We start from the raw sequence: 230,686 nt of genomic DNA, 5'->3' as shown, positions 1-230,686 counted from the left end.
GTGAGCGCGGGGAGCGCGTCCGCCTGGGTCGCCTCCAGCCCATCCGCGACGAACAGCTGCGGGAAGCTGCCCGGCGCCGTGAGGAGGCGATCGAAGAGCAGCGAGCCCGCGGGGAAGCCGCCCCGCGGCGAGGGCGCGTCCAGGGGCAGGAGCAGCGGGCCCGACTCCTGGCCTTCGGCGTCGTCGACGAGGAAGTTGGAGACGACCTCGCCAGCCGTCCAGGGCCGCCCGGTGGCCGTGGCGATCTTCGTGTCGTCCGAGCCGAACTTCGCGGTGTAGACGAGCCGGAGCGTCGCCTCGCCCTCTCCGGGCTCCGCGCGCACGCGCGGGAACGCGGGCGTCGCCCCCACCACCTCTATCTCCGAGAGCGCGCCGAACGACAGCGCGCGGCCGCGGGCCGCGCAGGAGACGCACGTCTCGCTGGCCGTGCAGAACTCCCCGTCCCTGCACGCGCCGCACCCGCCCTCGCCGCCCCCGCCCGACGCGGCGGACGACGAGGCCGAGCCCCCGCCTCCCCCGCTGCCCCCGCCCCCGTCGCCGCCCTCGCCGCCGGCGCCGCCCTCGCCGCCAGCGCCGCCCTCGCCGCCGCTCGACGACGTGGACGTGGCGCTCGCTCCGGCCGCCGTGAACCGCTCGCCGCAGCCGGCGAGCGCCGCGAGCGCCAGCTGCGCGGCGAGCGAGAAGGTTCCGTAGAAGCGAAGCGTGCGCACCCGAGCTGCCTCCTGTCGTGGTCCCGCCGCGCGGAGCCGGCGTGCGCGGTCAAGACGCCTTGTTGTAGTCCGTGTCCTCGAGAAGGATGACGTTCGTCTTCGAGCGGGTCTCGCCGACGCTGGTCACGTAGACCGCGGGCTTGTCCTGCACCGGACACACCTTCTCGCACGCGCCGCAGCCGATGCACAGCGACGGATCGACGTGCGGACGCTGCACGTGGACCATCTTCATCGGCGGCTCCTTGCCGTGCTCGGCCGCCACCGGCTCGCGCTTCGGGATGTCGACCTCCTCGACCCAGATCGCCTTGGGCGACGTCGGGCAGAACTCCTCGCAGACGATGCACGGCACGCTCATCGACCACGGCAGGCAGCGCCCCTGATCGTAGAACGCGGTGCCGATCGAGATCGGCTTCTGGCCGACGCCCATCTTCTGCTCCTCGGTGATCTTCTGGATCGCTCCGGTCGGGCAGACGTCGCCGCAGAGGACGCAGGAGTGCTCGCAGTACCCGATGCGCGGGATGACGATCGGCGTCCAGAGCCCCTCGATGCCCGCCTCGAAGAACGCGGGGTGGATCGCGTTGTTCGGGCAGACCTTCATGCACTCGGCGCACCGGATGCAGCGCTCCAGGAACTCGCGCTCCTCGACCGAGCCCGGCGGCCGGATCACGCGGTGGTCGTAGTTCGCGTCGAGCACGTCGGCGATGCGCGCCGTCGGGATGATCACCGCGCCGGCGGCGGCGGTCGCGAGGGCGGTGCGGCGGCCCGTGTCGGGCGTCACGAGGGCGCTCTTCCGGTTCGGCAGGAAGCGGAACTTGATGACGTCCTCGGGGCAGGCGCTCTCGCAGTTGAGGCACATGTGGCACTCGTCCTGCCGCCACTTCACCCCGCCCTGGGGCGAGTCGGCGCCCTGGCAGTGCACGAGGCACAGGTTGCAGTCGGTGCACTTCGCGTGATCCTTCTGCATCCCGAAGAGCGCGAAGCGCGCGAACACGCCGAGGAACGCGCCGAGCGGGCAGAGCACGCGGCACCAGAACCGCGGGATGAACCGGTTCATGAACAGGATCGCGACGAACAGGATCCCGACGAACCACGTGTGGTGGAAGTAGAACTGCTTCGTCTGCCACACGCTCGCGGCCAGGAAATCCTGCGCGTGATCCGCGACGAGCTGCACCGGCCGGCTCCCGGTCGTGGCCGCCGAGCCGGTCACCACGGCGGCGACGTACTGCGCGGCCGGGATGACGGCGAGGCCGATGGCCCGGACCGCCACGCAGATCGGATCGAACAGCCCGCCGATCACGCTGCCGGTCGCGCTCGCCGCGAGGAAGGCGTACATCAGGTAGTACTTCACCCGCTGCCGCGTATACGTCTTGTTCGCCTCGACGCGCTTGCCGCCCTTGCCGTAGCGCGACGGGAAGATCCACCCGAAGACATGGTGGAGGGTGCCGAAGGGGCAGATCCAGCCGCAGAACACGCGCCCGAAGACGAGCGTCAGCGCGAGGATCCCGAGCGACCAGAGCAGGCCGCGGTAGACGGTGTGCGTCGAGAGCAGGGTCATCGCGCCGACGAACGGGTCGGCGAGGAGGAAGCCCTCGACGGGGAGCGGCAGGCGCACGCGCGTCTCGGCGGAGGCGAACGAGCCGCGGAAGCCCGTCTGGAACAGGAAGTAGAGGAACAGCCCGAGGCAGCCGGCCTGCACGGCGCGGCGCACCCAGACGAGCACCTGGATCACCTTGCGCGCCGGCAGCCCCGAGCCGGCCCGGCGCTTCGGGGCGGGCCGGACGATGGCGCCGGCCTTGCGCAACGTGCGCAACGTGCGCAACAACGCACCCCGGCGGGCCTCCTTCGCGGGCGCCACGGCCGCTCCTGCCGCCGGTTCACGGTGCGCCGGCGCGGCCGGTGTCGGATCGAGGTTTGCCATGAGAACTACACCTCGGCGAGCCGCAGGTTCTGCCAGTGCATCGTGCCCAGGCCCCGGTCGTGGCCCATCTTCAGGTACGGGATCTCCTCCGGCTTGCGGCCGATGAGCTGACAGCCGTACGCGTCCGCGGCGACCTGGTCGGTCGTCGCGATCACGGTGTGCATGTCCTTCGCGTCGGCGACGTTCCCGCCCTGCGGCCCGTTGCGCATGAGGACGCGGACGGCGTCCACGATGGTGAGCGTGGGCTGGATGAACGTCGCGAGATCGGCGATCGACACGTCGATGTTCTGGTGGAGGCGGTTGCGCCGGCCGCCGAGCGCCCCGTACCAGTTCTTCATCGCGCCGGTGTACCTGGACAGGTTGTGGTGCTTCGCGATGGGGACGTTGATGACCTTGTCCGCGTTGACGAGCGGCGTGTAGACGGGCCAGTCGTCGAGCACCTCGCCCTTCAGGCGCATGCCGCGGAAGCGGTGCGCCGCGGGGATGACGACCTCCCCGCCGACGTCGTAGGCGGCCTTCCAGATGCCGGAGCGCTGGAAGCAGCGGTTCGGCTCGTTGCACGAGGCGTCCGTCACGATGACGCTCTTCGCGCCGGCGTCGTAGGCGAGGCGCACCACCTCGGCCACGACCTTGGGGTTCGTGTTGGCCGCGTGGATCGGCGTGCGATCCCAGCCGATGTTCGGCTTCACGACCACCACGTCGCCGCGCGAGATGAAGCGGCGCATCCCGCCGAGCGCGTCGACCGCCTTCCGGACCAGGGCGGCCGGGTCCGGGGCGCCCGCGGCGAGCGCCTCGGCGCCGGCGCGGGCGACGACGAGCTCCGGCACCCCTGCGGGCGCGTCCCGGAGCCGGTAATCCCGCGTCTGCTGGCGCTCGGCGGCGGCGACGGCGCTGCCGCCGCGGTCCCACCGGGCCGCAGCGAGCCCCCCCGCGCCCCCGAGGACGAGGCCCGCCGCACTCAGCCGACGCAGCATTTCACGTCGAGAAATGTCACCCATGGCCCTCGCCTTCCCTGGACCTACGGATAGCCTCCCCGGGCGGTCGCCACAAGCAGAGGTGGCCTGGCGGCAGCGATGTGCGCCGCCTCCCGGCGCTTCCAGCAACGGCGCTCAAGGAGGAGCCGCGGTGGACGTCGCCGGGGCCGCCGGCGTCTCCGGCGTCGCCGGAGCGCCTGCGGCGGGGGAAGCGCCCGTGCTCGCCGCCTGCGGCGCCTGCGGCGGCGCGCCGCTCGCGGCGGGCGGCGCGTGCGCAGGCGGCGAGGGCGGCGGGGCGGCGGGCTCGTCCGGCTCGTACGGGTCGGCCCTCAGGCGATCGCGCTCCGCAAAGCAGCTGGCGCGCTCCGCGTCGCACGCGGCCCGCAGCTGCGCCGCGCTGGCGAGCTCCGCCGAGCGCTGGTCGGCGAGCGCCCTGGCCTCGTCGCGCTCGGCGGTGACGGCGGCGCGCTCGTTCTCGACCTCGGCGAGCCGCTCGCGCTCGTCCATGGCCGCCTTCTGCGCGGCCGCCGCGCTGTCCTCGCAGGTCTTGAGGCGCGCCGCCTGGGCCGCGTGCAGCGCCTGGATCTCGCGGGCGTGCTCCGCCTCCGACGTGGAGCCGCTCTTCTGGAGGGCGGCCAGCGTCGCGTTGAACTCCGCGCGATCCTGATCGCGGGCGCCGCGGCACGCGATCGCCTCGGACTGGGCGATCTGGTGGCCGGCGACGCAGGTGTCGAGCTTGTCGAACGACTCGGCGCCCCGCTGGCGGGCCTGCTCGAGCTCGTTCGCGAGCCGCAGGGTCTCGCGCTTCGAGAAGCCGAGCAGCACGACCGCGCAGCCCACGAGGGTCAACGCGCCGGCCGCGATCCGCGCGCGCAGGTAGGACGTCTTCTGCCTGATCCGCAGCCGCTCCGCCTCGCGCTCCGCCTCGCGCTCCGGCTCGAGCAGCACGTCGAGCTCCTCGGCGAGCTGGGTCATCGACGGGCGCTCGTTCGGATCGATCGCGAGCCATCGCCTGAGCGCGGCCTGGAACATCTCGCGCGGGCGCCCGGTGAGGCCTGGCAGCGCGTTGTCGGCGAGCGGCTTGTCGGCGCGGACGTCGTGCGCCTCGGCGAGCTCGGTGCGGCTCTGCGCGGACTCGCCCGGGAAGTCCCTGGGGTTCACGAGCGAGTAGAGCAGGGTCGTGGCGAGCCCGTACGTGTCCATCTTCTCGGAGAGCGGCACGGCGCCGGGGAACCCGTTCAGCGCCCGGAGCTGCTCGGGCGAGGCATAGAGCGCGGTGCCGGCGCAGAAGGAGGCCTCTCGCTCCGCGGCCACGCCCAGGTCGAGCAGGATGGGGTGGACGCGGCCGGCGAACCTGGCGAGGAAGAGGTTGTCGGGCTTGACGTCCTGGTGCCGGAGCCCGGCGGCGTGGAGCGCCTCGAGCCCGCGCGCGACGGCGAGGAAGATGTCGTGCGCCTCGCGCAGGGCGAGGGGGCTGCGCTCGAGGCGCTGGGCGAGGGTCTCGCCCTCGTAGACCGGCATGGTGAGCCACACGTAGTCGGCGTTCATGCCGTGGTCCTTCAGCTGGACGACGTGCGGGTGCCCGACGGTCGCGAGCATGACGAGCTCTCGCTCGACGTTCCGCATCGCGTACAGCGAGCGGGGCATGAGCTTGAGGGCGACCTGGTGCTCGGGGACGTCGATCCGCTGGGCGACGTACACCTTGCCGAACATGCCCTGCCCGAGGAGGCGCCCCAGGCGGTAGAGCCCGCCGACGACCTGGCCGACCTCGGGGAGGATCGAGGGGCCGCGGCTGCTGCTCCTCGCGGGGTCGTCGGTCCCGCCGCGCGACGTGGTGCGCACCAGGCTGGACGGATCCGCCACCGTGACGGCGAACGCGTGGACGATCGTGGTGCGGAGGTTGGGGTCGACGGGCGGCACAGCGATTGCCAGAGTAGCGGAAGCAGCGCGCGCTGAGAAAGAAGCCGGCGGGCGGAAGACGGCCGGCGCGGGGCGTTTATTCGAGGGGGCTGGCGGATGCGCCGGGGGCTCACCCGCTCGCGCCTTTGCGCTGCCGGTGTGTGGACTGTGCCCCGGCCTGGTAGTGGTCGTGTTTGAACATGAAGGCGGGAAGGCGGGAAGAAAAGATCAATGATCTTCCCGCCTTACCGCCTTCATGTGAACTCTCTCCGGGCAAATGCGACCACTACCCCCGGCCTCGCGCTCTGGATCGCTCGCCGCGGCGAGGCGAGCCCCTCGCCTGCCGCTCAGCCCTCCAGCGGCATCTCCGGCGCCGCTGGCGAAGGCGCCGCCGGCGCTGGCGTTGCCGGCGAGGGTGCCGCCGTCGCCTTGGCCCGCCGGGCCGCCGCGCGCTTGCGGCGCTCGTACGCGCTCGTCACCTCGCGCACGATCTCGGGCTGGCCACGGAACACGAAGCGCGCCGCGTTCCGGACGAGGCCCATGCGCTCGACGAGCAGCGTCGCCAGCTTGTTGCGGAGCAGCAGCGCGTCCTGCGCCTGCCTGGAGATCGCCTCCGCCTGCGCCGGCCGGCTCCGCAGCTCGGCCGCCACGGCGCGCGCCTCGTCGAGGTGAGCCGCGTCGAAGCCGCCGAGCCCGTCGAGCGCGTCGCGGTGCTTCTCCCCGAGCAGCGCGTAGTCGTCCAGCGCGCTCGCCAGGGCGTCGGCCGTGTCGGGATCCTCCGCGTGCGCCGCGTCGATGCGGGCCAGCATCTCGTCCTTCGCGTCGTCCACGCCGTCGTCGAAATAGAAGCGCAGCGTCGCCGAGATCTCCCCCAGCAAGAACTTCCCGCGCTCGCGGGGGCTCTCGTTCTTCTCGACGGTCAGGAGATACCGCGTCTGTGCCTCCTGCGTGGCGCGCTGCAGCGAGAGGATCTCTTCCGCCGTCCTCGGCCCGAAGCGCGCGGCGTCCCCTTTCTTGGCGTCCTTCGGGACCGCCGACTCGAGGCCCAGGCGGGTCACCCGCTTCTGGGCGTCGACCTGTGTCTTCCAGTACTTGTCGCAGAACCTCGCCACGTCGACCGCCTCCCCGAAGAGCACGTGCAAGGGCACCGTGATCGCCGGGAGATTGCCGGCGCTCATCTGCTGGACGACGTCCGACCACCGCTCGATATCGCTCGTCTTCTTCGCCATCTCGACCTCCCCTGGGTTGCGGCGCCGGACACCCCGTCCGGAGCGGCAATCCCGGGCATCCATTCCGGAGAGCCCTGGCTCGGACTCCCCTCCACAAGGACCTGAGCCCGAGACTCCCGCTCTCTCGCACCACGAGCCGCCGAGAGCGGGTCATGAAGCGCGCGAGATGCGGGAGCTTCGCGGCAGGGCGACAGGGATCCACGTCCCGTGCCTGGACGACACGGCGCCAGGGACACGCGAAGACGCTCCAGGGTGTCCCTGGCGCTTCACGACGTGTCCCTGGCAGCGATCTCCGTGTCCCTGGCGACGATCTCCGTATCCCTGGCCACGATCTCCGTGTCCCTGGCGAGAACACCGCCGGTCGGGATCGGTGCTGCCGCTTGTCCCTGTCGGCCTGTTCCCTGTCCCTGCTCCTCATTTCCATGTCCCTGGCGCCGCTCGACGAACAGCGGCGTGACCATCGCTGCCGGCTCGCTCGGATGGTCCTTGTGGATCATTGCAATGAGGGCGGTCGATCCCGGGGCGTCGCTCGCGACAAGAGGTCGCATGCGGGGGCTCAGGCGCCGTCGTCGGATGCGCAACAGCGCAATCCATTGCGCAATGGGCAGAGGCGACAGGAGAGGTCGTCGCGGCGGTCGCGTGCCCCGGAAGAGCGAGAACCTGGCGATGAGGGTTGGTGGAGGGGATGCCGGCGCTCGCGGCGCGCTCCGGCGAGCGCGCCGCGACGGGATGCGGCGGCTTACCTCGGGAGGCGCGCCCGCGGCGCGGGGCGGCGGGCTGGCCGGCGCCGCGCTCCGAGCAGCGCCAGGAGCAGCAGCCAGGGGGCGCCGCTCGCGCGTGCGGGGAGGCGCGCCGTGCTGCACCCGCCGGCATCGCCGTCACCGCCGGGCGTCGAGGCGCCGGAGCTGCCCTGTGCGGAGGACGCGACGCCGGAGCCGCCCGCGCCCGAGGCGATGTCGCCGGCTCCGCTGCCCGCGCTGGACGTGCCGCCACCCGCGCCGGGCGCGTCGCCGCCCGCGCCACCCGCACCGGGCGCGTCGCCGCCCGCGCTGCCCTCGCCGGGCGCGTCGCCGCCCGCGCTGCCCTCGCCGCCGGCGCCGCCGCCCTCCGGCATGCACACGCCGCGCTCGCAGGTGCCGTCCCCCGGGGCGGTATCGCCAGGCGCATAGAGCAGGGCCCGGCAGTCGGGGCCCCCGAGCCGGCACGTGGCCGTCAGCAGCACGCGACCATCGGCGAGCCCTACCAGGCCGCCGACCCCAGGCTCCTCCGCGAGGGACGGGACCAGCGACCACGTGTCGCTCTCCGGCTCGTAGAGCTGAACGGCAGAGGCATCGCGCCGAGGATCGGACCAGCAGCGGACGACCAGGACCCTGCCATCGGCGAGGAGCACGGCGCTCGGGGCCACACAGTGCGCAGGGGCCGCCACGCGCCAGGTGTCGTCTGACGGATCGAAGAGCTGCACCGGGTACTCCGAGCCGCTCTCGGTGCGGCTCACGGCGAGGACCCTGCCGTCCGCGAGCCGTGTGGCCGAGTGCTGGTGGTACCGATTCCAGCTCCGCATGGGGATGGTGGTCCAGGCGTCGTTCGACGGATCGTACACCTCGGAATGGCTCCCGCCGACGACGAGGACCCGGCCGTCGACCAGCGGTGTGGCCGACAGGCCCGCGCGCGCCTCGCTCATCCGGGCCACGAACGTCCAGGTATCCGCGACGGGATCGTACTGCTCGGCGCTGCGCTCCGACGAGCTCCCGTCGAAGCCGCCCACGACGAGGACGTTGCCGTTCGGGAGCAGCACGGCCGCGTGAGCTCGGCGCGCCACGTTCATCGGCGCGGCTGCGCTCCAGGCGCCCGTCGCCGGGTCGTAGCGCTCTGCCGCTGCGGTCACCGGGGTCCCGCCCGCGACGAGCACGGTGCCGTCCGGGAGCAGCGTGGCCGTGGGTCGCGCGCGCGCGTGGAGCATCGCGCCGGTCGGCGTCCAGGTGTCGCTCGCCGGGTCGTAGCGCACGGCGCGGTCGACCTGGACCCGGCCCCCTTCCGGCGTCGGCGCTTCCCCGCCGGCGATGAGCACGGTGCCGTCCGGGAGGAGCGTGGACGAGTGCGCGTCGTATAGACCATCGGGCACGGGGGCTGCCGGAGCCCACGCGCTCGAGGTCGGGTCCGGGCAGGGAGTCCCGTCGGGCAGCGGGGTCGATGTCGGGCAGAATCCGCTCGACGGAACGCACGCGCCTGGCGCGAAGCAGCTGCTGCGCACGGGGCAGACCTCGGGCGCGCCGGCGCAGGCGCCCGCCTGGCAGGCGTCGGCGAGCGTGCACGCGTCGCCGTCGTCGCACGGCGCGCCGTCGGGCCTCGCGAACTCGACGCAGGCGCCCGTGGCGGCGTCGCAGGCAGAAGCCCTGCACGGCGCCGAGGCCTCGCACACGACGGACGTCCCCCCGACGCAGGCGCCGGCGTCGCACGTCTCGCCCTGGGTGCAGGCGGTGCCGTCGTCGCACGGCGCGCCCCAGGGCGCCAGCGCGCCCTCGCACCGGCCCGTGGCCGGATCGCAGAAGGGGGTCTGGCACGCGTCCGCCGGCGCAGCGCAGGCGACCGGGTCCGCGCCGGCGCAGGCGCCCGATTTGCAGGCGTCGGCCCGGGTGCACGCGTTGCCGTCGTCGCACGGCGCGCCGTCGTCCACGGGCGCCCCGGCGCAGGCGCCCGACTGGCAGGCGTCGGCCCGGGTGCACGCGTTGCCGTCGTCGCACGGCGCGCCGTCGCCCGCGGGCGCCCCCGCGCAGGCGCCCGCCTGGCACGTGTCGGCCTCCGTGCACGCGTTGCCGTCGTCGCAGGCCGGCCCGGTGAGCGGCGAGCACACGCCGTCCTGCGTCGCGCCGGCGGCGACGGAGCACGCCTCGCAGGCGCCGTCGCACGCCGTGGCGCAGCAGACGCCGTCCACGCAGGCGCGCCCGCCGCAGTCGAGCGAGGAGCCGCACGGAGCGCCGGGGACGACCGCGAACTCGAGCCGCTCGACGCCGTTCGTCGCGTAGAAGGTCCACGCTTCGTCTGCGTAGACAGTGCCGCCCGTGACGAGCACCGTCCCGTCGAGGAGCAGCGTCGCCGTGTGATCGCCGCGCCCGCCGTTCATCCCCGGCCCCATCGACCACGAGTCGGTCGCCACGTCGTAGATACCGACGGTATCGTAGAAGAAGAAAGAAGGCGGCAGCGGCTCGCAGCTGATGGTGCCGCACGAATCTGCTTCCACCGTTATGCCTCCGGTCATCAAGGCGCGGCCGTCCGCGAGCAGCAATGCGTGCTGACCTCCCAGGTCGAACCTCGCGTCCCAGCCGCTCGATGACACGAACCTCCACGCCCCGGTCGCCGGGCTGTAAATCTGGTCGATGCCCCAACCAATCCTGTCGAGCAGGAGGACCTCGCCGCCCGGAAGCAACATGCCGGCGTGATACATGTGGCTCGAGAGCATGGGTGCGCCGGGCGTCCATGCATCGGCGACCGGATCATAGGTCTCGGTGGTCGTGTCTGTCTCGCGGCCGTACCCGCCGCTCACGAGGACCTTGCCGTCCAAGAGGAGCGTGGCCTCGTGCGAGGAGCGGGCTCTGTGCATGGATCCGCCGGCGCTCCACGCGTTGAGCGCAGGATCGTAGATCGCACAGCTCGCGATAGCGTGCAGGGCGCTCCCCGTCGGGGTCCCTCCGGCGACAAGGACCCTCCCGTCGGGCAGCGGCGTTGTCGTGTGGCCGAGCCGTGGGGTGTCCATCGGCGGTACGGCGGTCCAGACGTTCGCGGCGGGATCGTAGACCTCGGCTGTGGCGAGCGGCACGGAGCCGTACGCGCCGTTGCTGCCGCCCACGACGAGGACCTTGCCGTTCGAGAGCAGCGTCGCGGTGTGCATGGAGCGCGCCGAGCCCATCGACGCCGCGGCGGTCCAGGTGCCGGTCGCAGGATCGTAGAGCTCGGCGCTGGAGAGCGCGTCGTCGTACAGGGAATAGCTGCTCATGGGCTCGCCGCCCGCGACGAGGACCCTGCCGTCGAGCAGGCGCGTCGCCGTGTGGAACACGCGCGCGGCGCTCATCGGGGGCACGGCGACCCACTCCAGCGCAGGCGGCGCGGTCTCGCGGAGCCGCGCCTCGGCGAGCTGCTCGGCGCCGGGGTTGGCCGTCCCCGCGTCCGGCCGGGCGCACCCGGCGGTCCACGCGATGACGGCGAGGGCCAGCGAGAGCCACGCGTCGAGCGCGCGGCGCGTGCGGAGCTCTCCTCGACAGCGATTCATCCAGCGATCTCCTGTCAACGAGGACGCGCCGTGCCCTGCAGCGCCACCGGCTCTGGTCACGCGCGGGCCCCCCGGGGTGCCTCGTGCTTCTTGGATGCGGTGCCACCGCCCGCCGTTCATGCCGCCGCCGTCGCGGGACGGATGCCGCGCCCCGCACCTGGCCGGCGCTCGCCCGCGGCAGGGCGAGGCTCCGCGGCGCGAGCCAGCCAACCCGCGCGCGCGAGCACGCCCCCGGCGCAGGCCAGATCAGCCCGGCTCGTCCGCGGGCAGCGAGCAGCCTGCGCGCACGAATCGCGCCGGCCAGGCTGGCCTGCCCGATGCACAGCGCGATCCCAGGCGCGCCGCCGGGAGCGACGGTGCCACCGGCGCCGCGAGATCGGGAATCCACGCAAATGCTCGCCAGAACCGCGCTCGTGATCGCCTGCCTGGAGCTCGCCGGGTGCGCCGCGCTCCGGCCGCCGGCGTCACCGCCCGAGCTCGCCCGTTCCCGGGCGGCGATCCGCGCGGCCGAGCGGGAGGGCGCGAGCGCCGACCGGCGCGCGGCCATGCACCTCGCGCTGGCGAGGAGCGAGCTCGCGCGGGCGCGGCGGCGTATCTCGGTGGGCGACGTGGAGGGGGCGCGCTGGCTGCTGCGGCGGGCCGAGGTCGACGCGGAGCTCGCGGCGCTCCTCGTGAGGGAAGCGGGGCTGCGCGACGCCGCGGGCCGCACGCTGGACCAGGCGAGCGCGCTCGCCGAGGGGAAGGAGTAGGGCCCGCGTGCGCGCCGGAGCCCCGCTCGCCATGGCGCTCGCGCTCGCGGGCTGCGCGACGCGCGCTGCCGCGCCGCCGCCCGAGCTGCTGACGGCGCGCGCCGCCGTCGTGCAGGCGCAGGACAACCCGCTCTCGCCGCTCGCGATCGCCGAGCTCAGGCAGGCGGAGGAGGCGCTCGCGATCGCCGAGCGCGTGGCGCGCGAGCGCCCGCGCTCCACGATCGCGCGCGACGCGGCCTACGTCGCGCGGCGGAGGGCGCAGTGCTCGCTGCTGTCCTCGCTCGTGCGCGCGAACCAGAGCGCGCTCGTGCGCGCGCGGCAGAGCCAGCGCGCCGCGGAGCCGCGCGCGCGCCCCGGCCGCGAGCCCGAGCCCGCGGCGCCCGACCCTGCCGACGAGGTCGGTCGCGGCGTCACGCTCGACGGCGCGCGCACGCGGCCCCAGCAGTCCGCCAGGTGATCGCCGCCGCGCTGCCGCGCGCCCGCGCGACGCCTGATTTGCGGCCGGGATCCGGGCGGATCGGCCCGAGCCCCCCGCGTGCCGCGTACCGCCCAGGGCGTCGGCGCGGCTTCCATGGAACAGTTTCTCCTGGGAGTGGCCGATTTTTGGATCCAAGATGCGCGCGACGCGCCTCCGCCGGCATCGAAGGCGTCCCGGAGGTCAGCGTCGGTCGAAGTTCGAAGTTCGACGGGACCCCCGGTCCCGCGTGCGAGGAGAGCGCGATGAAGGAAGGCGCGAACGTGATACTGGTGCCTGTCGACTTCGAGGCGGCCTCGATGAAGGCGATCGAGCTCGCGAGGGATCTCGGCGCGAGGCTCGGGCACCGGGTCGTGCTGCTGCACGTCTACCAGCTCCCGGTCTACACGTACCCCGGGCTCGAGCCGGCGCTGATGCCCGGGTTCCACGCCGAGGTGAGCGCCGCCGCGTCGCGCGCGGTCCAGCAGCTCTCGGCGCAGACAGGGGGGCTCTCGACGGCGCTGCGCGAGGGCGATCCTGCGACCGAGATCCTCGCCGCCGCCGACGAGCAGGGGGCGGCGATGATCGTCATGGGCACGCACGGCCGCCGGGGGATCTCGCACCTCTTCCTCGGGAGCGTCGCCGAGCAGGTGATCCGGAAGAGCAACGTCCCCGTGCTCACGGTGCGCGTGGCCAGCTGATCCTCCGCGGCGCCTCGCGGTGGGCGGGCCGGCGCGGCTGCCGGCCGGGGCGCGGCGGGCAGGGCCGCGCTCGACTGGGTTAGGGCGGGCTCGGCCGCGCTCGACGTGGGTCAGGGCCCAGGCTTCTGCGTCGCATGCGGCGCGTGGAGTTCCTCGCATGTCGACCCTGTCTCCGCGCGATCTCGCGCTTCCGCCGAACCTCGTGAGCCTGGCCCGGCTGCCGCTGGCGGCCCTGTTCCCGATCGTCGCCACGCGGCCTGCGCTCGCCCTCGCCGTCCTCTGCTGCGCAGGCCTGACGGACGTGCTGGACGGCTGGCTGGCCCGCCGCTCCGGTCAGGTGACGCCCACCGGGGCGATCGTCGACCCGATCGCGGACAAGGTGTTCGCGCTCGCGGTGGTGGGCACGCTCCTCGAGAGCGGCGCGCTCCCCCTCTGGGGCATCCCGGCGCTGCTGGCCCGCGAGCTCCTCGAGCTGCCGCTCGCGCTCTGGATCGCGGTGAGCCGCCGCTTCCAGGGCGCGCGCCTGTCGACGGCGAGCGCCAACATCCCTGGCAAGCTCGCGACGGTGGTGCAGTTCGCGGCGGTCTTCACCGCGATCGCGCTCCCCTCGGCGCTGCCCGCGATGCTCGCCGCGTCGGCGATCGCGGGCGCGGGCGCGGGCGTCTCGTACTGGGCGCGCCAGCTCCGCCGCGCGCCCGGGGCGGCGTAGGCGCACAGGCGCAGGCCGGGGCGGGCGCGCGCGGGCACGCAGCACGCGCTCGCCACCGCAGGGCTCCCCTCCGCGCGCCGACCCCCCCGACGGCGCTCCGGTGGCTCAGCTCAGCCCGTCGAACACCTCGGCGAGCGATGCAGCGACGATGGCCCGCTCAAGCCACCGTTCCAGCGTCTCCGGATCCTTCTCGGCCAGGATGCGCTCCCGCACGACGTCCGACACGGCGATGCCGCGGACCCGGAGCGCGGTCAGCACGGCACGCGCCGCCTCCCGGGCGCGCCCCTCGTTGAGGCCTTCCGTTCGCGCCTCGGCCCGAAGCTTCTGCTCGTACTCCTCGACCCACGCCCGGATTTCTGCGCTCACCTCGTCGTCCTCGTCGATCGGCTCCTCGGTTCCGAGCCGGAAGTGTACCAGCAGCGGCTGGACGATGCTCTTCTCCCAGGCATCGTCCGGCAGCAGCGCCAGATCGGCCAGCGCCTCGCTCAGGAGGCGGCCCGAGCCGAGCAGCCGCAGGAGCAGCGTCGCGCGCGTCCGGGGCAGCTCCGCGAGCACGGCTCGAACAGGCTCGGCTCCGCCGAGAGCTCGCCGAGCAGGCCCATCCTGGCGCGTTCGGCCTCCCGAGCTGGATCAGGCATGCTGAAGACATCGATCTTCTGGGTCGCCGCCAGGACCTCGACCTCGGTCTGCGCCGTTGAGGCGAGGCTCAGCCCGTCGCGCAGCAAGCTCTTCGCGAACTGGTCAGAGCGGTTGTGCATCGGCGAACGTCCCTAATCCATCGTCGCGTCCTGCGCCACCCTGGATCGATTCGAAGAAACGAATGGAGGAATCGTCGCGTCACGCCGCATCGCGCCCTGTCTTCCAAGCTGGCCCGTGTCGGCGCGTTGAACAACGAGCGCTTACCGACACAATGAGCCAATCGTGTGGGAATCGTTATCGGCTGCGTGATCTTTGGTGCGGCCTGGGCGAAAGGAATGGAATGCCAGACCGGGGGCCAGGCACCGAGACAGCGGGGTGAGCGGGGTGATGTGCACCCCACCGCCGCCGCGGACATCAACTATCGTGATGCGATGGCTTTGCTATGGATAAGCAGCTCGCGCGGAACCTCGGCGCGAGGCTGGGGCACCGGGTCGTGCTGCTGCACGGCTACCGACTCGCTCCGGACCTCCCCGCCACCCGCCACGACCACCCCCCCGGCGCCATGGCGCGAGACGTAAGCAGTCCTGCCTGAACCGCCGCCTTCCCCCCTACTGACGTAAGCCCTCTTCCTTTTTTCGCCGCCTGCCGGGGGTGCGCGGCAGTCCACTGGCGCAAATCGGGTGGCGGGCGGCGATCACAAGCAAGATGGCTTACGCTGCCCCTCTGCCAGGCGGCGATTTGAAGTATGTTATCTCACGTCAAATCGCAGCCGGGCGGCGATCACGAGCACGAGGCACGTCGGACCGCTGCCGGTGGTGCACCGGGTCCTGCCGGCTTGGGTCGGCTGGGCGCCTGCCGGGCCTGGCGGGCCGTGCGCGCGCCGAGACCATGCGCCGAACGCCGTCCCGCCATCCCAGGACGGCTGAGCCGATGGTGTAAGGTCGCTCGGGGCGGCGCGTTGAGCGCCTGCCGACGGCCCGACGCTCCGAGGAACCATGCGAAGAACGCTGCCCGCCTGGGCTCTCCTTGCCTTGCTCGCAGGCCCTGCGGCCTGCGCCTCCAGTCCCTACGCCGCAGCGAAGGACGCCGCGGGCGCGCCGATGCCGGGATACGCGCCGGCGCCTCCTGCCACCGCGATGGCGCCTCCGGGCGGCGACGCGGTCGAGGAGTCGTTGCGCGGCGACTCGTCGTACGACCTCGAGCGGTCGGTCACCACGGCGGAGCTCGCGAAGGCCGCGCCCCCGCCGACGTCGACGAACGCCTCGGGCGGGGCGCCCGGGCGGGCGGCGCCCGGCCCCGCCGCGCAGACCCCGGCCACCGGCGCGCAGACCCCGGCCACCGGGCCGACAGCGGCCGGCGCCGCGCCGCAGGGCGCCGCCCAGGTGAGCGAGGCGCCGGCGCCCCTCCTCGTCTACACCGCGGAGATCGCGATGGCGGTGTTCGAGGTGGGCGCGTCGCTCGGCAAGGTCGAGGCGCTCGCGCGGGAGCTCGGCGGCTTCCTCGCCCGCCGCGACGATCGGACGATCACCATCCGCGTCCCCGCCGCCCGGTTCGACGAGGCCCTGAAGCGCCTGGCGGAGCTCGGCGACATCCTCCAGCGCAACGTGGTCGCCCAGGACGTGACCGAGGAGTTCTTCGATCTCGCCATTCGCATCCGGAACGCGCGCGCCGTGCGCGATCGCCTGGAGAAGCTCCTCGAGAAGGCCGCGAAGGTCGAGGAGTCGATCCAGCTGGAGCGCGAGCTCGCGCGCGTGTCCGGCGAGCTCGAGCGCCTCGAGGGGCGGCTCAAGTTCCTGCGCGATCGGATCGCGTTCTCGACCCTCACCGTGTCCTTCCAGCCGCGCTCGACGGAGACCCTCGCCCCGTCGGGCCCGCGGCTCCCCATCGACTGGCTCAACGAGCTCGGCCTCTCGCGGCTCCTCAACCTGTGAACCGGGCGCCTCCGATGAACCACTCCCTTCGCCACGCCTTCGCCCTCTTCGCCACGCTCACCGGCGCGGCGGCGCTGCTCGGCTGCGGCCGGCCCTTCGTCCCCGCGACCCCGCCGGGGTTCGTCGATCTCGGCGATCGCTACGGCGGCGACGAGTACCGCGCGACCACCGCCGAGGGGCTGGTGATCGGGATCCGCGCGTTCGAGAACGATCCGGAGGGCGACCTCGCCTTCTGGTCCCGCGTGATCGAGAAGCGGCTGCGCGAGGGCGGCGGCTACGCGCTGCTCGGCAAGACCGACGTGAAGGCCCGGAACGGCCTGCCGGGCGTCCAGCTGCGCTTCGGGCACGACGAGGGGAAGGAAGCGCACCTTTACTACCTCACCGTCTTCGTCAACGACGATCGCGTCTTCCTCCACGAAGCAGGCGGAGCGAAGGCGCTGGTCGAGCGGCACCAGCAGCAGATCGACTGGGCCATCCGCAACTTCCTGCCGGAGTGACGCGCGCTGCCCGCGTCGGCCGCGCGCGGGTCCCTGCAGCCGCGGCGCCGCTGCGCTTGCTCGCGGAAGCCCTGTTTGCTACCTGGCGGACGTGCGTTCCCGCCCCATTCCCTGTGACGCGCGGCAGCGCCGGTGGAGCCAGGCGCTGCTCCTCGCCCTCGCGGCCACGCTCGGCAGCGCCGACGCCCTGGCGCACGGCGGAGGAGAGAAGCCGCTCGCCACGGTGCCCGCGCCGCCCCCCGGCGACGGCGCCAAGGCGGCGCAGATCCTCCGCGAGATCGAGGGCCGCGTCGCGCCCCCGCCCGCAGCCGTCGCCGGCGAGAAGGCCACCGGCGAGAAGGCCGCCGCCGAGAAGGCCGCCGGCGGCGAGAAGGCCGCCGATGGCGAGAAGGCCGCCGACGGCGAGGAGACCGCCGACGGCGAGGAGGCCGCTGTCGGGGCGCCGAGCGCGGCGAGCGGGCCCTCGCCGAGCGCCGCGAAGGTCGTGGCCGAGCCGGTGGCGCACGCGAAGCGCGCGCTCCAGCGCGCCCACGGCGCGCGCGCGGCGGGCGACGCGACGAACGCGCGGCGGCTCGACGCGGTGGCCCTCGAGTGGGCGGAGGCGGCGAGGACGCTGCTGCGCGCCGCCGCGGCGGAGGCGGCGGCCGTGGAGGCCGCGAAGCGCGCGCGCGAGGTCGAGACGAAGCTCGAGCGGGCGCGCGCGCTGCTCGAAGAGACGCAGGCGCGGCGAGGTCGCGCCGCGGCGGAGCTCGAGCGGATCGAGGCCGAGGCGCGCGACGCGACCAGGGCCGCGGCGAACGTCGAGGCGCAGCGGATCGAGGCTGGCAAGAGAGGGGCGGCGCGCAGGGAGGCGACGCGGGGAGCACCGACCGCGGCGCCAGGCGCCGGGCCCAAGGGCGGCGCCGGCAAGGCGACGGCGCCGGTGGGCCAGGAGGGCGCGCCTTGAGCGCGCGTCGCCTCGCAGGGGTCGCCGTCGCGGGGGTGCTCCTCGGCGCGTGCGCGCCGATCCCGCGGCCAGCGGTGCTCGATGAGCTCGATCATGTCCGCGCGGGGGCGGCCGCCGCCGAGTCGAAGCGGCACGCGCCGGGCGCGTTCGCGCGGGCGGAGAAGCTGCGCGGCGACGCGCTCGCCGCGCTCGAGAGCGAGGATCGATCCGGGGCGCAGATCCTGGGCGAGCAGGCCATCGCGGCGCACGCGCACGCGCACGCGCTGTCGCGGGTGGCTCGGGCCGAGGCGGCCGAGACCGAGGCGAAGGCGCAGCGCTCCGCGGGCGAGGCGTCGCTCGCGGGCCTCGAGGCCGAGCAATCGCGCGTCGCGGCCGAGATCGACGCGCTCGACATGCGGACCAAGGTCGCCCGGGACGCGCAGCCCGTGGTCCCGTCGGGCAAGGCCGATGCGGATCGCGAGAAGGCGCGCCTCGCCGCCGCGCGCTCGCTCGCGCTCCAGGCCCGCTTGCTGTGCGGCGCGGCGCGCCTCCTGATCGCACCGGCGCCGCAGGACAGCTCGCAGCCCGCGAGCGCCGGCCCCGCTGGAGCCCAGCCCGCAGGAGCGAGCCCCGCAGGCGCGCAGCCCGCGGCCGCGAGCCCCGCAGGCGCGCAGCCCGCGGCCGCGAGCCCCGCCGGCCCCCAGCCCGGCAGCGCCGAGCTCGCGACGCAGCTCGAGGGGGCGACCGCCGCGATCAAGAAGCTCGACGCGGAGCTCGCCGAGGCGAGCGGCTCCACCCGCGCCGTCCCGGCGCCCATCGACCAGGCTTCCCGCGCCCGGGCAGGCTGCCTCGCCGCGCTGACGGCCGCGCGCCGCGCCGCCACGCCGGTGACCCGCGCGCCTGGCGCTGGTGACGCGCTCCTCGCAGAGCTCTCGGCCGCAGGCACCTGGTCGCCCGTCCGCGACGATCGCGGCATCGTTGTCACGCTTCGCGGGCTGTTCGCCGGCAACGCCCTCACGAAGGCCGGCGAGGCGCGCCTCCGCGACCTCGCGCTGGTCGCCGCGGCGCACCCCTCCTTTCCCGTGGCCGTGGTCGTGCACACGGACCGGGAGATCCGCGCCAGGGAAGAGCCCGCGTGGGCGGCGCGGGCCGATGCCGTCGTCCGCGCCCTCGCTCCGGCGCGAGGTGCGACCGCCGCGGGGGCGCCCGCGGGCCCGTCCATCGCGCCGTTCCTCGCGGGAACCGCGTCCCCGGTCGTCGATCCGGGGGGCAGCGAGCGCGCCCGCAACGCCCGGGTCGAGATCATCTTTGTAACCCCGGAAACCCTGTGAGGCGTGATGGTCCCGGCCGCCGGAACTCCGCTCGCCTCGGAGAGTCGTTCTCGATGATGCGCTCTTCCACCTTCGCCCGAAGCGAAAGCAAGCCTGCCGTGCTCGCCTGTGCGCTGGCCGTCGCCCTCGGGAGCGCGTGTCAGGAGGACGGCAAGACCTCCCAGAAGCACGCCGCGGAGCTCTGCGCCAAGCTCGCGCCGGTCGTCGCGGAGGACGTCGGGCAGGTGCGGGCGGGCCTCCCCGCGGGCTCGCAGAAGCTCGCTGCGCTGGTGGACACCGACCCGGGCGCGAACCTGCTCGGGCTCCAGAAGGCGATCGCGGGAGCGCGCGCCTCGGTGAAGGACCTCGAGTTCGCGAAGAGCACCTTCTTCTCTTTCGCCGATCCGAGCGGCACGGTGCTGCGCAGCGAGGCCGATCCGGACATGCTCGCCAACAGGTCCGTCCTGGCCTCGTTCCCCGAGCTCAGGAAGGTGCTGGCCCCGGGCAGCGGCGTCGTCGAGGCGTTCGGGGAGATGCAGGAGATGCGCGGGGTCAGGAACGGCCCCGATCTCCAGTGGGTCGCCGTGCATCCGGTCACACGGAGCGGCGGCGAGCTCCAGGGCCTCTTCGTCACGGGCTGGTCGTTCCGCGCCTACGCGTACCGGCTGCAGGAGGCGGCCAAGCGTGACATCGCCGAGCTCGCCAAGCGCGACGGGCTGAAGTCGACGCCGCTGCTCTACGTCTTCGCGTGGAAGGGCGCGAAGGCGTACGGCGGACCGGTGACGCCCGACGTCAACACCGAGGCGCTCGAGAAGCTGGACCTGCCGGCGAAGACGACCTCGGGCCCCTGGAGCGGCACGGTGGAGATCGCCGGCCGCACCTTCGGCGCCGCGGCGCAGCGCGCTCCGGAGCTCGCCGCGGACGCCGGCGTCGCCGCCCTCGTCTCGACGCTCTGAGCGCGCCCTCCGGGGCGGTCCCCTGCGGCCCGGGTGCTGTGGCGGCCGGCGGCGGGCCTGGGGAGATCTCCTTATCGAGCGCTACCGTGCTAGGCTGTGGCGACTGGCTCGCGCTGCCGAGCTCACCCCCATGCCGGCTTCCATCGATCAGCTTCTCAAGGTTTGTCGCGAGGTGATCGCGCCGCTCGTCCGAGCCGACGGCGGTGAGCTCTACATCGTGGCCGTCGAGCCCGATCACCTGACGCTCCACCTGGCCGGCGCGTGCTCGGGCTGCCCCGGGGCGATGCTCACCGCGCGCGCGGTGATCGAGCCAGCGGTGCTCGCCGTCGCGCCGTCCGCGCGGGTCATCGTGACCAACGGCATGCGTGTCCCCGACGGCGCCTCGCTAGCGTGAGGCGGGCACCCGCTGCGGATACGGGCCCATCTCGACGTTTTCGGTGCTCAGCGCACAGGAGTGCGCTTCCGCGCCGAAAACGCCGATCTGGACCCGTCTCCTGTGCGGGTGACCGCCTCGGCTGGGTTGCCGGGATGCGGAGGGACCGCCTCGGCTGGGTTGCCGGGGCGGGACCGGGAAAAGGGCTACTTCTTCTTGCCGGGCTTGTCGGCGGAGGGGGGCGGGCCGGGAGGGGGGTCTTCCTTGCGGACGGCGGAGGCGACGGCGGGGTCGATGGCGTTCGCGTCGACCGGCTTGTTGGGGCGGAGCGAATCGAGGCTGCCCAGCGTGACCAGGTCCTCGTAGGCGAACGCGATCTCGGAGTCGTTCCGCTCGATCGCACGGAAGCGCGTGGCGGCGTCCTTCCAGTCGACCTCGTTGCCGTAGCGGCCCTTGTCCGGAGCAGGCGGCGTCACGCGGCCCGGCACCCCGAACGCCGTCGCGAGCTTGACCACGGCGGACGCATAGTCCTTGCCGCGGGCGGCCTTCTCGCCCAGCGGGTGCTCGTCGATGATCTTCCAGAGCTTGTCCTGGATGAAGAAGAAGTACCGCTTCCCGCTCTCGCGGGTCAGCGTCATCATCGATTCCTTGTTGAGGTAGGTGTACTCGCCCTTGAGCGGCGTCGCGTCGATGCCGGTCGGCAACCCGCCGAAGTCGATGCGGCTGCGGCGGAACGCGCTCTTCTCCTCGGCGAGCTCCGCGTCGAGCGCCCTCATCCTCACGCCGGGCGAGATCGCCTTGTAACGCGGCACGTACGCCCCATCGAGCATCTTGTCGATGACCGCCGCCACCTGCTTGGTGGTCATCCCCCAGGCGATGCCCGGAGGCGTCAGCGCGATCGTCTTCTTCGTCACCGGCGTATCGGCAGGCTTGGCAGGAGCCGCGGCAGCCGCCCCGCTCGTCCCCCGCTTCTGCTGGGCAGCCGCCACGGTCGCACTCGTGATCGCCGCAAGGCCCAGCCCCAGAGCCAGCGCCGCTCCCAGGAGCCTCTTCGCTTTCATGTTTCTCCTCCAGCCGGCGCAGGCCCTGTCCCTGCGCTCTGTGCAATCGCAAAAGCCAGGAAACCCAGCCCGGCAAGCCGGAGAACGCTAGCACCTGCGGTAGGACAGGAGAATAGGTTCTCCGCACCGAGCGGGGTCGACCGCCGTTGGACGATCGCTCGGCCGGATCGATGGAGAGCGAGCGCGAGGCAGACCGCGACGAGGGCAAAACAGCCTCGACAGCGCATGTAGCCGGTGTGTGCCGGGTCCTGACAGGGACCGGCCGACGTGCTACGAGCTCTGGCCCCAAGGATGATGCCTGCCGCCGGTGCTGCACCTTTGCGCCTTGCGCTCGCCGCGCTGGCGACCGTTGGCCCCGCCGGCGGCTGCGTCGCCGATCACGAGCGGCCCGCGGCGTCCGTCGATCCACAGGCCGGCCTGCCCCCGTGGGAGGGGCGCGCGCGCGAGGTCTTCGACGACAACATCGAGCCTGCCGCCGTGGGCTTCTCGCTGGACGGCCCCTCGCCCAGATCCGACCCGTTCCTCCGCGAGCGGGCGCAGACGGGAGACGTGGTCGCGCGGGTCCGCGTCAACACGGTGACCGTCGACTCGATCGGCGAACAGAGCACCTACCACCTCGGGATCCAGGTGGGCTACCCTCCGCTGGCCACGCCCCGGGCGCCGGACCGGGCGTTCGAGCTCCACATCCGGCCCCAGAGCCGCGCGTTCGGCGTCGCGAAGGCGATCGACGCGCGGCTCCGCGGGCTCACCTTCATCGCCTTCATCCGGCGCTTCGCCGGCGAGGCCGGCGAGGCGGAGATCCACTGGCACCTTTCACCTGATACAGCGGAGGTCGCCGCGGCCGTCAAAGAGGCCGTCGTCCTCGGGGAGCTGGCTGCGCCGTGAGCAACGTGAGCATCAAGACGGTCAAAGAAGTCGACGCCCTCCGCACGGCCTCACAGATGGCTGCGGAGACGCTCCTCGGCGTCGGCGAGATGATCCGCGCCGGCATCACCACCGAGGACATCAACACCTTCGTCCACGAGGACACGATCCGCCGCGGCGGCTACCCCGCGCCGCTCAACTACCACGGGTTCCCGAAGAGCGTCTGCACCTCGATCAACGACGTGGTCTGCCACGGCATCCCGTGCGATCGCGTCCTCGTTCCGGGCGACATCATCAACGTGGACGTCACCACGATCTACAACGGCTTCTACGGCGACACGTCCGCGACCTTCTACATCGGCAAGCCCTCGGCCGAGGCGAAGCACGTGACCGAGGTGTCCCGGCGCAGCCTGCAGCTCGGCATCGCCCAGGTCCGGGACGGGGCGCGCCTTGGCGACATCGGGGCCGCCATTCAAGAGTTCGCCGAGGGCGAGGGCTGCTCGGTGGTGCGGGCCTTCGTCGGGCACGGCATCGGGCGGCGCTTCCACGAGGCGCCGCAGGTCTCGCACGTGGGCAAGTACGGCAGCGGCGCCCGCCTCCGCGCCGGCATGTGCTTCACGATCGAGCCGATGATCAACCTCGGCACCTACGAGGTCGAGATCCAGGAAGACAAGTGGACCGCGCTGACGGCCGATCGCTCGCTGTCGGCACAGTTCGAGCACACCATCGTCGTGACGAGGAACGGCTGCGAGGTGCTGACCCGTCGCAGCCGTCCGCTCGCGAACAGCGAGATCTTCCCCGATCCCTTCGTCGTCTCCGCGGCGCGAGCGCTCTGACGCAGAGCGCGCTCGACGACGCGCACGACGCCGACGACGCGCACGACGCGCACAACGCCGACGACGCGCACGACGCGCACGACGCCGACGACACGCACGACGCCGACGACACGCCGTGCCCGGACCGCGCGCGCCGGCCAGCCCCGGCCACGAGGGCCGGCGCGGCGGTGCGCCGACGTGGCCCGGATCGGTCGATCGGAAACCGAGTTTTGTCGACCGTCCGGCCTGCGATTGGGAGTAGAAGCAGGGGCATGGCCTTGGACGAAGCGTCGCGTGCCCGGATCGCGCCGTATGTGTCGAGCCCGACGGCCGACGTCTTCTCGCTGTCGGGTCTGCCGGAAGAAGTCATCGCCGTCCTGTTCGCGTACTACTCGCGCAGCCGGGACGATCTGCGCACCAACCTGGCGCGCCTGCTCGGCGACGAGGAGCTCGACGTCGCCCCGGAGGCCGGCGGCCGGCCGCGCCGGGGCCTCGCGTTCGCGTCGGACAAGGCGCGGAGCTTCCACGAGAAATGGGTCGTGGGCTACGGCCACGCGTCGGTCGCCGAGCACGCCGTGGTGCACCTCGCGATCGAGAACGTCAGCATCGTCGCGTCCAAGGTGATCGAGGACCTGCGGCTCGGCTCGTACACGGAGAAGAGCACGCGCTACGTGGTCTTCGATCAGCACTCGTTCGTCGACCTGCCGGAGCTCGACGCCGAGCACGCCGCGAAATACAAGGCCTCGAGCGAGCGGCTCTTCGCGACCTACCTCGACCTCGTCCCCCGGGTGACCGAGCGGCTCGGCGCGCGCTCGCCGAAGCCCGAGAAGATGTCGGACGCCGCCTACAAGGGGGCGCTGCGCGCGCAGGCGTGCGATCTCCTGCGCGGCCTCCTGCCGGCGGGGACGCGGACGAACATCGGCCTCACCGCGAACGCGAGGGCGCTCGAGGTCCTGCTCACGAAGATGCTGTCGCACCCGCTCGAGGAGGTGCGCAGGGTCGCCCGCGAGATGCACGCGGCGGCGCTCGCCGTGACCCCGACGCTCGTGAAGTACGCCGCGCCGAACGAGCTCCGGCAGACGCTGCAGGCCACCGTCGCCGCGGCGATGAAGCGGGTCTACACGCCGCCGGACGAGGGCGTGAGCGCGACGATGGTGATCAACCAGCCCGTCCGGCTGGTGCGCTACGACAAGGACGCGCTGGAGCGCGTCGCGCTCGCGCTCGCGTACGACGGGAGCGACCCGGGCGTGCACGCCTACAACCTGGGCGACGCGCTCCACCGCGCGACGCTGCCGGAGCTCATCGGGATCGCGAAGGCCGCGTGCGAGAAGCGCGGCCCGTACGACGCGCCGCCGCGCGCGTTCGAGGCGTCGACGATGACCTTCGAGCTGATGCTCGACTACGGCGCGTACCGCGACCTGCAGCGCCACAGGATGCTGACGCCGGCGACGCAGCGGCTCACCTGCCGGCTCGGCTTCGAGACGCCGCAGGCCCTCTCGGATCTCGGCCACGCCGAGGCCTACCAGGACGCGATGCTCGCCGCGCGCGACGCGTGGAACGCGATGGAGGAGCGCTACCCCCTCGAGTCGCAGTACGCGGTGCCGCTCGGCTTCCGCGTGAGGACCCTCTGGACGCTGAACCTGCGCGAGCTCTTCCACGTCATCGAGCTCCGCTCGGCGAAGCAGGGGCACACGAGCTACCGGCGCATGGCCCAGGGGCTCTACCGCACCGCGATCACGGTGCACCCCTGGCTCAAGGAGATGATCCGCGTCGATCTGAACGACTACGCGCTCGCGCGGAGCTGACGTCCGGGACGCCGGCGCCCGCTGGCGTCCGCGTCAGAGGCGAGCCGCCTCGATGAGCTCCGTCGCGGCCCTGAGCGACGCGCCGGTGACCTTCGCCCCCGACAGCATCCGCGCCACCTCGGCGATGCGGTCCTTCTTGTCGACGCGCGTGACCGAGCTCTTGGCGATGCCGCCCGCGTTCTCCTTGGCGACGACGAAGTGAGCGCCGGCGAACGCCGCGATGGGCGCGAGGTGGGTGATGCAGAGCACCTGGTGGTGGCGCGCCACGTCACCGATCGCGCGCCCGATCTTGTCGGCGACGGCGCCGCCGACGCCGCTGTCGACCTCGTCGAAGACGTAGAGCCCGGCGGGCCCGCACTCCGCGAGCACCCGCTTCAGGGCGAGCAGGGCGCGCGAGAGCTCGCCGCCCGAGGCGATGCGGCGCAGGGGGCGAGGCTCGATCCCCTTGTTGGGCGAGATGAGGAACTCGACGCGGTCGATGCCGTCCTGGCCGAGGCGGGCGCCGTCGACGACCAGCTCGGCGCGGTCGCCGCCGTGCGGCTCGATGTCCACGACGACCCGCGCCCCGCCCATGCCGAGATCGGCGAGCTCCGAGGAGATCGCGGCGCCGAGCTTCTCGCCGGCCCTCCGCCGCTTCGCCGAGAGCTTGCGGGCGCGCTCGGCGGCGACGGCGAGCAAGGCGTCGCGCCGCCGCTCGAGCTCCGCGACGTGGCTCTCGACCCCCGAGAGGCGCTCCAGCTCGGCCGCGAGGCGCGCCCGCGCGGCGAGCACGTCGTCGAGCGTGGGGCCGTGCTGCCGCAGCAGGCCCTCGAGGCGGTACATGCGATCCTCGATCTCGGAGAGGCGATCCGGGTCGGCCTCCGCGCGCTCGGCGTAACGGGCGATCTGGCGGGCCGCCTCGCTGAGCTCCGTCCAGCAGCCGTCGACCGCGCGGGCGACATCGTCGAGCGCGGGATCGATCTCCGCCGCCGCCCGGAGCTCCGAGGCGAGGCGCGCGAGCTCGTCGCACATCGCGTCGTCCCCTTGATCGAGGCGGGACGCGGCGCGCCGCGTGATGTCGTGCAGGCGGCCCGCGTGGCGGAGCCGGTTGCGCTCGGCCGCGAGATCGGCGAGCTCGCCGGGGCGCGGCGACAGCGCGTCGATGGCCTGGAGCTGGAAGGAGAGGAACGCCTCGCGCTCGCCGCGGCCGCGCTCGAGCTCGCGGGCGGCCCTGAGCTCGGCGGTGAGCGCCTCGAGCGCGCTGACGTCCGCCGCGAGCTCGCTGCGCGCAGGCACGAGGCGGCCGAAGCGATCGAGGTAGCCGAGGTGCGTCGACGGATCGGTCAGCGCGACGCTCTCGTGCTGCGAGGCGACGTCGGCGAGCTCCGGGGCGAACGCCTGGAGCTCGCCCGCGGTGCAGAGGCGGCCGTTCAGGTAGGCGCGCGAGCGGCCGGTCGCCTGGACCACGCGGCGGACCACGAGCTCGCCCTCGCTCGCGATGCCGGCGGCGTCGAGCATCGCCATCGCGCGATCGGAGCCGCGCACGTCGAAGAGCGCCTCGATCTCGGCCTCGTCCGCGCCGGGGCGGACCTGCTCGGCGCTCGCGCGGCCGCCGAGGACCAGCGAGAGCGCGCCCACGACGATGGACTTGCCCGCGCCCGTCTCACCGGTGAGCACGTTGAACCCCGGCTCGAGGCGGAGCTCGAGGGCGTCCATCAGGATGAAGTTCTTGACCCGAAGCGCGACCAGCACAGCGGCGGGAGGATAGAAAGCTTTCGACCCGTCGTCAGCGGATCTTCACCTGCTTCATGACGGTGACCGGAATTCCTTCGAAAGGCGGCACCGCGACGTCGCGGAACGCAGCGGCGATGCACCCGGCGGTGGCGGTCCCGACCAGGTCGCCCCCCTCCACGCGCGCCGACATGGCTTTCCCCGTGAGCGCGAAGGTGACGGCCACGCGGGCCGTGCCGGTGAGGCCCTCGCCGGTGCACCCGGCGGCGACCGCCGCCGCGGACGCGAGGACGCTGGACGCCGCGCTCTGATCGAAGCGCGCTGGCTCGTCCTTCGCCGGAAGGAGCGGCGCCGGCGGCGGCTGCTTGCCCGCCGGCTTGGCGCGCTCGGGCTCGCTCGGCGCCGCGGCCCGGGCAGGGCGCTCGGGGACATCAGGCTTCTCGCTGGCTTGCGGCGCGGCGGTCGCCGCCGGCGCGGCGGTCGCCGCCGGCGCGGCGGTCGCCGCCGGCGCGGCGGTCGCCGCCGGCGCGGCGGTCGCCGCCGGCGCGGCGGTCGCCGCCGGCGCGGGCCCGGGAGCAGCCCCTGTCTGCACGGGCTGCGGCGGTGCAGCTGGCTCGCCGGCAGGGCTGGCCGAGGCGGCCAGCGCCTGCTCCGCAGGGCCGGGAGAAGCGGCCAGCGGCTCCGCGATCGGCTCGTCATCCAGGGACGGCTCCCGATCGGCGGTCTGGCCAGCGGGATCCGCCGCGGCGGACGACGGAGGCGGCACCTCGGGCGGCGCCGCAACGAGCGCGCCGCTGCCTGCGGGCGCGCCCTGGGTCTCCACGGCGCTGGACGAGCGGCCGTAAGCCTGCGCGAGGTAGAGCGCAGCGCCGAACACGATGAAGACGACGGTCACCCAGCCGGCAAGCGCCATGTTCTGCCGCGATGCCGGCGTCGAGAGGGCGCGCAGCTTCTCGGACACGAGGGAGCCGGCCGTGATCGAGGTGCGCACCGGCGTCTCTTCCCCGGAGGACGTGTGTCCCTCGACGGCCAGGAGCTCGGGCTCGACGGGCTGCGAGGGGAACGAGGCGTCCGAGCTCCGCTCGGCGGCGGCGTCATCGAACAGCCCGCTGTTGATGCTCAGGATCTCGTGATCGGCCCGGTCCTCGTTGCGGCGCGCCTCGCCCTCCTCGCCGGGCGGCGGCGCCATGCTGCGCAGGTCGATCAGGCCCGAGGTCTCCTTGCGCTCGGCGCGCCCGCGGGGAGAGGTCTGGCCGGGCCAGTCGCCCGCCGCGTGGGCGGTCGACCGCGGGGAGAGGTTCGTGAGCGCGAGCGGCTCGTGCGACGGCCGCTCGTCGCTCTCATGATCCTGCGGCCCTCCCGCGGCGCCCTGCGCCTCGGCCGCCTCGGACCTGGCGCGGTCTCGCCGCTGCTCCTCAGCGGCGCGCGGCGGGCCCGCGGCCGGCGACGGGGCGAGCGAGCCCAGCAAGGCGAGGTCCGCCGGCGAGGCGTCGGCGAACTGCGCGGCGCTCGGACCGGACCGGGCGCGCCGCGCGGACGGCATGGGCTGCGGGGCGAGCGCCGCCATCGCCTGCACGTCCTGGAGCCGGAGCTCGGGCGACGAGCGGTGCGACGACGGCCGGCCCTCGTCGATGGAGAGCGGCGCCGACGGCATCTCGGAGAGCGGCGCCGGCGGCATCTCCGACGGCGGCGCGATGGGCCGCGCGGAGCCGCCGGCGCGCGGGACAGCAGCGGCCCGCGGCCGCGCCACCGGCGCCGTGGTGCGCTGCTCGCGCCGCGCCGGCGGTCGCGCCGGGACCGGCGTGCGCGGGGCCGCGCGGGGCACCGCGGCGGGCTCGAGCGCGGGCGCGGGCTGGCTCGCGCGCTCCTCCTCGAGGACGTGCGAGCCGAACGAGAGCGACGGCGGCTCGACCCCCGGGGAGAGCATCTGCGCGAGGTCCTGGATCGAGACGGGATCCGAGTCGGCGGGAGGGAGCGCGGACGGGCTCCTGCCGGGCGGCGCCGCGCCGCCGCGGGGCGTGTCGTCCCAGGAGAGGCCCGCGAACGTGCGCTGCCGCGCCGGGACCTCGCGCCGCCCCAGCCCGCCGTCCGGCGTCACGACGGCGTGCTCGAGCGAGGCCTCGGCCGCCGCGTAGAACGCGTCCAGCGCCCTCGGGCTGGACTCAGGCGCGGCGTCCAGCTCCTGCTGCGCGATCCGCTCCGCGAGCGTGAGCCCTCGCCTGCCCCCGGCCGCCGCCGGCGCCGCGCGCCGCTCCGCCTCGCCCGCGGGCTCCAGCCGGCGCTGGATGCCAGCGCCCGGGAGCGTCGTCTCGGCGTCCAGCACATCGCTCGACAGCCCGGCCCCCCTCTCCGAGCGGCGCCCGGAGGAAGGCTTCGCGCGCTCCGGCTCGCTCGACGGCTCCCGTCGGTCGCGTCCGCTCGCGGAGCTCGGAACACCCGAGGGGGAAGACCGTGGCTCCCCCCTCTCGGCCGCGGATTGCTTGCTCTTCATGCGACACGTCTTGCAGACAAACGGCAAGGACGGACGCATCTCGCGTCCTACACCGATCTCCACGTAGGTCCTGCAGAGAGAGCAGGCGAGTTGCACCTTGAGAAGAGAATCGCGCAGCTCGCCAGCACGCGCAATCTTCTTCACAGGTGACCGGGGCGGTCGTCCTCGGGCTCGTCCGCTCCGCCCGGCTCCGGGCCGCGGGATTTCGCCGGATCCCGCTGGATTCGCCTAGGCGGAGGGCTCACCGGCGCGCGCCGGCAGGGGCGCGGGCGGGCGCACCCAGCGTTGCTCCAGCCACTCCAGCGAGACCGGCGCGCTCCGCAGCGCCGCATCGACGGCGCGCGCGACCGGATCGGGGGCCGGGGCTGACCCGGAAGCGCGGGTCGACAGGATCCAGTTCGACAGCTCGTAGTGGTGGAGGAGCGGCGCGAACCGGTGGGCGTCGAAGCCGGCAAGGATCTCCGCGGCGCGGCTCAGGCGATCGCAGCGCACGAGCGCCGTCGTGACGTCGAAGAGCAGGGCGCGGAGGTCCTCGAAGGCGCGCTCCGGGTTCCCGGCCACGCTCTCCAGGAGCGCCTCGAACCCGGCGTCGGAGAGGCCAGCCGCCTCGGCCGCCTCGGCCATCGCGGGCACCTGCGTGGCCAGGAAGTCGGAGTTGGGGGCGTGCCCAAGGAGGCGCCCGACGAGGTACAGATCGAACGCGCTGGCGATGGCCTCGGCGAGCAGGAGCGCCTCCGCGCTGGGCGGAGCGCAGGCGCCCGCGGCCGTGAGCGCGCGGTGGGCGAGGTGGTGCCACGCGACGTGCGCGACGACGTCGGCGGCGAGGTGGTCGCCGGCGATCAGGTCGCCTTGCTCGCTCTGGCTCCAGAACGTCAGGTTCAAGAAGACGACGCGATCCCAGCTCGCCTCGCCCTCGGGCACGCGAAAGCGGTACCCTTCGCGCCGGAGCGCCTGCTTCAGATCGTCGTAGAGCGCGACGTGCCGGAAGGAGCGCTCGTCGTCGATGGTCAGCTCGTCCAGGGTCAAGGTTCGCAGCTTCACGCGGCGGACATTAGACCCGGAACGTTTCGTCAGCCACAGCGGAGGCCGGGGAGGGACAGCCCCGGCGGAGGCCTGGAAGAACCGAGCGGCGTCGCGTGTTTGGGGCCGAGGGCGGGGTTTTCCCGACCGGGGTCGCAAGTTCTCGCCCCTGGCCGGGTGTTGCAAGCGCCGCCGGCTTAGGCATGATGCGCCCGTTCCTGCGCCAGCCGAGGAGGCACACCGAATGATTTCCGTCAGGTCTCTCTGTTCTATCGCGCTCGTGCTCGTCGCCAGCGGTGCCGCCGGCTGCAAGGAGGACCCGCCCCCTCCCCAGCCGGAGCCGGCAAGCTCCGCGGCGGCGACCACGAACAAGGGAAAGGCGAGCCTGCGGACGCCCGTGTCGCCGATGGCGAAGGTCGACCCGCAGTCGATGAAGGAGTACCGCGTCGACGTCTGCTACTTCGGGACGCTCTCGCTGAAGCAGGCCCGCGACGCGTACCTCGCGAGCCTCGGCAAGGAGGAGCCCAGCGAGAAGAAGATCCCGAGCTTCGGCAACGACGATCAGGCGAAGGGCGCGCTCCCCGCGAAGCCGCCCGGCGCCGCCGCGCCGAAGACGACCGGCCTGCCCGGCACCGCCGCCGCGCCGGGCGGCACCAGCGCCCCCGCCGCCAAGGGCGCGCCGACCCCGCCTGGCAAGCCGGCCGAGCGCCGGCCGATCAACTTCAGCGCGCGCGCGCCGCACGAGCGCAACGCGCGCGCTTGCACCGTCGCCCTCAGCCTCAAGGAGCCGGCCATGGCGGACGTCGACGCCGCGCTCGCCGAGTACGCGCCGTTCGCGACCGAGCTGGCGAAGAACATCGCCGCAGCGGCCAACTACTACCAGCGCGAGGAGTACAAGAAGGACAGCTTCGCGAAGGGCAAGGAGCTCCACGCGAAGCTCCTCGCCGAGTTCCAGAAGCTCGACGCGCACTCCGACAAGCTCGGCCTCGCGGTGTCCGCGTGGCACGCGTCGCACCTGCCCGACCTCGCGAAGGCGGAAGAGGGCCAGAAGGAGGCGATCACGGCCCTCGAGGACGCGCGGGCGCTCATGCTGATCCTCTCCAGCAAGAACGTCGATCCGGCGGCCGAGAAGACCGCGCTCCAGAAGCTGGAGACGTCCGCGGCCGCGCTCAAGACGTACGGCTCGACCCACCAGACCGACCCGTGGGCCAAGATCATGGAGCCCGCGCTCGCCGGCTTCATCCGCGACGTGAAGGCGGCCGAGCCCAAGCTGACGGACAAGGGGATCACCTCCCCCGCCCTGTTCCTGCCGGTCGTCACGAGCTTCGTGTCGGTGATCGAGGGGAAGCACCGCGCGCTCTCCCGCTCGCTCATGGCGAAGAGCCAGGCGGCGACGCGCGCGGCCGCCGGGACCGCGCAGCCGGCCGCGCCCGAAAAGGAGTGACGCGCCCGGGCGCGCTCCCGCGAGGGAGGCGCGCGCTCCCCGCATAGGGAGGCGCGCGCCGCTCGCGCCGCGCCTCCGCCGGGGGCGCGATCAGAACGGGCGGCCGGTGCGGCGGGCGATCGCGAGGCGGTAGAGGGCCTCGTACTGCCGCGCGGCTTGCGCCCAGCCGAAGTTCTTCTTCATCGCCCGCAGCTGCATCGACCGGAAGTAGGCCGGGTCGGCGCGGTAGAGGTGCACCGCCCACGCGACGGTGTTCCCGAGCGCGCTCGACGACATCTCCTCGAACTTGAAGCCCGTGACGTTGTTCTCGACCGTGTCGTCGAGGCCGCCGACGGCGCGCACGACCGGCAGCGTCCCGTAGCGCTGGCTGTACATCTGGTTCAGCCCGCAGGGCTCGTAGCGCGACGGCATCAGGAAGAGGTCGGCGCCCGCCTCGATGCGGTGGGCGAGCCCCTCGTTCATGCCGACGTAGACGCGGAAGCGGTCGCTCGCGCCGGAGATCCGCGAGAAGAGGTCCTCGGCCCAGCGCTCGCCGGAGCCCAGGACGATGAGCTGGACGTCGAGCGAGAGGATGTGGTCGAGCGCGCCCGCGAGGATGTCGATCCCCTTCTGGGTCGCCAGCCGGCTGATGAGCCCGAGGAGCGGGACGTCGGGGCGCTCCTCGAGCCCCATCTCTCGCTGGAGCGCCGCCTTGCAGAGGCGCTTGCCGCCAAGATCCTCGGCGGAGAACGGCGCCGCGATGTGGGGATCGGTCGCGGGGTTCCAGATGGAATCGTCGATGCCGTTGAGGATCCCGATCACGTCGGTGCCGCGATCCCGCAGCACGCCGTCGAGCCCCTCGCCGCCCTCCCACGTCTGGATCTCCTGCGCGTACCTGGGGGAGACCGTGGAGACGAGCGTGGCGTTGTAGATGCCGCCCTTGAGCAGGTTGATGCTGTCGTAGGCCTCCAGGCAGAACCTGTGGAACTGATCCCACCCGAGCCCGGTCGTGGGGAGCTGTCCCTTGTTGAACCAGCCCTGGTAGCCGAGGTTGTGGATCGTCAGCACGGACGCGGCGCGGGCGAGCGGCGACCGGTGCTCGAGGACGTTGAGGTAGAGCGGGACGAGCGCCGACTGCCAGTCGTGGACGTGGACGATGTCCGGCCAGAACTCGAGCGCGTGGCAGAGCTGCAGCGCGCCGCGAGACAGGAGCGCGTAGCGGGCGAGGTTGTCGCCGAACTCGCCGTGCGCGTCGCCGTAGATGCCGTCGCGATCGTAGAGCACGTCGTGCTCGAGCAGGTACACGCGGGGCGCAGGCGCGCCGGGCGCGCCGGGATCGAGGCGCGTCTCCCAGACGGCGGTCCACGCCTCGCCGCCGCCGAGGGGCACGCCGAGCGAGAGCGGCAGCCGGTGCGGCATGAAGCGCTCCGCCGGGGGCTCGCCGCCTCCGCCTTGGGCCGCGCCGGCCGCCGGGGCCGCGTCGGCCGCCGGGGCCGCGCCGGCCGCCGGGGCCGCGCCGGCCGCCGGGGCCGCGCCGGCCGCCGGGGCCGCGCCGGCCGCCGGGGCCGCGAGGCCGTTGCCGGCGGCGGCCGCCGCGGCGACGGCCGGCGCGGCGACGGCCTCGCTGCCCGCGGGCTGCTGCTCGGCGAGCGCGATCTGGCGGGCGAGGTAGCGCTTGGCGGCACGGTACGCCGGCATCACGACGCGCACGTCGTGACCGGCCGCGGCGAGCGCGATCGGCAGCGCGCCCGCCACGTCGGCCAGACCACCTGTCTTGCTGAAGGGGACGCACTCGGACACCACGAAGAGAATTTTGAGGCGCGGCATGGACATGGGTGAGGAGGGGGAGCGCGCCCCCGACTCAAGGCGAGCGCGTCGCGTTCCTTCTACCAGCTTCACGCGCGATCTTGACCACGCGATCGACAGAGCGCGCGAGACCGAGCGCCGACGTGTCCACCGAGAAGTCGGCCTGCTCATAGAGCGCGCGCCGCGCCTGGAAGAGCGCCCTGAGCTCCTTCATGGCGTCGGCCCGGTTGGCCATGGGCCGCGCGTCCCCCTGCTCGACCACGCGGCGCCAGTGGTCCTCGGGCGTCGCCCGGAGCCACACCGTCACCGCGCAGCGCCTCAGTCGCTCGAAGGTCACCGGATCGGTCACCAGGCCGCCGCCCGTGGCCACGATCCCGTGGGCGCGCGCGCCCTCGAGCCGCGCGAGCTCCTCGCGCTCCAGCCGCCGGTAGTAGGCGTTGCCATGGATCTCGAACAGGGCGGCGAGGCTCATCCCCGCGCGCGCGGCCACGAGGGCGTCGAGCTCGAGGAACGGCACGCCGAGCCGCGCCGCGACGCGGCCGCCGATCGTGGTCTTGCCGGCCCCGCGCAGGCCGAGCAGCGCGACGAGGGGCTCGCCCGCCCCTCCCCCCTCCTCGCCGGCCGATCGGCCGCGCGGCGGCGCCTCCTCGCCGAGCTCGCCCGCCGAGAGCAGCGCGGCGGCCGAGGCGCCCAGCGCGCGGCCGATGTCCTCGAGTCGTACCACGGAGACGTTCGCCCGCCCGCTCTCGAGCAGCACCAGGAAGCGCTCGCTCACGCCGGCGAGCTCGGCGAGCTCGCGCAAGGTGAGCGCGAGCTCCGTCCGCCGCTGCCGGAGCCGACCGCCGAGGTGCGCGAGGATCGGCGGCGCACCGTCCGCCACGCCCGCCGCGCCGTCCGCCGCGCCCGCCTCCGGCCCATGACCTGCGCGCGCCCTGCGCGATGTCTGACGGGACGCCATCTCGTCGATGCACTATATTTCATGAAAGCCGGTCCAGCAAGAACTATACTGCTTGACTGAACCCCGCCGCGGTGGTGGGCTCGTCGGGTATGGAAGCGACCACCTCTCCTCCTTCCGCGGCGCCGGCGCCGCAGACCAGGGCCCGGGAAGACGGCGCGTCCGGCGAGGACGCGCCCCTCCGCTTCGAGACGGAGCCAGGCCGTTACAGGCACTGGAAGCTCTCGTTCGAGGGGGCGATCGCGCGCGTGGCGATGGACGTCGACGAGGACGCGGCGGCGCGGCCCGGCTACCAGCTGAAGCTCAACAGCTACGACATCGCGGTCGACATCGAGCTCGCCGACATCGTGCAGCGGCTGCGCTTCGAGCACCCCGAGGTGAAGGCGGTCGTCGTGACGAGCGCGCAGCCGCGGATCTTCTGCGCCGGCGCGAACATCTACATGCTCGGGTCGTCGACGCACGCGTTCAAGGTCAACTTCTGCAAGTTCACGAACGAGACGCGCCTCGCGCTCGAGGAGGCGTGCTCCGAGAGCGGGCAGCGCTACCTCGCGGCGCTGAACGGCGTCGCCTCGGGCGGCGGCTACGAGCTCGCGCTCGCGTGCGAGGAGATCTTCCTCGCCGACGACGGGAGCAGCGCCGTCTCGTTCCCGGAGACGCCGCTGCTCGCCGTGCTCCCGGGGACCGGGGGGCTCACGCGGCTCGTGGACAAGCGCAAGGTGCGGCGCGACCTCGCGGACGTGTTCTCGACGCTGGCCGAGGGGGTGCGCGGCAAGCGCGCGGAGCAGTGGGGCCTCGTCGATCGCTCGATCCCGAAGAGCCGCTTCGATCAGGCGGTGGCCCAGCGCGCGGCCGAGCTCGCGGCGGCGACGCCGGACAGGGCGGGGCCCGGGGTGAGGCTCTCGCCGCTCGAGCCGCGGCGCGCCACGGCGGGCGACGTATCGACCTGCGACTACCGCCACGTGTCGATGAAGGTGGACCGCGCCGCGAGGACCGCGGAGATCCGCGTGCTCGGGCCGGACGGCGAAGGGCCCGAGGTGCGCGAGGTGCGCGAGGCGCGCGAGGTGCGCGAGACGCCGACCGACGCCGCCGGGATGCGCCGGGCGGGGGCGGACCTGTGGGCGCTCCGCGCGTTCCGCGAGCTGGACGACGCGCTGCTCGACCTCCGCTTCAACCACCCGACGGTGGGCCTCGTGCTCCTGCGGACGTCCGGCTCTCCCGCCGCGGTGCGGGCCGCGGACGAGGCGCTGTGGGCGAGCCGCGACGACTGGTTCGTGAGGGAGGTGCTGCTCCACATGCGGCGCGTGCTCAAGCGGCTCGACCTCACGGCGCGCAGCGTGTTCGCGCTGATCGAGCCGGGCTCCTGCTTCGCGGGGAGCCTGTTCGAGCTCGCCCTCGCGGCGGACCGCTCCTACATGCTGGACGGCGGACGGGACGAGGGGCGGGCAGGGGCGCCCGCGTCGCCCGCGTCGCCCGCGTCCATTGCGCTGAGCTCGCTGAACTTCGGTCCGCTCGTCATGTCGAACGGCCTGACGCGGCTCGCGGCGCGCTTCCTCGGCGCGCCGGAGCGCGTGGCCGCGCTGAAGGAGAAGACGGGCCTCCTGTCCGCCGAGGAGGCGCTGGAGGAGGGCCTCTGCACCTTCGCGCCGGACGCGATGGACTGGGACGACGAGGTGCGGCTCGCGATCGAGGAGCGGGTGAGCCTGTCGCCCGACGCGCTCACCGGGATGGAGGCGAGCCTGCGCTTCTGCGGGCCGGAGACGATGGAGACGAAGATCTTTTCGCGGCTGTCGGCCTGGCAGAACTGGATCTTCCAGCGCCCCAACGCGGTGGGCCAGCGGGGCGCGCTGACGGTGTACGGGCGGCCGGAGCGCCCCGAATTCGACTGGAGGCGGACATGAGCGCGGTCGTCAACTCGGAGAGGATCCCGAACAACGTCGACCTCGCGTCGGACAGGAAGCTGCAGCGCGCCCTCGAGGCGTGGCAGCCGAAGTTCCTGGACTGGTGGCGGGAGACGGGGCCCGAGGGCTTCCAGGCGGACGACATCTACCTGCGCACGGCGATCAGCGTCGATCACGAGGGGTGGGCGCATTTCGACTACGTGAAGATGCCGGAGTACCGCTGGGGCATCTTCCTCGCGGATCGGGTGGCGGACCGGGCGATCGGCTTCGGCGACCACCTGGGCGAGCCGGCGTGGCAAGAGGTGCCGGGGGAGCTCCGGAACATGCTGCGGCGGCTGGTGGTGACGCAGGGAGACACGGAGCCCGCGAGCGTGGAGCAGCAGCGGCTGCTCGGCCAGAGCTGCCCGAGCGTCTACGACCTGCGGAACCTGTTCCAGGTGAACGTCGAGGAGGGGCGGCACCTCTGGGCGATGGTGTACCTCCTGCACAGCCACTTCGGCCGCGACGGCCGGGAGGAGGCGGAGGCGCTCCTGGAGCGGCGCAGCGGCGACCCGGACAAGCCGCGGATCCTGGGCGCCTTCAACGAGCCGTGCACGAACTGGCTCTCGTTCTTCATGTTCACCTACTTCACGGATCGCGACGGCAAGTACCAGCTGCTCGCGCTGGCGGAGAGCGGCTTCGATCCGCTGTCGCGCACGACGCGGTTCATGCTGACCGAGGAGGCGCACCACATGTTCGTCGGCGAGACGGGCCTGCTCCGCATCGTCGAGCGCACGTGCGAGCTGATGAAGCGCAACGCGAACGAGGACGCGCGCGCCGAGGGCGGCATCGATCTGCCGACGATGCAGAAGTACCTGAACCTCTGGTACTCGCTGTCGCTCGACCTCTTCGGCGGGGAGATCTCGTCGAACGCGGCGTCGTTCTTCGCCTCGAGCGTGAAGGGCCGCGCGAAGGAGGCGTCGTACGACGACCACCGGGCGCTCGACGGCGTGTACGTAATCGACGTTCCGCACGTGCCGCACGTGCCCGCCGCCGGGGGCGGCGCGGTGACCGGCTGGCGGCGCGAGGAGGTGCCGCTCAGGAACGCGATGAACGAGGTGCTGCGCGACGAGTACGTGGCCGACTCGCAGCGCGGGATCGACAAGATGAACCGGGTGATCGAGGCGTCCGGCGTGTCGTTCAGGCTGAGCCTGCCGAGCCGGCGCTTCCACCGGAGCTCGGGGATCTACGCGGGGCTCCACTTCGACGTCGACGGCAACCCGCTCTCGAAGGAGGCGTGGGAGCGCCGGCGCGACGCGTGGCTGCCGACCGCGAGCGACGAGGCCTACGTGCAGAGCCTGATGGAGAAGCCGGTGTTCGATCCGAAGCAGATGGCGAACTGGATCGCGGCGCCGGCGAAGGGGCTCAAGGGCAAGCCCGTCGACTTCGAGTACGTGCGGCGCGGCTAGGGCGCGCCCGCGTCGGGCGAATCAGGCGAAGACGCGCCCGCGTCAGGGGGAGGTGCGCCCCCGCCCGCGGGCGCCTTCTTCGGCGGGTCGCCGTGCTCGGCGGTGAGCTTCTTCACGAGCCCGTCGAGGAGCACCTGCTCGTGGTACTGCGGCATCGCCGGGAGCTGCACGGCGACGTGAACCCCGGCGCGGCCGTCCACGACCTCGATCGCCCCCTGCGTCACCCGGCCGCCGCTCTCCGGGCTCCGGTACTCGAAGAGCAGGTAGCCGTTGGAGACGTCCTTCTCGACGAGCTTGAAGCCGAGATCGACGCGCACGAGGCGCAGCGCCGTGCCGAAGGTCTGCTCGAAGGTGTAAGGCGACTCATAGGCGACGCTGGCGCTGGCGTGCCGCTCGCCGAGGCCGCTCGCCACGGGGACGGCGAGCGCGACGAGGGCGGCGAGCGCGATCGACGGGAAGCGGCGCATGACCGCTGCGTAGAGGGGCTGGCGAGGGCGGGCCAAGTTCCTTGCTACCGGGCGAGCGGCTATGCTGGCGTCGATCTCGATGGACCGACCCTACGTCGAGCAGCTCCGCATCCAGGGCTACGGCTGCGTGCAGGACGCGACCCTGCAGCTGACGCCGCTGCATGCGCTCATCGGGCCCAACGACAGCGGCAAGAGCACGGTGCTGCGGGCGCTCCGCGCGCTCTCCTCCGTCCTCGAGCGGGCGCTCGGGGCGCCGTCGCAGGACACGCTCGGGCGCGCCGGCCCCGCGAGCAAGGCCCCGGACGGCGCCGTGTTCGAGGTGTCGGCGGCGAGCACGACGTGGCGTGTGGAGCTCGACGCCGGGGGGCGAGTCCGGTCCATGTCGTTCCCCAGGGATCTCGAGCCCCCTTCCCTGCTCGACGACGCAGACGGGGACGACGCGGGCGGCGCGCCCAGCCCGGAGCGCCCTGCGCTGGACATCGTCCAGGCGCTGCGCGGGGCCCAGATGCTCCGCCTCGATCCCGACGCGCTGAGGGCCCCGCACCCGCTCATCCCCGACGGGCACCCGCTCTGCTTCTCCGACGAGCGCGGCACGGGCCTGCCGGCTGTCTACGACGCCGTCATCAGCCGCGACCTGTCGGCGTACGTCGATCTGAACGAGGAGCTCACCCGCCTGTTCCCCAGCGTGAAGAGCCTCCACCTCGCCAACCCGAGCTCCACGACGAAGGCCATCGGCGTGAAGCTCGAGGGCGGCGCCGTGGTGCCGGCGTCGCTGATGAGCGAGGGCATGCTGTACTACCTCGCCTTCGCGGCGCTGCCGCACCTCGATCCGACGCCCCTGCTCCTCGTCGAGGAGCCCGAGCACGGGCTGCACCCCGCGCGCATCGCCGACGTGATGCGCGCGCTGCGCCTCGTCTCCGAGAAGACCCAGGTCCTCCTCGCGACGCACAGCCCGCTCGTGGTGAACGAGCTGCAGCCGGAGGAGGTCACGGTCGTCACCCGCGCGGGCGAGCGGGGGATGAGGGCCACGCGCATCCTGGACACGCCGGGCTTCGAGGATCGGGCGAGGGTGTACGCGCTGGGGGAGCTCTGGCTGAGCTACGCCAACGGCGGGGACGAGGCGCCGCTCCTCGGGGGAGGGCCGCGGCCGTGATGAAGGCGCCCGATCGGATCCGGGTCTTCCTCGTCGGCGAGGGCGAGAGCGAGCTGGGCAGCCGCGCCGGGGCGCCCGCCTTCCAGTCGGACAAGCACCCCGGCGTGCTCTTCACGCTGCTCTCCCGCGTCCAGCCGAGCGGATGGGTCGTCGGCGGCGCCCGCGAGTGGAAGAGCATCCGGAAGTACCAGGCGCGCGGCGCGGCCCACGAGGACACGCACCACGTGCTGGGCGCGGCGCTCGACGCGCAGGAGGCGGGGTGCGAGATCCTCGCGTTCGCCCGCGACATCGACCGCGATCCGGCGCGCCGCGAGGCGATCGCGGAGGGCATCCGGCGCGTCTCGTCGGCGCTGTCCTCGCCGCCCGACGTGATCGGCGGCGTGGCAGCGCCGGCGCTCGGAGGCTGGATCCTCGCGCTGCTCGGCGAGAAGGCGACCGAGGAGATGTCGCCCCTCAGGGCGCAGGCGATGCTCGCCGCGAAGGGCATGATGCCCGGCGACGGCGCCGCCATGGTGCGCGTGGCGGAGGACGCCGACCTCGACGCCGTCCCCCCGGACGCCACGTCGCTCGGCGAGTGGCTCGCGCGCGCGCGCGCGGTGCTGCCGCGGCGGGCAGGACGCGTCGTGAGGTGAGCGCTGACGCCCTCACGATGGAACAGCCATCGTCGGAAGGGGCTATCCCAGGAGTCGAAGCGTGCGAGCTGCTTCGGCGGCGACCCTCGCGCGTTTGTCCTTCACGAACGTCTCGATGAGAGGTCGATCCTGTTCGCGGCCGAACTCTGACAGTACCGCGAGGGCGCCGATGAGCTGCGCGGTCTGGCCGGAGGAGCTCGTGAGAATCGAGAGCGCGCGGTCGCGGTGGTCGACGCTCCTGTGGAGCTTGCGGAGGTAGCGCCGAGCGTAGAAGCGCACATTGGCGTTGCCGTCGAGGCACGCGGCCTCGATGCGATCAGCGTCTGCGCGCCGACGATACTCACGCAATGCCAGGAGTCGGAGCGACGGGCTGCGATTGTCCGCGAGCAGCCGAAGAAGAGGTTCCAGCTCATGTTGTGGAACGACGGAGAGCGCGGTCCGTCCTGCCCATCGTCGGACGGGAGGGCTCGCGTCTTCGAGGGCTTGAGCGAGGCGCGGGGTGAGCTCGTTCGGGAACAAGCGAGCGAGGTGGGTGAACGCGCTCAGGCGCAAGTATTGGTCTGGCGAACGGGTCGCGAGATCGAGCTCGGCGACGGCCGTGTCCGGGAAGCGGGACATGAAGCCATCGACGTCTTGCAGAACACTGGAGCGCGCGCCGCGTGGCGTCTTGATGACCATGTCGACGAGCGGGAGGCACCAGACCAGGTGCTGGACGCTCGAGGTTGCCAGCAGAGAGGCCCAGGCATCGCGCGCCTGTTCAGCGACCTGGGGAACGGGGTCGACGATCCGGTTCGCGACGCCAGCCAGCGAGATGGATTCCACTCGGACGGCGAGCGCAGAGACAGCGCGCTGGCGCAGGTAGCCGTCGCGCTGCATGGCGAGACAAACCAGGAGCGGAGTCGACAGACTGGAGATATCGAAGGGGAGCAGCGAAGAGAACTCGATGAGATCGAGACCGACCCTGGCGTAGGCTTCACGGCTGCGCAGGATCCGGTCGAAGTAGCGAAAGGCGCGCGCCCCGTCCCGCTCGAGGCGAGCTCGCAGGGTCGGGGAGTGCGTGGCGTCGTCCAGAAGCGCGTCCCGAACCAGCTTGTGAAGGCTGAGCATGCGTTTCGTTGGCCAACGAAGGAGAGAGCGGAGAGCGAGGGGCATCGCAGGCGGCCTGCCGACCCCCTGCCGGCCTTCAATTCTCGGTCAGCGGCGGCGGCACTGCGGCGCCGCGGAGAGCGCTGCCCTCGCCGCCTCGCGCAGGCCGTGCGGCGTGTCCTTGTCGAGCAGCGGCCTGAGGCGCGCGGGCAGATCCGCCGGGTGCACCGACCCGAGCGCCGCGAGCGCCGCCGAGCCGAGCCGCTGATCGTGCTCGCCGATCGGCGCCTTCGCCCGGAGCGCGAGCCGCGTCCACAGGTCGACCGAGCTCGCGTCGCACATCGCCCCGAGCGCGAGGATGGCCCGCGCGCGCACCTCGAGGTCCTCCTCCTTGTCCTCCGCCCGGTCGCGCACGGCCTCGATGTGCGCGGTCGCGCGGTGCGCGCCGAGGCCGTCGAGCGCGTGCCGGCGCACCTCGGGCGAGCTGTCGGCGAGCGCCCCGACGAGCGCCCGGTCGCCCGCCGGCGTCGCCGGCATCGCGCCGATCGCGAGCGCAGCGCCGCCCCGGATGAACGTCCACGGGTCCGAGGTGAGCCGCGCCGCGAGCGCCTCGGCCGCGCCGGCGGGCAGCTTTGCGCCGGCAGAGGCCGCGCGCGCGAGCGCCACGATCGCCGCCTCGCGCACGCGCGCGTCCGGATCGGAGGCCGCCGCGAGCAGGTCCTGCGCGAGCGACGGCACGTCCGCCGCGACCTCGGCCGCGCGGAGGCGCACGTGCGCGTCCGCGTCCTTCCGGAGCGACGCCCGGAGGTACGCCGCCGCCGGCGCCTCGCCCGCGCGCGCGAGCGCCGCGGCCGGCGCTTGCAGCAGGTAACGCCGCTCGAAGGGCGCGCTACCCGCCGAAGCGAGCGCCTGGAACGCCGCCCCGCCGCCCTTCACCCGCCCGAGCGCCGGCCCGAGCGCGCGCAGCAGATCGAGCTGCGCGTCCTCCGGCCGGGCGCGGAGCCGCTCGACCTGCACCTCTTCCTCGACCGCGGAAGCGGCCCGCTCGCTCCGCGCCGCCAGCGCGAGCGCGGCCCGGAGCTCCCTCCGCGGCGCGCCGCGCGCCCCGGCGAGGGCGTCGAGCAGCGCCGGGATCGCCTCGGCCGGCGCGACGAGCGCGAGCTCCCGGGCCGCCGCCACCCTGGCCGCGGCCGCGCCGGCCCTCACGATCTCCGCGAGCGCCGGCGCGGCCGCGCGCCCGCAACGGCGGATGCGATCGCGCGCGTGGTGGAGCTCCGGATCGGGCTCGTGCGGCGCGGCGCGAGCGGCGCGCCCCGGCGCGGCCGGTGCCGGCCCGGACGCGCGCCCCGCGGATGCCGCGCCGGGCGCGGGCTGCGCCGCCGACGCCGCGCCGGACGCCAGCCGCGCGGTGAGGAACGGGATCTGCCCCGCGCAGGGCGCCGTGTCGATCACGCCCCGGGCGAGCTGCCTGCCCGCGGGGTCGAGCCTGTCATAGCCGGCGATCGCCGCCTCGACCGCCTCCGGTCCGCCGCGCGCGAGCAGCGCCGCCGCCGCCCTGGATCGCTCGCCGCCGCCCGCGAGGGCGCCCACGAGCGCCGCCGGGCCCTGCCCGTCGAACGCCGTGCGCGCCGTGACCTCGGCGATCGTGACCCGCACCTCCGGCGCCGCGGGCGCGCCGCGGCCCCCCCCGGCCCCCGCCGGCGCGTACGCGTCGTCGAGCACGACGGCGATGCACGAGGCCTTGATCTCCTCGGGGAGCTTCACCTCGTAGCCGGCCGACTCCTTGAGCCACGCGTCCTCGGGCAGGCTCACCTGGAAGAGCCGGTCGGGCGTCGCCACGAAGAGCGTGCGCGGCGCGGCGCCGCCGTCGACGCCGTCGGGCGGCTTGATGCGCAGACCGAGGCCCGTGATCCCGACCTCGTCCGCCGACGAGAACGACACGAACTCGCCCCGGCCCGCGCCCGCCTTGCCCTCGGACCACGCGGTCCTCGGGTCGCCGTCGGCGATCTCCGCGAAGCGCTTGCCGACCGCGCTCGACGCGGCGGTCGGGCGCAGCAGCCGGAAGGCGGCCGCCGCCGCGTCGGCGTCGCGGCGCTCGGCGACCACCTTGCCTGCGGCGCGCCGCTCCTCCGCCGAGAGGTTCTGGAAGCTGGCCCCCTTCAGGAGCGTCATGGTCCGGGGATCGACCTCGCTCGCGCCGACCAGCGCCGGCCGCCCGCAGAGGGTCACGTCGTCTCGCAGCTGCCCGACGAGCACACGGCTGCCGCTGCCGAGCGGCTCCACGACCACGGCGTCGCTCCGCCCCTCGCCGTGCTCCCCGGTCGCGACGCCGGTCCAGCCGCTCCAGAGCACGAGCGGCTCCGTCCCCTTCCCCGCGAGCGGCGCCGCGAGCAGCATCACCCAGCTGCCGCTCGCGCCTTCCGCCGCGCCGGCGCCCGCCGGCTTTCCCGCCGCCGGCGCCTCGATCTTGGCGAGGCGCTTGCCGTCCGCCAGGGTGACCGGCACGACGCGCGCGCCGCCGAGCAGCGGCGCCACCTCGGACGGCACGGCGAGGACCTTGCCGCCGTCGGGCGCGCACGCCCCCGCAAATGGACAGGCGCGGGCAGTGACCCCGCCCGGATCGATGCGGACAGCGAGCGCCTGCTGGCCCGCCGCCTGAGGGAGCACCACGGGCGCGGCCTGCGCGGCGGCGCTGCCACCCACGGCCGCGGAGGCTGCGATCACCCCGGCCGCGGCGCCAAGGCGAGGCCGCCGGAAACGAAACGGCGATCTGGACATGCGCGCCATCCTAATCGCCCGGCGCGGCGAGACCGCTCGAGAGTTGATCGAGAGTTGACGCCTCGAGCACAGCGCCGCTCCCCCCGGAGCGGCGCTGCGGCGCGTCGTCCTGGTGGGCCCGCCGCGCCCGGCGGGCCCGCGCGCCCTCGCTACTTCGGCGTCTCCGAGGCGGGGATCCAGAAGCCGCCCTCATCCGGCGGCGTCATCCCGAGCGCCTTCGGGAGCACGTTGGTCCAGCCCGCCACCGTCTCGAGCAGGTAGATCTCCGCGCCGGCCTCGATCTCGCCGATCGGCTTCTCCTTCTCGTCGCGCCGCGCGCGCACCGGGATCGCCCTCGTCGCCTTCACGATCGGCGGCGCCTTGTCGAGCGCCAGCTGCGCGCCGGCCACCGCGGTCGTCGGCGGGATGTACTGGTCCATCATCTCGCCCTTCTTCAGCGGCTCGAGATCCTTGAGGCGTCCCCAGGCGTCGATCGTGAGGTCGCCCCGCGACATCAGGTGGACGAAGCCGGACTTCGCCTCGGTGCTCCAGAAGAGCTGGGCCGTCCCCTCCAGCATCCGCAGCGTGAAGATCACGTCGCCGTCCGGACGATCGAAGAGCTCGATCGTCGACGTCTTCATCAGGTACCCGCGGGCGCTGCCGGGGATCTCCATCTTCGTGGAGACGCCGCGCTGCAGCGCGAAGGCGTCGCACGGGGCCGAGGCCTTCGCCGTCTGCCTTTCGGACCCGGAGATCGAGAGCTCCGCGCGCAGCGAGTCGCCGGTGGCCGCGACGAGCTTCACCTTCTGCGCGCTCGAGATCCAGACGTGCCCGGCGATGACCGGGATGTCGCGCGTCGTGAACACCGAGACGTCCGAGGGCGCGATGTAGCCGTCGATCCGCAGCGCAGGCGAGCTGTCCGACGTGCTCAGCCGCGCGCGGCCCGCCGCCGGATCCGCCGGGATCGCGCTCAGCGTCATCGGGACCAGCGCGCCGGTGAAGCCCGCGACCGTCCTGCCGCCGCTCGGCGCGTCATGCAGCCGGGCGCCCTTGGGCACCGGCGCCGTCCCCTTCAGCTTGCACGCCGGCCCCGACACCGCCTGTCCGATCGTCGCGGTCGCCTGCGCGACCGCCCCCGTCACCTGCGCGGCCGACACCACCACCTGGGCGGGCTCTGCCTTCGCCTCGGAGACGGCCGGCGTGCCCGGGAGCCCCGCGCAGAGCACCCCCCCAAGAGCCAGAAGACCGAGTCCCAGAACGTTGCTTCTCATCCACTTCCTCCGACACAGGCCGGCAGCCCCGCTCGCGCGGCGAGCCCGAGCGCGGTCGCTCCTGTCGAGTCTCCCTGGAACCGCCGGCCTGCTCTGCGCGGCGGCGCACTGCAGGGCCGCCCGGCACGCCGAGCCGCCCCTGCCGTTGGTCGGATCATCCTAGCGGATCATTCAGGCCTCGCCCGAGAAAGGTCCTCCACCGCAGCGCTTCGACCGTTTCGGGTGTATGGAGCAGGGCGCCCGACGCGGCACGCGCCGGGTCGCCCGGCTGGACGGTACCTACCTCCCCGGGAAGCCACGCCATGCACGGATTCGATCTCGCCTTCGCCTCCCCTCGCAAGCTCCCACGCGCCCGCGATCTGCGCGGCAACGTCGCCGTTCTCGACATCGCCTTCGCCTCGGAGGCGGGGGGCAAGAGCTTCGAGACGGTCACGCTGCCCTTCATCCAGGACCTCGGGCCGCGGCTCGCCGCCTGGGTCGACCACCACGACAGCGCCCACCACGCGCGCTTCGCCGGCGACCCCCGCTTCGTCCTGTCGACCAAGGCCGAGCACGGCGCCTGCCCCGAGATGATCACGCCGGAGCTCGTCGCCCGCGTCGGGCGCGTGGACACCCTCGTCTGCCACGTCGACTTCGACGGCCTCGCCAGCGGCGCGAAGTGGATGCGCGGCGGCGTCGAGCCCTACCCCGGCTGCGACGACGACGCCCGCGCCATCGACACCCGCATCGGCGTCCCGGGCCCGGCCGCCACCCGCATGGACCGCGCGCTCCGCGCCCGCCCCCGCGATCAGGCCCTCTTCGGCCTCATCGTCCGGCACCTCGCGTCAGGCCTCTCCGACCCGTCGCTCTGGACTCCCATCGACCAGGCCGGCGCCGAGCTCGCCACCATGGAAGCCGAGACCCGCCGGATCGCGCTCCGCTACGAGCGCGTCGAGCCGGGCCTCGTCCTCGTCGACGCCTCCCAGCGGGGCGGGGCCTACGACAAGACCCTGCTCCTCCTCATCGGGCAGGAGCGCGCGCCCATCTCCGTCGTCGTCGACAACGACAGCATCACCTTCGCCGCCCGGTTCGACAGCGGGGTGAACTTCCTCGAGACGTTCAAGATCTCCGGAGGGATGCCGACCCGCATCTCCCTCCAGCGCTCCCGGCTCCAGGAGGCGCTCGTGGCCCTCGGGGTCAAGGCGACCGACGCGAGCCGGCTCGCCGCGACCCCCTGAGCCCCTCCTCACAGCGCTCCCGCCGACATCGTTGACGCTGTGGGCCTCGGCTGCTACGGGGCATTGCAGATCTGCAATTTTCAATTCTGCAATGAACATCTGATCCGAGGCGTCACGTCTGCGCCGCGCGCGAGGGGGTATGGCAGCGACAAACTTGTCGTCGACGGCGAGCAGCGGTGTCGACGAGCTCCTGTTCCGGAACGACTCCGTCTCGCTCTGTCTCCTGGTCAATCGACGGCACCGGACGCTCCGCATCGTCGACTTCCGCGCGGGACCTACGCCGTCCAAGCGGAGCTTCGTCCTGTCGACCGCCAAGCGCGAGGGGGTCGAGAAGATCTTCACGCTGGTCGAGCGCGACGAGGTGCCGACGTGGACCCGTCTCGGGTTCACGCGGGAGGGGTCGATCCCCGGCTTCTACAAGCGCAGCGACGCCTGGATCCTCGGGGCGGTCGTGTCCGAGATGACGTCGCGGCTGCGCACGAGCGGCGACGGCGAGGAGGGCGGCGAGGGAGACGACGTCGCGGCCTCTCCGGGGGTCCTGCTCGCGGAGCGCACGATCGCCCGCGCGAGGCGGCTGCTCCGGGAGGCCGAGGGGCGGCCGCTGCCCGCGATCAAGATCGCGCCCGCGAGCGGCGTCGAGCTGCGGCGCGCGGTCGCGGCCGCGCAGCGGGCGGGGCGGGCGCTGACCGGCTTCGAGCCGTTCGGGCGCGACGCGGTGCGGACGGGTTACGTGCTGTCCGCGCGGGGCGGCTTCACGCTGCACGCCGCGTGGGAGATGCAGTCGTGCTTCGGCAACTCGTTCCTGGAGATCCTGTGCCCGCCGCGCCACGAGGCGGAGCGGCTCGCCACGACGGCCGCCATCGGCGCGCTGTGCGAGCGCCTCGTCGAGGAGAAGGCCGTGAGCACGTTCACCTTCGCCCCCGCGGACGACCAGGAGCTGTGCGCCGCCCTCCTCGCGAACGGCTTCCGCCGCTCGGCCGTGCTGGCGCGGCACCTCGTCGTCGGCCGCGCCCGCAAGGACGCCATCCTCTGGGCGAAGAAGCTCGTCGCGCCCGAGGCCTGAGCCGCCGGCCCCGCGGGGCGAGGGCTACGGCGCGATCGTGACCTCGTAGTCCTCGATGACGGTGTTGGCGAGCATCTCGTCCGCCATCTTCTTCAGCCGCTGCTCGAGGTCGGGCGCGCTGCCGAGCGAGGGGTCGAGCTCTATCTCGATGAGCTTGCCCACGCGCACGCCCTTCACGCCGGGGAACCCGAGCGAGGTGAGGGCGCGCTTCACGGCGTCGCCCTGCGGATCGAGGACCTCTTTCTTCAGTCGGACGTTGACGACGGCTTTCACTGGCTTTGCTCCACGCGCTCTTCGCGCGACGCGATGGCGGTGCGCACCTGCGCCCCGCGACGATTCATGGGGGCGCGGCCGCGCCCGCCTCACACCCCCAGGTTGCGCGGGATGCGCACCGCCGGGTCCTCGAGGTCGGGGACGAACGCCGCCCCGGTGATCCGCTCGAACGCCTCGATGTAGCGGCGGGACGCCTCGATCCGGACCTCGTCCGGGATCGAGGGGATCGGCCCGTCGCCCTGGAAGCCGCGCGCGGCGAGCCAGCGGCGCACGTACTCCTTGTCGAACGACTCCGGGTCCTCGCCGGCCGCGAAGCGCTCGCCGTAGGACGAGGCGAACCAGAAGCGGGACGAGTCGGGGGTGTGGATCTCGTCGATGACGACGATGTTCCCGTCCCGGTCCTTGCCGAACTCGTACTTGGTGTCGACGAGGATGAGCCCCTGCTCCGCGCACGCGCGGGCGCCGTGCTCGAAGAGCGCGAGGGCCATCTCGGCGGCGGCGTCGAAGTCGCGCGGCGCGATCGTGCCGAGGGCGAGGATCTCCTCGCGCGAGGCGGAGAGGTCGTGCCCGCCCTTCGGCGCCTTGGTGCTCGGCGTCAGGATGGGCCGCGGCAGGCGCTCGTTCTTGCGGAGGCCCTCGGGGAGCCGGTGGCCGCAGAAGACGCGCTCGCCGCGCGCGTAGTGCGTCCAGATGCTGGTCGAGGTCACGCCCGTCACGTAGGCGCGCACCACCATCTCGACCGGCAGGGGCACACACTCGATCGCCTCGAGGACGTTCGGGTCGGGCTGGGAGATCATGTGGTTCGGGGCGACGCTCCGCGTGCGCTCGAACCAGAAGGCGGACAGCCGGTTCAGCACCTGGCCCTTCAGCGGCAGCGTGCCGAGCACGCGATCGAAGGCGCTGATGCGGTCGGTGACGACGAGCAGGCGGCGGCCGTCCGGCGTCGTGTAGCAGTCCCGCACCTTGCCCTCATAGCGGGCGAAGGGGCCCGCGAGCGAGGTGCGCTCGAGCACCCTGCCGAGCGCGGTGCGCAGATCGTCCTCGGTGACCATGGGGCGCGGCTTACCCGGGCTCGCGGGCCGAGTCGACAGGTTTCGAAGGCGCCGGCCGAGTTCCCTCCCCCGCGCTCGCCTGGAGCCCCGTTGGTCTCCGGCCGGGGGGGTGGTAATAGGGCCGCCCATGGCAAACCGAAGAAAGATCGCCCTCATCGGCGCTGGCAACATCGGCGGGGAGCTCGCGGCCCTCATCGCGCGCAAGGAGCTCGGGGACGTCGTGCTGTTCGACATCCCCCAGAAGACGGACTTCGCGAAAGGCAAGGCGCTCGACCTCGAGCAGAACGGCGCCGTGCTGGGCTACGACGCCTCGATCAAGGGCACCTCGAGCTGGGCGGACTGTGCGGGGGCCGACGTCCTCATCGTCACGGCCGGCATCCCGCGCAAGCCGGGCCAGAGCCGTGACGACCTGGTCGCGACGAACCTGCCGATCATCCGCAGCGTGGCGGACGGCGCGAAGGAGCACTGCCCGAACGCGCTGGTGATCGTCATCTCGAACCCGATCGACGCGATGGTCTACGAGTTCAAGCGCCGCACCGGCTTCCCGCGCGAGCGCGTGCTCGGCATGGCGGGCGTGCTCGACAGCGCGCGCTTCCAGCTGTTCCTGGCGCGCGAGGCGAACGTGTCCGTGAAGGACGTGCGCGCGATGGTCCTCGGCGGCCACGGCGATGACATGGTGCCCATCCCGTCGGCGTGCACGATCAACGGCGTGCGCGCGACCGAGCTCATCAGCAAGGAGAAGCTCGACGCGCTCATCGCGAGGACGCGCAAGGGCGGCGGCGAGATCGTCCAGCTCATGGGGACGAGCGCCTACTACGCGCCCGCCTCGAGCGCCGTCGCGATGGCCGAGAGCTACCTGCTCGACCAGAAGCGGCTGCTCCCCGTCGCGGCCTACCTGGACGGCGAGTACGGCTACAAGGACATCTTCATGGGCGTGCCGGTCATCCTCGGCGGCAAGGGCATCGAGAAGATCGTCGAGCTGCCGCTGACCGCAGAAGAGAAGGAGATGCTCGCGAAGAGCGCGAAGAGCGTGCAGGGCATCACCGACGTGGTGAAGGCCTCGAGCTAGCGCCGGTCGCGCGGCGCGCCGCGCGGTACGAAGAGCACGCGCGCCAGGAGCGGGAGGGAGAGGAGAGGGCGAGGGGCTCTCCCTCTCCCTCGGCGCTTCAGCGGTTCACATCACACCGCCGCAGAGGCCATCCAGCACGGCCGTCAGCTCGCGCCGGGGCTCGCGGGCGAGCTCGCCGGGGCTCGCGCCGCCCGCCGGCACCTCGGCGGCCGCGTCGCCGTCCCCCGCAGCGATGTCGCTGATGCGCTGGCAGATCAGGTTCATCATCTGCCAGCCCTCGGTGAGCGCACCCCGCAGCGGGCCGAGATCCAGGCCGGGGAAGCCCTTCAGAAGGCTGTACCCGAGCTTGAAGTGCTCGGCGTCCACCTCGGCGTGCGTCGCGAAGTAGTCCGAGTCGGGGAAGACCTGCTGGGCCGCCGTGAGGAGGACGTCGGCGCAGCGCTCGATGACGAAGTGGACGAGGACCGTCCGCTCCTCGGTGGACGCCGAGCCCATCCGCTCGATGAACCAGGACGACGCCGCGGCGATGCCGCGGTCCCAGGACGGCGAGCTCCGCGGGTCGTGCATCCTGGAGAGCCTCCGGTTGTGCCCGACCTCGTCGGCGAGGTGGCGCTCGGCGATCGCGATGGCCCCGGGGTGCGACTCGAAGACGACCCTGGCGCACAGGACCTTCTGGAACGCGTTCGACCAGATCTGGAGCGCGCCGAGCATCCGCCGCTTCACGTCGTCCCGGAGGGCGCGCTCGGACCGGATGAGCCGCATCAAGGGGCTGCCCGCGAACTCCCGCGCGTGGACCTCGTTCTCCTCGACGAGGGCATCCACGGGGGACACGGCGCGATCCGGGGACGCCTCGTCCGCGCTGTCCCCCCGCCCGAGCGCCGCGCACAGGCACGGCGTGTCCCAGCGAGGCTCGCTTTCGTCGAGCTCCTCGAGATGGATGGATATCGCGGAGAGCCCGTCCGGAGCGCCGCCCACGAGCCCCTGCAGCCCGCCGGGGGGGACCATCACGACATCTCCCGCCTGGACGCTGCGGGGCGAGCCCCCGATGACCTCGCCCGAGCCTTCGGTGACGACGATCATGCCTTTGCCGAGGAGCGCACGAGGCCTGAGCGGCTGACCTTCGAGGAGGCGCACCCATCTCAAGGACAGGCGGCAGACTTCGGGCAGGTAAGCCGAGAGCTCCGAGTGTTTCCGGAGTTCCTTGAACAGCCCCAGCAGGGTGCGCTCATCCGCCTTGAGAGACTCGAACGCGAGGATGTCGGCTGTGTTGACTACGCGCATCTACACGGTCCTCCGGGTCGACATGATGGTGCGTCGACTCTGCACGGCTTGATCGCTTGTGTCTAGATCACACGCGGGCATGAAGGCGAATCGTGCGGGCCTGAAAAGGGAGAACTCCCGCGGTTCTTTTCATTCACGCTTCCCGCTCCCTGCGCCGCTGCTTCTCGGCATCTCTATTATTCTGCTCGTCTGTTTCTCTGCCCCTCTGCCTCGCTACCCGGCTCCTGCCGTGATTCCGTGATCGCGTGATTCCGTGCGGGACCGCCGTGTGTTGTGCCAGGATGCGTGCATGAGCCAGCCGCAGCTCGTAACCGCCATCCGCCGCGCCGCCGAGGCAGATCTGCCGGCGATCGTCCATCTCTTCTCGATCCCGGACGAGGGCAACGCGAAGACGGACCACCCCGGCCCGCCGCTCGATCCGCGCTACCGCGAGGCGCTCGCCGCCATCGCGGAAGATCCGAACAACGCGCTGCTCGTCGCGGAGGTCGAGGGGCGCGTCGCCGGCGCGTTCCACCTGACCATCATCCAGTACGTGGCGAGCCGCGGCGCACGGGTGGCGCAGATCGAGAACGTCATCGTGGACCCGAGCCTGCGAGGCCGCGGGATCGGCGAGGCGATGATGCGATGGGCCATCGACGAGGCGCGGCGGCGGGGGTGCTTCCGGGTGCAGCTCACCTCGAACAAGGCGCGGCGGCGCGCGCACCGCTTCTACGAGCGGCTCGGCTTCGTGGCGAGCCACGAGGGGATGAAGCTGAAGCTGTAGACGCGAGCAGCCGCGCGGCCAGCGGGATCGCCACGGCGCGGGGGGCGCCGCCTCAGCGGCCGCTCACGAGGAGCGGCTCCCCCTCGGCCCCGAGCAGCGACAGCGGGAAGACCTGCGCTCCGGCCAGCACGTCGCGGCAATAGAGCTCCACGTCGGGGCCGCGCAGCGGCAAGGCCGCGAGCTCGTCCAGCGTGACCCAGCGCGCCTCGAGCGAGTGCTCGTCCGGCTGGCTCTTCGGGGGCGTGGCGTCCCGGGGGCGCGCGAGGAAGATCACCCGGAAGCGCGCCTGCCAGGGGCCCGGGCTGTGCTCGATGCGCAGGATGCCCTCCAGCTCCACCGGGACGCCGGTCTCCTCGAGCGCCTCGCGCCGCGCCGCGTCCGCGAACGTCTCCCCGGGCTCGACGCGGCCCGCCGGCAGATACCAGAGCTGGTCGTGCTTGCGCTCGTGCACGAGGAGGAACCGGTTCCGGTGCCTCACCAGCACCACGGCGAAGCACCAGGTCGGGATGGCCGTGCGCGACATGATCGAACCTGCGACAGCTTACCCGGGGGCGCCGTTCGCCAGAAGGGGGGACGCGAGGATCACCCCGGCGCCGCGCCAGCCGGAGCCGCAGGCCCGGGGGGCTCGCTCGGCACCGCGAACGCGGCGATGGTGAGCACCGCCATGAGGGCGCCGAACACGAGGAGCCCCATGAACAAGGCGATCCCGGCGTGCAGCGCCACGGTGGCGACGACCCAGGGCAGCCGGGTGCGGCGCGGCCAGATCAGGAAGCCATAACCGATCTCCACGAGCAGCACCGTCCACCCGGCGACCGCCGCGAGCCAGGGGGCGCCGGCGAGCCACGAGAGGTCGAACTGCCGGTATTCCGGCAACATGACCGAACGCCAGATCGCCTCGCCGTCCCACCATGACTCGCCCGCTGCTTTTCCCAGCCCGCTGACGAGGTAAGCGAACGAGAGGTGCAGCTGCGCCACGCGCAACCCGAGCCGGGCTGCCGGCGTGGGCCCGCCCCGCGCGCGCCCGAGCCGGCGATCCATGGAGAAGGCGGCCTCCGAGGGCATCCAGAGGAGATAGAAGAGAAAGATGGTGGCGAAGCTGTCCGCGCCATAGACGGTGGAGCTCGCCGTCGCCACCAGCATCAGGTGGGTGAGCCACGCCAGGAAGGCCGCGGCCCTCGTGCACCAACCGGCCAGGAGCGCGGCGAGGGCCACCACGTAGATCACCCCCGTGCCCAGGATGACCGGATCCTCCCCGATCCCGAGCGGGGCGAGGAGCTCCACCGCCCAGCCGATGCGCGGCAGATCGGCCCTCGCGAACACGTCGCGCAGAGGCCCCTGGAGGATCCCGGACCGGCCGTAGAGCTCGAAGAGCGCGGGCGCGACGAGCGCCGCTTGAAGCAAGAGCACGGCCGCGAGCCCGATGCGGAGGGCCGCGAGCGGCGCCGCCGAGGCCGGCGCCAGCGCGAAGCGCTCGATCGCGCGGAGGACGCGCGCGGGCTCGCGGCCTGCGGCCGCCCCGCGGAGGCCGATCGAAGGGTCCTTCACCGCGCGCCCCCGCTCGCCTCTCGCGAGGTCCGGAGCTTCGAGCGGATCACGAACTTCGCCTCGTACTGCAGGTTCCAGCTGGACCGCTTCCCCTCCCGGTACTCCCGCATCGACGGCAGATCGCACGTCTCCAGTCGGACGAGGACGCCCTCGGCCGCGGCGTGCCTCGCCAGCACCTTGCCCGCCCACGAGGCAGCGATCGAGCGCTGGATCGCCGGATCCTCCACGTTCAAGAAAGGCGTGATGAGGTTCAGTATCCGGATCTCCGTCTCGCGGCTTGCGCCCGACTCGAGGGCGTCGATGAAGGTCGCGCCGCCGGCACCCGAGACGTGAAAGCTGGCCCTGGGCAGCGGGGTGATGCTGTCCGCGAAGAAGGCATAACCGCTCTCGGCCCCGGAGAGCGCGCCGTGAACCGCGAGCGCCCGCGCCAGCCAACCGTCTCCCTCGGGATGGATCTGGAGAGCCCCCATGACGACGAGGCCTAGATGGCCCACGACGGCGACCAGGGCTGCGGCGTGACTCCGGCTGTTCCGCTTTCCCTCCATGCTGCTCTCTCCGGGTGTGCCCGCCTGCGAGCGCCCGCGAACCTGACCGACGAGAGCGAGACGGGGAGAGAGCCGCCCGTCCCGCTCTCCTGCCGCGGCGCCGGCGCCCTCAGCGATCCGCCCTGCCCCCCCTCGGGCGTCCGCCGGCCGAGGGGGCGAGGCCCCCATCGGACCGCCGCCGGTCATGTCACCGCCAATGCCCGTACCAGAGACCATGCCAATGACCATGCCAGTGACCGTGCCAGTGACCATGCCAGTGACCGTGCCAGTGACCGTGCCAGTGACCATGCCAGTGACCATGCCAGTACCCGTGCCAGGGCCTGTACCAATGACCATACCAGGACGCGTACCAGGGCCGCTGGCGTGCAGGACGAGCGTCGGCTGCATCCGCGGCGACGGGAGCTCGTGTCTCCGCCACGAGGACGAGCTCCTCGACGGGCGTCGTGGGTGCGGCCGAGGCGAGCTGCGCTGCCCCGAGGCATGCGAGCGGCGCGGCCAGCATGCCGATGATGTTGATGCGCTTCATGTTCATCCCCCCGTGTGAAGGCTGCTCATGACGAGCGCCGAGCATGGCCGAGCGTCCTCAACACCCATGCAAGCCGCACGCCCCGGCTGCATCCGGCGGACGGTCGTCGCTTCCGCGATCTCGGGGTGACAATCACGACAAAGCGGAGCTCACGCACCTTGCTCGGCGCGCGCCGCTCGGGCCCCCGAGGGCGCGGCTCGACGCCGGCCGGCGACGGCAGATCCTGCGCTATTCCTGCGCTATTCCTGCGCTACTCCTGCCAAAGCACGCCGAGCTCGATCTCCACGGCGTCGAACGGCGTCGCGCGCACGGTGACGTCACCCTCCCACACGCCCACGCGCGCGAACCGCCCACCGTCGCTGCGGTAGACCTCCAGGAGCCGGAGCCGCGGGTCGATCAGCCAGTAGTGCGCCACGAGCTCGCGCGCGTAGATTTCCATCTTGTCGCGGCGATCGAGCGCCTCGGTGGACGGCGAGATCACCTCGCACACCCAGTCGGGCGCGAGGAAGATCGCCGCGTTCCGCATCGGGATCTGCGGCATCCGGTCGCGGCGCCACGCGGCGATGTCAGGGATCACGATGTCCGGATCGGTGCCGAGGTGCAGCTCGGGCTCGACCAGCAGCGCCCACCGGCCAGGCCCCTTGATGCCCCGACGAAACGGCAGGTACAGCTCGCCCGCGAGCACCGACGTCACGTTGCGGGAAGACACGGAGGGCCGCGGCGTCGCGTGGAGGACGCCGTTCAGGACCTCCGCCACCTGGTTCGGCGGCGTGTCAAGCACATCCTGGTACGTGGCGCGACGGGCGCAATCGGACATGGTCGGATGTTAGCATGCACGCCGCGCGCGGCGGCTCGCCCGGCGAAAATCCGTGAGCAGCCCCCCTCCGATCGCCGCGGGTTCGTTGTAGATTCCGCCGCCATGAGCGAAGCAGCCCCCTCCCCCACGCAACGCCCCCGTCCGCTCGTCCTCTGCATCCTCGATGGATTCGGCGAGCGCGAAGAAAAGGACCAGAACGCGATCGCCCTCGCGGCGATGCCGAACCTCGACGCGATCAAGCGCGACTCCGAGAAGACGCTGATCGGGACGAGCGGCCCGGACGTCGGGCTCCCGGTGGGGCAGATGGGCAACAGCGAGGTCGGCCACCTGAACTTCGGCGCGGGGAGGATCGCGCTGATGGACATCTCGCGCATCGATGTCGCGATCGCCGAGAACAAGCTCGGCTCGAACGAGATCATCGACCGGACGTTCCGGATCGCGCAGGACCGCAAGTGCCGGGTGCACCTCTTCGGGCTCGTCTCCGACGGCGGCGTCCACTCGTCGCTCGACCACTTCCTCGCGCTGATCAAGCTCGCGAAGTTCCACGAGGTGCCCCTCGTCCTGCACGCGTTCCTCGACGGCCGCGACACGCCGCCGAAGAGCGCGTGGGGCTACGTCGAGAAGATCGAGGAGGCGCTCCAGGGCATCGGCGTCATCGGCACCATCTCGGGCCGGTACTACGCCATGGACCGCGACAAGCGCTGGGACCGCGTCATGAAGGCCTACACCGCGATCGTGCGCGGCGACGCGCCGCGGGCCGACACGGCGTTCGACGCGATCCAGCAGTCGTACGCGGCCGGCAAGACGGACGAGTTCGTCGAGCCCGTCCGCATCGGCGACTATAACGGCATCAAGGGCGACTTCGTGGCCGACTTCGCCTCGCAGGAGCCCCGCTGGGAGTGGCAGGGTGAGGAGGTCGGCCTCTCCGTCAACTTCAGGCCCGACCGCATGCGCGAGATCTCGGCGATGCTCACGCGGCGGAACCTGCCGCCCGAGGTGCTGGAGCTCCTCTCGGACCGCGGCAAGCCGGTCTTCGCCTTCCAGGAGAACTGTTACAGCGGCATGACCGAGTACGACGCGGCGCTGAAGCTGCCGGTCGCGTTCCCGAAGGACGAGGTGACCGAGTCGTTCCCCGAGGTGATCGCCCGCGCCGGGCTCACGCAGCTCCGGTGCGCGGAGACCGAGAAGTACGCGCACGTCACGTACTTCTTCAACGGCGGCCGCGAGGAGACGTTCCCTGGCGAGGACAGGAAGCTCGTGCCCTCGCCGCGCGACGTCGCCACCTACGACAAGAAGCCGGAGATGAGCGCGGCGGGCGTCGCGAACGAGGTCGTGGCCGCGATCAAGAGCGGCAAGTACGACTTCATCCTGGTGAACTTCGCGAACCCGGACATGGTCGGGCACACCGGCATCCTCGAGGCCGCCATCCACGCCAACGAGGCGGTCGACAAGGGGCTCGGCGCCATCGGGGACGCCGTGCGCGAGGCCGGCGGCGCGCTGATAATCACCGCGGACCACGGCAACTGCGAGCTGATGAAGGACGAGCACGGCAACCCGCACACCGCCCACACGCTCAACCCGGTGCCGCTCTACTACCTGAACAAGAACGACCCCGGCATCGTGCTCCGGTCCGGCGGCCGCATCTGCGACGTGGCGCCGACGATGCTCGAGATCCTCGGCCTCCCGCAGCCTGCGGCGATGACGGGGCGCACGCTCCGCGTCCGACAGCGGTAAGTGGGCGCCGACCAGAGGCAGCTCGGCCCGTACATCCTGCGCGAGGCCGTCTCGTCGCGGGCGCTCACCGTGACGTACCGGGCCGAGCACGCGGGGCTCGGCCGGGCGGCGCTGATCAAGACGCTCAAGCCCACGGTGTCGGCCGCGAGCGCGTTCGCGGCCGGCCTCGAGCGCGAGGCGAAGATCCTCGCGCGCATCCGGCACCCCAACATCATCGACATCCACGACTTCCAGCGCGACGAGGACCGGATATGGCTCGTGCTGGAGCCGCTCTCGGGGCCGACGCTCGCGGCCCTGTGCGCGCGCGCTGGCCGCCTCGACGAGGGCGCCGCGGCGGCCATCGCGCTGGAGATCGCGCGCGGCCTCGGGCACGCGCACGAGCGGGGCGTCGTGCACCGCGAGCTGCGCCCCGAGCGCGTCATCGTCACGCCCGCGGGCGGGGTGAAGATCCTGGAGTTCGCGGCGGCGTCCGACGGCCGGCTCCCCTCGGTGCCAGAGCCGTTCGAGGGCAGCGACACGTTCGCGCGGCCCGACTACATGGCGCCGGAGCAGATCCTCGGGGCGGAGCCCGGGCCTCAGGCGGACGTGTTCGCGCTCGGCGTGGTGCTGTTCGAGATGCTCACCGGCGTGCGCCCGTTCGACGAGCCGAAGGCGGGGCCGGAGGATGCCAATCCTACGTCGAGCCGCGCGTCGAGCCGCGCGCCCGGCGCGCCGCGCGAGCGCGACGAGGACCGGTGGGCCGAGGGCAGGGCCGTCGCGCACCGGATCCGCAACGCGCCGCCGCAGCCGCTGCGGGGGCTCGTGCCCGACGTGTCGCGCGGCCTGGAGCGCGTGGTGCTCCGGTGCCTCGAGAAAGAACCGGAGCAGCGCTACGAGAGCGGCCGCGCCGTCGCGGACGCCCTGGCCGAGGAGCTCGCGGAGCGCGGCCATCCGCAGCCGCGCGCGCTCATCGCGAGGGCCCTCGCGGCGGCCAAGCTCGGCGGCGACGAGCCGCCGCCCGCGCAGGCGCCCTCCGCGCGCCCCGCGGCCGAGCATCGCAGCGCGCCGTCGCTCGCGCCCGACGTGGCGCGGCTCGTCGGCGTCTTCGCGCTGGTCGTCGCGGGCGGCGCGCTCATCGAGCTCGGCCTCCGCCAGCACGACGCCGCGGAGCCGCCCAGCGCCGAGGTCCAGCAGCCCGGCGGGCGCTCGGAGGAGCGCGGCTACCTGAAGGTCCTCGCCAGGCCGTGGGCGGAGGTCGTCATCGATGGGGAGCTCATCGACGTGACGCCGATGGCGCGGGCGATCCCGCTCCAGGCCGGGCGGCACTACGTCACGTTCCGGCACCCGAACGCGCCCGAGGAGAAGCGCACGATCACCGTCTCCGAGGGGCAGACGGTCACGCTCGACGTGAGCATGCGGCTCGATCGCAGCGCGATCGACGCAGGCGCGCCGCCGGTGGAGGACAGGGACGCGTCGCCCTGACGGCGACGCCGGCCGCGCCTACACGGCGCCGCCCGCCGCCCCCGCGTCGTTTGGGCCCCCCGCGCCACCCTCGCCGCCCGCGCCGTTTGGGCTCCCCGCGCCGCCCGCGCCTCCCTCGCCGCCCGCGCGGCGGCGGAGCGCCTCGAGCGCGAGGAGCGGCCGCTCCCGCTTCTCGTGAAGCTCGCCGAGGCACGCGCCGCTGCCGCGCTCGAGCGCGCGGCAGCAGTCGGGGCGCACCTCGTAGATCGAGCACAGGAAGCGGCCGTGCTCCGCGTCCAGCGTGAGCGCGGCGCAGCGGCCGTCCTCGATGCGCATGTAGCAGCGGTTGCCGATGAAGCGCGTGAGCCCCCGCGCGCGATCGTCCATGCGATCGTGGTCGCAGCCGAAGACCCGGACGTACTCCGGCAGGGCCGAGAAGCAGCAGGTGCCGCACGCGGTGCACTCGGGGACGACCGCGCCCCCCTCGCCGCGCGCGCCGCCCGCGCGCGCCGCCCGCTCGCCCTTGCGCGTCAGAGCCGGACCTCCACGTGCGTCCCGCGCTTCAGGTCGTCGAGCCACTTCTGCTTGGCCTTCGTCATGATCTCCGCCTGCAGCCGCTGGAAGACCTCCGGGCGAGCCGCCTCGAGCGTCGTGAAGCGGGACGGCTGGCGGCTCAGGAGCTTCATGACCACGAACGCGTCGCCCGCGCGCATCGGCCCGGTCACGCCGCCCGGCTCGATCGCCATCAGCGCGGCCTCGAGCTCCGGGGCCATCACCTCGCGCTGGCCGGTCACCGCGGCCTGCGTCCCCTGCGGCGCGCGGACCCCGAGGTCGCCGCCCTCCTCGCGGGTCGCGGTGTCGTCCGAGAACTGCCGCGCGAGCGCCGCGAAATCCTCGCCGCCGCGCGCGCGCTCCGCGAGCGCCACGGCGAGCGCGCGGCGCTCCTCGACCGCCTCGGCGCTCGAGCCGGGCAGGACGCGCAGGACGATCCACGCCGGGTGGTAGTCGCGCCGCCGGCGCTCTTCGCGCACCAGCCGATCGAAGGCGGACCGCACGTCCTGCTCGGTGATGCGCACCCGGCCCTTCACCCGGAGCTGCAGCATCTTGCCCTCGAGGATCTGCCGGCGGATCTCGTCGCGGTACTCCTGCTCGGTGAGCCCCGAGCTCGCCCGCGCCGTCCGGAACAGCTCATCGACCGTCATCTGCTCCGCGGCCGCGATGTTCCGGAAGGCGTTCTCGATCTCCTCGGAGCTCACGCGGATATTGGCCTTCTCGGCGGCCTGGCCCTCGAGCTCCTCGTCCACCATCTTCTGGAGGAGATCGCGGAAGACCTGCGATTCGGCCGCCGCCTGCTGCGCGCCCGGCGGAACGCGGGCCTGGATCTGCAGCAGGAAGGGGCGAGCCCGCTGCCGCAGATCCGAGAGCAGGATGGCGCGATCGCCGACGACGGCGACGATCCGCTCGCTCACGACCGCGTGGGCGAGCGGCGAGGCGAAGGCGGCGGCGGCGACGAGCCCGGCGAGGGCGAGGCGGAGCGAAACACGCATCGCGCGCCTCTACCACTGGGCCCCAGGCGGTTCCACGCGTTTCCGGCCCCGCGCGGCCCGGATGGTTCAGCCGGAGCCGGGGTACACCGTCCGACGGGAGGCGCGCTCGCGGACGGCCTCGCGCGCGAGCGCGTCGGCGCGCTCGTTGAGCAGCACGCCCGCGTGCCCCGGCACATACACGAGGCGCGCGCGCGGCCGCGCGGCGAGCGCGCCGCGCAGCGAGGCGATGAGCTCGGCGTTCGCCTTCGCCTTCCACCCCTTCTGGAGCACGCCGATCGAGTACTGGCTGTCCGTGTGGATGACGATGGGCCGCCCCGGCTCGTCCACCTCCTCGAGCGAGCGGAGGATGGCCGTCAGCTCGGCGATGTTGTTGGTCGCATTGCCGAGGAACTCGCTGCGCTCGATCCGCCGGCCGCCGTCGATGATCACCACGCCGAGCCCCGCGGGCCCCGGGTTCCCCGAGCACGCGCCGTCCGCGTAGACGATGACAGCCCCTTCCGGGACGGGCGCCGCGCCGGCCTCCCCCCGCGCCGGCGCCTTGCGCTGCGCGCGCCCGGCCGGCGCCGGGGCGGCCGCGCCTCCCTCGGGCTGCTCGCCGGCGCGCGCCTTCACGACCGCCTCCGCAGGCCCACAGGTGTCGTCGGGCAACACCTTCGGGTCGACCACGGTCAGGTTGTCGGCGCGCGCCTTGTACCTGCGGCCGTCGTGCGGCTTGTAGCGGATCTCGACGCCGCCGCCCTCCTCCGCGACCAGGGCGCCGGCGGCGTCGGCGCGAGCGTAGACGGTTTGACCTCGAAGCGATGCGCGGACCCAGGGCACGAGCGCACCCTGGCATGGATCGAAGGCCGCCGGTACGGGAGACCACGCCTGGCGAGCCCGGCCGATCGGGCCGGCCGGGCGCGGCCGCGCCTGCCCGCGCCTACCCTGGTTGCAGCCCTCGCGGCGCGCGCGGCGGACAGCGTGGCTGGCGGCGCGCGCGCGGCCGCGCCGCCCTGCGATCACGGGTCGATGCAGAGCGCGAGCGACCACGCGGTCAGCGTACCGGAGTCGGACCCGGCGTCGTCCCCGACCCGGAGCGTCCACGTGCCGTTCGCCGGCCCCGAGAGGAAGGCCGCGAACGACGACTCGGGGCGGAAGCAGCCGCGGAACGGCGCCATCGCTCCCGTGACCGCGGTCGCGCAGCCCATGTCGAAGACGGTCCTCCGGTAGTTGTCGCCGGAGCCGCCGTTGTCGCTCGACACATCGACCGTCGCGCCAGCCGGAGAGGTGAGCGAGATATCGAGATCTCCGTCGAACGAATGCACGATATCGAGCTCGAGCGTCACGCGCCGGATCGCGCCCCTCGAGACGACCGGGAGGACGCTTACAGCGACCGCGCGATCCGTGACGGTCTTGGGGATGTCCGTGGACGACTGCACCCACAACACCTGCCCGGGCGAACACGCGCCGATGGCATCGTCGCAGCCGAGCGCGCAGTCCGGGTCGGCGCAGTCCGTCTCGCCGTCGAGGTCGTCGTCCGCCGCGTCGCTGCAGTTGCGCTCCTTGGAGTACGTGCACACGCTCGGCGTGCCCCGGCAGGTGTACCGCGCTTCCACGACGCAGGCCGCGCTGCAGCCGTCGCCGCTCGACGTGTTGGCGTCGTCGCACCCCTCGACGCCGTCCCGCACGAAGCCGTCGCCGCACCTCGCGAGGCGACAGGTGATAGGACAGCCGTCGGCGCTGTCGGCGTCGCCGTCGTCGCACGCCTCGCCGGCCTGGATCACGCCGTCGCCGCAGCCGTCGAGCAGGCACCCTGGGCTGCAGCCGTCGCCCGCGTTCCGGTTCCCGTCGTCACACGCCTCGACGCCGGCACGGACGAACCCGTCCCCGCACACGGCGCGCGCGCAGCTCGTCGTGCAGACGTCGGTGTTGCTTGCGTTTCCGTCGTCACACGCCTCGACGCCCGCGCGGACGAACCCGTCCCCGCACGAGGCGGCGACGCACGTGGTGAGGCACGCGTCCGTGGTGCTCGTATTGCCGTCATCACACGCCTCGGCGGCGGCGTTGACCACGCCGTCGCCGCAGACCGGTGCGGCGCAGGTGCCTGCCGAGCTGCACACGTGGCTCAGGCAATCGCGCCCGACGGCGCAGCGCATTCCGGCGGCGCACCCGACGCACGCGGGGCCGCCGCAGTCGATATCGGTCTCCGCCCCGTTCCGGGCGATGTCGGTGCACGACGGGAGGCACGTCGTCCCTGAACAGCGGCCGCCCAGGCAATCGCCGTCCGCGGCGCACGCCTTGCCGGTGGCGCAAGGCGAGCACGCCGGTCCGCCGCAGTCGACGTCGGTCTCCGCCCCGTTCGTCGCGCCGTCGGTGCACGACGACGCGCGGCACCTGCCGTCCGCGCAGATCCCGCTCCGGCAGTCCGCGCCGGTGAGGCAGGCCTCGAGATCCGCGCACGGCACGCAATCCGAGCCGCCGCAGTCGACGCCGGTCTCGGCGCCGTTCATCGCGCCGTCGCCGCAATCGGGCGCGACACAGCTGTTCTCGACGCAGATGTTGCTCAGGCAATCACCGGCGACGAGACACTCGACACAAGCGCCGTTCCCATCACAATAGCGCGCTCCGATCGCGTCGGGCCCGCCGCACTCCGTGGTCGCCGGCGCCGGGAGGTTCTTCGGCGCCCCGGCGACGCACACGTCGGCCGAGCACGGGTCTCCGTCGGAGAAGGTGTCTTGGTCGTCGTCGAGCTCGATCACGGCGCCATGCCCGTCACAGACGCGCGCCTTGCAGTCGCCCAGGACCTGCTCGCCCGCGGGCTTTCCCCGCGGCGCGGCGTCGAGGGCGCACCGGCCGCCTTCGCAGGTGCGCAGCTGGCACGCGCCGTCGACCCCGGGGCAGTCCGCGGCCGTGACGCAAGGCGCTCCGCCTCCGCCGCCTTCGCCTCCGCCGTCCTCGCCGCCTCCGCCGTTCCCGCCGTTCCCGCCGTCGCCAACCTCCGGCCCCGGCGCCTGCCGGGGACGAGCGCAGTCGACCGCTGTCAAAGCAGCAGCGATGACGAGCGGCGACAGAACCTTCGTGAACGGAGCGCTTCTGAAGAGGTCCGCTCGCACTGACATCTCGATTCCTCCGCTTCTGGCGGGAACGGCGACGTCCCCTCAAGGCTCGATCCGAGCCTGACGGACGCGCAGGCGGTCGATCATCGGCGCACTAGACTGATATGGAATCGAGAGGACGCCAGCAGCCAAACGGATCGGGAGAGCCCCTATTGCGACGCGCGGCGCCCGCAGCGCGCCGGGGGGCCGTCCGAGCATCCCCCCCTGTTCCCCGGTTTTCTTGGCGCCCTCGACGGCTTGGCGGTTCACTTCCCCGCCCGACTTCCCGCAGTAGAGCTAGTTCCGCCCGTCAGAGGTCTGGCCAGGGATCTGGCGAGAGATTTCAACGCAAAGTCGCGAAGTCACAAAGTCGCAAAAAAGAACAAATCTGGGTCGATCCGAGCGCGAAGCTCACGGTCGTCGTCCCGACCAACACCGCCTTCGCCAGCATGGTGGGCGAGCTTCCCGACGCCGCTCGGCGCACGGTCTACGGCCCCGCGCAGCCGTGATGTTCGTCCCGGGGCTCGGGACGCGAGGCGTTGGCCGCTGCGAGCTGCGCATACAGCGCGGCGTACTCCGCCATGATCGCCGTGCTCGCATAACGGCGCACGGCGCGCCGGCGCGCGGCCTCGCCGAGCTGCGCCCGCAGGGAAGGGTCGTCGCGCAAGGAGCGGAGCGCGCCCCGCAGCGCGTCCTCGTCTCCCGGCGCCACCAGGAGGGCCACCCGACCGCCCTCGCCCTGGATCACCTCCGGCACCGCGCCGACCGGCGTGACGACGCAGGGCAGGCCGCTGGCCATCGCCTCCAGCAACGCGTTGGGCATCCCCTCGCCATGGCTCGGTAGGCAGAAGACGTCCGCGTCGCGGTAGACCGCGGGCATCGCGTCTTCGGGCACGTCGCCGAGCAGGCTCAGGCGGCCCTGCCGCTCGAGCTCCGCGAGCGCCTCGTCGAGGCGGCGGGACGGGCCGGCAGCGCCGCCTGCGTCGCGAGGCCCCGCCAGCGCGAGGGTCAGGCCCTCGACCGCCAGCACGGCCCGCGCGAGCTCCAGGACCCCCTTCTGCGGCGTGACGAGCCCCGCGAAGAGAACCCGCAGCGGCTGGCCGGGCGAGCGCGGCGCGGCGGCAGCGGGGTGGAAGCCGCCGGTGTCGACCGGGTTGGCGATCCGGAGGACGCGGCCCCCTGGAACCAAGGCCTGCACGTAACACCGCAGCTCCTCCGAGAGCGTGATGACGGCTGCGGCGCGGCCCAGCACGGCGCGCACGGCCTGCCGAGCCGGCCAAGGCAGGGCCCGATGCCAGGCGATGATCTGCGGCGACAGGCGCAGGTGGAGCACGGCCGGCACCCCCGCGCGACGGCACAGCTCCACCGCGAGGCCGTCGCGCGCGGTCGCCCAGAACAGTGTTGTGCACAGATGAACGACATCCGGCCGGCGTCGCGCGAGCAGCCGGTGAAGCGCCGCCAGCGCTTCGCCCGCGCGGACCACGCGCGCGGGGCGAAGCCTGCTCACGGGATCGATCGAGGCGCCTCGGGGCGAGGTGTCGATGACGTCCGCCTCGACGCCCGCCGCTGCCGCCGCGTCGAGGTAATTCCGCATCCACCGCGTGATTCCGCCGGTGGGCGGCGGGAGGGGGCCCCAGAGCGCGACGCGCATGGCCCTAGAAGCGCGCGTCGGCCTCGATCTGGGCCCAGCGCTCGCGGAACCACGCCACGGTGCGCGCGAGCCCCTCGCGCAGGCCCGTCTGCGCCTCGAAGCCGAGGACGCGACGGGCCTTGTCGGTGGACGCGACCCGACGGCGCTGCGTATCCCACGCCCGGCGCTCGACGAACCGGACGCCCGCGCGGTTGCCCGTCATTTCGTTGATGGCTCTCGCGACGTCGAGGATGGCTATCTCCTCGCCCGACGCCAGGTTGAACGCCTCGCCCGAGGCGGCCGCCGCGGTGCCCGCCCGGAGAAATCCATCGACGATGTCGCCCACGTAGGTGAACGAGCGGGTCTCCTCTCCCGTCCCGGTGATCGGCAGCGGCTCGCCGCGCAGGGCCCAGTAGACGAAGTTGGGGATCACATTGCGGTATCGGCCAGGGACCTCGCCCGGACCATACGAGTTGAAGGGGCGGACCCGCACGGTGCTCAGCCCGTCGTGGCCGGCCGAATGATCGCAAAAATAATTGCAATAGAGCTCGCCAAGCAGCTTGGTCGCCTGGTAAGGCGTGTGGACGTCGAGCGCGAGGTGCTCCTCGTGGACGGGCCGCGGCGGGTCGCTGCCGTAGGGCGCGCACCCGGACGAGGCGAAGACGACGCGCTGCGCCCCGCTGCGCTGCGCGTGCTGCAGCACCCGCAACGTGCCGAGGCCGTTGACCTCGAGATCGCGCTCCGGGTTGTCCACCGAGTTCTGGTTCGCGAACAGCGCGGCGAGGTGGAAGACATGCGAGGGTTGCTCGCGAAACACCGCCGCGAGCAAGCCGTCATCAACGACGCTCCCCTCCACGAAGCGCACGTTGCGCCGCGCCGGGATGCCCCAGCGGGAGGAGGAAGAGAGGTCGTCCACCACGATCACCTCCGCGCCCGCGTCGGCCAGAGCCGCCGTGAGCGAGCCGCCGATCGCGCCCGCCCCACCGGTCACGATGATCCGCCGATCCTTGTAACCCTGCATAATGCTCACCGCTGTGTCTGTCGTTTCGCCCAAGAAACGTTGCTCACCGCAATGCCCCGGTGCATTGCGTCCTTAGATACCCCCAGCCTCGCGCCGGCGCCCGAGGGCGCCGGCGTCCTCACGACAATGCTTCACCCGCCGCGCGCGCGAAGATCTCCTCATAACGACGCACGAGCGGCTCTCGCGTGAACCAGCGAAGGAAATAGAGCCGGCCGGCCTCCCCCATCGCGCGCCGCGCCTCCGGCGTCATGCCGTGCAACCGCCGCACGGCGTCCGCGAGCGCCGCCGGGTCCTCGGGCTCACAGGCGAGCCCCGCCCCGCTGTTGCGCACCAGATCCGCCGGATCCCCGCCCGCCGCGACGAGCACCGGCCTGGCGGCGGCCATGTAGGCCGGGATCTTCGAGGGGATCGTGATCTCGAAGCGCGGATCGCGCCGGAGGTGCGAGAGCGCCACGTCGGCCAGCGCGAAGAAATGCGGCATGCGCTCATGAGGTTGCTGGCCGATGAAGACGACGTTCGAGAGAGCCCGCGCCTCAGCCTCGCGCCGGAGCCTGACCGCGTCGTTCCCGTCCCCGACCATCACGAACCGCACGTCGGTGAGGTCGCGCAGCCGTTCGGCCGCGTCGAGCACGCTGGAGAGGGCCTGGGCAGAGCCCATGTTGCCGGCGAAGAGGACGACGAACCGCCCCGACAACCCGTGCTCCGCTGCGAGCTGCGGGTCGGGCTCCACCGGCCTGTAGATCCGATCGTCGGCCCAGTTCGGGATCAGGTGCACCTTGTCTGTCGAGACGCCTCTGCGGGAGAGCGCGCGCTCGAGCCCCGGGCTGATGACGGTGATCGCCGCGGCGCGCCGGAAGAGGGCGCGGTTCACGCGATCGATGCCAGCGAACACGAGCCTGCTGTCGAGCATGCCCGAGGCCGCCGCGGTCTCGGGCCACAGATCCTGGACCTCATAGACCCACGGTATCCGGCGGAGCGCGGCGAGCCAGGAGGCGGCGAGGGCGTGGCTCGGCGGGGGGTTGTGGACCCAGGCGACGTCCGCCGGCCCGGAGAGGGCGGTCCCGAGCAACGCGGTCGAGGCAGCGAAGCTCGCGTAGTTGAGCGTCCGCCGCACGCGCGATCGGCTGTGATCGGGGTAGGTCGGGAGGCGTATCACCCTGGTGCCGCTCGCGTGCTCCACGTCCCAGAGGCGCTGTCGGTACCCCGGATAGATGCGGCCATGCGGGTAGTTCGGGAACGCGGTCACCACCGTCACCTGGTGCCCGCGCTCGGCCAGCGCTTCTGCGAGCAGATGGGGGCGCGCGATCGGCTCGGGGTGATACCACTGCGACAGGAGGAGAATCTTCACTCACCGCGCTTCGATGCACCGGCGCTCGCGGGCATTCACGCGATCCACGGTGGGCGGCGGCGGCATGTCGCGGCCGGGTCCGGCGGCCGGCGCCCGCCTCGATGGGAGGGGCGACCATCACGCCTCGACAGCATCACGAGGGGCGGCTGGCGTCACGGTGATGACGCTGGCGCCGCGGGTCGCGCCAGACGGCTGAGACGCGCGCGCCGGGAGCGGTTCGAGCAGCGCTGCGAAGATGCACCCCCGGCGGAGCCGCCGTCTCGTCAGTACTCGACGTCCTGCTTGAAGACGAGCTCCGAGGACGGCGACTCGGGATTGGCGGCCTTCTCGAGGCTGATGACGAGCTCGAACCGGGTGAGCGGCACGCTCACGTCCTTGAGCTTGCCGGTGCGGGCGTCGGGGTCGAAGGTGAGCGCGCCGATCCGCTGCCAGGGCGAGTCGCTGTCCGGGCGCGCCCAGACGACGTAGGCGGCGCCGCTCGAGTCGAGGCGATCGGGCGGCGGGAGGTCCTTCGCGTTGATGTCGAGGCGGGTCATGGCCGCGTCGAAGTTGACGTCGGCGATGATCACGGCGTCCGCGCCCGGCGCCTTCCCGATGCCCTGCGGCGTGTAGCGCAGCGGGCCGCCGCAGCCCGCCATCAGCGCGCACGCAAACGCCACGACAGCGAGCCGCAGCACCCTGGAAACATGTCCTCTCATCTCGGTAGCTCCTCCTTCGTCCCTCTGCTGCGGGCGAAGACGCCTCGCGAGCCGCCAGCACCGGCCGGCGGCCGAAACAGCCGCGGCATCATAGCCGCTTTCGGCCACGCCGACGGCGCTCGACGCAGCGGGAGGCGGCCTTTCCCGCCGGGCGTGCTCGACGCGCCGGAAACCCCGCCGCCTCGCGCGCCCGGCCGGCGAGGCGCCGCCCGCGAGCGCAGCGCGCGCCCCCGGCGTCGGGGAACGGCGCGGCTCGGACGGATCGCATGGCGGAGCGCCGCCCATAGACTAAAGTCTCGAAATCGAGATGGATTTGGCACACACACGGCTCGGAGCTCGGGGCGATCGCTGGTCGACCGGGCGGGGAGTTCTCGATGTTCGAACGCCCGCGTCCGACGTCGTGACGAGGCGCCTCGAGGGGTACGCGTCGCTCGATCTCATCGAGCCGGCGATCAGGCACCTGGAGACCCTCGTCGAGGCGGGCGTGCACCCGGTCGTGTTCGACGATTTCGAGCTCGGCACCGGCTATGACAGCGACGTCCGGGCCAGGCTCACGGCGTGGCACCTGCGGAACCCCGGCAAGCTGAAGGAGGTCCATATCCTCGTGCGGCCAGGGCTCGTCGCCATGGGCGTCACGGTCGCCAACCTCGCCACGGGCGGCCGCTTCAACGTGTACGCCGACCGCTCCGCGTTCGAATGGGCGCTCGCGGGCGTGCTGACGACGAGGATCACGACGGGGCCCGCCTCGTCGGTCCGCGCGCCGTCCCTGCGCTGACGAGCGCACCCGGCGGCGTGCGCGCGGGCTCGCGCGCCGTCGGCCCGAGCTCAGGGGTGCTGCACGGCCCCGTTCGCCGGAGCACCCCTGGCGCCGAGCGTGATCTCGCTCATCCGCTCCGGGTGCTTCCCTTCGATGCCCTCGTAGTGACGGCAGATCGCCGCCATGTCGGCCTCGATGTTGCCCGTCGGGTGGAACACGTGGAGGATCCCGCCCCGCTTGCGGGGGAAGTCGAGGTATCCGAGGAGGATCGGGACGCCGGCGCCGAGCGCGACGTAGTAGAAGCCCGTCTTCCAGCGCTTCGTGCGCGAGCGCGTGCCCTCGGGCGCGACGATCAGGATGAGCTCGTCGCGCTCCTTCAGCACGTCGACCACGGCCGCGACGAGGTTGTTCCGGTCGCGGCGGTCGACGGGGACGCCGCCGAGCCACTTGAAGAAGAAGCCGAACGGCGGCTCGAAGAGCGTGTGCTTGCCGAGCCAGGAGAACTCGAGGTCAAGCACGTAGCTGACCGCGAGCGTGAACGGGAAATCCCAGTTCGATGTGTGGGGCGCCGCGATGATCACCGCCTTCGACGGGAGCTCCGTCATGCCCTCCACGCGCCAGCCGAACACGGACAACCAGGTGCGGCCGACGAACCGGCGAACGGCGCGGCGCGCGGCGGAAAAACGTGGAGCGGGTGCGTTCGGCATGGAGGACCTCGACGGTAAGCAGCCGGAGGTTCGTCGCTGCCCGGGTGGAAGTCACGTCACCTTTCCGTCATCCCGCGCCGCGGCTCGCGCGCATGGGAAGCATGGCGCGATGAGCGCGTCGCGCGCCGCGTCGCGCTCCATCCACGCCGCTCCATCCACGCCGCTCCATCCACGCCGCTCCATCCACGCCGCTCCATCCACGCCGCTCCATCCACGCCGCTCGCTCAGCGCCGTTCGATTCCGTGCGGCTTGCCCTCGCCGTACCCCGCCAGCGTCTGCACCCCGATGACGGCCTTGTCGTGGAGCTCGTCGAGGTTCGCCGCGCCGGCGTAGGTGCACGCCGACTGCACGCCGGTGATCATCTCGATCAGGATGGCGCCGACGCTCTCGCGCCCCTCGTGGATGTAGATGCGGGACGTCGAGATGCCCTCGCGGAAGAAGGCCTTCTTGGCGCGCTCGAACGCGTCGAGATCCGCGGTGCGCTCGCTGACCGCGCGGGCGCTCGCCATGCCGTAGTTCTCCTTGTAGAGCAGCCCGTCGCGGTCCTCCATGACGTCGCCCGGGCTCTCGTACGTGCCGGCGAGCGTCGTCCCGACCATGACGCGCGAGGCGCCGGCGGCGATGTAGAGCGCCACGTCGCGCGGGTGACGGACGCCGCCGTCGGCCCAGACGCGCTTGCCGTGGCGGCGCGCCTCGCGGGCGCACGCGAGCACCGAGGAGAACGTCGGGCGGCCGGCGCCGGTCTGCATGCGCGTCGTGCACATCGCGCCGGGGCCGACGTTCACCTTCACGATGCCGGCGCCCGCCTCGATGAGCGCCCGCGTGCCCTCCGCCGTGCAGACGTTGCCGGCCACGAGCGGGACGGCGTCGCCGACGGCGCCCCGCACGGCGCGGATCGCCTCGATCATCCGGCGCTGGTGGCCGTGCGCGGTGTCGAGCACGATCGCGGACACGCCGATCTCGAGCAGGCGCGCGGCGCTCTGGGCCGCCTGCGCGGAGATCCCGATCGCCGCCGCGACCATGAGCTCGCCGCCGCCGTCGAGCGTCGGCTTGAGCAGCTCGAGCCGCACGGCGTCGTCGCGCGTCAGCACGCCGTGGAGCCGCCCGTCCCCGTCGAGCACGGGGACCGCCTTCACGCGGGCGTCCTCCATCAGCAGGAAGGCCGTCCGGTTCGGCGTGCCGGCCTGGATGGTGATGAGGCGCGACGACATGAGCGCGGACGCGGGCGTGTACTGGTCCCGGTCGCGCAGGTCGGCGTGGGTGACGATGCCGATCGGCCGCCGCTCGTCGTCGACCACGACCACCATGTCGTGCGATCGCTTGCGGATGATGCCGTGCACGTCGCGGAGCGTCGCCCGCGGGGAGACCGAGAGGGGCGTGTCGTAGCGCGGGTCGGCGCGCTTGATGTGGTGGACGATGCGCTCGACCGTGTCGAGATCCATGTCCTGCGGGAGCACGCCGAGGCCGCCGAAGCGGGCCATCGTCTCCGCCATCCGCTTGCCGGTGACCGCGTTCATGTTCGCCGAGACGATCGGGTGCGAGCCGCCAGGGAAGTCCGCCGGGCGCAGGTCGGTCTCGAGGCGGGAGCCGCCGGCGAAGTACCCGGGGGTCAGGAACACGTCTTCGAGCGCGAGCTCCAGGCTCTCGTCATGCTCGGGGTGGAGAAAGCGCATGCACAGCTCCGAGGAAGGGGGATGGCGCCGCGAAGGCGGCGCGGCGCGCGCCAGTCTAGTTCCACCCACCAGGAGCCCTGCCAGGGATCCGGAGCGAGATTTCAACGCAAAGGCGCAAAGACGGCACGGACTCAATCGACAAATTCCAGTGGCGGGCTTCGATCGCCCGCTCGTCCTGTAGGCCACCACGCGCCTGCCGAGCTCGGAAGCCTGGCGGCGGAGACGGGGGGAGCGGTGGCTGAGTCGGGGCGCATCACGTCGCCTGGCTGAGGCCCGTGGCGCGCCTGCTAGGCCGCGCGGCATGCGGCGCAGCAGACGCATCGAGGTCACATTTGAGCCCACGCACCGGTCGGCGGAGCAGCTGAAGCTGGCCTACGCCATCGTGGTGCCGCCGACCCGGCGCGAGGTGCGTTCGGAGGTCGACGCGCTGGCGCGGCGACAGCCGACTGAGGTGCCTCGAGCGCGTGGCAAGGGAGGGAAGGCTGCATGAAGAAGGTCGCGCTGTACGCGCGTGTTTCGTCGGATCGGCAGACCAAGCAGGCCACGGTCGACAGCCAGGTGGCGGCGCTGAAGGAGCGAGCCTTGGCCGATGGCCATCACGTCTTGCCGGCAGACGTGTACGTCGACGATGGGTGCAGCGGCGCAACGCTGATCAGGCCGGCGCTGGAGCGGCTTCGCGACCGCATCGCCGAGGGGGCGGTCGATCTGCTGTACGTCCACAGCCCCGACCGACTTGCGCGACGCTACGCCTACCAGGTGCTGCTGCTCGAAGAGTTCTCTGCACGCGGCGTCACGGTCGTGTTTCTGCAAGGCGCGTCCGGGGTGAACGCCGAGGACCAGCTGCTGGTTCAGGTCCAAGGGATGCTCGCCGAGTACGAGCGAGCGCGGCTCGCGGAGCGATGCCGTCGCGGGAAGCTGCACCGGGCCAGGCAAGGGATGGTCAACCCGCTGTCGACCGCTCCGTATGGCTACCGCTACGTGCGTCGCTCGGATGCCGAGTCGGCGCACTACGAGGTCGTGCGGTCGGAGGCGAACGTCGTGCGCGCCATCTTCGACGCCTTCGTGCACCAGCAGATGCCTCTGCAGGCGATCGCGCGCCGGCTCAACACGCAGCAGATCCCGACACCCAGGGGTGGCTGTTGGAGAGGGGCAAGGGTGTACGAGCTGCTCCGCAACCCGGCCTACATGGGACAAGCCGCCTACGGCAAGCGCGAGTCGGTTGAGTCGCGGCCGCTTCGACCTCGACGGAGCAAGCTCCGGATAGCGCGCGGTAGTGCGAGGACATTCCGGCGAAGACCGGCCGACCAGTGGATCTCGATCCCGGTGCCGCCGATCGTGTCGGCCGAGGTCTTTGCCGCCGCGGGCGAGCAGATGATGCGTAACAGGCAGCTGTCGCAGCGGCACGCGCGAGGGCAACGCTACTTGCTGCAGGGCCTCGTTGTCTGCGCGCGCTGTGGTTACGCCTTCTGCGGCCGATCGGTCTCGAAGCCGTCGAGCTCGGTCATCTACCGCTACTACTGCTGCAACAGTGTGCAAGCGGTGCGCGACGGAGCTGCGCGTGCTTGCAACAACCCCTCGGTACGCGCCGAGATGCTGGACGCGCAGGTCTGGGATTCGGTGCGGCAGGTGCTGCAAGAGCCCGAACGACTCGAAGAGGAGTGGCTGCGCCGCAGTGCCGACGACGGCGCCGCGACTGATGCGCAGCTCGAGCGCGCTCAAGCCGAGCGATGGGTCGTCCACCACCAGCGCAGCCTCAAACGGCTGCTGGATGCCTACGAGGCAGGCGCGATTTGCTTGGAGGAGCTGCGGCCGCGCGCCGAGCGCCTGCGCGAACAGATCCGAAGGGCAGAGCAGGCCGCCAAGGAAGCCGAGGACAGGCTCTCCCACAACGCGGTCCTGAGCGCCGTGGTCACGCGGCTGCAAGACTTCGCCGAGCGCGTTGGGCAGGGTCTGGAGCACCTCGATTGGCAGGGGCGCCGTCAGTTGATCCGAACCCTGGTGGCACGGGTGGAGATCGACGAGGAGCAGGCGACGGTCGTGTACCGGTTGCCCTCGTCTGGCGGACGTCCGGGTGGCGGCCACCTGGATCCGAGCGTGCCGTCCAGCTCATCGGCCGGGTCCCCGGGTTGTCGATTGAGTCCGTGGCGTCAAGACGCAAAGGCGCAAAAAAGAGTAAATTTCGTGCATTTTTGCGTCTTTGCGTCTTTGCGTTGAGATCTCTCCTCGCTCGCGAACCAGATCCCTGGCAATCGGTTTCAAGCAGGCTGGCGGGCGCGACGGGCGGCGGGCGCGTCGGCGATGACGCGGTCCAGGATCGCGGCGACGCTGGCCGCGGCCGCCTCGGACGACAGCGCCGCGGGCGGAGGCGCCGGGACCGGCAGCGCGCCCGTCTCCCGGAAGCGCGCGAGGTGGCGCGCGAGCGCGGCGGCGATGCCGTCCGCGTCGTCCGGCGCGACGCGCGCGTTGTCGCTCCGGTACGAGAGGAGCTCTTCGACCTCGCGGTTCGCGGTCACGCTGACGACGGGCATCCCCGACGCGGCGTAGTCGTAGGTCTTGGCCGAGACGCGCAGCACGACGTGGGGGCTGAGCATCGCGAGCAGCACGTGCGCCCGCCTGAGCTCGCCGAGCACGTCGCGCTGCGGGACCGGGGGGAGCGCCTCGATGTACGGCGTGAGCCCCAGGCGCTCGAAGCAGGCGCGATCGTGGTCGGACATCCGGCCGATCTGCCGGAGGACGACGTCGCCCGGCGCGAGCCGCTCGCGGTCGATGAACCGCCGCAGCGCGGCGCCTATCTGGTCCGCCGAAGCCTCCTCGCGGATCGTGCCGAGGTGGAGCACGACGAAGCGGCGGGGCGGCTCCGGCGCGGGCGGCGGCGCGTACAGCGCGAGATCGAAGTGGTTGCGCACGAACGAGGACTTCGACGAGAGCTCGGGGAAGCGCGCGCGGTAGGCCTCGAGCGCGGCCCGCGTGTTGAAGATCACGTGGTCGGCGCCCTCGAGCCAGCGGCGCTCCAGGCGCGGGACGATGGCGCGCCGGGCCCGCTCGGCCAGGCCGGACGGCGGCCCGCTCCCCGTCTCGTGCAGCGAGTACGGGTCGCGCATGTCGAGGACGAGCGGCACGCCGAGCGCCCGCTTCACGTGGAGGCCGACCGGGCAGGCCGAGTACGGCCCGGCGCTCACCACGACGGCGCGCGCGCCGGTGCGGCGGGCCAGGGCCACCGCCGCGCGCGCCCCGCGCGGCGCGTGCGCGATCCAGCGATCGGTGATCGCCTGGAACGGGCGGAGCCCGACGAGCGGCCCCGCGCGCCCCGCGGGGAGCGGCGCCTGCGCGCGGAGGGCGCGCAGCGCGGCGCCCGCGGCGAGGACGGCCGGATCGAGGTACTCGTCGAAGACCTCGACCTCGGGCGGCAGCGCGGCGAGCAGCCCGTCGTCGCGCGGATCCTCGGGGAAGGTCCCCGACAGGACGGCGACGCGGAAGCCGTGGCGCGGCAGGTGCCGCGCGAGCTTCACCCAGCGGAAGGCGCCGACGCTCGTCTGGGGCGCGAAGGCGGGGGAGATCAGCAGGAAGGGGCGCACGTTCGGTCCTCTCGCGAGCAAGCTGGCGTCCACGACGTCAGCCGTCGCCGCGCACCCCGCGCTCGAGCAGGTCCGCGTAGAGCGCGAACAGCGCTTCGAAGTGCTCGTCGCTCGTGGGCAGCCGCTCCCCCGCGGCCCGCGCCGCCGCGACGCGCTCCTCCCGCGGGCGCGCGAGCACCCGCTCGATCGCGGCGGCCACCTCGCCCGGCGACGCGCGCGGCGCGTACACCTCGGCGGCGCCGGGCTGCACGAAATCCAGCGCGGCGCCGGCGGCCGGGACGACGAGCGGCAGGCCCGAGCACAGCGCCTCGCCCAGCACGAAGCCGAACGTCTCGGCGGCGCCCCCGTGGACGAAGACGTCGGCGCTGGCGTGCAGCGCGGCGTAGGTGGCGCGGTCCTTGGCGAAGCCGAGGAAGGTCACCTGCGGAAGGGCGGCCGCGCGGCGCTCGAGCCGCGCCCGCTCGGGCCCGTCGCCCAGCACCGCGAGGGCGACCGGGCGCCGCGCCGCGAGCTCTCGCGCGGCGTCGATCACGAGCGCCACCCGCTTCTCGACGGCGAGCCGGCACGCGACGAGGAGCAGCGCGGCCGACGGCTCGTCGGCGAACCGGCCGAGCAGGCTGCGGCGCAGCGCCGCGTCCGCGCGGGAGGGGTCGAAGTCGCCGCGCTTCACGCCGAAGGTGACGCGGTGGACGCGCTCGCAGCCGTGGCGGCGGAGCTGCTCCGCGATGAACGTCCCGGGCGCGATCGTCGCGTCGAACCGCCGCGACAGCGCGCGCGGCCAGGCGAACAGGGCGCCCTCGAGCGCCCGGGCGACCGCGCGCGGGCGCACCCGGTCGAGCAGCGGCGCCGCGTAGGTGCTGATCTGATCCGAGTGGTACACGAGCGTGCGGAGCGGGACCTCGCGGGCGCTCGCCGCGACGAGCGCGGCCGTGTACGGCGCGCTCGCCTGCACCACGTCCGGCGCCTCGCGGCGGATGATCGCCCGCGCCGCGCCGAGCCGGAGGAGCGCGTGGTAGGTCGGGTCGTACGGCATCGGCGGGCCGGCCACCCGCACGATGCGGCCCCCCTCGAGCGGCACCACCTCGTCGCGCGGCCCGGGCGCCACGACGACGATCTCGTGGCCGCGCCGGCTCCCCTGGCGCACGAGCTCCTCCAGGTACGACCGCACGCCGCCCCCGCGGGACGAGAAGAACTCCGCGACGTCGAGGATCTTCACGACTGGTTGCTCCCGCGCAGGAGGAGGCCGCCCTTCCACGAGCGCCGCATCCGCGCCGAGCGGTTCATGATGTGGAGCAGCGCCGGGAGGAACAGGAGCGCGCACGCGACGCACGCCACCTCGCCGCTGACCGCGACCCAGCCGAACGAGTTCAGCGCCTGGTTGTCGGCGAAGACGAGCGACCCGTAGCCCAGCACGGTCGTGTAGCTGCAGAGGGCCACGGGGCCGGCCGAGCGCTTGAGCGCGAGCGACACGTCGCCGCCGAGCAGCCGCGCGCGATCGAAGACGTTGAAGGGGTACTCGCAGCCGATGCCGAACGTGATCGGGAGCGCGATGAAGTTCAGGAAGTTGATCTTGACGTCGAGCGCCGCCATGGCAGTGGCCGTCGCGAGCACGCCGAGCACGAGGGCCAGGAGGACCGCGAGCGCGCCCGCGACGCTGCCCGTCGCGAGCACCACGACGATCGTGACCGCGAGGAACGAGGCCGCCGTCGCCAGCGGGCCGTCGCGCTCCATCGACCGGATCATCTCGGCGAAGACCGTCGGCCGGCTCGCCGTGACGACGTGGGTGCCGTCAGGGAGGACCACGTTGCCGGTCGTGTCGGCCATCCGCAGGAGGTTCCTGCCGTTCGAGAACGAGACGTTGTTCTTGTACTTCACGTAGAACACCGTCCCCACGACGCCGTTGTTCTCCTCGAACCTGCGGCGGATGAGGTCGGGCAGGTCCTTCGGGCCGATGACGTGGAGCGTCTCCGGCGGCTTCATGCTGAGGACGCGCTCCCGCTCCTCGGGGCGCAAGGCCTTCAGCACCCGCGGGGTCAGCCGGTCCCGGATGCGCTCCAGGATCTCGATCTTCCGCTGCTGCTCCTCGGCCGTGCCGGGGAGGGCGTCGGCGATCGTCGCGACGTCGGCCACGAGCTGGCCCTGCGGATCCTTCGCGTCGTTCGCCAGGATCTGCGCCTTGATGGCAGGCACCTGCTCGGGGGTGTCGGCGAGCATCATCGCGCCGGCGACGTTCATCTTCCCGCCGAAGACCTCGGACGCCTTGAGCGACCAGCTCCCCGCGCCCTTCGCCCGCGAGCTCTTCGAGCCGAGGCGCGCGAAGTTGTACTCCCAGGGATCCCGGATGTACGCGGGGAGCTTCCACGCGGCGAGCGCGACGATGACCGGCGCGAACGCGAGGAACGCGAGCGGCCACCGCGACGTCACGCGCGCGAGCGCCCGCGCGCCGGGCCCCGCGGTGCCCTCGTCCGAGACGCGCGGCGCCGGATCGCGCATCCAGCGAGGGAGCCTCGCCTGGATGCGCTCGATCGCGACGAGCGTCGCGGGCACGAGCGGCACGATGGACGCCCACACCATGAATATCCCGACGAAGCCGATCGCGCCGAACTGGTTGAACCCGCGGAAGTGCGTGATCGTGAGCGATCCGTAGGCGATCGCCGCCACACTCGCCCCGACGAGCTCGGCGCGGAACGCGTTGATGACCGCCTCGCGCCGCGCGTCGTCCGCGGGCATGCCGCGCGCGCGGAAGTCGCGGTACCTCGACAGGAGCACGATCGGGTAATTGACCCCGTTGCCGACGATGATCGCCCCGAGGAAGGCGCCGACCGTGTTGACGTAGCCGTAGGTCAGGGTCGCGAACGCGTACCCCGCGCTGGCGCCGAAGGCCGTGGGGAGCAGGATCACCACGAGCGACCAGGGCGAGCGGTAGTAGATCATCACGCCGCCGACGATCAGCACGAGCGCGATGGCGGTGGCCCACACCGCCTCGCTCACGAGCGACTTCTGCTCGGCGATGGCGTTCGGGATGTCGCCCGCGTACCCGACCTGCATGGCCGGGTGGAACGCCGCAGGATCGAGGCGCGAGACGAGCGCGGTCACCTGGTCGAGGAGCTCCGCCGCGCGGCGATCGCCCATCCCGGCGCTGCGCGAGACGATGCGGAGCGCGACCATGCGCCCGTCGGGCGTGGCGAAGTAGCCGCTCGGAAACTCGTCGATCTTCTTCAGGCGCCGCTGGAGCTCCTGCCAGGTCTCGTCGAGCGACAGCCCCTTTTGGGCCGGCGCCGGCGTCGCCGCCGCGCCCGCCGCGCCCGCGTCACCGCCGGGCGCCCCGGAGGCCTCCAGATCCTCGATGAGGCCGCTCCGCAGCGCGAGCTCCAGCTCGATCGCCTCGTCCGCCGCCTCGAGCTCGCGGACGCTCGCGTAGAGCCACTTGTTCGCGTCGAAGAAGCTGCGGACCTCCTTCGTGCCGGACTCCACGTAGCGGATGAGCGCCGGCGGCCCGCACGCCGCCCGGCAGGCGTCGTCGCCGCACGCCGCGGCGCAGGCCGCGCGCTTCCGGAGCGGCTCGTTCAGCTGCTCCGCGAGCGCGTCGATGAACCGCTCGTTCGCGCCGCGATCCGGCGACTCGGCGATGACGATGAGCTGCGCTCCGCCGTCCACGCGCTGGGCCTGACGCTCGTAGGCCTGGAACGCCGGGCTGTCGCGCGGCAAGAGCTCCCGGAGCTCCGTGCGCAGCTCGAGCCGCGACGCGTACCCCCACAGCCCTGCCATGGAGAGGAGGGCGAGCGCGATGACGAGCCAGGGACGGCGCCCGCTGATATCGACGAGCGCACCGATCATCCTGAGGAGCATTCGAAGGACACCTCGAAACCGGGAACACCTCGAAGCGGCCGCGTGCGGGCCGGCTTCGGGCCGGTCTTACCACGCGCGCTAGGCGCAGAACGACGGCTGGATACCCTTGGGCCGCGGCGCCGCCGCGGGGCGCAGGTGGCCGAACGCGAAGAGGCCGCCGGTGAAGCCCATCCAGGTGCGGAAGTGCCGGAAAGTCTCCAGCCACTGGAGCGCCTTCGGCCCGTCGACGAGCGGGCGCAGGTTGGATTGCCTCGCGTGCTCGCGCGCGTGCGCGAACGCGTTCGCGAGCATCCGCTGCACGACGAGGGGCGAGGACCGCTCGCGCGCCCGCTGCGAGGCCGCGCTCCCGAGCCGCGCGGCGGCGAGCGGATCGCGCGTGAGCGCGAGCACGGCCTTGCCGAACGCGGCGTTCGCGCTCTCCTCGGCGATCGGCCCGCGGCCCGGGTCGATGAGCAGGCCGTTGTGGCCGCTCTGGATCTGCGAGCTCACGCCCATGCCGTCGGCGAACGCGACCGTCGGGGAGCCGCACCAGAGCGCCTCGCTGAGCACGTTTCCGAACGTCTCGCTCAGCGAGGCGTGCAGGAAGAGGTTCGCGTGCCGGTAGTAGTCCGAGATCTGGCTGTACGGCACCTCGCCCGTGAAGATGACCCGGCGCGCGACGCCCAGCTCGCGCGCGAGCGCCGCGTACGCCACGCTGTCCGGCCCGTCGCCGACGAGCGTGAGCGTCGCCTGCGGCTCGTGCGGGGCGATGTGCTCGGCGAAGATGCGGATCAGCCGGTGCTGCGACTTCTCCCGGGTGTGGCGGCCCGCGCAGACGAGGCGGGGGCCGCGCGGGTCGAGCCCGCGCTCCTCGAGCAGCTGCACGTAGGGGTCGGGGCCGAGCGGGCGCTCGAACACGTCCTCGGGGACCATCCGCGGGATGACGTGGATGGGCACCGTCACGCCCCGTTCGCGCCAGTAATCGCGCAGGCCCTCGCTCAGCACGACGAGGCCGTCTCCCTGGTTGTATAGGTCCACGAAGAGCCGCTCCATCGGCGCGCGGAGCGTCTTGTGGAGCACCGTGTGGACCGCGCCGATCCGGGAGACCCGCTCCGGCAGGAGCACGTCGTACGCGGCCGCGAGGTGCGTCGTGTTCACGCAGAGCAGCGGGATGCCGCGCATCTTGCGCAGCCAGATGCCGAACTCGACGAGCAGGGTCGTGGTCTGCGCAAAGCAGATGTCAAAATCCCACCGCATCGGATCGAGCACCGAGGATCCCACGGGGATGGGCAGGTGCACCCCCGGGTAGGTGCGCAGCGGCAGGCTGGGCAAGGCGACGGTGCCGGGAGGGATCTCGTCGGCCGAGGCATCCGGATCCCGAGGTCCGATCAGTGTTGCCTGGTGACCACAGGTGTTGAGCGCGCGATACAGGGCCCGCGTCTGGAAGACCGCGCCATTCGCGTAAGGAATGCGCGTGAAATCGCTGAGGATGGCGACCTTGAGCGGCCGCCCGTTGGCGCCGGAGAGGGCAGCGAAGGGATTCTCTGGAATGGCCGCTTGTACCCTGACGGAGGAGAGCCCTCCCCGCGCGGGTCCCGTCGACGGCGTGGGACGCGCCGGCGCGATCGCCTCGTGCGGCGCGCGATCGCTCCGGTGGTCGCTGAGCGGCAGAATTGCATCCATCGTCATCTTCGTTGCTCCTGGAGAAGCGGCGCGAACCGTGGTCGATGACCGACCGAGGCGCGCAGCGTGACGGGCGGTAGGGCATTCGTGTCGCGCCCGCGACAGCCGTGTCGCGCTGCGGCCGCGAGCGCTGCCTGCTGCTCGGCACAGCAGCCATTCCTCGTCGGCCGATGGGCCTGTCGGCGGTGGGCGTAATTAGCAAACCTCATGCCGCTTGTGTCGACTTCGGCCACGGTGCGAGGTGCGAACGTCGCGATGCACCTCGTCACGAGGCGCCCGCGCACGCCTCCTCCAGCAGGGTGAGCATGGCGGAAGGCGCGCTCGGCAGCGCGCGCTCCAGGTCGATGCGAGCGAAGTCGGCGGCGCGGCAGCGATCGAAGAAGCGCGCCACGACGCCCGGCGAGAGCGCCGCGAGCGAGCTCGCGACGGCGACGCCGGCCCGCTCGGCGAGGAGCGCGTTGAGCGTCTGCTCGTCGTGGCGGTCGTCGTAGAGCGCGAGCACGGGCTTGCCGGCGAGCACGCACTCGGCGAGGACGTTGCTGCCGGCGGTGGTCACGACCGCCGACGCGCCCTCGAGGTGACCGAGGAACGCGCCCGGATCGAAGGGGCGCGCCTCGACGCCGGGCACGTCGATGCCCGGGTCGCCGAACGCGATGACGCGCCGGCCGTCGCGCGCGACGAGCTCGAGCACGCGGCGCGCGTCGCACTCGCTGAAGTAGCAGACGACGGCCCCGGGCTCGCCGGCGCGCGCGGGGGCGAGCCGGCGCTCGGGCCGCGCGACGAGGGTGCCCGGCGTCTCCGGCTCGATCGGCAGGAAGTGGACGGCGACCGCGCGGCGCGCCCGGCTGGAGGCCCAGGTCGTGCGCCGGCACGCGAGCACCCGCAGCCTCGGCAGCCCCTCGGGCAGGCGGCAGCGCGAGAAGACGAGATCGTGGCCGAGCGCGACGGCGGGGATCCCGAGCGCGCGCGCGGCGAGCAGCGACGGGACGTCGCCGTCGCTCACGATGGCGTCGGGCCGGAAGCCCGCCTGCTCGACGATCTCCTTCGCCAGGCGGCGCGGGAGCTCGATCACGCCCGCGAGCCCGCGGCGGATCGGCCGCACGAGGCGGTGCTCCGGGAGCGCGCCGAGCAGGTCCGCCGCCTGGCCGCCGCCGTAGATCCGGAGCTCGTGGCCGCGCTCGCGGAGGGCTGCCGCGATCGGGAGCGCGCGGCTCGCGTGCCCGCGCCCGCGCCCGTGGACGTAGTAGCCGATCTTCGCCACGGGCCGTCAGAGCTCGATCTGCTGGCTCGGGACGGCGCGGATCTCGCGCGGGCGCCCCGCCATCATGACGCCGAAGCCATCCAGCAGCCGGTTGTGGTGCGCGACGATCGCCGCCGCCGCGAGCGCCGGGCTCTCCGAGGTGCCGTGCGCGTCCGCGGCGAGCGTCACGTCGAAGCCGAGGGTCACCGCGCGCCGGCAGGTCGTGTCCACGCAGAACTCCGTCTTGCAGCCCGCGATGATGAGGTGCTCGACGCCGAGCTGCTCGAGGCGCTCGGCGAGATCGGTCTCGAAGAACGCGTCGCAGGCGAGCTTGCGCACCCGCGCCTCGCCGCCCGCCGGCGCGACCTCTGGGTGGATGTCCCACGCGGCCGAGCCCACCTCGCCCACCTCGTCGTCCTGCACGAAGATCACCGGCACGCCGCGATCGCGGGCGCGCGAGAGGAGCGCTGCGATTCTCGCGAGCAGGCCGCTCGCCCCCTGCACGGGAGCCTCCCCGGCGAGCACGCCATTCTGGACATCGATGATCACGAGCGCACGTCTCTGCTTCATCTTCATCCCATTTCCCCGCGGATCGCCGCGAGATCGCCGCCATTGCGGGGATCTCGGAGCGGGCGCGGAGCGCGTCTACAACGGACGCCCCGCCGGCGGAACCCCGGAGGCGCGCGCCTTCCGACGGTGCGCGCCTTCCGACGGTGCGCGCTCGCGCCGCGCGGCGACGCGTACCACGTGGGCAGCGCGTACGACGTGTGCGATGCGTACGATGCGCATGGTGCGTGCGACACGTGCGTTGCGTCATTTCTCGCTCCTCCAGACGGGCGACGTGCGCTTTGACTCCGCGCCGGCGCAGGGCTCCAATGGCCTGCGATACGGCCCGCGCCGCACCATGACCGCCTCGAGCAGCTTCCATTCGACGGGATCCCAGGGACCTCGAAGCGCCAGCTCGGCGGACGAGCGCCGCGCGATGGCGCGGGGCCTCCCCACGGCGCTCGTGACCTGGCCCACGTTCGCGGCGCTCGATGTGTTCGTGGTGCTCGCGGTGTTTCCGAGCGCCTCGGTCGCCCGGCTGCTGCTCTACCGGCTGCTCGGCGAGGTCATCCTGCTCTGGCTGTACCTCCTCGCCCGGCGCGAGCAGACCTCGGCCGAGCTCCTCGACGCGGCGCACGTCTTCGCGGTCTGGAGCACGGGGGGGCTCATCTCCGTGATGGCGCTGGAGTTCGGGGATCTGACCTGGAACTACATGCACGGGCTGTCGATCGTGATGCTCGTCGACGCGACGATCCTGCCCACGCACTTCTCGCGATCGCTCCGGATGACGATCCCGGTGGCGCTCAGCTTCCCCATCATCATGGGCGCGGGGGCGTCCCTCGACCCGGCGCTCGCGGCGCAGTGGGCGTCGCCGCGGTCGCTCGTGATCTTCGCCTGCAACTACATCTTCGTGCTCGCCACCGCGATCCTTGTGTCGGCGGCGAGCCACGGCCTCTGGTCGGCGCGCCAGCAGGTCTACGAGGCCCGCAAGCTCGGCCGCTACCGGCTCGTGGCGCCGGTCGGCCGGGGCGGGCAGAACGAGGTGTGGCTCGCCTGGGACGAGTCGCTGCGCCGCGACGTGGCGCTGAAGCTGCTCCGCAGCGAGAGCAAGTCCGAGGGCGACGTGCGCAGCTTCGAGCGCGAGGCGCGCGCGACGAGCCGGCTCACGTCGCCGCACACCATCCGGATCTTCGATTTCGGGGCGAGCAGCGACGGCATCTTCTACATCGCGATGGAGCACCTGGCCGGCGCCGACCTGGCCACCCTCGTGCGCGATCACGGCCCGATGCCGCCCTCCCGGGTCGTCCACTTCGCGCGGCAGGCCTGCCTCTCGCTGGCGGAGGCGCACGACGCGGGCGTCATCCACCGCGACATCAAGCCCCACAACCTCTACATCACGCGCGTGGGGGACGAGCAGGACGTGCTCAAGGTGCTCGACTTCGGGATCGCGAAGCAGGTGAGCCTGGAGGGAGACGCGAGCATGACGGACGTCGGCGTGATCAAGGGAACGCCGACGTACATGTCCCCGGAGATGATCTCGGCCGGCGCCGTGGACGCCCGGAGCGACATCTACTCGCTCGGGGTCACGCTCTATTACCTGCTGACGGGCGTGGCCCCCTTCGACGGCCGGAGCTTCGGCAAGCTCGTCTACTCGCACCTGACGATGCCGCCGATCCCGCCGTCGCTGCGCGCGCCCTGGCCGCTGTCGTCGGAGCTGGAAGAGGTGGTGATGCGGTGCCTCGCCAAGCGGCCAGGCGACCGTTACCAGAGCGCGCGCGAGCTGCTCGCCGCGCTCGACGCATGCGAGCCGGCGCCGGCGTGGACGCCGGACGACGCAAGGAGCTTCTGGACGGCGCGCGCCGCGATGCCGCGCGCCGAGCCGCCGCCCCCGGATCCCGGCCCCACCGTTCGCCTGCGGCCAGAAAAGGCCGTGCCCGTGGCCTAGTACTACAGCCGTACTTGCGGCCCATCTGCGGCTGTAGACGGGCGGACGGACACGGATTTCTCGGCGATTTTGATCGCCTACAGCCGCACCTCGGACCAAGTGCGGCTGTAGTACTAGAGCGCGGGGTGCAGATTCGTGCGCTGCGGGCTCAGCCGCTAGGCAGGCGAGTGAGGCGTACGAAAGTACGCCGCAGCGAGCCGAACGACGCGGATGAGCCCGCAGCGCACGAAGATGCGCCCCGCGCGGCCCTTCAGGCCTGGCCGACCCCGAGCTGCGCGCCGTCGGGGAAACGCCGCGAGGGGGGCGGCGCCCGTCGCACGGACGCAGGGGGGTGCGCGTCCGCCTGGAGCGCGGGGCCCTTGTCGAACACGGGCACGCGCAGCGGCGCGGGCGCTGGCGAGCGCCGCTCGCTCCGCGCCAGGACGAGCGTGTCGTGGAGCGCGCGAGCGCTCTCGTCCCACCCCTTGCACCCGGCGAGCGTCACGATCCGCTCGGGATCGTAGGGCGCGTGCGCCGCGCGCGCCATGGCGCCGGCCAGGGCGGGGAGATCGCCGGGCGAGACGAGCTCGCCGAGCTCGGGGCGGCGGATCACGTCGGGGATGCCCCCGACCCGCGTCGCGACCACCCGGCGGCCCGACGCGATCGACTCGATCACGACGTTGGGCGTGCCCTCGTGATGGCTCGGCAGGACGAGCGCATCGCAGGCGGCGACCCAGCGCGCCACCTCGTGGTGCGGCAGGCGACCGGTCATCAGGACGCGCCCGCCGAGCCGCTCCGCCGCCGACCTGCAGGCCTGCTCGTCCGCGCCGCTCCCGACCAGCGCGAGGTCGACGTCGGGGTGCGCGGCGGCGATGCGCTCGAAGGCGGCGATCGCGTCGAGCGCGCCCTTGTCGCGGAGCAGGTGGCCGACGTAGAGCAGCAGCCGGCGCTCCGCAGGGCGGCCCAGGGCGGCGCGGGCCTCGCGCCGGTCGCGCGGGTAGAACATGCTGCGATCGACGCCGTTCATGACGACATCGATGCGGTCGCGGGGGACGCCGAGCGCGTGCACCCCCTCGGCCAGCTGCTTGCTCACGGCGACGACGCGGGTCGCGCGCTGGAGACCCCACTCGAGCGAGGGCCTGACCGCCGCTTGCTGCGAGAGCACATCGACATCCGAGCCGTGCACCTTGACGACCGCCGGGACGCCGAGCAGCTCCGCGAGGCACACGGCGGCGAATCCGTCCGGATAGGCGAACGAGCCGACGATGACGTCCGGCGCCGGGCGGCGGCGCGCCAGCTCGACGAGCATGGACGCCGCGTAGAGCGGGCCATTGAGATAGGGCGCCACCTTGGGCACATAGAGGAATCGCGGGTGGCGCACCGGCAATCCATCGATCACGTCCTCGCGAGGCGCGTCGCTCGACATGGACCACCGGGAGAACCTGGAAGCCCCCGGAAACCAGGGGATCGTCGCGAAGACGTCGATGTCGCAATACCTCGAGAGCGCGGCGAACTGCCGCCGGTTGAACGGCGCCTGTCCCGGGTTCATCGCGTTCGGGAAAATCTTGGTGATAAGCAGGACGCGCATACCTCTGCTCCTTCGGACTCGCCCGCTCGGCTCGACGGAAATCCTCCAATCAGCGGAGCATTTCGCCGCGCGGTCGAGCGGCTTCGAGCAGAGAACATGCCACTCCGAGAAGGCTGGAAACGAGGCAAGGAATGGGAGCGACGTGCCCAGACGAGCGATGAACGAACAGCCATTCCGCCCCATCGAGGCAACTTGCCACGCGCCCCAGGTGACCTCGGCAGACGAGGTGGGCAAACAGCGCGCATCGCTGCCGAGCGCGACATTTGCAATGGGAACGGTATTTACAAAGAGAGCTTCGCGACGAACGCGTCGCCCTGGCCTGCGCTCGAGAGCGCCCCTTGACCGAAGTTGATGGCGCCGTAGAAGCGGCCGGCGATCAGCACGCTCGCGCCTGAGCCCGCCGCCACGTCGAGGCCGACCTGCGTCTGGACGTCGCCGAACAGCTTGCTGAACACGTGAGCGCCCGAGGCGCCGAGCTTGGCCAGGTAGACATCGGTCTTGCCTCGGCTCGCCAGCGGCCCTCCGCCGAAATCCGCCGAGCCGAACAGCGGCCCCGCGAGCAGGAGATTGCCGGCGGAGTCCACCGCGACGCTCGCGCGCGCCCCGGTCTCGAAATCGGTGAGCAGCTGGTCCTCGGCGTCGCCGAAGCGCCGGCTCATGAGGTGCGCTCCGGCGCCGGAGAGCCTGGCGACGAACAGATCCCGCCCGCCGGCGCTCACCAGCGGACCGCCGCCGAGGTCGATGGTCGACGCGAACGTGCCCGTGAGCGCCACGTCGCCCGTCGCCTGGTGGACCGCGACGTCGTGGGCCTCGTCCGCCTCGGCGCCGCCGAACCGGGCGCTCCAGACGTGGTCACCGGAAGGGCGGAGCTTGGCGAGGAAGATGTCGGAGAGGCCGGCGCTCTCGAGCTGCGCGCCGCCGAGATCGATGGATCCCTCGAAATACCCCGCGACGAGCAGGTTGCCGTCGGCGTCGACCGCGATCCCGTGGGCGTAGTCGTCGCCTTCGCCGCCGGCGCGCATGGCGAGGAGCGTCCGGCCGTCGTCCGAGGCGAGGCGCAGCACGAAGGCGTCGCGCATGCCCGCGCTCGTGAGCTCGCCGGCGCCGAAGTCGACGGCGCCGTGGTAGCCGCCCGCCACGAGGACGTCGCCCGCCGCGTCGACGGCGATGCGGTCGCAGCGCTCCGCGCCGGATCCGCCGAAGATCCTGCTCCAGATGTGCTCGCCGCCGCCGCCCAGCTTGACGACGAAGACGTCGTCGCTCCCGCGCGACGCGAGCTCGCCGCCGCCGAGATCGACGCGGCCGAATGCGCGGCCCGCCACGAGGACGCTGCCCGCCGCGTCGACCGCGAGCGCCATCGCGAACTGGTTGCCGTCGCCCGGGAACAGCTTGCTCCAGACGTGCGCGCCGAACCTGTCGAACTTCGCCACGAAGGCGTCCGTGCCGGTGGCCGTGAGCGGGCCGCCGCCGAGATCGACGGTCCCCTCCAGCTGGCCGGCCACGAACACGTTGCCGTCCGCGTCGAACGCGGCGGCTCGGGCGTACTGGCCGTTCGCGTCGCCGAAGCCGCGGCTCCACACGTCCTCGCAGGCGGGCGCCGCGCCGTCGCAGTCCTCGTCGTCGGGCGTGTCGCACGCGTCGAACGCGGGCAGGACCTCCCCCATGCACGGGCCCCACGACGTGCCCTCCGCGTTGCAGGCGCGCGTGCCGGCCGCGCAGCGCCCGACGTCGCGCGTCCCCTCCGGGCCCGTGTAGCACGCCTCCTGCGCGCCGGGCGCGCACACGCACCCGGGACAGCCGCAGTCGAGGCCGCTGCACACGGCCGGCTTGAGCTCCGCGATCCAGGCGGCGACACACGCGATCTCCTCGGACGAGTACGGGGCCCCGCCGAGCGGCATGCGCGCGCCGCACGAGGGCGCGTCGGTGAGCCGCACGTAGAGCGCGCTCTCCTCCGGCCGATCGGGGTCGGCGAGCACGCCGGCGCAGTTTGTGGCCGGGCGGCCGGCGACCCGATCGCCGACGCCGAGCGTGACGAGGTCGAGGCCGGCCGCGGGCTCGCCCGGCCCGTGGCAGCTCGCGCCGCCGCACCGCTCGGCGAACACCGCGGGCACGTCGGCGCACGCGGCCTGCGGGTCGCGGTCCCGCCGGTCGAACCGCTCCTGGTCGTCGATCGTCCCCGGACACCCCGCGAGCAGCGGCAAGGCCGGCGCGGCGAGCGCCGCCGCCGTCGCCGCCGCCGTGAAGCGCCCGCGGAGACGGGTAGACCCGGCGCGCGCCGCGCGCGCTGAGCGCGCCTCACTCCCCATGATAAGCCACCCCCAGGTGAACGCTGAAGAGCTGGTCGAGCGCCCCGCCCGCGATGTACGTGTCCTCTGGCTCGGAGTCGAAATCGTAGAAGAACCGCGCGTACGACACGCCGGCGCGCGCCTCGAGCCCCGGCGCGAACGGGGCGGCGACCGCGACGCGGAAATCGACGCCTCCGGCGCTCGGCGCGCGGAAATGAGACGCGAGGGCTCCCATCGAGAGGGGCGCCTGAACCCCTCCCCCGGCCTCCAGCGCGACCGGGCCGACTGGCAATCGCCCGTCCACCCCGACGCGCAAGGCGACGTAGGACACCGACGCGGCGTCGCGCGAGGGGTCGCCCGTCGACTCGATATCGAAGTCGGTCCACCGGAGTCCGCCGCCCGCGAACAGGACCGGCCCGTCCTGCCCGGCGAGGCGGTAACGGCCCCGGAGGCCGGCGTGGAGCCGGCTCCACGAGGTCGATACGCTCGCTCCGCCGGCGCCCTCCGAGTCGAGGCCGAGCGCGCGAGCGTACGAGAGCTCGACGCCGAGATCGCGGAGCACCGGGACGGCGCTTCGCGCGAACGGGTACAGCTCGCCCCGAAGCGACGGCATGGGCACGCCCAGCACCTCGTAGGTGCGGAGGTTGTCGGAGAGCAGATCGCTATAGGACAGCGTACGACCCGCGATCTCGAGATCGACACCCGCGCTGAAGAGCGCGGTCCCCGCGGCGGGGGGGCGGGCGCCTTCGTCGCGCTCGGCGCGCTCGGCGCGCTCGGCGCTGGACGCCGCGCCGGGATCGGCGAGCGCCGAGCCTGGCGAAAGGAGCGCGAGCAGCATCGACAGCGCCGAGAGCGCCGCGCCGAGCAGCGCGGCCGCAGGAGAGCGGCGCGCGCGGCGCCGCGGCGCCCGAGGAGAGAGAGGAGAGATAGGACAGGCGAGCGTTCGCCTTTGCATCGGGCGCGAGCATAGTCGCTCCGTACACCGCGGGTCGAGCCGCCTTCGAAGGTCGGAGTCCGCGGCAACGCCGTAAGACACGCGCACACGGGATGATCACATCGGCCCCGCGCTCCCACTTGATTCGGCCGCTCCGAGCGCGGCTCCTATCCGGGAGCGACGGTTTGCCATACGCTCCTTGAAGATGGCGAGATGGCGCGCCACGCACACGGCCGCGCCGCGCACGCTGCACGGAGGGGAACGCGCCGTGCCCTGCTCGCGCTCGCCGACGAGGCACCATGGCTGAACCAAGAGCTCTCCGCTGGCCCATCGGCTTGCTCCTCCTCGCCTCCTGCTCAGGGCAGTTCGGCGATCTCCCCGCGAACGACGGCGACGACGGCGACGACGGCGAGGAGACGGCGCCGCTCTGCGCCTCCATCGAGCCAGGCGAGTCGCCGCTCCGCCGCATGACACGGGTGGAGTACGACAATACGATACTCGATCTCCTCGGCGACGACAGCCGCCCTGCGAGGGGCTTCGTGCCCGAGGAGGAGTCGCTCGGCTTCAACAACCAGGCGGCGGCGCTCGTGGTGAGCCCGCTGCTCGCGGAGCAGTACATGACCGCCGCCGAGGGCATCGCGGCGCGCGCGGCGGGCAAGCTGCTCGGCCAGGCGCCCTCGTGCCGCGGGGCCGCGGCGGGCGCCGCGTGCCGCGGCGAGATCGCGGCGCTCATCGCGTCGCTCGGCAAGCGGGCGTTCCGCCGGCCCCTCGCCGAGGACGAGGTCGCCGAGCTCGCGGCGCTCTTCGACCGCGGGCTCGGCCTCGGGGAGACGCCCGACGACGCGTCGACCGGCCTCTCGCTCGTCGTCCAGGCGATGCTCCAGTCGCCGCACTTCCTCTACCGCGTCGAGCTCGGCATGCCGGATCCGGTGGAGGGCGACGTCGTGCCGCTCACCTCGTACGAGATCGCCTCGCGGCTCTCGTACCTGCTCTGGGGCACGATGCCCGACGACGCGCTCTTCGCGGCCGCCGAGGAGGGGGCGCTCGGCACCGCCGCGGAGATCGCGGCGCAGGCGCGGCGCATGCTCGACGATCCGCGGGCGCGCGAGGCCGTGAAGAACTTCCACCGCCAGTGGCTCGGGCTCTCGAAGATCGGCGAGATCGCCGCGGGCGGGAGGGACCCGGAGCTCTACCCCGAGTACCGGGACGAGCTCCTGCCGCTGTTCCAGGCCGAGACCGAGGCGTTCCTGGATCACGCGATCTTCGAGGAGGACGCGAGCGTGAGCACGCTGTTCACGGCGCCCTATTCGATGATGAACCGGGAGCTCGCCGCGCTCTACGGCGTCGAGGGAGGCCCGAAGGGCGAGGCGTTCGAGCGGGTGGAGCTCGATCCGTCGCAGCGCGCCGGCTTCCTGACGCACGCCGGGCTGCTCTCGCTCTACGCGAAGCCGAACCGGTCCTCGCCGGTGCACCGCGGCCGGTTCGTGCGCCAGAGCCTGCTCTGCCAGATCCCGCCGCCGCCGCCGGACGTGGTCCCGGAGCCGCCGATGGTCGACCGGGCGAAGACGACGCGCGAGCAGTTCTCGCAGCACGTGTCCGACCCGGGCTGCAGGAGCTGCCACACGCTGCTCGACCCGATCGGGTTCGGCTTCGAGCACTACGACGCGCTCGGCCGCTGGCGGGACGCCGAGAACGGCATCCCGGTCGACGCCAGCGGCGAGCTCACGCAGACCGACATCGACGGGCCGTTCGACGGGGCGGTCGAGCTCGCGCACCGGCTCGCGGAGAGCGAGCAGGTGCGCGCGTGCGTCGTGAAGCAGTGGTTCCGCTTCGGTTATGGCCGCGCCGAGCAGCGCGAGGACGCCTGCAGCCTCTCGCAGGCGACGGAGGCGTTCGAGGCGTCCCGGTACAACATCAGGGCGCTGCTCGTGGCGCTCACCCAGACCGACGCGTTCCGCTACCGGCGCGAGATCAACGTGGGGGGCGCCTCGGAGAGCGCCCCGGGAGGAGAGCCGTGATGAAGCCGTTCCGACTCAGCCGCCGCGCCGTGCTCAGGGGCCTCGGCGGCGCGGCGCTCGCGCTGCCGTTCCTCGAGGTGATGGGCTGCTCGAAGCGGCTCGCGCCGGCGTCGGAGCAGACGGGGCGGGCCGCGTTCGGGCTCGAGTTCCCGAAGCGGTTCATCGTGCTCTACACGCCGAACGGGACCGTCCCGCCGGACTTCTGGCCATCGTCTTCGACGTTCCAGGACGGCGAGGAGCTGTCGCCCATCCTCGCGCCGCTCAAGGACCACAACAGGGATCTGCTGGTCCTCGGCAACGTGAGCGCGCTGTCGGCGCTGACGGGGCCGGGCGACGCGCACCAGAAGGGCACGGGCCAGTGCCTGACCGCGCGCGCGATGCAGGAGGGCGACTTCCCCGGCGACGCCGGGCTGTCGTGCGGCTGGGCCGACGGCATCTCGCTCGACCAGGAGATCGCGAACCACATCGGCACGAAGACCAGGCTCCTCTCGCTCGAGCTCGGCGTGCTCGTCTACGGGGCGACCGTGGGCGCGCGCCTCGCGTACCGCGGGCCGGCGCAGCCGCTGCCGCCGGAGAACAGCCCGTACGCCGCGTTCGACCGGCTCTTCTCCGACCTGTCGGTCGCGCCCGCCGACGCGACGCGGAAGACCGAGCAGCGCAGGGCGGTGCTCGGCAAGGTGGCCTCGGACTACGACCGGCTGCGCAAGCGGCTGGGCGCCGCGGATCGGCTGAAGCTCGACGGGCACCTCGCGTCGGTGGAGGACATCGCGTCGCGCCTCGATCGCGGCTCGGCGCCGACCTCGCCGGCGTGCGCCGCGCCGGCGCTGACGCCGGATCTCGACGTCGACAAGGTCGCCAGCATGCCGGAGCTCTGCCGGCTCCAGCTGGATCTCATCGCGATGTCCCTCGCCTGCGATCTGACGCGGGTCGCGAGCCTGCACTTCACGAACTCCGCGACGACCAAGGTGCTGAGCTTCCTCGGGCCGGACATCACCGAGGGCCACCACCCGATGGCGCACAACGGCTACGCCGATCAGGTGAACCGCGAGCGGCTCACCAGGATCAGCCGCTTCTACGCCGAGCAGCTCGCGTACCTGATCGCCAAGCTGAAGAGCATGCCGGAGGGCGACGGCACGGTCTTCGACAACACGGTGATCTTCTGGACCAACGAGCACGCGGACGGCAATCACCTGCGCAAGAACATCCCTTATGTCGTCGCCGGGAGCGCGGGAGGTCATTTCAAGACGGGCCGATACGTCGTCCAGCAGAAGGAGGTCGCGCACAACAACCTGCTCCTGTCGCTGCTCCACGCGATGGGCGTCGAGGCCGACTCGTTCGGCGACCCGGACTTCTGCACAGGACCGCTGGTAGGGATGATCTGACGGCGGCCTGCCGGCCGCGCTCGCCGGAGCGAGGCGCACGTTCGTGTGCGAGCGCCGCCGTGGACGGCGGCGGCCCCCTCAAAACCGGCCACCGAATCCGGTCGGGCGGCCCTCGCTGGGGGCTTCCTGGCCCGCCCTCACCTGCGCGGGATTGTGATCGTGCAAGAGGAGGATGCCGGCCGACAAGGCCGCCGCGACGACCGCCCCGGCGCCGACGATCCATATCCACGCCGGCGTCCCGCCGAGCTTCTCGGCCGGCACCAGGCCGACGCGGACGCTGCTCAGCGCCTCGTCCCGAACCAGGATCTGGGCCTGGTAGGGCACCTTCCCCGGCGCCGTCACCCGCACCGCGTGACGGCCGCCCGGCACGATGCCCTCCCACTGCCCTTCGCCCAGGAACTCGCCGTCGAGCGCGAGGCGATCGCCCGGAGAGGCGACGATGGAGAGCCTGCCGCCGTTCATCGGCCGCGCCAGCCGGACGTCGAGCGCCAGCTGCGCGCCGGGGGACACGCTCTCCACGCGGAGGTGCTCCTTGAACCCCGGCTTGAAGACACGGATTCGCCTCGTGCCGGCGTCGACGATCACCTTGCCCGGGAGCGGCGTCTTCCCGATCGGCTCGCCGTCGATCGTCACCTCCGCGTCCCGCTCGCTCACGGCGACGTCCAGGTGACCGACGAGGGCCCTGGTCTTTCGCTCGACCTCGTCGATCGTCGCCCAGTCCTCCGGGAGCAGGGCGCCCCGGTCCTCCTGCTTCAACCTCTCCACCAGCGCAAGGAGCTGGCTGTACCGGTGCATCTTGGACGTGCAGGCGATCATGTTCCAGAGGAGGCGCGCGTCCTTCGAGCTCTCGTAGGCGCTCTGGAACTTGAGGAAGGCGCTGGCGAAGTCGCCGTTGCGAAAGAGCGTCTTGCCGGACTCGTAATCGGCCCTGACCTCACCGCTCAGCCGCTCGCGGGCGGGCGCAGAAGCAGCCTCGCCCGGCGCGGGAGCGGCGTTCGCAGGAGCCGCCGGCGCGGGGGCGGCCGGCGCCGGTGCCGCCGCAGGGGCGGGCTGGGGTTGCTGCGCGGCCGCGCCGCCGGCCGTGATCAACACCACGATGGCGGCGGCTGGCGCGAGCCCCGTCGCCGGGCGGCTCGAACGCACAGGCGCCTCGCCTGCATCCGGACGGAATGCGGGGGGCAGCGGGTCGGAGGCCGGTGTTTCCTGTCTCATCTGAGCGGTGGTTCCAAGGGATTCGTCCCTCCGGGCGCCGACGGCGCCTTCGGCGTCGCCGACGCGCTCGTCGCCGGGGGCGCGCGCCGGCCCTCGAGCGCCGCCCCGGAGGGCGCCGCGTCGGCGGCAGGCGCGACGACCGGGGAGACCGACGGCTGCTGCGGCGGCAAGGCGTCACGGACCGCCGGCGGCAGCGCCGGCGCGATCAGCGGGTCCGCGCCGCGCGCCGCGGTGTCCTGCCGCACGCTCCGCGGCGCCGTGTCGTCCCGCGAGGCCGCCGCGGCCTGCAGCGCCGCCGCCTCCGGCGCTCTGCCGGGCAACGCGACCACGCCCCAGAGGGCGAGCGCGAGCACGGCGATCACGACCGTCCCGAGCGCCGCCCCGAGGATCCTGCGCGACCCGGGCCGCGCGGACGTCCGCGTGAGCCCCCGCGTCGTGGGCAGGAGGCTCGTCATCGCGCCGGACGGGGCGCTCGGAGGGCCGCTGGCCGTCACGAGCCGCGGCGGCGGCACCGAGCCGGTCGGCGGCGGCGTCGCCTGCGCCCCCGCCCCGAGGATCCTCGCGGCGCGCTCCGCGCGCTCCTGCCCGCCCGCCGTCGCGAAGGGCACCAGCGCGCGCGCCAGATCGGCCACGGTCTGCGGCCGCCGGGCCGGATCCTTCTGGAGGCAATGGAGGATCGCGGCCTCGAGCGCCGGTGGGATGTCGCTCCTGAGCGCGGTGGGCGGGATCGGCTCGGCGCTCGCGACCTGCAGCACGAGCTCGGCGAGCGCCGGGGCATCGAACGGCGGCTGCCCTACCAGGAGGCGGTAGAGCAGCGCGCCGAGCGCCCACACGTCGGAGCGGGCGTCGACCGAGCGCGACGATCGCATCTGCTCCGGGGACATGTAATTGGGCGAGCCGAGCATCTCCCGCGTCTGCGTCAACGACGCGCCGACGCCCTCGGTGCTGCCCGGCACCTCCTTCGAGATCCCGAAGTCGAGGACCTTGATGAGCGTCGCCCCGCCGGGCGTCGTCGTGAGGAACAGGTTCGCCGGCTTGAGATCGCGGTGCACGATGCCCGCGGCGTGCGCCTCGGCCATCGCCAGGCAGGCCTGCAGGACGTAGTCGGCCGCGTCCACGACGCTGAGCGTGCCGCGGGCGCGGAGCACATCGGAGAGATCTTGGCCCTCCAGGTACTCCATCACGATGTACGGGATGCCCGAGCCGAGCTCGCCGACGTCGAACACCCGCACGACGTGCTCGCCCTTGAGGCGGACCACCGCGCGCGCCTCGCGGAGAAACCGCTGCACCAGCGCCGGGCTCTCCGTGCTGAGGAGGAGCTTGATCGCGACACGCTGCGGGAGGAACAGGTGGCTCGCCGCGACCACGATGCCCATGCCGCCTCGGCCCACGACGCGATCGACCCGGTACTTGCCGGCGATGACGTCTCCTTCGACGACAGGTGGCTTCATCAGAGCTCCGCGCTTCACGCCCGGCCACGGGGCGTGCTGCCATCCGAGCCTGCTGTGGTCGATGGTAGCACAGGCGGCCCCCGGCCGGTCCATGGACGGAGGCTTGCCCTCGTCATGCGATCGCCGGCCGGAGGGCGATACGATGCGACGATGAAGCGCTCACCTCGATGCATTTCAATGGCGGTAGGCTCGCTCGCGCTGCTCGTCCAAAGCGCGTGCGGCGGCGCGGTGATCATGGACGGCGGAGGAGGCGGGGCCGGCGGCGCGAGCAGCACGAGCGGCCAGGGCAGCACGAGCGGCCAGGGCAGCCCGGATGGCCCGGATGGCCCGGTCTCGACGACGAGCTCGGTCGCGCCGTCGCCGACGACCTCGGGCGGCGGTGGGCGCCGGGTGAGCGCGATCGTCTTCGGCGACTCGTCGAGCGTGACGCTCCGTATCGCCACCCTGGCCCTGTCCTGCAGCGATCCCGACGCGAACCCCACGTACTCGCCCTGCAGCGACTGGTGGGACCTGGAGCTCCGCATGCCCGAGTCGATGCTCGCCGTGGGCGAGGTGGACACGGCGAGCGGAGATCTCACGATCTTCGGGACGTCCTCTCGCGCGGACTGCAGCAGCACGGGGGCCGTCACCGGCGGCGGCGACGCGGGCTTCGGCAGGCTCACCATCACGGCGATCGACCCGACCTCGGTCACCTTCGAGCTCTCCGACGTAGGCAGCGTGTTCGTCGACGGCGACCCGAATGGCCGATATGTCGCGACCCGGTGCGTCCCGCGGTAGCGCCGCGCCGCCGGACTCGGCGCGCCATGAGCCATCCATCAGGGAAAGAGAACCGAAACGATTCGAGGACGTGAGGGCGAATCGCCGCGGTCACCGGTCGCGCTGGACCGGACCTGCCATCGCATGCTCGATGTGGGCGGCGGCTCGATGGGCCGGGTTCTTCACTCCAGCACGACGCTCACGCTCTTCGTGCCCTCGTAGCCGTCGCCGCGCACGGTCACCGTGAGCCCGAGCTTCTGACCTTCGAGCGTCTCGCGGTCCCACGCGAAAGGGTGGTAGAGCGCGCCGTCCGAGACCAGGAAAGAGCCGGTCTTGATGAACTGGACGTTGAACTGCGCGGCGGCGATCCCCTCGGGATCGCTGGCGAGCGGGCCCTCGAGCTCGTTCGCGAGGCGCACCACATGGCACGTCTCCTCCGCGTCGCCGGGCAGAGCCTCCACCCGGACCCAGGGCGTGATCATCATCGAGCCCTGGTTGCCGAGGATCAGTTGCACGCTGGCGCCGTCGGCGTAGGGCACGAACGTCCCGGACGACGCGTCACCGATGTCGACGGCGCGGGTCTCGGAGAAGTCCTCGCCGAGCAGCGCAGGACAATCGCTGGCTTCCACGGGGATCGACGGATCACCGTCGACAGGGCCACACCCGGAGAGGGACGCGAGGAAAGAGAAGGCGGACAGTAGCAGACAGGATCGCATCGCTCGCTGCCTCAGCGACAGGTGTGCCAGGGCAGCAGCGGTGAAGGCAGGGGCCGGCCGCGACGCGATGGCGCGCCGCTCCGACGCCTGGGGCGGGTGGCACGCGCGCTGCTATCGGCTCGCGGCGATGCTGAACTCATCACGGCGAAACGCCGGCGGCCCCGCCGGTGCTCTGACGTTGGTGTCGCGGTCACGACAATCTGTGTCGCCTCGATTCGCGGTCCTCCGCCACCCCCTCTTCCTTGGCGCCCTGGCGCTCCTGGTGGTCAACGACCACCTCCTGAAAGGCGCCGGGCTCCTGCCAGGCGCGCTCACCGGCAAGCTCAGCGACCTCGCCGGCCTCGTGGTCGCCCCCGTCCTCGCAGCGGCGCTCGTGGACGCACGCACGTCGCGCGGGCGAGCGCTGGCGTTCGCGGCGGTGGCCGCGCCGTTCGCGGCGATCAAGCTCTCGGCCGCTGCCGCGCAGCTCCTCGTGGGGCTCGTGGGCCTCGCGGGGATCACGTGGCGTATCTGGCAAGATCCGACGGACCTGGCCGCGCTCGTGGTCCTCGTCCCGGCATGGCGCCTCTCGGCGCGCGCTGCTTGCAGCCGGGAGCTCTCGGCCCGGAGCGCCGAGGAAGGCGCGCGCGCCGCCTGGGTGCTCGAGCGCGCGATCCTCGGGGCGTCCGCCGTCGCCTGCGTCGCGACCGGCACCCCCGCCCCCGAGGGCTACTCCACGGACGCCTATCTCGTCAATGCCACGACCGGGATCGTCGACGTTCGCGTGCGCTGGGTGGACGCGTCGCTCGATTGCGCTGCCGTCACCTCCGGCGATCCGACACGCATGTTCGGGCCGAGCGCGTTCAACCTCGGGATCACGTATCGGCTGGACCCGCAGGACACGCTCCCGCTCAACCGGGCCGAGGCCCACCTCGCCGCAGGCAACTTCGAGGAGACGGCGCCGGCCTCGGGAGGCCGTTGCGAGGTGGTGCTGCTCGAGACGGATGGACTGCGGCCTGTGATGGCATGGTGGTCCGACCTGCAAACCATCATGGTTCCGCAGAACGTGAACGACAACAGCGACTTCTGGAAGGACACGGAGACGGTGGCGGGGCGCGTCGCGCTGAAGCCGCTGGCGGTGGTGGCGCCCGGACAGGTGAAGACGGGCGCGCTGCAGACGAACGTCGGGCCCTCGGCGTGCGCCGGGGCGCCTCAATCGTCCTTCCAGTGGGCCGCCCCCTTGCCGAAGCAGGTGGTCCGCGAGATCGCGAACATCGATGCACTGTCGGACGGCTGCATCGAATTGACCATGAGCTCCCCGTGGCTCGGCCCCGGCGATGGCTCGGGCGGCGCTGGCGGCGCGGGTGCCGGCGGAGCCGGCGGCAGCGGCGCTGGCGGCGCGGGTGCTGGCGGAGCCGGCGGCAGCGGCGCTGGCGGCGCGGGTGCCGGCGGAGCCGGCGGCAGTGGCGCCGGCGGCGCGGGTGCTGGCGGATCTGGCGGCAGTGGCGGCGAAGGTGGAATGGGCGGCGGCGGCGAGCCGGACCCGAGCTTCACCCCTCTGACTCACTATCTGTGCATTCCGATCGAAGACTTCCCGTTCTCGGCGGGCGAAACGGTGCAATGGTCCGACGAGGGCGACCACCTCGAGGTCTCGGCCGTCGACTCGGCGAAGCGGCTCGATGTCTATCACAACGTCGTCGAGCTCCAGCTCGGGGGCCTCGCTGCCTCGATCGAGGCGACCGGGTGCGAGGGCGACCGGCTGGGCTGCGGCGCCTACGTCACCGACGCCGTGGTGGCGGTGCAGAGCGGCGGCGCGAAGACCCTGCTGAGCCCTGGAGACACCCTCGAAGGGCCGGATTTCCGCGTGCGTGTCGGCCGCGCCGAGCGCGTGCTCGCCGGGCGTGACGAGTGCGACGCGGGCTACCAGACGCCCAACGCGTCCGCGGACCTGTTGATTGCTTACGAATGAGGAGAAGCCACATGTCGTCGAAGATGAAGCTTGTCTCACTCGGCCTCTGCGCCGCCGCCGTCGGTTGCTCCACCCAGAGCGACGGCGGCGCGGGCAGCGAAGTCCCCGCAGGCTCGGTCAACGTGGCCCAGGGCGGGGCGCAGGACATCTCCCAGTTCCGCGCGATCGTGAACGCGGGGAAGGTGCCCACGCTCGACACGCTGGATCCGGTCGGGTTCTTCGCCGAGCACGCGATCGACCTGCCCGACGCCGACTGCGGCAAGGACGTCTGCGTTCACCCGTTCCTCGCGGTGGCGCCGCGCTTCAACGGGGGCAACTGGACAATGGCCTTCGTCGCGATGAACACCGGGGTCGACCCTTCGAGGCTGGACAGGCCGCCGGTTCACCTGGCGATCGCCGTCGAGAACAGCCGCTTCGCCGAGATCGATGAGTACGCGCTGGACGCGGGGATGACAGGGCTGCTCGCGGGCCTGCGTCCCGAGGACCGCGTCAGCGTCATCCGTTATGGCGAGAGGGTCGAGCGCCGCGCCTTCCTCGCAGCGCCGGGGTCGGCGGAGCTCACGCGCCTCATCGCCGACGAGCGCCTCGGCAACGGCGCCGGCGAGCTCGTCGGCCTCTACGAGGGGATCGCCGCCGCCGAGAAGGCGTTCGAGGAGGGTGACGCCGCGGGCTTCGAGGGCGCGCACCGCGTGCTCCTGCTCACGAGCGGGCACGCGACCAGCGGGATCACGGACCCCGACCGCATCCTCGGTCTGGGCGAGGCGCTGGTGGAGAACGGCACGGCGTTCGGCGTGATCGGCGTGGGCGAGAGCTTCCTGGTGAGGATCCCGTCGGCGCTGGGCTCGATGGGCGCGGGCACGTATGCCTACGCGCTGAGCCCGGGCGACCTCGGCGGTTTGCTCTCGGAGGAGGGGAAGACCACGCTCTTCCCGCTGGCCACGGACTTCAGCCTGGAGGTGACCCCGTCCGCCGGCTACAAGGTGGGGCGCATCTACGGGACGAAGCGGGCGACAGCCAGCGCCGCGGGGGCGGCCCTGGAGATGCCGGCGCTGTTCATCGGCCAGCGCGACGGCGCGGGCGGCAGCCGCCGCGGCGGCGGTGGTGGTCTGTTCGTGGAGCTCCTCGGCGACGCGTCGCTCGCCGACGACATCGGGCCGGACCAGGCGGCCTTCCAGGTGACGGCAGGCTGGACCTCGGCGAAGGACGGAGCCGCGCAGGACGTCGACACCACCCTGCTCAACGCGCTGCCTCCCGGGCAGAACCCCGACTCGAGGTGGTGGAACATCTCCGACGGCGGCTCGGGCAAGCCGTACATGATGCTGAACATGTACCTGGCGCTGCGCGGCGCGCTCGACTTCTACCAGGCGGGCGACTGCCGGCGCTCGCTCGGGGTCATCGAGATGATGAAGCCGCCGATCGGGGCGTGGCTCGGGAAGTACTCGGACACGGACATCCAGGACGACAACAACCTGATGTTGATGTTGCGACAGAACATCGAGGATGCCTGTCGTGCATCGCAGTCGTCCACGGAGCCCACGCCCCCCCTCGACTTCGACGGCGGCTGCGGCTGGCTGTGACCGCCGCCTTCGCCCGCTGAACGCCGCTCGGCGGCGGTGGGGGTCGGACAGGCGGTCACGGAGAGCCGGTGAGCATCACGGCTGTCCGATACCAGCGATCGCCCGGAGCGCCTGGACCGTGTTGTCGAGGTGCCCCCTGGCCTGGACGAGGTGGCTGATCGTCCTTCGGATCTCGCGCACCGCCGGGCGGAAGATATAGAGCCCTTCGAGAAACAGGACCCCCAGGGTCACACAGAGCAGGATCAGCTCGACGAGCCGGAGCCGCTCGATCCGCGCGGTCGCCTCGTGGGCATACCGAGAGACGACCCGGTCCATCCCGCTCAGGAAGCCCGGCTCCGCGGCGAGGATCGCGGCGACGATCGGCTGGATGGCGGCCGCCTCCACCGGCTTTTCGCCGCCGGCGCCGACCGCGGCGAGGAGATCCTTCCCGTCGCGGAGCATGCTCTGGTGCAGCGGCTCGATCGCCTGGAACATGCGGGTCACCTCCGGCGTGTTCTTCCCCGGCAAGCCCATCCCGGGATCGCCGTGCTGGAGCGCGCGATGCGACCGCTCCCAGAGCGCCATCGCCTGCGCCAGCTCGTCGGCGCGGCCCTTGCGCTCGGCGGGGTCGGTGGTCACCTGGAACGTGAGCGCGGCCTTGCTGAGCCGCTGGCTGAGCATTCGCTGGCGCCCGGCCACGTTGACGACGTGCGCGTCGCTCGTCTGCTGGTTCAACGCGTGCTGCACGAGGAGCTGCGCCACGACCGACAAGAGCGCCACGGCGCCGAGCGCGCTGACGTACAGGCGCGTCAACCGGCGGGTCGGTGCCAGGAGCTCGGAGGAAACCTGCGCCATTGTTCTCTCTCCATGGACGAGGAGGGAGACATTACCCGAGCATTGGAACGAATATGTATCGCTCATGTTTCCGAAGATTGCTTTGCGCGCGCCGCCCCGCGCTCCGCCATTTCAGGCGGACGCGCTCAAATAAGCTGACATCTCATGACCGCTCCATGGTAAGACTCGCCTGAGAACGCTCCTCATGAGGCCCCTTTGCGCTGGCCTTGCCGTAGCGTCCACTGGAACCAGGAGAATGTCTCATGCAAGAGCGTACCGCGTTGGCCGCGGGCGGCGCGCCGTCGAGCGCAGCCGGAAACGCACCTGAGCTCTTGCCGAAACAGTTCGGCAAATACACGCTCCTGTCGAAGCTCTCGGCGGGGGGCATGGCGGAGATCTTCCTCGCGCTGCATCGCTCGTCCTTCGGCTTCGAGAAGCTCGTCGTGATCAAGCGCATCCTGCCCTCGATGAACCAGGATCCGTCGCTTATCGACATGCTGCTCCGCGAGGCGCGCATCGCGGCGACGCTCTCGCATCCCAACATCGTCCAGACGTTCGACGCCGGGCAGGTGGACAGGACGTATTTCATCGCGATGGAGCACATCCACGGCGAGGACGTCGGCTCGATCGTGCGCGAGGCGGCGGAGCGCGACCCGGGAGGGATCCCGCTCGAGCATGCGCTCAGCATCATCCTCGGCGTCTGCGCGGGCCTCGCGTACATCCACGACAAGCGCGGCCTCGACGGTGCGCCGCTCGGCATCGTCCACAGGGACATCTCACCGCGCAACGTGGTCGTGAGCTACACGGGCGACGTGAAGATCGTCGACTTCGGCATCGCGCGGAGCGAGCTCGGCGACGTCGAAGAGCAGAGAGAGAACGTGCTGATGGGCAAGTTCGCCTACATGGCCCCGGAGCACGTGGCGGGGGGTCGCATCGACCATCGCGCGGACATCTTCGCCGCCGGCGTGGTCCTGTTCGAGATGACGACGGGAAGGCGCCTGTTCAAGGGCGGTACCCAGATGCGGACGCTCCTCCAGATCCACGGCTCGGAGTACCCCCTCCCGAGCGCGATCAAGCCCGGCTACCCGAAGGGGCTGGAGAAGATCGTCCTGCGCGCGCTCGAGAAGCGGCGCGAGGATCGCTACCAGTCTGCCCGGGAGATGCACGCCGCGCTCGAGGAGCTCATCCGCGACGAGCGCATCCCCGCCTCGCCCATGGGCCTCACGGCATGGATGGAGTCGCTCTTCCGGGACAAGCTCGCTCGCCACAAGGAGGCGCTCCTCGGTGTCCGGCAGCTCATCGACGTGATCGCGGCGCAGCAGCAGCGCTGGTCGCTGGAGATGAGCGGCGGCGCGACCGTCTCCCAGAGCGGCGTCCCGACGAGCACGAGCCCGGCGACCTTGAGCAGCCCGCCGCCGCTCGCGGGCAAGGGAGGTGTTGCCGCGTTCATCCCGGCCGCAAGCGCACTCGCGCTCGTGCCTGGGTTCCTCTACATGCAGGGGCAGCTCTCGGAGCGGCACGCCGAGTTCATGACGATGGTCCACGACGCCCAGGCGAGCCGTCAGGAGCCACCCGCGCCGGTCGAGGCGAAGGGCTCGCTGGAGATCACGAGCAAGCCGGAGGGCTGCACGCTCTGGGTGAACGGCGAGCGTCACCCCGTCGCCACGCCGGCCAAGGTCCACGAGCTTCCGCTCGGGCGTGAGCTCCACATCAAGCTCACCCGAGACGGATACAAGCCGTACCGCACGGCCGTGAAGCTGAGCGACGAGGCGCGCTTCAAGGAGATCGTGGCCGATCTGGAGAGGCTCACGGCGACGGTGGTGCTCTGGGTCGATCCGCCGGCCAGCGTCTTCGTCGATGGGAAGCTCTGGAAGGGCAATCGCACGAGGATCGAGGGGCTCACGGTGGGCGAGGGACACCGCTTCGTGCTGTCCGCCCCTGGGCATGCCTCCAGGACGCTGATGGTCAACGTGGAGCCGGGAGAGATGAAGACGCTGAGCGTCCGGCTTCCGAAGCTCGGCGCGCAAGCGCCGGTGGAGGAGCGCGCCGAGGGCGCGCAGTGACGCCGCGCGTCTCCCTCGTTATGCCGGGATCACCGCCTGCTCGCCCGGATCATCGCGCAGGAACGCCAGCGCCGCGCGGGCGAACGGCTCCTTCCATTCGCCGAAGATGGGGCCGTGTCCGCCGTTCGGTACGATCCACAGGCAGGAGCGCGGGATGGCGCGGTACAGCTCCAGGGCGATCTCGGCCGGGTAGAGGGGATCGCGGTCGCCGCTCACGATCATCGTGCGCGCCGTGATCGTCGACAGGTGGGGGGGCGTGAAGCTCATGTCGTCGTGGCTGGCCGCGAAGCGGCGCGGCTGATTCCATAGCGCCCGGATCTGCGCGTCGCCGAGCGCGTGGCGACTCCTCATGTCCCGCCATTCCTCCTCCGAGCGGCCCTCGTCGGAGACGAGGCGCATGATCGCCCTGGCCTGCTCGGGGAAGTATGGTGTCGCGGACACGAGGACCATCGACTCGATGCGATCCGGCTGCTGCGTGGCCAGGTGCAGGAGGCACTTGGCGCCGAAGCTGAGGCCGATGGCCCGGAACGCCTTCACCTCCAGGTGGTCGAGGAGGGCGAACACGTCGGAGGCGCACTGGCGGATCGTCAGCGAGCCAGCCGGGTTGGTCGAGCGGCCGTGGCCGCGCAGATCGGGGGCGATGACCGTGTGTCTACACCCGAGCTCCGCGAGGTCGAACACGTGAGCCCAGTCCCCGCCCGCTCCGGTGAAGCCGTGGAGCAGCACGAGCGGCGGCCCTTCGCCGCGAAGCTCGTAGTACATCTCGATGTCGTTGACGGGCGCGGTGCGCCCGGTGGCCGTCGCTGTCGCCATTCGCTCCTCCGATCGCTCGACCGCGGCCGATCCGCGGCCGGTCACCCACGATCTGTAAGCGGCGCGCTTCGCTCTTGATAGCTGTGCCCTTCTCGCATAGAATGCCAGTCGGCTGGTGAGGGGACGGCCAACCGGCGGTTCACGCGGGGCGCGCAGAGCTCGCGGATCGTGCTGAATCCGCTGAACAGACGCTCAGCGCCCTCGGTCCTGGCGACAACGGGTGTTCGTCAGCCGCCGACGAAATGGCGCAGGAACTCGTCCGCCTCGCGGAGGATGCGCGGGATCGAGGCGACGAGCTCGTGGCCGTCGTCCACCTCGATGAGCCGCACATGCCGCTTCCCCGCGGCGAACGTCCGCGAGAGCTCGATGTCCACCACCTCGTCGCTCTGGCCGTGGACGATCAGCGTGGGCACACGCACGTCCGGCCAGCCCCCCGAGCGCTCATCCAGCTCGGCCGCGTCGGCGGCGAAGCCGAAGTCGACCCGGGCTCGCTTCTTCTCCGCGTAGTCGTCGACCTCGAGCCACCCCCGCTCCGCCCACGCCCGGAAGCCCTCCTCGCCCAGCCGCAGCCGCCATCGCTCCATGATCCGGAACGCGGGCGCGAGCAGCACCAGCGCGCACACCCGCGCGTCCTCCTCGGCGACGCGGCACGCGGTGAGGCCGCCGAGGCTCGATCCCATCACCACCGCCCGGTCGCGATCGCCGCCGATCGCCTGCTTCACGGCGCCGATCATCGCGCTGAGGCGCAGGCGCTCGAGCGAGGGCACCCGCAGGTCGAGCCGCTCGACGGCCACCCCGCGCTGCTCGAAGTGCGCGGCGATCCGGACGCCCTTGGTCGAGCTCGGGCCCGAGGCGAAGCCGTGCAGGTACAGCCAGCGCGGGCCGGCGGCGGAGGGCGGCGGCGTCATGGTCATGCAGGCGGCGAGCCTACTCCCTCCACCGCGGCGCGACGATGCGGTATGACCCGCCGGAGAGACGCCATGATCCGCCCCGCCACCGCCGCCGACATCCCCACCATCGCCCGCCTCATCCGGATGCTCGCCGAGTACGAGCGGCTCGCGCACGAGGTCACCTTCGACGAGAGAGAGCTCGAAGCGCACCTCTTCGGCCCGAGGCCGGCAGCCGAGGTCGTCCTGGCCGAAGCGGAGGGGATCCCGGTGGGATTCGCCCTCTTCTTCCAGAGCTTCTCCACCTTCCTCGGCAAGCCCGGGATCTACCTCGAGGACCTCTTCGTGCTCCCGGAGCACCGCGGAGGAGGCCACGGCAAGGCCCTGCTCGTGCACCTCGCGAAGCTCGCGGTGGAGCGCGGCTTCGGGCGCCTCGAGTGGTCCGTGCTCGACTGGAACGAGCCGGCGCTCGGCTTTTACCGGAAGCTCGGCGCCAAGCCCATGGACGAGTGGACCGTCCACCGCCTCACCGGCGAGGCGCTCTCCCGGCTCGCGCAGGGCTGACGCGGTCGCCTCGGGCATTGCTCGTGGTGGCGCAGCCGAGCACCACCGGCTGCTGCTGGAGCAGCAACGACCGCGGCCCCTCGGCGCGCTCGCGGCCTGATCGCGCCCGGGGCGCTCCGTCCAGACGACCACCGCGAGCGCGGGGATCCTGGTACGGATGTTGCGGTTCATGGCGAATGGCGAATTGCGGATCGCCCAGCGCACGCCCCGCGCGCGCTGACAGCGGCGGCGCGACTCCTGGACTCGGTCGCGATATGCCCTAGTGCTCATCGGACATGAGCGAGAGCCCACAAAGCCCCACCGGGGCCGCCGCAGGCGCCGAGATGTCTTCCAACAACCTCACCGGGCTCGGCGTGCTGCGCCACCGGAGCTTCGCGTTCTACCTCGCGGCGAGGCTGCTCTCCGCGGTCGCGGTGCAGATCCAGAGCGTGGCGATCGGCTGGCAGGTCTACGCGCTGACCGGCGATGTCTTCGATCTGGGCCTCATCGGCCTCGCCCAGTTCGCGCCCTTCTTCGCGCTGATCCTCTTCGCCGGCCAGGCGGCGGATCGGTTCGACCGGCGCCGCATCATCACGGTCGGCCTCGCCGTGGAGCTGCTCTGCTCCCTCCTGCTGCTCGCGTTCACGGTGTCGGGCCTGACGGTGGTGTGGCCCGTGTTCGCGGTGCTCGTGCTGTTCGGCAGCGCGCGCGCCTTCATGATGCCGGCGCAGCAGGCGATCCTGATGAACCTGGTGCCGCAGGACAGCTTCAGCAAGGCGGTCGCGCTCAGCTCATCGAGCTTCCATGTCGCGGTCATCGTCGGGCCGACGCTCGGCGGGCTCCTCTACCTCGCCGGGTCGACGATCGTGTATTCGAGCGTCGGCGCGCTGCTCCTCGTCTCTCTCGTGCTCATGAGCCTCGTGCGCGCGACCCGGCAGGCGAGGCGCGCCGAGCCGACGTCGTGGAGCGCGGTGCTGGAGGGGCTGCGCTTCGTCTGGTCGAAGCCGGCGGTGCTCGGCGCCATCTCGCTCGACCTGTTCGCGGTGCTGTTCGGCGGCGCCGTCGCGCTCCTGCCCGCATATGCGCGCGACGTGCTCCACGCCGGCCCGACCGGCCTCGGCCTGCTCCGCACGGCGCCGGCGGCGGGCGCCGCGATCACCGCCGGCGTCCTCGCCTTCCGGCCGATCACGCGCCGGGTGGGCCGCTGGATGTTCGGCGGCGTCGCGGTGTTCGGGCTCGCCACCATCGCCCTCGGGCAGACGCGGAGCTTCACCGTCGCGCTCATCGCCCTCTTCCTCGTCGGCGCAGGCGACATGGTGAGCGTCTATATCCGCCACATCCTCGTGCAGTTCGAGACGCCCGACTCCATCCGAGGGCGGGTGAGCGCGGTCAACGCGGTGTTCATCGGCGCCTCCAACGAGCTCGGCGAGTTCGAGTCCGGCCTCACCGCCAGCTGGCTCGGCCTGCTCCCCGCCATCCTCCTCGGCGGCAGCGCCACCCTCGTTGTCGCCGCGCTGTGGGCCCTCGGCTTCCCCGTGCTCAGCCGCATGGACCGCTTCCCGCACGCGAAGCGAGATCCCGAGTAGAGCGCGGACGGCGGCGGAACGACCGAGGCTGCCGCGACGACGTGAGGCGGACAGATCCCTCGATCGTTGGCGTTTTTAGAGAAAAAGAATTGAACAGGGAGGCGGGGAGACGGGGAGATGAATGGGATTTTACTCCTTGCCTCCCTGTGAATCTTCCTACGTCGCGACCCGGTGCGCCACGCGCTGACGCCGCCTCGTCGAGGGACGATTTCAGGCCAGCACGGCGAGCAGCTGCGCAATGAGGATCTTGCCGATCATCGCCAGCGGATACACCAGCGCGTACGCGACGTACGTCTCCTCGGAGCGCCGGGACAGCTCGAAGGCCGCCGCCAGCGTGGCCGGCTGGGTCTGCACGCCGCTCGCGCCTCCGAGCGCCGCCACGACGCCCGCCCCGCCCCAGCGCCGCATCAGGACCAACGCCAGCGCGCTCGTCGTCACGGTGACGCAGGCGCCTATCGCGATGATGGCCAGGCCCTCCCGGTTCATCAACCCCGCGAGCTTGCCCCCCGCGTTCACGCCGACCCCCGCCAGGAACAGGAGCAGCCCGATCTCTCGCAGGCTCAGGTTCGCCTCGTACGGCAGCGCCCACATCAGCTTGCCGGTCCGCCCCAGGCGACCGAAGATCAGCGCGGCCACGAGCGGCCCTCCGGCGGTCCCCAGCGTGATGGACGTCCCGAAGAGATGGATGGGCACCCGCGCCAACAGCAGGCCGACGCAGAGGCCCACCGCCAGCGCGACGTAATCGACATCGATCTCGCGCTCCGAGTCGCCGAGGAAACGGCTGAGCTCGCCCAGGCGCTCGACGGGCGCCACGACGCGAAGGCGGTCCCCCAGCTCCAGGCGGAGCTCGTCGGAGGGGATCAAGTCGAGGTCGGCCCGGCGCAGGCGCGTCACCTGGGCGTTGAATCGACGCGCGAGGTCGAGCTCGCCCAGCGTGAGCCCGACGAACTCGCGCTTCGAGACCAGGACCCGGCGCATGTCGACCCTGTCGCGGCGCAGCTCCAGACGCTCGCTCGCGACCCTCCCGAAGAACTCGATGGCGGATTGAATCGACGAAAGGGTGCCGACCACCGTGATCACGTCACCCGCGTGAAGCACCGTATACTTGTTCGGGACCGAGTCGACCTCACCACGCCGAAGGCGGGAGACCACGACCCCGAACTCGTCGCGCACGCGCAGCTCCCCGATCGAATGGCCCAGCACGCGGGGGTTCGTGACCTCGACGCTCCTCGACTCGATCGCGACGCGCGACGCGGCTTGCCGCGCGACCTCACCGGCGAGCTCGTCGCGGCGCCACTTCGCGAAGCCACGTCCCAGCAGGAGCGCCCCCAGCACACCCGCCGGGTAGGTCAGCGAGTAGGCGAGCGCGGGGATCGCCTCGAGCGCGGTGCCGGAGAGCCGGCTGCTGACGGCGCCGAGCGCCGGTGTATTGGTCAGGGCCCCGCAGAACAGGCCGGCGATCTGCGCGCGGTTCAACCCGAAGAGCCAGCCCGCGACACACGCGAGCAGCGCCCCCCAGGCGAGCGCCGCGGCGCACGCCAGGTTCATCCCCAGACCGCGGCTGCGCCACGCGGCGAAGAAGCCGGGACCGCTGGTGAGGCCGACACAGTACACGAACAGCAGCAGGCCGAGCTCCTTGATCTGCGGCGCCAGCTCCAGCTCTCCCAGAGGGTGCAGCCAGGCGCTGAGCCCCAAGCCCGCGAACAGGACGCCAGCCATCCCGAGCCGCAAGCCGCGATATTCCAGCCGGCCAAGCCCCAGCCCGAGCAGGATGACGGTGAAGAGCAGGAGCAGCTCTTCTCTCGCGAGGAGCTCAACCAGCCCGCTCATCGTGCTCCTCTACAGCGGTCTCCGCCCCCCTCTGCGCCATCCAGAGCAGAGCGGCAGCAGAGCGGCGGTCTCCCGCGAGGCGCCTCCCGCGAGACCGCGGCTTCACGTCGGATCGTGCGCGAGCTCCCACCGCGCCGGGCTCCGCCACAGCCGCGACTTGAGCAGCTCTCGCTCGAACACGAACTCCTTCGGCAGTCGATCCAGGAACATGTCGAACAGCTCCTCATGCAGACGGACCTCCGCCGCCGCCGCGTCGCGCGAGATGCCCATCAGATCGTAGAACGTATCCTCCGAGAAGCTCAACCCCTCCCACGGCAGATCGTCGTGGCGAGGCATCCAGCCCAAGGGGCTCTCCACGCCGTATCCTTGCCCGTGCACCCGCGCCAGGATCCACGACAGCACGCGCGTGTTCTCGCCGAACCCGGGCCAGACGAAGCGGCCCTGCTCGTCCTTGCGGAACCAGTTCACGCGGAAGATGCGCGGCGGGTTCGGCAGCTTGCGGCCGAAGTTGAGCCAGTGCGAGAAGTAGTCCGCCATGTTGTAACCACAGAAGGGCAGCATCGCCATCGGATCGCGGCGCATCGCCGCCTGGCCCACGGAGGCGGCGGTCGCCTCGGAGCCCATCGTGGCCGCGAGGTACACGCCGTGGCTCCAGTTGAACGCCTGGAACACGGATCGCCGCCATCGCGTTGGGGTTCGTCACCTCGTTCGTCCCGGGGGCCACGCCGAAGAAGCCCGCCTCGGGGTTGATGGCGTACACCTTGCCGTCCGGGCCCGGCTTCAGCCACGCGATGTCGTCGCCGACCGTCGAGATCTTGTAACCCGAGAGCGTCTCGGGAGGGACCATCATGGCGAAGTTCGTCTTGCCGCACGCGCTCGGGAACGCCGCGCAAACGTACGTCTTGGCGCCGCTCGGCTCTTGAACTCCCATGATCAACATGTGCTCGGCGAGCCACCCGCCGTCGCGCCCCATGACCGAGGCGATGCGTAGAGCAAAACACTTTTTCCCGAGCAGCGCGTTGCCGCCGTAGCCGCTCCCGAAGGAGATGATGGTGCGCTCCTCGGGGAAGTGCGTGACGTAGGTGTTCTCGGGGTTGCACGGCCACGCGACGTCCCGCGGGTCCGAGCGGCTCAGCTTCTGCAGCGCCGAGTGCGCAGAATCCGCGCCGGTTCATTCGACCCATCCAGCGCTCGCCGCGATCTCGGTCGCGCCGCGGGCCGGCCCTACTCCGCGCGGAGCGCCTCGATCGGGTCGAGCCGCGAGGCGCGCCAGGCCGGGTAGAAGCCGAAGACAACGCCGATCGTGACCGAGAGGCCGAGGCCGAGGAAGAGCGACCAGGGCTCGACCTGGAACGCCCAGCGGCCGACCATCTGCGCAAGGAGCGCGCTGGCGAGCCAGGAGAGGGCGAGCCCCGAGAGCACGCCGAGCACGCCGCCGAGCAGCGAGACGGCCGCCGCCTCGCACAGGAACTGCAGCAGGATCGCGCGCGGCGAGGCCCCGACCGCGCGGCGGATGCCGATCTCCCGCGTCCGCTCGGTCACGGTCACCAGCATGATGTTCATGATGTTGATGCCGCCCACGATCAGCGCGACCACGCCGGTGCTGAGCAGCAGCATCTTGATGATGTCGACGACGAGCTGCTCCTGGCCGTGGCTGTCCTCGTCCTCGATCCTGAAGTTCTTGACCCCGTGGTGGCGGCGCTGGAGCGTCGCGTCGATGACGCCGCGGAGCGCGGCGAGCGGCGTCCGGACCGTGACGAGCGGATCCTGCCGGACGTACAGGCGGTCGGTCCTGTGCGACGGCGCGTAGAGCGCGTCGTAGGTGGTCTCCGGGACGAGGACCTTGCGGTTCCAGCTGTTCGTGTCGTCCGGGGAGAGGATGGACGGCCGTTCCTGGAGCACGCCGACGACCGTCCACACGTGGCCGTCGGCCGTCACGTGGAGGGGCTCGGCCTGCGCGGCCCGCGCCGGAGGACCGCCGAAGAGCTCGGCCCAGACCTCGTGGCCGACGACGCACACGCTCCGCCGCGCCGCGAGATCGGCCTCGACGAGGAACCGGCCCGCCGCGAGCTCCAGGTCGTAGAGGGCCGGCGCCGCAGGCACGGCGCTGACGAGGGAGATCCGCTTCTTCTTGGCGCCGGCGCGGGCCTCGGTCGGGCGCACCGACTCGCTCAGGGCCGAGGCGCCGCCGAGGGCGCGCGACGCGGCGAGCGCGCGGGCGTCGTCCCGCGAGAGATCGCGCCGGGTGCGGCGCCGGTCGCCGACGCTCACCTCCGCGGGGTGGACCTGGATGAGGTCGGCCTCCACGGCCTGCTCGCTCGCCCGGAGGAGCGCCTCCTCGCCGCCCGCGAGCAGCGAGGCGAGCAGCACGATCGAGCCGGTGCCGATGATGATGCCGAGCAGCGTGAGCGCGGCGCGGGTCCGGTCGGCGACCACGGCGCGCGTCGAGTGGAGGAGATCGTCGAGCCTCATCGCCGCATCGCCGCCACGGGGTCGAGCCGGCCCGCGCGCTGGGCCGGCAGCCACCCGAAGACCACGCCCACGCCGGAGGAGACGAGGAGCGCCGCGACGACGGCCGGCGTGGAGACCGCGCCGATCCAGCTCGGCGTGAAGCGGCGGATGACCATCGAGGCGAGCTCGGCCGCCGCGGCGCCGCCGGCGACCCCGAGCAGGCCGCCGAAGCCCGAGAGCAGCGCCGCCTCGGCCAGGAACTGCGCGCTGATGTCGCGCGGCGAGGCCCCGAGCGCCTTGCGGATGCCGATCTCGCGCACGCGCTCGGACACGCTCACGAGCATCATGTTCATCACGCCCACGCCGCCGATGAGCAGCGCGACGCCCGCGATGAGGCCGACGATCGCCTTCATCGTGGACAACATGGCCTCGAATTTCTCCATGATGCCGCTGAAATCGAGGAGGGTGAAGTCGTCGACGCCGTGGTGGCGATCGACGAGGAGCGCGTTGACGATGCGCTTCACCGGGTCGTTGTTGCGGACGTCGTCGGTCTTGATGACGAGCAGCGCCGAGGTGCTCACCGCCTTCTCGACGTCCGCCGCGGTGTCGAGCGGGGCGACGAGCAGGTCGACCCAGCTGAAGCCGAAGTTGACGCCCATCCGATCGGCGTCGGCCAGCACGCCGATGACCCGGCAGCGCAGGGCCCCGACCGTCACCCACCGGCCGATCGGGTCGCCGCGCCAGAGCCGCGCCGCGAGCTTCGGGCCGGCGACGCAGACCCGGGCCCGGCGGCGGTCCTCCTCGTCGGAGAACGTGCGGCCGCGCGCGACGGGCATCCGGAAGGCGTCGAGGAAGCGGCTGTCGGCCGCGACGAGGTCGGTGCGATCCTCCTTGCCCTCGTCGGAAATGACGTCGCGCGAGCCGAGCGTGGCGTACATCGTGTGCTCGGCGACGTGAGGGATGCCGCGCGCGAGCCGATCGCGATCCCGGCGGGTGAAGCCGGTGACGTACATGGTCTTCTTCCGCTCGGCGCGCTCCGGCGCCTTCGGGACGACGAGGATGAGCCGCGCCCCGCCGAGCTGCTCGATGCCGCGGCCCAGCGTGAGCAGGCCGCCCTCCGCGAGCGAGGTCATGAGCACGATGGCGAAGGCGCCCAGGGTGATGCTGAGCACGGTCAGGAGCGACCGCAGCTTGTGCGCCGAGAGGGCCTTCGCGGCGATCGCGAGGTAGGCGGACCACCTCACATCTTCGTCTCGTTCGCGGCCGCCGAGGGCGGGTTGATGAGCACGCGGGCCCCCTCCGGGACGCCGTTGACGATCTCGACGTCGCGATCGTTGCGCGCGCCGAGCGCGACCTCGACCTTCTCGGTCGTCTGCTTGCCGTCGGGGCCGTCGACGACGCGCGTGACGAGCTGCTTGCCGCCCTCGTCGGCGACGGCCTCGATGGGCAGCGAGACAACGCCCGGCCTGCTGTCGAGCCGGATGCGCACGTCCGCGGTCATGCCGGGCTTGATGAGGCCGTCGATCTGGGTGAGCTCGGCCTCGACCGGGAAGACGTCGACCTCGCGGCCCTCGAGCTTCACCGAGGCGGGCGCGATCTTGGTGACCCTGGCCGCGTACGTCTTGCCGGGCAGGGCGTCGAGCGTCAGGGTCGCCGTCTGGCCGAGCGCGACCTTGGCCACGTCGATCTGGTTGAGGTCCACCTTGACCACGAGCGTCGAGAGATCGGCCACGGTGAGCAGCGCCTTGCCGTTGAAGGTCGACTGCACCCCCGGCGTGACGACCTCGCCGGGCTCGATGTTGCGCTGGATCACGGTGCCGTCGAGGGGCGAGGAGATCTTCGTGTACCGGAGCTGGTCCCGGGCGGCGCTGAGCGCGACCTCGGCGAGCCGGATGGCGACGGTCTTCTCGGTGAGGTCGTGCTTGGCCACATCGAGCTCCTGCGCGGGGACGACGCTGGCCTCGACGCCGGCGGTCCGCTGCGCGACGACGCGCTTGGCGAAGCCCGCGGCGGCCCTGGCCCGGGCGAGCTCGGCCTCGGCGCGGGCGACCTCGCGCTCGTAGTCGGTCGGGTCGAGCACGAGCAGCAGCTGGTCCTTCTGGACCCGGGCGCCCTCGTCCGCGAGCACCTCGGCGACCTGGCCGGCGACCTTGGACTTGAGCTCGACCTGCTCGCGGGCCTCGATGCGCCCTGTCTCGAGGATCTCGACGGCGAGGTCGCCGCGCTTCGCGGTCACGACCAGCGCGGGGTCGATGGGCGGGGGGCCCCCGCCGGCCTTCGCGAGGACGACGGCGCCGCCCCCGGCGAGCGCCAGCGCCCCGACGAGCCACGGCCAGAGGCGACGACGACGCCGGGCGCTCACGAGAGGCCTCCAGGAGGGGACGGCGACGGTCCAGGAACCGATGGCGCTGGTCCAGGAACCGATGATGAGACGTCCACGCGCCGGCCGCGGGGGCCGGTGTCCTCGACGATGGCGCCGTCCCTGAAGGTGACGACGCGGGTGGCGTAGTCGGCGATCGAGCGGTCGTGGGTCACGACGACGACGGTCATCCCCTGCGCGTGCAGCGCGCAGAAGAGCTCCATGACCTGTCCGGTGGTGGCGGAGTCGAGCGCGCCGGTCGGCTCGTCCGCGAGGAGGAGCGGCGGCTCGTTGACGATCGCGCGGGCGATCGCCACGCGCTGCTGCTGGCCGCCGGACAGCTGGTTCGGCAGGTGGTGCGCCCGGTCCTCGAGGCCGACGCGCGCGAGCGCCCGCGCGGCCCGCGCCCGCCGGTCGGCCGGCCGGACGCCGGCGTAGACCATGGGCAGCTCGACGTTCGCGAGGGCGGTGTCGCGCGGCAGGAGGTTGAACGACTGGAAGACGAACCCGATCTTGCGGTTGCGGAGCTGGGCCAGCTCGACCTCGTCGAGCTCCTCGACCGGCTCGTCGTCGAGGAGGTAACGGCCGCCCGTGGGGCGGTCGAGCGTGCCGATCACGTTCAGGGTCGTCGACTTGCCCGACCCCGAGGCGCCCATGATGGCGACCATCTCGCCCCGGGAGAGCTCCAGGGAGACGCCGCGGAGCGCCTGCACCTCCACCTCGCCCATCCAGTAGACCTTGGTGATCGCGTCGAGCTTCACGAGTGCAGCCATGAGGGTCCTCGGCGGTGGCCTGCGCGCCGTCCGCGGGACGGCCGCGACCCGCGCGAGCCCGGTTCGCCTGACCCGCGCGTGACGCACCAGGGTGCGCCGCTCTCGTCGTTCAGGCCATCGCGCTGCGAAGGCCGGCGGACGCGCTGAGGCGTAGGCGAAGCGCAGCAGCAAGGCAACCGCGGCGCAGGAGCGCGGCGGTCGCGCGCCGAGGCCACGGCGAGCGTGGCGCTGGCAGCGCTACAGCCCGGACGTTTCGACGAGCGCCAGGATCACGGCCCCGACGCCGTACGAGAGGTCGTCGCGGAGCTCGACCGCCGCGTAATCCTCGAGCTTTCCCACCGTCGTGGGCCCCGAGATGCCGGTCACCACCGGCCGCCCGGAGCCGTCCTCCTCGATGCGCGAGCGCACGCCCGCCATGGCGCGGTCGATCGCGGGGCGCACGGAGGCGTCGAGGAAGCCGTGGCGCAACCCGCGCGCGAGCCCGACGGCGAAGAGGGCCGTCGCGCTCGTCTCCAGGTAGATCTCGCCCGGGCGGTTCATGATGGTCCACCACAGGCCGCTGTCCTGGTCCTGCGCGCCCAGGACCGCCGCGACCTGCCGCTCGAGCGCCCCGGCGACGGCGTCGTCGCGCTCCCCGCGCGCCGCGCGCACGCGGAGGTACTCGTAGCCGGCCGCCGTGACCCAGGCGTTGCCGCGCGCCCAGTACACGCCCGGATCCTGCGGCGCCGCCCAGTCGTACGCGTGCCGGAAGAGCCCGGGCTCGTCCTGGAGGAGCGACGTGAAGATCTGGAATTGATTCGAGAATTCGTCGAGCGGACGCACCTCGCCCGAGCGCTCGCCGGCGCGGACGAGCACGTTGCCGAACATGAACAGCGAGTCGACCCAGAGGGTGGGCTCGAACAGCGGCGACACGCCGAGGTGGCTGATGCCGCCCTGCTCCGTCCGGCGGGCCTCCTCGTAGAGGTAGCGGAGCACGTCGTCGACGACCTTCGCATAGGGGGCCGCGCACGTTTCCTCGTGGAGCGCGAGCGCGGCCATGGCTGGCGGGCAGCGGTCGCTGGTCGTGATCTCGTAGCCGTACTCGAGGTGGTGGTCGATGGTGCGCCGGTAGTAGTCCCGGTACGGGGCGTGCTGCGTGACGCGGTACAGGTCGACCAGCGAGAGCATGACCGTGCCCTCGCCCCAGTCCCACGGCAGCGACTCCGCCGGGTGCTCGGCGATCCAGCGGTCGGCGATGGCGCGCGCCAGCGCGATGTTCTCCGAGTCGGGTGCGCGCTCGCGCGCGAACGCGTCCTCCGCCGACGGCGAGATCGGGGTGCATCCCGCCCCGGCGTTGCCCGGCTGCCCGGCGCCCGGGTCCCCCGCGCACCCGCCGGCCGCCGCCGCGCACGCGGCGGCAGCGACGAGCAGCGCGCGGAAGCGCGACGACCTGCGCGACATGGGAGGGCGAGCGCTCGGCGGCATCTCACTCCTCCACGGCGATGCCGGCGGCGTCGGGCGCGGTGAGCCGGGGGCTCCCGTCGAGGAGCACCCTCGTCCCCCGCGCCATCAGCGCGAACGGCCGCTCGCCCTCGATCCGCAGCACGACGAGCTCCGCGTCGGTCTCGAGGACCTGCCCCCCGGGCAGCGCCAGCGCCTCCGCGGCTCCCTTGCTCCGCAGCACCGCGACGTCCGTCCCGCCGTCGCTCTCGATCCGCCACGCGACGACGCCGGGCTCCGCCGCGATCGGCGCCGCCTGGAGGGGCGCGTCGGGGCCCGCGTCCACGCCGACCTTGTAGGGCAGCAGCACCGCCAGGAACCCCGGCGCCTCGGCCTGCACGGCTGCGTCGATGACGGCGTGGTCGGCGGCCTCGCGGTCCTCCTCGAACTCGTGGACGTGGGGCACCGTGAGCGGCGTGTACGGCGGCTCCACGACCGCGAGCCCCGGCGACGTCGACAACACGCGCGCTTCGACGCCCGCCCGCGCCCGCTCCCACCGGCCGCCGTCGGGGAGGAGCTCGAAGGTGCCGCCGGACGTGAGCCCCGCGTAGCCGTGCAGCCGCCACGCGTGCGCGCGGGCCGCCGGGTGCGACGTCGAGAGGCGGTCGCCGACCACGACGTAGCGGCCGTCGATGAAGGCCACGGATCGCTCGACGTGCGTGTCCTGGTAGTCCTGGTGCGCCTCCGCGTAGTCGACGGCGTCGCCGTCGTGGGTGTTCCGGAGGAAGGCGTCCGCGTCGCCGAAATCGTTGAAGAGCCCCTTGTCGGGCGCGGACCGGCCGTCGATGAGGATCACGTTGTGCGACGGCGACTGGCTGGTCTTGGCGTTGTCGAGCGAATCGGGCTTGTAGTAGCCGGGGTCGATCAACAGGTACTCTCCGTAGGCCGCGAGGGAGAACGACGTGCCGTCCACGTGGTCGTGGATCGCCTTGCGCGCCGAGCCGTGCTCCGCGAGGAGCAGGAGCCAGCGCGCGTCGTCGCCCCAGTCCGAGCGGAACACCGCGTGGCCGGTGTCGGGGAAGAAGCGCGTGAGGAAGCGCGGCGCCTCGGGGGCCACGGCGTCGTCGACGTAGAGCAGGTGATGGGCGACGAGGTCGGCGCCGAACTCCATGGCCTGGGGATCGCGGTTCTGCTCCCAGTCCCACAGGTACTCCCCGCTTCCGCCGAAGGACGTGAGCAGCGGGCTCCCGTTGAACGGGGTGAAGACGCCGTCGTCGACCGGGGGCCGGCTGCCCCAGGGGAGGCGCAGCGAGAGCGACCAGTCGACGGCCTTCGTGAAGAGCCCGCCGCGCAGCGGGACCTCCAGCGCGCCCTGCTCGCCGTCGACGCAGCCATGTCCGGCCCACGGGTCCTCGTCGGAGCGGGTACGGCAGTCGCGGGTGAAGGCCGCTTCGCCCTCGAGCGCGTTGTCGAGGGCGATGAAGAACGCCGCCGTGGGGCCCCAGGCGAAGCCGGAGTAATACGGGCCCTCGGAGGCCCCGCCGTCGGGCTGCACGTACTGGCCGTCCGGGCCCCAGAGGTAGTCGAGCTCCGAGATCGACCAGCTCCACCAGGTCGCGGCCGCCGGGTGCTCGGGGAACGCGAGCGCCACATAGCCGATCGCGTCGGCGGTCCGGATAGGGTGGTTGTTCTGCGCGGGGCGCAGCAGGAGATCTCGATAGAAATCGTGCTCGATGTACTTGGCGAAAAACTGACCGGTGATGTCGGTGATCTTGCTCTCGGCCTCGACGGACTCCTCGGCGGGGAACCACGGCGTCGCGCTCAGGAGGTCCCACGCGTTCGTGTACCCCATGAGGACCTTCGCCATCCGGATGTTCATGTCGAGGACCGTGTTCGTGTCCCAGCTGGTCCGGAGGCGGCGCAGGAACTCGCGCGCCTTGTCGGCCGCCGCCCGGTCCTCGAAGGCCCAGGCGAGGAGGGCATTCGCCTGCGCCGTCGAGGCGTTGTTGCCGTTCGTCTTGTGGTCCCATGAAGCGGGGTCGGGCTCCTCCTCGTAGGGGCGGTCGGCGCGGCGCTTCAGGGTGGCGAGGATCGAGGCGTAGGGCTCGCGATCGACGCGCGAGCGCAGGAGGTCGCGGTGCTCCGGGCGCGCGAGGAGCCGCGGATGGACGCCGGTGTCCCGCGGCTCGCTCGGCCCGGGGGCGTCCGTGCCGCATCCCGCGGCCGCGAGCGCGGCGCACGCGAGCGCCGGAGCGAGGGTGTGAAGAGGGAGAGCAAAGCCGCGAGATCGTGATTTCATGGAAGGACGGGGCGAGGGCTCGGAGGGACGAGCTGGTGCGTGAGGCGCAGCGTATCAGCTCGTCCCGGCCTGGAGCGGCCCGAGTTCTCGCTGCCGTGGGGGCGATCACCACGTGTCCACGATGGGCAGTCTCGGCAGCCGCCGACACGCCGGAAGATCCGACCAGAGCGGAGAGAACAACGCTGGCGACGTGCGGTAACGAGGAGAAAGCGGGAGAGGAGGAGCCATCTGTGAGGCCGCCGGGGTCATCGCGTCGGGCGCCCCGGGGAGCGTGTCCTGCGGGCTGAGCAGCGCCTGTTGCGATGGCCTGGCGCGGGCTGCGTCGAGCGCGCCCGCGGCCTTCTCCGCGTGAGGGGGCGCGATCGCTCAGGGTGGTGCGATCCTGCGCGGGCGTCTGCCTGCTCTTGCAGGACGCGACGAGCGGGGTGGAGCGACCGCGCCGCTCGCGCGGACCCCTCGACACAGGGGCTCCCGCCGCGCGGTCTCCCGCTTGCATTGCCCGGCCCCGGTGGGGGGAGTCGAGGAGGTTTGATATGGCGACCGAGCAGAAGCAAGGAATGGGCGCGCAGGGGCAGCAGGGCTCCGGCCTACAGGAGGGCCGCAGCGAGAGCACCGTGGTCCCCGACAAGGACTACAACCTGGTCAGCGTGCTCTACCATACGCTCAAGGGCGCGGAGACCCACTCCCAGTACATCCAGGATGCGAAGAAGCAGGGTGATCAAGAGCTCGCCTCCTTCTTCAGCGAGGTCCGGCAGGAGGAGCTGCGGCTCGCGGAGCGCGCGAAGCACCTCCTCGGACAGCGGCTGAGCGGAGGGCGCCCGGGTCAGGGAGGGGCCCGCGCGAGCGCCTAGAGCGACGGTCACCCGCTTCGGATACGGGCCCATCTCGACGTTTTCGGTGCTCAGCGCACAGGAGTGCGCTTGCGCGCCGAAAACGCCGATCTGGGCCCGTCTCCTGTGCGGGTGACCGCCGCTCTGGAGCCCACGGCGCTCCGGGCCGCCATCAATCGGCGATGTACTGGTTCCGGCCGACGAAATCGAGGTACGGATACAGCGCCGAGCGCAGGTTATCCACCTGAACACTCGAGTTGATACCGCTGATCTCCCAGCCGTTCCACTTGGACGGGTTCCGGGTCGTCGCGTTCAGGAACAGCGGCACCTCCAGCAACGACTCGACGACGCCGGTCGTGGACATCTTGTCGAAATCGACGAGGACCGGAGCGGTGTTGTCCGTCAGGTTCTTCACCCAGACACGCGCTGCGCCGAAGTCACCGCCCGCGGCGCCGTCGATGTCGCGGTTCGGGTCGACCTGCACCTGGATATCGTACCACTTGCCCGAAGCCGGCGCGAAGTTGGTCGCCTTGTACAGCTCACCGCTGTCCCGGGACCCCCGGAGGCGCAGCTGCCCCTGCTCGAACTGGACAAGGAACCCGACGTAGTTGTTCGGGGTGAGGCCGTTGCTCGCGCTGGTGGCCGTGTTGACAGGAGCGAAGTAGACGCCTGTGGTGCCGTACAGCTGGCCAGAATAGACCGTCAGGTCGCTCGCGTCGTGGTCGGGCAGCTCGGTCTCCCACCAGGCGCTGGCCGCGCTCGAGCCCGTCGGACGAGCCGCGAGCGTCGAGGGATTGCCGGTGCCGTACGGCGCAGAAGCCGTGAGCTGCCCTGGCCCGCCGGAGGCTGGCCCCTTCCACACGAGCTGCGGAACGACCTGGCTGTCCATGGCGACGCCAGACTGATAATGGTCGAAATTGTCATTCATCTGCGGCACGTAGTACCCCATGGAGAGGTCATCCACGGCGTTGCTGTCGCCGTAGGCCGCCACGATGAACCCGTTGAAATTGGACGGGTTCTTGTTCACGCCCATGAGCAGCGGCACAACCAGCACCCGCTCGGTCACGCCGGTCGTGTTGATATTGTCGAAGACGACGCGCGTGAAGTCCTTCTGCCCGTCCGTCACATTGCGGACGTACAGCGAGCCGAGGCCGGTGCCCACGGTGGGGTTGACGACCAGCTTCACCTCCAGCCATTTGCCCATCGTGGCGGGGATGTTGACCGCTTGATAGATATCTCCGTTGTCATAGCCAGAACGAAGGCGGAGCGCCCCCCAGGCCATGGAGACCGTCGGCCCCTGGTAGGCGGGGACGGCGTAGCCCGTCGGGCTCCCGCCGGCCACGTTGATCGGCTCGAACGAGACGCCCGAGATGGCATTGTAGAGGAGACCCGAGTAGACGACCTTGTCCGTGCTGCTGAAGCTCGGGCCATCGAACGCGGACCAGGCCACCTTGCCGTTGTAGCCGCCCGTGGAGACGATGCTCTGCTCGGAGTCATTCCCGCTCCCCGGCGGCGACCCGATCGCGAACTTGTCCGGGTTCGCCCCCGTCCAGCTGTTCGCGCCCTGGTTGTTCATCGCGTTGCCAAAGACGTGCTGCTCGTAGTCCTCGCGATCCATGGTGCAGGCCTCATACTGAAGGCGCACATGGTCGTGGTAAGCGACGTCCGGCGACTGGGAGGGCAGCGCCGCCACATGAGACCAGTCGGCGTGCTGCGTCGTGGTGTTCATGTTGCTCACCAGCACATCGACGCGGCCCCCTCTCTGAACGCCGGACCACTCGATGCCGGCGTTCTTGTTGGTCGCCAGGTTGAGGGTGCGCAGCTCGCCGCCCCGCGCGAACACGCCGTCCAGCGCCTGCCACGCGTCGGCCATGTCGGCAGTGAACGCGAGCGTCGCGGTGACGACGTTGCCATACGTCTGGTAGTAGTAGGTGGTGGCCCCCGTCTGGTTGACGTTGACCTCCCACGTCCTGAACCCGTCGGCCCCGCGGAGCCGGTAGTGCTGGACCTGCGCGACGTTGTCCGTCGGCAGGAGGACCTGCGACTGAGGCACACCATAGTTGGGCTTGTTGACGAAGTCCGCGATGTAGGGGATCAACAAGTCACCAGCAGGAAGGTGGCGCGCCGCCACGCTCACCGTCTCGAGCCCCTGCCAGAAGATCGCGGAGATCTGGGTGGGCGCCGGTCCGCCGACATAAGGCACGCCGTTGATCGAGGAGGCGACGTGGAGAGCCGACTGGCTCGAGTTGTACGCCACCGGCATCGCGACGTTGAGACCCGACGTAGTGTAGATAGTCTCTCGATCAATCTTGAACTGCTCACCGACATTCCAGGGCCACGCGCCGGACGTATCGACGCTCATGCCAGGCCAGTAGCCATAGTTGCCCACGTACGCCGCCGAGATGTCCGCGTCTGGGTCGGTTCGAACGCGGTCGACGTTGTCGAGGAGCAGATCGTATTGCGTCTGGGTGTCCCCCTCGATGTCCATCAACAGGTAGTCGAGCGCGTAGCCGTTGCTGCTGATCCAATCGAGCGCAGGGTCCAGCGTCGCCAGGCCCCACCCCCTGGTCTCGAGCCCCGTGGGGACCCCGGCCAGGGTGTTGCTGATGATCACGTCGTCGTAATCGCCCCGCTCTGCCCACCCGACCGCGACGATGTCTCCCCCGTTCTGGACAATCTCGGGGTTCGTCGGCTCGAGCGCCTGCCAGCTCGTGAAGTAGCCCTGGGCTTGCGCCATCGCGGTCGCGCCGCCCTCGAGCACGCCGAGCAGCGCGCCTCCCATCACGATCACCCAGTGCAGCACTGTTCTATTTTTACCGTGCGTTCGCATCTGAGGCACCTTCTTCATGGAGTTCTGGGAGCGGCCCCGAGGCTCGTCGCGGCCATGGGCAGGCGCGGGCGGGCGCAGGGGAACGGCGCAGGTTGCGCCGCTACGCTATCGAAGTGAACTTCGTTTTGCAGTGGTATGCACGAACCGTGTTCGCCGTGGAAGGCCGCCCGGTTCGCGGAACGAGCTTCGAAAGCTCGAGCGCCGCTCCGCACGCGATCACCGCCGCCGGGGCGGGCGCCGATCGGGGCGCCCCTTGCGAGGCGCCCCGTCGCCCCGAGCGGTTACTGGAGGGTCGGCGCCGTCCACTTCATCCACCTGTTCAGATCGGCCGTGGCCCCGTCGCCCTTGAGCAGGTTGGTGTCCGCGGTGCCGCCGCCGACGAGGAACTTCTTCACGTACGCATCGAGGGCCGCCCTCTGCGAGGACGGGAACGCGCAGTGGGCATGGGCGGCGGTCTGCCAGTAGCCCATCCTGTCCGGCACCCCGAGCCCCTTCCAGATCTGCTGGGCGATGGACCCCGCCGTGAAGGTGCTGTTGATGCCGAGCCAGTCGATCCTGTTGTCGATGACGAGCAGCGCGCGCGGCGCGACGAGGCCCATGACCATGTGATGGTCGAACGGGAGCGACGTCACCCGGTTGCCGAAGGTCGAGCCGAAGTTCGCGCGGAACCACGGCTGCTCGCCGGCCGCGCTGGACAGGGTCTGCACGTTCTCCCCGGCGTTGGCGCCCGCCTGCGAGACGCGCCAGCTCGCCGAGCCGCCGGCGCCCGACTCCTGCGGGATCGTCAGCACGATGCGCTCGTCGAACGCGCCGACCGTGAGCGCGCCCTTGCCGTTGCGCGAGCAACCCGTCACCGCGATGCGCTTCGGGTCGATGTTGGCGCCCGGGGTCTTCTCCAGCGCGTCGATGATCCGGCTCACGCCCCAGGCCCACGCGATCATCGAGCTGGCCGAGTGGTTGCTGCCGTAGAGGTTGTAGAACGTGCCCGTCCCGCGCGAGCCGCCGCCGTTCTGAGCGCCCATCGCGTTGTTGTCGAAGGTCGCCATCGCGACGCCGTTCTGCGTGAACACGCTGGTGTCGAGGTTGTTGCCACCGATGCCGATGACGAGCGGGATCGGACCACCAGGCGCGCCGGAAGGCCGGCTGATGTTGATGGTGAAGGAGACGCTCTTCCCTGCGTCGTTGACGTTGACCGTCAGCTTGTTCGCCGAGAACTGCCCCGTGACATTGTCCTTGGACACCACGGGCTTCGAACCGGATTCATACGTCTCGACCTGCGACTTGATCTCCGCGCGCCGGCACGCCCACTCCGACTTCTTCGTGATGCGTGAACCGCTCAAGCTCAGGAACGGATCGTGATGCGTGTCGAACACCGGAAGAGACGAGGCGGCGGGCAACGTCGGCCTGGGGCAGCTCGCGCCGCTGTCTTCGACCGCGCCCGTGCTCCCGCCCGAGCCGCCTGCCCCGCCCGAGCCGCCTGTCCCGCCCGAGCCGCCTGCCCCGCCCGAGCCGCCCGCCCCCGAGCTGCTGCTCGACGACGAGCTGCTGCTCGACGACGAGCTCGCGCTGCTGCTCGACGAGGAGGACGCGCCCGTGCCGACGATCGTGCCTCCGCTGCCGGTGACCGACGCGACCGCGGGCCGCCCGCTGCCGTTCGCGCAGAACCCCCACTCCACCCAACCTTTCTCCTTGATCGCCGCGTTGTGGGTCACGTTCGTGGCGGTGAACTGCCCGTTCGAGGACACGGGGGTCACGTTCCACGCATTGGCCAGCGTCGAGCCGTTGAGCCGGACGACCACGTTCCAGCCGGTGGTGGCCGGGGAGCGGGACTTGTTCGTCACCCTCACGTTCGCGCAGTAACCGTTCCCCCAGTCCGACTGAATCGCGATATCCGCCGACATCGAGCCGTCAGCGCTGTCCAGGGCGCCGTCCAGCGTGTCGAGGTCCTCTTCCTCGACGGGCTCCACGGCGCACGCAAGCAGACCGAACGTGAACGAAGCGGAGATGCAGCCAAGCAAGCGAGTGAACCGCATAAGATTCTCCATGATCGGAACGGCAGAGTCGCGGGCGTCTGCTCAAGGTGGATATGTGCACCAGCGAGACGCCCGCCAACCCTCGTTCAATTGGTAGGGTCCGATATTCCCGGCCAGCGTGCGCCTGATCATGAACACCTCACGAACCTTGCCGCCCCCATGCCTGGCAACCACGGTGTTCGTCGGACAGCTACTCACATGCGGATACCCCGCGGTGGGGCGGGGCACCATGAGAAAGCAAGAGCAACCCGGAAACGCAGCTGCAAGGAGCGAGCGCTCCGGGCGTCCTCCTCCGCCGGAGACACTGGACCGCAGCGCGATCGGGTGAGCCTTCCCGGTGGAAGGCGCGTCGAGCACGGCGATTGGCAGCTTCAGTCCGCATTTCTGACGTTTTCTGCTCGGACCCCGCCAGAAATACAGGAGCGCTGAATACTTCGCACGCGACGGCACAAAAAGCGACCTCTGACGAGGTGGGCGAGGCATGGCGGAGCCGAGGTGCGTTGCGGTCTTGCACGGCGCGTTTAGCCCTTGACGGGCGTCGAGATTCACCCTCGAGATCCGCGAATCGGTTGGTTCACTCTCTTTCCCAAGCCCCCTCCATGGAAAGGCTGATTCAGATGGCGCCTCCTTCGGAAAACAAGATGCCACGTTGCGCGGGTCGGCCGCCCACCAGACGGCCTCGTTCGATGAAAATCCTGCGGGTGCCGCTCCTCGTTGTCGGGCTCTTGAGCGCGGCGCTCGCGGGCGCCTGCTCCTCGAGCGGCACCGATGAGCCGAACGACGTGACCGGCAGCGGCGGCTCCAGCGCGGCGGGGAGCCCCAGCGGGGCCACCGGCACGGGCGGCGGCGCGAGCAGCGGCGTGAACAGCGGCACAGGCGGCGGCGCATCGGTCGGCCAGGGCGGCGGGGACACGACAGGATCGACCGGGAGCACGGGCGGAATGTCGGGCTCCGACGAGGAGTACCCCGCGCCGGGCGCCCTGCCGGAGGAGACGGGCGCAGACCTCTGGCTCAGGTACCCGAAGGTGCCGATTCCGGGGCGCCTCGCGGAGTATCAGGCGGCCTTCAAGCGCGTGGTCAAGTCGGGGACCGGCGCGAGCCTCGACATCGCCGAGGCCGAGCTCGTCAAAGGGCTGAGCGGGTTGACGGGCGGAACGGTCGGGACCGGCGCGGCCGTCGACGGGCCGGGCGCCGTGGTGATCGGGACGGCCGCCGCGGACGTCATCAAGGGCCTGCCGCTCGCAGCGCGCCTCGGCGCCCTGGGCCCCGAGGGCTACCTCGTCGAGGCCGCGGACGTCGGAGGCCAGCCGGTGATCGCCGTGGCAGGCAACACCGAGGTGGGCGTGCTCTATGGCACCTTCGCGCTCCTCCGGCACGTCCAGAGCCACAGCGCCCTCGACAAGCTGTCGCTCACCGGCTCTCCCAGGATCGGCCATCGCATCCTGAACCACTGGGACAACCTCGATCGCAGCGTGGAGCGCGGCTACGCGGGCCGCTCCATCTGGGACTGGAGCGCGCTGCCCGGCACGCTCTCTCCCCGTTACAAGGACTACGCGAGGGCCAACGCCTCCATCGGCATCAACGGGACCGTGCTGACCAACGTGAACGCCAACGCGCAGGTCCTGACGCCGTCGTACCTCACGAAGGTCAAGGCGCTCGCCGACGTCTTCCGGCCTTATGGCATCAAGGTCTACCTCACGGCCCGCTTCAGCGCGCCGGTCGAGATCGGCAACCTGAGCACGGCCGATCCGACCAACTCCAGCGTCAAGCAATGGTGGACGAACAAGGTCAACGAGATCTACCAGCAGATCCCCGACTTCGGTGGTTTCCTGGTGAAGGCGAACTCCGAGGGGCAGCCCGGGCCGCAGGACTACGGGCGGACCCACGCCGACGGCGCCAACATGCTCGCCGACGCCCTCGCGCCGCATGACGGCATCGTGATATGGCGCGCCTTCGTCTACTCCGACACCAGCCCCCCGGACCGCATCAAGCAGGCCTACGAGGAGTTCAAGCCTCTGGACGGCAAATTCAAGAGCAACGTCCTCGTGCAGGCCAAGAACGGCCCGCTCGATTTCCAGCCCAGGGAGCCGTTCCATCCGCTGTTCGGGGCCATGCCGAAGACGCCCCTCGCCCTCGAGCTCCAGATCACGAAGGAGTACCTCGGCGAGGACACGCACCTCGCCTACCTCGGCCCGCTCTTCGAGGAGGTCCTCAAGGCGGACACCTACGCGGGCGGCGAGGGCTCGACCGTGGCGCGGGTCATCGACGGCAGCCTGCACAAGTACACGACCACCGCGATCTCGGGCGTCGCCAACGTGGGTGACGACACGAACTGGACCGGATCGCAGATGAACCAGGCGAACTGGTACGTGTACGGGCGCCTGGCGTGGAACCCGGACCTCTCCTCGGAGGCCATCGCGGAGGAGTGGGTCCGGCAGACGTTCTCGAACGACCCCGTCGTCGTCGAGCCGGTCGTTCAGATCATGATGCAGTCACGCGAGGCGCTGGTCGACTACATGACGCCCCTCGGCCTTGTCCACATCATGGGCAACGACCATCACTACGGGCCGGGGCCGTGGCTGAACAGCCTGAGCCGCGTCGAGTGGAACCCGGTCTACTATCACAAGGCGGACGCGAACAGCATCGGCTTCAACCGCACCTCGTCGGGCAGCAACGCTGTCGCCCAGTACGCCGCGCAGGTGGGACAGACGTTCGGGAGCCGGGACACGGTGCCGGACGATCTCGTGCTCTTCTTCCACCGCGTCGGCTGGCAAGACAAGCTGAAGTCGGGGAGGACGGTCTGGGAGGAGCTCGTCCATCGTTACAGCCAGGGCGTCGACGAGGTGGGGGCCATGCGAGAGACATGGAAGTCCGTCGAGGGCCGCATCGATGGCAAGCGCTTCGATGACGTGAGCGACTTCCTGGAGATCCAGCACTACGAGGCGCGCTGGTGGCGCGACGCGTGCCTCGCCTACTTCGGCTCGGTGTCGAAGCTCCAGGTCCCGAGCGGCTACGCCCCCCTGGCGAACACGCTGAGCTTCTACCAGGGGCTCCGCTGCCCGTCCGACCCAAAGAAGCCCCGCTGCTCGCAGGTGTATACGGGGAATCCGTCCCCGGCCATTCTCCAGTGAGAGCGCAGTGAGAGCGGCGGGCCGGCTCGGTCTGGCCCGCGGCCTGCTGGCGATCTTCACGCCCCTGCCCCTGTCAAGCGAACAGCACCCTCTGGGTCTTGCTGGCTCGGCGATCTAGCCAGGTCACAACACCGGAGTCGTCGCATGACCTCGTCGTGGTCCGCGATCGACGTGAACGCTCACACGCTGTTACCGTCCCGCTGGCTCATCCATCGGGGGATGGCGGGGTGCGCGTCGGCTGCCAAGGCCGTCAGGAGGTGCGTCATGACGCTGGCTTCGAGTCGAGCTTTGTTGCTGTTGATGGCGGGGTGCGCCTCGGCGTGCAGCGCGCCTGGACCGCGGGCGGCGGGCAATGGTCCTGCCGAGCGCCCCGCGGAGCGCGCGCTCCGGCCGGGCGGCGCCGCGCCGGTCGAGCTCGGGCGGATCGTGAGCAGGGCGCGGGCGAGCTTTCGATCCACGCGACGAGGGCTCTTCGCGGAGGGCGCCGCCCACCGGATCGACGTCGAGGGCGGCGCGGCGCGGATCCGCGCGAAGCCCCCGGCGAGGGCGGCACGCAGGGGGCGAGCGAGGCAGCTCCAGGCGCTCGCCGAGGCGCGCACCGCCGCCGAGCTGACGGCGCGCCGCCGCGCGCTCCGCGGGCCTCTCCTCGAGGGCGCGCCCGGCGAGCTCCAGCCAGGGAGCGCGCTCACGCTGACGACGCGATCGATCGCCCGCGCCGGCCACGAGTGCGTGAGCGGCGAGGGCCGCGTGCGCATGGCGGCGGACGGCGGCGCGGAGCGCGCGTTCGAGACCTGCAGCGAGCTGTGGAACAACCACGAGGCGAACGCCGAGCAGGCGTTCCGGTTCCCCGAGCGGCCCGGGGGGCGCGGCGATCTCGTCGTGCGGGTGAGCGCCCGGCTCGGCGCCGCGGACGCCGCGCCCTCGGTCGCGAGCGACGCCCGCGGCCTCGTCCTCGGCGCCGCGCCGGGGCAGCGGTTCGTGTACGGCCACGGCACGTGGATCGACGCGTCGGGCCGCCGCGTTCCGGTGCCCGCCCGCTGGGCGGACGGCCACATCGAGCTGCGCGTGCCCGCCTCGGTCGTCGAGAAGAGCGGCTATCCGGCGCTGCTCGATCCGGAGGTGGGCCCGGAGATCGGGACGGAGCCGCCCGTGCCCGTCCAGCAAGACGTCGGGTTCGATCCGGAGATCGCGACGGACGGGACGAGCTACGTCGTCGTCTTCGAGGACCTGTCGCGCATCCGCGCGGTCCGGGTCGGCGCGCGCGGGGACGTGCTCGATCTCGACTGGCTGGATCTGGGCGAGGCGTCCGCCGGGCAGTACCTGCCCAGCGTGGCGTACGGCGGAGGCCGCTACCTCGTCGTCTGGAGCCAGTACGGTGACGACGGCCGGATCACCATCCGCGGCCGCCTGATGCGACCCGACGGCACGCTCGAAGGGCCGGCGAGCTTCGCGATCTCGACGTCGGACGAGGGCGTGTATCCCTCGGTCGAGTGGAACGGGGAGCGCTTCGTGACCGCCTGGCTCAGCCTCGCCGACGATGGGGCCGACGATGTCCGCGCGACCCTCGTCGACCCGAGCGGCAGCGCCGTTCCCGGCGCCGAGCGCGCCCTCTCCACGAGCGGCCGCGCATCGCGGCCGGCGGTCGGCGCCGGGGCGGACGTCTCCGTCGTGGCCTGGGACGAGGACGTCGCCGGCGGCGGCGCGCGGGCCATCCGTGCGGCGCGGGTGGCCCGCGATGGAACGGCGCTCGATGCCTTTGGCGTTCAGATCTCGGAGGACCCGGGCAACGCGCGGCTGGTCGCGCTCGCGTCCGGCGGGACGAGCTTCCTGGCCACGTGGGTCCGGGACGATCCCACGAGCACGATCCGGGGCGCGGTGCTGCGCGCAGACGGCACGATCGCGGCAAGGGACTTCCCGATCTCACGGCCGAGCCCGGGCACCGGGGCCCCCGCCGCTGCGTTCGACGGCAGCAGCTATCTCGTGGCCTGGGCCGACGAGCGGGACGGTCGCGCGATGTACGGGGCCCGCGTCTCGGCCGAGGGCGTCGTGCAGGGGACCGACGACGTGAGGCTCGCGGACGGGTCGCCTCGCTCCGTCCGGGATCCGGATCGGAACGCGCTCGCGTGGAGCGGCTCGCGCTTCCTGCTCGCGTTCCACGGCCAGGGCATCGAGGGCAGCCTGATCGGCCCGGATCTCGCGCTGGCCGCGGGCCGGCTCGGGCTCAGCCCCCTGCCGAACAAGCAGGGCGCCCCGCGCGTCGCCTGGACCGGCGAGAGCTACCTCGTCGCCTGGACCGACGAGCCGGACCTGGAAGGGGAGCGGACGACCGCGCGCGCGGTGCGCGTGAGCGCGGCCGGCGAGGTCGTCGATCCGGTCGGGATCGAGCTCGCGAGCAGCGCCACCGCGATCGATCTGGCCTCGAACGGCGACGGCGCGTCGGTGCTCACCTGGAGCGCGCTCGGCGCCGGCGGGGATCAGCTGCGTCGGGTGTCGGGCGACGGCGCGCTCGGGGAGAGCGTCGCCGTCTCGTCGCTCCACCTGTCGGCGGCGCCGTCGGTCGCGGGCAACGGCGACGGGTATCTGGTGACCTTCGTGGAGAGGACCGCCGAGGAGCCCTTCGTGTACACCGCGTCGGGCCGCCTGCTCGGCGCTTCGGGGAGCGCTGGCCCGGTGTTCCCCATCGTGCCCTCGGTCGGGGCGGAGTCGCGCGCGACGCCGCTCCGCGCCGGGCAGGGCTACCTGGTGGCCTACGCGAAGGCGGGCCTGCATCTCGTCCCCGTGAGCCGCACGGGAGACGTCGGGGAGGGCTTCCTGCTGTCGAGCGCGTCGGCCGCCGTCGCCGGGGCGACGGACGGCACGGACACGCTCGTTGTCTGGACGGAGCCCGCCGATGGCTGGCCAGAGGGCGGTGATGGGCCGGTGCGCGGTCGAATCCACGGCACGGGCGGCTGGCGGGGCGAAGCATTCCTGATCTCGCCGACGAGCGCTGGTGATGCGGCGGCCGTGGCCTGGGACGGCGCGAGCTACCAGGTGGTGTGGGAAGAGGCGGAGACGCACCAGCTCCGGATCCGCGCCGTGGCCCCCGATGGAACGCCGGGCATGGAGGCGCTGCTCGTGGACGACGCGTGCAATGCGCCGATGCTGGCCCGCGGCGAGGATGGCCGGTTCCTGCTGAGCTATGACAAGCTCGGCCCTGCTGCGCGCACGCGGCGCGTCGTCTCGCGGCTGCTCGGCTGGGAGCCCTCACCCGGGCCCGGCGCGGGCGGAAGCGGCGGCGCAGGGCTCGGCACGGGTGGAGGCGGCACTGTGGAGCCCGGGGCGGGCGGAAATGGCGGTGCGGAGCCGGGCGGGGGCGGAAACGGCGGTGCGGGGCCGGGGGTGGGCGCGAGCGGCGGTGCGGAGTCGGGCGCGGGCGGCCGAGCAGGGAATGGCGGGGGCGACGGCACCTCCGGCGTTGCCGCCGGCAGCAGCAGAAATGACGGGACGGACGACACAAGCAACGACGCACAATGCAGCGCTCACGGCGCTGGCAGCAGGTCCGCGTACATCGGGCTCACCGTCGCCCTGTTCGGTCTCGCCCTCATTGCACGACGCTGCAGCACCAGGAGTGCGCAGGACGCTCAAGCGGGCCGCTCAGACGGATCCACCGAGAAATGAACCGCCAAGCGCGCCAAGGACGCCAAGACGCATGGCTGCGCGGACACACGCGCGAGATCCTCCGAGCGATCTGCCGTGGAGAGGCGTGACCCGGCAGGGCAGCGCGCCAGTCGGCCCGGCCGGCGCGGCCCTCAGCCCCTCCTCCGGCGGCGCGGCGCCTTCCCGGCCGCCGCCGGCGCCCCGGCGCCGTGGCCGCAGCGCCCGAGCGCCTCCCAGAGCGCCTGCGCGACGACGCCGTGCGGGCGGTCGCGGCGGCGTATCACGAAGAGCTCCATGGTGTCGGCCACGAACTCGGGGACCTGCAGCGCCACGAGCTCGCCCGCCGCCAGCGCGCTGGCGGCCACGTGCTCGGGCAGCCCGCCCCAGCCCATGCCCGCGAGGATGACCTCCTTCTTCGCCGCGACGTCGGTGACCGTCCAGCGCAGGCCGCCCTCCAGCACGTTCAGGGACGGCGAGGCGCTCGCCCTCGCGCTGTCGCGCAGGATGATCTGCGCGTGCGCCCGCAGCAGCGCGGGCGGGATCGGCGCGCCGCAGGTCGCGAGGGGGTGATCGAAGCGCGCCACCGGGATCACCCGCACGTCGCAGAAGCGCGCCGCCTCCACCGCGGAGCCGTCGATCCCGAGCTTCGTGGCGACGGCGAGATCGGCGCGGTCCTCGCGCAGCGCGTCGGCGGTGCCCGCCAGCCGCTCGGTGCCGAGCTCGATGCGCACCAGGGGATGACGCGCCAGGAGCCCCCGGAAGATGTCCATGATGGGGCCGAGCGGCGTCACCGCGTCGACGGCGAGCCGCACGATCGGCTCCACCTTCCCCGAGAGGCGCATGCCGAAGCTGCGCAGCGCCTCGGTGCCCTCGATGACGGCCGCGGCGCGCTCGTGGAACAGGCGACCGGCGTCGGTGAGCGTGGCGCGGTACTCCCGGCGATCGAACAGCTCGACCCCCAGCTCGCGCTCGAGGTTGCGCACCAGCTTGCTCACGGCCGGCTGGGACTTGTGCAGCCGCGCGGACGCGGCGCTGAACGTGCCCTCGCCCGCGACGGCGAGGAAGGCGACGAGCTGATCGTAGGTCATGGCGGGGCCCGTGGGATCATAACATGGAGTTATGGTGTCGATAGAAACATACCACTTTCTCGGTTCGAGGGGCGGTCCTAGGTTGTCGGCGCGAAAGGAGAGACACTCCATGTCCACCAGGATCGATCGCGTCATCATCACAGGCGCCAGCAGCGGTATCGGCCTCGACCTCGCCAGGAGCTTCCTGGCCGAGGGATCGAGCGTCGTCATGAACGGCCGCGACCCGGAGAAGCTCGAGCACGCGCGGCGGAGCCTCGACGGCGGGGCGCGCGTCGTCGCCGTGCCGGGCCACGTGGGGGATCGGGCCACGGCGCGGGCCGTCGCCGCGGCCGCGCGCGAGCGCTTCGGCGGCGTCGACGTGCTGATCAACAACGCCGGGATCTTCGGCGTGAAGCCGTTCCTCGAGAGCACGGAGGAGGACCTGGAGCGGTTCTTCACCACCAACGTGAAGGGGACGTTCCTGATGACGCAGGCGGCGGTGCCGCTGATGATCGAGGGCGGCGGGGGCTCGATCATCAATATCGGGACGGTGCTCGTCCAGCAGGCCATGGCGCGGATGCCGGCCTCGGCCGCCATGGCCAGCAAAGGCGGCGTCCACGCGCTCACCGTCTCGCTGGCCGCCGAGCTCGCCGCCCACAACATCCGCGTGAACACGCTGGCGCCCGGCATCATCCGCACGCCGCTCATCGGCGAAGGCGCGGATTCGCTGGCCTCGATCCACCCGCTGCAGCGCGTCGGCGAGGTGCGGGACACGACGGAAGCGGCGCTGTTCCTGGCCAGGGCCGGCTTCGTGACCGGCACGACGCTCGACGTGGACGGAGGCTATTCCCATGGGCGCTGAGGGCCGGCAGCACGTGCTCCTGGTGGGGCTCCAGCTGGCGGACGAGACGTCCTACGCCCGCTACCGCGCCGGGATGATGCCGATCCTGTTGTCCCATGGCGGCGCGTTCGGCCACGATTTCGTCGTGGCGCGCGTGCTGAAGGGGGATGAGCGGATCAACCGCGTCTTCACCCTGGTGTTCCCCGACCGCGCGGCGCGGGAGCGGTTCTTCGCCGACCCGCAGTACCGCGCCGTGCGCGCCGAGCTCTTCGAGCCGGCGGTCGCGGCGACCTTCATCCTCGGCGAGCTCGAAGGGACGACGGCGTGAGCTGCCTCCTCAAGGCGTGTAGACGATATCGCCGTCTGCAGCGAGCCTCGCGCGGCGTCTTTCGTGCCGAGACCAGGCGGACACTCGCATGAGCCGTACCAGGGCCGACGAGGGGAACCGGGCCAGCGGGAGAGGCTGCTTCAGCCGAGATCCTGGCCGCGGCGCGGCGCGAGGGACGCGGGGCTGGAGGGGCGCGCCTCCATGTCTGGTGGTGCCCCGCGGCACCACCGGGGGTGCGCGAGCCGCCGTGCCTTGGTGAGAGGGCGTCACAAGCAGGCTTCCACCGCGCCGTTAGGACACCCAGCGCCGGGTCCTGGCCGCCGGTCGGCGCCGGCAGCTGGGACCGAGTTCCACCCACAGGAGTCCGGCCAGGGATCCGGAGAGCGATTTTAATGCAAAGTCGCAAAGGCGCGAAGTCGCAAGCGGCCATCCGCGCGCTTGTCCACTTGGCTCATCGTCGGCGCATGCTTTGCTCCGGCTTCGGGCGCCGTCCCGCGTGAAGGAGAGCTCGGCAAGCTGCCGATAGCGCCAGGCCCGAGAATCGCCATCTTCATGGCAGAGAAGATACCCACGGGCGTTGGTGTCAGGAATGCATACCTATGCCGATCGGAGTTGCGTACTTGCAACAGGACGCTCACGGCGCACAGCGCGGTGACGTTCCGCCCGCGACCCGGCAGCGACTCCGCCATGGGTACCGGCAAGCGGCGTTCCTGGCCTCGAAGGCGCACCAGGCGCGCTCTCCGCAAGGGCTCGCCCTGCGCGGCGGTTCTACCAGGGGTGGCGGAGGGCCTCGCGCTGCGCCGCGGTGAGCCGGTCGAGCCTGGCGGTGATGGTGAAGCTGCCAGGCCCGACGCGCTGGAGGGCGACCGGATCGGTCACGTCCGGGTGTTGCTCGGCGTCGCGCAGGGCGCTCGCGACGCGGTCGGTGGACCAGCCCAGCGCGGTGGCCAGCTGCTGGACGGTGAGCGGCGCGCTCGCGTGCACGAGCGCGGCGAGCACCGTCAGCGCGTCACCGACGGCGGCTCCCGTATGGCCGCCGGCCATGTCGTCGCTGAGGCGCGCGAAGAATCGGCCCATCTGGTCCAACCGGGCGCCGGCGGGGGTGGCGGCCCCGAAGATCTCGACTCCCTCACGGGCGGCATCCGCCCACATCGCGTTCGCGCGAGCGCTCGACATCCACGACCGGACCCAGACATCGTCGTCGAAGACGTAGCGCTCGCCCCGCCGCGGGCCGCGCTCGCGCCGGACCAGCTCGATCCCTTCCAGATAACCGATGGCCTTGGACACCGACGCGGGGCTGACCCGCAATCGCGCGGCCAGCTCGACGGCGGTCAGGGCGCCCGCGTCGGTGGTGAACAGGGAGGCGAGCACCCGGGCCGCCATCCGTGGAAGCCCGGTCTGGATCATCAGCGCCGAGAAGCGCTCGATATAGCCGCGCGCCGCCTCGGGGTCCCGCCCGTCGGCGCCGGCGGCGCCCCGCTCCTCCGGGGGCGGGGCTGGCCTGCGCCGGCGGGCGCGCCGCCCGGTGGCCTCGTGGGCGTGCTCCGCCCGGTAGCCGGCGGGCCCGCCGTTGCGGGCCACCTCCCGGCTGATGGTCGACGTCGGCCTGCCCAGCCGCCTGGCGATCTCGGCGTACCCGAGCCCCTCGGCCAGCCCTGACGCGATGCCCCGGCGGTCCTGGTCGCTCAACCTGCCTCCCGGCATCCTCGCCCGCCCTCCTGTGGGTCGCTGGTCCAGCCCAGTGTGCGTTCACCCTCGGCACATTGCAACGCCGATTGCCCGATCGTTGCATTCATCGACAAGACCATTGCAATGTTCACCATAAACTCGCCGCACAGCGCACCAAATCCGTTGATCTTCCATTGACGATCCATGAGACGCAACGTAGCGTTCGCGACTGTTCAAGGGGCCACGGCGAGGGGCCGGCGTGTTCCGCCCGCTTCCCGAGGCGGCGCAGCCGGGCTCCGGCCTGTGGGTGACGTTCATGGACCTTGCCATCAACACCCAAGCTCCCACGGACGTGACCAGTCGGTCGCTGGCGCCGGACATCGCCCGTGGCTTCATGCTGCTGCTGGTCGCCGTGTCCCACGCGCCGGCGTTCGTCAGCCGCTGGGATCTCGGGCCGGAAGCGCTCAACACGATCGCCGTGTTCATCCGATCCCTCGTCGCCGAGAACCAGGCGCGCGTCATGTTCGTGTTCCTCTTCGGCTACGCGCTGGGACAGCTGACCGAGCGGCAGCGCGCGCGGGGCAGCGACTGGGCCTCGATCCGCAAGCTGCTGCGGCGCCGGAGCCTCTGGCTGATCGTCATCGGCTTCGCGCACTCGACCCTCCTCGTGCCGTTCGACATCATTGCGGTCTACGGCCTGACGCTGCTCCTGCTCGCGCCGCTGGTCCGGACCCGGGACTCGGTCCTGTGGTGGACCAGCGCCCTCATGCTCGTCCCCGCGACGCTGCTGCTCTCGTGGCAGAGCGTGACAGCGCAGACCGCCGCAGGCATGGGCGCGCCCATGACCATGGCGCACCTCATGGCCCCCGATTACGGTGCTCACGTCCTCGCCGGCCTCCCGTTCTGGCCGCTGAAGACGGCTGTCTCCCCCATCGTGGTGGTGCCGGACATGCTGCTGGGCATCTGGGCCGCCAGGCGCCGGATGCTCGACGAACCGGAGCGCCATGCGAGGTTCCTGCTGCGCGTCACCGCGATCTTGATGGCGGTGTCCGTCATCGGCAGGTCTCCCATGGCCCTGCAGCTGGCGGGCGTGTTGACGACATCGAACCGCTGGACGGTCGCCGGCGCGCACGCCCTGACCGGATACGCCGGCGGTCTCGGCATGGCCGCCGCCTCAGGGCTCGTCGCGATCAGGCTCGGACGCGACCATGGACGCCTCACCGCGGCCCTCGCCGCGCTGGGCCAGCGGTCGATGACGTTCTACCTGTTCCAGTCGGTGGTGTGGGTGGCGCTGTTCTACCCGTTCACGCTCGACCTGAGGGACGACATGGGCTTCGCCGCGAGCTGCGTGGTCGCCGTCGCCCTGTGGATCGCCTCGATCCTGCTGGCCGACTGGATGCGCCGCACAGGCTACCGCGGCCCGGCGGAGGCGCTGCTGCGAAGGCTGTCCTATGGCCGCACCGAGCCTGTCAGCGCGTGATCGAGCCCCACGACGGCGCATGCCGTCTTCCTCCTCTTGTTCGTCGGCTTGCACAGTGGCGCAATAGAATCACAGCATACTTCGCCACGATGAACGCTGACATGTTCAAAGCGTTCGGCGCGGACGCCGTCGACGTGGGCGCAGCCACGATCGGGCTCGCTGGAGCTTCTGCGGACGCCGCTGTCACCGACCTACGCAAACTGACCTTCGGTGGCAAGGAGGACGTCCGCATCGCTCCGGGGGCGAACGCGATCAGCGACGCCGTCGACCTGCCCATCGCGCCGCTGGCGCGGCTCGCCGTGTCGCTCTTCTCGCCGCGCGACACTCCGATGTCGCCCCTGCATTGGCACGCTGGCAACGTGAGCGTCATCGGTCCTGGAAATCAGACCACCGCGGCGCAGCTGAACGTCGAGAACGACGGCGGGGCGCCTGTTTCTGAGCCAGGTTCTCGTCGACACCCAGAGCCATGGAACGGTGGTGACGATCGGCGACTCGATCACCGACAACACCGGGAGCGAGGAAGGCCACGACACACGCTGGTCGGATGTCTTGGCCGAGCGGCTGGTTCCCGCGGGGGTGTCCGATGCACGGATAAGTTGCTGAGGCAGCTCGCAGGGGGAGCCGTCGGGCGCCGCGCGTCCAGGGCGGCGATCCGCCGTCGCCGGAGCGCTGTTGGCTGTAGAGGGGGGTTGATCACGGAACCGCCGGAACGGCCCTGGTGGTCGAGGCGAGCCCAAAGAGAGGGAGAGGGCCAGCGCAGGTCGCGCTCGAGGCGGTTCGCTCGGGGCGGGCGCTGGCCTTGGGGAGGTCTCGTCGTGCCGGCCGATCACCGGGTATCGGCGGAGCGCCGGTCAGTCACGGTGCGGCGCGCAGAGGCGGCCGTTGTTGTAGTCGTCGAGCTTCGTGGCGAGCGGCTCGCCGGCAGCCCAGGGCGAGTTCTTGCCGCCCTCCTTCACGTTGCTGCCGAGCGCGTTCTTCTTGAGCCAGGCGTCGGCCGCGGCGATGGTGTCCTCGATGCAGCTCGACTGGTTGCCGATACCGACGTTGAGCTTGGCGACGATGAGATGCTTCGCGATGATGTACGTGACGTCGCCCTTGGTCGGACGGCTGATGATGTCGAGGAGCTGGGACTTCGTGTAGGTCTTGCCGCCGATGGTCAGCTGCGAGACCTTCCAGGCGCTCTCGTGGTTCTTCCAGTAGCCGGGGGTGCCGGTGCCGGGGGAGGCGCACTGGCAGGCGCCGCAGTCGGCCGCGCAGCTCGAGCAGTCCTCGGAGCCGGCCTTGCAGACGCCATCGCCGCAGACCGGCGGGCACTCGCCGCAGTCGGCCGCGCAGCTCGAGCAGGTCTCGCCGGCCTCGCAGACGCCGCTGCCGCAGACCGGCGGGCAGATGCCGCAGTCGCTCGGGACCTCGAAGCAGTTCTCGCCGGCCTCGCAGACGCCGTTGCCGGGGACCGCGGGACAAGCGCCGCAGTCGCCGGTGCAGGTCGAGCAGTCCTCGCCGTTCTCGCAGACGTTGTTGCCGCAGACCGCGGGGCAGGCGCCGCAGTCGTCCGAGCAGGTGCCGCAGTCCTCGCCGGCCTCGCAGGTGCCGTTGCCGCAGACCGGCGGGCAGGCGCCGCAGTCGTCCGCGCAGGTGCTGCAGCTCTCGCTGCCGTTGCACGTGCCGTCGCCGCAGGCGGGCGGGCAGACGTCGCAGTCGGCGCTGCAGCTCCCGCAGTCCTCGCCGATCTCGCAGGTGCCGTTGCCGCACTGGGGCGGGCAGACGCCGCAGTCGACGGCGCAGGTGGAACAGCTCTCGTCGCCGCCGCAGACGCCGTTGCCGCAGGAGAGCTGGTAACCGAAGTCCGCGTCGAGCAGGTCCTGTGCCCAGCCGAGCGACACCACGCCCACGTTGTCGAGCCCGCCGTCGGGGTCGGCCGTCGGCTCCTGTCCGGCGAGCGGACCGCTCGCCATGAAGTTGTCGGGCGTGATGACCACCGAGTAGGTGCCCGCCGGGAGCGTGTCGAAGAGGTAGAAGCCGGGCTGGCCGGTGTAGGGGCTCGTGCCGGTGACGGTGAAGTCGACCAGCTGGGCCCCCTGGAACAGCTCGACACGGACGCCGTTGACGCCGAGCTCGCCGGTCTCCGGCTCGTAGAGCCCGTCGGCGTCGCTGTCGAGCCACACGGTGTCGCCGATCGACGAGTACGTCACGTAGCCGAAGTCGGCGTTGGCCACGTTCTCACCCGCGTCGAGGGACACGCCGAGCGGCTCGTCGTCGCTGGTCAGGATATGGCCGAGCGGGAGCGTCGCGTCGTCGACGTCGACGACGTGACAGCCCGCGTCGAGCTCGGTGAAGCGGTAGACGCCGTTCGCGCCGGTCACGGCCGTCTGGAGCAGGGCGCCGTCGGCGACGCCATCGCAGTTCGCGTCGCCGAAGAGGTCGACGACGACGCCGGAGATGCCGAGCTCGGAGGCGTCCTCGATGCCGTCCGCGTTCGCGTCGAACCACACCTTGTCGCCGATCGAGCCCTTCGGCGCCGTGTAACAGACCTCGAGGAGAGGGCGATAACCCATGTCGGTGTGGGCGCTGCCCTTGTACGACGTCTTCCCGCTGGCGCCCTCCTCGAGGAGGATCCCGTGGCTCGGTGACGTCCCGCTCACCCAGTCCTGCACGATCCCGGTGAGATCGACCGAGCTCCACCCGGTGACGTTGGGCACGAACGAGGTGAACGCGGCGGGGTCCATACCGCCGAAGTTGTTCCACGTGACGAGCTCCTCGCTCCAGGGGGCGAGCACCTGGTGGACGTACACGGTCTGCGCGGTGCTCGTGTACGTCAGGGCGTAGAACGTGGCCGACGTGACGAGAGAGCCGGCGGGGATGGGGCTGAGATCGAAGCGGAACAGGGCGCGCTTCTCTCCGACCGAGCTGGAGTACCCGGTGTTGACCTCGAACGGGGTCGGGACGTGGTAGCTCGGGGCGAGGCTCCAGATCTCGGCGTTGTAGATGTCGCCCAGGACACCCCGCTTGATCACGGTGCACGTGGGAGACGGAGCGGTCGTGTTGGCGAGGCTGGTTGCGGCGATGAACAGCGTGGCGAGCGCGGCAGAAGATGCGATTGCGATCTGCTTCATTGGTAGCTCCTCGAGGTCCTCACGGGTGAACCATTGCTGGAGCGTCATCCGGATAGCAGGCACCATGACACACGGGTCAGGCGAGGTCGGTTTCGCGGGCTCCGGTCGGAATGAGCCCCCGCGGGCTGATCAGGATCGGATCAAGTACGCGGGTGCTTGTGCTTCGATCGGAGAGCGGATGCGCAAGGTGACAGTGTTCAAGATAGCAACTCGACTACGAAGGTGTCCAGATCTTTCTGAAGACAGATCAGAAAAATACATCGAGTTGCGCAGTGACAATTTTGGGTCGTGCGGTGACGCTTTTGGGCTGCTCGCGTCGTCTCGCGTCGTCTCGCGTCGTCTCGTGATCTGTGGGGAGGAACGCAGAGACGAGCGCGGTCGGTCGCATCGATGTCTCATCGACATCGATGGCCAGCGCGCAGCTCGCAGTCCGCGGGGTGCCGCGCGCCTCGCGCCGCGCGCGCGGCGGCGCGCCACGAGGCTCAGCAGCCCTCTCCGACCCTTCGCAGGGCCCGAGGGACGAACAGGATCGGATCAGGTACGCGGGAGTGTCTGACGAGATTTGATGCAGAATGCGCACGGGACCATTTTTCAAGATAACGAGTCTTCGCTTCGCCTGTCTAGATCCTTTTTTCACGGCGCGAGCTCTTTGTGTGGCGCTTGGCCTCGCGTGCGGGTGGGCGCTGGGTGCCGGGCGCAGCGGGTCACACACCGTTCATCACACACGTTCATCGTCCACCGCGTCCACCGCGTCCACCGCGTCCACCGCGTCCACCGCCGCCGGAGCCGGATCGCGCAGCTTGTATGCCGCACACCAAAGCCGGCTCACCGAGGCGCCCGACCCCGGAGGGTGAGCCGGCCACGCGCTTCCCGCTTCCCGCTTCCCGCTGCTCGAGGCGCCGAGCGGGACCGCGAGCGCTGGTCGCGGCCGAGCGGCGCGACGCCCGGGCGGTTATCGAGCGGCTGGAGCGGCTGGAGAGGGACGGGCTCCTGGCGTAGCCGCGTCCGCCGGGTCCGGCGAGCGCCGAATCATCGCCATGGGCTTGACGACCATCCCCCCTACGGAACGACAATGCGCCACGATGATAACGGCCCGTCCTCCTCCGATGACGGCCGAGCTGCTCGAGCGCACGGACGAGTACGTGGTGGCGGTGTGGCGGCGGCTCATGCTGCTGGTCTGGCGCGGCGAGGCCACCGTGGTCGGGATCGATCGCTCGCGGGACCTTTTCGCTCGCTGGTCGGCGGGCCAGCCGGGCGGCGCGGTCTTCGTCGTCGTCCTCCCCCTTGAGAACACCCTACCGCCGGACGAGGCGAGCCGGGCCGCGATGCGGCGGGCGGCGAGCTCCCCTTCCCGGAACCTCAGGGGCACGGCCACGCTCGTCGAGTCGGAGGGGTTCGTCGCCGCCTCGGTCCGCTCCATCATGATGATGCTGCACACGGGGCGGGCGCCGAACGTCTTCCGGACGACCGGCGATCTCGCGACCTGGGCGGCGACGCTCCTGAAGGACCCCGAGCTCACCGCCGCCGGCATCGCGGAGGCGATCCGCATGGCGCGCGAGGGTTGAATCAGCCCGCGCGCGGGCGGTCCTCCGGCCTCGCGCGCCACGTCCCCTCCCGTGTGCGGGTCCCGCTCGACCAGCAACCCCGGATCAGCCCCTGCGAGGCGCTCACCCCGCGGGCCCTGCCCTGGGGATCGGCACGCGGCCAATCGCGTAAGGCAGGATACGCGCGATGTTGCGCGCGTCGTCGATCCCGCGGTGGTGTGTCCCGTGGAGCGGGAGCCCGAGCCGCTCGAGCGCGCTCGCCATGCCGTAGCGCTGGGTCACCCCGAGCGCCGCGGAGAAGCGCTTCTTGATGTTCATGTGCCCCTGCAGCGGCAAGGGCACGCCCCAGCGGGCCGCGTCGATCTCGAACTGCTTGCGGTCGTAATCGCCCCACGAGCAGAAGAGCGCCTCCCGCCGGCCGACGAAGCGCCCGAGCGCCGCGATGGCTTCGGGGAACGTGGGCGCGGCGTCGACGTCTGCTTGCGTGATCGTGGTGAGCTTCGTGCAGAACGCCGTGAGCTTCGGCCGGATGACCGGGCGCACGAAGGTGGCGAGCTCGCTCACGGGCTCGAGCGTCGCGCCGTCCACGAGGACCGCGCCGATCTCGATGATCTCCATGATGCGCTCGGGGATGCGGCCCTCCTCGTCGCACGTCGCTTCCAGATCGATCACCAGGAAAAACGCAGGTTCCTTTCGCATGTCCGTCCTCCTCTCTGCTGGACCTTGATAGGATCCGCGCGAAGAAAATGCCCGGACACGAAACCGGACAGGCCGCTCCCGCGGGCTTTTCCTGGGAGGATTACGTCGCCTGGCTCGTCGCGCAGCACGGCTCCTTGACCGCGGTCGCCGAGCGGCTCTCCTCGCTGCGCGGCTACGAGGACGACGTGTCCTCGATCGAGCGCGCCCTGCGCCGGCTGCGGACGCGCGGCCAGCGGGACGGCGGGACGTGGGGGGCGCGCGCGCTCGCGGCCTTCGGCTTGCCGGACGCGCTCGCCGAGCGCGCCCGCTGGATGGGCGCCTATCACTCGAGGTTCACCGACCTGCCCCTGCCCCTCGCCCAGGACCTCTTGCGCCTCTGGGATCGACCGCCGGTAAACGAGGATCCGACCTCCCACGTCTTCCTCGCCCTCGCCCACGCCACCTGCGCGCTGCGCGGCGACGACCGCGAGGCCGGAAAGACGCACCTCGCCCGCATCCGGCCGCTGCTCGGAAAGGCCCCGCCCGAGGCGCGGGCGGAGGCCCTGCTCACGGAGGCCTTCGTGGCGAGCCGTGATGACGTCGCGCGCGTGCCTGGCCTGCTCGACGAGATCGAGCCGCTCTTCGAGCTGCCGATGCCCGCCTGCGACCGAGCCTGCCTGTTCGCCCGGTGGATCGATCAACGCGCCTTCGAGCGGAACCGCTCCTGGGGCGGCAAGCAGCCGGACCCGGCGGCCGCGGAGGCGCTTTACCGGCGCATCCCGGAGGACGGTCCGGCCTTCGCGCGGTCGCGGCGGGCGAACGGGCTGGCGTATGCGCGGTGGAAGCAGGGTTTCCCCGAGGAAGGCGCGGCGCTCGCGCGCGAGGCGTGCCGGCACGCGGGGGACGGCGGACACATGCGGATGCGCGCGATGGCGCTGAACATGCTGGCGCGGATCGTGGGCGGCGACGAGGGCGCGGAGGCGAGGCGGCGGGCGATGGCGATCGCGAACGAGCTCGAGGACGAGGTGCTCAGGCTGCGGTTCGAGCGGCGAGCGGGGAACAAGGCCTGAGGCGGATCAAGCCGCCTGCAAGACCTTCTTTTCCTTCTGGGAGGCGGGACGCACCCCGGCGAGGGCAGCGTCGGAATCGTGCCAGATGGCCCGCGGCGCCCGGACGGCGCGCTCGTGCTCTCCGAGAGGCCTTTACGCAGGGCGCGACTTCGCCGATCCTGGTGGAATGAATTTACGTCTTGTTTCAGCTTGGGCTTTTGCTGTCGCGCTTCATACATCCGGATGTTCGGACGCCGGCACCGATCCTGGCGATTCCGGCGCCGGCGCCGGCGGCGGCGGTAACGGGGGCGCGGGCGCGGGCGGGGATGACGAGAACGGTCTCGGTGAGATCGCCGGCGTCGGCGGAGGGACCGGGCTCTCGACCGCGGTGAGCGTGATCATCACGGCCGACAATGCGTACGGCTTCGGCTACGGGACCGGCGACGGGCTCCTGAACTATTTCGGGGGCATCGAGAACACCCTCGCCGGGAAGATCTTCTCCTGTCCCATCGGCAACGGGCCGGAGTCGTACACCGTGCCGGCGGCGTCCGCGAACGCCGGGCATTATCTCTACATCATCACGTACGCCGACAAGTCCACGACCCAGGGCGTGATCGGCCAGTTCTTCCGCGAGGGGGCCGCTCCCGTCTTCACCGGCGACGGCGCGTGGGAGGTCTGCGCGACGGGCGAGGACTACGACCTCGGGTCGAACGGGCCGACGCTGGAGACCATCAACCAGTATATCGCGCGCTGCAACAGCGGTGATCTCGACCCGCAGACGACCAGCGCCGGCTGGGTGACCACCGAGGCGTCTGCGCACGGCCATGTGGCGTTCGGAGAGACGAACGACACGGAGCGCTCGGTCCCGGAGCCGGGCAATGAGTTCTCCATCGTCTGCGAGATCGACGAGGAGGCTCGGTGGATGTGGTACGAGTGGGATCCGGACCGCAGCGCCGGCAGCCCCTTCCTGTGGCCCGCCGGTAGCGGCGGCAACGTCACCAAGGACTTCTTGATCTTCCGCCTGGGCGCCGAGTTCATCCCCGAGGTCCCGCTCTAGGACATCGATCACGTTGATCAAGCGAGAAATGAACCGCCAAGACGCCATAAGACGCCAAAAAAACACAAAAATCTTGGCGTCTTATGGCGTCTTGGCGGTTCGAAATTCTGCGCTTTTCAGGCAGTTTCAACCCGTTTGTCGCTCTAGCCGCGGCGACCCGGCGCCGAGCTCGGGTCGACCATCGTCAACGGGACCGTCGCTGGCGCGCGCGTGAACCGTCGCTGGCGCGCGCGTGAAGACGAGCGCGCGGGCCGGTGCACATCACGTGCATGGCTTTGAGCCAGCTTGTGCCGGGGTGGGATGGTCGACCCGGCCAAGATCGGCCCCTTTTCAAGGCCTTGCGCGCCCGAGGACCGAGGCTGGCTGCGGCATGACTTTTGCGAAACTCTGCTGGAGGGTGCTCTCATGATTCGCTTCGCTCCTTACGCTCGTTGCGTGCTCGTTCCCGCCGTCCTCGTCCTCGTCGTGGCCTGCTCGGGATCACCTCCGGGGGCGGACGGCTCGGGAGGCGCGGATACGGACGGCGACCAGACGACGGGCGGAACGGGCACGGGAGGCGAAAACGGCAGCGGCGGCGCTCAGCAGGGCTCCGGGGGAACGAGCCATGGCGCCGGCGGGCGCGGCGACCTCATGGCCGGCCAGTGCGACGACGCCTACCCCTGCGGAGCAGGAGCGACCTGTTATGCGCCCGGCGAACGTCCGCCGGCCATCTGCGGCGCTCCGGATTGGTGTGGAACGTGCGAGTGCCCCGCCATGCTTCCGATTCCGGAAGGAAACGGCGCGAGCTGCAACGAATCCAACCCGTGCCCCACGACGAGCGCCACGGTCCCGCGCGCCGCGAGTCTCTGCGATCCCGCGACGAACCTGTGCACCGAGTGTGTCATCGCCGAGGATTGCAGCGAAGCGCTGCCCCATTGCGGGACCGACTCGTCCACGGGGATTCGCATGTGCTTCGAGTGCGCGGAGGACGCCGATTGCGGGGGCGACGCGCCCCACTGCTTCAAGCTCACCACACCCATCGCCAACGAGCTCGGTGCCTGCCGCCAATGCAAGACGACGGCCGATTGTGACACGGGCGTTTGCGACATCAACGGCATGTGCACTCCCGGATGCCAGAACGACGCCCAGTGCGGCCCGAACCGGGTCTGCGGGGCGGAGAAGCGGTGCGTCCCGCAGAGCTGCCAGGACGATGCGGCCTGCTCGCCGCAATCCGCCTGCAGCGACCAAACGTGCCGCGCCATCCCCTGCTCGACGGACGCGAGCTGCCCCGATGGGCACTGCGTCAAGGGGAGCTGCTACGAGATCCCAGGCTTCTGTGAGTACGACACCGCGGGGTGAGGGCGCGCCGCCGATGAGCCGCGGGCGCGCGTCAGCACCGCGAGGAGGTCACGCCGGGTACGCGGGGAGCACGAGGTCGCTGGCGGCGCTCGTGACCATCTTCTCGAACCAGCGGGAGAGCGGGCGCGAGGTGAGCGCCCGGTACATCGTGTTGCGCAGCGCGAGCTGCGCGCGGGTCGGTGGTGCGAAGAACGAGCCGACGCGCTTCGCCCCCTGCTGGCAGCGCCGGGCATATCGGCGGATCCGCGCTTCGTAGCGCTGGAACGCGGCGCGATGGTCTCCCTGCGCGACGGCGAGCTCGCCCGCGAGCACGTACGCGCAGACCACGGCGAGGCCGGTCCCCTGTCCGCCGAGGGTGCCGCCGTAGCCGGCGTCGCCCAGGAGCACGACGCGACCCCGCGAAGTGCGCTCCATGTCGATGCGCCCCACCGCGTCGAAATACAGGCTCGGACTCTGCCTCATCGCCTCGAGCAGACGCGGCACCTCCCACCCCATCCCCGCAAACCGCTCGGCGAGGATCGCCTTGTGCTGCGCCACGTCGCGCGGATCGTGGTCGAGCGGCCTGGAGGCGAACATCAGGAGCGCCGTCGCCTCCTCGGGGCGGCGGGCGCTCGCGATGCTGGCCGCCCGCCCCGGCTCGCTGAAGATGAGGCCCTGGTGATCGAGGCCGAGGTGATTCGGCGCGGCGAACGTCGCCACGTAGTAGCCGTGGAAGCGCAGGAACCTCGACTCGTCGCCGAACGCGAGCGCGCGCACGCGGGAGTGCAGCCCGTCGGCGCCCACGACAAGGTCGAAGCGCCTCGGCCGGCCGCGCTCGAACGTGACGTCGACGCCGTCGGGCGTGTCGGTGAGCGAGGCGATGCTGTCGCCGAACACGAACTCGGCCGCGTCCTTCGCGGCCTCGTGGAGGATGCGGCTGAGATCGCCGCGCTCGATCTCCACGTCGCCGCTCGCGAACGCCGCGGGGAGCGTGACGAGGCGCCGGCCGGTCTCGTTCACCATCGCGAGATCCCGCATGTGGGTCTGATGCTGTCGAATCGCGTCGAGCACCCCCATCTCCTCCGGTGAAGCGCGGCGCGTCGACGAACCGCCGCAAGTCGGCCGACGGACCGCCCTACCTGCAGATCGCGAGCGACCTGCGCGCGCGCATCGCGTCCGGGCGCCTCCGCGCGGGCGATCGCGTCCCTTCGACGCGCCAGATCGTTCGCTCCTTCGGCGTCGCGCTCGCCACCGCCACCAAGGCGCTGTCGACCCTGCGCCACGAGGGGCTCATCCGATCGGTCCCGCGCTCGGGCCACGTGGTGGCCGAGGGCGATCGCGCGGCACGTGAGCCGTCAGAGCGAGGCGGCGCCTTGACGCGCGAGCGGATCGTGCAGGCCGCCATCCGGCTCGCCGACGACGAGGGGCTCGACGCCCTCTCCATGCGCGGTGTCGCCGCGAAGCTCGGCGTGCCGACGATGTCGCTCTACCGGTACGTGGAGGGGAAAGACGCGCTCGTGCTCCTCATGATCGACGCGGTGTTCGGCGAGCACCCGCTGCCGAGGTCGCCTCCTTGCGATCTACGCGAGGCCCTGATCCGCGCGGCCCGCGCGCAGTGGGCGCTGTACCGGCGGCACGGATGGCTCGCGCACGTGCTGCCGCTCGCGCGGCCGGTCGCGCTGCGTAACGTGATCGCGCACGCCGAGTGGATCCTGCGTGCCATGGAAGCCCCCGGGATCGACGCGGCGACCCGGCTCGAGGCGCACATGACGCTCTACAGCTACGTTCGCGGCGTCGCCGTGAACCTCGAGGCGGAGCGCGAGGCCGAGGCCACCACGGGGATGACCGAGGCGCAGTGGAACGAAGCGCAGGGGGCCGCGTTCCTGGCGATCGCGACGTCGGGGCCGTATCCGAGCTTTGCCAGGCTGCTGAACGAGCTCTCGAGCGGGTACGATTTCAACCTCGATCGCGTGTTCGAGTTCGGCCTCCAGCCGATGATCGACGGCCTCATGAAGACGTTGCGGCCGCGCGAATGAACGGCAGCGCAAAGCCGAGCTCACGCGCGCGTCAGCACCTCGAGGATGTGCCCGTCGAGGTCGCGGAAGTAGAAGCCGCGGCCGCCCTTCCGGTGGTTGATCCGGCCCATCTCCTTCGCGTGCGGATCGGCGCTGAAGGGGATGCCGGCGCTCTGGACGCGCTCGAAGATCCGGTCGAACTCCGCGTCATCCACGAAGAACGCGTAGTGGTGCGGCTCGAACGTCTCCCGGTCCGCGAAGTCGAGCGTGAGCCCGCCGTTGATGCGCACGGGGGAGAACGGCCCGAACGGCGCGTCCACCGCGAGTCCGAACATGCGCGCGAAGAACTGCGCGGCAGCCTCCTTGTCGTGCGCCGGGACGATGGTGTGGTTGAGCTCGATCGACATCGGTGATCCCCTCCCCTTTTGCCATTCGATCCGAGCGCGGATCGTCAAGCGGCGCGCGCGTCCTCTTCCAGGGTCGCTTCGATTTCGCGGAGTTCTTTCCGTCGACCCTTCCAGGGTTGATGTGCTCCGCGAGCCCATGCGAAGGGCGCCTGACAGCGGACGAGCTGATGCGGGCAGGAGGCGCCACGCAGGCTGGGGAGCGAACCGGCATTTCTGGCGGGACGATTCCGCGGGGGGCGAACCGTCGTGATCCGGTGCTTTGCCCGGAATTTCAGGGAGGCGTGACGACGGATCGCAGCCCGTCGGGCGTCGGGTCAACAAGCCGGTATCAACCTGTCGGGTGATCCGTCCCTCCCTACATCGACAGTGTTGCGCGGACGTTCGAGCTGCGGGGAGGCGCCAAGAGCTGCTGTGGTTCGCAGCCAACCGCGAAACCCTGGTTTTCGAGCACCGCTTCGTCCAGGGCAGCGGGAAGTTCGCGCGTCTCAACACCCGCGTGGTGGTGGCCTTCACCCGCGCGATATCGCCGCTCGCGGACGAGCCGCGGAGGACTGCCCGCCGGGCAAGGCCTCGCCGGCTCGCCGAGCAGAGCTCGTCCTAACGGCCTAGCGGAGCGCCGCGCGCCTCGAAGCCTTGGGCGCGCCGCTGCAAGCTCGCGCGATGCGTCCTTTCCGATCCATCGCGCTGAAGGCTGCGGTGATTGGGCGAGACGAGCGGCGACGGCGACGGCGGCGCCTTCGAGCGAAGCATTGCGCTTTCCGATCGCTCGAAGAGCCATGCTCACGGCCTTCTTGACGAAGTTCCTGTCATCGTCGGCTGCCAGTTCGGCAAGCATGTTCAGCCAGGATGCGGTCGGGATGAAGGCGTGGAGGGTCGGCATGTCGGCCTCAGCCCCGTCAGTATCACCCAGCCGGTCCCGGTAGGACCAGGCCCGATCGACGGGTGCGTGCCGCGGAGCGGGCGAGACCGCCGCGCGCCGGAGCCAGAGACGGCGTGAACCTGCGCGTCGCGCCGGTGTTCATCCTGGAAGCTCGGCGCGCCGGTGCTCACGCTGAGGCGCAGCCCGGGCGACGTCGTGGCCGTCTCGAGCGCCCTGACAGCCATGTCAGACCGCCGTCCTTCGATATCGCGCATCTCGGGGCTGAGGAAGGGAAGCCCTCCCGGTACGCATTTGGCTCGGCTCGCAGCATGGCTTATCGAACGATACAATGGGTCGGGGTGCTCGGGTGCGCGCTGGCCATGAGCTGTGTTGGGACCCCAGGGGAGCGCAAGGAACAGGCGAGAAGCCTCAAGGGCTGTTCGTACGGTGTCTCCGAGGAGGAGCTCCAGGACAATATTTTCATCACCGAGGAGTATGCGCGGGCGCGGGCGATGCTGCTGGGACATGACGCGAGGAGAAGGCCGACGTTTCAATCCGGCAGGGCCTCTCGCCGAGCCGGGGAGCCTCAAACAGGCTCTCGGCGGCTCGGGACCAGCGCGATGTTGGCGGACGCCAACGATCTGCCCCAGTTGTTCGGCTTCAGCGCTTGCATCGAGCCGCGGACCTGGCTACGTCATCGTCTCCGTGACTCCCGCCCCCTCGCCCTACGGTGTCCTAGGCCCCCTCGACGTTCCCCTCGGCCTCGGCCTGCTCCGGCTGGCCACGGAGGGGCGCCCCTCGGAAGAGGACGCGACCGCCGTCATCCACGTTGCCCTCGATCAAGGCATACGCCTCCTCGACACCGCCGATTCTTACTGCCTCACCGACCGCGAGGCCCACTATGGAGAGCGCCTCGTCCGCAAGGCGCTCGACGCGTGGTCCGGCCCGCGCGACGACGTGCGCGTCATCACCAAGGTGGGCCTCACCCGACCCAAAGGGCGATGGGTCCCGAACGGCAGCCGCGACCACCTGCGCCGCACGGTCGAGGGCAGCCTGAAGGCGCTCGGCGTCTCGCGGATTTTCATGCTCCTCCTCCACGTGACCGACCCCAAGACCCCCCTCGAAGACAGCCTCGCCGCTCTCGCCGAGCTCCAGAACGAGGGCCTCGTCGAGCACCTCGGCCTCAGCAACACATCCATCGCAGAGGTCCACCAGGCCCTGCGGCACTTTCCGGTGCGGGCCATCCAGGAGGAGCTGAGCGTTCTCGATCGCGGCAGCGCAGCCCGAGGCCTCTTCGAGCTCGCCAAGCAAATGGGCATCCCGTTCCTCGCCCACCGGCCGCTCGGCGGTCACGCCAAGGTCGATAGCCTCCTCAAGAACCGCGCGATCAAGCCCATCGCCGCGCGGCACACCATCACGTCCCAGGAGGCGGCCCTCGCGGTCCTGCTCGATCTCGGCCCCCCAGTCCTCCCCCTGTTCGGGGCGACCAAGCGGGAGAGCGTCGCGTCCTGCTTGCGCGCGCTCCGGGTCCCCTTTGGCGCGCGCGATCGAGCCGACCTCTCGAAGACCAGCTTTGCGCCCGCGGCCGATGTGCTGGCCTCGGTCGCGCCCCCCGTGGTCCCCGCCGGCCTGCGCAAGCTCGAGCCCGGAGAAGGCCCCGGCGATGCGCCCGAGGTGGTCGTGGTCATGGGAATTCAAGGGGCAGGCAAATCGTCGGAGGTCGCCCGCTACACGGCCAAAGGGTACGCGCGTCTGAACCGCGATGAGCTCGGCGGCACGCTCGACGGCGTGGTCAAGAAGCTCGGAGAGCTGCTCTCCTCGGGGCAAACGCGGGTGGTCCTCGACAATACGTACGGCACGCGCGCGTCGCGCTATGCGGTGCTCCGGGTGGCGCACGCGCACCGCGTGCCGGTCCGGTGCCGGTACCTGGCCACGCCCATCAACGAGGCCTACGCGAACGTCGTCCTCCGCGTCCTCGAGCGCTACGGCAAGCTGCTCGGGCCGGAGGACATGAAAGCGCTCGGCAAAGAGGATCCCAACCTGCCGCCGCCGCAGGCGCTCTCGCGGTGGGCTGCGAATTTCGAGGCGCCGCACGTGGATGAGGGCTTCTCGGTGGTCGAGGAGATCCCGTTTGCCCGGCGCGTTGATCCGCTCTTCACGGGCAAGGGCCTGCTCCTCGACGTAGACGGCACGCTGCGAACGACAAAGAGCGGCGAAATCTACCCGCGCGACCCCGACGACGTCGAGCTTTTGCCCGGTCGGCGCGCGGCCCTGGAGCGCTGGGTCAACGACGGATACACGCTCTTCTTCGTGTCAAACCAGAGCGGCATCTCGAAAGGATCGGTGACCGAAGAGGCTGTCCTGGCCGCGTTCTCGCGGACGATCGAGCTCCTCGGCCTGCCCGTGGCCGAGGTCGTGTACTGCCCGCACCCGGCGTTTCCGGTCGGCTGCTTCTGTCGCAAGCCCCTGCCGGGGCTCGGGATATCGCTGATCCAGCGCCATAAGCTCGCGCGCGAGCACCTGGTGATGGTCGGTGATATGGAAAGCGATCGGGCGTTCGCGCAAGCGCTCGGGGCGAAGTACATGACGGCCGAGGAGCTCTTCCCAGGCGAGTGAGCGCCGGCGACGAAGAGCGTGGGCCCCCGCGTGGACGCGCCGGGCGCCGTCCTCGCCCGGGCAACCGGCCGTCAGCGCGGGCGCCCCTTCGCTCAGGTGGAAGTCGCCGGCGTCGCCCTCGGGGACGAGGTGGCGGCCCGGGTCGTTCACGAGACGATCGGTCGGCTGCTCGGGCTGCCGGTGGCACCGGAGGGGTGAGCGACCCCCGATCGCAAAGGAGCGCGTCGAGCCGCAGCAGGACGGCCTGGTGCGGTTCTCGCTCAAGCGCGCCTTCGCCGCCGGGCCAGGTGCAGCGTGAGGTCGGCGTCGAGCGTCACGCGATCGGGGAGCACGGCCCGCACCGCAGCGAGGGCCAGTTCCCGGACGGACGCGGGGAGCTCGAGGTAGGCCGAGATCGTCGCGAGATGGCCGACATAGTCCGAGGCGGAGACCGTCGGGCGACGGGTGACCACGACCTGGCGCACGTCCGTGAAGGCGTCCGACCTGATCAGCTCCGTGCCGGGCCACTGCATCGCCGCGCCCTCCGGTGTGCCGTCGGGCGACGGCACCTCGTCGTCGTCGAGGAACGGCGCGCGGGCGGCGCGGACAGCCTCCGCGAGGCCGGGGTCGGCCAGCCGCAGCGGCGCGCCGAACGAGGCGAACGCCGCGTCCGGCCCCAGGAGAGCGGCCACCCGCTCCCAGCGACCCGACGGCGCGGTCCAGTGCAGCGCGGCGGCCGCGAACACGAGGTCGTAGGTCCGCGTCAGCGGGAGGTCCTCGAAGGCTCCCCGGACGACGGTCACGCTCGCGGGCACCTGACGGCGGAGCTCGGCGAGCATGGCCGCGTCCGGGTCCGTGGCGGTGACCTCGATGCCGCGGGCTGCGAAAGCCCGCGTGGCCTTGCCCGTGCCGGCGCCGATCTCGAGAGCGGAGCGCACGGGCCGGCCCGCGTACTCGAGCACCAGGTCGACGAGCTCGTCGGGGTAGCCCAGCCGGAACCGCTCGTACGCGGACGCGGCGCCGCCGAAGGTGCGAGCGCGCGAGGTCATGGTCGTCAGTCTGGTCCGCCCGGCGCGACGGCTCACGCACTTTTCGACGAACCGGGAGCTCGGCGCCGTTGCGAGCAGTCGGCCCTCCGGCGACGGCGAAAGCCACGTGACATCACAACGGGACCGGAGGCGACGTGACCCAGGCTGCGAGCAGCACCCAGGACAAGGAAAGGTCGGTGCCCAGCCCCGGCGGCCGCCCGAACCCGATCCGGCGGTTCCTGAACGTGCTGGGACCGGGGCTCGTGACCGGCGCGGCCGACGACGACCCGTCCGGCGTCGCGACCTACGCACAGGCGGGCGCCACCTTCAGCAACGCGATGCTGTGGACGGTGCCGGTCACGCTGCCGCTGATGATGGCCGTCCAGGAGATCGGCGACCGGATGGCCCTCGCGTCCGGGGACAGCCTCGGCATGCTGATCCGCCGGAAGTTCCGTGGCGCTGCCCGCGCCACCATCGGCGTGCTCATGGTGGCTCTCGTCGTGGCGAACTGCCTGAACATCGCCGCCGACCTGATGGCCATCGGCCAAGGCGCGCAGCTCCTCGGCGCGGGTCCCGCCCCCGTGTGGTCCGCGATCGCCGGACGTCGCGACGGTGCTGATCGTTTGCCCGCTCGCCGTCGTCGCGCACTGGCGCCGTACGGTTCAGGCGATGGGCGACGCAGGCAAAGAGATCGTGATCATCAATTATGATCGGCTTGGCAAGCTCTTCGAGGTGACCCCGGAGGCGCGGCGAAGGATCCGATCGAAGAAGGGCCTCGCGCGCGCCGGCAGCGCCGCGGAGTTCGACGTGGTGATCTGGGACGAGAGCCACCGCTGCAAGAACCCGGCGGCGGCGCGCTCCAAGCTCGCGGTGAAGCTCAACGCACGCTCGGGGTTCGTGCTGTGGCTCTCGGCCACCGCGGGGCAGAACCCGCTGGAGCTATCGTATCTCGCGCCGCTGCTGGCGAGCGCGACCGGGAGCCGCTCCGCGGATCTCAAGGACTTCGAGCAGTGGTGCGAAGGCCAGGGGCTCGGGGTCACACGCGGCGCGTTCGGCAGGTGGGACTGGCGCGGCGATCCGGCGGACTGCGAGAAGGTGCGCGCGCTCCTGTTCGACGGCCGTCCCGCAGTGGGGATGCGGCGTCGCCCGGAAGACGTGGCCGGCTGGCCCGAGATCAACCGCATCCTCACCCCATCGAGCTCGACGCCTCCGCGCGCGAGCTCGACGCGCAGGCGTGGACCGCGTTCCGCCGGGAGATGGAGCTCGTGCCGAAGGGCGCGAACCCGAGGTCGGCGCTCGCCGCGACGCTGCGCCTGCGGCAGAAGAGCTAGCTCATCCGCGTGGCGGGCACCGTGGAGCTCGTGCGTGAGCTGCTCGACAACGGGCATCAGGTCGCGGTCTCCGTCGCCTTCATGGAGACGCTCGAGGCCGTGCAGGCCGCGCTGGCCCGCGAGCGCGTCCCGTGCGCGCTGATCCACGGCGCGATGCCGGCCGGCGAGAAGGAGGCCGAGCGCCTCCGCTTCCAGCGCGGCGAGCCGCGCGTCGTGCTCTTCACCGTGGAAGAAGGGATCTCGCTCCACCAGGGCGAGCACAACGAGGTCCCGCGCTCGGAGGTAATCCACGATCTGCGGTGGTCGGCGATCCAGATGGCGCAGATCGAGGGCCGCTGTCACCGCGATGGACGTTTTGCGCAGGTCTACTGGGCCTATGCCGACGGTACCGTTGAAGAGAAGATCGCCGCGATCGTGTGCCGCAGGATCCAGTCGATGAAGGCGATGGTCGGCGATGACGTCGAGACGGTGCACGAGATCGAGCGGCTGCTCGCCGGAGCTGATTGAGGCGCGTCACGCACTGAAGCCGTGGTCGTGGTCGACGCGGAGCGCGTCTACTGGTCCGACGACTCCGATGGTCAGCGCCTCGACCCAGAACCAAGCCCTCGCAGCCATCACGATTCCCTCGCGCACCTCGACGACGGCCTCTCGGGTGATGGTGGCGAGCGCGCAGGAGCTCGTGCGCGGAATCCTGCCCCCGGACGATCGCTGACCGGGGCGACGTGGCCCGGCGGCCTCTCGGCCCGACGCCAGGTCACACCGCCGAGAGATTGGCACTCCATGCACAGCCGTCCGATGGTCCGCTCACGGCGTAGCTCAGGCGGCCGGCCTTCACGACGCCCCTGCGCGCCGTCGAGCTTGAGGTAATCGATGTAGCGAGGAATGCTGGGGTGGGTGAGGTTCGAGAGGACCCTCGCCTCGCGCTCGAACAGATCGAGGGCCTTCCACTCCGCGCGCTTCCAGATCACGAGCTGTTTGACGGCGACGCGCCCCCCGGTCGAGAGGTCCTCGGCCTCGTAGGTGATCGCGTTGCCGCCGCGGCCAAGCACGCGAACGACGCGGCCAGCAGCGCCGGCATCGCGCAGCGGGATCGGCGGTCCGACCGCGCGCTGGTCACGAGGCATCTGGCAGGCGCGCAGGGCGCTCGCCGAGCCGTGGAGCAATCCGCGCCAGGCGCCGGAGCCGGGCGGGCAAGCGCCCCCGAACACCGGGGCCTTTCTGCCTCGGACGCCGGGTACCCCCGGAGCGCCCAGCGTGTGGCGGCGCCCGCTGAGCCGTTGTAAACGCGGGGCGTGACCCAGGTGCGCTCGATCTTCGCCCCAGGACTCTTCGAACAGCAGGTGGCGATCGTCACCGGCGGGGGCAGCGGCATCGGCCTCGCGTGCGCGCGTGAGCTCGCTTACCTCGGCGCGAAGGTCGCCCTCTGCGGCCGCCGGGCCGACAAGCTCGAGGCCGCGGCGAGGACGCTCGCGGGCGACGGCGTCCCCGGCGACGACGTGCTCGCCGCGCCGTGTGACATCCGCGAGCCGGAGCGGATCGCCGCCTTCGTGGGCCAGGTCCTCGGGAAATTCGGCCGCGTCGATGTCCTCGTGAACAACGCCGGCGGCCAGTTCCCGAGCCCGGCCAGCGACATGACGCCGAAGGGCTGGGAGGCGGTCGTCCGCAACAACCTGAACGGCACCTTCTTCATGACGCGCGAGGTCGCGAGGCGCGCGATGCTCCCGGCGCGCCGCGGCCGGATCGTGAACGTCACCGCGTCGGTGAGCCGCGGCTTCCCGGGCATGGCGCACACGGGCGCCGCGCGCGCCGGCGTGGAGAACCTGACCCGCACGCTCGCCGTCGAGTGGGCGGCGCTCGGCATTCGCGTCAACGCGGTCGCGCCCGGCAGCAACATCCGGTCGAGCGGCACGTCGCAGTACGGCGACGAGCTGCTCGAGCTCGCGCGGCGCGCCACGCCGCTCAAGCGCCTCGCCGCCCCCGAGGAGGTCTCGCGGCTCATCGTCTTCCTCGCCAGCGACCAGAACGACTTCATCACGGGCGCGGTCTACGGCGTCGACGGCGGCCAGCCGCTCTGGGGCGACATCTGGTCCATCCCCGAGCCGGACGGTGCGCCGGGCGCTCCACCGGACGTGAAGGGCTGAGAGGGGCGCGGCGTGACCTATCCGCCCCCGTCCCCTGCCGCCGCGCGCGACCCCATGTCCAGCGCGCTCGACGACGACACGACGACGCCGTACGGGCCGCCGTCCTCCGGGCCGCCGCCGTCCTCCGGGCTGCCGCCTTCGGCAGGGCCGCCCGCCGCGCCGTCCTTCCTCGGGAACGCCGCGCGGCGCGTGCGCGACTACTTCCTCGCGCTCGACCCGACCTTCCTGTCCGCGATCGCGCCGCTCGCGCTGGTCGCGGTCATCCTCTTCACGCGCGCACCGTCGACGAACTACATCTTCGACGAGCAGGAGGCGCTCCTCGCCAACCCGTACGTGAACGCGAAGGGCGGGATCGGCTTCCTCGACGCGATCCACCGCGATTTCTGGGGGCTGCCGCCCGACCGGAGCGTCGGCTCCTACCGCCCGCTGCCGAACTTCCTCTGGCGCACGATCTGGGCGGTCACGAAGCAGCCGTTCTTCCACCACTTCTACAACGTCCTCTTCCACGCGGTGAACGGCGCGCTGCTCACGTGCGTCACGTTCTGGCTCACGCGGCGGCGCGGGCTCGCGTACCTCACCGGGCTGCTCTTCGTCGGCTGCGCGGTGCTCACCGAGGCGGTGAGCGGCATCGTGGGCATCGCCGACGTGCTCGGGGGCATGGGGGCGATCGCCGCCCTCGCCGCCCTCGCGCTGCCCGCGTGGGCGATGCCGTTCGGCGTGTTCGCGGCCGTGCTCCTCGGCCTCTTCTCCAAGGAGAGCGCGCTCGTCTGCGTGCCGCTCGTCCCGTTCGCCGCGCTGATCGCCGCGCCGCTCACCCACCCCACGCGGCCGGCGCGGCTCGTCCGGGCGCTGCTCGCGCTGCTCGCCGCGAGCGCGGCGTTCGTGCTGTACGTCGAGCTCCGGCGGCGCTGGTTCCCCGCGCCCATGCCGGCCGAGCTCGCCGCGCCGCTCCCCGAGGGCGCGCCGCTCGTGAAGCGCGCGCTCCACGAGGCGCTCGTCTGGTTCCACCAGGCGCCCCTGCCGCGCGATCCGCTCAACAACCCGCTCGGCGCCGCGGACATGCCGCACCGGGTCGCCGGCGCGCTGCGCGTCTACTGGCGGGGCCTCACCCAGATCGTGTTCCCGTGGACGCTGAGCGGCGATTACTCGTACCCGCAGGAGCCGGTGCCGGACAGGCTTGTCTTCTTCGGCAGCGTCGCGGGCGCCGCGATGATGGTGCTGCCCCCGCTCGGCTCGCTCGCGCTCTGGATCGCGGCCCTCCGCCGCGAGCACCTGGAGCGGCGCGAGCGGCGCTCGGTGCGCGCCGCCTTCCTGGTGGACGGCGGCCAGGCGACGTCGCGGAGGTGGCCGCTGCTCCTCGCGGGGGCGCTCCTCGCGATCGCGGCGGCGGCGCTCGCGGCGTACGACTGGCACGTGCTCCGCCCGGCGGGGCGCGTGCCGCTGCTCCGGGCGCTGCCGCTCGTGCTCTGGCCGCTGCCGTTCCTGCCCGCGTTCCTCCTCGGGCTCGGGCTGCTTGTCGAGGGCGCGCGCCCCCTGCCCTGCCCGGCGACGGCGGACCGGAGCGCCTGGGTGCCGCTGCGCCGCGGCTACGCGGGGATGTGCGTCGCGGCGATCGGGCTGACCTGGGTCGTGGTCAGCTACTTCCCGCACTCGAACATCCCGGTCGTCCTGCCGACGGTGCGCGCCGAGCGCTTCTGGTACTTCCCGGCCATCGGCTCGTCGCTCGTCCTCGCCGTCGCCTTCTCGTGGCTCCACGAGGCGCTCGCGGGCTCGCCCCTCACGCCGCGCGCGCGCTGGTCGTGGAGGGCGTGGGTGACGCCGGCGCTGTTCGTCCTCTTCTTCGGCTTCCAGTGCGCGCAGGCCTACCGGCACGCGATGGACTACCGTAACGACCTCGATTTCTGGGCGGCGACGAAGGAGGCGGTCCCGAACAGCGCCAAGGCGCACCTCAACTACTCGGTGATGAAGGGCGCCCGCGGCGACCTCGAGGCCCGCCTCGCCGAGAGCAAGATCGCGATGGAGCTCGCCCCGACGTGGCCGATGGCGCACGTGTACACGGGCGACACGCTCTGCCGGATGCACCGCCCCGACGAGGCCTTCCCGCACTACCAGCGCGGCATGGAGCTCGGCCCGAACGAGCTGAGCCTGATCGCGCTCGCGCTGCAGTGCCTGCACGACGAGCAGCGGCTCGCGGCGCACGACGCGGAGCTCCGGCGGCTGGCGGAGGAGCACCCCGGGACGTGGCTCGCGTACCTCGCGATCGACACGCTCGACAACGGCGCGACGCACGGCGGCGTGGACCCGAAGTACCGGCCGCGCGGCTACAACGAGGGGCCGAAGGAGTGACCGCGGCCTGGCACGTCTACATCCTGCGCTGCGGCGACGGGTCGTTCTACACGGGGATCGCGCGCGACGTGGAGGCGCGCGTCGCGCAGCACGCGGCGGGGCGCGGGGCGCGGTACACGCGCGGCCGGGGGCCGCTCGCGCTGGTCCACGTCGAGGCGGCGGCCGACAGGGGGGAGGCGCTGCGGCGGGAGGCGGCGATCCGGCGGCTGGGGCGCGCGGGGAAGGCGGCGCTCGCCGCCGGGGACCGGGAGGCAACGTGAACGTTTACGTGGTCGTGGTCGTTCACGGCCTACCGTGGACGACGACGACCACGCTCACGACCACGTAAACGTTCGGATGTAGGAGAACGCGGCGCGAAGCTTGGTGGTTGCCGTGGATCTCACGCCCGGGATGTGGACTACACTCGTCGGGGTGAAGCCCTGCCCCTTCTGCGCGGAGCAGATCCAGGACGCCGCGATCAAGTGCCGATTCTGCGGCAGCATGCTCGACGAGCGAGCGCCGGTGGCCGCGGCCCCCGCCGCGCCGCTCGCCCCCGCCGCCCCCGCCGGCGGCGCGCTCGCCCCCGCCGCCCCCGCCGGCGGCGCGCTCGCCCCCGCGCCGGGCGCGGCGCGCGTCCTGTTCGAGGGGACGCCGAGCTGGAAGGCGTGGTTCTGGTCCTACGTGGCGGCGAGCGTGCTCTCGCTCGTGCTGGTGGGCCTCGTGTGGCTCGGCATCCTGCACTGGAAGCGCAAGAGCCTCCGCTACAAGATCACCGATCGCACGATCGACTACGAGGCCGGCCTGCTCACGCGCCGGATCGAGACCCTGCAGCTCTGGCGGGTCCTCGACATCGACCTCCGCCAGACGTTCATGCAGCGGCTGCTCGACGTCGCGGAGATCCGCGTGTTCACGAAGGACGCGAGCGATCCCGAGCTCGTCATCCGAGGGCTGCCGGCGTCGCGCGAGCTGTTCGAGGCGCTCAAGAACGCGGCGGAGCTCGCGCGCCAGCAGCGCGTGCTCGGCGTCGTGCAGTGAGCGCGGCCCACGAAGGCCGGATCTCGGAGCCTGACCATGCCCCCTAGGCGATCCCCGCTCGACGAGCTCCCGGACGTGCGCGACGGCCTGACCCGCGCCGAGCGCATCATCCTGTGGAAGCTCTCCGAGCTCGAGAAGGAGTTCAACGGCCGCAACGTGCCCACGGCCACGCTCTACGGCCGCGTCGTCGAGCACATCGACCTCTCGGTCCCCGAGTTCCAGCGCCTGATGCAGCGCCTCGTCGGCGTGCGCTGAGCGCTGCGTGGCCCCTCCTCGCGCGGGCGCGGCGCGTCCCGTCAGACGGCCGCCTGCTCGATGGCGGCCCGCAGCGCGGACACGGAGGCGCTGCGCAGGTACACGACCTGAGCGCCGTCCGCCGCGAGGCTCTGCATCTGGTCGCGCAGCGCGTGCGAGACCATCGTCACCATGATCACGATGAGCGCGATCCTCCCCACGCCGCGGCGCGCGCCCGGCGGCACGCGGTTCTCGTAATGGCGCAGCGACCAGCCGTGCTTCTCGACCACATCGCGGTAGCGGCTCGACATGCCGCCGCTGCCCCCGATGACGAGCACCGTCTGCTCCTCGCGCTTCCTGTCGACCGCCTGGGAACGCCGCTCCGCCTTCATGCCGTGACTCAGAGCAAGGCGTAAGCCACGCTTCTCGAGCGGTCATCTCGGCGCAAAACTCGTCATCTTGATCTATTCCCGGGGATTTCCGGGCAAAATGTCGGTGAGGCGCCGGGACCTTTGTCATCGTGACATGGCGACCGCACGGGCCCGGCGGCGCTGGCCACGCGGGCGCGCCGGCGCTGTGGTACGAGAGCGGCCCGCCCTTTCCTGCCGCGCCCGCGCCATGCCGTCTCCCCTCGCACCACCCAGCGACGCGCCCCCGCCCGGCACCGTCGAGCGCTGGGCCTGGGATTACGTCCTCTCGGTCGACCTCGAGCACAAGCTCTCTCCGCCGCCCGTGCCCTCCCTCTGGGAGTCGGATGCCACGCTGTCGGCGTCGGGCGCCGCGCCGGTCCCGCCGCGGCGCCTCGAGCGACCTGGACGGCCCGCCGCGCTGCGCATCTCGGAGCGCGCGCAGAAGAGCCCGGGGCCCGAGGCGCTGCGCAACCCGGCGCGCCGCGCGCAGCTCTTCCACGCGTTCCTGCACCACGAGCTCCAGGCGGCGGAGCTCATGGCCTGGGCGCTGCTCGCCTTCCCCGAGACGCCGCGCGCCTTCCGCGGCGGCCTCGTCCGGATCGCCCTCGACGAGGCGCGCCACATGCGGCTCTACGCCGCGTACCTCGCCGCGATCGGCCACCGCTTCGGCGACTTCCCGGTGCGCGACTGGTTCTGGACGCGGGTGCCCGCCGCCGCGTCGCCCGCGCAGTTCGTGGCCGTGATGGGCATGGGCCTCGAGGGGGGCAACCTCGACCACACGGCGCGCTTCGCCGAGCGCTTCCGTGCCATCGGCGACGTCGAGGGCGCCGCGCTCACGGAGCGGGTCTGCGCGGAGGAGATCCCGCACGTGCGCTTCGGGGTCCGCTGGTTCCGCCGCTTCACGCAGGCGAGCGGGAGCGCTGGCCAGGCGGCGCCTTCCACGTCGGCCGCAGGCCATCCGGCCGCCGCGGGTGAGGCCGCGCCGCACGGGCCGGAGGACGTCGCGCCGCGCGGGTCGAGCGACTTCGACGTGTGGGTGCGCCACATCCCGCCGCCCCTCTCGCCGCTGCTCATGCGGGGCGAGCCGATGAACCGCCGCGACCGCAGCCGCTCCGGCCTCTCCGAGCCGTTCCTCGACGCGCTGGCCTCATGGACCGAACGAGCGCCTGGGTCCTGAACTTCGACGCCGACGAGGAGCTGGCGCGCCCCGCGGGGTACACCCCGCGCGCCGCGGTCGCCGGCCGGGCGCCCGAGCTCGCCGGCCGGGTCTCGGCCCTGCTGCGCCCCGGCGGCGTCGTGCTCAGCCCCGCGCTCCCCTCGCCCCTCGTGCCCCCGGCGCCGCCTGGAGCGCCGCTCGTCGGCCGCGCGTGGTGCCCCACGCCCCGCGCCCTCCGCCTCCTCGGCCGCGCCGGCGTCGCGCTCGCGGAGGCGCCGTCGCTCGAGGTGCTCCGGCGCGTCAACCACCGGAGGTTCTGCGCGGACCTCGGCCAGGCGCTGCCCGGGGCGCGCTACGTCGCCTCCCTGGCCGAGCTCGAGGCCGCGATCGCGGGGCCCACGCCGACGGGCCACTGGCTGCTCAAGCGGCCGTTCGGGTTCGCCGGGCGCGGCCGGCGCCGGGTCGCCCGCGGCGCGCTGCTGCCCGACGCGCGGCCCTGGGCGGTCGCGTCGCTCGATCCCGCGTCGCCGGACAGCGGCCTGCAGGTCGAGCCCTGGGTCGAGCGCCGCGGCGACTTCTCGCTTCTCACTGCATCGGAAAGGAATCGGACAGCGTGGCGGGTGACACCTGACGGTCAAGCTCACCTCTCATGGGCAACTAACTCCGAGAGACGAAACGCGTCCGCAAAATGCCGAGCGTTGAGCTCCTGGAGTAGTCGCATGAATATGCCCCACGCCGCCCCATCCAACTCGTGCCCCGCTTCATCTCTTTCCTGCCAAACCGCAAGCAGGAGCCACAGAAGGGCCGCTTGGGCGTCTGTGTCGGAGAGCCACGCATCGGGACTCGATCGCACAAGCCATTCCAAGGAAGCAGGGCGAAGCGGCTTCATGGATGGCTGGCGCAGCAACTGAAGAAAATTCGCGGCGCAACCGTACGAGTCGATAGCTGCGTCTGCCCAACGCGGCCAATATTCGCGAAGCGCAACAGCGACCGACGCGTGTTCGCCAGAGGACCAGAACTGGCGGCTCGCCCATTTTCCGAATCCAATAAAAGAACTACCAACGTCCGACATTCGGCGAACATGTCGGGCCTGTCCGTCGAGCCATCCGCCCACCGCAAGCGCAGCCTCAAAAAGCTCCTGCATAAGGTCCGAAAAGACGCTCACATCTTTTACGTTGGCGCCGGCTGCATAGATCTCGTCCACGAGCATTTCGACCCAGTGGCAACAGGAATCTTCGAGCCGAAACCACGGTTCCCATAGCGCGCGGCGCCTTGTCGGATCACGTTCTTGGACCACGAAAAGCGCAACCATCGCTGCAAACCTGTGGTCGGTCTCATACGGGGTCTCAATAGGACGGCGGCGACGCGGTGGTGCACTACGTGCGACGCGAGATCCCGGCCGAAGTACACGCTCAGCACGGGCACGCACACGAGCCCAACTGTCAAACGCAATCCTCTTGAGCTTCGGAACGACGGTGGCCATCGGCCCCGGGCGTTGTTGGAACCCGGCTGGAGAGAGACTCTCAAGATTTACGCGTCTCAAGAGAGCCTCAGGACTCGGCAATTGACGATAGCTCCGTTCCTCTTCGTCCGATATGGACATGGACAACCGCAGCGGAATCACCCGCGCAAACTCCTCTCGTAGGCGTCGCAAGAGTTCAAGGCTCGTCACGTCTCTTGATCCAAGATCTGCCCGCGTCAACCAGGAAAACGCACTAATGATACACGCTTCGTGAAAACCATCATATTCCCCGCGGACTGCAAAAACAGAAGCATTTGGGAGACCATTCGGCCACGCTTGGGAGATCTCGGCCCACTTTTCGGGAATCGGCTCAAATTTTCCACCCACAAAGTCTTCTGTGAATCGCCCCAGAGTCTCCAAGACATCCGCATACGGCCGCTCATAGCTTGGAGGTGGACAAATAAAGATCATTCGCGAAACCCAAACCGCCAAATGCAAGAGTCGCAAAAAGTCCTCACCAAGCTCACCACCATTTCGAGTCAGGGCATTGAAGAGGCGAGTCCGCGCATCCTCTCTGGACGATGCGACCAGAAACGCAATACACTGCCGAACGTCTTGATCGCCTGGTTCGAGTGCCCATAGCACAGGCAAGGCATCGGAGCAGAATGAGTCCCATGAGATATCTCCAATCGACGGATCGGGACGAAGCGTGGGTGGACATGAACGACATGCATCAATCAGCCATTCCCTACATTGCATCTGCCACTTGGCGTTTGCAGCGAGCCATGCCGGGAACCTGAGCACGGCCACGGCAGCCACGCCGCATCGCGGCGTCCACGCACCACCCATCATGAACGCATCGATATCCGTGAGGTTCTCATGCGGCTCTGCGGCGGCCTCTAGCATGTTGACGAACTCCTGCTCATCGATCTCCTGCTGTTCGTCTATAATCTGACGACACCGGAACGGAAGCAATCTTCGACGAGAGGACTCCTCAAGCGGCCGCCTGGCCTCTGATTGTCGTTGCTCGATCTCTTTCGGATGCGCGTACTCCCACGCGACGCTTCCATCCGGTTCGCTTACCTCTCGCCAGTTCCTTCGATCAAAATGGGGAAGGAGTATGTCGCGAATCCATGCGCGAAGAGGCTCGTCGGACGCCCGCTCGGCAAGCGCGGACCAACTATCTCGCGCTGCCATAAGACCTGTCCATTCGAACTTTTGGAAAGCCACAAAAACATAAGTCACCACCCGAAGGAAATCGCAGTATCGGTGCTTGAGGTTGTGCCACTGGTACACTGGGTCAACGCGCCCGTTCTCAGACCCCAACCTCATAGCCGACCGCATTCGAAACTGCGAACTGCGGGAGCGGCCCCATCGATAAATCTCGACGCATTGAACCAGAGGTTCGAGCGCCCCGATTAGATGGGTCGGATTCTTAAGCGCCAGATCGAGAAGGACGCCGACCACGGCCACAGAATGTGACTTCTTCAGGATACCCACAAGAATACCAGGCTCAACGCCGCGTTTCTCGTCTTCCTCATACAGCCAATGCTCCAAGGCCATCAATGTCGCGGCCGATACGTTGTCGCCTCTACCGCCGCCCCGATGCCACTCCAGAACACTGGCGTCGCCAATGTACTCGTGTTCCACGCCATCAACAACGAGACCAATCTTCGGCAACTCCAATGGCGCATCAATGAGAAGCGCACCATCACGCGGAACATCCGGCCAGTTCTCGGCCCATCTGTCCGTTGCAAAATCATTTACGCGGACAACAAAATCAACTCCGACCAGTGGATCTTTCTTCAGGAGACGATAGGCAGGGGCAAAATCCCAAAATGGATTCTGCACCAACCGCCACGCATCAAAATGAAAACCATACCGAAAGATGGGATGCCCATCACGGTTGGTCTCAGGAATTTCAATCAGCAGCGCAAAGAAGATCTCGCTGGCAAAGATGGGGTCTACCGCCACCAATCTCTCGGAACCAGGGCTCAGCAGAGCAGCAAGCCTAAACTGCCTGTCGGGCTCGTTCTTGGGGCCGTTTGGCCAGAACGCCGGCTTCGTGGCTGAGCGACCGTACTCAGGGGGAACAATCGATCGGCGTACGGATGGGCGCCGAGGTTCAGGTGCTCCCTCGAGGCCAGCGAGTTTTCTCGCAAGTGTGCGAACGCGATCTGCGTCAAGCGAGCCACATAGGAGCATCAGTTGGTAAAGCTGAACACGCTTCGACGATTCAACGCTATGATCGGAGTAACAGTCCCCGGCGGCGACCGCACGTTCTGCCATATCGAAAATCATCGACGCTAGCTGCCGTGAGCAGAGTGAAACAAACGGGTTAGCGGGAACGAGCGCGCTGATTGCGTCAAGCCATGTCGTTGCCACATCCAAGAACTCTCGTGATGCGAATGCAATCACGGACTGGGAGTGCCCAACCATCCACTCGATCACAGGTGACCACAGCATACGCTCTGGCCAGCGCACGACTCGCCCTGTCCCTGACAGAGAGACGAGGACAGTGGCAGATTGATTAAATCGAAACAGAAAACTTCTAAGCAACACGCCGCAATCTGCCACCAGATCGTCCGCGATCATATCAAGCATGCTTCGGGATTGTGCGGCGAATCCGATGGCTTCGAGCGCCAGGTCCACACCGGCCCCGGGCCGTGGCGCATCGCCCCCAGACGTCTCTGCGCTTTGCTGCGCCTTCGTCGTCTTTCGCTCGTCGAGTGCGCGAATCAACGTTCGCCACCCCTCGATATCAGGCAGATGCGTACTGTTTCGATACTCCAGCATATGAAGGCTTACGAGCCGTAGTGCACCATGCCAAATTGGGTTGCCCACCCGCGACGTCAGCTCAGAATGGCGCTTCGAGAAGAAGAAGGAGAGCAGAAATCGCTGCCGAGCGTAGTCCGCATACAAATCATGCGCGAATCTGACAGAGTCATATCTCTGAACAAGGACACCGAGTGGGGAGAGACTCCCGAGAAGCTCTGTTTCCGAGCCATCGAGTTCCGCAATGGGAATCGCAAACAATCTTTGGTCGGCGAGTCGCGCGGCGATCCTCTGCAATAGACGGCTGTGCTCGTCGCTGCGACCCTCACCTTTAATATACTTATCCCACGCCCACTCGATAAGGCTTGACTCACCAACCCACTCTGCGACGTCGGGAGGGAGCCCGACCGCTGCTGCCGCACGAGCGAGGATGTCGAGGACCTTGGGGCGCCCCATCACTGGCCGCAAGTCGTTGCGTACCAGTACAGGAGCAATCGCGTTGACGCACGCTGCGACCTGATCGATCTCGGAATTTTCGAGGTGCTCCACGAAGATTCGTTCAGCATTGGACAACTGGACGCCCTTACTGATCAGCTCTTGCTGAACGGACTCCCACTGCGTTGCCTGACAAGTGATGAGTAGCTTCCACTTGGGCGCCTCAGAGGAGAGGTCCAATGCTCGCATAAGCCTTGCAACAAGTCGCAGCCCCTCCACGCCTACCACTCGGTCGAGCCCATCGAGAACGAGGAGGCAGGGGCCGCTCTTCTGCCAGATTTTTAGAGACGCGTCGAAGTGGTGCTCATGTACGAGCGTTGCCGCCTCTTGTGCGTGAAGACAGAGGGTCACAGTTGGAAAGTGGCCAGACCGATGAATGGCCTTCACGAGCCCCGACTTGCCCGAACCGGAGTCGCCGAGAAGCACCGTGACGGGCGCTTCGTGAACCGACTTGACCACGCGCGTCTGAAGATCGTTACGGGGAACGTGAACGTCGCTCCCGATGACATCGCGGGTCTCCTCGTGCCACTGTTCCGAAGCCCGCTCTGCTGCCACCCATCCAGACGGCGGAGAGGGCGGCCCAATGTCAAGGCCATGCACGATAAAGTCGACGAGCGTTGCCGCAGCGGCCTTCGACGCGAACACATGGAAGTCATCGTTCTTGAAATCGTCGCCGAAGTCCGAAATTCCACGGACGACGAGCCACGGGACGTTGTAGAGCCGCGCAGCTTCGACCAACCCAGCGGCCTCCATCTCTCCGACTTCGATTTTCCCATGCACTTCCCGACGAAGGGCCTTGATTTTGTCCGGATCGCGCAGAAGCTTCTCACCGCTTGCGATGGTCGCACGCCTGAAGGTGATCTTGGCGGTGACATGCTTGGAGTAGAGTTGTTCCTGTCCGGCGGGCGCAGCGGGAATATTGCCCTTCATTCTTAGAAAGATCGCTTGAAGCCTGTCTTCGTCGGGGCGATAATTTACGAGGTCTTGGAGAATGGTGTGCGGCACTCGGTCAGCGTTAGCTCTCGGCTCGGTGCGAGCCTCCTCATCTCTATTCTTTACCAATGCTGCCGATTCGTAGGCGACCACTCGATCCGACCATACGGCATCCCCAATCTTGACCTTATCGCGCATCCCGGCCGCAATGCCCATCAGCATCACCGTTCGGGGCTTGTACTTCGTCTGCATCTCGGTCGCTGCCGCCGCCGCGTTCGAATTGCCGGCTTCTCCGATGCAGGTAAGCACAACGCGATAGTCGTAACCCGTGAGTTCAGAGTGCACCGTCCCGGTCCAGAAGATCGTTCCGGTCTCGGCGTCTTTCGTGCGCTCAGACAGTCCGAGAGCGCTGCGCGCCGCGTCAAGCTCAGGCTCGATGACGGTCAGCACGGCGATGTCGGCGCGGGATTCGGATAGGGTCGAGGCGGCCGCGGGGGAAGGCATAGGCACTCCGTTACTCGTCGCGTGGGCATCGTCAAGACGTAGCTGTCCTCGGGCGGGGGGCCCGTGGGCGGGCCGATGGCGGCGACGCTCGTCGAAGGAACCAGGGCCGGCGGTGAGCGCGGGCTCCGATCCCGTTGTCCGAGATGACACCGCCCGAGTACCTCCCGCTCGACGTGGCCGGCTTCGCAGAGGCGCGCGAGCGCGGTGCATGCACAACGCTCGACCTTACCCGCAGCGCGTGGGAGACCATCATCACCATGATGACGCTGGGACGGCCTGAGGCGCTGCGCATCTCGGAGCTCGGAGCGCGCGCAGAAGAGCCCGGGGCCCGAGGCGCTGCGCAACCCGGCGCGCCGCGCGCAGCTCTTCCACGCGTTCCTGCACCACGAGCTCCAGGCGGCGGAGCTCATGGCCTGGGCGCTGCTCGCCTTCCCCGAGACGCCGCGCGCCTTCCGCGGCGGCCTCGTCCGGATCACCCTCGACGAGGTGCGCCACATGCGGCTCTACGCCGCGTACCTCGCCGCGCTCGGCCACCGCTTCGGCGACTTCCCGGTGCGCGACTGGTTCTGGACGCGGGTGCCCGCCGCCGCGTCGCCCGCGCAGTTCGTGGCCGTGATGGGCATGGGCCTCGAGGGGACCACACGGCGCGTTTTTCCGAGCGGTTCCGCGCCATCGGCGACGTCGAGGGTGCCACGCTTGCAGAGCGGGTCTGCGTCGAGGAGATCCCGCACGTGCGCTTCGGGGTCCGCTGGTTCCGCCGCTTCACGCAGGCGAGCGGGAGCGCTGGCCAGGAGGCGCGTTCCGTGTCGCTCGGAGGCGATCCGGGCGGCGCGCGCGAGGCCGCGCCTCGTGGGCCGGACGACGCCGCGCCGCCGCCCGGCGCGGGCGATTTCGAGGCGTGGGTGCGCCACATCCCGCCGCCCCTCTCGCCGCTGCTCATGCGGGGCGAACCGATGAACCGCCGCGACCGCAGCCGCTCCGGCCTCTCCGAGCCGTTCCTCGACGCGCTGGCCTCATGGACCGAGCGAGCGCCTGGGTCCTGAACTTCGACGCCGACGAGGAGCTGGCGCGCCCCGCGGGGTACACCCCGCGCGCCGCGGTCGCCGGCCGGGCGCCCGAGCTGGCCGGCCGGGTCTCGGCCCTGCTGCGCCCCGGCGACGTCGTGCTCAGCCCCGAGCTCCCCTCGCCCCTCGTGCCGCCGGCGCCGCCCGGGACCCCGCTCGTCGGCCGCGCGTGGTGCCCCACGCCCCGCGCCCTCCGCCTCCTCGGCCGCGCCGGCGTCGCGCTCGCGGAGGCGCCGTCGCTCGAGGTGCTCCGGCGCGTCAACCACCGGAGGTTCTGCGCGGACCTCGGCCAGACGCTGCCCGGGGCGCGCTACGTCGCCTCCCTGGCCGAGCTCGAGGCCGCGATCGCGGAGCCCACGCCGACGGGCCACTGGCTGCTCAAGCGGCCGTTCGGGTTCGCCGGGCGCGGCCGGCGCCGGGTCGCCCGCGGCGCCCTGCTGCCCGACGCGCGGCCCTGGGCCGCCGCGTCGCTCGACCCTGCGTCGCCGGACAGCGGCCTGCAGGTCGAGCCCTGGGTCGAGCGCCGCGGCGACTTCTCGCTGCACGGGCACGTCGCCCGCGACGGCGCGGTGCGCCTCGGAGACCCGTGCATCCAGCGCTGCGACGCGAACGGGGCGTACCTCGGGGCCGCCCTCGCGGGCGAGGGCGACCTCGGCGGCGGCGAGCGCCGGGGGCTCGTCGAGGCCGCGCTCGAGGCGGGGCAGGCGCTCGCCGGCGCGGGCTATTTCGGGCCGTTCGGGATCGACGCCTTCCGCTGGGAGGACGAGCACGGCGCGATGCGCTGGAATCCCCGGTGCGAGATCAACGCGCGCTACACGATGGCGTGGGCCATCGGCATGGGCAGGGCGCGGCCTGATCTGGAGTGACCAAGGCCCTTCCCTCCGGCGGTGAGCGCCGGGATCCGCGCCCGGAGAGCGACGCGCACTGCGTCGCGAAAGGACGCATTTGCGGCGGCGACCCGGCGCGGTCCGCCTGGCCGCCCGGTGGTGACCTGCCAGGACCTCCGCGCGTCGTTCCTCACCCCGGGTGACCGAGCCGCCTGGAGCCCGAGGGCGTCCAGCTCGAGATCACCACGCTACTCCGCCGCCGGCGGTTCACACGGTCCGCTCGAGAGGTGCTGGAGCAACCCGTGGGTCCCTTCGTCGGTGATGTGCCGGTTGAGACATTGGCCGGCAGGCACGCTGACGGACTCGTCCGGCGCGATTCGGCTCGTGCCCTCGAACGTGCCGCTCTGGACCTCGAGCAGCGAGCCCAGCTGTTCACGCAACAGATTCAGAGCATCCGAGGGACCTTGACGCAGCAAGGCGGAGGGAGCGGTGGAGCCCGACAGCGTCAGCCGTACGTCGTCGTCCAAGGAAAAAGCCCATGGATCCTCGATCCATGCCGCTACCGGCGCCAGCGCGTAATGAATGCGCAGATCGAATCCTCCCGGCACGGAGACCGCCACGCTGCCGTCCGACTGACCCGTCGCGGTGAAGTTCACTCGGTGTTCTGCGGCCGGGTTGACTTCCCAGGACAGGATCGTGCGCGCGCCGTGCGCGAACCTGGTCGCGTCGCCAATCCCCACGTCGGCGCCTCGGAGCTCGTCGCCTTTGCCGTCGAACGAGAAGCGGCCATGCACCCCGGGGACGCTCAACTCCACGATCTCGGCGGGGCTTGCCTGGGGCGCGGCCTCGCGATTGAACAGATGGATGAACGACGAGAACGGCATCATCCACTGAATGCGGCCGAGCGCCAGCGTGAATTCAATCTTCCGGATCGTTCCGTCGGCGGTGATGTCAATGGCGTCTCCGGTGGTGGCAGGGATTCTCACGCCCCCGCGGGCGGAGGCGCCGCCGTCCTGCTCGACCGTGCTGTCGACGGCGATATCTTCGGTGACGCGAAGCGTGGCGTGGATCTTGTTTTCGGACAGCAGCTCTTCCACCATCTCCAGATGACCGGTCGCGCCTTGATCGAACAGCGGTTCGGGTTCGGCATCTTCCCCGCGTCGAATCGTCGTGTTCGCAGCCAACTCGCCCACGTCCGCCCGGACCACGACCTTCGAACCGATGAGGTCCAGGTTCACGTATTCTTTTCGCTCAGTCCCGGCGAGCAGGGCCAGGTGGACGTTGTCCTCGGCCCCGCAGGCCACCCGCGAGACGACCACGCGCAGGGGCGTCTTCGTGTACTGCTCCCGGCATCTCTCCTCGTCGCCGGGGCTGCTCGAATCCGTGACGCCGCCGCCCGTCCCCGCATCCCCGGTGGAGTCCTGACAGACCACATCGGGGCGTAGAAGGAACACGACTTCGCCTCGCTCCTCCGACTCCACGTTGCCACTCACGAACACCCGATCACGCAGCATTGGCAGCACGTCCTCGTCGAGCCACTTCAACCCGTCGGCCGAAGGGGTCAGCGCCTTCTCATCGCCAAGGCTCAGGACCCGCGCCAGCACGACGGACGCGTCGACAGGACCCAGCGCCCGAAACGTGGTTCGGAACGCCTTCTCTAGCTTGCCGATGGTGACAGAAGCCGCGGTGGCTGCGTCGAGCGTGCCACAAGCCTCGGGGATCTCGGTTCCACCGAGGGGCGCCGCGGGCTGCTCGCCGTCCGAGCAGGCCGCCGCGCCGAGAATCGCAGCCAGGGAGGGTAAGAAGACGCGAGCTGCGAGGGGGATCCTTCGGGACATTTGCATAAGATACTCCTGCAACGTGGGAATAGCTCCGCCACGAGGGCGCTGAGCGGCGGGTGGCCGGGTCCGGCTCAGGCATCCAAAGGCCGGCCTGCGGTCGCGTGCTCCCATGCAACTTCACGGCCAGTACAGCGGGCCATGCGGGAGGTGACCAAGGATCGATGATTCCTTGGCGTCAAGGAGCTACAAGAGCTGCGAGGGCAGCTTGATCGTGTGACTCCCCCGTGAACTTCGGTGCGCGCTCCCGGCACGGATGGGTGTCAACGATCGTCATCACGGAGCTTATGTTCAGGTGGTCGCTGCCAAAGGAGGACGTCCGCCGTAGCCGCTCGGCTCCCGGAGCGGTGGCATGCTCACCACCATGCCTCGGATGGCGGGCAGCGTCGGGGCGCGGCGTGTGGCCATCCGGAGCTCGTCCCCCCTTTCGTCACGCTGTAGCGGTAAGCCCGAATTTGCCCCGGATCGGCAGACCGCCAAGCCGCCAAGGACGCCAAGGGGAGAGGGGGAAGGGCGCCGTCCGGGCATCCCCCCCTAGCACCAAACGCTCCCACAGCCCTTCGAACTGCTAGAACACCAATCAATCATGTTGAAACCCGGAGGATTTCACAGGGAGGCGAGGAGGCGGGGAGGAAGAAAAAAAAGAATCTCTCCTTCTCGCCGTCTCTCGCTCCCCGCCTCCTCGCCTCCCTGTGAAATTCCTGCTTTTTTTTCGGGGTTTCAACCCGTTTGTCGCTCTAGACACGCACCTCGCGGCGCGTGCCCACGTCCACCACATCCGAGGCACGGTGGCGCTCACCCATGGCTCCCTACTCCCGGAAGTGTCGTGTTCAGCGGAGAGCGCGCTGCTTCCTCCCAATCAGATTCCTCCCAATCAGACGCGTTGGCGGCGCTCGCCCCCCCTTCGTCGCGCTGTAGCGGGAAGCTCGTCAATGTCCCAGCGCGCCCTGCGAGCTCCGCCCCTGTGCCGGCACGGACAGGGAGCGGCGATCGAAGCCGCGGCACCGGTGGCGGCGGGAGCTTCGCCCGCGGGCTCCTGGCCGCGAGCTCGGGAGATAGCCCCGTGCTCTCGGCCAGCTTTCTCCTCCACGAAGGGTTCGTCGCGCAGAACGACTCGAGGACCCTGCCTGGCCCGGGGATCGGGCGCGCGCGGACGTCTGTCAGCTCTGCGAGCGCCGCATCGACGTGACAGTCCAGCAGGCGCCGGTATCGGTCCCGCTCCCCTGCAGCCTGATCCCTCGCATCGGTGAGGGCTGCCGCCTCGTCATCCTGCGCGTGCTCGCGCGCCTCGCGAAGCCCGCGCTCGCGTCCCAGCGCTTCGCGCGCGGTGACCGCGAAGCCGATCGCGATGCAGGCTATCATCGCGAGCCCGAGCGGCGAGATGAGCCACATCGCACCGAGCAGATCCTCCATCGTAGTCATCGCGTTTCGTTTCCCGGACGTGACCGTTCTTGTCGGGAACAAGGCGGATCGAAGCCTTGTGGTGTCCAAAGACATCACCAGCGTCGCCGCCTGCTTGCTCTTGGAGGACAGCCGAGGGCTCAGCGCAGCTGTCGGAGAAGCGCCTCGCGCTCGGCGGCGAGCAGCCCATCGGGGAACTCCCGCGCGTGGGCGTTCAGCAGCTGGAGCGCCTCGACGTCGGCCATGGCGTTGCCGGCCTCGACAGCCCTCCGGGCCTGGTCGATCAGGCTCCTCTCGTGCTCGCTGACGGGCGGTCGAACGGCCCTCGCCGGAGACACGGGCCGGCCGTTGGTCCTGGTCGAGGGAGCGGGCGTGCTGCTCGCCGCCGCCTGCGCGCGTGCGCTTCCTTGATCCCTGATCGACGAGATCTCGTGCGCGATCGGCGCGGCGGGCGCCGCGGCGCCGTGCGCGCCGTCTCGCGCAGGGGACGCCACAACATCCTGCGCTGCGGGTGGGGTGACAGGGACGCGGACCGCCGCCGCCTCGAGCCATGATTCCACGTCGGCCAGGGGCGGCACGGAGGAGACGATCGCGCCGGTCAGCAGGACGAGCGCGCATTGAACGAAGATCCTCACGCCCAGATGGCGCAGCGAGGCCACCCAGGACGTATGACGGCGGAAACCCAGCGCGAGCGACAGGAAGGCGCTGTCGTCCCTTCCCTGCGAGCGCTCCTGCGCCTGCCACCGCTCCCGCTGCACCCGGAGCTCCTTGTGCGCCCGCCAGTGTCGCGTCTTCACCGTGGCCAGCGGGAGTCCCAGCTCGGCGGCGATCTCGGCGAGCGGGACGTCCTGGAGATCGTGCTTGATCACGAGATCCCGGTACTTGGGCTCGAGCTGGTCTATCAGCTCCCGCGTGAACTCTTCCTGCTGGCGTCTCCGGAGCAGCTCTTCCGGGGTGGGGCACTCGTCTCGGATCTCGCACTCATCGAACGACGTCAGCACCTCGCCGCGACAGCGGGCGTCACGTACGTGGTTGCGCGCCTGGTTGACGGCGATCGTGACGCGGTACGGGGCTGGGTCTCCCCCCGGGTCGAGCCGTTTGTCGGCCTCCAGTCCCCGCAGCAGCGCTTCCTGGGCGACATCCTCGGCGTTTCGCGCCGGCACGCCGTGGCGCCGCGCGAGGCGCCGGAAGAGCTCGAAGCCGGGGGAGACGGTCGCTGGCTTGTCCACGGTAAGCAGCACACTTGAGCGGGTCGAAAGGCTTCAAAGAAATGAGCCGACGAACAATTTTGGTAGGATAATGTATTCCAATGTAGCATCATTGATTACATTGAGTCGACCATGGCGGTCGGCCGAACGCATTCCATCATCCGACTAAAAATTCTCATCAAAACGGACAAAATCTGGCGATTTCTGTCGGTTGACACCAAGCGAACGGCATCACTAGCGTGACTGGATGCGTTGCATCGCGCATTCGTTCTCGATCTTTCTTGCGCTCGGGGCTGCGACAGGCTTCACGCGCTCGGCCAGCGCGGACGACATTCAAGCGAAGGCGAGACCGAGCGGCAGCTCCTCGGTGAAGGACCATGTTCGCCGTGGTCAGAGAGCGCGCAATGCCGGGCTGTGGGTTGAGGCGCACGCCGCCTACAAGGCTGCTTTCGACGCCGCAGACCCCGCGACCAGCACCGAGCGAGAACGCGCGGAGCTCGCCGGTGAGCTCGGCCTTTGCGAGGTCGCGCTGCACAGGTACCGCGACGCGGCCGAGCACCTCTCCAGGAGCCTGGAACAGCGCGAAGCGCTGCCGGACGCGCTCCGGCGGCGATTCGAGGCAGGACAGCGCGAGGCAGCGAAGCACATCGCGACGCTCGTGCTCGGGGTCGATCCCCCCGACGCCGAGGTGTTCATCGACGGCGAGCGCATCGACCAGATTGCACGGACGTACACGCGCTTCTTCGAGCCGGGCAAACACATGGTGCGGGCCCGCGCGCCGGGCCGTGAGGAAGCGCTCCATTCGTTCCTCGCCGTGGCAGGCGCGGAGCACGAGATCACGATGCAGTTGCCCCGTGCGGCGGCGAGCAGCGCCAGGGAGACGGCGCCGATATCACCGAAGGAAGCGCCGCAGGCCCTGAGCTCTACGCCCGCTGTGCGGGGCCGGCCGCCCAGCCCCTGGACATCCGGGCCTGGCGCCCTGCGCATCACCGGTATCGGGTTGACCGTGGCGACAGGCTCGCTCGGTGCGGTCTTCATGGTTCGCGCGATGACCGCCGACGGAGATCTCGACGAGCGGAACGCGAAGCTCGACGCCTCGGGAGTCTCTCAAGGGGTGTGTCGGGAAGCACCGAGACCCTCCGCGTGCTCCGAGCTGAAGGGTCTCCGACGAGAGCGAGATCTCTTCGCCGGGCTCGGCACGGCGATGGTGGTGACGAGCGGTGTCGTGGGCGCTGCGACACTGGCTTCGTTCTTCACGGACCTCTCTTTTTTTCAGGCTGAACCGACCAAAGCTCGACTCGCGCTGGTGCCGACAGTCACGCGGGCACAGGCCGGTCTCGTGGCGTACGGCGCGTGGTGATCAGGACGAAGGACATGCCTCTCCTCGAACGGCGACGAATACGGCTGCTGCTCACCGCAGGCATCCTCTCCACGGCCAGCGCGAGCACCCTCTCCGGGTGCGCTTACGACGATAGCTGCTACGACGAACGCCTCTGCTTCACGCCACCGAAGTCTCTCTGTGACGGCGATCCCGCCACGGAGACGGCGCTCGACGAATGCGGGGTGTTCGTCAGCGAGCAGGGCGACGACGACAGCGCCGGTACGAAAAGCGCGCCGGTGAAGACCTTGCAACATGCGATCGGCCTCGCCGCACACGGGCGAGGCCGCGGCGAGCCGCCGACCCGGCGCGTGTACGCGTGCGGCGGGTCGTTCGAGGAGAAGATCGCGCTGCCCTCGGGGGTCGACCTCTGGGGCGGGCGTCTCTGCGATGACGGCGACGATTGGTCGTACGAGGGATCGTTCGGCGGGCCGGATCACCCGACGATCATCGCTCCGCCAGTGGGGATCCCGCTGCGGGTGATCACCGGAGAAGAAGGCGACACAACGTCGACGGTCTTCGGCGTGCGCGTCAAGGCGGCGGATGCGTCCGCGGACGATGGCAAGTCGTCCATCGCGATGATCTTGAGCGCCGGGGCCAGGGCGATCGTGCGGGAGAGCAGCATCCTCGCGGGCGACGGCAACAACGGAGAGCCGGGCGAGGACGCGCCGAGCTTCCGCGCGAGCTCCGGCGTGGTGGGGAACAACGGCGTGGACGCCTGCACCGCGGACGCGGCGCCGGGCGCCCTTCCGGTCGTGACCGTGTGCGACGATGGCATCGAGTCGAGGGGTGGCTACGGGGGCGACGGCGGCCTCGATACGGGCGGCGATGGTGTTTCAGGGCTGCCGGAGTCGGTCGGCAATCCGCCCAACCTCGGCCGGGGCGGCTCCGGTGCGTCCGGCATGCCGTGCGCCCCGGGGGAGGACGGAGCCAGGGGCGCCGATGCAGAGCGCGCTGCCGGAGCGGCGGGCGCCGGCCTCCTGGGCGTCGAAGGATGGGTCGGCGTCCGCGGGGAGGACGGGAAGAAGGGCGGCGTCGGTCAGGGCGGCGGCGGGGGTGGCGGCGGCAAAGGGCGCGACGACATGAACGCGTGTCCGACCGGTCGGCCCCGGGACGGTGCGTCCGGCGGATCAGGGGGCAGCGGCGGCTGCGGGGGCAAAGGGGGCCAGGGGGGCGACTACGGCGGCGCGAGCATCGCGATCGTGGCACTGCAGGGGAGCTCCATCACGGTCGAGGCAGGCAGCACGGTCCTCGGGGGCAAGGGCGGCGATGGCGGGGTCGGCGGAACGGGCCAGTGGGGAGGCTTCGGTGTTGGCGGCGGGAATGGTGGACGCGGTAATGTGACCGGCACGTCGCGAGGGTGCGATGGTGGCTTTGGCGGCCGCGGCGGACGCGGCGGCGATGGGGGCGGCGGTCTCGGGGGCCACTCGCTCGGCATCGGCTCCCTGGGCGCCTCCGTGGCCATCTCGGAGAAGGCGACGGTCTTGCCCGGACAAGCCGGCAAGGGAGGGAGCCGCGCCAATTCGGTCGGGCAAATGGAAGCCGGCAAGGGGGAAGAGGGGATTGCGGCGTTCTGGTACCGATTCGATGCGCCAACCCCGGAACCGCCTCGATGAACCGCCCTGTGCTGGCGGCAGCCGTCAGGAGACACACATGAAAAAGAGCACCGCGGCGACCTTGGTCCTTCTGCTGTCCCCGTGGGCGATCGGCTGCGGAACCGTGCCCGACGTGAACGACCCTGGCGTGACGCCTTGTGAAGGCACCTCGTGCGAGGACGAGCCGCCCCCGGAGTCGGTGTGCATCGAGCATGTCGCCGCCGACATCCTCGACGACGGCTGCGGCGTGTTCCTCGCCTCGAACTACGGTGGCGGCGACGACAGGAACCCTGGCACGAAGGCGAAGCCGGTGTACACTTTCCCGCGCGCCATCGAGCTCGCGCGCGCTGGACGAGGGCGCGTGTTCGTCTGCAACGAGGGATTCGTGATCGAGCAGATCAAGGTGCCCTCCGGCGTGGATATCCGGGGGGGCTTCCACTGCCGGAAATGGGTGCGCGACCCCCTGCTCCCGTGGAGCCAGTTTACGCACAAGGGGATCCGCGGTCCTGAGGTGATCGTCGAGCCCGCGGGCCCCGACGACAGGGGGGCCGCGGACGGGGTGTCGACGCTCGCCGATCTCCACCTCTCGAGCTGGGGACCGGTCGGTGTGCTCGCTCAGTCGAACACGGCCGTAGAGATCCTGCGGAGCGAGATCTCCGCCACCGGAGGATGGGGAGGCCTCGATGGCGAGCCGTGGCCGACCAAGCAACCGAACGGACCGGATGGCAATTTCGGTGGGGACGCGTGCTCGGCGACGGTCGTGGCCGGCGGGCCTGCGGTCGTGAACCGGTGCGAGAGCGGGCACACGAGCGTCGGCGGCAAGGGAGGGGACGGGCGGCCCGACACCGCCGAGGATGGAGGCGAGGGTGAACCCGCCGACCGTTCGTCGCCCGCAAGCGGTGGTATCGGGGAGCAGGACAACCGCAGTTGCAGCCTCGGATTCACCGGCGGCCCGGGGGCTCCAGGGACGCAGGGCGTGCCCGGCAAGGGCATCGGGCGCCTCACCGAGACAGGATGGGAGGGCGACGCGGGGGGCCAGGGGACCTGGGGCACGCCGGGCCAGGGCGGCGGTGGCGGTGGCGGTCGTCGGGGCGGGCTCGCCCTGTGCGACGTGGCCTCCAAGGGAGGTCCTGGAGGAGGCTCGGGCGGGGCCGGCGGTTGCGGAGGCCGAGGGGGCCGCGGGGGAGGAAACGGGTGGCCGTCCATCGGCGTCCTCGCGCTTCACGCCCGGGTGATCGTGCGCGACACCAAGATCACGGCGGACTTTGGCGGCCATGGTGGCGACGGCGGCCCCCCCGAGGAGGGCGGCCGAGGCGGCCGAGGCGTACGGGGCGGAGCGCTGGGGGATGGATTCTACTCCTGTCTCGGCGGCCCTGGCGGCAAAGGTGGCTACGGCGGCTACGGCGGCCCGGGGCGCGGCGGCGACTCGATCGGCGTCGCCTACCTCGACGAGGATCAGCTCACGCTCGAGAACGTCACCATCGAGACCGGACAGCCCGGCACGGGCGGCACCAGCTGGAACCACGATGGCACGACAACGATCGGCCCGAGCGGTGAGACCCACCAGACGTTTCGCTTCCCCGAATAGCCGAAGTCACGTCCTGGGAGAACGGCACGGCTCTCCACGACGGCTACGAAGAAGCTTCGGGATCCGAGTCCACGGGCCAACTCGCCGCGAAGCTGGAGTCCCTCACACGGGCGACGATCGGCGCGCCAGCTCCGGCGCGCTCCGTGATAGGATCTCATCGAGGCGTTCTACGACCGGCACACGCCGGTGCACCACCGGGTGTTCGTCGAGCGCGACATGGCGATCCGCACACCGCGTGAGCTCGGCTTCGTGCTGATCCCGTCGTACGGCATCGCGGGTGTCTTCGCGCTGACGCTCCCGCTCGCGCTCACCCTCAGCGCGGCCGGCCAAGGCAACCTCGCGTCGCTCTTCGTGGCGACGTGCATGGCGTACATGGTGCTGTACGAGTGTCTCCATCTCTCGTACCCCCTCCCGCCCGACGGCAGGATAGGCCGCAGCCGCGTCGTGGCACGGCTCCGGCGCCACCACGGCGCGCACCACAGGCCGTCGTCGATGCGACAGTGGAACTTCAACGTCACCTTCCCGCTCTGGGATCTGGTACGCGGGACGTACTACCGCGGCGACGCCGCGGACGCGACGACCCGGGATGAGCGCTCCAGCTCGGCGCTCGAGCGTCTCGAACGGTGATGTCAGCGCCCGGGAACCGCCGGGCGGCTCCGGCGGCCGCGCAGCTCGATCCCCCGTTCGGCCAGCGCTTCTCGCTCGTTCCGAGAGCGAGCGATGACACCGTGGAGGCCTCCCTGGTCCGCGGTAGGGGCAAGGCCGCCGATCGGCTCAGCATCCCGGAGCTCTGATCGCAGCGCCGCGCCCTCGCCGACACAGACTTGTTGCACACTGGCCCGTCCCGCTCCTTTACGTTCCCGCCCGCCGAACGACACGGGCCATCCAGGATCGCCCGATGGCCACGTGAGAGGAGGGAGCGGCATGGATCTTCCAATGTGCATAGCGGTGCGACGTGCGGTGAGGCATCGCGCGGTGCAACGGAGAACCAGCGCGACGACGAGCGTGGGCATCGGGGCGTTCGGGGCGCTCGTCGCGGCGTGAGCTGCCATCGCGGGCGGCGGGATCTGCTGAGCCTGCGAGGCGCGGCGCCAGGCAAACGCTCGGGCGATCGTAGCAAAATGGAACACGATCTCCATGGGATTGTATCAGTATTCGAAATAGCACCTCCACTAACCTGCCCGTGCCTCGCTCACACCTACGTTCGAGATCAAGAGAAAGGGTAGACAGACTCATGCAGAATTCGCGCACGCGAGAGGACGCTGGCACACACGAACACCGAGAGACGAGCTGGTCGAGACGTTCGAAGGGCGCCCTCTGCGCCGCCCTGCCGGCGCTCGCGGTCATCCATGCCTGCGGCACCAATGACGAGCACATCGAGGAGGTCCTGGAGACGCGGCAGGCGCTGACCACGGTCTCCTTCCGGCAGGGGTCGCTCCCGAGCTCGTCGTACGCCGGCTCGACCGACGCCACCCTCCGGCAGGCCGCCGCCACCACGAACTACGGCGGAGCCACCACGTGCGAGGCCGACGGCGACGACGGCTCGGGCGTGGACAAATCTTGCCTGCTGAAATGGACCCTCTCCGGCATCCCCGCGGGGAGCATCGTCCAGTCGGCGTCGATCACCCTCCAGGTCACGGACGGGTCCTCCAACACGTACAGCGTCTACGAGGTGAAGCGCTCGTGGAGCGAGTCGCAGGTCACCTGGAACAACGCGACCTCCACGACGGCGTGGGCCACCGCGGGCGCGATGGGCTCGACCGATCGCGGGAGCCTCGTGGGCAGCGTCACTGGCAGCGCCGGCGCCAGGACGATCACGCTGAACGCGGCCGGCGTGGCGCTCGTCCAGGCGTGGGTCGACGGGACCTCCAACAACGGCCTCCTCATCGCGAGCGCGTCGAACACCGATGGCATCGACTTCGCGTCCTCGGAGCACGCCACCGTGGCGCAGCGGCCCAAGCTCACGATCACGTATGGCCCGCCCGGCGGCGGCGCGGGCACGCCGACCGATCCGGATCTCCTGATCGCCTTCATCGGCGACCAGGGCGCGAACGGCAACTCGGACGCGGTGCTCAACCTGATCAAGAACGAGGGCGCCGCGGCCACCATCCACAACGGTGACTTCGACTATGCGAACAACCCGACCGCGTGGGACAACCGGATCAACAGCATCCTCGGCGCGAACTATCCTTACTTCGCGGTCATCGGCAACCACGACGCCGCGGCCTGGGGCGGCACGAGCGGCTACGCCAGCAAGATCCAGGCTCGCCACGCGGCCGTGCCGTCGATGAACTGTACCGGCGAGCTCGGCGTCAAGTCGACGTGCAACTTCCGCGGGCTGCACATCATCCAGTCCTGCGTCGGGACGAGCGAGCTCCGGTCGACCTGCGCCGCCAACGCGGCCGACCAGGTGGACTTCATCCGCGACTCGCTCGCCGCCGACAACTCGATCTGGTCCATCTGCAACTGGCACAAGAACCAGAACGACATGCAGGTCGGCACCAAGGGCAACGAGGTCGGCTGGAGCGCGTACCAGGAGTGCATGAACGCCGGCGCCATCGTCTCGACCGGCCACGAGCACTCCTACTCGCGCACGCTGACCCTGACCGACGTCGGCAACGCCGCGGCCGGCCACGGCAAGACCGGCGCCTACGACCTCGTGGAGCTCGGCCCGAGCCGCAACTTCGTCTTCGTCTCCGGCCTCGCCGGCGTCGGCATCCGCGACTACGACGCGGCCAGCCACGACGACGACACGTGGTGGGCCTCCTACTACGCCAGCAACAAGTGGAAGAAGAACAACGTGGTCATGTCGGGCACCGCCGCCTATGGCGCCCTGTTCATCCGCTTCCACGTCGGCGGGGATCCGAAGCGCGCGACGGCGTACTTCAAGGACGTGAACGGCCGCCTCGCGGACGAGTTCACGATCCAGGTCCAGTAAACCCGGGCGGCCCCCGGCGAACCTGCGGGATCCGCGGCTTGCGCCGGGGAACAGCCTGCTACTCGCAGCCGGGCGGGGTGGACAGCCCGATCAGCGAGAAGAAGCTGCCGAACGTGTTGTCCTCGAAGCAGTTGTCGTGCGTGTCCGGCACGGTGAGCAGCGTCAGGTCGCTCGCGGCAAAGAAGAAGGGGTTCTCGTCGGGCGATCCTGGATCCAGGCCGTTGCCCATCACCAGGTTGCCTGCCACGTAGTTGTCGCGGGCGTCCTGGTCCAGCAGGTATGGATCGGTGATGGACGGATCCGTCTGGCAGTCGAGGTTCGGCGTGCCGCTGGCCGCCGCACAGTAGTCTGCGATGGCGATACCTGAGAGCTTGTTGCCGACGACGTGGTTGCCCGAGATCTCCGACTCGTCCACGCCGGCATAGAGAATTCCGATTCCGGGCGGGATAGCCGCAAGGATGCTCCCTGGCCGCGCCGTGTTCGGCCTGTTGTTGTCGACGACGTCGTTGTCGCGAACGTCGATTCGCCTGGCGCCCGCCCGAACGTCGAAGATGCCCGGCAGCAGCACGACCGAGAACCCCACGGCGTTGTTCCTGGCCACGTTGTAGCTGAGATCGACATCGTCGCTGTTCGACACCTCGAAGCCATTGGTGTTGTCTTCGACCAGGTTGTGCGTGACCCGGACGTCCTCGGAGGTCTCGACCCAGATGCCGCTGTCATTGGCGCCCGTGGCCTTGCTCAGCGCGATGAGGCCGTTGCGCGATTGCGTGGGGAAGATCCCGTAGCTCTTGTTGTTGTCCGAGTGGACGTCCACGATCCGGAAGCCGTCGACGCGCTCCGTGAACAGGCCGTTGTTGACGAAATTGCGGATGGTGATGCCGCGGATCTCGACGTCGTACAGGACAGGCTCGCCGCCCGTCGCGGCGCCGTGGATGCCGGGCTTGAGCTCGAACGGCGGCGCCATGCTCTCGTGGCAAGCCATGCAGTCGTTGCGCTCGCTGGGCACGACGACGATCCCGTTGCGCTGGCCGCCGGCGTTCTCGAGGACGACGCGCTTCGTCGGCGTGTTCTGCCCGATGAGCGAGATGCCGCTCTTGTTGATGACCAGGCCGTTGATCGCGCTGGCGGTCTCCCGGTACACGCCCGCCAGCACGAGGATCCTGGCCCCATCGGTCGCGCGGTCAATCGCTTCCTGGATCGACTGGCCTGGCCGGACGACGAGGGTCCGGCGCCCGTGCCGCCCGGGCGAGAGCGACCTCTCCTCCGCCGGCGGCGGTGCATGACAGCGCTGGCAGCCGGCGTTTTCACCCGCCCCGAACATCGCTCCATACGGCGCGGTCCACTCCGTCAGCATCGCGCTGGAGGCGTGGGCCCGCGCAGAGACAAGGCATGCGGCAGCTGCCCCCGATACCGCACACAGCACGACGAGCACGGCGCGATTGCAGTTCATGGAACTCCCCCTGCGATCCCGACGATTCGAGGCGTACAGTTGCCCGCGCTGCGTCTACGACAGCTGAGCGCGGACTTTCTGCATGTCACGATATATCATGCCTTCCGCCTACCAGCAAACCATGGTGCGTCACCACGTCAGCGGACCGCCACGCCTCGAGGCGGAACCTGGCAGCGAGCCCCGAGAAGCCGACCTCTTCCAGATCGTTCGATTCATCCCGGACGGGTCGATGGAAGCGTGTCCGCGGAGCGCCTGAGACAAACGCCAGGGCGAGGACGGGAGGCGAGGGCGCCGGCTGTCCGGACGGTGAACGCTGGCCATCAGCGATTCACCATGAGGCTTTTGCGCCCTTCATTCTCCAGCATCAACAGGCCGCCACGCCGGCTCGCGGGCAGCTCCATGAACGACCGAACGGCGCTTTCCGCGTCGAGCGCACGATCGATAAGACCTGCCCGCCCTGCGGGAGTGGGGAGCGCTGGCCTCGCGGGGTCGGAGCCGAGCTCGATCCCGAGGGCGAAGGTGCCGGTACGCATGACGACCCCCAGGGCAAAGCGGAAGGAGATGACCCGATTGTTCTCGCTCGCATTTTTTGATGCCAGCGATGTTCTGTCAGTCCGCGGCCAAGCTCGACATCGGATGGCTGGCAAGTCTCCTCCGGAGCGGCGCGTCAAGAGGGCGGGCGCAGGGCCACGGTATTGTTCGATGTGGATTCCAATTTCGGGATCGAGGCTCGCCTCGCGCCGGTTCATTTGAGTTGACATGGGCAATGTGAACGTTCACAATTTCGTCTCGGAGCGTCGCTCCGCTTTGTCCCGGGTAGCCGTCGTGCGCACCGGAGGCTTGGTCCTTTGTATCGGGATCGATCTCTGCACCGACTTTGCTCGGGTGTGGTGAACGCAAGCCATGGCGAGATCGCGGGGGCTCGCCCGCGCTGGGCTCGCTCAGGTGGAGCCGATCCAGGTGAGACAATCCTGGCGGAGGGAACAGCATGGCGATAGGTAGGACGAGATCGTGGTTCGGATTGACGATGACGGCGTGCCTCGCCGGCGCGTGCGGCGGCGCGCAGACCGTCGACACGCCCCCTGCGGCAGCGCCGCCTGCGCCTGCGCCGGCGGTGGCCCCCGCGGCGGACGCCGCTCCAGCGGCCCCGGCCGCCAGCTCCGTGCCACCAGGTGGTGAAACCGTGAACGCAAAGCCCGCTTCCGTCTCCAAGGCGCCCTTCGGCAACGCCGATGGCAAAGAGGTGATCCTTTACACGCTCACGAACGCGAACGGCCTGGTCGCGAAGGTGATGACCTATGGCGCGACGGTGACCGAGCTCCACGTCCCCGACAAGACGGGGAAGATGGGCGACATCGTCCTCGGCCACGACAACCTCGACGGGTACCTGAAGAACAGCCCGTACTTCGGGGCGACGGTCGGCCGCGTGGCCAATCGCATCAAGAGCGCGCAGTTCCAGCTCGATGGCAAGACCTACAAGCTCTCCGCGAACAACGGCGCCCACACGCTGCACGGCGGCACGAAAGGCTGGGACAAGGTCGTCTGGGACGCGGAGGCGACCGAGACGCCGGACGGCCCGTCCATCAAGCTCACGTACGTATCGAAGGACGGGGAAGAAGGATACCCCGGCACGGTCAACGCGACCACGACCTACACGCTCACCAACAAAAACGAGCTCAGGGTCGAGATGTCGGCCACGACCGACAAGACCACGATCGTCAACATGGCCCACCACGGCTACTGGAACCTGGGAGGGCACGGCTCGGGCTCCGTCGCCGACCAGGAGCTGACGCTGCACGCCGACAGCTACACCCCGCCGGACGCCACCGGCATCCCCACGGGCCAGCTCAAGCCGGTGAAGGGGACGCCGCTCGATTTCACGGCCGCCAAGCCGATCGGCAGGGACCTGAAAGCCATGGGCGGCAAGCCGGTCGGATACGACCACAACGTCGTCGTCAGCGGCGACCCGCACACGCTCCGCGAGGCGGCTCGGGTCAAGGATCCGAAGACCGGTCGGGTGCTGACGATCGAGGCCGATCAGCCGGGGATCCAGTTCTATACGGGCAACTACCTCGACGGGTCGATCAAGGGCAAGGGCGGCGCGGTCTACGACCAGTACAGCGGCCTGTGCCTCGAGCCGCAGAAGTTCCCGAACTCGATCAACGTCCCGGCCTGGAAGAACGAGGTCATCCTCAAGCCCGGCCAGCGCTACGCGCAGACGGCCGTCTTCCGGTTCACCACCGAGTAGCTCGCCGACGGTCACCCGCGCTGCCTCGCGGCGCCTGGGCGCTCACGCGAACGTCACGATCGGCATCACGTCCGCCGAGCGGCGCGCGAGCGCCACGGCCCGGCGTCCGTGCCGCACACGCCGACGGCGGACGGCAACCCAATCCCAGGAGGATCCATGACCCGCTCGATCCCATTCAGTATCTCGCTCCTTGTCGCGCTTTCAATCGCTGCTTGCGGGTCCGACGACGACGCCGCCGACGGCTCGGGCGGCAGCGGAGGAAAAGGAAGCAGCAGCGCTTCGAGCAGCAGCAGCAGCAGCAGCAGCAGCAGCAGTTCTTCGAGCAGCAGCGCCAGCACCTCGGGCGCGGGCGGCACGGACGACCCGAACCCGAGCGGCGGGGGAGGACAGGGCGGCACGGTCGATCCGGTCGGCACCGAAGGCGACGGCGATTTCGAGATCGGGCCCAACTACCAGGACGCCCCGGAGATCAAGAGGATCGACGGCGTTCCGCAGGGACGGACGTTCACGTTTTCCCTGTCGTCCCGGGAGAGCGACATCTTCACCGGCCACGATCCGACGTTGAACGACAACGCCAAGGGGGATTTCAACCGCCGCGTGGAGGTCGCGATCCCCGCGACGTACGTCGACGGCGCGGAGGCGCCGTTCATGGTCGTCCAGGACGCGCGCGACAGGAACGAGATCATCAACACGATCAACAACCTCGTCGCGGCCCCGAACGACCGCTTCCCGAGCGTCATCGCCATCTTCGCCGCGAGCGGAGGGGGCGACTCGTACGGCAGCGAGCGGGGGCTCGAATACGATACCATGTCGGACGCCTATCAGAGGTTCGTCGATACGGAGCTCCTGGAGGCGGTCAAGAACGACCAGGCCGTCCACGCCGCGTACCCCAACCTGAAGTTCACGAGCAACCCGGACGGCCGCTCCTCGTACGGATGCAGCTCGGGCGGGGCGGCGGCGCTGACCATGGGCTGGTTCGGCCACGACACCTACCGCAAGATCGTCACCTACGCCGGCACGTTCGTCGACCAGCAGAACCCCATCGCGCCCACCGAAGCCGAGTATCCCGACGGCGCCTGGGAGTACACGGAGGGGCTCATCCGGGAGAGCCCGCCCAAGCCGTTGCGCGTCTTCCTGCAGGTCGGCGAGAACGACCTCGGCAGCACCAGGGATGAAGCCAGCCACCACAACTGGGTGATGGCGAACCAGCGCGTGGCGGCGGTCCTCAAGGAGAAGGGGTATCACTACCGCTTCGTCTACGCGAAGGGCGCCGGCCACTGCGACGGGAGAGTGATCAAGCAGACGCTCCCCGACACGCTGCGCTGGATGTGGCGGGGCTATCCGGTCGATTGACGGCACGGTCGTGCCTCCGCCCGAGCTCGAAGGCGAGGAGGTCCGACGCTCGCTCATGAAGGTCGCTCCAGGGAAAATCAGGGCATCGGGAGGACGAAGGTGGTGACGGAAAAGGCCGGGACCGTGACCACCAGGCGATAGCCTTCGATCGCCATGTCGGGGAGCCGCTCGAGGTCCTCCGTGCGCGAGGTGCGGTGCACCTCCGCGGCGGGACCGACCGTGGGGAGGCGGGTGAGATCGAGCGTGTAGCCGCGGCTCGCGTTGCGATCGCCGTTGCGGACCACGAGCGAGAGAGAGCTCCCGTCGGCGCTGACCGCGGCCACCATGTCCTCGCTGTCGACGTCGACGAAGCGCGCGCCGGGCCGGATGTAGCGGCTGAAGCCGGCATGCATGTAAAAGCGCTTGATGGGAGCGAAGGACTGCTCGCGGTCGTTCAGCGTGAAGCTCGCCCAGCTGCGCGACGGATCGCCCGACTGCCAGTCCACCCAGGCCTCCGGCTTCAGCTCGCGCAGATCGTCGATGATGCGCTCCGCCATGAACAGCGCCGCGTCCGTGTCGTCGCTGATGCTCTGCCCGAGCGGCCCCGATTCCGATTGCCACAGCCGCTTGCCGAGCCTGGTCGCCAGCTGCCGCAGCTCCCTGCGCTGGCTGCCGGCGTAGGAGTGGACGTTGAGCTGCTGGAAAGCGGCGAGCGTCCCCGCGCCGAAGGCGCCGATGTTCCGGACGGCGTCATCCATGCTGTTCTCGTCCGACGCGCTGACCACCGTCTCGGCGAGGCCCTTGCTGGTCAGCTGCTTGGCCACCTCCTGGATGATCTTCTCCTGGCTCGCCCGGTCGAAGTGGCATCCTTCCTGGGAGCCGTTCGACTTCCACCAGTCGGCAAAAGGCTCGTTCAGCGGCTCCAGCGTGCGAAAGGTGATCCCGTGCTCGTCCCTGTAGTGGCGGACGACCTCCGTGAGGTAGTGGGCGAAGTCGTCGTAATGGTCCGCTTTGAGGTTGTCCTTGCCGTCGCTGCTGCCCGAGGCGCAGCCGCTGTTCGTCATCCAGTAGGGGGGAGAGTTGGAGAACGCCTCGAAGATCAGATCCGCTCCGCGCTCCGCGATGCGCAGGAGGATGGCGCGCTGCCTGGCGTCGTTCGCCCACGTGAAGGTCCCGTCGGCGCTCTGGAATCCAGGCATCTCGCGGTGCTCCTTCATGTGCTCGTGGGACGGGTTCTCCCCGCCGCCGATGTTGTAGCGGAAGACGTTGTAGCCGAGGCCATTCACCGGATCGACGACCGCTTCGACCACGGCGTTGCGCTTGGCTTCCTGCCATCCGCCCACGTGATCGGCCCACCAGCACAGGCTCGTGCCCCAGCCCTCGAAGGATTGGTGCACCACGTTCGTGTCGACCCGGACGAGCTCCGTGCCCGGAGCGGCGGTCACCGTGGGGCGAGGCTCGCTCGGGGAGCCCCCGCTCGCGCCCGACGAGCCGCCGCTGGACGAGCCGCCGCTGGTCGAAGCCGCGCTCGCCGCCCCTGCCCCGCCCGAGCCCGCCGGCGCCCCGCCCGAGCCCGCCGGCGCCCCGCCCGAGCCCGCCGCTCCTCCTGATGCGGTCGAGGGCGCGCCGCCGCTTCCACCGTTCGACCCGGCCTCGTCCGAGGGAGCTGCCGAGTCACGGCCGCAGCCCGATACGAGGACCACGGCGATCGCGAGGATGGACGAGGTTCTCGACGTCCTGGTCATCATGGGCCATCCCGAGCTCCGGTGCCTCCCGGTCGCTCCACGGTGAGAGGTCTCAACAGCGCTCTCTGGTGGCCGATGACCCGTCCGGCCGGACAAGGCGCCGGACAGGCAACGTCTTCCCGAGAACCGCAACAGTAGAGCATGACGGCGCGGAGCGTGGAAGATGGGACCCGGGCCGTTCCCGACTTCCCGCCCTCATGTAGTTCTCTTGCGTTGGTTCACGCGACTCGGCGCGTCAAGGCTCCAGCGCGTCAGGGATCCAGGGTGACGGGGGGGCGCTTGCCTCGGCAGCTGTTCGCAGACCCACCGTACCGGGGCGGTTGTGCGACCTCGTCCGCAGCTTAACCGGATCGAGCCGAGGGCGGGTCTTGAAACAGCAGCTGGAAGGGCTCTACGGGTCGTTGTCGCCACCGAGCCCTGGTGCTAGCCATGATCACGAGATCGGCCGCAGGGAATTGACCCATCTCGCCAAGGAGGATCTGTGAGTTTAACTTTGTTAAAACATTTTACTATCGCCCTAGGAGTCGTTGCCATCGGCTGCGCGGGGCCGGACGAATCCTCTGGAGAGACCGGGGCGGGTGGCAGCTCGTCTGGGACGGGCGGCGTGACCGTGGGCACCACCGGTACCACCGGTACCACCGGTACCACCGGTACCACCGGCAGCACCGGCAGCACCGGCAGCACCGGCAGCACCGGCAGCACGGCGGGCCCGGGCGGGTCGACAACGAGCGGGACGACCGGCAGCACCACCACGAGCGGGTCGGCCGCGGGCGGGGCCGGGGGCTTCGACGGGTCCGGGGGCGGGAGCACCACGACCACGAGCAGCTCGACCACCAGCAGCTCGACCACCAGCAGCTCGACCACCAGCAGCTCGACCACCAGCAGCTCGACCACCAGCAGCACGACCGCGAGCAGCTCCGCGGCCACGACCGGAGCCGGCACACCTACCCGGTGCACGGAAGCCGACCTGGAGGTCTGCAGCGACAGGACAGGCAAGCATTGCGGGCTCACCTTCGAATACTGGAAGGACCGAGGAAACGGGTGCCTGGTCAACACGGCGGGTGGCTTCCGCGTCGACTGGAACAACATCAACAACTTGCTGGGCCGCAAAGGGCTGAGGCCGGGTGGGAAGGACAATATCGTCACCTACGAGGCCGACTACCGGCCGAACGGCAACTCCTACCTGGCTGTCTACGGGTGGACGAGGAACCCGCTCATCGAGTATTACGTCGTCGATAGCTGGGGCAACTGGCGTCCGCCGGGCGGAGAAGGGTTCGTGGGCACCGTCACCAGCGACGGAGGTACCTACGACATCTACAAGACCCAGCGAGTCAACCAGCCCTCCATCGATGGCAATGCGACGTTCTATCAGTTCTGGAGCGTCCGGCAGCAAAAGCGCACGAGCGGAACCATCACCGTCGGCAACCACTTCGACGCGTGGGGGAAGCAGGGGCTGACCCTGGGGACCTTCTATGAGGTCTCGCTGGTCGTGGAGGGCTATCAAAGCAGCGGCAGCGCCGATGTGAAGCTCTCGATCGAGTGAGCGCCGGGCCCTGAGCATCGTTTTGGCCGACAGCCGTTCCTGAACGGAGCAACGACGGGCAGCTGAAGCATCCCCTCGAATCTTTCGGGGGGAGAATTCACAGGGAGGCGGGGAGACGGGGAGTAAAATCCCGACGACCTCACCGTCTCCCTGCTCGGTTTCCCGCCGAGATGCCGACCCATGAGGGGTTGTTCAGGACGACGACACGCGCCCCGTCCAGGCGCGCGCCGCCCTGCGCGCCCCCGAGCGCCGGCCGCGCCGGCCCGCTCGCGCGGCGCTCGAAGGTGGACCGCCCGTCGGGTACGCTGCGGGCCGGACATGAAACAGCACGCGCCGCGCTCCCCTGACGCCCCGGCCCCCGGGGCCCACGCGAACGCGCCCTCTCTGCCGTCGCCGCCTTCCAGCGCGACGACGCAGGTCCACAAGACGCGCGTCCCGGAGGCGTTCGGAGAGGCGCCCACGATCATGTACATGCCGGGCGACGAGCCCGATCGCACGCCGGGACACGCCCCGCCCCGCGCGGCCGGACAGGCCCGGCCTCCGGCGACCGACGAGGCCACCCTGCGCATGCCGCCCAGGGCCGGCGCCCAGGCCGGGGACGAGGCCACCCTGCGCATGCCCTCCAGGGCCGGCGCCCAGGCCGGGGACGAGGTCACCCTGCGCATGCCGCCCAGGGCCAGCACCCCGGGCGGGGAGCACGACGACCGCACGCTCAAGATGCCCGAGCGGCAAGCGCGCGGCGCGGCAGCGGACGAGGACAACGCGCCGACCGTCAAGGCCGAGCCCAAGGCGTCCTACGTCGACCTGAACGCCGAGGACGAGGACAAGCCCGGGGACCTCCGATCGTCCGCCCGCGCCTTCCTCAAGCGCCACCACAAGAAGCTCTGGTGGCTGCACACCGCGTATGCGCTCAGCCTCGGCGCCTTCGTGGTGACCTTCGCGCAGAAGGGGTTCCAGCACGCGCGCTTCCTCGCGGTCACGGTCAGCGTCGCCTGGCTGCTCGTGCTCCTCTTCTTCCGGCTCTTCGGCACCGGCGCCCGCCAGGACTTCGCGACGGCGTGGCGCGGCGCCCGGCTGCGCTTCCTCGTGATGACCTATGTCCTGAAGAACCTCTATCAGGGCATGCTCTTCTTCCTCCTCCCGTTCTACTGGAAGAGCGCCAGCCTGGACGCGCCGAACCGGTGGTTCGTCCTCCTCCTCGCCGCCTGCGCGGTGCTCTCGACGCTCGATCTCGTCTTCGACCGCGTGCTCATGCGCTGGAAGACCCTCGCGTCGGTGTTCTACGGGGTGACGCTGTTCGCGTGCCTGAACCTCGTCATCCCCGCGCTCCTCCCCGACACCCGCACGCTGTACACGCTGCTCTCCGCCGCCCTCGTGTCCGTGCTCGGCTTCTGCACGCTGCACCTGCCGTTCGGGGCCCTCTGGAGCCGGATGGGCGCCGTGTTCCTCGTCGTCGCGATGGCCGCCGGGGTCGGGCTCGCCTACGGGACGCGCGAGCTCATCCCGCCCGTCCCGATGCACCTGTCCTCCGCGGCCGTGGGCCCCTCGGTGCTCCCGGACGGACGGCTCGCCATGTCCGTGAAATCACTGCATTTTTCTGTGATTCGCGAGCTCCGCGCGGTGACCGACGTGGTGGTGCCGGGCGGCGACGGCGATCGGCTGCTCCACGTCTGGCGGCGCGAGGGGCGCGAGGTCCTCCGCGCGCCCGAGGAGACGCTGCGGGTACCCGGCCCGGAGGGCGCGGTGCGGCTCCAGTCGCAGCTCGTGGGCGGGCGTCTGCCGCGCCGCCTGACAGGGCGGTGGACGGTGGACGTCGAGACCGAGGACGGCCAGCTCGTCGGCCGCGCCTCGTTCGAGGTGACGGAATGAGCTGGCCGCTCCGTGGCGGAGGCGAGGCGAGCGCCGCGCAGCGCGCGCGCTGGGTCGACGCCGGCAACATCGCGAACGGGTTCCTCGTGTTCGGCAACGTCGTCACGGGCTTCATCGCGATCGGCAACGTCGCGCGCGGCTTCATCGCGATCGGCAACGTCGCCGTCGGCGTCGTCGCGATCGGCAACGTCGCCGTCGGCGTCGTCGGCGGGTTCGGCGCGACGATCGCGGTGGGCGCGTTCGCCGGCGCGGGCGTGCTCGCCCTGCCGGTGCTCGACGGGGTGGCGGGCGTGACCAGCCTGCTCGCGCTGAATCCGTTCCTCTCGGCGCTCCCGATCGCCCTCTGGCTCTTCGCCGCGCGCGTCCTCCCGGGGGAGCGCGCGCCCCGGCTGGGCCCCGATCCCGAGCTCGCGTCGCTCTCGTCGGTGCTCGGCGGCGAGCGCTCCGAGGGCTGGGTCCGCGGGCGGGTCGAGCGCGCGGGGGACGGCGCGCTCCGCCTCACACAGCGCGGCCGGGCCGTCGCGCTGCCGGCGACCCCGGAGGCGCTGCGCGCGGGCGCGGCGCTGCTCCCGGAGGGGCGCGGCGCGCGGCTCCTCGCCCTCGTGCGGGCGGAGGAGCACGTCCGCGGCGGCGAGGGCGGCTACCGCGCGGCGCAGGAGCGCGAGCGGGTCCTCACCGTCGCCGATCTGCTGGCGCCGCCGGCGCGGGTGCCGCCGTGGATCAACGGCGCCGAGGTGCAGTGGTGGCTCGCGCGCGCGTGGAACGTCGGGGCGGTCGTGGCGGTGGTCGCGCGGGCGGCGCAGCTCATCGCGGGCGCGATGGGATGAGCGCCCGCGACGCCCCTACTCCGTTGACTCCGTTGACTCCATTGCTCCGCTCCGCCGCCGCCTTCCGCTCGCTCTCGGACGCCAAGGCGACGTCGCCTCCCTCGATCTCCGGAGGCAGCGGCAACCGGACGCGGAACGAACGGCTCGAAGCGCCTGTCCCGCTGCTCCGGCGTGGTGCCGACGCCGCGATCGCGGGTCGTGGTCAAAATTGAACATGAAGGCGGGAAGGCGGGAAGAAAAGATCAATGATCTTCCTGCCTTCCCGCCTTCATGTGAACTCTCTCAAGGCAAATTTGACCACTACCCGATCGCGCACGGAGATGACCGCGAAGCCGGCCTGCCGGACGACCGACAGCGTGATCGGCTGTCCGGCGCGATCCCCCGGCGCGGAGGCGCGCAGGCGCCTCGCCTCGGTCAATACGCAGGCGGCCCCGAGGGCGCGGCTCACCCCTCCACGATCGAAGGGCTCCCGCTGTACACCACCGCGTCGAGCAGCCGCTCCTCCCGCACCATCGCGAGCGCCGGCGCGCCCCGGCGCACCGAGATGCTGCCGCCGGGATCCGCGAACCCGCACGCCTCCGCCCCCCGCTGCGAGCCGATCTCCCAGAGCGCCTCGGCGGGCGTCGCCCCGCCCTCGCCCCGCAGCGTCACGCGCCGGCCCGTCCGCAGCCGCTCGCCGAGCTCGACGCCGCGCATGTCCTCGAACGGATCGGTGATGACGTGGCTGTCGATCCCGACGCACAGCCGCGCGCCCGCGGCGCGCAGCGCGGCCACGTCGGGCAGTCCGTCGCCGAGGTCGCGCTCGGTCGTCGGGCACAGGCACGCGAACGCCCTCGCCGCGCCGAGCAGCGCCGGCTCGTGCGGCGCGAGGTGCGTCGCGTGCACCGCCACGAAGCGCTCGCCGAGGACCCCGCGCTCGGCCAGGAGCTCCACCGGCCGACGGCCGGTCTCGGCGAGGCACGCCTCGATCTCGGCCGGCTGCTCGGCCACGTGCATGTGCACCATGAGCCCGCGCTCCGCGGCGTACCGCGCGATCTCGCCGAGCCACGCCGGGGGCACGGCGCGCACGCTGTGGGGCGCCACGCCGACGCGCACGTCCTCGCAGCCCGCGTAGCGCGCCCGGAGCGCCTCGACGTCCGCGAGCGCCGCGTCGAGCGAGGCGTCCGAGAACCGCCGCTGCGCCCCCTCGGGCGCCCGGCCCGCGCCGGCGCGCGCGTAGACGACCCGGAGGAGCGCGATCCGGAGGCCCTCCTCGCGCGCGGCCTCGATCACCGCGTCCGCGAGGACCGTGCGATCCGCGTAGGGCGCGCCGCCCGGCTGGTGGTGCACGTAATGGAACTCGCCCACCGTGCGCACGCCCGCGGCGCGGAGCTCGCGATAGGCCACCTTCGAGATCGAACGAATGGACTCGGGCGTGAGCGACTCGGCGAGCGCGTACATGGCGCTGCGCCACGACCAGAAGTCGTCCGCCCCCGACGGCCCCGGCCGCTGCGCCTCACCGCGCATCCCGCGCTGGAAAGCGTGGGAGTGGGCGCTCGCGAGCGCCGGCAGCTCGATGGCTCGCTCGGTCAGCCTCATGCCGCACGTCTATCACGTCCATCGCGTCCATCACGTTGGGACAGACGGGAAAAGGCGTGGGCAGGCCGCTCTGCCGGGGCGGCGCCGCGATCCAGAGCGGCCCTCTGTACCGCGGCAGGGAGCGCAGCGGTCCGGAACACGCGCCTTCCAGTCAATTCCGGTCAATCATCGCTCGGTGTCAGGAGGAGCGGGAGGCAGCCGACGTTGAGCTTGCTGCAGGCCCCATCGAGCACGGCGGGGTCCTCGTCGGATTGCTCGTAAAACGCCATGGTGAGCGCGCTGCACTCGGGGAGCACATCGCGCGTGTACGCTCGCACCTCGGCGGCGCAGGCGTCGATCTCCGCGATCGTGGCCGTGCATTGCGTCGGCTGGCCGCAGGGCTTTGCGTCGACCTCCACGAGGGCCTGCTCCAAAAGCTGCTCTGCCTGGCTCGGGTCGGCCATGCACCCCTCGACCAGCTCGGAGCACTTCGCCTGCAGCTCGGCGTCGCTGGTCCCGGCGTCATCCCCGTACGCCGCGCCGAGCACGCCCTGCATGAGGCACACGGACTCGACGGTCACCTGCTCGGCGCTGCAGCGGCGATACCCCTTGCACGCCTGCTCGACCTCCGCTGGCGAGAGCTCGCTGACGAGCGCCGACGTGTCGAGTCCCGAGCAGGATGCGGCCCCGGAGCCCCCCCCCGCCGAGCCCGCCGAACCCGTCGAGTCGCCGGGCGTCGCCCCGTCGTCGTCCCCGCAGCCCAGCCCCGAGAGGCCGCAGGCCAAGCCCACCCCCACCACACCAGCCCAGAACGTCGTTCGCATTCCTCTGCGCTCCCGATGAAAGGTCAAGAATCGAGCCCTGCCGCGGCGGCAGACCACGTCTCCTTACGCCGGGCGGCTCCGGTTCCCCCCTGACGAGGCCGTCACGATGCTGCTCGCTGCGCGCCCCGACGCCGGCCCTCTGGATCTTCCTCGGGCCTTCGCGGCCCGAGCGCGCCTCAGCGCTTCGGCTCGACCTCGAGCTCGGGCAACCCCGCGAGCTTCCCCTCGACGTCCGCGGCGGGCGGCGCTTCACGGGCCTCCTCGCGGCGGGGCGCCATGACCGTCAGGGCGCGCGGGAGGCACTCCACCACGAGCGGCGTCGTCCCGGCCTCCTCGCCGTCGATGAGCACGTTCTGGGGCGGATCGGTCGTGATGCAGACCCGCCGGGCGGCGAGGAAACCGATGTTGTCGCGCTCGGCCGGCTCGCCGTCGATCGCGGTCCTCAGGAGGTGCAGTCCTGTCGCGACCGCCTCCACCAGCGTCGTGGCCGACACGATGGTGAGGTCGAGCCGCCCGTCGTCGGGGGACAGGACGGGCGGCCCCTGCGCCAGCACCGTGCGCGGAGGCGCCATGTTCGCGACGGTCACCGCGACGGCACGGCAGTGGATCCGCTGGTCCTCGGTCTCGATCTCGACCGCGAACGGCTCGAGGCTCATCAGCTTCTTCATCCCGGTGCGGATGTACGCGAGCACACCCCAGCGCTGCTTCTCGTCCTGCGGGGTCTCGCCGACCGTGTCGGCGTGCAGCCCGACCGCCGAGAGCAGGATCATGGTCTTCCCGCTGGCGCGAGCGGCGTCGATGCGCGTCGGCTCGCCGTGGACGAGCACGTCGATCGCCCCCTCCAGGTCGGCCGGGATTCCCAGGGACTGCGCGATCGAGTTCGCCGTTCCCAGCGGCAGGATCCCCAGGCACGCATCGGCCCCGAGGAGCGCGGACGCCACGCTGGAGATCGTCCCGTCGCCGCCCGCCGCGATCACCAGGGAGGCGCCTTCGCGGCGCGCAGCCTCGGCGCAGGCGGCGGCAGAGCGGTCCGCGCTCGTCTCGTAGACGCTCAGCGCAAACTCGCGCTGGAGCCGGGCAGGCAGCGACTCGACCGAATCGCCCGCGTGGCCGGCAGCCGGGTTGACGATCAGCGCCGCTCTCCGCTCGGTCATGGCGGCATCGTAGAACGCCGAACCGGTTGAAACCCCAAGAAAAATCGGCGGGGTGGCCGCGCGCGGACCCGCGCGGGCGGCTATCGCCGCGCCCGTACGGCTGTGCCTGCGTGCGCCACGCGCGCGACAGCGACGCCCCGCCGCGCAGGCCGGAGACGCCGCTGGCCGCACGATGGCACGGCAATTGTACCGCGATGTTGTTCATGAGACTTCAGCGAATCGGTCGACCGGCTTGTCTTGCGCTCGCGCTCCTCGGCGCGGGGACGCTCGCCGCCTGCGGAGAGGACTCGTCAGCGGGCGCGGGTGGCAGCGGCGCCACGAGCGGCGGGGGCGCCACCGGCGGCGAAGGCGGCGCGGGCGGCGAAGGCGGCGCGGGCGGCGAAGGCGGCGCGGGCGGCGAAGGCGGCGCGGGCGGAGGGGAAGGCGGGAGCGCCGGAGGCGGCGCTTCATGGCCCGTCGACACCTACCCGATCGACATCACTCCATCGGAGGACTGGAAGAACCAGATCAGCTTCCCCTTCGAGCCCTTCGCCGCCTGGCCCGCGACGTTCGAGACGCCGGGCTGGGTGAAGTTCACCGTGCTGATGCACGATCCCACCAAGGTCTATTACCAGGACAGCAACAAGTTCCCGTTCCACGGCGAGTTCGCCACGGCGCGGCTCGACCCGTTCTTCGAGATGTCGCGGGACGAGTTCGACAAGGTCTCGCTGCACGAGGAGGGGCAGAAGGCCATCCTCGGCGCCGTGATCTTCCCGCCGACCCCGGAGAGCGTGCCGGAGTACGGCATCCAGCTCGTCCGCCAGGACGCTTACGATCCCGAGGTGGCGCGCGTCGTCCTCGAGCTCGTGAAGGACAGCGTCGTCGCGCCCGAGGGGGCGCGGCCCTTCTATTTCCCGACGTACGAGCAAGCGGACTCGGCCTCGGAGAACAGCGCGTTCTTCGAGGCGAGCGGGTTCCCGGTGAGCTCGGTCGAGCGGTGGCTGGACGGCGACGCGTGTTATGCGACGGGCTGGGCCGTGGGCCGGCTCCGCTATGTCCCGCCGGACGCGATCGACGCCGCCTACGCGAGCGGCGAGCTCCGGGCCGAGGACATCCTGCTCACCGACGCCATCCCTGCGGAGGTGCCTTATGTGGCGGGCATCGTCTCGCTGTCGCCCGCGACGCCGAACGCGCACACCGCCCTCCTCGCGACCTCGTTCGGCATCCCGTTCGTCTACCTCGGCGATCCGGCCGCCGCGGAGGCGGCGAAGGCGCTCGACGGCGAGGAGGTCGCGCTGCGGGCCTCGCTGCAATACGGGTCCATCTGCCGCGCGGTGCTCTTCGAGGCCGGAGGGATAGCGCCGGCGGACAGGGAGCAGCTCCTCGCGCTGAAGCGGCCCGGCGAGCTCGGGATCCAGCCCAAGGAGCCCCTCGGCGCCTACGCCGGGTCCACCGAGGATCTCGGCCCCGCGGATATCGTCCATTTCGGGGGCAAGGCCGCGAACTACGGCCTGCTGCGGGACGCCATCCCGGAGAGCTCCGATGTCGCTGTCGCGCTGTCGTTCGATCTCTGGGACGATTTCCTCGATCAGGTCATGCCCGGCGGCCGCACGCTGCGCGCCGAGATCGCGGAGCGCCTCGCGGGCCACAGCTACCCGCCCGACATGCTGGCGCTCAAGGCCGATCTCGCGGCGATCCGCGCGCGGATCACCGGGGAGAGCGCCTTCTCGGCGGGGCAGCGGCAGGCGATCGAGGCGGCGCTCGAGGGCTTCACGCCCACGAAGAAGATCCGGTTCCGGAGCTCGACCAACGTGGAGGACAGCGCCGTCTTCACGGGCGCGGGCCTCTACGACAGCTACAGCGGCTGCCTGGCCGACGATCGGGACGCCGACCAGGAGGGGCCGAGCCTGTGCGACCCCGGCGAGGCCGGCGAGCGCGGCGTGTTCCGCGCGATCCGCAAGGTGTACGCGAGCTTCTACAACGACAACGCCTTCCTCGCCCGGCTCCTCCATGGCGTCGACGAGGCCGAGGTCGGGATGGGCGTCCTCGTCCATCACTCCTATCCTGACGAGGACGAGATGGCGAACGGCGTCGCGACGCTCGAACGGCGCGAGCTGGTCAATGACCAGATCCAGATCGTGACGCAGCTCGGGGCGACGTCCGTCACCAACCCGGAAGGCGGAGCGCAGCCGGAGGTCGTGACCGCGAGCCTCTTCGACCACGAGACCTCCGTTTACCTCCTGTCAAGCTCGACGCTCGTCCCGCTCGGCGGCCACGTGATGCGATGGGAGGACGATTACCACGCGCTCGCCGCGCTGCTCGGCCGCGTCGAGGCGCGGTTCAGCGAGCTGAACCCTGGCAGGAAGTCGTTCCTGCTCGATTACGAGTTCAAGAAGATGAAGCCCGGAGACCTCGTCGTGAAGCAGGTGCGCGAGGTCGCGCTCCCGGACACGGCGCCGAGCCTCACGCCGTTCCTGCTCGACGAGCCCCGGGAGGTCTGCACCTTCCAGGGCGAGTTCGGCGACGTGTTCGCGAACCACCGGCTCAAGGTGCGCGCGAGGCTCCCGGCGAAGAGCGGGTTCCTCACGCCGGCGGCGCTCGCCAGCACGCTCTTCGGCGAGGAAGCGCGGCTCGACTACCTCTCCGGTGGATCGGTGGCGACGCTCTCGGGGAGCCCCGCGGCGTGGCCAGCCGCGTCCCACGCGTACGCCGAGGAGACGGCGACGGACTCCTTCGTGGACGGCGCCGGGGCGTCGGAGATCACCTATGCGCTCGCCACTTCCCCGGTGCCCGAGCTGCTACCGCCGTCGCTGGGCCCGCTGGTCGCGCTGCGCGACGTCGGGATGATGCTGAGCGCCGCCTACGCCACGCCCGTGCCGGCGCTCGACTGGGAGGGCGCGCCGATCGACGTGTCCTCGGCGGTGGTGCAGCTCGACGCCTGTCCCGCGGACGGCCCTCCCGTGGCGGGCGCGCTGCTCCAGGAGCGCTCGCTCTCGTGGGCGTCCGGCGTCTCGGTGAAGACCTCGTTCTACTGGCCGCCGGCCCCCACGGGCCCCACGGCGGGGTACACGGCGCCGCTCCACAAGTGGGTGGAGACGCGCATCGAGGGGCTGACGAGCGCACCGATCGTGCTCAGGGGCTACCACGCGCAGACGTACCACCCGCAGCACCACAACTTCTCGGAGGACTTCATCTTCGAGCCCCGCCTCGAGCCCGGCCTGGATCCCGCGATCCTCGCCGAGCTGGAGCAGAAGGGCATCCGGCTGATCCACGTCCGGACGCCGGACGGCGGCGAGGGCGGCGCGAAGCTGTGGACGCTCGATCCAGAAGGCGTGTTCCACCGGGTCGACTGAGCGGCGCACGGGCGGCCTGCGGGGCCCCGGCGAGCCGCAGCGCCGCCCGGGGCTCCGCCGGTCTCGTCACTCCTCCTCGAAGCATAGAGCCGAGCTCGACTGCCGCTTCAGACGGCCGCGCGACGTGGACCGGGGCCGGCGCGCGCGCGGAGTTGACGCGCGGAGGCCGCGGGTGGACCAGAGGCGCCGGCTGTTCCTGCTGACGAGGAGAAGATCATGAGCCTTTACGACAGCTCGTTCCCCCAGATGACTCGCATGCTCGGCCAGGTGCTGGTCTGGCTCGACAAGGCGGAGGCCTACGCACAAAAGAAGAAGTTCGATCCGGAGGTGCTCCTCGCCGCGCGCCTCGCGCCCGATCAGTGGGACCTCAGGCGTCAGATCCAGAACGTCATCGCCTGGCCCCTGAGGCTGAGCGCGCTGCTCACCGGCGCGGAGCCGCCGCAGCTCGAGGCGGGCGACGAGACGCTCGCGGAGCTGCGCGCGCGCATCGGCAAGACGATCGAGCAGGTGAAGGCGGTGAAGCCGGAGCAGCTGAAGGGCGCGGAAGACCGCACGATTCCGCTCTTCTTCCTGCCGGGCAAGGGCATGAAGGCCCCGGCGTTCGTGTTCGAGTTCGCGCTCCCCAACTTCTACTTCCACGCCACCACCGCGTACTCGATCCTGCGGCACAGCGGGCTCGACGTCGGCAAGTCCGACTTCATCGGGCCGATCGACCTCCGCGACCTGTGACCGCGGCGGCCCTCCCCCGCGGGAGGCGGCAGGGTGCCGTCAGTCGTCCTCGCGCTCGTCCCCGAAGAGCACGCCGACCTGAAGCTCGATCGCATCGAACGGCTCGGCCCTGATGCGCTCACCCCGCTCCGCGCGGAGCGCCACGAGGTACCCCTCCGGGGTCCACCGGTGCACGGTCAGCGTCTCCTCCCGGGGATCGACGATCCAGTAATGGGGGAGCTGACAGCGCTGGTAAACGCGCATCTTCTTGACCGTATCGTTGCGCGCGTTGCTCGGGGAGAGCACCTCACAGACCCAGTCGGGCCGGATCCGGACAGGGCACCCGCTGGGCCGCTCCGGCGCGCGCTCGCGACGCCAGCCGACCACATCGGGCCGGTACACCTGGTCCGGCATGAACTCGACCTCGATCTCCGTGGCGAACCACCATCCTCCTGGCCAGCGGCCCCCGGGGCGCCGCTGGAAGGGGATCTTCACGTGCGCGACGACGGCGGACTGCGCGTCGCCGTGCTCGAACGAAGGGACGGCCTTCTGCACGAGCTCGCCGTTGATGATCTCGTGAAAGCGCTGCTCCTCGGGAATGGCCAGGAGATCCACCACGGTGGCTGGACGTGGCTTCTGTGCAGCGGTGGGCACGCGCCGAGCATAGCGCTTCCGACAAAGGGTCGCGACCCTTTGCTTTCTATAGCAATTTCAAAAGCTTACAGCCTGGCGCCGCAGGGGAGCCGACCCGGTTTCGGCGCCCCCTCAGCGTGCGCTCGCCTTGCGATCAGCGAGCGCCGCGAGCGTCTCGAGGAGTTCTCGGCGGTCGCGTCGCCCGCAACGCTGGGAGCGCGCGGCCGCCCGGAGACGGCGCGGGAGCTCGCGGAGCACAGGTTCGTGGTCTTCGACGCGGATCTCGCGATGCACGCCGCGTGGTGGCGGGCCTCGTTCGGCAAGAAGGCCCGCTGCCGCCGAAGATCGCGTGCCGCATCACGAGCCTCGACGAGATGCTGGCGCTCGTGATCGCGGGCGTCGGGATCGCGGCCCTGCCCGACTACTTCATCGCCGAGGCGGTCGCGGCGACGCAGGTCGTGGTGGTGGGGCCGCGGCCGGGCAAGGGGCGCCGGAGCGCCCGGAACACGATCCACCTCGCCTGGCGCAAGGGCGCGGCGCAGAGCGCGCGCTTCCGGGCCGTGCAGGCGGCGCTGCTGGAGGAGGGCTGAGCGCCGCGCGCGAGCTCACCGGCCCGCGCGCGGCTCGGCCGGATGGCCGGAGAGGGTCAGATGTCCTCGAGCACGAAGACGTAGGCCGAGCCCGACGAGCTCCCGAAATCGTCGTCACTGTGCGCGCCCACCACGACCGTATCCCCGTCGAGCGCGACCGAATTGCCGAAGTTGTCGTAGCTCGCTCCGTCGGAGGCAAAGAGCTCTTGCTGTTGCGTCCAGCTAGACCCGGAGCGCTCGAAGACGTACGCCGACCCCGTGTTGGAGACACTGGCAGCATCGCCGCCCGTGGCGCCGATGACGGCCCTGTCGCCCTGGATCGCGACAGAGATCCCGAAGGCGTCATAGGCAGCCGCACCCGTGGGAGCGAGCACCTGCTGCCCGGTCCAGCTGGAGCCAGAACGAACGAAGACGTAAGCAGCGCCCGAGGTGTTCGATGGATTCCAGTAGTTAGAGGCTCCGACGAGCACGGTGTCTCCGCTGATCGCCACGCTCTCGCCGAAGAACGTCCCCGAGCCCGTCCCGAACTTCACGAGCTTTGCCTGCTGCGTCCAGCTGGAGCCAGAACGAACGAAGACGTAGGCAGAACCCTGGTTGGAGGACGGGGCGTCATCCAGGGGTGAGCCGACGACGATGCTATCCCCGCTGATCGCGACGGAGTAGCCGAACTCGTCGGACTGGGCAGCATCGTCGGGGATGAGCTCTTGCTGCTCGGTCCAGGTGGACCCGGAGCGGGTGAAGACCCAGGCTGCGCCGTCGTTGGAGACCGAATGGTCGTGGTAATGACTGCTGGCAACGAGGGTGTCTCCGTCCAGCGCGACCGACCAGCCAAAGGAGTCGCTTGCAACAGCGTGGCTGGCGTTCAGCTTTTGCTCCAGGGTCCAGCTGGAACCCGAGCCGACGAAGACGTAGACCGCGCCGACGGCGGAGGCGCCGCCCGTGCCGCTCTTGGCGGGCGCCGACGCGGCGATGGTATCCCCGCTGATCGCGACGGAGTAGCCAAGCCACCCGCAGCCATCGAGGCCTGGATCGGGGCACGTGAGCCTGGCCTGCTGGGTCCAGGTGGAGCCGGAGCGGGTGAAGACGTAGACCCCGCCATTATTTCTCAGGCTCCCGCCGACCGTCGTCGTCGTGCGGTCAGCACCCACGACGGCCGTATCGCCGCTGATCGCGACCGATCTGCCGAAGAAGCTGTTGGCTGTCCCGTCCCCGGGCAGGAGCTTCTCCTCCTCCGTCCAGACGAGCGGGTCGACGATCATTGGATACACCGCCCCGGTGTCGTCGACCTGGAGCGACACCTGGCCCGCGTTCACGGCCAGCTTGGCCGGCAGGACCTTCCCCATCGCATCGACCACGTGCAGATCCGTGTATCGCACCACCGCCTGCCCCGCGGCATCCCGCCATTCGACGGCGTCCCCGCCCTCGGCGAGAGCCGCCTCCAGCGAGCTCTGGGCCTCCAGTGCGACGGTCACCGGGCCACCGCCCGCCGCCCTGCACGCGGGCGCCGAGGCCAGCGTGAAGCCCTGCTCCAGTCCCAGCGGCCCGTTGACGTACCACTCCACGAGGTCCCCGCGCCGGTACTCGATGCGCCCCTCGGCGGTCGTGGGCGCCGCGGCCTGCACGGGATCGAGCGCGCCGTCGCAGCCATAACCCACGGTGGCGACCGACCAGCGCCAGTCGCCCTGCCCCTCGCTCGGCGCGATCGTCACCCCCGACGTGGTGAGCTCCGCGCCAAACCGCTGCGCCGGGTTCTGCGCCCGGAGCGCCGCTCCCTCTTGCTCCGCGCGGTATGCCTCCGAGGCCCCCGCCTGCACGGCAGCGATGTAGGCGGCCCGCAGCTCCGGCGGCATCATCGCACGCTGGCTCGACCGCGGAGCCGTAGCCTCGACGACCTCCGTACCAAGAGACGCGTCCCCCACCTCGGCGTCAACGGCGCACGAGGCGCTACCCACCACCACAACGCATGTCAGCCCGAACAACCCACCCAGCAGATTTCTCCGCACCATGATTTCCTCCCTTTGCAAAAGAGCGGAATCTGGATATTAGATTTTTAGCTTACAGTCAACAGACCGGAACGATTCCGGCGGCGGCGATGGGGTTCAGGCCCTCTGCACGGTGATGTCGGTGCTTTCAGAAGGGTACGACAGGATCCCCTCATGCGGATCCCTCATGCGATCTCCCCATTCCCATTCAGGAGATGAGGCGAGCTTTCAGCGAACCTTGCGTGACATGCCGCAGGGCAAGCGCGCTTTCGTCCGCGAGGCCGTCCGACAGCCGCAGATACGCGCACGCCCCGTGCAGGCTCACCCGCCCCAGTCGACCTTCGGCCTCCCCGGCGGCGTCACGTTCGGCATCTCGTGGAAGAGCCCCCGCGCGAGGTCGGGCAGCGGCGCGCACGCCTGCTCTCCCAGGTTGGTCAGCTCCAGCGGGTCCTCGAGCACGTTGAAGCAGTGGTACTCGCCGTCCCACTCGCGCGCCTCGATCTTCATCGGCCCCTGCATCATCCCCCAGTTGCGGAACGCGCACCCCCACACCCACGTGCAGTTCGTGAGCGGCATCGGCGCGACCGTGCGCTCCGGCCGCGTCAACGGATGCCCGATCATCCGCCGGCGGAACGGATCGAGGCCCGGCTCGTCCCAGAGGCCCATCAGATCGAGGAACGTCGGCCCGAGGTCGAGGTGCCACACGAACGTGTCCTTCGCGCCCTCGATGCTCGCCCGCTCCTCCGGGGCGAGCGTCCCCTCCGGCGCGTCGACCCACGTCGGGACGAGGATCTCCTCGTCCCAGAGCGAGCTCGTGTGGCCGAGCTGCCAGTGCTCCCGGAACGACTCGCCATGATCCGACGTGTACACGATGACCGTGCGCTCGCCGCTCGGCGTCCCGCGGATATGGTCGATGAGCCGGCCAACCGCCATGTCCGACAGGTAAACGACGTTCTTGTAGTAGTTCTTGAAGTGCTCGTTCTTCTCGGGCGCCTTGGTCAGCTCGCTCGGCTGGAACGGCGCGTGGAGCGGATCGCTCACATAAGGGAAATGGACGTTCGAGTAATGGACGACCGCGAAGAACGGCTCGACGAGCTCGTCCCACTCCTCGATCACCCGATCGGTGAGCTGCCGATCGTAGGCGCCGTAATCGAGGTCGGCGCCCGGATCGAGCTGGGTCGCGACAGCCCGGTGCGAGACGGGGATATCCTGCACGTAGAGCCGAGCATTCCCGAACATGAGGTTCTGGCTCGTCCAGTAGGCGGTGTCCCACCCGGCCGCGTGCGCGTAGTCCCAGAGCAGCGGGGCAGCGCCGAGCACCGCGAGGCTCTCCGTCGGAGGGACGCCGGACCAGATGTTCGAGATGGAGATGGCCGTCGTCGAGTCGTGGGCCCGCATCTGCAGGAGCGGCATGCGGCGGGGCGCGGCGGCGTTGGAGAACGGCGTCGCCTTGTCGCAGGCCGGGTCGTACGCGACGCAGGTCACGTCCGCCCGCTGGCTTTCCTGCAGGATGAGCACCACGTTCCGCGGCCGCGCAGGCCGCGCCGAGAGCCGCGGCACGCGCTCCGGGTCGCGGCGCTGCACCCGCAGATCCGGCGAGTCGTTCGTGATGCCGAGGTGCTCCTTCACCAGGGCGGTGATGCCGTGGAAGTAGATCATGTCGGCCGACGACGACTGGATCACCCGGTAGCTCACCGGGATCATCGCCACGCCGGCCAGCGCGAGCGGCACGACCGCGGCGGCGAGGCGCCGCCGGAGCCGCCGGGGGCGCACGAGCCGGCGGGAGAGCCGGAGCGCCCCAAGGGCGAACCCGAGCGCGACGGCGAAGTGGGCGATCACGCTCGGGCGCCCGAGCGGGAGCGTGCCCACGATCGACCAGGGGATCGACTGGGAGTGGATCTGGGAGTCGATCGAACAGTAGATGTTGTAGAGGGCGTGGAAGCCCCCCTGGACGCCGCACGCGAGCGTGAAGAGCGCGACGAACAGCGCGCCCACGGCGCCGCGCGCCGCGCCGCGGCGGCCCGAGGCGACGTAGAGCAAGAGGCCCCAGAACCCCAGCGACGCGGCCACGGTCGCCGCGTATCCCGCGGCGTGCGGCCGATCGAACGTGGTCATGTGGCGGGCCCGGCGCAGCACGTCGGCGGCGAGGAGCCAGAGCGCCGGCGAGGCCAGGAGGGCAGCGCTGATCAGGCGGCCGCGGCGGAGCGCGGCCTTGCGCGCGGCGCGCGGACGGGCGCGGTCACGGGCGGCGCGGTCGCCCGCGCGCGCGGGGCGATCTTCTGCGCGCGTGGGGAGGACGGCGGGGGACGCGGGCGGCTCGGCGAGCGCGCCGCCCTCTCGGTCGATGTCCTGCGTCATCCGGATCAGTCGTGGCGAGGCCCGACCGCGAGGTCGCGGAGGTGGGCGGGGACGTCGACGCTGCCGGCGGGACCGCCGTAGAGGGCGTCCGCGAGCCGGGGCAGGTCGCCGCAGGCGGCGGGCCCGAGGTCGCGCTGCTCGCCGGGGTCGGCGAGCACGTCGTAGCAGTGCCAGGCGGTGTCCCAGGCACGGGATTCGAGCTTCATGTTGCCGCGCATCATCCCCCAGTTCTTGAACGCGCAGCCCCAGATCCCGGTGCAGTTCGTGAGCGCCAGCGCCGCCGGCCCCGGCGACGGCCGGAGCAGGCTGTGCCCGACCATCGCCGCCCGGTACCCCGCGAGCGCAGGCTCCTCCCAGAGGCCCATCAGGTCGAGCAGGGTCGGCGCCACATCGGTGTGGAAGACCGGCTCGTCCCGGGCCGCGCGCAGCGCGCCCTCCTCCGCGGCCGTCAGGGTGCCCGGCGGAGCGTCGACCCACCCGGGCACCCGGATCTCCTCGTCGAGGATCGAGCCCGTGTGGCCGAGCTGGCCGTGCTCCCGGAACGCCTCGCCGTGGTCCGACGTGAAGACGATGACCGTGCGCTCGCCGACCGGAGAGCTGCGGACGAAGCGGATGAGCTCCGCGATGGCCGCGTCCTGACGGTAGACCGCGTTCCTGTAGAAGTTGCGGTACGCCTCGTTGTCGTCGGGCGCCTTGCTCTCGAGGGCGGGCTGGAACGGCGCGTCCTCCGGGTCGACCAGGTAGGGGACGTGGGTGTTCCCGAAGTGAGCGACCGCGAGGAACGGCTCGCGCAGCGAGAGCACCTCGGACCGGACGTGCGCCGACAGCAGCCGGTCGTCGGCCCCGAGATCGATGTCGGCGAGCGGATCGAGCTCGGTCGCGCCGCACTGGTGCGAGACCGGCAGGTCCTGCACGTAGAGGCGCGAGTTGGCGAACATCATGTGGTGGCTCGTCCAGTAGGCGCTGTCGAAGCCGGCGGCGTGCGCGTAGTCGAAGACGAGCGGCGCCGTGTGGAGCGCCTCGCGGGTCGCGACCGGCTGGAGGCCGGACCAGAGCACCGCGAGCCCGATCGCCGTCGTCGAGGCGTTCGAGCGCATCTGCGTGAGCGGCAGCCGGTCGGGGACCGCCGCGTCGATGCGCGGCGTGCCGGGGCACGCGACGGGCGCCTCGCCGGCGGCCGCGGGCATGCGCGCCGAGCACGTCGCGTCGGCGCGCACGCTCTCGGTCAGGATGAAGAGGACGTTGCGCGGCGGGCCCGGCCGCGGGGTGACCGGCGGCAGCGAGGGCGGCGTGCGGAGCCCGGGGCGCACCTGCGCCGTGGTCTGGACGCCGGCGAGCTCCTTGAGCAGGCCGCCGATCGCGTGGAAGTAGATGACGTCGGGCGTGGAGGCCTGCACCGTGCGGTAGGAGCACGGCAGGACGAACGCGGCCACCACGACCGCGGGCGCGGCGAGGCGGGCGGCGCGGGCCCACGCCGTGCGGCCTGGCCGCACGATCCGCCGGCCCAGCCACACGAGCGCGATCGCGAGGAGCAGCGGCGGGAGGACCGAGCGGAAGAAGTTCTCGCCGTCGGCCCGGAGCTGGCCGAAGAGGCTGGCCGAGAGCGAGGTCCCGAAGAGCGTCGCGTCGAGGTTGAGGTACGTCGCGTACTGGCGGTGGAAGTAGAGCTGGCCGCCGAGCGACAGCGTCGCGAGCGCCACGAAGAGCAGCGCCGCGAGCCACCGCGACGCGCCCCGCCGCGACGAGGCCGCGAAGAGCAAGAGCCCCCAGAGCGCAGCGCTCTCGACCATCGCGCCGAGGTAGCTCGCGATGTGCTTGCCGCCCAGCTCGAGCAGGCGATCGCCGCGGAGGAGGACGTCCGCCGCCACGATGAGGAGCAGCGGGAGCGCGAGGAACAGGCGGCCGTAGCGGCGGCGGGCGCGGGCGACGGCGCGCAGCCGCGCGCGCGCCGCGGCGCGATCCGTGCCCAGATCGCGGGCGAAGCCGCGGGACGAGCGGCTGGCGGCCTCGGCCTCGACCGGGGGAGGATCGTTGAGCGCCTTGGAACGGAGCACGGAGGCGCGCGAGTTTACCGAGGACGTGGCGTATCGGGAACGTTTCTGAGGCGGCCCGGTGGCATCGAGGTGACGGCGCCGGCCGGGGTTGCCCGCCCGGGAGGCGAGAAAACCCTTCGACCGCCGCGCGAGGCGTGCCATGGAGGCGTTCGCATGGCGGAGCAGCTCTTCCTGAACGGGACGCGCGGCGCGCAGCAGACCTCCGGGGCCACGGCGCCGCCGGCCGAACCCGCGTCGACCGAGGCCGCCGCGCAGCCCGAGGCGCGGCCGTCGCCGGGCGCGCCGGCGCCCGAGCCGCCGCTCGAGACGGCGGCCAGGCTCAGCGCCGAGCTGGAGGCCGCGCTCGTGCGCGAGCTCATGGCGGCCTACCAGAGCCTGAACTACACGCATTTCCGGCGGAAGCTGCGCGCTGCGTCCATCGAGCTGTCCGACGCCGCGAGCCGGCTCGGGCGGTGGATCTCGGAGGCGCGCGCGATCGAGATCTCGCGGCCGCTCGTCCTGACGCAGCCGTGGGGCGTCGTGATCGAGGTGCTGAAGCACGAGATGGCGCACCAGTACGTGCACGAGGTGCTGGGCGTCAGGGACGAGGCGGCGCACGGGCCGGCGTTCCGCGACGTGTGCACGCGCCTCGGCATCGACGGGACGGCGGCCGGGATGCCGGCCACGGGGCGCTCGCCGGCGGATCCTGGCGGGGTCGCGCGCGGCGGCGACGCGGGCGCGTCGGAGGCGAGCATCGACGCCCGGATCCTCGATCGCATCGCCCGGCTGCTCGCGCTCGCCGACAGCCCGAACGCGAACGAGGCGCAGGCGGCGATGAGCGCCGCGCAGCGGCTGATGCTGAAGTACAACCTCGACGTCGCGAAGGCGCGCGCCGCGCGGCAGTACGGCTTCCGCCACCTCGGCGCGCCGAGCGGGCGCGTGGGCGAGACCGAGCGGATCGTCGGCGGCATCCTCGGGAAGCACTTCTTCGTCGAGGCGATCTGGGTGCCCGTCTACGTGCCGCTCGAGGGCAAGCGGGGCAGCGTCCTCGAGATCTGCGGGACGCCGGCGAACCTGGAGATGGCGGCCTACGTGCACGCGTTCCTGCACCACACGGCCGAGCAGCTGTGGAACGAGCACAAGCGGACCCAGGGGGTGAAGGGCAACAAGGACCGGCGGACCTACCAGGCCGGGGTGATGCTCGGGTTCCTCGAGAAGCTGAACGCGGAGCGGAAGGTGTCCGCGGAGCAGGGGCTCGTCTGGGTGAGGGACGCCGATCTGGACGGCTACTATCGAACGCGCCACCCGCACGTGCAGCACCTGCGCCACACGGGCAACCAGCGGACGGCGGCGCACGCGCACGGGCGCGAGGCGGGGCGAAAGATCGTCCTGCACCGCCCGATGCAGGGGGCGACCGGCAACCGGGGCATGCTGCTGCCGCCGGGCAAGAAGGGCTGAGCTCTCGGCTCCGGATCCGGGCCGCGCGAGGAGCGCGGACGGAAGCCGGAGGACGCGAGATGGCGGCGCGCCGGCGTCTCGGCCGCGGCGCGCGCTCGACGCGCTCGTTGACGGAGAAGGAGCGGTTCCGGCACGATGGCACGGCGCGCGGGAAAGCCTAGGAGAAGAACGAGATGCCGCTCCTGTTCACCATTGAAGAGCGCTTCGATGCGTCGCCCGAGGACGTCTTCCGGCTCGCGACCGACATCGACGCGTTCGGCGACTGGATGCCCAATTTCGTGCGGGTAGAGAGGCTCACGGGCGCCGTCGTCGGCAAGGGCGCGATGTGGCGTGAGACCCGCAAGATGTTCGGCAAGGAATCGACCGAGCTGTTCGAGGTCACGGCGGCGGAGCCCGGCAAGCGTCTGGACCTCTTCGTCGACGGGCAGAAGGGCACCACGGGGCGGGGGGCCTACCGCTTCCGGTATGTGTTCGAGCCCCAGGGCGCCGGCACGCTGCTCAGGATGGAGGGTGAGATCGCGGGGATGGGCTGGTTCATGGAGACGCTGGGGCGGCTGTTCATCGGCAGCTTCAAGAAGGCGGTGCACGGGGATCTCAAGGCCATGAAGACGCACCTGGAGCGGCGGCGGGCGAGCTAGGGCTGCGCCGGCCGGTCCCCACGGACACCCTCTCCGGGGGCCTCGTCGGCGTTCATCGAGCTCGTTCGATCGCGCTCAGGGCACCAAGGGCCCCACTGCGCTCACCAGCGTCATCGTGGTTATCTTGTCCTTCCTCGACACGAGCCTGGAGGACATCCGCCGATGCAGCGAGGGTGATCCGCCGCGGCTCCGGCGTACTTCTCGCGTTGCGCTCGGGCGGGCGGCGGAACAGCATGCCGGCATCATGGCGATGCGATGGCGGAAGGACCCGGAGAGGTCGCAGTCTTCTCTTATGCTCGAGCGGCTGCCGTCTATCCTGCTGTCGCTGTTTGCGGCGTTCTTCGTCGCCATCGCGAGCTTCGTGATCTCCGCCGGTTACGCGGAGCACCGAGCCGCCGAGATCGACGCGGCGGCCAGGAGCCTGGCGGAGAACGCCACGCCGAGCATCAACTCCCTGGCGGCCGCGCGCGCCGAGCTGAGGCATACCCAGGCGCTCCTGAGCGACCTCGTCAACGACGCCGCGCTGGGCCGCCCGCGCGACCGCCACGAGCTCGACGAGGCGCGCGGCAATCTATCCCGGAGCCTCGACGTCTACCTCGGCATACCCGTCTACCCGGGAGAGCTCAGGCAGTGGCAGACCGTCGCGCAGGCGCTCGGAAAGCTCGATCAGGACACCGACCGGGTCCTCTCGCTGGTGGCGAACGGCCGTCCGGACGAGGCCAGCAAGCTCATGGACGCCGCGCTGCGGGCGGACTTCAACTCGGCGAACGACGCCGTGATGGACAGCATCGAGCTCAACGCCAAGCACGCACGTCGTCTGGCGATCGAGATCGCAACCAACCGCGTTCGCTCTCGTCGGATCGCGCTGGTCCTCAACACGGCGAGCGTGACGTTCGCGCTGCTGGCCTGCGCGGCGGCCGCCGCGCAGGTCCGGCGCCACGTGAGGCTGCTCTGGCAGCAGGGCGTGCTCCTGGAGCGTCGAGCGGATGAGCTCGAGCAGTTCGCCGGCCGGGTCGCGCACGACGTGCTCAGCCCCCTCGGCGCGGTCGCGCTCTCGCTCGACCTCGCCCTGCGGCGGTGCGGCGAGGGAGAGCCGGCGCGCAAGGCGCTCGAGCGGGGCCGGCAGGCCATCGTGCGCGTCAAGCGCATGACCGACGGGCTCCTGGGGTTCGCTCGCGCGGGCGCGATGCCGGAGCCAGGCGCGCGCGCCGAGGTGCACCCCATCATCGACGATCTCATGGCCGAGCTCGTCCCTACCGCGGTAGAGCTCGGCGCGGAGCTCCGCGTCGAGCCCTTCGCCCCGTGCGCGGTGGCCGCGAGCCCCGGCGTGCTGACAAGCATCCTCGCCAACCTGATCCGCAACGCGCTCAAATACCTCGGCGACGCGGCGGTCTGTCGCGTCGTGATCCGGGTGCTCGACGCGAGAGAGGCCGTGAGGATCGAGGTGGAGGACACGGGGCCCGGCGTCGCGCCGGCCCTCGAGCAGATGGTGTTCGAGCCTCATGTCCGAGCGCAAGGCGCTCGAGTGCCGGGTCTGGGCCTGGGGCTCGCCACCGTCAAACGCTTGACCGAGGCGCACGGCGGCCGCGTGGGGCTCCGCACGGTCGTGGGCCAGGGGAGCCTCTTTTGGTTCGAGCTGCCCAGAGCGAGCGCCGAGGCGGCGCACGCGCCTGAAATCGGCTCCAGCACCGGCGCGTGACGTCCGGGAGACCGCGTCCCGGTCGCTCCGCGAGCGACGCGAGGATGCGCTGGCGATCGCGCTCCTCTCGGCGCTGCCGAGGGACGCGACCGACGGCATGAATCGCGCCGTGCGCAAGGCGACGCTCGCCAATGAACAAGGCATCGGACCAGCAGCGGCGCGCGACGAGCCGGAAGCTGCCGTGATGGCGCGATCGGAGGAAGGCGTTACGAGCGTTCCAGATGCGGACGAGATGATGGACGGCGAGGCCATGGACGAATCCATGGAAGAATCGGTGGATGCAATCGGTAGCCTCAAAATCATCCGCTGCAAGAAAGCCGACCGTGGCATTCCATGCATGAAGCAGTGTGCAAACGCTGGGATCTCGTGCGCGGCGAAGCGACCTCATCCGGAAGACCACGACGTCGGATACGGAGAGCTCGGGCAGTGCAGAACGTTGGGCGCCGTCGGCAGCTGTTGGTATCACTACCCCAATGGCCAGCTTTGTGTCTTCGTCCCGTGGAGGTCGTTTTGTCGCATTGATAACGACTGATGACGACGGTTATCGACCGGGATCACCCAAGCCACGAAGAGCTTCTTGCGCGGCTCGTTCCCAATCCGAGCCGAACAGACTCTCCATGCACTGAATCGATAGATTGTATAGCTCCGGCGGCCGCTTTCCTCCGGCCAGCGCTGCGGAGCCCACCGTGTGAAGCCGGCGCATCCGCTCGACGTCCTCCACGGTGATGGTTCTGGGGCCCTGAATGCGCCCGGCTACATGCTCCATCATCGCCCACTCGGCGGCGCCCATGGTGTTCTCCCACGCGCATGGTTCAACCCCAAGATCGGCGTCGCCGCGCTTCAGCGCACAGGCAAGAAGATAGGTATAGCCAACGGCGTAGACCTGGGCATAGACCGCCCATGCGAGCTCTTCTTCCAGGTCTTCTTCCGCGTCGGTCCGCTCCTCGTCAATCATGGCATGGACTGTACTTCCGTTCCTAGAACACCAACGATGAGGCAGCCCCGAGGTCAAGGGCTTTAGCGCTCTCTTTCCGCGGCTGGCCGGCTTCGGCTCGGCAGCGGTAGCGCTCGGTGTCGTCAGTGCAGGTCGTTTCGGCATGGGCGTCTCCCTTCGCCCTGGCGGGCGTCGTTACGGTTGGGCTGGAGCGCCGCGTCGCGTGCGCAGGAGCGAGCTGTGGCTCAATCGACGATCCGCATTCACAGGCCGGCGGTCGCCCTGGTGACCTGGATGCAGGCTGGGGTCCGAAACGGGATCGTGGAGGCGCAATCTATCAAACGGTGTGTTCCACCCAGAGGCGGATCACCCTCGGTGTTCCCGCGCTCATCCACGTAGCCCTCGTTCACGCTCCTGGCGTGGCGCGCTCGTGGCGCATGTCCCCCGTGTGGGGGAAGTCAGTGCATCGAGGCCCTCCTTGAGGTCGAGCTCGGCCTCGATGGAGCCGCTGCCGTGGCGGCGTTGAGTCCCTTGTCGACGGACCGTTGCCGGCGGCGCGCCTTGACCGTGGCTCGCTGCAAGGCGTGCGCCTGCTGCTCGACCGACTGCGCCTGCAGGCGCAGGCCCTTGGCCGAGGCAGCCGCTGCGCTCTGCGCGTCGTAGAGCGTGCCGTCGCGCCACATGGCCCACAGCACCCCCGACAGCCGCCGCGCCAGCGCCACGACGGCGATGTGGCGACCCCGGCGTTCGGCAATGGCGTCTGCCCATCGACGCAGTGGGTCGTCGCCGCTCTTGTTCTTGTGCCGCAGGATCGTGTGCGCGGCCTGTGTCAGCAGCACGCGCACGTACGCGTTGCCTTGCTTGGTGATCGAACCCAGCCGCCGCTTGTCGCGCCCGCCGGAGGTGTCCTCCAAGGGAACCAGACCCAGGTAGGAGGCGAGCTGGTGGGCGTGGCGAAAGCGCTTGGCTTCGTCCACGACCGAGACGAACGCGGCAGCGACGACCAGCCCCACGCCGGGCGCCGTGGTCAACCGCGCGATCACCGGCTCGTGGGCGCACAGCTGCTCGAGCGCGGCATCGACCAGCGCGATCTGGGGGTTGAGCACCTCCAGCGTGATCACCAAGGGCCCGACCAGCTGACGGCTCTCGGCTGGCAAAGAGGCCTCGCGCAGCCGCGCGAGAAAATCCTCGGTCATACATGTCGCGAGCTTGTGTCCGCAGGCGCGCAGAATGCCGCGCACGGTGGTGACGTACTGGGCTCGCGTCTCGACCAGCGCGCGCCGGACGGCCAGCTGGTGGCGAATGGCCCGCCGGTGAGGCGAAAGCACGTGAGCGAGCGGAATGCCCCCGCGCTCGACGGCGCGCGCCAGCGCCTCGGCATCGAGGCGGTCATTCTTGCGGCCGTGCTGGCCAACGCCGACCTGACGTGCTCGCGTGGTGTCGACGACCAGGACGTCGTGGCCCCAGTCGCGGAGCTTGTCGTGAGCCACCCAGGCCTCCCGGCACGCCTCGATCGCCACCCGGGCCGGCGAGGACGACGGACCGAGGACATCTTGGAGCGAATCAAGCGAGCGGACCGTGCGTCGCAGCGCCACCTGCCCGCCCACTACCTCGCAGAACGAAATCTCGTTGACCCCCAGATCCAGCGCTACACTTCGCATGGCTGACCTCTCCTGGGCCCCCGTCGACTGCGTCTTCGAACGCGTGGGGGTGCCCGCAGGCAACCCTGCAGGCGAGAGGTCGGCCATCTTGCTTGCTGCTCCGAGTGGCTCCTTCTTGCGCGCTGCTCTCCGGAGCTTGGAGCCCCCGCCGGAGGCCTCCGTCCGCCCATCGCCCGCAGCTTTGTCCGGCTGGAGCGCGCAGGGGGAGTCAAGGGCGGCGGAGCCGGCGAGCTCCGCTCGCGAACCCTTGACCCCCCCGAGCACTCCAGCACGCTCTGCTGCTGCCGATGGGCCGACCTCCACGGTGATGCGGGCTGTCTTCGCAGGCCCCGCCGCGCGAACGCGTCGAGCAGACGCACGGGTCGGTGCGGTCGGCATCGTGGATCCAGGCGCCGCTTGGGCTGCCTCATCCCATCTATCATGTTGAAACCCGGAGGATTTCACAGGGAGGCGAGGAGGCGGGGAGGAAGAAAAAAAGAATCTCTCCTTCTCGCCGTCTCTCGCTCCCCGCCTCCTCGCCTCCCTGTGAAATTCCTGCTTTTTCTCGGGGTTTCAACCCGTTTGTCGCTCTAGGGGCTGCCAGCTGGGGGAGGAGCCGGGACCACGTCTCCAGGCGCCCCCGTGAACGCAGCCAGCGGTGAGGGCGTGAGGTCAGCCCGCGTCGCCCCCGTGGCCTCGAGGCGCGTGTCGGCTGCTGCTCCGCGGCCCCTCAGGCGAGCGGCCACAGGGCGCGAAACGGCCACGGACACGCCGAACCGCTCGCTGGCGCGAGCTCGACCAGGCGGACGGCGGCGCACCCGGCACCGCGCGGGCCCCCTCGCTGCAGCGTGGGCGCGGCGTCGAGGTGCACGCCGGCGTCCGCCTGGTCGAGCTCCGGGGCCGCGGCATCGAGGTCGCGAGCGCCCTGGAGCTGTCATGGGAAGATCAGCTGCCCCTCCCCGGGGCGTCCATGGGGAACCCTTCGAGAAAACCGCTTGACTCCGCCCGCTTGCCCATGATGGCTTGAAAGCCAAGGGAGGTATTCTCCATGGCAAAGTCCATCCCCTTCGATCCGACTCCATACCTGCGCCCTCCGAAGCTCGACGTCCGGCAGGCCGTCGCGCTCGCGATCGCGCTCCTCTCGGCGCTGCCGAGGGACGCGACCGACGGCATGAAGCGCACCGCGCGCATCGTGCGCAAGGCGACGCTCGCCATGAACAAGGCGTGGGGCCAGAAGCGGCGCGCGGCCGGCGCCCCGAAGCCCGCGAGCAAGGCCAAGGCGGACTACCGCGTCGACACCGCCTGGGCCGCCCTGAAGATGCGGGTCGATGCCTGCGCCTTCTTGCCGGCCACGGCGCACCCGAGGGCCGAGCGAGCCAAGGAGATCTCGCAGATCCTGTTCCCGGAAGGCCTCGAGTTCCTCAAGCTCTCGATGGATCTCGAGTGGGCCGAGAGCAACGCCCTCCTCGGCCGGATCGCCGAGGACGACGCGCTCGGCAAGGACCTTGTCGCCATCGCGGGTCCTGAGTTCTTGGCCGAGGTGCGCGCGGCCCACGAGGCCTATGGCGAGGTCCTGGGGATCACGAAGGCGCACGAGACACCGGCGGACGTGGCGGCCCTGCGCGAGCCGCTCCGGGAGCTCGTGAGCGCGATCGGCGATTACATGCTCCAGGTCGTCGCCGGCGTCGATCGCGAGAGGCCGGAGACGGTCCAGGCGGCGCGCGCCGCGCTGGCCCCGCTGGACCGCCTGCGCCAGGCCGCCGCCCGGCGGGCGGCCGGCAAGAGCGGCAAGGGCGCCCCGGCCGCGGACGAGGACGACGAGGAGGCGCTCCCCGAGATCGAGCTCGAGACGCCGGTCCCTGACGTGCCGCAGTAGCCGCCCCGTCCGAACGGGGCCGGCGCCGCCCCTCGCACGACGTTGCCGCCCTCGAACGACCCACGGCGCATCGAACGTGTACAAGGTTGCCCCCTCGGACGACCCACGGCGCCTGCGCTGCTTCACCCGCCTGCTCACCTCGATCCGCTGCGGCCACGCCGATGACCGGCTTCCCGCCGCGATGGCCGCCCAACAGCTTGCATTCGGCACCTCAGACGCTCATGGCCGCCCGGGTCGCCCGCCACCGGCGCTCTCGATGCCGACGCGCAGCACGACCTCGCCGGCGCCCAGGTCGACGCCGAGTAGCGCGGCGTCGTCCGTGGCGAACAGGAAGCGGAGCGCGCGCGGGGCGATCCGGAGCGGCGGCGACAGGCGCAGCGCGTCGCTCCCCTCCTCCACCCACACGATCTGGCAAGCGTCGCCGGCGTCGAGCGCGAGCACGAGGTGCGACGCCGAGAAGGCGTGCAGCACGGCGCGCCCGGGCAGCGCGATCCGCCGGGGCGGCGCGCCCGCCTCGCCGCGGCGGACGATCGCGCGCCCGCCCGCCTCGAGGTGATCGCGTCCCACGGCGCGCGCCGAGGGCGGCGCGCCGAGCCCGAGGTGCGCGAGCGCCTCGAACGCCTCGCGCTCCTCGGGCGTGGGGCCGAGCGGCTCGCCCAGGGCCGGCGCCGCGGCCGGCGCGGACCAGGCCGCGGCGACAGCGCGTGCGGCGGCCGCCTGCTCGGGCGTCGCGGGGGGGTGCACGACCACAGCGTTCCCCCGCGGGTCCAGTTCCTGCACGCCGCCGCCCTTGCCCACGAGCAGCCGGCCGTCCCGGACCGCAAGGACAGCGTCGCCGAGGAGCTTGCCGATGACGGACCGCGCGCCCCCTTCAAGGCGCACGATGTCGTGGAAATCGACCGCGTACACCGCGTCGCCGGCGGCCACCGAGCGGCGCAGGTGCAGCGTGCTCGACGCGCCGACCAGCGTGGTGTGCTCCGGCAGGACGAACGGCGCCGGGAAGAGCCGCTCGCGGAGCAGATCCGCGTCCTCGCCGGACGCGAACCGGCGCACCGCCTCGACGATCGCCTCGCGGAGCCTCGCATCGAGCGGCTCGACAAGCCCGGCGTGGGCGCCCGGGGAGAGCGGCCCAACATCCAGGAGCTGGCGCCCTGCGCCCGCGAGCGCACGGTCGCTCGGCTGGGACTGGAGCGCCCGCTGGAGATCCTCGCCGGAGAAGCGGCCGAGCAGGAGCCGCGGGAGAAACTCGTAATCGGGCCGGCGCGCGAACGGCCCCGACCCCGCCCCGTACCATTCCAGGAGCCCTCGGGCCCTGCGCATGTTCGCGCCGGCCTGACGGATCCACGCCGCCGCCTCCAGGATGTGCCAGGGGTCTAGGAGGCGCTCGATCGGCGCGCACCAGGGGCCCTTGAGGTTCGGCGGGATCGTCTTGCGCCATTCACACCGCGCACGCTCGCCCTCTTCGCTGCGCCAGCGCGTCACGTCCTCGAGCGGCTCCGGCACGCCGTGCGCGGCGAGCCACTCGAGCAGCGCGCAATCGTCACGCAGCTCGGCCCAGCCGCACCACTGTTTCCAGTCGAGGCCCCGCCAATAGATCGAACGGTTCTCCGGGTAGAGATCCAACCGGCCGGCCGGGCCGCCCTCCGCCGCGACCACGAGCCCAAGCTGCGGCAGCCCGTGCGGCGCGCGGCCGCGCTCGTCGAAGTAGGGCTTGTCCTCGCAGATCTCGAGCGCCGGTCCAAGGGCCTTCAGCGCCGCCCGGTCGAGCTCGGCGAGCACGCGATCGCCCCCGTCGACCACCAGGCCCCGGGACGCCGCCACGAGCGCGCGCTGGACGTCCTCGTTCCGGGGGGGCTGACCGTAAGGATAGGGATTGATGAAACGCACGGGCTCGTCTCGCTCCTCGCTCCGGGCCGATCAGCGCCGGCGCCGGCCGCGGCCTCCCTGCGGGCGGGGGCGCGTCTCGACCCAGGTGCCATCATGAACGTACGGCGTCGTTCCGCCCGTCCAGTTCGGCGCCATCATGCCGGGGCCCCACGCGTGGCCGCCTGGCCCCACGGACGTGGTGCCCGCGTAGGTCGCGGCCGGGTTGGCCGAACGCGCGCCGCTCGCCATCGCCCGGGTCTCGTCCGCGACGGCCTGGAGCACGCTCGGCCCGTTGCCGGCCCCGGGGGTCGCGCTGTTGCACGCGGACAGCTCGACGCGCCGCTTTCGCCCCCGCTTCTGGCCGCGGAACCCCGCCGCCGTGAGCCGCTGCCCGAGCTGGCGGCCGTCGATGTACCCGTTGCCCCACTCCACCAGGTTGGGCGCGCCGTGCGTCGATACGATGACGTGATCCTCTCGCGCCAGGCTGCCCGGCGTGAGCTGATCGTACCGGAGCACGCGAGCGCCAGGGTTCTGCGCCTGGATCATGGCGACATGCTGCTGGATGGTCGCGTCGCCCGGCGCGCCCACGACGATCGTCGTGAGCCCCGAAGGATCGATGAAGATCGTGACGTTGGGGACGAACCCGATCTCCTGCAGCGAGCCCAGCAGGCCGATCGGGTCGGGGGTCAGGAAGACGTGCGTCGTCGGGTCGTAAAAGCGGTGGCGGTTGTAGTGCAGATCGGTCACCGCGTCGGCGCGCTGCCCGGCGAACCGGAGCGCGCCCGGATCGCCCGTCGCGTGCGCGACGCGACCGAAGGCGCCGAGATCGATCTCCGACGCGCGCCCGTCGCGGTGCAGGTAGAGCCAGGGCGTGGAGGCCGCGTCGGTCACGACCATCCGCCAGTCCTTGCCGTCGCGCGCCTCGAGGAGCGGCGTGAAGCCGTCGTCGTCGAAGACGCGCTGGATCGACGGCCCCCTCGTCGGGCGCTCCTCGACGAGGCTCTCGCCGTCCCAGCCGAACCAGGTGCTCTCGCCGTTGCCGTGCGCCTGCGCGACGCAGCGGCCGAGGGGGTCGTACAGGTAACGGACGGCGAGGCCGTCGCCGCGGACCGCTGCGACGAGGCGGTCGCGCTCGTCGTACGTGTAGCGCCAGGTTTGCAGCGGCCCCTGGCCGACGCGGGCCGCGAGGCGGCCGCGGGCGTCCCACTGGATCTCGGCGCCGCCCGCGCGCAGGGGGCGGCCGTCCCCGCCGATCGACCATGTGGGGCCGCGCGACGGGATCGGCGTTCCCTGGGGCGCGTACGCGAACTGCTCGTCGGCGCCGAGGCCGTGGAGGCGGAGCGGCCTGCCCTCGACGTCGAGGTCGTACTGGCGCGCGCCCCGCTCGCTGTCCGTGATCGCCGCGACCGGGCCCACCCGGCTCCACGTCCACGCGCGCGCCCTGACCGGCTCTCCGCGCTCATCCAGGATGGCGACGCTCTCCGGCAGGCCCTGGACGTCGCGCGACCAGACGAGCTCGCGCGTCCCGTCGAGCCGCCTTCGCCGCGCCTCGCCGCGCGCGTCCCGCGTGAACGCGAGCCCATCCGCCTCCGCGGCCGCGACGTCGAGCGACGCCGGCGCGCCATCTTCCTCGCGCCGGCGCACCTCGACGGACCACCCCGTCGCATAGCGGCGGTCCAGCACGCGACCCGCGTCGTCGAAGCGGCGGGAGACGGCGAACGCGAACCCGACGGTCTCCTGGACCTCCCGGACGACCCGGCCGTCGTCGTCGCGCTCGAACGTGACCATCACGTCGGCGTTGCGCGCGCGCGTGAGGTGGCCGAGCGCATCGTACTGGAACTCCTCCACGAGCCCGCCCGAGGTCTCGACCTTCGTGACGCGACCGGCCCCGTCGTGCTCGTAGCGCACCCACGCACCGTCGGCATGGATCGCCCGGACGAGGTGGTTCGAGCCGTCGTACTCGTACGCCGTGGTCGAGCCGCCGAACGAGGTCTCGCGGGAGAGGTTGCCGCTGCCGTCGTACTCGCGCGCATGGCGCTCGCCCGCGGCGTTCTCGATCCACCGGAGCCGCAGGAGAGCGTCGTAGCCGAGCCGGAATCGCCTGCCGTCCGGGCGCACCACCTCCACGAGCGCGCCGGCGACATAGCGGTACCTCGTGATCCCGCTCGCGTCGGAGCGCGCGATGATGCGGCGGCTCCCGTCGATCTCCAGCTCCAGGACGCTGCCGTTCGGCTCCTCCAGGCGCACCAGCGCGAAGCGCGAGTCGTACGCGAACCGATAGACGCCGCCCTTCGGAGTGCGCGCCTCGACGGGGCATCCGAACAGATCGAAGATGTACTCGTAGACCTCGCCGGCCGGCGTCTCGACCCGGAGCGGGTTGCCATGCGCATCGTAGTCGTAGGTGAGCTCGGCGCCGTCCGGCCCGGTCGACGCACGCACGAGGCCGTGCGCGTCCCACTCGAGCGCGTGGTCGCGGCCGCGCCAGTCGACGCTCCCGGTGGGGATTCCCCTCCAGTACGTGGTGCGGGTCTTCTTCCCGTCGGGCCGCGTGCGGACGCTCGCCTGCGCCTCCGCGTCGACCGCGTCGCGCCACGTCGCGCCGTCGGGCTCGGTGACGCTCGCGAGGTGCCCCGCGGCGTTGTACGACCACCGCGTGGTCCGCCCACCGCCGTCGCGGATCGAGAGCAGCCTGCCGATCGTGTCGTACGCGTAGGTGCGCGCATGGCCGCGCGGATCGACATAGACGGTCACGAGGCCGAGCGCGTTGCCCGTGTACGTGTGGGTCGCGCCCTCGCCGTCGATCACCACGGTCCTGCCCCGGGCGGGGTCATACGACAGCCGGGTGTGGTGGATGCCCCGGGCGCCCGGGAGGCGGGGCGCGCCGAGCTCCGCGAGCACGTCGCGGCCGGCGATCTCGCCCCAGGTCTCGACGCACCGTTTGACGCCGTCGATCGCCTCGTACCTGAAGTGGTAGGCGAGCCCGTCGGGCAAGACCTCCCGGACGAGGTAGTGCTCCTCGTCGTATTGGTACCGGATCTCGGCGCCGCCCGCGTCGATGACCCGCACCAGATCGCCCGCGCCGTCGAGCTCGTAGGTCACGGCGCGGCGGGTGTGCGTGGTGCCATGCTCGTCGATCGCGGTCACCTCCCACCAGGCGAAGAGCCCCTCGCGCTCGAGCCGGGCGCGCCGCCCGACGGCATCGACGATGCCCGTGAGCTCATCGCCTCGCCATTCCATGCTCGCCCTGTTGCCGAACGCGTCGCGGATCTCGACGAGCGCGAAGCGGTCCTCCGAGGCGGCGCGGCGCAGCACCCGCACGAGGCCGTCGTCCTCCTCGACGAGGAGATCCTCTCCGACGGCGGCGACGCGGACCCCGAACGGCAGGAGCAGGACGACATCCTGCGCGGGCCAGGCGAGCGCCTGGGTGCGACCGCCCGGCGCGGTGAGCTCGATCGCATCGCCGCGGCGCCGAGCGCTCCAGGCGAAATCGTGCGACCACCCCCACCCCATGCCGCAGCGATGCCGCACCGCCGCGGTCGAGTAGCTCCGCTCCAGGGTCACCACCAGGGGCCCTGGCAGCTCAAGGTCCGCGACGGGGTTCGTGTACATGGCCCCGGTCACGACGTCGATCGGGTGCCCCGCGGACGCCTGGCCATCCGCCCCCGGCGGCGCGGGTGGGCTCGGCGGGCCCGCGCCCTGGCTGCTTCCGCCGCCGCCCCCGCCGCCGTTGCTCGGGCCCTGCGGGCCGCCGCCGCCCGGGCCGCCGGCGCCGCCGCCGCCGCCGCCACCGCTGCCGCCGCCGCCCGCGGCGTTGCTCGCGCTCGCCCCGGCGCCGGCGGTGATGCTCTTGTTCATCTGGCCCATGCTGCCCGTGATGCCGGCCATGCCGAGCTCGATGAGGACGTTGGGCGCGCCCAGCCAGGGAAAGCACGGCCCCCCCGTGTTGAGGCTGACGACCTCCTTGAGCGTGCCCGCCTCGTTGCCGTGACAGGCCTTCATGCAGCCGCCGACCGTGAGGATCTTCGCCCCTTCGATCTTGGTCCGCATGCATGGATCGATGATCCCCTCGCCCACGGTGCCCATCGTCGGGTACGGGATCGGCACCGGGCTCGGTGCCGCGGGCGTGAGGCACACGCTGACGGCCATGCCGGTCATCTGGTGACCCGACTTTTCCGTGACTGCGTCCATGTGAAGGATGGTGACCTTGGCCATGGCGCCCTCGAGCGTTGCACGAGGTGAATCCCGGCCACAACGACGAGGATGTCGGCGCGACGTCCGTGCGGGCCCGATGCGAGGCGGTCACGCACGCGGTATCTCTCGCTCCGGCGCTCCGGCACGACATCCTGTCGCGGGCGCCGATGCGCGCAGGCCACGGTCCCAAAGGCCGCCGCCGCGCCGTGCCCGGGTCACACCACCGAGGAGACCTCGTGTCCCCGAGATAGCGCGATGACGCTCTTCACATGACGGGGCCGGCGCCGCCCCTCGCACGACGTTGCCGCCCTCGAACGACCCACGGCGCCTCGAACGTGTACAAGGTTGCCCCCTCGGACGACCCGCGGCGCCTCGAACGTGTACAAGGTTGCCCCCTCGGACGACCCACGGCGCCTCGAACGTGTACAAGGTTGCCCCCTCGGACGACCCACGGCGCCTCGAACGTGTACAAGGTTGCCCCTCGGGCGATCCCGGTTTCCTTCCGTTCACCCCCTTCCGTCTTTGTTGACCCGGTGCGCGGCCCCAGGCACCATCGGCGCGCAGCGCCCGGCCGGCCTGCATGGCCGGAGGCTCGGCTCCGGCTCGCTCCCCTTCCCCTAACAAGCTGTTGAGGTGCTTTGATGCCCGTTCGTACGATGCTCTTGCTCTGCTTCGCGCCCTTTGTCATTGGCGCTCTCCAAGGTTGCGGCGGCGATGACGGCGGGGGCGAGAGCTCCGGGGGATCGACGCTCGGCGACTGTCCGCCCGACTCGACCGCGCAGGCGGACATGGGCTACCAGGCGCTCCAGAGCCAGTGCGTGCCCTGTCATTTGACGACCTCGATGGGCGCGTCCCGCATCAACGCCCCGGAGGACGTCAACGTCGACGACCCCGCCAGCGTCAGGGCCGAGGCGGAGGAGATCTTCGAGGAGATCCAGATCGGCGGGGCGAATGGCGCGGACGGGATGCCCATCGGCGCGAAGCTCTCCGACGACACGATCGAGGCCATCCGGGTCTACCTCGCCTGCGACGCGGCCCAGTAACGCCGCGCCCCCGCCACGCCCGCCTCTCACGTCCGAACGCCGGCGCGCCAGCTCACGAGAGGGCGCGCCGGCGGCTCGCCGCTCGCCTCGATCGCTGTGCGACCGCGCGATCCGGAGTATGGTGCAGCCATGTTCAGGCTGGATGCCCGCTCCGGGGCTGCCGCGCTCGCGCTGGCCGCCACGCTCGCGCTGACCGCGTCGCTCGGCGCCTCGTGCGCCGGCGCGCCCCCCGCGCAACGCGGGGCGGCGGCCTGCCCGCCGCTCTGCCCGCAGCCGGCGCCCCCGGCGAGCGCAGCGCCGGCGGGGCCCGTCGTCCCGGGCACGCCGGGCGAGGCGCCGGCGTTCGACCCCGAGCGCCTCACCCTCGTGCTGGACGACCCGCGGCTCGCGCAGGTGCAGAAGCTCGTCGAGCAGGAGGCGTACGCGGGCGCGGCCGCGGCGATGGCCCAGGCGCTGTCGGCGCCCCTGTCGCCCGCCGATGCCGCGGCGTTCCGCTACCAGCTCGGGCGGCTGCGCGTCCTCGCGGGCGATCCCGTGGGTGCGGCGAAGGAGTACGACGCCGCCGCGGCGGCGGGCGGGCCGCTCGCGGATCACGCGAGGTTCGCGGCGGCCGATCTCCTCGCCAGGGCGGGGCAGCCCGACGCGGCGCTCGCGCGCGCGCGCGCCGTCGCCTCGGACGTCGCGATCGCCGACGAGCTCGATCGCATCGTCGCCGGCGCGCTCGCCGACAAGGGCGACATCGAGGGCGCGGCCGCGCGCTGGCGCGCGTACCTCTCCCGCAGCTGGCCGGCGTCGACGTGGGTGCCCGAGGCGCTCCGCTTCGCCCGCGCGCTGCTCCGCCACCCGAGCCAAGACCACGCCGAGGAGGCGATCCGGGTCGCCCGGCGCGTCATCGACGAGGCGCCGGGCGGCGCCGGCGCCGGGGAGGCGAAGGAGATCCAGGACCAGGCCCTGTCGACGCTGCCGTTCGCGCGGCGCAAGCCGTTCCTCGATCTGGGCCCCGCCGATCTGCTCGCCCGCGCGCGCGCCCTGCTCGCCTCGCGCCAGGACAAGGAGGCGCTCGCCGTCACCGACGCGCTGATCGCCCTCCCCGAGGCGCAGGCGCCCTCGGCCTTCGCCTGCGACGCGTTCGCCGCGCGCGGCGAGGCGCTCGGGCGCCTCCGGCGGCGGGCCGAGGCCGCCGACCTCTTCGGCACGGCGATCGAGCGCTGCGGGCCGGCCGCGCCCGCCGCGGGCGCGAGCGCGCCCGACGCCGCAGGCGTGACGCCCGCTGCAGGTGCGAGCGCGCCCGCCCCGCGGCGGCCCGAGACCCTCTACAACGCCGGGCGCGCGTCGCTCCGCGTCGATCGGCACGCCGAGGCGGCCGCGCGCTTCGCGCTGATCGAGAAGGAATACCCGGAGCACCGGCTCGCGGACGACGCGCGCTACCTCGGCGCGCGCGCGCTGCTCGGGCTCGGGGACCAGGCGCAGTTCGTGCAGCTGCTCACCGCCATGCCCGACGACTACCCGTCGGGCGACATGGTCGCCGACGGCCTGTTCGAGCTCGCGCTCTTCGAGATGGAGCGCGGCGACTGGGCGGGCGCGGTCAGGCCGCTCGAGCGCGCGCTCGAGCGGTTCCCGCACGAACGGGCGTACCACGCCGCCGGCCGGCTCCCCTATTACCTCGGGCGCGCCCACATCGAGACGGGCTCGCCCGACAAGGGGAAGGCGCTGCTCGAGCAGGTGATCCGCGATTACCCGCTCTCTTTCTACATGGCGCTCTCCCACGCGCGGCTCGCCGACGTCGACCCCGCCGCCGCCGAGCGCGCCCTGTCCGCGGCCCTGGAGCGCGACGCGAGCGCGCCGTACACCGAGCTCAGGAGCCCGCTCTTCGCGCAGCCCGCGTTCACGCGCGCGCTCGAGCTCGCGCGCCAGGGGGAAGCGAGGCTCGCGCGGCGCGAGCTCGATCTGCTCGGCGTCGGAGGCAAGACGGCGCCGCGCGAGGTGATGTGGGCCTCGGCGTTCCTGCTCGCGCGCGCGGGCGCGCTGCCGCAGTCGTACAGCATCCTGCGCACCGCCATGGCGGCGCCGGCGGCCGTCGAGCTCGCGGGCGAGTGGGTCGATCACTACCCGGTCGGGCGCTGGCGCGGCGCGTGGGAGCTCGCCTATCCGCGCCCCTTCGCGGGCGTCGTCACCGCGGAGACCAAGCGGAGCGGGATCCCCGAGGCCCTCGCCTACGCGATCATGCGCGAGGAGTCGGCCTTCGACCCGAGGGTGGCCTCGCCGGCCCAGGCGTTCGGGCTGATGCAGCTCATCGTGCCGACAGCGAAGCGGATGGCCAAGCCGCTCGGGCTGCCGTGGAGCGCCAACGCGCTGAAGCGCCCCGAGGTCAACATCGCGCTCGGCTGCCGCTACCTCTCGCAGCTGCGCGGCCAGTTCTCGGACAACCCCCTGCTCGCGATCCCCGCCTACAACGCGGGGGGCGGCGCGCCGAAGCGATGGATCGCGGAGCGCCCCTCGCAGAGCTTCGACCTGTGGGTCGAGCGCATCCCGTACGAGGAGACGCGGCTCTACACGAAGCGCGTGATGACGAGCCTCGCCGTCTACGAGCTCCTCTACGCTGGCGCTCAGCCGGGCGAGGCCCTGCGGACGCCGCTCCCCGCGAGCCCGGCCGCGCGCTCGGCCGTGGCGAACGCCGCGCCCTGACCGCCGCGCCGGCGGAGCCGCGCGCCGGAGCGCCGGCGGAACCGGAAGCCAAACGCCGCCGAGGTTTCGGCGAGCTGGCCGCGCTCAAGCTTTGGTAGAGTCCGCGTGTGATCGACCCGTCGAGCCCTTCCCACCAGCTCGTGGGCGCCGTGCTCAACGGGCGCTTCCGGATCCTGCGACTCCTCGGCGAGGGGGGTATGGGCGCGGTCTACGAGGCCGAGAGCCTTCGCGGCGAGGGCAAGCGGGCGATCAAGGTGCTCCACCCCGAGTTCACGCAGGAGGAGCAGGTCCTCCACCGCTTCTTCGCCGAGGCGGAGGCGACGAGGGGGTTCGTCCACCAGAACATCGCCTCGGTCTTCGAGGCGACCCGCGCCGAGGACGGCACGCCCTACCTCGTCATGGAGCTCCTGCAGGGCGTCCCGCTCGCCGCGTACATCGACACGGGCAACCCGATCCCGCCGCAGCAGGCCGTGCCGATCATCCACGAGGTGCTCCAGGCGCTCATGGCGGCGCACAGCCACAAGGTGATCCACCGCGATCTGAAGCCGGAGAACCTGTTCCTCATCCGCGATCCGCGCGGGGGCTTCCGCGTGAAGGTGCTCGATTTCGGCATCGCGAAGGTGATGGACGCGGCCGGCGGAATGGGCCTGAAGACCCGCGCCGGCACGCTCCTCGGGACGCCCGGCTACATGAGCCCCGAGCAGATCAAGAACGCGCAGGGCGTCGACGCGCGCGCCGATCTCTGGAGCGTCGGCGTGATCTTCTACGAGATGCTCACGGCGACGCAGCCGTTCCCCGCCGAGAACGAGTTCGCGCGGCTCACCGCCGTGCTCGCCAAGGAGGTGCGCCCGATCGAGCAGGTCGCGCCCCACCTCGCGGCCTGGGGCCTCTTCTTCCAGCGCGCCCTCTCCAAGGACGTGGCCGGGCGCTTCCAGACGGCCGAGGAGATGGCGCAGACGCTGGGCGCCATCGCGCACCGCACGGGCATCGCGACGCCCAGCGCGCGGCCCGACGCGCCCGCGTCGCCCGCGCTGACGCACCAGCTGCCCTCGCTGCCGCCGCCGCAGCCGCTCCAGTACGCGACCCAGCCGCCGCAGAGCATGGCGCCGCCGCCGCAGAACGTGACGCAGCCGGTGCAGAGCGTGCCGCCGGCCGCGTCCAGGATCCCGACGGTGCCCCCGCCGCGCATGACGGCGCCGCCCATCCAGGCGTCCCCGTCGGTGGCGCCCACGGCGACCTTCTCGGTGACCAACAGGCCGACCCACATCAGCGCGCAGCAGCCCGCCGGCGCGCCGACGCTCACGGGCGGCCACTACGACGTGCGGGTCGTGGAGGTCCCCCTGGCCGCCGAGGGCGGGGGCTCGGAGGGCGCTGCCTGGTGGCTCGTGGGGCTCATCGGGCTCGTGTGCCTCGGCGTCGGCTTCGCGCTCGGCGTGCTGGTGAGCGGGTGAGCGCGTGAACGGGAGCGCCCGCGTCCGCGCCCTGCTCGCCGTCACCTGCGCCGCCGGCGCCCTGGGCGCGCCGCGGCCCACGCTCGGCGACCCGCCCGCGGAGCCCCCCGTGCCGGTCGTCGATCTGCACGTCGACGTGCCCTGGCAGGTCCACTTCAAGGGGCGCGACAGGCGCCTCGGCGAAGGCCACGCCCGCAGGGAGACGCTCGTCGCGGGCCACTACCTCGGCATCGTGCTGCCGATCTACCTGCCCGACCAGGCGCGCCCCGAGGGCCCGCAGATCGAGGACGCCAGCGCGGTCCTCGCGACGATCGAGGCGATCATCGCCGCGAACCCGGTGCTCCTCCCGCTCGGCGCGGCGCGGGCCGAGCCGGGGAAGATCAGCACGTTCCTCTCGATCGAGGGGGCCGGCGCGTTCGCGGCGGACATCGCGCAGATCGACCGCTTCATCGCGCGCGGCGTGCGGCTCATCAGCCCGAACCACGCGAAGAACACGCGGCTCTCGTCGTCCGCGACCGGCGGGCCGGCGGCGTACGGGCTGACCGAGCTCGGCAAGCGGTTCTGCGAGCGCGTCTACGACCAGGGCGCCCTGATCGACGTCTCGCACGTCTCGGACGCCGCGTTCGCGGATCTCGTCCCGATCGCCGCGGCGCGCGGCGCGCCGATCGTCGCGACCCACTCGAACGCGCGCGCGGTGGCGAACCGGCCGCGCAACCTGACGGACGAGCAGCTGCGGCTCATCGCGCGGAGCGGCGGGGTCGCGGGGCTCAACTTCCACGCCCCCTTCGTGAACGGCACGAGCGAGGCGGACGTCGACGACGTGGTCGCGCAGGTCGATCACATGGTCCGCGTGGCAGGCGTCGATCACGTGGCGATCGGCTCGGATTTCGACGGTGGCATCGTCCCGCCGAGGGGGCTCGACGACGCGTCGGCGCTGCCGGCGCTCGCCGCGCGGCTCAGGCAGCGCGGCATGTCGCGCGAGGACGTGGTGAAGATCTTCGCGCAGAACGCGCTGCGCATCCTCGGCTGGCGGCCGGCGATGGAGGCGAAGAGCGCGAGCGCGGCCGGCGGCGCGCGCCCGTAGCCGGGGGCCGCGGCGCGCCGGCGACGGCGACGCGCGCCCGCGACGGCGACGATGTCCTGGTCGCAGCGCCCGGCGCCCGAAGCGGCGGCGAGCGCCTTCGTCTGCATGGATGGCGTGGACGGCGCCGCGCCCCTCGGACTACCCTCCGGCTCCCGCCGGGAGGATCCCATGACCGATCTCGACGACCGCTGTCTCGACACGTTCCCCGAGTGGCTGCGCAGCCTCGCCTCGGACGCCACGGATCTGGCGGGCCTGCTCGCCTCGCCGGACAGCCCGGAGGCCACGCGCCGCTCGCTCGCGGGGGGCCTCAACTACCTCTTCAAGTCGCTCGACCTCATCCCGGACGGCATCGAGGATCTCGGCTTCCTCGACGACGCCTTCGTGCTGCGCGTCGCCGCGTCCTTCGCCGCCGCGGAGAGCCCGGAGCTGCGCGACCAGGCGCCGGCCCTCGCGCGGCTCGCCCGCGACGCGGAGCTCATCGCCGAGCTGCTCGGCGGCGACTACGCCCGGCTCAAGGGCTACGTGCGCTCGCTGGAGAAGGGCGCCGCGCGCGGCCGCACCGTCGACGACATCCTCGGCGACGAGCAGGCCCGCACCTCGTTCATGCACGAGATCACCGGCTGGGCGTCGAGCTACACCGCCCCGGGCTTCAGCCGTGACGCGAAGAATCTGATCAAGCTAAAATCATTCCTCTCCGCCAAGCTCCCGGCCTGATCGCGCGCGTCGAGGCGCCGCTGCGGCGCGCCACGGCGCGTCCACCGCTCGCCATGGTACACCCCCGATCATCCCCCGGAGGATCGCGTCCGATGTCAGCCGCTCTCCGCCTCACCGCGCTGCTCGCCGCACTGCTCGCCGCGGGCTGCGACGCCGACCGACCCGCCTCGACGGCGCACAGCCCCGCCGCCACCTCTCCGCCTTCGCGCTCGACAGGAGCCCCGGCCGCGCCGCCGCCCGACGCGGATCGCTCCTACGCGTACCCGGCCGCCGATCGCGTGGTCGCCATCGGCGACGTCCACGGCGACCTCGCGGCGACGCGCGCGGCCCTGCGGATCGCGGGCGCCATCGACGGCGCGGATCGCTGGATCGGCGGCAAGCTCGTGCTCGTGCAGACGGGCGACGAGATCGACCGCGGCGACGACGAGCAGATCATCGTCGACCTCTTCGATCGCCTCGCCGCCGAGGCGCGCGCCGCCGGCGGCGCCGTGTACGCGCTGAACGGCAACCACGAGGTCATGAACGTCCAGCTCGATTTCCGCTACGTCACCGAGGGCGGCTTCAAGGACTTCGAGGACGTGCCCGGGCTCGACGCGTCGGGCCCCCGCCTCGCGCCGGTGCCGCCCCCCGCGCGAGCCCGCGCCGCCGCGTTCGCCCCCGGCGGTCTCTACGCCAGGAAGCTGGCGGCGCGCGACGTGATCATCACGGTCGGCGACACCGTCTTCACGCACGGCGGCGTGCTCCCGGCCCACACGCGCTACGGCGTCGCGCGGATCAACCGCGAGGTGCGCGCGTGGATGGAGGGGAAGAGCCCCTCCGCCCCGACCGTGATCGCGGCCGAGGACAGCCCGGTGTGGGCGCGCCTCTACTCGAGCGACCCGCCGCCGAGCCCGGGGTCGCCCCCCTGCGCGGCGCTGGACCAGACCCTCGCGGCGATGTCCGCGAAGCGCATGGTCGTGGGCCACACGGTCCAGAGGCACGGCGCCACGTCGGCCTGCGGCGACAAGGTCTGGCGGATCGACGTCGGCATGGCGTCGCATTACGGCGGAAAACCAGCGGCGCTGGAGATTGTCGGTGACACCGTGCGCGTCTTGACGGCCGACGCAACCAAGGCAACCGACGCGGCCGAGGCAACCAGCACGACCAAACCGAAAAAATAGATGTAATTGTGAGAGAACTTCAGCGCCGTCCGCAATGCGATCGCGTGTCGTCCACGTCCACGTTGACAGCCACGCCCACGCCTCGCGCCAAGAACCGCCGGGGGAGAGGCCCCCGGGTGCGCCCCGAGCTCCATTGACGGGCGAGGCGAGAACCGGATAACGTGAATAGCAAACTGGGGTTCTTCGATCCCCAGGGGAAGGGAATCAGATGCCCGAGCGACCGCTCGCGCTGATCCACGAGGCGAATCTGAGCGACGGGGTGCCTGCCCTGACGCTCGGCGAGCGGCGCCCCCCCCTTCCGGTCCCCCGTGCTGCGCCCGCGCTCCTGAGCCGGCGCCAGCGGGTCGAGCGCTGTACCGCGTGGCTCGACGCGGGGAGCGGCTGATGGACGACGACGAGCTGCTGCGCGCCCTGACGCGCATCGCGCAGCGGGATCCGACGACCGATCCGCGCTGGCGCAGGCTCGCCGAAGAGACGCGCCCGGAGGGCGCGCAAGACGCTCCGGGAGACGCCGCGAACACCGCGGCGCGCGCGAGCGCCGGGCGGGAGGAGCGCGAAGTCCGGCCGCCCCTCGATGACGAGACCCGCGCCCGGCTCGCCGACCAGCTCCTCGCCCAGCTCCGGGAGCCGCGCGGTGGTGCGCCCGCGCCGCCTTCGCTGGCGCGTCCAGCGGTCGATCGGAAGTCGGGGATCCGCTTCCGGTGCCCCGAGGAGTGGGACTGCGACGCGGAGGAGGCGAGCGACGTCGCCGATGCCGCGCCGCTGGGCGCGGACGCCGACTCGCTCAGCGGGACGAGCGCGCCGTCCACCACGGACGCGCCGGTCTGTCGCACGATCGACGGAGAATCGGTGCCGCCCGGGACATCGGAGCCGCCGCGCGATGCGCGCTCGAGCGCGGCGCCCGGGCAGCCTGCCCAGGGCGCGCAGGACGGCGCGGAGGCCCTCGCCAGGCCGCCGCGCAAGGGCCTGCTGCACCCCGAGCTGCTCGTCGAGCGGCGGAGCGCGCGGCGGACGGCTCCGGCGGCGCGGGCCCGGGCGGCCGTGGGCGTGGTCGGCTGGGTCGTGTCGGCGGCGCTCGTGTCGCTGCTCGCGCTGCGGCCCGCGCCGTTCGCGCCGGGCGCCGCCCCGCTCCCCGACTACACGATCGCGACGACCCTCGGCGACGGCCCACAGCGGGGCGATCGCGGGCCGGGCAGCCCGCGCCACGTCGGCAGGGGCGAAAGGCTCACGATCGCGCTCTCGCCCGGCACGCGCGTACCGGCGCCGGTCGCGGTAAGGGCCTTTCTGGTGCAGGGCGGGAGCGCGCGCCCGTGGTCCGTGGAGCTGGCGCTGGACGGCGCCGGCGGCGGGCGCATCTCGGGCACGCGCGAGGAGCTGTTCCGGGGCGTCGCGGTGGGTCCCTGCGAGGTCGTCCTGGTGGTCGGCCACCCCGACGCGCTGCCAGGCCCGGACGACCCGCTGCCCGACGAGGACGCCATCCACCTGGCGGGCGGCCGGCTCCTGCGGCAGCGATTGTTCCTTGACTGACCGCCGCCTGCACGCATGAGGTAGCCCGTCCCTTCCCTGGCGAGGGAGGCCCGCCTCGCCCGCGGGCGCGCTCGACCCGGCGCGCGCTCGACCCGGCGCGCGCCGCCGTCCCTGGCCGGGAAGGGCAGAGGGCATCACGCATGAACCGACGGATGTTCAAGAGCAAGATCCACCGCGCGACCGTGACCCACGCGGATCTGCACTACGAGGGCAGCGTCACGATCGACGCCGACCTCCTGGAGGCCGCCGACATCCTGCCGTACGAGGCGGTCGACATCTGGAACGTGACGCGCGGCTCCCGGCTGACCACGTATGCGCTCGCGGGGGCGCGCGGCTCGGGCGTCGTGTGCATCAACGGCGCGGCGGCGCACCTCAATCAGCCCGGCGACCTCGTGATCATCGCGACGTTCGCGGACATGGACGACGCCGAGGCGCGGCGGCACACGCCGCGCGTGCTCCGCGTCGACGGGCACAACCGGCCGCTCGCCGACCAGCCGCCCGAGACGCCGGGCCCGCTCGCGCCCAACTGAGCGTGCGCGGGCCGGCCGGGCGCCTCGCCCGGGGGCGCCGGCGCCGCGCGCCCAGCGAACCAGCGGAGCGCGCGCGTCACCCAGCGTGCGGCAGCGCCCGCGCGAGCGGCGCGCGGGCCAGCCGGACGAAGCGCGCCGAGAGCCCCCCCGCGACGGCGATGAGCCCCGCGGTGAACCCGAACCAGAGCCCGCGGACGCCCAGGTCGAGCCCGAAGGCGAGCCCGATCGACAGCGGCAGGCCGAAGGCCCAGTGGGCTCCGAGGTTGGCCCAGAAGGGGAACCGCACGTCGCCCGCCCCGCGCAGCGCGCCGGCGGCGACCGCCTGGACGCCGTCGAACAGCTGGAAGAGCGCGGCGATGCGGAGCAGCGGGACGCCGATGGCGAGGACGTCGGCGTCCGGGGTGAACGCGCCGATGAGGGCGCGAGGGAACGCGGCGTACATCGAGGCGCTCACGCACATGAGGCCGGCGCCGAGCAGGAGACCGAGCAGGCCGGGGCGCAGCGGCGACCGGCCCGCGCCGACCGCGTGCCCCACGCGGACGGCGGTGGCGCCGCCGACGCCGATGGCGCCCATGAACGTGAAGGAGGCGAGCCCGATGGCGATCTGGTGCGCCGAGACCACGGTCGCGCCGAGCCGCCCGGCGAGCAGCGCCGTCATCCCGAACACGCCGACCTCGGCGAG

Annotated in this window: 179 protein-coding genes and 4 pseudogenes (2 of these 183 only partly in view); 88 read left to right on the top strand and 95 right to left on the bottom strand. The window is 71.5% G+C overall.

What is annotated here, in order from left to right; genetic code table 11:
* From WMF27_RS05815 to WMF27_RS05785, 7 genes are all read right to left on the bottom strand, one after another.
* On the bottom strand, nucleotides 1-710 hold the 5' portion of the coding sequence (locus WMF27_RS05815; RefSeq protein ID WP_437761244.1) for a hypothetical protein. It extends 469 nt beyond the left edge of the window; only the first 710 of its 1,179 coding nucleotides appear in the window; its start codon is at nucleotides 708-710; its stop codon lies off the left edge, out of view.
* A 49-nt stretch (nucleotides 711-759) separates the two neighbouring features.
* The gene (locus WMF27_RS05810) at nucleotides 760-2,628 is read right to left on the bottom strand and encodes a 4Fe-4S binding protein (protein WP_437761245.1); all 1,869 of its coding nucleotides are present in this window, start codon (nucleotides 2,626-2,628) and stop codon (nucleotides 760-762) included.
* Between the two features lie 5 nt (nucleotides 2,629-2,633).
* Complete coding sequence (locus WMF27_RS05805) at nucleotides 2,634-3,626, bottom strand: DUF362 domain-containing protein (protein WP_437761246.1); 993 nt, start codon at nucleotides 3,624-3,626, stop codon at nucleotides 2,634-2,636.
* A gap of 111 nt (nucleotides 3,627-3,737) precedes the next feature.
* Nucleotides 3,738-5,522: a serine/threonine protein kinase gene (locus WMF27_RS05800; protein WP_437761247.1), complete on the bottom strand. Its 1,785-nt coding sequence runs from the start codon at nucleotides 5,520-5,522 to the stop codon at nucleotides 3,738-3,740.
* Between the two features lie 326 nt (nucleotides 5,523-5,848).
* Nucleotides 5,849-6,730, bottom strand: a complete 882-nt coding sequence (locus WMF27_RS05795; protein ID WP_437761248.1) for a hypothetical protein — start codon at nucleotides 6,728-6,730, stop codon at nucleotides 5,849-5,851.
* A 266-nt stretch (nucleotides 6,731-6,996) separates the two neighbouring features.
* Entirely contained in the window at nucleotides 6,997-7,278 is a 282-nt protein-coding gene (locus WMF27_RS05790) for a hypothetical protein (RefSeq protein ID WP_437761249.1), read from the bottom strand.
* 191 nt (nucleotides 7,279-7,469) lie between these two features.
* A complete protein-coding gene (locus WMF27_RS05785) occupies nucleotides 7,470-10,994 on the bottom strand; it encodes a kelch repeat-containing protein (protein WP_437761250.1) in 3,525 nt (1,174 codons plus the stop codon).
* 392 nt (nucleotides 10,995-11,386) lie between these two features.
* On the opposite strand from WMF27_RS05785, the gene WMF27_RS05780 reads away from it, so the two are divergent.
* The 4 genes from WMF27_RS05780 (at nucleotide 11,387) to WMF27_RS05765 (ending at nucleotide 13,607) form a co-directional block, all read left to right on the top strand.
* Nucleotides 11,387-11,743: a DUF4398 domain-containing protein gene (locus WMF27_RS05780; RefSeq protein ID WP_437761251.1), complete on the top strand. Its 357-nt coding sequence runs from the start codon at nucleotides 11,387-11,389 to the stop codon at nucleotides 11,741-11,743.
* A 7-nt stretch (nucleotides 11,744-11,750) separates the two neighbouring features.
* Nucleotides 11,751-12,200 carry a hypothetical protein gene (locus tag WMF27_RS05775; protein ID WP_437761252.1) on the top strand — a complete coding sequence of 150 codons (450 nt, stop codon included), beginning with the start codon at nucleotides 11,751-11,753 and terminating at the stop codon, nucleotides 12,198-12,200.
* Nucleotides 12,201-12,463: 263 nt separating this feature from the next.
* Nucleotides 12,464-12,898, top strand: coding sequence for a universal stress protein (locus WMF27_RS05770; RefSeq protein ID WP_437761253.1), 435 nt, complete (start codon nucleotides 12,464-12,466; stop codon nucleotides 12,896-12,898).
* Between the two features lie 157 nt (nucleotides 12,899-13,055).
* On the top strand, nucleotides 13,056-13,607 hold the full coding sequence (locus WMF27_RS05765) for a CDP-alcohol phosphatidyltransferase family protein (RefSeq protein ID WP_437761254.1): 552 nt from the start codon (nucleotides 13,056-13,058) through the stop codon (nucleotides 13,605-13,607).
* 105 nt (nucleotides 13,608-13,712) lie between these two features.
* Here WMF27_RS05765 and WMF27_RS05760 read toward each other — a convergent pair whose 3' ends face one another.
* Together WMF27_RS05760 and WMF27_RS05755 are read right to left on the bottom strand one after the other, a co-directional pair.
* Entirely contained in the window at nucleotides 13,713-14,162 is a 450-nt protein-coding gene (locus WMF27_RS05760) for a hypothetical protein (RefSeq protein ID WP_437761255.1), read from the bottom strand.
* Nucleotides 14,093-14,365, bottom strand: coding sequence for a hypothetical protein (locus WMF27_RS05755; RefSeq protein WP_437761256.1), 273 nt, complete (start codon nucleotides 14,363-14,365; stop codon nucleotides 14,093-14,095). The genes WMF27_RS05760 and WMF27_RS05755 overlap by 70 nt, the downstream gene beginning before the upstream one ends.
* Before the next feature lie 876 nt (nucleotides 14,366-15,241).
* Here WMF27_RS05755 and WMF27_RS05750 point away from each other — a divergent pair.
* The 6 genes from WMF27_RS05750 (at nucleotide 15,242) to WMF27_RS05725 (ending at nucleotide 20,259) form a co-directional block, all read left to right on the top strand.
* Nucleotides 15,242-16,177 carry a DUF4349 domain-containing protein gene (locus WMF27_RS05750; protein WP_437761257.1) on the top strand — a complete coding sequence of 312 codons (936 nt, stop codon included), beginning with the start codon at nucleotides 15,242-15,244 and terminating at the stop codon, nucleotides 16,175-16,177.
* Between the two features lie 14 nt (nucleotides 16,178-16,191).
* Entirely contained in the window at nucleotides 16,192-16,674 is a 483-nt protein-coding gene (locus tag WMF27_RS05745) for a serine/threonine protein kinase (protein ID WP_437761258.1), read from the top strand.
* 91 nt (nucleotides 16,675-16,765) lie between these two features.
* The gene (locus tag WMF27_RS05740; RefSeq protein WP_437761259.1) at nucleotides 16,766-17,620 is read left to right on the top strand and encodes a hypothetical protein; all 855 of its coding nucleotides are present in this window, start codon (nucleotides 16,766-16,768) and stop codon (nucleotides 17,618-17,620) included.
* Nucleotides 17,617-18,930 carry a hypothetical protein gene (locus WMF27_RS05735; protein ID WP_437761260.1) on the top strand — a complete coding sequence of 438 codons (1,314 nt, stop codon included), beginning with the start codon at nucleotides 17,617-17,619 and terminating at the stop codon, nucleotides 18,928-18,930. Before WMF27_RS05740 ends, WMF27_RS05735 begins: the two co-directional genes overlap by 4 nt.
* Nucleotides 18,931-19,028: 98 nt before the next feature.
* Nucleotides 19,029-19,865, top strand: coding sequence for a hypothetical protein (locus WMF27_RS05730; protein ID WP_437761261.1), 837 nt, complete (start codon nucleotides 19,029-19,031; stop codon nucleotides 19,863-19,865).
* 130 nt (nucleotides 19,866-19,995) lie between these two features.
* Nucleotides 19,996-20,259 (top strand): NifU family protein, encoded by a 264-nt coding sequence (locus WMF27_RS05725; protein ID WP_012233706.1) that lies wholly within the window; start codon nucleotides 19,996-19,998, stop codon nucleotides 20,257-20,259.
* A gap of 185 nt (nucleotides 20,260-20,444) precedes the next feature.
* Here the strand turns inward: WMF27_RS05725 and WMF27_RS05720 are convergent, their stop codons facing one another.
* Nucleotides 20,445-21,299: a hypothetical protein gene (locus WMF27_RS05720; protein WP_437761262.1), complete on the bottom strand. Its 855-nt coding sequence runs from the start codon at nucleotides 21,297-21,299 to the stop codon at nucleotides 20,445-20,447.
* A gap of 318 nt (nucleotides 21,300-21,617) precedes the next feature.
* Here WMF27_RS05720 and WMF27_RS05715 point away from each other — a divergent pair, with 318 nt between their 5' ends.
* The 3 genes from WMF27_RS05715 to WMF27_RS05705 all read left to right on the top strand — a co-directional run bounded on the left by WMF27_RS05715 (nucleotide 21,618) and on the right by WMF27_RS05705 (nucleotide 24,783).
* Nucleotides 21,618-22,184 carry a cobalamin ABC transporter substrate-binding protein gene (locus tag WMF27_RS05715; protein WP_437761263.1) on the top strand — a complete coding sequence of 189 codons (567 nt, stop codon included), beginning with the start codon at nucleotides 21,618-21,620 and terminating at the stop codon, nucleotides 22,182-22,184.
* Nucleotides 22,181-22,999, top strand: coding sequence for a type I methionyl aminopeptidase (gene map, locus WMF27_RS05710; RefSeq protein WP_437761264.1), 819 nt, complete (start codon nucleotides 22,181-22,183; stop codon nucleotides 22,997-22,999). The genes WMF27_RS05715 and map overlap by 4 nt, the downstream gene beginning before the upstream one ends.
* Nucleotides 23,000-23,250: 251 nt before the next feature.
* The gene (locus WMF27_RS05705; protein WP_437761265.1) at nucleotides 23,251-24,783 is read left to right on the top strand and encodes an FAD-dependent thymidylate synthase; all 1,533 of its coding nucleotides are present in this window, start codon (nucleotides 23,251-23,253) and stop codon (nucleotides 24,781-24,783) included.
* A gap of 33 nt (nucleotides 24,784-24,816) precedes the next feature.
* Here WMF27_RS05705 and recN read toward each other — a convergent pair whose 3' ends face one another.
* From recN to WMF27_RS05690, 3 genes are all read right to left on the bottom strand, one after another.
* Nucleotides 24,817-26,514, bottom strand: a complete 1,698-nt coding sequence (gene recN / locus WMF27_RS05700) for a DNA repair protein RecN (RefSeq protein ID WP_437761266.1) — start codon at nucleotides 26,512-26,514, stop codon at nucleotides 24,817-24,819.
* A gap of 34 nt (nucleotides 26,515-26,548) precedes the next feature.
* The gene (locus WMF27_RS05695; protein ID WP_437761267.1) at nucleotides 26,549-28,816 is read right to left on the bottom strand and encodes a hypothetical protein; all 2,268 of its coding nucleotides are present in this window, start codon (nucleotides 28,814-28,816) and stop codon (nucleotides 26,549-26,551) included.
* 396 nt (nucleotides 28,817-29,212) lie between these two features.
* Nucleotides 29,213-30,025, bottom strand: a complete 813-nt coding sequence (locus WMF27_RS05690) for a hypothetical protein (RefSeq protein ID WP_437761268.1) — start codon at nucleotides 30,023-30,025, stop codon at nucleotides 29,213-29,215.
* A 223-nt stretch (nucleotides 30,026-30,248) separates the two neighbouring features.
* Between WMF27_RS05690 and WMF27_RS05685 the strand changes: the two genes are divergently transcribed.
* On the top strand, nucleotides 30,249-31,448 hold the full coding sequence (locus WMF27_RS05685) for a DUF3829 domain-containing protein (protein WP_437761269.1): 1,200 nt from the start codon (nucleotides 30,249-30,251) through the stop codon (nucleotides 31,446-31,448).
* Nucleotides 31,449-31,538: 90 nt separating this feature from the next.
* Here the strand turns inward: WMF27_RS05685 and WMF27_RS05680 are convergent, their stop codons facing one another.
* Together WMF27_RS05680 and WMF27_RS05675 are read right to left on the bottom strand one after the other, a co-directional pair.
* The gene (locus WMF27_RS05680; protein ID WP_437769896.1) at nucleotides 31,539-33,254 is read right to left on the bottom strand and encodes a glycogen synthase; all 1,716 of its coding nucleotides are present in this window, start codon (nucleotides 33,252-33,254) and stop codon (nucleotides 31,539-31,541) included.
* 34 nt (nucleotides 33,255-33,288) lie between these two features.
* A complete protein-coding gene (locus WMF27_RS05675; RefSeq protein ID WP_437761270.1) occupies nucleotides 33,289-34,191 on the bottom strand; it encodes a shikimate kinase in 903 nt (300 codons plus the stop codon).
* An 89-nt stretch (nucleotides 34,192-34,280) separates the two neighbouring features.
* Here WMF27_RS05675 and boxC point away from each other — a divergent pair, with 89 nt between their 5' ends.
* Nucleotides 34,281-36,086 carry a 2,3-epoxybenzoyl-CoA dihydrolase gene (gene boxC / locus WMF27_RS05670; protein ID WP_437761271.1) on the top strand — a complete coding sequence of 602 codons (1,806 nt, stop codon included), beginning with the start codon at nucleotides 34,281-34,283 and terminating at the stop codon, nucleotides 36,084-36,086.
* Nucleotides 36,083-37,534, top strand: a complete 1,452-nt coding sequence (boxB, locus tag WMF27_RS05665) for a benzoyl-CoA 2,3-epoxidase subunit BoxB (RefSeq protein WP_437761272.1) — start codon at nucleotides 36,083-36,085, stop codon at nucleotides 37,532-37,534. The genes boxC and boxB overlap by 4 nt, the downstream gene beginning before the upstream one ends.
* Here boxB and WMF27_RS05660 read toward each other — a convergent pair.
* A complete protein-coding gene (locus WMF27_RS05660) occupies nucleotides 37,531-38,001 on the bottom strand; it encodes a hypothetical protein (protein WP_437761273.1) in 471 nt (156 codons plus the stop codon). The genes boxB and WMF27_RS05660 overlap by 4 nt on opposite strands.
* Before the next feature lie 79 nt (nucleotides 38,002-38,080).
* On the opposite strand from WMF27_RS05660, the gene WMF27_RS05655 reads away from it, so the two are divergent.
* The gene (locus WMF27_RS05655; RefSeq protein WP_437761274.1) at nucleotides 38,081-39,154 is read left to right on the top strand and encodes an AAA family ATPase; all 1,074 of its coding nucleotides are present in this window, start codon (nucleotides 38,081-38,083) and stop codon (nucleotides 39,152-39,154) included.
* Nucleotides 39,154-39,786 (top strand): hypothetical protein, encoded by a 633-nt coding sequence (locus WMF27_RS05650; protein ID WP_437769897.1) that lies wholly within the window; start codon nucleotides 39,154-39,156, stop codon nucleotides 39,784-39,786. Before WMF27_RS05655 ends, WMF27_RS05650 begins: the two co-directional genes overlap by 1 nt.
* 42 nt (nucleotides 39,787-39,828) lie before the next feature.
* Here WMF27_RS05650 and WMF27_RS05645 read toward each other — a convergent pair whose 3' ends face one another.
* From WMF27_RS05645 to WMF27_RS05635, 3 genes are all read right to left on the bottom strand, one after another.
* On the bottom strand, nucleotides 39,829-40,893 hold the full coding sequence (locus tag WMF27_RS05645; RefSeq protein ID WP_437761275.1) for a hypothetical protein: 1,065 nt from the start codon (nucleotides 40,891-40,893) through the stop codon (nucleotides 39,829-39,831).
* An 87-nt stretch (nucleotides 40,894-40,980) separates the two neighbouring features.
* On the bottom strand, nucleotides 40,981-43,650 hold the full coding sequence (locus WMF27_RS05640) for a HEAT repeat domain-containing protein (RefSeq protein WP_437761276.1): 2,670 nt from the start codon (nucleotides 43,648-43,650) through the stop codon (nucleotides 40,981-40,983).
* A 149-nt stretch (nucleotides 43,651-43,799) separates the two neighbouring features.
* Entirely contained in the window at nucleotides 43,800-44,900 is a 1,101-nt protein-coding gene (locus WMF27_RS05635; RefSeq protein WP_437761277.1) for a hypothetical protein, read from the bottom strand.
* A 302-nt stretch (nucleotides 44,901-45,202) separates the two neighbouring features.
* Here WMF27_RS05635 and WMF27_RS05630 point away from each other — a divergent pair, with 302 nt between their 5' ends.
* Both WMF27_RS05630 and WMF27_RS05625 read left to right on the top strand, forming a co-directional pair.
* Nucleotides 45,203-46,117, top strand: coding sequence for a hypothetical protein (locus WMF27_RS05630; RefSeq protein WP_437761278.1), 915 nt, complete (start codon nucleotides 45,203-45,205; stop codon nucleotides 46,115-46,117).
* 139 nt (nucleotides 46,118-46,256) lie between these two features.
* Nucleotides 46,257-47,180 carry a hypothetical protein gene (locus tag WMF27_RS05625; RefSeq protein WP_437761279.1) on the top strand — a complete coding sequence of 308 codons (924 nt, stop codon included), beginning with the start codon at nucleotides 46,257-46,259 and terminating at the stop codon, nucleotides 47,178-47,180.
* A gap of 24 nt (nucleotides 47,181-47,204) precedes the next feature.
* Here WMF27_RS05625 and purS read toward each other — a convergent pair whose 3' ends face one another.
* Together purS and WMF27_RS05615 are read right to left on the bottom strand one after the other, a co-directional pair.
* Nucleotides 47,205-47,453: a phosphoribosylformylglycinamidine synthase subunit PurS gene (purS, locus tag WMF27_RS05620; protein ID WP_437532982.1), complete on the bottom strand. Its 249-nt coding sequence runs from the start codon at nucleotides 47,451-47,453 to the stop codon at nucleotides 47,205-47,207.
* A gap of 89 nt (nucleotides 47,454-47,542) precedes the next feature.
* Nucleotides 47,543-48,505, bottom strand: coding sequence for a phosphoribosylaminoimidazolesuccinocarboxamide synthase (locus WMF27_RS05615; RefSeq protein ID WP_437744547.1), 963 nt, complete (start codon nucleotides 48,503-48,505; stop codon nucleotides 47,543-47,545).
* Nucleotides 48,506-48,632: 127 nt separating this feature from the next.
* Here WMF27_RS05615 and mdh point away from each other — a divergent pair, with 127 nt between their 5' ends.
* Nucleotides 48,633-49,574 (top strand): malate dehydrogenase, encoded by a 942-nt coding sequence (gene mdh, locus WMF27_RS05610; protein ID WP_012233684.1) that lies wholly within the window; start codon nucleotides 48,633-48,635, stop codon nucleotides 49,572-49,574.
* A gap of 105 nt (nucleotides 49,575-49,679) precedes the next feature.
* Here the strand turns inward: mdh and WMF27_RS05605 are convergent, their stop codons facing one another.
* Entirely contained in the window at nucleotides 49,680-50,855 is a 1,176-nt protein-coding gene (locus WMF27_RS05605) for a hypothetical protein (RefSeq protein ID WP_437943916.1), read from the bottom strand.
* A 289-nt stretch (nucleotides 50,856-51,144) separates the two neighbouring features.
* On the opposite strand from WMF27_RS05605, the gene WMF27_RS05600 reads away from it, so the two are divergent.
* Nucleotides 51,145-51,618 (top strand): N-acetyltransferase family protein, encoded by a 474-nt coding sequence (locus WMF27_RS05600; RefSeq protein ID WP_437761281.1) that lies wholly within the window; start codon nucleotides 51,145-51,147, stop codon nucleotides 51,616-51,618.
* Between the two features lie 52 nt (nucleotides 51,619-51,670).
* On the opposite strand, the gene WMF27_RS05595 is transcribed toward WMF27_RS05600, so the two are convergent.
* The 5 genes from WMF27_RS05595 to WMF27_RS05575 form a co-directional block, all read right to left on the bottom strand.
* Nucleotides 51,671-52,141 (bottom strand): NUDIX domain-containing protein, encoded by a 471-nt coding sequence (locus WMF27_RS05595; protein ID WP_437761282.1) that lies wholly within the window; start codon nucleotides 52,139-52,141, stop codon nucleotides 51,671-51,673.
* 59 nt (nucleotides 52,142-52,200) lie between these two features.
* The gene (locus tag WMF27_RS05590) at nucleotides 52,201-53,163 is read right to left on the bottom strand and encodes an HTTM domain-containing protein (RefSeq protein WP_437761283.1); all 963 of its coding nucleotides are present in this window, start codon (nucleotides 53,161-53,163) and stop codon (nucleotides 52,201-52,203) included.
* On the bottom strand, nucleotides 53,160-53,708 hold the full coding sequence (locus WMF27_RS05585) for a hypothetical protein (protein ID WP_437761284.1): 549 nt from the start codon (nucleotides 53,706-53,708) through the stop codon (nucleotides 53,160-53,162). The genes WMF27_RS05590 and WMF27_RS05585 overlap by 4 nt, the downstream gene beginning before the upstream one ends.
* A 187-nt stretch (nucleotides 53,709-53,895) precedes the next feature.
* Entirely contained in the window at nucleotides 53,896-54,234 is a 339-nt protein-coding gene (locus tag WMF27_RS05580; protein WP_437761285.1) for a hypothetical protein, read from the bottom strand.
* Between the two features lie 250 nt (nucleotides 54,235-54,484).
* Nucleotides 54,485-55,051 (bottom strand): Uma2 family endonuclease, encoded by a 567-nt coding sequence (locus tag WMF27_RS05575; protein WP_437761286.1) that lies wholly within the window; start codon nucleotides 55,049-55,051, stop codon nucleotides 54,485-54,487.
* Between the two features lie 102 nt (nucleotides 55,052-55,153).
* Between WMF27_RS05575 and gpmI the strand changes: the two genes are divergently transcribed.
* Nucleotides 55,154-56,785 (top strand): 2,3-bisphosphoglycerate-independent phosphoglycerate mutase, encoded by a 1,632-nt coding sequence (gene gpmI / locus WMF27_RS05570; RefSeq protein ID WP_437761287.1) that lies wholly within the window; start codon nucleotides 55,154-55,156, stop codon nucleotides 56,783-56,785.
* Nucleotides 56,786-58,246 carry a serine/threonine protein kinase gene (locus WMF27_RS05565; RefSeq protein WP_437761288.1) on the top strand — a complete coding sequence of 487 codons (1,461 nt, stop codon included), beginning with the start codon at nucleotides 56,786-56,788 and terminating at the stop codon, nucleotides 58,244-58,246.
* An 18-nt stretch (nucleotides 58,247-58,264) separates the two neighbouring features.
* On the opposite strand, the gene WMF27_RS05560 is transcribed toward WMF27_RS05565, so the two are convergent.
* The 8 genes from WMF27_RS05560 to WMF27_RS05525 all read right to left on the bottom strand — a co-directional run bounded on the left by WMF27_RS05560 (nucleotide 58,265) and on the right by WMF27_RS05525 (nucleotide 67,543).
* Nucleotides 58,265-58,804: a YkgJ family cysteine cluster protein gene (locus tag WMF27_RS05560; protein WP_437761289.1), complete on the bottom strand. Its 540-nt coding sequence runs from the start codon at nucleotides 58,802-58,804 to the stop codon at nucleotides 58,265-58,267.
* Entirely contained in the window at nucleotides 58,756-59,772 is a 1,017-nt protein-coding gene (locus WMF27_RS05555) for a peptidylprolyl isomerase (protein ID WP_437761290.1), read from the bottom strand. The genes WMF27_RS05560 and WMF27_RS05555 overlap by 49 nt, the downstream gene beginning before the upstream one ends.
* Nucleotides 59,773-59,838: 66 nt before the next feature.
* The gene (locus tag WMF27_RS05550; protein ID WP_437761291.1) at nucleotides 59,839-60,591 is read right to left on the bottom strand and encodes a ribonuclease HI; all 753 of its coding nucleotides are present in this window, start codon (nucleotides 60,589-60,591) and stop codon (nucleotides 59,839-59,841) included.
* 179 nt (nucleotides 60,592-60,770) lie between these two features.
* Nucleotides 60,771-62,870: a DUF4215 domain-containing protein gene (locus tag WMF27_RS05545; RefSeq protein WP_437761292.1), complete on the bottom strand. Its 2,100-nt coding sequence runs from the start codon at nucleotides 62,868-62,870 to the stop codon at nucleotides 60,771-60,773.
* A gap of 463 nt (nucleotides 62,871-63,333) precedes the next feature.
* The gene (locus tag WMF27_RS05540; protein ID WP_437761293.1) at nucleotides 63,334-64,497 is read right to left on the bottom strand and encodes a glycosyltransferase family 4 protein; all 1,164 of its coding nucleotides are present in this window, start codon (nucleotides 64,495-64,497) and stop codon (nucleotides 63,334-63,336) included.
* A gap of 4 nt (nucleotides 64,498-64,501) precedes the next feature.
* Nucleotides 64,502-65,497: an NAD-dependent epimerase/dehydratase family protein gene (locus WMF27_RS05535; protein WP_437769898.1), complete on the bottom strand. Its 996-nt coding sequence runs from the start codon at nucleotides 65,495-65,497 to the stop codon at nucleotides 64,502-64,504.
* 118 nt (nucleotides 65,498-65,615) lie between these two features.
* Nucleotides 65,616-66,845: a glycosyltransferase family 4 protein gene (locus WMF27_RS05530; RefSeq protein WP_437761294.1), complete on the bottom strand. Its 1,230-nt coding sequence runs from the start codon at nucleotides 66,843-66,845 to the stop codon at nucleotides 65,616-65,618.
* 263 nt (nucleotides 66,846-67,108) lie between these two features.
* A complete protein-coding gene (locus WMF27_RS05525; protein ID WP_437761295.1) occupies nucleotides 67,109-67,543 on the bottom strand; it encodes a hypothetical protein in 435 nt (144 codons plus the stop codon).
* 400 nt (nucleotides 67,544-67,943) lie between these two features.
* Here WMF27_RS05525 and WMF27_RS05520 point away from each other — a divergent pair, with 400 nt between their 5' ends.
* On the top strand, nucleotides 67,944-68,318 hold the full coding sequence (locus WMF27_RS05520) for a hypothetical protein (protein WP_437761296.1): 375 nt from the start codon (nucleotides 67,944-67,946) through the stop codon (nucleotides 68,316-68,318).
* Between the two features lie 50 nt (nucleotides 68,319-68,368).
* Here WMF27_RS05520 and WMF27_RS05515 read toward each other — a convergent pair whose 3' ends face one another.
* Nucleotides 68,369-69,007, bottom strand: a complete 639-nt coding sequence (locus WMF27_RS05515) for a lysophospholipid acyltransferase family protein (protein ID WP_437761297.1) — start codon at nucleotides 69,005-69,007, stop codon at nucleotides 68,369-68,371.
* 224 nt (nucleotides 69,008-69,231) lie between these two features.
* On the bottom strand, nucleotides 69,232-70,680 hold the full coding sequence (locus WMF27_RS05510) for a GuaB1 family IMP dehydrogenase-related protein (protein WP_437761298.1): 1,449 nt from the start codon (nucleotides 70,678-70,680) through the stop codon (nucleotides 69,232-69,234).
* A gap of 486 nt (nucleotides 70,681-71,166) precedes the next feature.
* On the opposite strand from WMF27_RS05510, the gene WMF27_RS05505 reads away from it, so the two are divergent.
* Nucleotides 71,167-72,894 carry a recombinase family protein gene (locus WMF27_RS05505; protein ID WP_437943914.1) on the top strand — a complete coding sequence of 576 codons (1,728 nt, stop codon included), beginning with the start codon at nucleotides 71,167-71,169 and terminating at the stop codon, nucleotides 72,892-72,894.
* A gap of 41 nt (nucleotides 72,895-72,935) precedes the next feature.
* Here the strand turns inward: WMF27_RS05505 and WMF27_RS05500 are convergent, their stop codons facing one another.
* The 6 genes from WMF27_RS05500 to WMF27_RS05475 all read right to left on the bottom strand — a co-directional run bounded on the left by WMF27_RS05500 (nucleotide 72,936) and on the right by WMF27_RS05475 (nucleotide 81,576).
* Nucleotides 72,936-74,255, bottom strand: coding sequence for a glycosyltransferase (locus tag WMF27_RS05500; RefSeq protein WP_437761299.1), 1,320 nt, complete (start codon nucleotides 74,253-74,255; stop codon nucleotides 72,936-72,938).
* Between the two features lie 37 nt (nucleotides 74,256-74,292).
* Nucleotides 74,293-75,471: a glycosyltransferase family 4 protein gene (locus tag WMF27_RS05495; RefSeq protein ID WP_437761300.1), complete on the bottom strand. Its 1,179-nt coding sequence runs from the start codon at nucleotides 75,469-75,471 to the stop codon at nucleotides 74,293-74,295.
* Nucleotides 75,468-78,104, bottom strand: coding sequence for an MMPL family transporter (locus tag WMF27_RS05490; RefSeq protein ID WP_437761301.1), 2,637 nt, complete (start codon nucleotides 78,102-78,104; stop codon nucleotides 75,468-75,470). Before WMF27_RS05490 ends, WMF27_RS05495 begins: the two co-directional genes overlap by 4 nt.
* A 78-nt stretch (nucleotides 78,105-78,182) precedes the next feature.
* Entirely contained in the window at nucleotides 78,183-79,772 is a 1,590-nt protein-coding gene (locus WMF27_RS05485) for a glycosyltransferase family 4 protein (protein ID WP_437761302.1), read from the bottom strand.
* A 259-nt stretch (nucleotides 79,773-80,031) separates the two neighbouring features.
* Nucleotides 80,032-81,027 carry a glycosyltransferase family protein gene (locus WMF27_RS05480; protein WP_437761303.1) on the bottom strand — a complete coding sequence of 332 codons (996 nt, stop codon included), beginning with the start codon at nucleotides 81,025-81,027 and terminating at the stop codon, nucleotides 80,032-80,034.
* A gap of 6 nt (nucleotides 81,028-81,033) precedes the next feature.
* Nucleotides 81,034-81,576: a cysteine hydrolase family protein gene (locus tag WMF27_RS05475; RefSeq protein WP_437761304.1), complete on the bottom strand. Its 543-nt coding sequence runs from the start codon at nucleotides 81,574-81,576 to the stop codon at nucleotides 81,034-81,036.
* Nucleotides 81,577-81,988: 412 nt separating this feature from the next.
* Here WMF27_RS05475 and WMF27_RS05470 point away from each other — a divergent pair, with 412 nt between their 5' ends.
* Nucleotides 81,989-83,497 carry a serine/threonine-protein kinase gene (locus WMF27_RS05470; protein ID WP_437761305.1) on the top strand — a complete coding sequence of 503 codons (1,509 nt, stop codon included), beginning with the start codon at nucleotides 81,989-81,991 and terminating at the stop codon, nucleotides 83,495-83,497.
* A 250-nt stretch (nucleotides 83,498-83,747) separates the two neighbouring features.
* Here WMF27_RS05470 and WMF27_RS05465 read toward each other — a convergent pair whose 3' ends face one another.
* The 3 genes from WMF27_RS05465 to WMF27_RS05455 all read right to left on the bottom strand — a co-directional run bounded on the left by WMF27_RS05465 (nucleotide 83,748) and on the right by WMF27_RS05455 (nucleotide 88,304).
* Nucleotides 83,748-85,064 carry a glycosyltransferase family 4 protein gene (locus WMF27_RS05465; RefSeq protein WP_437761306.1) on the bottom strand — a complete coding sequence of 439 codons (1,317 nt, stop codon included), beginning with the start codon at nucleotides 85,062-85,064 and terminating at the stop codon, nucleotides 83,748-83,750.
* A gap of 281 nt (nucleotides 85,065-85,345) precedes the next feature.
* Nucleotides 85,346-87,370: a nucleotide-binding protein gene (locus WMF27_RS05460; protein WP_437761307.1), complete on the bottom strand. Its 2,025-nt coding sequence runs from the start codon at nucleotides 87,368-87,370 to the stop codon at nucleotides 85,346-85,348.
* A complete protein-coding gene (locus WMF27_RS05455) occupies nucleotides 87,360-88,304 on the bottom strand; it encodes a hypothetical protein (RefSeq protein ID WP_437761308.1) in 945 nt (314 codons plus the stop codon). Before WMF27_RS05455 ends, WMF27_RS05460 begins: the two co-directional genes overlap by 11 nt.
* A gap of 278 nt (nucleotides 88,305-88,582) precedes the next feature.
* Between WMF27_RS05455 and WMF27_RS05450 the strand changes: the two genes are divergently transcribed.
* Both WMF27_RS05450 and WMF27_RS05445 read left to right on the top strand, forming a co-directional pair.
* Nucleotides 88,583-90,301, top strand: coding sequence for a DUF1592 domain-containing protein (locus WMF27_RS05450; protein ID WP_437761309.1), 1,719 nt, complete (start codon nucleotides 88,583-88,585; stop codon nucleotides 90,299-90,301).
* On the top strand, nucleotides 90,301-91,683 hold the full coding sequence (locus WMF27_RS05445; protein WP_437761310.1) for a DUF1552 domain-containing protein: 1,383 nt from the start codon (nucleotides 90,301-90,303) through the stop codon (nucleotides 91,681-91,683). The genes WMF27_RS05450 and WMF27_RS05445 overlap by 1 nt, the downstream gene beginning before the upstream one ends.
* 78 nt (nucleotides 91,684-91,761) lie before the next feature.
* Here the strand turns inward: WMF27_RS05445 and WMF27_RS05440 are convergent, their stop codons facing one another.
* Together WMF27_RS05440 and WMF27_RS05435 are read right to left on the bottom strand one after the other, a co-directional pair.
* Nucleotides 91,762-92,826, bottom strand: coding sequence for a PEGA domain-containing protein (locus WMF27_RS05440; RefSeq protein ID WP_437761311.1), 1,065 nt, complete (start codon nucleotides 92,824-92,826; stop codon nucleotides 91,762-91,764).
* Nucleotides 92,827-92,891: 65 nt separating this feature from the next.
* Nucleotides 92,892-94,346, bottom strand: coding sequence for a serine/threonine-protein kinase (locus tag WMF27_RS05435; protein ID WP_437761312.1), 1,455 nt, complete (start codon nucleotides 94,344-94,346; stop codon nucleotides 92,892-92,894).
* Nucleotides 94,347-94,523: 177 nt separating this feature from the next.
* Between WMF27_RS05435 and WMF27_RS05430 the strand changes: the two genes are divergently transcribed.
* Nucleotides 94,524-95,123: a hypothetical protein gene (locus WMF27_RS05430; protein WP_437943913.1), complete on the top strand. Its 600-nt coding sequence runs from the start codon at nucleotides 94,524-94,526 to the stop codon at nucleotides 95,121-95,123.
* Between the two features lie 161 nt (nucleotides 95,124-95,284).
* Here the strand turns inward: WMF27_RS05430 and WMF27_RS05425 are convergent, their stop codons facing one another.
* Nucleotides 95,285-95,731, bottom strand: a complete 447-nt coding sequence (locus WMF27_RS05425; protein WP_437943911.1) for a hypothetical protein — start codon at nucleotides 95,729-95,731, stop codon at nucleotides 95,285-95,287.
* 289 nt (nucleotides 95,732-96,020) lie between these two features.
* On the opposite strand from WMF27_RS05425, the gene WMF27_RS05420 reads away from it, so the two are divergent.
* Together WMF27_RS05420 and WMF27_RS05415 are read left to right on the top strand one after the other, a co-directional pair.
* Nucleotides 96,021-97,766, top strand: a complete 1,746-nt coding sequence (locus WMF27_RS05420) for a hypothetical protein (protein WP_437943910.1) — start codon at nucleotides 96,021-96,023, stop codon at nucleotides 97,764-97,766.
* Between the two features lie 23 nt (nucleotides 97,767-97,789).
* Nucleotides 97,790-99,343 (top strand): hypothetical protein, encoded by a 1,554-nt coding sequence (locus WMF27_RS05415; protein ID WP_437761316.1) that lies wholly within the window; start codon nucleotides 97,790-97,792, stop codon nucleotides 99,341-99,343.
* A gap of 75 nt (nucleotides 99,344-99,418) precedes the next feature.
* Here the strand turns inward: WMF27_RS05415 and WMF27_RS05410 are convergent, their stop codons facing one another.
* Nucleotides 99,419-100,177: a type IV pili methyl-accepting chemotaxis transducer N-terminal domain-containing protein gene (locus tag WMF27_RS05410; protein ID WP_437761317.1), complete on the bottom strand. Its 759-nt coding sequence runs from the start codon at nucleotides 100,175-100,177 to the stop codon at nucleotides 99,419-99,421.
* Between the two features lie 242 nt (nucleotides 100,178-100,419).
* On the opposite strand from WMF27_RS05410, the gene WMF27_RS05405 reads away from it, so the two are divergent.
* A complete protein-coding gene (locus WMF27_RS05405) occupies nucleotides 100,420-102,219 on the top strand; it encodes a serine/threonine protein kinase (RefSeq protein WP_437943909.1) in 1,800 nt (599 codons plus the stop codon).
* An 18-nt stretch (nucleotides 102,220-102,237) separates the two neighbouring features.
* On the opposite strand, the gene WMF27_RS05400 is transcribed toward WMF27_RS05405, so the two are convergent.
* On the bottom strand, nucleotides 102,238-103,032 hold the full coding sequence (locus tag WMF27_RS05400; protein ID WP_437943907.1) for an alpha/beta fold hydrolase: 795 nt from the start codon (nucleotides 103,030-103,032) through the stop codon (nucleotides 102,238-102,240).
* 227 nt (nucleotides 103,033-103,259) lie between these two features.
* A complete protein-coding gene (locus WMF27_RS05395) occupies nucleotides 103,260-103,946 on the bottom strand; it encodes a YqiA/YcfP family alpha/beta fold hydrolase (protein WP_437943906.1) in 687 nt (228 codons plus the stop codon).
* A 66-nt stretch (nucleotides 103,947-104,012) separates the two neighbouring features.
* Here WMF27_RS05395 and WMF27_RS05390 point away from each other — a divergent pair, with 66 nt between their 5' ends.
* On the top strand, nucleotides 104,013-104,483 hold the full coding sequence (locus WMF27_RS05390; protein WP_437943904.1) for an N-acetyltransferase family protein: 471 nt from the start codon (nucleotides 104,013-104,015) through the stop codon (nucleotides 104,481-104,483).
* A 323-nt stretch (nucleotides 104,484-104,806) separates the two neighbouring features.
* A complete protein-coding gene (locus tag WMF27_RS05385; protein WP_437944519.1) occupies nucleotides 104,807-106,048 on the top strand; it encodes an MFS transporter in 1,242 nt (413 codons plus the stop codon).
* Between the two features lie 210 nt (nucleotides 106,049-106,258).
* On the opposite strand, the gene WMF27_RS05380 is transcribed toward WMF27_RS05385, so the two are convergent.
* The 8 genes and pseudogenes from WMF27_RS05380 to WMF27_RS05345 form a co-directional block, all read right to left on the bottom strand.
* Entirely contained in the window at nucleotides 106,259-107,878 is a 1,620-nt protein-coding gene (locus WMF27_RS05380; protein ID WP_437761322.1) for an aspartate:alanine exchanger family transporter, read from the bottom strand.
* Between the two features lie 102 nt (nucleotides 107,879-107,980).
* A pseudogene (locus WMF27_RS05375) lies at nucleotides 107,981-108,995 on the bottom strand (phosphoenolpyruvate carboxykinase domain-containing protein); the annotation flags it as partial.
* 107 nt (nucleotides 108,996-109,102) lie between these two features.
* Complete coding sequence (locus WMF27_RS05370; protein ID WP_437761323.1) at nucleotides 109,103-110,350, bottom strand: ABC transporter permease; 1,248 nt, start codon at nucleotides 110,348-110,350, stop codon at nucleotides 109,103-109,105.
* Complete coding sequence (locus WMF27_RS05365; RefSeq protein ID WP_437761324.1) at nucleotides 110,347-111,573, bottom strand: ABC transporter permease; 1,227 nt, start codon at nucleotides 111,571-111,573, stop codon at nucleotides 110,347-110,349. The genes WMF27_RS05370 and WMF27_RS05365 overlap by 4 nt, the downstream gene beginning before the upstream one ends.
* Nucleotides 111,570-112,691 (bottom strand): efflux RND transporter periplasmic adaptor subunit, encoded by a 1,122-nt coding sequence (locus WMF27_RS05360; protein WP_437761325.1) that lies wholly within the window; start codon nucleotides 112,689-112,691, stop codon nucleotides 111,570-111,572. The genes WMF27_RS05365 and WMF27_RS05360 overlap by 4 nt, the downstream gene beginning before the upstream one ends.
* A complete protein-coding gene (locus WMF27_RS05355; RefSeq protein WP_437761326.1) occupies nucleotides 112,688-113,461 on the bottom strand; it encodes an ABC transporter ATP-binding protein in 774 nt (257 codons plus the stop codon). Before WMF27_RS05355 ends, WMF27_RS05360 begins: the two co-directional genes overlap by 4 nt.
* Before the next feature lie 237 nt (nucleotides 113,462-113,698).
* A complete protein-coding gene (locus WMF27_RS05350; RefSeq protein ID WP_437761327.1) occupies nucleotides 113,699-114,901 on the bottom strand; it encodes a glycoside hydrolase family 88/105 protein in 1,203 nt (400 codons plus the stop codon).
* 25 nt (nucleotides 114,902-114,926) lie between these two features.
* Entirely contained in the window at nucleotides 114,927-117,179 is a 2,253-nt protein-coding gene (locus WMF27_RS05345) for a heparinase II/III domain-containing protein (RefSeq protein WP_437761328.1), read from the bottom strand.
* Between the two features lie 533 nt (nucleotides 117,180-117,712).
* Here WMF27_RS05345 and WMF27_RS05340 point away from each other — a divergent pair.
* Nucleotides 117,713-118,030, top strand: a complete 318-nt coding sequence (locus tag WMF27_RS05340) for a hypothetical protein (RefSeq protein WP_437761329.1) — start codon at nucleotides 117,713-117,715, stop codon at nucleotides 118,028-118,030.
* 151 nt (nucleotides 118,031-118,181) lie between these two features.
* On the opposite strand, the gene WMF27_RS05335 is transcribed toward WMF27_RS05340, so the two are convergent.
* The 3 genes and pseudogenes from WMF27_RS05335 to WMF27_RS05325 form a co-directional block, all read right to left on the bottom strand.
* On the bottom strand, nucleotides 118,182-120,857 hold the full coding sequence (locus tag WMF27_RS05335) for a hypothetical protein (protein ID WP_437943903.1): 2,676 nt from the start codon (nucleotides 120,855-120,857) through the stop codon (nucleotides 118,182-118,184).
* A gap of 263 nt (nucleotides 120,858-121,120) precedes the next feature.
* On the bottom strand, nucleotides 121,121-122,179 hold the full coding sequence (locus tag WMF27_RS05330) for a glucuronyl esterase domain-containing protein (protein ID WP_437944518.1): 1,059 nt from the start codon (nucleotides 122,177-122,179) through the stop codon (nucleotides 121,121-121,123).
* Between the two features lie 336 nt (nucleotides 122,180-122,515).
* Nucleotides 122,516-122,740 (bottom strand): annotated as a pseudogene (locus WMF27_RS05325) (cellulose binding domain-containing protein); the annotation flags it as partial.
* Nucleotides 122,741-123,558: 818 nt separating this feature from the next.
* Between WMF27_RS05325 and WMF27_RS05320 the strand changes: the two are divergent.
* Together WMF27_RS05320 and WMF27_RS05315 are read left to right on the top strand one after the other, a co-directional pair.
* Nucleotides 123,559-126,003 carry an alpha-glucuronidase family glycosyl hydrolase gene (locus tag WMF27_RS05320; protein ID WP_437943902.1) on the top strand — a complete coding sequence of 815 codons (2,445 nt, stop codon included), beginning with the start codon at nucleotides 123,559-123,561 and terminating at the stop codon, nucleotides 126,001-126,003.
* Between the two features lie 264 nt (nucleotides 126,004-126,267).
* Nucleotides 126,268-129,660: a hypothetical protein gene (locus tag WMF27_RS05315; protein WP_437943901.1), complete on the top strand. Its 3,393-nt coding sequence runs from the start codon at nucleotides 126,268-126,270 to the stop codon at nucleotides 129,658-129,660.
* A gap of 131 nt (nucleotides 129,661-129,791) precedes the next feature.
* Here the strand turns inward: WMF27_RS05315 and WMF27_RS05310 are convergent, their stop codons facing one another.
* The gene (locus WMF27_RS05310) at nucleotides 129,792-130,727 is read right to left on the bottom strand and encodes a LysR family transcriptional regulator (RefSeq protein WP_437943900.1); all 936 of its coding nucleotides are present in this window, start codon (nucleotides 130,725-130,727) and stop codon (nucleotides 129,792-129,794) included.
* 109 nt (nucleotides 130,728-130,836) lie between these two features.
* On the opposite strand from WMF27_RS05310, the gene WMF27_RS05305 reads away from it, so the two are divergent.
* Both WMF27_RS05305 and WMF27_RS05300 read left to right on the top strand, forming a co-directional pair.
* Nucleotides 130,837-131,568 (top strand): SDR family NAD(P)-dependent oxidoreductase, encoded by a 732-nt coding sequence (locus WMF27_RS05305; RefSeq protein ID WP_437943899.1) that lies wholly within the window; start codon nucleotides 130,837-130,839, stop codon nucleotides 131,566-131,568.
* Nucleotides 131,558-131,875 (top strand): DUF1330 domain-containing protein, encoded by a 318-nt coding sequence (locus WMF27_RS05300; RefSeq protein WP_437943898.1) that lies wholly within the window; start codon nucleotides 131,558-131,560, stop codon nucleotides 131,873-131,875. The genes WMF27_RS05305 and WMF27_RS05300 overlap by 11 nt, the downstream gene beginning before the upstream one ends.
* 768 nt (nucleotides 131,876-132,643) lie before the next feature.
* On the opposite strand, the gene WMF27_RS05295 is transcribed toward WMF27_RS05300, so the two are convergent.
* Together WMF27_RS05295 and WMF27_RS05290 are read right to left on the bottom strand one after the other, a co-directional pair.
* Nucleotides 132,644-133,579: a helix-turn-helix domain-containing protein gene (locus WMF27_RS05295; RefSeq protein ID WP_437761336.1), complete on the bottom strand. Its 936-nt coding sequence runs from the start codon at nucleotides 133,577-133,579 to the stop codon at nucleotides 132,644-132,646.
* Nucleotides 133,561-133,749, bottom strand: coding sequence for a hypothetical protein (locus tag WMF27_RS05290; RefSeq protein ID WP_437943897.1), 189 nt, complete (start codon nucleotides 133,747-133,749; stop codon nucleotides 133,561-133,563). Before WMF27_RS05290 ends, WMF27_RS05295 begins: the two co-directional genes overlap by 19 nt.
* Nucleotides 133,750-133,802: 53 nt before the next feature.
* Here WMF27_RS05290 and WMF27_RS05285 point away from each other — a divergent pair, with 53 nt between their 5' ends.
* Nucleotides 133,803-135,023 (top strand): DUF418 domain-containing protein, encoded by a 1,221-nt coding sequence (locus WMF27_RS05285; RefSeq protein WP_437943896.1) that lies wholly within the window; start codon nucleotides 133,803-133,805, stop codon nucleotides 135,021-135,023.
* 851 nt (nucleotides 135,024-135,874) lie between these two features.
* On the opposite strand, the gene WMF27_RS05280 is transcribed toward WMF27_RS05285, so the two are convergent.
* Nucleotides 135,875-138,136, bottom strand: a complete 2,262-nt coding sequence (locus WMF27_RS05280) for an SdrD B-like domain-containing protein (protein WP_437943895.1) — start codon at nucleotides 138,134-138,136, stop codon at nucleotides 135,875-135,877.
* A gap of 1,082 nt (nucleotides 138,137-139,218) precedes the next feature.
* Between WMF27_RS05280 and WMF27_RS05275 the strand changes: the two genes are divergently transcribed.
* Nucleotides 139,219-139,701, top strand: coding sequence for a hypothetical protein (locus tag WMF27_RS05275; protein ID WP_437761340.1), 483 nt, complete (start codon nucleotides 139,219-139,221; stop codon nucleotides 139,699-139,701).
* A gap of 102 nt (nucleotides 139,702-139,803) precedes the next feature.
* On the opposite strand, the gene WMF27_RS05270 is transcribed toward WMF27_RS05275, so the two are convergent.
* Nucleotides 139,804-140,379: an exonuclease domain-containing protein gene (locus tag WMF27_RS05270; protein WP_437761341.1), complete on the bottom strand. Its 576-nt coding sequence runs from the start codon at nucleotides 140,377-140,379 to the stop codon at nucleotides 139,804-139,806.
* Between the two features lie 47 nt (nucleotides 140,380-140,426).
* On the opposite strand from WMF27_RS05270, the gene WMF27_RS05265 reads away from it, so the two are divergent.
* From WMF27_RS05265 to WMF27_RS05255, 3 genes are all read left to right on the top strand, one after another.
* Nucleotides 140,427-141,428, top strand: a complete 1,002-nt coding sequence (locus tag WMF27_RS05265) for a hypothetical protein (RefSeq protein ID WP_437761342.1) — start codon at nucleotides 140,427-140,429, stop codon at nucleotides 141,426-141,428.
* Nucleotides 141,429-141,795: 367 nt separating this feature from the next.
* The gene (locus WMF27_RS05260) at nucleotides 141,796-142,464 is read left to right on the top strand and encodes a hypothetical protein (RefSeq protein WP_437761343.1); all 669 of its coding nucleotides are present in this window, start codon (nucleotides 141,796-141,798) and stop codon (nucleotides 142,462-142,464) included.
* Nucleotides 142,465-142,869: 405 nt separating this feature from the next.
* Nucleotides 142,870-143,802: a hypothetical protein gene (locus tag WMF27_RS05255; protein ID WP_437761344.1), complete on the top strand. Its 933-nt coding sequence runs from the start codon at nucleotides 142,870-142,872 to the stop codon at nucleotides 143,800-143,802.
* A 48-nt stretch (nucleotides 143,803-143,850) separates the two neighbouring features.
* On the opposite strand, the gene WMF27_RS05250 is transcribed toward WMF27_RS05255, so the two are convergent.
* Entirely contained in the window at nucleotides 143,851-144,852 is a 1,002-nt protein-coding gene (locus WMF27_RS05250) for an FAD-dependent monooxygenase (protein ID WP_437943894.1), read from the bottom strand.
* Nucleotides 144,853-144,866: 14 nt separating this feature from the next.
* Between WMF27_RS05250 and WMF27_RS05245 the strand changes: the two genes are divergently transcribed.
* A complete protein-coding gene (locus tag WMF27_RS05245; protein WP_437761346.1) occupies nucleotides 144,867-145,817 on the top strand; it encodes a TetR/AcrR family transcriptional regulator C-terminal domain-containing protein in 951 nt (316 codons plus the stop codon).
* A 20-nt stretch (nucleotides 145,818-145,837) separates the two neighbouring features.
* On the opposite strand, the gene WMF27_RS05240 is transcribed toward WMF27_RS05245, so the two are convergent.
* Both WMF27_RS05240 and WMF27_RS05235 read right to left on the bottom strand, forming a co-directional pair.
* Nucleotides 145,838-146,203, bottom strand: coding sequence for a VOC family protein (locus tag WMF27_RS05240; RefSeq protein WP_437761347.1), 366 nt, complete (start codon nucleotides 146,201-146,203; stop codon nucleotides 145,838-145,840).
* A gap of 355 nt (nucleotides 146,204-146,558) precedes the next feature.
* Nucleotides 146,559-147,179 (bottom strand): annotated as a pseudogene (locus WMF27_RS05235) (DNA alkylation repair protein); the annotation flags it as partial.
* Between the two features lie 588 nt (nucleotides 147,180-147,767).
* On the opposite strand from WMF27_RS05235, the gene WMF27_RS05230 reads away from it, so the two are divergent.
* Together WMF27_RS05230 and WMF27_RS05225 are read left to right on the top strand one after the other, a co-directional pair.
* Nucleotides 147,768-149,678, top strand: coding sequence for an aldo/keto reductase (locus tag WMF27_RS05230; protein WP_437761348.1), 1,911 nt, complete (start codon nucleotides 147,768-147,770; stop codon nucleotides 149,676-149,678).
* Nucleotides 149,679-149,696: 18 nt separating this feature from the next.
* Nucleotides 149,697-149,876 (top strand): hypothetical protein, encoded by a 180-nt coding sequence (locus WMF27_RS05225; RefSeq protein WP_437761349.1) that lies wholly within the window; start codon nucleotides 149,697-149,699, stop codon nucleotides 149,874-149,876.
* A 62-nt stretch (nucleotides 149,877-149,938) separates the two neighbouring features.
* On the opposite strand, the gene WMF27_RS05220 is transcribed toward WMF27_RS05225, so the two are convergent.
* Nucleotides 149,939-150,706, bottom strand: coding sequence for a class I SAM-dependent methyltransferase (locus tag WMF27_RS05220; protein ID WP_437761350.1), 768 nt, complete (start codon nucleotides 150,704-150,706; stop codon nucleotides 149,939-149,941).
* A gap of 134 nt (nucleotides 150,707-150,840) precedes the next feature.
* Between WMF27_RS05220 and WMF27_RS05215 the strand changes: the two genes are divergently transcribed.
* Nucleotides 150,841-151,395: a divalent metal cation transporter gene (locus tag WMF27_RS05215; RefSeq protein ID WP_437761351.1), complete on the top strand. Its 555-nt coding sequence runs from the start codon at nucleotides 150,841-150,843 to the stop codon at nucleotides 151,393-151,395.
* Here WMF27_RS05215 and WMF27_RS05210 read toward each other — a convergent pair.
* The gene (locus tag WMF27_RS05210) at nucleotides 151,390-151,683 is read right to left on the bottom strand and encodes a hypothetical protein (protein ID WP_437761352.1); all 294 of its coding nucleotides are present in this window, start codon (nucleotides 151,681-151,683) and stop codon (nucleotides 151,390-151,392) included. The genes WMF27_RS05215 and WMF27_RS05210 overlap by 6 nt on opposite strands.
* 342 nt (nucleotides 151,684-152,025) lie before the next feature.
* Here WMF27_RS05210 and WMF27_RS05205 point away from each other — a divergent pair, with 342 nt between their 5' ends.
* A complete protein-coding gene (locus WMF27_RS05205; RefSeq protein ID WP_437761353.1) occupies nucleotides 152,026-152,523 on the top strand; it encodes a helicase-related protein in 498 nt (165 codons plus the stop codon).
* Nucleotides 152,524-152,630: 107 nt separating this feature from the next.
* Here the strand turns inward: WMF27_RS05205 and WMF27_RS05200 are convergent, their stop codons facing one another.
* A complete protein-coding gene (locus WMF27_RS05200; protein WP_437761354.1) occupies nucleotides 152,631-153,140 on the bottom strand; it encodes a hypothetical protein in 510 nt (169 codons plus the stop codon).
* A 168-nt stretch (nucleotides 153,141-153,308) separates the two neighbouring features.
* On the opposite strand from WMF27_RS05200, the gene WMF27_RS05195 reads away from it, so the two are divergent.
* From WMF27_RS05195 to WMF27_RS05175, 5 genes are all read left to right on the top strand, one after another.
* On the top strand, nucleotides 153,309-154,157 hold the full coding sequence (locus WMF27_RS05195; RefSeq protein WP_437761355.1) for an SDR family oxidoreductase: 849 nt from the start codon (nucleotides 153,309-153,311) through the stop codon (nucleotides 154,155-154,157).
* 12 nt (nucleotides 154,158-154,169) lie between these two features.
* Entirely contained in the window at nucleotides 154,170-156,503 is a 2,334-nt protein-coding gene (locus tag WMF27_RS05190) for a tetratricopeptide repeat protein (RefSeq protein ID WP_437761356.1), read from the top strand.
* Entirely contained in the window at nucleotides 156,500-156,763 is a 264-nt protein-coding gene (locus tag WMF27_RS05185; RefSeq protein ID WP_437761357.1) for a GIY-YIG nuclease family protein, read from the top strand. The genes WMF27_RS05190 and WMF27_RS05185 overlap by 4 nt, the downstream gene beginning before the upstream one ends.
* A 112-nt stretch (nucleotides 156,764-156,875) precedes the next feature.
* Entirely contained in the window at nucleotides 156,876-157,517 is a 642-nt protein-coding gene (locus WMF27_RS05180) for a PH domain-containing protein (protein WP_437943892.1), read from the top strand.
* A 36-nt stretch (nucleotides 157,518-157,553) separates the two neighbouring features.
* Nucleotides 157,554-157,772, top strand: a complete 219-nt coding sequence (locus WMF27_RS05175) for a hypothetical protein (protein ID WP_012233609.1) — start codon at nucleotides 157,554-157,556, stop codon at nucleotides 157,770-157,772.
* A 41-nt stretch (nucleotides 157,773-157,813) separates the two neighbouring features.
* On the opposite strand, the gene WMF27_RS05170 is transcribed toward WMF27_RS05175, so the two are convergent.
* A complete protein-coding gene (locus WMF27_RS05170) occupies nucleotides 157,814-158,143 on the bottom strand; it encodes a DUF2325 domain-containing protein (protein ID WP_437761359.1) in 330 nt (109 codons plus the stop codon).
* A 226-nt stretch (nucleotides 158,144-158,369) separates the two neighbouring features.
* On the opposite strand from WMF27_RS05170, the gene WMF27_RS05165 reads away from it, so the two are divergent.
* A complete protein-coding gene (locus WMF27_RS05165; protein WP_437761360.1) occupies nucleotides 158,370-159,338 on the top strand; it encodes a ferritin-like domain-containing protein in 969 nt (322 codons plus the stop codon).
* 331 nt (nucleotides 159,339-159,669) lie between these two features.
* On the opposite strand, the gene WMF27_RS05160 is transcribed toward WMF27_RS05165, so the two are convergent.
* The gene (locus tag WMF27_RS05160) at nucleotides 159,670-159,906 is read right to left on the bottom strand and encodes a hypothetical protein (protein ID WP_437761361.1); all 237 of its coding nucleotides are present in this window, start codon (nucleotides 159,904-159,906) and stop codon (nucleotides 159,670-159,672) included.
* Nucleotides 159,907-159,957: 51 nt separating this feature from the next.
* Complete coding sequence (locus WMF27_RS05155) at nucleotides 159,958-165,486, bottom strand: phosphorylase family protein (RefSeq protein ID WP_437761362.1); 5,529 nt, start codon at nucleotides 165,484-165,486, stop codon at nucleotides 159,958-159,960.
* 276 nt (nucleotides 165,487-165,762) lie between these two features.
* Between WMF27_RS05155 and WMF27_RS05150 the strand changes: the two are divergent.
* The 3 genes and pseudogenes from WMF27_RS05150 to WMF27_RS05140 all read left to right on the top strand — a co-directional run.
* A pseudogene (locus tag WMF27_RS05150) lies at nucleotides 165,763-166,062 on the top strand (DUF455 family protein); the annotation flags it as partial.
* A 155-nt stretch (nucleotides 166,063-166,217) separates the two neighbouring features.
* On the top strand, nucleotides 166,218-166,529 hold the full coding sequence (locus WMF27_RS05145; protein WP_437761363.1) for a hypothetical protein: 312 nt from the start codon (nucleotides 166,218-166,220) through the stop codon (nucleotides 166,527-166,529).
* On the top strand, nucleotides 166,502-167,416 hold the full coding sequence (locus WMF27_RS05140) for a hypothetical protein (protein WP_437761364.1): 915 nt from the start codon (nucleotides 166,502-166,504) through the stop codon (nucleotides 167,414-167,416). The genes WMF27_RS05145 and WMF27_RS05140 overlap by 28 nt, the downstream gene beginning before the upstream one ends.
* Before the next feature lie 209 nt (nucleotides 167,417-167,625).
* Here the strand turns inward: WMF27_RS05140 and WMF27_RS05135 are convergent, their stop codons facing one another.
* Together WMF27_RS05135 and WMF27_RS05130 are read right to left on the bottom strand one after the other, a co-directional pair.
* Nucleotides 167,626-169,215, bottom strand: a complete 1,590-nt coding sequence (locus WMF27_RS05135; protein ID WP_437761365.1) for a hypothetical protein — start codon at nucleotides 169,213-169,215, stop codon at nucleotides 167,626-167,628.
* Between the two features lie 1,541 nt (nucleotides 169,216-170,756).
* Nucleotides 170,757-171,845 carry an RNA polymerase sigma factor gene (locus WMF27_RS05130; RefSeq protein WP_437761366.1) on the bottom strand — a complete coding sequence of 363 codons (1,089 nt, stop codon included), beginning with the start codon at nucleotides 171,843-171,845 and terminating at the stop codon, nucleotides 170,757-170,759.
* Between the two features lie 637 nt (nucleotides 171,846-172,482).
* Between WMF27_RS05130 and WMF27_RS05125 the strand changes: the two genes are divergently transcribed.
* From WMF27_RS05125 to WMF27_RS05100, 6 genes are all read left to right on the top strand, one after another.
* The gene (locus tag WMF27_RS05125) at nucleotides 172,483-173,184 is read left to right on the top strand and encodes a PEGA domain-containing protein (protein WP_437761367.1); all 702 of its coding nucleotides are present in this window, start codon (nucleotides 172,483-172,485) and stop codon (nucleotides 173,182-173,184) included.
* A gap of 14 nt (nucleotides 173,185-173,198) precedes the next feature.
* A complete protein-coding gene (locus WMF27_RS05120) occupies nucleotides 173,199-174,818 on the top strand; it encodes a hypothetical protein (RefSeq protein ID WP_437761368.1) in 1,620 nt (539 codons plus the stop codon).
* A 37-nt stretch (nucleotides 174,819-174,855) separates the two neighbouring features.
* Complete coding sequence (locus WMF27_RS05115; protein WP_437761369.1) at nucleotides 174,856-176,385, top strand: hypothetical protein; 1,530 nt, start codon at nucleotides 174,856-174,858, stop codon at nucleotides 176,383-176,385.
* A 186-nt stretch (nucleotides 176,386-176,571) separates the two neighbouring features.
* The gene (locus tag WMF27_RS05110) at nucleotides 176,572-177,012 is read left to right on the top strand and encodes a hypothetical protein (RefSeq protein ID WP_437761370.1); all 441 of its coding nucleotides are present in this window, start codon (nucleotides 176,572-176,574) and stop codon (nucleotides 177,010-177,012) included.
* Entirely contained in the window at nucleotides 177,009-177,179 is a 171-nt protein-coding gene (locus tag WMF27_RS05105) for a hypothetical protein (RefSeq protein WP_437761371.1), read from the top strand. Before WMF27_RS05110 ends, WMF27_RS05105 begins: the two co-directional genes overlap by 4 nt.
* A 440-nt stretch (nucleotides 177,180-177,619) precedes the next feature.
* A complete protein-coding gene (locus WMF27_RS05100; RefSeq protein ID WP_437761372.1) occupies nucleotides 177,620-179,323 on the top strand; it encodes a DNRLRE domain-containing protein in 1,704 nt (567 codons plus the stop codon).
* Nucleotides 179,324-179,381: 58 nt separating this feature from the next.
* Here the strand turns inward: WMF27_RS05100 and WMF27_RS05095 are convergent, their stop codons facing one another.
* Both WMF27_RS05095 and WMF27_RS05090 read right to left on the bottom strand, forming a co-directional pair.
* Nucleotides 179,382-180,773 (bottom strand): right-handed parallel beta-helix repeat-containing protein, encoded by a 1,392-nt coding sequence (locus WMF27_RS05095; RefSeq protein WP_437761373.1) that lies wholly within the window; start codon nucleotides 180,771-180,773, stop codon nucleotides 179,382-179,384.
* Between the two features lie 320 nt (nucleotides 180,774-181,093).
* The gene (locus WMF27_RS05090) at nucleotides 181,094-181,534 is read right to left on the bottom strand and encodes a hypothetical protein (protein WP_437761374.1); all 441 of its coding nucleotides are present in this window, start codon (nucleotides 181,532-181,534) and stop codon (nucleotides 181,094-181,096) included.
* Nucleotides 181,535-181,800: 266 nt separating this feature from the next.
* Between WMF27_RS05090 and WMF27_RS05085 the strand changes: the two genes are divergently transcribed.
* A complete protein-coding gene (locus WMF27_RS05085; protein WP_437761375.1) occupies nucleotides 181,801-183,021 on the top strand; it encodes an aldose epimerase family protein in 1,221 nt (406 codons plus the stop codon).
* 156 nt (nucleotides 183,022-183,177) lie between these two features.
* Entirely contained in the window at nucleotides 183,178-184,374 is a 1,197-nt protein-coding gene (locus tag WMF27_RS05080) for an alpha/beta hydrolase (RefSeq protein ID WP_437761376.1), read from the top strand.
* A gap of 77 nt (nucleotides 184,375-184,451) precedes the next feature.
* Here WMF27_RS05080 and WMF27_RS05075 read toward each other — a convergent pair whose 3' ends face one another.
* The gene (locus WMF27_RS05075; RefSeq protein WP_437761377.1) at nucleotides 184,452-185,798 is read right to left on the bottom strand and encodes a glycoside hydrolase family 30 protein; all 1,347 of its coding nucleotides are present in this window, start codon (nucleotides 185,796-185,798) and stop codon (nucleotides 184,452-184,454) included.
* Here WMF27_RS05075 and WMF27_RS05070 point away from each other — a divergent pair.
* The 4 genes from WMF27_RS05070 to WMF27_RS05055 all read left to right on the top strand — a co-directional run bounded on the left by WMF27_RS05070 (nucleotide 185,779) and on the right by WMF27_RS05055 (nucleotide 190,337).
* Nucleotides 185,779-186,144 carry a hypothetical protein gene (locus WMF27_RS05070; RefSeq protein WP_437761378.1) on the top strand — a complete coding sequence of 122 codons (366 nt, stop codon included), beginning with the start codon at nucleotides 185,779-185,781 and terminating at the stop codon, nucleotides 186,142-186,144. The two genes, WMF27_RS05075 and WMF27_RS05070, sit on opposite strands and share 20 nt — an antisense overlap.
* A gap of 564 nt (nucleotides 186,145-186,708) precedes the next feature.
* On the top strand, nucleotides 186,709-187,641 hold the full coding sequence (locus WMF27_RS05065; RefSeq protein WP_437761379.1) for a glycoside hydrolase family 11 protein: 933 nt from the start codon (nucleotides 186,709-186,711) through the stop codon (nucleotides 187,639-187,641).
* A gap of 318 nt (nucleotides 187,642-187,959) precedes the next feature.
* Nucleotides 187,960-189,510 carry a DUF5924 family protein gene (locus WMF27_RS05060; RefSeq protein WP_437761380.1) on the top strand — a complete coding sequence of 517 codons (1,551 nt, stop codon included), beginning with the start codon at nucleotides 187,960-187,962 and terminating at the stop codon, nucleotides 189,508-189,510.
* Nucleotides 189,507-190,337, top strand: a complete 831-nt coding sequence (locus WMF27_RS05055; RefSeq protein ID WP_437761381.1) for a hypothetical protein — start codon at nucleotides 189,507-189,509, stop codon at nucleotides 190,335-190,337. Before WMF27_RS05060 ends, WMF27_RS05055 begins: the two co-directional genes overlap by 4 nt.
* 268 nt (nucleotides 190,338-190,605) lie before the next feature.
* On the opposite strand, the gene WMF27_RS05050 is transcribed toward WMF27_RS05055, so the two are convergent.
* The 4 genes from WMF27_RS05050 to WMF27_RS05035 form a co-directional block, all read right to left on the bottom strand.
* Entirely contained in the window at nucleotides 190,606-190,785 is a 180-nt protein-coding gene (locus tag WMF27_RS05050; RefSeq protein WP_437761382.1) for a hypothetical protein, read from the bottom strand.
* Nucleotides 190,782-191,915 carry a formimidoylglutamate deiminase gene (locus WMF27_RS05045; protein WP_437761383.1) on the bottom strand — a complete coding sequence of 378 codons (1,134 nt, stop codon included), beginning with the start codon at nucleotides 191,913-191,915 and terminating at the stop codon, nucleotides 190,782-190,784. The genes WMF27_RS05050 and WMF27_RS05045 overlap by 4 nt, the downstream gene beginning before the upstream one ends.
* 161 nt (nucleotides 191,916-192,076) lie before the next feature.
* Nucleotides 192,077-192,718, bottom strand: coding sequence for a hypothetical protein (locus WMF27_RS05040; protein WP_437761384.1), 642 nt, complete (start codon nucleotides 192,716-192,718; stop codon nucleotides 192,077-192,079).
* 176 nt (nucleotides 192,719-192,894) lie between these two features.
* Nucleotides 192,895-193,917: a YegS/Rv2252/BmrU family lipid kinase gene (locus tag WMF27_RS05035; protein WP_437944517.1), complete on the bottom strand. Its 1,023-nt coding sequence runs from the start codon at nucleotides 193,915-193,917 to the stop codon at nucleotides 192,895-192,897.
* Between the two features lie 158 nt (nucleotides 193,918-194,075).
* Here WMF27_RS05035 and WMF27_RS05030 point away from each other — a divergent pair, with 158 nt between their 5' ends.
* Nucleotides 194,076-197,204: a PEP/pyruvate-binding domain-containing protein gene (locus WMF27_RS05030; protein ID WP_437761385.1), complete on the top strand. Its 3,129-nt coding sequence runs from the start codon at nucleotides 194,076-194,078 to the stop codon at nucleotides 197,202-197,204.
* 216 nt (nucleotides 197,205-197,420) lie between these two features.
* Nucleotides 197,421-197,933 (top strand): DUF1993 domain-containing protein, encoded by a 513-nt coding sequence (locus WMF27_RS05025; RefSeq protein WP_437761386.1) that lies wholly within the window; start codon nucleotides 197,421-197,423, stop codon nucleotides 197,931-197,933.
* Between the two features lie 39 nt (nucleotides 197,934-197,972).
* On the opposite strand, the gene WMF27_RS05020 is transcribed toward WMF27_RS05025, so the two are convergent.
* Nucleotides 197,973-198,566, bottom strand: coding sequence for a Uma2 family endonuclease (locus WMF27_RS05020; protein WP_437761387.1), 594 nt, complete (start codon nucleotides 198,564-198,566; stop codon nucleotides 197,973-197,975).
* Nucleotides 198,567-198,847: 281 nt separating this feature from the next.
* Between WMF27_RS05020 and WMF27_RS05015 the strand changes: the two genes are divergently transcribed.
* Entirely contained in the window at nucleotides 198,848-199,135 is a 288-nt protein-coding gene (locus tag WMF27_RS05015; RefSeq protein ID WP_437761388.1) for a LysR substrate-binding domain-containing protein, read from the top strand.
* Nucleotides 199,136-199,191: 56 nt separating this feature from the next.
* On the opposite strand, the gene WMF27_RS05010 is transcribed toward WMF27_RS05015, so the two are convergent.
* The 3 genes from WMF27_RS05010 to WMF27_RS05000 all read right to left on the bottom strand — a co-directional run bounded on the left by WMF27_RS05010 (nucleotide 199,192) and on the right by WMF27_RS05000 (nucleotide 205,529).
* Entirely contained in the window at nucleotides 199,192-200,988 is a 1,797-nt protein-coding gene (locus tag WMF27_RS05010) for an FG-GAP repeat protein (RefSeq protein WP_437761389.1), read from the bottom strand.
* A 450-nt stretch (nucleotides 200,989-201,438) separates the two neighbouring features.
* A complete protein-coding gene (locus WMF27_RS05005; RefSeq protein WP_437761390.1) occupies nucleotides 201,439-203,475 on the bottom strand; it encodes a sulfatase-like hydrolase/transferase in 2,037 nt (678 codons plus the stop codon).
* Between the two features lie 5 nt (nucleotides 203,476-203,480).
* A complete protein-coding gene (locus WMF27_RS05000; protein ID WP_437761391.1) occupies nucleotides 203,481-205,529 on the bottom strand; it encodes a sulfatase-like hydrolase/transferase in 2,049 nt (682 codons plus the stop codon).
* A gap of 153 nt (nucleotides 205,530-205,682) precedes the next feature.
* Here WMF27_RS05000 and WMF27_RS04995 point away from each other — a divergent pair, with 153 nt between their 5' ends.
* The 4 genes from WMF27_RS04995 (at nucleotide 205,683) to WMF27_RS04980 (ending at nucleotide 209,835) form a co-directional block, all read left to right on the top strand.
* Entirely contained in the window at nucleotides 205,683-206,966 is a 1,284-nt protein-coding gene (locus tag WMF27_RS04995; RefSeq protein WP_437761392.1) for a SprT-like domain-containing protein, read from the top strand.
* Between the two features lie 173 nt (nucleotides 206,967-207,139).
* Nucleotides 207,140-207,604: an SRPBCC family protein gene (locus tag WMF27_RS04990; RefSeq protein WP_437761393.1), complete on the top strand. Its 465-nt coding sequence runs from the start codon at nucleotides 207,140-207,142 to the stop codon at nucleotides 207,602-207,604.
* A gap of 292 nt (nucleotides 207,605-207,896) precedes the next feature.
* Nucleotides 207,897-209,303: a sensor histidine kinase gene (locus WMF27_RS04985; protein ID WP_437761394.1), complete on the top strand. Its 1,407-nt coding sequence runs from the start codon at nucleotides 207,897-207,899 to the stop codon at nucleotides 209,301-209,303.
* 97 nt (nucleotides 209,304-209,400) lie between these two features.
* Nucleotides 209,401-209,835, top strand: coding sequence for a hypothetical protein (locus WMF27_RS04980; RefSeq protein WP_437761395.1), 435 nt, complete (start codon nucleotides 209,401-209,403; stop codon nucleotides 209,833-209,835).
* A gap of 9 nt (nucleotides 209,836-209,844) precedes the next feature.
* On the opposite strand, the gene WMF27_RS04975 is transcribed toward WMF27_RS04980, so the two are convergent.
* Together WMF27_RS04975 and WMF27_RS04970 are read right to left on the bottom strand one after the other, a co-directional pair.
* Entirely contained in the window at nucleotides 209,845-210,258 is a 414-nt protein-coding gene (locus tag WMF27_RS04975; RefSeq protein WP_437761396.1) for a hypothetical protein, read from the bottom strand.
* A 437-nt stretch (nucleotides 210,259-210,695) separates the two neighbouring features.
* Nucleotides 210,696-211,898: an IS110 family transposase gene (locus WMF27_RS04970; protein ID WP_437761397.1), complete on the bottom strand. Its 1,203-nt coding sequence runs from the start codon at nucleotides 211,896-211,898 to the stop codon at nucleotides 210,696-210,698.
* A 1,027-nt stretch (nucleotides 211,899-212,925) separates the two neighbouring features.
* On the opposite strand from WMF27_RS04970, the gene WMF27_RS04965 reads away from it, so the two are divergent.
* Nucleotides 212,926-213,753 (top strand): hypothetical protein, encoded by an 828-nt coding sequence (locus WMF27_RS04965; RefSeq protein WP_437761398.1) that lies wholly within the window; start codon nucleotides 212,926-212,928, stop codon nucleotides 213,751-213,753.
* Nucleotides 213,754-213,972: 219 nt separating this feature from the next.
* On the opposite strand, the gene WMF27_RS04960 is transcribed toward WMF27_RS04965, so the two are convergent.
* On the bottom strand, nucleotides 213,973-215,640 hold the full coding sequence (locus tag WMF27_RS04960; protein ID WP_437761399.1) for a hypothetical protein: 1,668 nt from the start codon (nucleotides 215,638-215,640) through the stop codon (nucleotides 213,973-213,975).
* A 30-nt stretch (nucleotides 215,641-215,670) separates the two neighbouring features.
* Nucleotides 215,671-219,831: a PAAR-like domain-containing protein gene (locus WMF27_RS04955; RefSeq protein ID WP_437761400.1), complete on the bottom strand. Its 4,161-nt coding sequence runs from the start codon at nucleotides 219,829-219,831 to the stop codon at nucleotides 215,671-215,673.
* 620 nt (nucleotides 219,832-220,451) lie between these two features.
* On the opposite strand from WMF27_RS04955, the gene WMF27_RS04950 reads away from it, so the two are divergent.
* The 9 genes from WMF27_RS04950 to panD all read left to right on the top strand — a co-directional run bounded on the left by WMF27_RS04950 (nucleotide 220,452) and on the right by panD (nucleotide 230,004).
* On the top strand, nucleotides 220,452-220,853 hold the full coding sequence (locus WMF27_RS04950) for a c-type cytochrome (RefSeq protein WP_437761401.1): 402 nt from the start codon (nucleotides 220,452-220,454) through the stop codon (nucleotides 220,851-220,853).
* A gap of 129 nt (nucleotides 220,854-220,982) precedes the next feature.
* Nucleotides 220,983-223,538, top strand: a complete 2,556-nt coding sequence (locus WMF27_RS04945) for a transglycosylase SLT domain-containing protein (protein ID WP_437761402.1) — start codon at nucleotides 220,983-220,985, stop codon at nucleotides 223,536-223,538.
* Nucleotides 223,539-223,645: 107 nt separating this feature from the next.
* The gene (locus WMF27_RS04940) at nucleotides 223,646-224,989 is read left to right on the top strand and encodes a protein kinase domain-containing protein (RefSeq protein ID WP_437761403.1); all 1,344 of its coding nucleotides are present in this window, start codon (nucleotides 223,646-223,648) and stop codon (nucleotides 224,987-224,989) included.
* 4 nt (nucleotides 224,990-224,993) lie between these two features.
* Nucleotides 224,994-226,073: a dipeptidase gene (locus tag WMF27_RS04935; protein ID WP_437761404.1), complete on the top strand. Its 1,080-nt coding sequence runs from the start codon at nucleotides 224,994-224,996 to the stop codon at nucleotides 226,071-226,073.
* Nucleotides 226,074-226,241: 168 nt separating this feature from the next.
* Entirely contained in the window at nucleotides 226,242-226,787 is a 546-nt protein-coding gene (locus tag WMF27_RS04930; protein WP_437943889.1) for a DUF1232 domain-containing protein, read from the top strand.
* Nucleotides 226,788-226,879: 92 nt separating this feature from the next.
* Nucleotides 226,880-227,947 carry a metallophosphoesterase gene (locus WMF27_RS04925; RefSeq protein WP_437761406.1) on the top strand — a complete coding sequence of 356 codons (1,068 nt, stop codon included), beginning with the start codon at nucleotides 226,880-226,882 and terminating at the stop codon, nucleotides 227,945-227,947.
* A 208-nt stretch (nucleotides 227,948-228,155) separates the two neighbouring features.
* Nucleotides 228,156-228,332 (top strand): hypothetical protein, encoded by a 177-nt coding sequence (locus WMF27_RS04920; protein ID WP_437761407.1) that lies wholly within the window; start codon nucleotides 228,156-228,158, stop codon nucleotides 228,330-228,332.
* Nucleotides 228,308-229,474: a hypothetical protein gene (locus tag WMF27_RS04915; RefSeq protein WP_437943888.1), complete on the top strand. Its 1,167-nt coding sequence runs from the start codon at nucleotides 228,308-228,310 to the stop codon at nucleotides 229,472-229,474. Before WMF27_RS04920 ends, WMF27_RS04915 begins: the two co-directional genes overlap by 25 nt.
* A 140-nt stretch (nucleotides 229,475-229,614) precedes the next feature.
* Entirely contained in the window at nucleotides 229,615-230,004 is a 390-nt protein-coding gene (gene panD, locus WMF27_RS04910) for an aspartate 1-decarboxylase (RefSeq protein ID WP_437761409.1), read from the top strand.
* 76 nt (nucleotides 230,005-230,080) lie between these two features.
* Here panD and WMF27_RS04905 read toward each other — a convergent pair whose 3' ends face one another.
* Nucleotides 230,081-230,686, bottom strand: partial view of an MATE family efflux transporter gene (locus WMF27_RS04905; protein ID WP_437761410.1) — the 3' portion only. It continues 780 nt past the right edge of the window; the window shows 606 of its 1,386 coding nt (coding positions 781-1,386); the start codon falls outside the window, past its right edge — the gene reads right to left on this strand; its stop codon occupies nucleotides 230,081-230,083.

This window comes from Sorangium sp. So ce281, from assembly GCF_051527395.1.
Lineage (GTDB): Bacteria > Myxococcota_A > Polyangia > Polyangiales > Polyangiaceae > Sorangium > Sorangium cellulosum_B.
The sequence above is the reverse complement of the archived record's forward strand: the minus strand, read 5'-3'. Positions and strand labels throughout refer to the sequence as shown.

Coding starts and splice junctions, on each gene's coding strand:
- WMF27_RS05345 (WP_437761328.1), bottom strand. CDS start 117,179: ATGAAATCACGATCTCGCGGCTTTGCTCTCCCTCTTCACACCCTCGCT.
- WMF27_RS04965 (WP_437761398.1), top strand. CDS start 212,926: ATGGCAAAGTCCATCCCCTTCGATCCGACTCCATACCTGCGCCCTCCG.
- WMF27_RS05485 (WP_437761302.1), bottom strand. CDS start 79,772: ATGACGATGGATGCAATTCTGCCGCTCAGCGACCACCGGAGCGATCGC.
- WMF27_RS05640 (WP_437761276.1), bottom strand. CDS start 43,650: ATGTCCAGATCGCCGTTTCGTTTCCGGCGGCCTCGCCTTGGCGCCGCG.
- WMF27_RS05655 (WP_437761274.1), top strand. CDS start 38,081: ATGGACCGACCCTACGTCGAGCAGCTCCGCATCCAGGGCTACGGCTGC.
- WMF27_RS05725 (WP_012233706.1), top strand. CDS start 19,996: ATGCCGGCTTCCATCGATCAGCTTCTCAAGGTTTGTCGCGAGGTGATC.
- WMF27_RS05155 (WP_437761362.1), bottom strand. CDS start 165,486: ATGCCTTCCCCCGCGGCCGCCTCGACCCTATCCGAATCCCGCGCCGAC.
- mdh (WP_012233684.1), top strand. CDS start 48,633: ATGGCAAACCGAAGAAAGATCGCCCTCATCGGCGCTGGCAACATCGGC.
- WMF27_RS05280 (WP_437943895.1), bottom strand. CDS start 138,136: ATGAAGCAGATCGCAATCGCATCTTCTGCCGCGCTCGCCACGCTGTTC.
- WMF27_RS05355 (WP_437761326.1), bottom strand. CDS start 113,461: ATGGCTGCACTCGTGAAGCTCGACGCGATCACCAAGGTCTACTGGATG.
- WMF27_RS05175 (WP_012233609.1), top strand. CDS start 157,554: ATGCCCCCTAGGCGATCCCCGCTCGACGAGCTCCCGGACGTGCGCGAC.
- WMF27_RS05120 (WP_437761368.1), top strand. CDS start 173,199: ATGCCTCTCCTCGAACGGCGACGAATACGGCTGCTGCTCACCGCAGGC.
- WMF27_RS05585 (WP_437761284.1), bottom strand. CDS start 53,708: ATGGAGGGAAAGCGGAACAGCCGGAGTCACGCCGCAGCCCTGGTCGCC.
- WMF27_RS05515 (WP_437761297.1), bottom strand. CDS start 69,007: ATGCCGAACGCACCCGCTCCACGTTTTTCCGCCGCGCGCCGCGCCGTT.
- WMF27_RS05295 (WP_437761336.1), bottom strand. CDS start 133,579: ATGCCGGGAGGCAGGTTGAGCGACCAGGACCGCCGGGGCATCGCGTCA.
- WMF27_RS05390 (WP_437943904.1), top strand. CDS start 104,013: ATGATCCGCCCCGCCACCGCCGCCGACATCCCCACCATCGCCCGCCTC.
- WMF27_RS04975 (WP_437761396.1), bottom strand. CDS start 210,258: ATGATTGACGAGGAGCGGACCGACGCGGAAGAAGACCTGGAAGAAGAG.
- WMF27_RS04950 (WP_437761401.1), top strand. CDS start 220,452: ATGCCCGTTCGTACGATGCTCTTGCTCTGCTTCGCGCCCTTTGTCATT.
- WMF27_RS05415 (WP_437761316.1), top strand. CDS start 97,790: ATGAAGCTTGTCTCACTCGGCCTCTGCGCCGCCGCCGTCGGTTGCTCC.
- WMF27_RS05090 (WP_437761374.1), bottom strand. CDS start 181,534: ATGTCAACTCAAATGAACCGGCGCGAGGCGAGCCTCGATCCCGAAATT.
- WMF27_RS05705 (WP_437761265.1), top strand. CDS start 23,251: ATGGCCTTGGACGAAGCGTCGCGTGCCCGGATCGCGCCGTATGTGTCG.
- WMF27_RS05675 (WP_437761270.1), bottom strand. CDS start 34,191: ATGGCGTCCCGTCAGACATCGCGCAGGGCGCGCGCAGGTCATGGGCCG.
- WMF27_RS05165 (WP_437761360.1), top strand. CDS start 158,370: ATGCCGTCTCCCCTCGCACCACCCAGCGACGCGCCCCCGCCCGGCACC.
- WMF27_RS05545 (WP_437761292.1), bottom strand. CDS start 62,870: ATGTCAGTGCGAGCGGACCTCTTCAGAAGCGCTCCGTTCACGAAGGTT.
- WMF27_RS05490 (WP_437761301.1), bottom strand. CDS start 78,104: ATGCTCCTCAGGATGATCGGTGCGCTCGTCGATATCAGCGGGCGCCGT.
- WMF27_RS05595 (WP_437761282.1), bottom strand. CDS start 52,141: ATGTCGCGCACGGCCATCCCGACCTGGTGCTTCGCCGTGGTGCTGGTG.
- WMF27_RS05785 (WP_437761250.1), bottom strand. CDS start 10,994: ATGAATCGCTGTCGAGGAGAGCTCCGCACGCGCCGCGCGCTCGACGCG.
- WMF27_RS05255 (WP_437761344.1), top strand. CDS start 142,870: ATGATTCGCTTCGCTCCTTACGCTCGTTGCGTGCTCGTTCCCGCCGTC.
- WMF27_RS05600 (WP_437761281.1), top strand. CDS start 51,145: ATGAGCCAGCCGCAGCTCGTAACCGCCATCCGCCGCGCCGCCGAGGCA.
- WMF27_RS05315 (WP_437943901.1), top strand. CDS start 126,268: ATGACGCTGGCTTCGAGTCGAGCTTTGTTGCTGTTGATGGCGGGGTGC.
- WMF27_RS05350 (WP_437761327.1), bottom strand. CDS start 114,901: ATGTCGCGCAGGTCGTCGCGCTTCCGCGCGCTGCTCGTCGCTGCCGCC.
- WMF27_RS05745 (WP_437761258.1), top strand. CDS start 16,192: ATGAACCACTCCCTTCGCCACGCCTTCGCCCTCTTCGCCACGCTCACC.
- WMF27_RS05010 (WP_437761389.1), bottom strand. CDS start 200,988: ATGATGCCGCCGGAGCTGCGGGCCGCCTACATCGCTGCCGTGCAGGCG.
- WMF27_RS05770 (WP_437761253.1), top strand. CDS start 12,464: ATGAAGGAAGGCGCGAACGTGATACTGGTGCCTGTCGACTTCGAGGCG.
- WMF27_RS05400 (WP_437943907.1), bottom strand. CDS start 103,032: ATGGCGACAGCGACGGCCACCGGGCGCACCGCGCCCGTCAACGACATC.
- WMF27_RS05460 (WP_437761307.1), bottom strand. CDS start 87,370: ATGGGGAGTGAGGCGCGCTCAGCGCGCGCGGCGCGCGCCGGGTCTACC.
- boxC (WP_437761271.1), top strand. CDS start 34,281: ATGGAAGCGACCACCTCTCCTCCTTCCGCGGCGCCGGCGCCGCAGACC.
- WMF27_RS05140 (WP_437761364.1), top strand. CDS start 166,502: ATGGACCGAGCGAGCGCCTGGGTCCTGAACTTCGACGCCGACGAGGAG.
- WMF27_RS05430 (WP_437943913.1), top strand. CDS start 94,524: ATGGCGGTAGGCTCGCTCGCGCTGCTCGTCCAAAGCGCGTGCGGCGGC.
- WMF27_RS05510 (WP_437761298.1), bottom strand. CDS start 70,680: ATGCGCTTTCTCCACCCCGAGCATGACGAGAGCCTGGAGCTCGCGCTC.
- WMF27_RS05095 (WP_437761373.1), bottom strand. CDS start 180,773: ATGAACTGCAATCGCGCCGTGCTCGTCGTGCTGTGTGCGGTATCGGGG.
- WMF27_RS05370 (WP_437761323.1), bottom strand. CDS start 110,350: ATGAGGCTCGACGATCTCCTCCACTCGACGCGCGCCGTGGTCGCCGAC.
- WMF27_RS04945 (WP_437761402.1), top strand. CDS start 220,983: ATGTTCAGGCTGGATGCCCGCTCCGGGGCTGCCGCGCTCGCGCTGGCC.
- WMF27_RS05115 (WP_437761369.1), top strand. CDS start 174,856: ATGAAAAAGAGCACCGCGGCGACCTTGGTCCTTCTGCTGTCCCCGTGG.
- WMF27_RS05465 (WP_437761306.1), bottom strand. CDS start 85,064: ATGCGCGTCCTGCTTATCACCAAGATTTTCCCGAACGCGATGAACCCG.
- WMF27_RS04970 (WP_437761397.1), bottom strand. CDS start 211,898: ATGCGAAGTGTAGCGCTGGATCTGGGGGTCAACGAGATTTCGTTCTGC.
- WMF27_RS04995 (WP_437761392.1), top strand. CDS start 205,683: ATGGCGGAGCAGCTCTTCCTGAACGGGACGCGCGGCGCGCAGCAGACC.
- WMF27_RS05680 (WP_437769896.1), bottom strand. CDS start 33,254: ATGCCGCGCCTCAAAATTCTCTTCGTGGTGTCCGAGTGCGTCCCCTTC.
- WMF27_RS05045 (WP_437761383.1), bottom strand. CDS start 191,915: ATGAGGCTGACCGAGCGAGCCATCGAGCTGCCGGCGCTCGCGAGCGCC.
- WMF27_RS05060 (WP_437761380.1), top strand. CDS start 187,960: ATGAAACAGCACGCGCCGCGCTCCCCTGACGCCCCGGCCCCCGGGGCC.
- WMF27_RS05535 (WP_437769898.1), bottom strand. CDS start 65,497: ATGCAGGGTTACAAGGATCGGCGGATCATCGTGACCGGTGGGGCGGGC.
- WMF27_RS05300 (WP_437943898.1), top strand. CDS start 131,558: ATGGGCGCTGAGGGCCGGCAGCACGTGCTCCTGGTGGGGCTCCAGCTG.
- WMF27_RS05450 (WP_437761309.1), top strand. CDS start 88,583: ATGGCTGAACCAAGAGCTCTCCGCTGGCCCATCGGCTTGCTCCTCCTC.
- WMF27_RS04955 (WP_437761400.1), bottom strand. CDS start 219,831: ATGGCCAAGGTCACCATCCTTCACATGGACGCAGTCACGGAAAAGTCG.
- WMF27_RS05810 (WP_437761245.1), bottom strand. CDS start 2,628: ATGGCAAACCTCGATCCGACACCGGCCGCGCCGGCGCACCGTGAACCG.
- WMF27_RS05385 (WP_437944519.1), top strand. CDS start 104,807: ATGTCTTCCAACAACCTCACCGGGCTCGGCGTGCTGCGCCACCGGAGC.
- WMF27_RS05630 (WP_437761278.1), top strand. CDS start 45,203: ATGCACGGATTCGATCTCGCCTTCGCCTCCCCTCGCAAGCTCCCACGC.
- WMF27_RS05085 (WP_437761375.1), top strand. CDS start 181,801: ATGACGGCGTGCCTCGCCGGCGCGTGCGGCGGCGCGCAGACCGTCGAC.
- WMF27_RS05605 (WP_437943916.1), bottom strand. CDS start 50,855: ATGCGCGTAGTCAACACAGCCGACATCCTCGCGTTCGAGTCTCTCAAG.
- WMF27_RS05780 (WP_437761251.1), top strand. CDS start 11,387: ATGCTCGCCAGAACCGCGCTCGTGATCGCCTGCCTGGAGCTCGCCGGG.
- WMF27_RS05040 (WP_437761384.1), bottom strand. CDS start 192,718: ATGCGAACGACGTTCTGGGCTGGTGTGGTGGGGGTGGGCTTGGCCTGC.
- WMF27_RS05055 (WP_437761381.1), top strand. CDS start 189,507: ATGAGCTGGCCGCTCCGTGGCGGAGGCGAGGCGAGCGCCGCGCAGCGC.
- WMF27_RS05540 (WP_437761293.1), bottom strand. CDS start 64,497: ATGCGCGTCGCGCTCTGGGGCCCCCTCCCGCCGCCCACCGGCGGAATC.
- gpmI (WP_437761287.1), top strand. CDS start 55,154: ATGAGCGAAGCAGCCCCCTCCCCCACGCAACGCCCCCGTCCGCTCGTC.
- WMF27_RS05005 (WP_437761390.1), bottom strand. CDS start 203,475: ATGACGCAGGACATCGACCGAGAGGGCGGCGCGCTCGCCGAGCCGCCC.
- WMF27_RS04985 (WP_437761394.1), top strand. CDS start 207,897: ATGCTCGAGCGGCTGCCGTCTATCCTGCTGTCGCTGTTTGCGGCGTTC.
- WMF27_RS05135 (WP_437761365.1), bottom strand. CDS start 169,215: ATGTCCCGAAGGATCCCCCTCGCAGCTCGCGTCTTCTTACCCTCCCTG.
- WMF27_RS05470 (WP_437761305.1), top strand. CDS start 81,989: ATGGCGCGGGGCCTCCCCACGGCGCTCGTGACCTGGCCCACGTTCGCG.
- WMF27_RS05270 (WP_437761341.1), bottom strand. CDS start 140,379: ATGCGAAAGGAACCTGCGTTTTTCCTGGTGATCGATCTGGAAGCGACG.
- WMF27_RS05685 (WP_437761269.1), top strand. CDS start 30,249: ATGATTTCCGTCAGGTCTCTCTGTTCTATCGCGCTCGTGCTCGTCGCC.
- WMF27_RS05475 (WP_437761304.1), bottom strand. CDS start 81,576: ATGAAGCAGAGACGTGCGCTCGTGATCATCGATGTCCAGAATGGCGTG.
- WMF27_RS05030 (WP_437761385.1), top strand. CDS start 194,076: ATGAGACTTCAGCGAATCGGTCGACCGGCTTGTCTTGCGCTCGCGCTC.
- WMF27_RS05100 (WP_437761372.1), top strand. CDS start 177,620: ATGCAGAATTCGCGCACGCGAGAGGACGCTGGCACACACGAACACCGA.
- WMF27_RS05335 (WP_437943903.1), bottom strand. CDS start 120,857: ATGAAGAAGGTGCCTCAGATGCGAACGCACGGTAAAAATAGAACAGTG.
- WMF27_RS05650 (WP_437769897.1), top strand. CDS start 39,154: ATGAAGGCGCCCGATCGGATCCGGGTCTTCCTCGTCGGCGAGGGCGAG.
- WMF27_RS05765 (WP_437761254.1), top strand. CDS start 13,056: ATGTCGACCCTGTCTCCGCGCGATCTCGCGCTTCCGCCGAACCTCGTG.
- WMF27_RS05645 (WP_437761275.1), bottom strand. CDS start 40,893: ATGCTCAGCCTTCACAAGCTGGTTCGGGACGCGCTTCTGGACGACGCC.
- boxB (WP_437761272.1), top strand. CDS start 36,083: ATGAGCGCGGTCGTCAACTCGGAGAGGATCCCGAACAACGTCGACCTC.
- WMF27_RS05575 (WP_437761286.1), bottom strand. CDS start 55,051: ATGTCCGATTGCGCCCGTCGCGCCACGTACCAGGATGTGCTTGACACG.
- WMF27_RS05310 (WP_437943900.1), bottom strand. CDS start 130,727: ATGACCTACGATCAGCTCGTCGCCTTCCTCGCCGTCGCGGGCGAGGGC.
- WMF27_RS05290 (WP_437943897.1), bottom strand. CDS start 133,749: ATGGATCGTCAATGGAAGATCAACGGATTTGGTGCGCTGTGCGGCGAG.
- WMF27_RS05305 (WP_437943899.1), top strand. CDS start 130,837: ATGTCCACCAGGATCGATCGCGTCATCATCACAGGCGCCAGCAGCGGT.
- WMF27_RS05170 (WP_437761359.1), bottom strand. CDS start 158,143: ATGAAGGCGGAGCGGCGTTCCCAGGCGGTCGACAGGAAGCGCGAGGAG.
- WMF27_RS05580 (WP_437761285.1), bottom strand. CDS start 54,234: ATGAAGCGCATCAACATCATCGGCATGCTGGCCGCGCCGCTCGCATGC.
- WMF27_RS05660 (WP_437761273.1), bottom strand. CDS start 38,001: ATGCGCCGCTTCCCGTCGATCGCGCTCGCCGCCCTCGTCGCGCTCGCC.
- WMF27_RS04980 (WP_437761395.1), top strand. CDS start 209,401: ATGAATCGCGCCGTGCGCAAGGCGACGCTCGCCAATGAACAAGGCATC.
- WMF27_RS04930 (WP_437943889.1), top strand. CDS start 226,242: ATGACCGATCTCGACGACCGCTGTCTCGACACGTTCCCCGAGTGGCTG.
- WMF27_RS05380 (WP_437761322.1), bottom strand. CDS start 107,878: ATGAGCGGGCTGGTTGAGCTCCTCGCGAGAGAAGAGCTGCTCCTGCTC.
- WMF27_RS05750 (WP_437761257.1), top strand. CDS start 15,242: ATGCGAAGAACGCTGCCCGCCTGGGCTCTCCTTGCCTTGCTCGCAGGC.
- WMF27_RS05275 (WP_437761340.1), top strand. CDS start 139,219: ATGATAACGGCCCGTCCTCCTCCGATGACGGCCGAGCTGCTCGAGCGC.
- WMF27_RS04990 (WP_437761393.1), top strand. CDS start 207,140: ATGCCGCTCCTGTTCACCATTGAAGAGCGCTTCGATGCGTCGCCCGAG.
- WMF27_RS05395 (WP_437943906.1), bottom strand. CDS start 103,946: ATGACCATGACGCCGCCGCCCTCCGCCGCCGGCCCGCGCTGGCTGTAC.
- WMF27_RS05340 (WP_437761329.1), top strand. CDS start 117,713: ATGGCGACCGAGCAGAAGCAAGGAATGGGCGCGCAGGGGCAGCAGGGC.
- WMF27_RS05525 (WP_437761295.1), bottom strand. CDS start 67,543: ATGAGAGGACATGTTTCCAGGGTGCTGCGGCTCGCTGTCGTGGCGTTT.
- WMF27_RS05720 (WP_437761262.1), bottom strand. CDS start 21,299: ATGAAAGCGAAGAGGCTCCTGGGAGCGGCGCTGGCTCTGGGGCTGGGC.
- WMF27_RS04920 (WP_437761407.1), top strand. CDS start 228,156: ATGCCCGAGCGACCGCTCGCGCTGATCCACGAGGCGAATCTGAGCGAC.
- WMF27_RS05080 (WP_437761376.1), top strand. CDS start 183,178: ATGACCCGCTCGATCCCATTCAGTATCTCGCTCCTTGTCGCGCTTTCA.
- WMF27_RS05220 (WP_437761350.1), bottom strand. CDS start 150,706: ATGACCTCGCGCGCTCGCACCTTCGGCGGCGCCGCGTCCGCGTACGAG.
- WMF27_RS05805 (WP_437761246.1), bottom strand. CDS start 3,626: ATGGGTGACATTTCTCGACGTGAAATGCTGCGTCGGCTGAGTGCGGCG.
- WMF27_RS05320 (WP_437943902.1), top strand. CDS start 123,559: ATGAAAATCCTGCGGGTGCCGCTCCTCGTTGTCGGGCTCTTGAGCGCG.
- WMF27_RS05755 (WP_437761256.1), bottom strand. CDS start 14,365: ATGCACAACCGCTCTGACCAGTTCGCGAAGAGCTTGCTGCGCGACGGG.
- WMF27_RS05625 (WP_437761279.1), top strand. CDS start 46,257: ATGGCAGCGACAAACTTGTCGTCGACGGCGAGCAGCGGTGTCGACGAG.
- WMF27_RS05795 (WP_437761248.1), bottom strand. CDS start 6,730: ATGGCGAAGAAGACGAGCGATATCGAGCGGTGGTCGGACGTCGTCCAG.
- WMF27_RS05200 (WP_437761354.1), bottom strand. CDS start 153,140: ATGCCTCGTGACCAGCGCGCGGTCGGACCGCCGATCCCGCTGCGCGAT.
- WMF27_RS05555 (WP_437761290.1), bottom strand. CDS start 59,772: ATGCGTGTTTCGCTCCGCCTCGCCCTCGCCGGGCTCGTCGCCGCCGCC.
- WMF27_RS05505 (WP_437943914.1), top strand. CDS start 71,167: ATGAAGAAGGTCGCGCTGTACGCGCGTGTTTCGTCGGATCGGCAGACC.
- WMF27_RS04925 (WP_437761406.1), top strand. CDS start 226,880: ATGTCAGCCGCTCTCCGCCTCACCGCGCTGCTCGCCGCACTGCTCGCC.
- WMF27_RS05435 (WP_437761312.1), bottom strand. CDS start 94,346: ATGAAGCCACCTGTCGTCGAAGGAGACGTCATCGCCGGCAAGTACCGG.
- WMF27_RS05265 (WP_437761342.1), top strand. CDS start 140,427: ATGCCCGGACACGAAACCGGACAGGCCGCTCCCGCGGGCTTTTCCTGG.
- WMF27_RS05455 (WP_437761308.1), bottom strand. CDS start 88,304: ATGCAAAGGCGAACGCTCGCCTGTCCTATCTCTCCTCTCTCTCCTCGG.
- WMF27_RS05240 (WP_437761347.1), bottom strand. CDS start 146,203: ATGTCGATCGAGCTCAACCACACCATCGTCCCGGCGCACGACAAGGAG.
- WMF27_RS05790 (WP_437761249.1), bottom strand. CDS start 7,278: ATGCGACCTCTTGTCGCGAGCGACGCCCCGGGATCGACCGCCCTCATT.
- WMF27_RS05635 (WP_437761277.1), bottom strand. CDS start 44,900: ATGAGAAGCAACGTTCTGGGACTCGGTCTTCTGGCTCTTGGGGGGGTG.
- WMF27_RS05615 (WP_437744547.1), bottom strand. CDS start 48,505: ATGGTCACCGAGGACGATCTGCGCACCGCGCTCGGCAGGGTGCTCGAG.
- WMF27_RS05445 (WP_437761310.1), top strand. CDS start 90,301: ATGAAGCCGTTCCGACTCAGCCGCCGCGCCGTGCTCAGGGGCCTCGGC.
- panD (WP_437761409.1), top strand. CDS start 229,615: ATGAACCGACGGATGTTCAAGAGCAAGATCCACCGCGCGACCGTGACC.
- WMF27_RS05410 (WP_437761317.1), bottom strand. CDS start 100,177: ATGGCGCAGGTTTCCTCCGAGCTCCTGGCACCGACCCGCCGGTTGACG.
- WMF27_RS05405 (WP_437943909.1), top strand. CDS start 100,420: ATGCAAGAGCGTACCGCGTTGGCCGCGGGCGGCGCGCCGTCGAGCGCA.
- WMF27_RS05025 (WP_437761386.1), top strand. CDS start 197,421: ATGAGCCTTTACGACAGCTCGTTCCCCCAGATGACTCGCATGCTCGGC.